187 protein-coding genes, 4 tRNA genes and 1 pseudogene (2 of these 192 only partly in view) are annotated in these 230,686 nt (G+C 48.8%); 78 read left to right on the top strand and 114 right to left on the bottom strand.

Features of this window, described 5'->3' with window-relative positions; genetic code table 11:
* The 4 genes from ACJJIE_RS05725 to ACJJIE_RS05710 all read right to left on the bottom strand — a co-directional run.
* Nucleotides 1-423, bottom strand: the beginning of a protein-coding gene (locus ACJJIE_RS05725; protein ID WP_444893875.1) for an FAD-dependent oxidoreductase. It extends 642 nt beyond the left edge of the window; the window shows 423 of its 1,065 coding nt (coding positions 1-423); it begins with the start codon at nt 421-423; its stop codon lies off the left edge, out of view.
* Nucleotides 424-583: 160 nt separating this feature from the next.
* Nucleotides 584-727, bottom strand: coding sequence for a hypothetical protein (locus ACJJIE_RS05720; protein ID WP_444893874.1), 144 nt, complete (start codon nt 725-727; stop codon nt 584-586).
* Between the two features lie 123 nt (nt 728-850).
* A complete protein-coding gene (locus ACJJIE_RS05715) occupies nt 851-1,267 on the bottom strand; it encodes a hypothetical protein (protein WP_444893873.1) in 417 nt (138 codons plus the stop codon).
* 529 nt (nt 1,268-1,796) lie between these two features.
* Nucleotides 1,797-1,994, bottom strand: coding sequence for a hypothetical protein (locus ACJJIE_RS05710; protein WP_444893872.1), 198 nt, complete (start codon nt 1,992-1,994; stop codon nt 1,797-1,799).
* Nucleotides 1,995-1,997: 3 nt separating this feature from the next.
* Here ACJJIE_RS05710 and ACJJIE_RS05705 point away from each other — a divergent pair, with 3 nt between their 5' ends.
* Nucleotides 1,998-2,126, top strand: a complete 129-nt coding sequence (locus ACJJIE_RS05705; protein ID WP_444893871.1) for a hypothetical protein — start codon at nt 1,998-2,000, stop codon at nt 2,124-2,126.
* Nucleotides 2,127-2,611: 485 nt separating this feature from the next.
* Here the strand turns inward: ACJJIE_RS05705 and ACJJIE_RS05700 are convergent, their stop codons facing one another.
* On the bottom strand, nt 2,612-3,163 hold the full coding sequence (locus tag ACJJIE_RS05700) for a MarR family winged helix-turn-helix transcriptional regulator (RefSeq protein ID WP_444893870.1): 552 nt from the start codon (nt 3,161-3,163) through the stop codon (nt 2,612-2,614).
* 449 nt (nt 3,164-3,612) lie between these two features.
* Between ACJJIE_RS05700 and ectA the strand changes: the two genes are divergently transcribed.
* The 11 genes from ectA (at nt 3,613) to ACJJIE_RS05645 (ending at nt 16,561) form a co-directional block, all read left to right on the top strand.
* Nucleotides 3,613-4,122, top strand: a complete 510-nt coding sequence (ectA, locus tag ACJJIE_RS05695) for a diaminobutyrate acetyltransferase (RefSeq protein WP_444893869.1) — start codon at nt 3,613-3,615, stop codon at nt 4,120-4,122.
* Nucleotides 4,123-4,133: 11 nt separating this feature from the next.
* Nucleotides 4,134-5,429, top strand: a complete 1,296-nt coding sequence (gene ectB / locus ACJJIE_RS05690; protein ID WP_444893868.1) for a diaminobutyrate--2-oxoglutarate transaminase — start codon at nt 4,134-4,136, stop codon at nt 5,427-5,429.
* Between the two features lie 110 nt (nt 5,430-5,539).
* Nucleotides 5,540-5,944, top strand: a complete 405-nt coding sequence (locus ACJJIE_RS05685; RefSeq protein WP_282932786.1) for an ectoine synthase — start codon at nt 5,540-5,542, stop codon at nt 5,942-5,944.
* A 24-nt stretch (nt 5,945-5,968) separates the two neighbouring features.
* Nucleotides 5,969-6,886: an ectoine hydroxylase gene (gene thpD / locus ACJJIE_RS05680; RefSeq protein ID WP_444893867.1), complete on the top strand. Its 918-nt coding sequence runs from the start codon at nt 5,969-5,971 to the stop codon at nt 6,884-6,886.
* 62 nt (nt 6,887-6,948) lie between these two features.
* Complete coding sequence (locus ACJJIE_RS05675; protein ID WP_282932784.1) at nt 6,949-8,379, top strand: aspartate kinase; 1,431 nt, start codon at nt 6,949-6,951, stop codon at nt 8,377-8,379.
* Nucleotides 8,364-9,281, top strand: coding sequence for a TPR end-of-group domain-containing protein (locus ACJJIE_RS05670; RefSeq protein ID WP_444893866.1), 918 nt, complete (start codon nt 8,364-8,366; stop codon nt 9,279-9,281). Before ACJJIE_RS05675 ends, ACJJIE_RS05670 begins: the two co-directional genes overlap by 16 nt.
* A 67-nt stretch (nt 9,282-9,348) precedes the next feature.
* Nucleotides 9,349-10,767, top strand: a complete 1,419-nt coding sequence (locus ACJJIE_RS05665) for a sodium/proline symporter (RefSeq protein ID WP_444893865.1) — start codon at nt 9,349-9,351, stop codon at nt 10,765-10,767.
* A 529-nt stretch (nt 10,768-11,296) separates the two neighbouring features.
* On the top strand, nt 11,297-12,760 hold the full coding sequence (gene betB / locus ACJJIE_RS05660; protein WP_282932781.1) for a betaine-aldehyde dehydrogenase: 1,464 nt from the start codon (nt 11,297-11,299) through the stop codon (nt 12,758-12,760).
* A 12-nt stretch (nt 12,761-12,772) separates the two neighbouring features.
* A complete protein-coding gene (gene betA / locus ACJJIE_RS05655; protein ID WP_444893864.1) occupies nt 12,773-14,446 on the top strand; it encodes a choline dehydrogenase in 1,674 nt (557 codons plus the stop codon).
* 123 nt (nt 14,447-14,569) lie between these two features.
* Nucleotides 14,570-15,787 carry a BCCT family transporter gene (locus ACJJIE_RS05650; protein ID WP_444893863.1) on the top strand — a complete coding sequence of 406 codons (1,218 nt, stop codon included), beginning with the start codon at nt 14,570-14,572 and terminating at the stop codon, nt 15,785-15,787.
* Between the two features lie 63 nt (nt 15,788-15,850).
* Nucleotides 15,851-16,561, top strand: a complete 711-nt coding sequence (locus tag ACJJIE_RS05645) for a TorF family putative porin (protein ID WP_444893862.1) — start codon at nt 15,851-15,853, stop codon at nt 16,559-16,561.
* A gap of 54 nt (nt 16,562-16,615) precedes the next feature.
* Here the strand turns inward: ACJJIE_RS05645 and ACJJIE_RS05640 are convergent, their stop codons facing one another.
* Nucleotides 16,616-18,283 (bottom strand): BCCT family transporter, encoded by a 1,668-nt coding sequence (locus ACJJIE_RS05640; protein WP_444893861.1) that lies wholly within the window; start codon nt 18,281-18,283, stop codon nt 16,616-16,618.
* 290 nt (nt 18,284-18,573) lie between these two features.
* Between ACJJIE_RS05640 and ACJJIE_RS05635 the strand changes: the two genes are divergently transcribed.
* On the top strand, nt 18,574-19,485 hold the full coding sequence (locus ACJJIE_RS05635; RefSeq protein ID WP_444893860.1) for a M15 family metallopeptidase: 912 nt from the start codon (nt 18,574-18,576) through the stop codon (nt 19,483-19,485).
* A gap of 30 nt (nt 19,486-19,515) precedes the next feature.
* Here ACJJIE_RS05635 and ACJJIE_RS05630 read toward each other — a convergent pair whose 3' ends face one another.
* Together ACJJIE_RS05630 and ACJJIE_RS05625 are read right to left on the bottom strand one after the other, a co-directional pair.
* The gene (locus ACJJIE_RS05630) at nt 19,516-21,213 is read right to left on the bottom strand and encodes a BCCT family transporter (protein ID WP_444893859.1); all 1,698 of its coding nucleotides are present in this window, start codon (nt 21,211-21,213) and stop codon (nt 19,516-19,518) included.
* A gap of 260 nt (nt 21,214-21,473) precedes the next feature.
* Entirely contained in the window at nt 21,474-22,532 is a 1,059-nt protein-coding gene (locus tag ACJJIE_RS05625; RefSeq protein WP_444893858.1) for a DNA-binding protein, read from the bottom strand.
* Between the two features lie 192 nt (nt 22,533-22,724).
* On the opposite strand from ACJJIE_RS05625, the gene ACJJIE_RS05620 reads away from it, so the two are divergent.
* Entirely contained in the window at nt 22,725-23,735 is a 1,011-nt protein-coding gene (locus ACJJIE_RS05620; protein WP_444893857.1) for a tyrosine-type recombinase/integrase, read from the top strand.
* A gap of 29 nt (nt 23,736-23,764) precedes the next feature.
* On the opposite strand, the gene ACJJIE_RS05615 is transcribed toward ACJJIE_RS05620, so the two are convergent.
* The 5 genes from ACJJIE_RS05615 to ACJJIE_RS05595 form a co-directional block, all read right to left on the bottom strand.
* The gene (locus tag ACJJIE_RS05615; RefSeq protein WP_444893856.1) at nt 23,765-24,220 is read right to left on the bottom strand and encodes a macro domain-containing protein; all 456 of its coding nucleotides are present in this window, start codon (nt 24,218-24,220) and stop codon (nt 23,765-23,767) included.
* 358 nt (nt 24,221-24,578) lie between these two features.
* Nucleotides 24,579-24,860 (bottom strand): hypothetical protein, encoded by a 282-nt coding sequence (locus ACJJIE_RS05610; RefSeq protein WP_413665761.1) that lies wholly within the window; start codon nt 24,858-24,860, stop codon nt 24,579-24,581.
* Nucleotides 24,861-24,938: 78 nt separating this feature from the next.
* Nucleotides 24,939-25,298, bottom strand: coding sequence for a hypothetical protein (locus ACJJIE_RS05605; protein WP_444893855.1), 360 nt, complete (start codon nt 25,296-25,298; stop codon nt 24,939-24,941).
* Between the two features lie 385 nt (nt 25,299-25,683).
* Entirely contained in the window at nt 25,684-26,355 is a 672-nt protein-coding gene (locus ACJJIE_RS05600) for a hypothetical protein (RefSeq protein ID WP_444893854.1), read from the bottom strand.
* A 168-nt stretch (nt 26,356-26,523) separates the two neighbouring features.
* Nucleotides 26,524-27,114, bottom strand: coding sequence for a hypothetical protein (locus ACJJIE_RS05595; RefSeq protein ID WP_444893853.1), 591 nt, complete (start codon nt 27,112-27,114; stop codon nt 26,524-26,526).
* Between the two features lie 253 nt (nt 27,115-27,367).
* Here ACJJIE_RS05595 and ACJJIE_RS05590 point away from each other — a divergent pair, with 253 nt between their 5' ends.
* Together ACJJIE_RS05590 and ACJJIE_RS05585 are read left to right on the top strand one after the other, a co-directional pair.
* The gene (locus tag ACJJIE_RS05590) at nt 27,368-28,117 is read left to right on the top strand and encodes a flavodoxin family protein (RefSeq protein WP_444893852.1); all 750 of its coding nucleotides are present in this window, start codon (nt 27,368-27,370) and stop codon (nt 28,115-28,117) included.
* 238 nt (nt 28,118-28,355) lie between these two features.
* On the top strand, nt 28,356-29,201 hold the full coding sequence (locus ACJJIE_RS05585) for a mechanosensitive ion channel family protein (RefSeq protein ID WP_444893851.1): 846 nt from the start codon (nt 28,356-28,358) through the stop codon (nt 29,199-29,201).
* Between the two features lie 81 nt (nt 29,202-29,282).
* Here the strand turns inward: ACJJIE_RS05585 and ACJJIE_RS05580 are convergent, their stop codons facing one another.
* Together ACJJIE_RS05580 and ACJJIE_RS05575 are read right to left on the bottom strand one after the other, a co-directional pair.
* A complete protein-coding gene (locus ACJJIE_RS05580) occupies nt 29,283-30,479 on the bottom strand; it encodes a M12 family metallo-peptidase (RefSeq protein ID WP_444893850.1) in 1,197 nt (398 codons plus the stop codon).
* 271 nt (nt 30,480-30,750) lie between these two features.
* Nucleotides 30,751-31,641, bottom strand: coding sequence for a LysR family transcriptional regulator (locus tag ACJJIE_RS05575; RefSeq protein WP_444893849.1), 891 nt, complete (start codon nt 31,639-31,641; stop codon nt 30,751-30,753).
* Nucleotides 31,642-31,699: 58 nt separating this feature from the next.
* On the opposite strand from ACJJIE_RS05575, the gene ACJJIE_RS05570 reads away from it, so the two are divergent.
* Both ACJJIE_RS05570 and ACJJIE_RS05565 read left to right on the top strand, forming a co-directional pair.
* Nucleotides 31,700-32,509, top strand: coding sequence for an SDR family oxidoreductase (locus tag ACJJIE_RS05570; RefSeq protein ID WP_282932764.1), 810 nt, complete (start codon nt 31,700-31,702; stop codon nt 32,507-32,509).
* A gap of 77 nt (nt 32,510-32,586) precedes the next feature.
* Nucleotides 32,587-33,084, top strand: coding sequence for a DUF1097 domain-containing protein (locus tag ACJJIE_RS05565; RefSeq protein WP_444893848.1), 498 nt, complete (start codon nt 32,587-32,589; stop codon nt 33,082-33,084).
* Nucleotides 33,085-33,213: 129 nt separating this feature from the next.
* On the opposite strand, the gene ACJJIE_RS05560 is transcribed toward ACJJIE_RS05565, so the two are convergent.
* Nucleotides 33,214-33,954, bottom strand: coding sequence for an alpha/beta hydrolase (locus ACJJIE_RS05560; RefSeq protein WP_444893847.1), 741 nt, complete (start codon nt 33,952-33,954; stop codon nt 33,214-33,216).
* An 892-nt stretch (nt 33,955-34,846) separates the two neighbouring features.
* Between ACJJIE_RS05560 and ACJJIE_RS05555 the strand changes: the two genes are divergently transcribed.
* Nucleotides 34,847-35,728: a putative selenate ABC transporter substrate-binding protein gene (locus ACJJIE_RS05555; protein WP_444893846.1), complete on the top strand. Its 882-nt coding sequence runs from the start codon at nt 34,847-34,849 to the stop codon at nt 35,726-35,728.
* 45 nt (nt 35,729-35,773) lie between these two features.
* Here the strand turns inward: ACJJIE_RS05555 and ACJJIE_RS05550 are convergent, their stop codons facing one another.
* Nucleotides 35,774-36,706, bottom strand: a complete 933-nt coding sequence (locus ACJJIE_RS05550) for a LysR family transcriptional regulator (RefSeq protein WP_282932759.1) — start codon at nt 36,704-36,706, stop codon at nt 35,774-35,776.
* Between the two features lie 101 nt (nt 36,707-36,807).
* On the opposite strand from ACJJIE_RS05550, the gene ACJJIE_RS05545 reads away from it, so the two are divergent.
* On the top strand, nt 36,808-37,401 hold the full coding sequence (locus ACJJIE_RS05545; RefSeq protein WP_282932758.1) for an FMN-dependent NADH-azoreductase: 594 nt from the start codon (nt 36,808-36,810) through the stop codon (nt 37,399-37,401).
* A gap of 118 nt (nt 37,402-37,519) precedes the next feature.
* On the opposite strand, the gene ACJJIE_RS05540 is transcribed toward ACJJIE_RS05545, so the two are convergent.
* On the bottom strand, nt 37,520-38,272 hold the full coding sequence (locus tag ACJJIE_RS05540; protein ID WP_282932757.1) for a class I SAM-dependent methyltransferase: 753 nt from the start codon (nt 38,270-38,272) through the stop codon (nt 37,520-37,522).
* Between the two features lie 480 nt (nt 38,273-38,752).
* Nucleotides 38,753-39,037, bottom strand: a complete 285-nt coding sequence (locus ACJJIE_RS05535; protein ID WP_444893845.1) for a hypothetical protein — start codon at nt 39,035-39,037, stop codon at nt 38,753-38,755.
* A 37-nt stretch (nt 39,038-39,074) separates the two neighbouring features.
* On the opposite strand from ACJJIE_RS05535, the gene ACJJIE_RS05530 reads away from it, so the two are divergent.
* The gene (locus tag ACJJIE_RS05530; protein WP_444893844.1) at nt 39,075-39,293 is read left to right on the top strand and encodes a hypothetical protein; all 219 of its coding nucleotides are present in this window, start codon (nt 39,075-39,077) and stop codon (nt 39,291-39,293) included.
* Nucleotides 39,294-39,584: 291 nt separating this feature from the next.
* Here ACJJIE_RS05530 and ACJJIE_RS05525 read toward each other — a convergent pair whose 3' ends face one another.
* Together ACJJIE_RS05525 and ACJJIE_RS05520 are read right to left on the bottom strand one after the other, a co-directional pair.
* Nucleotides 39,585-39,782: a transposase family protein gene (locus ACJJIE_RS05525; RefSeq protein ID WP_353057036.1), complete on the bottom strand. Its 198-nt coding sequence runs from the start codon at nt 39,780-39,782 to the stop codon at nt 39,585-39,587.
* A gap of 38 nt (nt 39,783-39,820) precedes the next feature.
* The gene (locus ACJJIE_RS05520; protein WP_444893843.1) at nt 39,821-40,381 is read right to left on the bottom strand and encodes a putative adhesin; all 561 of its coding nucleotides are present in this window, start codon (nt 40,379-40,381) and stop codon (nt 39,821-39,823) included.
* 1,048 nt (nt 40,382-41,429) lie between these two features.
* On the opposite strand from ACJJIE_RS05520, the pseudogene ACJJIE_RS05515 reads away from it, so the two are divergent.
* A pseudogene (locus ACJJIE_RS05515) lies at nt 41,430-42,555 on the top strand (IS256 family transposase).
* 68 nt (nt 42,556-42,623) lie between these two features.
* Here ACJJIE_RS05515 and ACJJIE_RS05510 read toward each other — a convergent pair.
* The 3 genes from ACJJIE_RS05510 to ACJJIE_RS05500 form a co-directional block, all read right to left on the bottom strand.
* The gene (locus ACJJIE_RS05510; protein ID WP_282932754.1) at nt 42,624-42,992 is read right to left on the bottom strand and encodes a hypothetical protein; all 369 of its coding nucleotides are present in this window, start codon (nt 42,990-42,992) and stop codon (nt 42,624-42,626) included.
* Nucleotides 42,993-43,403: 411 nt separating this feature from the next.
* Nucleotides 43,404-46,586, bottom strand: coding sequence for an efflux RND transporter permease subunit (locus ACJJIE_RS05505; RefSeq protein ID WP_444893842.1), 3,183 nt, complete (start codon nt 46,584-46,586; stop codon nt 43,404-43,406).
* Nucleotides 46,587-46,597: 11 nt separating this feature from the next.
* Nucleotides 46,598-47,782 carry an efflux RND transporter periplasmic adaptor subunit gene (locus ACJJIE_RS05500; RefSeq protein ID WP_444893841.1) on the bottom strand — a complete coding sequence of 395 codons (1,185 nt, stop codon included), beginning with the start codon at nt 47,780-47,782 and terminating at the stop codon, nt 46,598-46,600.
* Between the two features lie 272 nt (nt 47,783-48,054).
* Here ACJJIE_RS05500 and ACJJIE_RS05495 point away from each other — a divergent pair, with 272 nt between their 5' ends.
* Nucleotides 48,055-48,717, top strand: a complete 663-nt coding sequence (locus ACJJIE_RS05495; RefSeq protein WP_282932751.1) for a TetR family transcriptional regulator — start codon at nt 48,055-48,057, stop codon at nt 48,715-48,717.
* Between the two features lie 179 nt (nt 48,718-48,896).
* On the opposite strand, the gene ACJJIE_RS05490 is transcribed toward ACJJIE_RS05495, so the two are convergent.
* From ACJJIE_RS05490 to ACJJIE_RS05435, 12 genes are all read right to left on the bottom strand, one after another.
* Nucleotides 48,897-49,997, bottom strand: a complete 1,101-nt coding sequence (locus ACJJIE_RS05490) for a SagB/ThcOx family dehydrogenase (RefSeq protein WP_444893840.1) — start codon at nt 49,995-49,997, stop codon at nt 48,897-48,899.
* Nucleotides 49,998-50,418: 421 nt separating this feature from the next.
* On the bottom strand, nt 50,419-53,175 hold the full coding sequence (locus ACJJIE_RS05485; protein WP_444893839.1) for a TonB-dependent receptor: 2,757 nt from the start codon (nt 53,173-53,175) through the stop codon (nt 50,419-50,421).
* Between the two features lie 159 nt (nt 53,176-53,334).
* Nucleotides 53,335-54,030, bottom strand: coding sequence for a gluconate 2-dehydrogenase subunit 3 family protein (locus tag ACJJIE_RS05480; RefSeq protein WP_444893838.1), 696 nt, complete (start codon nt 54,028-54,030; stop codon nt 53,335-53,337).
* A gap of 1 nt (nt 54,031) precedes the next feature.
* Nucleotides 54,032-55,828, bottom strand: a complete 1,797-nt coding sequence (locus tag ACJJIE_RS05475) for a GMC family oxidoreductase (protein ID WP_444893837.1) — start codon at nt 55,826-55,828, stop codon at nt 54,032-54,034.
* A 253-nt stretch (nt 55,829-56,081) separates the two neighbouring features.
* Nucleotides 56,082-56,993, bottom strand: a complete 912-nt coding sequence (locus tag ACJJIE_RS05470; RefSeq protein WP_444893836.1) for a sugar phosphate isomerase/epimerase family protein — start codon at nt 56,991-56,993, stop codon at nt 56,082-56,084.
* Nucleotides 56,990-57,208: a twin-arginine translocase TatA/TatE family subunit gene (locus ACJJIE_RS05465; protein WP_444893835.1), complete on the bottom strand. Its 219-nt coding sequence runs from the start codon at nt 57,206-57,208 to the stop codon at nt 56,990-56,992. The genes ACJJIE_RS05470 and ACJJIE_RS05465 overlap by 4 nt, the downstream gene beginning before the upstream one ends.
* A 3-nt stretch (nt 57,209-57,211) precedes the next feature.
* Nucleotides 57,212-57,922, bottom strand: a complete 711-nt coding sequence (locus ACJJIE_RS05460) for a 3-keto-disaccharide hydrolase (protein WP_444893834.1) — start codon at nt 57,920-57,922, stop codon at nt 57,212-57,214.
* A 70-nt stretch (nt 57,923-57,992) separates the two neighbouring features.
* A complete protein-coding gene (locus tag ACJJIE_RS05455; protein ID WP_444893833.1) occupies nt 57,993-59,000 on the bottom strand; it encodes a LacI family DNA-binding transcriptional regulator in 1,008 nt (335 codons plus the stop codon).
* Nucleotides 59,001-59,056: 56 nt separating this feature from the next.
* Nucleotides 59,057-60,379 (bottom strand): MFS transporter, encoded by a 1,323-nt coding sequence (locus tag ACJJIE_RS05450; protein ID WP_444893832.1) that lies wholly within the window; start codon nt 60,377-60,379, stop codon nt 59,057-59,059.
* A 56-nt stretch (nt 60,380-60,435) separates the two neighbouring features.
* Nucleotides 60,436-61,497, bottom strand: coding sequence for a sugar phosphate isomerase/epimerase family protein (locus ACJJIE_RS05445; protein WP_444893831.1), 1,062 nt, complete (start codon nt 61,495-61,497; stop codon nt 60,436-60,438).
* Between the two features lie 198 nt (nt 61,498-61,695).
* Entirely contained in the window at nt 61,696-62,865 is a 1,170-nt protein-coding gene (locus ACJJIE_RS05440) for a Gfo/Idh/MocA family protein (RefSeq protein WP_444893830.1), read from the bottom strand.
* A 253-nt stretch (nt 62,866-63,118) separates the two neighbouring features.
* Nucleotides 63,119-64,378 (bottom strand): FAD-dependent oxidoreductase, encoded by a 1,260-nt coding sequence (locus ACJJIE_RS05435; RefSeq protein ID WP_444893829.1) that lies wholly within the window; start codon nt 64,376-64,378, stop codon nt 63,119-63,121.
* 217 nt (nt 64,379-64,595) lie between these two features.
* Here ACJJIE_RS05435 and ACJJIE_RS05430 point away from each other — a divergent pair, with 217 nt between their 5' ends.
* On the top strand, nt 64,596-65,132 hold the full coding sequence (locus ACJJIE_RS05430) for a lipocalin family protein (RefSeq protein ID WP_444893828.1): 537 nt from the start codon (nt 64,596-64,598) through the stop codon (nt 65,130-65,132).
* 166 nt (nt 65,133-65,298) lie between these two features.
* On the opposite strand, the gene ACJJIE_RS05425 is transcribed toward ACJJIE_RS05430, so the two are convergent.
* Together ACJJIE_RS05425 and ACJJIE_RS05420 are read right to left on the bottom strand one after the other, a co-directional pair.
* Nucleotides 65,299-65,856: a thioredoxin family protein gene (locus ACJJIE_RS05425; RefSeq protein WP_444893827.1), complete on the bottom strand. Its 558-nt coding sequence runs from the start codon at nt 65,854-65,856 to the stop codon at nt 65,299-65,301.
* Nucleotides 65,857-65,882: 26 nt separating this feature from the next.
* Nucleotides 65,883-66,464, bottom strand: a complete 582-nt coding sequence (locus ACJJIE_RS05420) for an SDR family NAD(P)-dependent oxidoreductase (RefSeq protein ID WP_444893826.1) — start codon at nt 66,462-66,464, stop codon at nt 65,883-65,885.
* Nucleotides 66,465-66,968: 504 nt separating this feature from the next.
* Here ACJJIE_RS05420 and ACJJIE_RS05415 point away from each other — a divergent pair.
* The 6 genes from ACJJIE_RS05415 (at nt 66,969) to arsJ (ending at nt 73,300) form a co-directional block, all read left to right on the top strand.
* Nucleotides 66,969-69,068 (top strand): carboxy terminal-processing peptidase, encoded by a 2,100-nt coding sequence (locus tag ACJJIE_RS05415; protein WP_444893825.1) that lies wholly within the window; start codon nt 66,969-66,971, stop codon nt 69,066-69,068.
* A gap of 91 nt (nt 69,069-69,159) precedes the next feature.
* Nucleotides 69,160-69,975 (top strand): exodeoxyribonuclease III, encoded by an 816-nt coding sequence (xthA, locus tag ACJJIE_RS05410; protein ID WP_413665722.1) that lies wholly within the window; start codon nt 69,160-69,162, stop codon nt 69,973-69,975.
* A 98-nt stretch (nt 69,976-70,073) separates the two neighbouring features.
* The gene (locus ACJJIE_RS05405) at nt 70,074-70,502 is read left to right on the top strand and encodes an arsenate reductase ArsC (RefSeq protein ID WP_282932733.1); all 429 of its coding nucleotides are present in this window, start codon (nt 70,074-70,076) and stop codon (nt 70,500-70,502) included.
* Nucleotides 70,499-70,843 (top strand): metalloregulator ArsR/SmtB family transcription factor, encoded by a 345-nt coding sequence (locus tag ACJJIE_RS05400; protein WP_282932732.1) that lies wholly within the window; start codon nt 70,499-70,501, stop codon nt 70,841-70,843. The genes ACJJIE_RS05405 and ACJJIE_RS05400 overlap by 4 nt, the downstream gene beginning before the upstream one ends.
* An 84-nt stretch (nt 70,844-70,927) precedes the next feature.
* On the top strand, nt 70,928-71,932 hold the full coding sequence (locus ACJJIE_RS05395) for an ArsJ-associated glyceraldehyde-3-phosphate dehydrogenase (protein WP_444893824.1): 1,005 nt from the start codon (nt 70,928-70,930) through the stop codon (nt 71,930-71,932).
* 120 nt (nt 71,933-72,052) lie between these two features.
* Nucleotides 72,053-73,300, top strand: a complete 1,248-nt coding sequence (gene arsJ / locus ACJJIE_RS05390; RefSeq protein ID WP_444893823.1) for an organoarsenical effux MFS transporter ArsJ — start codon at nt 72,053-72,055, stop codon at nt 73,298-73,300.
* A 268-nt stretch (nt 73,301-73,568) separates the two neighbouring features.
* Here the strand turns inward: arsJ and ACJJIE_RS05385 are convergent, their stop codons facing one another.
* On the bottom strand, nt 73,569-74,162 hold the full coding sequence (locus tag ACJJIE_RS05385) for a cytochrome b (RefSeq protein WP_444893822.1): 594 nt from the start codon (nt 74,160-74,162) through the stop codon (nt 73,569-73,571).
* Nucleotides 74,163-74,561: 399 nt separating this feature from the next.
* Nucleotides 74,562-75,575: an NADP-dependent oxidoreductase gene (locus tag ACJJIE_RS05380; protein WP_444893821.1), complete on the bottom strand. Its 1,014-nt coding sequence runs from the start codon at nt 75,573-75,575 to the stop codon at nt 74,562-74,564.
* A gap of 151 nt (nt 75,576-75,726) precedes the next feature.
* On the opposite strand from ACJJIE_RS05380, the gene ACJJIE_RS05375 reads away from it, so the two are divergent.
* Nucleotides 75,727-76,635, top strand: a complete 909-nt coding sequence (locus tag ACJJIE_RS05375) for a LysR family transcriptional regulator (protein WP_444893820.1) — start codon at nt 75,727-75,729, stop codon at nt 76,633-76,635.
* A gap of 410 nt (nt 76,636-77,045) precedes the next feature.
* On the opposite strand, the gene ACJJIE_RS05370 is transcribed toward ACJJIE_RS05375, so the two are convergent.
* Nucleotides 77,046-77,738: a hypothetical protein gene (locus ACJJIE_RS05370; RefSeq protein WP_444893819.1), complete on the bottom strand. Its 693-nt coding sequence runs from the start codon at nt 77,736-77,738 to the stop codon at nt 77,046-77,048.
* Between the two features lie 1,928 nt (nt 77,739-79,666).
* Between ACJJIE_RS05370 and ACJJIE_RS05365 the strand changes: the two genes are divergently transcribed.
* Entirely contained in the window at nt 79,667-79,888 is a 222-nt protein-coding gene (locus tag ACJJIE_RS05365; RefSeq protein WP_444893818.1) for a hypothetical protein, read from the top strand.
* 778 nt (nt 79,889-80,666) lie between these two features.
* Here ACJJIE_RS05365 and ACJJIE_RS05360 read toward each other — a convergent pair.
* The 4 genes from ACJJIE_RS05360 to ACJJIE_RS05345 form a co-directional block, all read right to left on the bottom strand.
* On the bottom strand, nt 80,667-81,095 hold the full coding sequence (locus ACJJIE_RS05360) for a hypothetical protein (protein WP_444893817.1): 429 nt from the start codon (nt 81,093-81,095) through the stop codon (nt 80,667-80,669).
* Between the two features lie 90 nt (nt 81,096-81,185).
* Nucleotides 81,186-82,475 (bottom strand): DSD1 family PLP-dependent enzyme, encoded by a 1,290-nt coding sequence (locus tag ACJJIE_RS05355; protein WP_444893816.1) that lies wholly within the window; start codon nt 82,473-82,475, stop codon nt 81,186-81,188.
* A gap of 41 nt (nt 82,476-82,516) precedes the next feature.
* The gene (locus tag ACJJIE_RS05350) at nt 82,517-83,911 is read right to left on the bottom strand and encodes an FAD-linked oxidoreductase, L-gulonolactone oxidase family (protein ID WP_444893815.1); all 1,395 of its coding nucleotides are present in this window, start codon (nt 83,909-83,911) and stop codon (nt 82,517-82,519) included.
* Between the two features lie 5 nt (nt 83,912-83,916).
* On the bottom strand, nt 83,917-84,303 hold the full coding sequence (locus tag ACJJIE_RS05345) for a c-type cytochrome (protein WP_282932724.1): 387 nt from the start codon (nt 84,301-84,303) through the stop codon (nt 83,917-83,919).
* 849 nt (nt 84,304-85,152) lie between these two features.
* Here ACJJIE_RS05345 and ACJJIE_RS05340 point away from each other — a divergent pair.
* A complete protein-coding gene (locus tag ACJJIE_RS05340) occupies nt 85,153-86,049 on the top strand; it encodes an aldo/keto reductase (protein ID WP_444893814.1) in 897 nt (298 codons plus the stop codon).
* A gap of 131 nt (nt 86,050-86,180) precedes the next feature.
* Here ACJJIE_RS05340 and ACJJIE_RS05335 read toward each other — a convergent pair whose 3' ends face one another.
* Together ACJJIE_RS05335 and ACJJIE_RS05330 are read right to left on the bottom strand one after the other, a co-directional pair.
* On the bottom strand, nt 86,181-86,891 hold the full coding sequence (locus ACJJIE_RS05335) for a hypothetical protein (RefSeq protein ID WP_444893813.1): 711 nt from the start codon (nt 86,889-86,891) through the stop codon (nt 86,181-86,183).
* An 841-nt stretch (nt 86,892-87,732) separates the two neighbouring features.
* Complete coding sequence (locus tag ACJJIE_RS05330) at nt 87,733-88,500, bottom strand: S1/P1 nuclease (protein ID WP_444893812.1); 768 nt, start codon at nt 88,498-88,500, stop codon at nt 87,733-87,735.
* Between the two features lie 291 nt (nt 88,501-88,791).
* Between ACJJIE_RS05330 and ACJJIE_RS05325 the strand changes: the two genes are divergently transcribed.
* Nucleotides 88,792-91,929, top strand: a complete 3,138-nt coding sequence (locus ACJJIE_RS05325; protein ID WP_444893811.1) for a TonB-dependent receptor — start codon at nt 88,792-88,794, stop codon at nt 91,927-91,929.
* Between the two features lie 228 nt (nt 91,930-92,157).
* Here the strand turns inward: ACJJIE_RS05325 and ACJJIE_RS05320 are convergent, their stop codons facing one another.
* From ACJJIE_RS05320 to ACJJIE_RS05245, 16 genes are all read right to left on the bottom strand, one after another.
* Nucleotides 92,158-94,371 (bottom strand): hybrid sensor histidine kinase/response regulator, encoded by a 2,214-nt coding sequence (locus ACJJIE_RS05320; protein ID WP_444893810.1) that lies wholly within the window; start codon nt 94,369-94,371, stop codon nt 92,158-92,160.
* A 46-nt stretch (nt 94,372-94,417) separates the two neighbouring features.
* Nucleotides 94,418-94,621: a DUF2788 domain-containing protein gene (locus ACJJIE_RS05315; protein WP_282932717.1), complete on the bottom strand. Its 204-nt coding sequence runs from the start codon at nt 94,619-94,621 to the stop codon at nt 94,418-94,420.
* A gap of 109 nt (nt 94,622-94,730) precedes the next feature.
* Nucleotides 94,731-95,003, bottom strand: coding sequence for an acetyltransferase (locus tag ACJJIE_RS05310; RefSeq protein WP_282932716.1), 273 nt, complete (start codon nt 95,001-95,003; stop codon nt 94,731-94,733).
* 181 nt (nt 95,004-95,184) lie between these two features.
* Entirely contained in the window at nt 95,185-95,673 is a 489-nt protein-coding gene (locus tag ACJJIE_RS05305) for a type II secretion system protein M (RefSeq protein ID WP_282932715.1), read from the bottom strand.
* A gap of 57 nt (nt 95,674-95,730) precedes the next feature.
* Nucleotides 95,731-97,074 (bottom strand): type II secretion system protein GspL, encoded by a 1,344-nt coding sequence (gspL, locus tag ACJJIE_RS05300; protein ID WP_444893809.1) that lies wholly within the window; start codon nt 97,072-97,074, stop codon nt 95,731-95,733.
* An 11-nt stretch (nt 97,075-97,085) separates the two neighbouring features.
* Nucleotides 97,086-98,072 carry a type II secretion system minor pseudopilin GspK gene (gene gspK, locus ACJJIE_RS05295; protein ID WP_282932713.1) on the bottom strand — a complete coding sequence of 329 codons (987 nt, stop codon included), beginning with the start codon at nt 98,070-98,072 and terminating at the stop codon, nt 97,086-97,088.
* A gap of 18 nt (nt 98,073-98,090) precedes the next feature.
* The gene (locus ACJJIE_RS05290; protein ID WP_444893808.1) at nt 98,091-98,813 is read right to left on the bottom strand and encodes a type II secretion system protein GspJ; all 723 of its coding nucleotides are present in this window, start codon (nt 98,811-98,813) and stop codon (nt 98,091-98,093) included.
* Between the two features lie 5 nt (nt 98,814-98,818).
* Nucleotides 98,819-99,190 carry a type II secretion system minor pseudopilin GspI gene (gene gspI, locus ACJJIE_RS05285; protein WP_282932710.1) on the bottom strand — a complete coding sequence of 124 codons (372 nt, stop codon included), beginning with the start codon at nt 99,188-99,190 and terminating at the stop codon, nt 98,819-98,821.
* Nucleotides 99,180-99,746 (bottom strand): type II secretion system minor pseudopilin GspH, encoded by a 567-nt coding sequence (gspH, locus tag ACJJIE_RS05280; RefSeq protein ID WP_444893807.1) that lies wholly within the window; start codon nt 99,744-99,746, stop codon nt 99,180-99,182. Before gspH ends, gspI begins: the two co-directional genes overlap by 11 nt.
* Nucleotides 99,747-99,765: 19 nt before the next feature.
* Nucleotides 99,766-100,194, bottom strand: a complete 429-nt coding sequence (gene gspG / locus ACJJIE_RS05275; protein ID WP_282932708.1) for a type II secretion system major pseudopilin GspG — start codon at nt 100,192-100,194, stop codon at nt 99,766-99,768.
* 267 nt (nt 100,195-100,461) lie between these two features.
* Nucleotides 100,462-101,679: a type II secretion system inner membrane protein GspF gene (gene gspF / locus ACJJIE_RS05270; protein ID WP_444893806.1), complete on the bottom strand. Its 1,218-nt coding sequence runs from the start codon at nt 101,677-101,679 to the stop codon at nt 100,462-100,464.
* A gap of 2 nt (nt 101,680-101,681) precedes the next feature.
* Complete coding sequence (gene gspE, locus ACJJIE_RS05265; protein WP_282932706.1) at nt 101,682-103,178, bottom strand: type II secretion system ATPase GspE; 1,497 nt, start codon at nt 103,176-103,178, stop codon at nt 101,682-101,684.
* Entirely contained in the window at nt 103,175-105,184 is a 2,010-nt protein-coding gene (gene gspD / locus ACJJIE_RS05260) for a type II secretion system secretin GspD (protein ID WP_444893805.1), read from the bottom strand. Before gspD ends, gspE begins: the two co-directional genes overlap by 4 nt.
* Before the next feature lie 57 nt (nt 105,185-105,241).
* The gene (locus ACJJIE_RS05255) at nt 105,242-105,940 is read right to left on the bottom strand and encodes a type II secretion system protein N (RefSeq protein ID WP_444893804.1); all 699 of its coding nucleotides are present in this window, start codon (nt 105,938-105,940) and stop codon (nt 105,242-105,244) included.
* 220 nt (nt 105,941-106,160) lie between these two features.
* On the bottom strand, nt 106,161-107,090 hold the full coding sequence (locus tag ACJJIE_RS05250) for an electron transfer flavoprotein subunit alpha/FixB family protein (RefSeq protein ID WP_444893803.1): 930 nt from the start codon (nt 107,088-107,090) through the stop codon (nt 106,161-106,163).
* A complete protein-coding gene (locus tag ACJJIE_RS05245) occupies nt 107,090-107,839 on the bottom strand; it encodes an electron transfer flavoprotein subunit beta/FixA family protein (RefSeq protein WP_282932702.1) in 750 nt (249 codons plus the stop codon). The genes ACJJIE_RS05250 and ACJJIE_RS05245 overlap by 1 nt, the downstream gene beginning before the upstream one ends.
* A gap of 354 nt (nt 107,840-108,193) precedes the next feature.
* Between ACJJIE_RS05245 and ACJJIE_RS05240 the strand changes: the two genes are divergently transcribed.
* A complete protein-coding gene (locus tag ACJJIE_RS05240) occupies nt 108,194-109,831 on the top strand; it encodes an electron transfer flavoprotein-ubiquinone oxidoreductase (RefSeq protein WP_444893802.1) in 1,638 nt (545 codons plus the stop codon).
* Between the two features lie 100 nt (nt 109,832-109,931).
* On the opposite strand, the gene ACJJIE_RS05235 is transcribed toward ACJJIE_RS05240, so the two are convergent.
* From ACJJIE_RS05235 to ACJJIE_RS05215, 5 genes are all read right to left on the bottom strand, one after another.
* Nucleotides 109,932-112,652, bottom strand: coding sequence for a TonB-dependent receptor domain-containing protein (locus ACJJIE_RS05235; RefSeq protein WP_444893801.1), 2,721 nt, complete (start codon nt 112,650-112,652; stop codon nt 109,932-109,934).
* 122 nt (nt 112,653-112,774) lie between these two features.
* Nucleotides 112,775-114,430, bottom strand: a complete 1,656-nt coding sequence (locus ACJJIE_RS05230; protein WP_444893800.1) for a beta-helix domain-containing protein — start codon at nt 114,428-114,430, stop codon at nt 112,775-112,777.
* Nucleotides 114,431-115,019: 589 nt separating this feature from the next.
* Nucleotides 115,020-115,574: a DUF1285 domain-containing protein gene (locus ACJJIE_RS05225; protein WP_444893799.1), complete on the bottom strand. Its 555-nt coding sequence runs from the start codon at nt 115,572-115,574 to the stop codon at nt 115,020-115,022.
* A complete protein-coding gene (locus tag ACJJIE_RS05220; RefSeq protein WP_282932697.1) occupies nt 115,567-116,253 on the bottom strand; it encodes a TetR/AcrR family transcriptional regulator in 687 nt (228 codons plus the stop codon). Before ACJJIE_RS05220 ends, ACJJIE_RS05225 begins: the two co-directional genes overlap by 8 nt.
* Nucleotides 116,254-116,583: 330 nt before the next feature.
* The gene (locus ACJJIE_RS05215) at nt 116,584-117,264 is read right to left on the bottom strand and encodes a hypothetical protein (protein ID WP_282932696.1); all 681 of its coding nucleotides are present in this window, start codon (nt 117,262-117,264) and stop codon (nt 116,584-116,586) included.
* Nucleotides 117,265-117,614: 350 nt separating this feature from the next.
* Between ACJJIE_RS05215 and ACJJIE_RS05210 the strand changes: the two genes are divergently transcribed.
* Together ACJJIE_RS05210 and ACJJIE_RS05205 are read left to right on the top strand one after the other, a co-directional pair.
* On the top strand, nt 117,615-118,463 hold the full coding sequence (locus ACJJIE_RS05210; RefSeq protein ID WP_444893798.1) for an acyl-CoA thioesterase: 849 nt from the start codon (nt 117,615-117,617) through the stop codon (nt 118,461-118,463).
* A 69-nt stretch (nt 118,464-118,532) separates the two neighbouring features.
* Nucleotides 118,533-118,609 (top strand) — tRNA-Pro (locus ACJJIE_RS05205).
* Nucleotides 118,610-119,005: 396 nt separating this feature from the next.
* Here ACJJIE_RS05205 and ACJJIE_RS05200 read toward each other — a convergent pair.
* Nucleotides 119,006-119,082 (bottom strand) — tRNA-Pro (locus tag ACJJIE_RS05200).
* A 1,121-nt stretch (nt 119,083-120,203) separates the two neighbouring features.
* On the opposite strand from ACJJIE_RS05200, the gene ACJJIE_RS05195 reads away from it, so the two are divergent.
* The 8 genes from ACJJIE_RS05195 to ACJJIE_RS05160 all read left to right on the top strand — a co-directional run bounded on the left by ACJJIE_RS05195 (nt 120,204) and on the right by ACJJIE_RS05160 (nt 127,658).
* Nucleotides 120,204-121,073 (top strand): hypothetical protein, encoded by an 870-nt coding sequence (locus tag ACJJIE_RS05195; protein ID WP_444893797.1) that lies wholly within the window; start codon nt 120,204-120,206, stop codon nt 121,071-121,073.
* Nucleotides 121,074-121,163: 90 nt separating this feature from the next.
* Nucleotides 121,164-121,397, top strand: a complete 234-nt coding sequence (locus ACJJIE_RS05190; RefSeq protein WP_282932693.1) for a hypothetical protein — start codon at nt 121,164-121,166, stop codon at nt 121,395-121,397.
* Between the two features lie 85 nt (nt 121,398-121,482).
* Complete coding sequence (locus ACJJIE_RS05185) at nt 121,483-123,390, top strand: S8 family serine peptidase (protein WP_444893796.1); 1,908 nt, start codon at nt 121,483-121,485, stop codon at nt 123,388-123,390.
* Nucleotides 123,391-123,789: 399 nt separating this feature from the next.
* The gene (locus tag ACJJIE_RS05180) at nt 123,790-125,016 is read left to right on the top strand and encodes a hypothetical protein (RefSeq protein WP_444893795.1); all 1,227 of its coding nucleotides are present in this window, start codon (nt 123,790-123,792) and stop codon (nt 125,014-125,016) included.
* Nucleotides 125,017-125,489: 473 nt separating this feature from the next.
* Nucleotides 125,490-125,563: transfer RNA gene (locus tag ACJJIE_RS05175), tRNA-Cys, on the top strand.
* A 90-nt stretch (nt 125,564-125,653) separates the two neighbouring features.
* Nucleotides 125,654-125,740: transfer RNA gene (locus ACJJIE_RS05170), tRNA-Leu, on the top strand.
* 1,103 nt (nt 125,741-126,843) lie between these two features.
* Nucleotides 126,844-126,975 (top strand): hypothetical protein, encoded by a 132-nt coding sequence (locus tag ACJJIE_RS05165; protein ID WP_444893794.1) that lies wholly within the window; start codon nt 126,844-126,846, stop codon nt 126,973-126,975.
* Nucleotides 126,976-127,193: 218 nt separating this feature from the next.
* On the top strand, nt 127,194-127,658 hold the full coding sequence (locus ACJJIE_RS05160; protein WP_444893793.1) for a RidA family protein: 465 nt from the start codon (nt 127,194-127,196) through the stop codon (nt 127,656-127,658).
* Nucleotides 127,659-127,811: 153 nt separating this feature from the next.
* Here ACJJIE_RS05160 and ACJJIE_RS05155 read toward each other — a convergent pair whose 3' ends face one another.
* Together ACJJIE_RS05155 and ACJJIE_RS05150 are read right to left on the bottom strand one after the other, a co-directional pair.
* Nucleotides 127,812-128,507, bottom strand: a complete 696-nt coding sequence (locus tag ACJJIE_RS05155) for a YopT-type cysteine protease domain-containing protein (protein ID WP_444893792.1) — start codon at nt 128,505-128,507, stop codon at nt 127,812-127,814.
* 384 nt (nt 128,508-128,891) lie between these two features.
* On the bottom strand, nt 128,892-130,058 hold the full coding sequence (locus ACJJIE_RS05150) for a dipeptidase (protein ID WP_444893791.1): 1,167 nt from the start codon (nt 130,056-130,058) through the stop codon (nt 128,892-128,894).
* 79 nt (nt 130,059-130,137) lie between these two features.
* On the opposite strand from ACJJIE_RS05150, the gene ACJJIE_RS05145 reads away from it, so the two are divergent.
* A complete protein-coding gene (locus tag ACJJIE_RS05145; protein ID WP_444893790.1) occupies nt 130,138-130,746 on the top strand; it encodes an LEA/WHy family protein in 609 nt (202 codons plus the stop codon).
* Nucleotides 130,747-130,776: 30 nt separating this feature from the next.
* Here the strand turns inward: ACJJIE_RS05145 and ACJJIE_RS05140 are convergent, their stop codons facing one another.
* The 11 genes from ACJJIE_RS05140 to ACJJIE_RS05090 all read right to left on the bottom strand — a co-directional run bounded on the left by ACJJIE_RS05140 (nt 130,777) and on the right by ACJJIE_RS05090 (nt 144,884).
* Nucleotides 130,777-132,486, bottom strand: a complete 1,710-nt coding sequence (locus ACJJIE_RS05140) for a sulfatase-like hydrolase/transferase (RefSeq protein WP_444893789.1) — start codon at nt 132,484-132,486, stop codon at nt 130,777-130,779.
* A 158-nt stretch (nt 132,487-132,644) separates the two neighbouring features.
* Complete coding sequence (gene pgsA / locus ACJJIE_RS05135) at nt 132,645-133,208, bottom strand: CDP-diacylglycerol--glycerol-3-phosphate 3-phosphatidyltransferase (RefSeq protein WP_282932685.1); 564 nt, start codon at nt 133,206-133,208, stop codon at nt 132,645-132,647.
* Nucleotides 133,209-133,309: 101 nt separating this feature from the next.
* The gene (gene uvrC / locus ACJJIE_RS05130; RefSeq protein WP_444893788.1) at nt 133,310-135,124 is read right to left on the bottom strand and encodes an excinuclease ABC subunit UvrC; all 1,815 of its coding nucleotides are present in this window, start codon (nt 135,122-135,124) and stop codon (nt 133,310-133,312) included.
* A 45-nt stretch (nt 135,125-135,169) separates the two neighbouring features.
* Nucleotides 135,170-135,823 (bottom strand): UvrY/SirA/GacA family response regulator transcription factor, encoded by a 654-nt coding sequence (gene uvrY / locus ACJJIE_RS05125; protein WP_282932683.1) that lies wholly within the window; start codon nt 135,821-135,823, stop codon nt 135,170-135,172.
* 545 nt (nt 135,824-136,368) lie between these two features.
* On the bottom strand, nt 136,369-137,385 hold the full coding sequence (gene murB / locus ACJJIE_RS05120; RefSeq protein WP_444893787.1) for a UDP-N-acetylmuramate dehydrogenase: 1,017 nt from the start codon (nt 137,383-137,385) through the stop codon (nt 136,369-136,371).
* An 11-nt stretch (nt 137,386-137,396) separates the two neighbouring features.
* On the bottom strand, nt 137,397-138,164 hold the full coding sequence (kdsB, locus tag ACJJIE_RS05115) for a 3-deoxy-manno-octulosonate cytidylyltransferase (protein WP_444893786.1): 768 nt from the start codon (nt 138,162-138,164) through the stop codon (nt 137,397-137,399).
* Nucleotides 138,154-139,188, bottom strand: coding sequence for a tetraacyldisaccharide 4'-kinase (lpxK, locus tag ACJJIE_RS05110; RefSeq protein ID WP_444893785.1), 1,035 nt, complete (start codon nt 139,186-139,188; stop codon nt 138,154-138,156). Before lpxK ends, kdsB begins: the two co-directional genes overlap by 11 nt.
* A gap of 9 nt (nt 139,189-139,197) precedes the next feature.
* Nucleotides 139,198-141,027 carry a lipid A export permease/ATP-binding protein MsbA gene (gene msbA / locus ACJJIE_RS05105; RefSeq protein WP_444893784.1) on the bottom strand — a complete coding sequence of 610 codons (1,830 nt, stop codon included), beginning with the start codon at nt 141,025-141,027 and terminating at the stop codon, nt 139,198-139,200.
* 84 nt (nt 141,028-141,111) lie between these two features.
* Entirely contained in the window at nt 141,112-141,531 is a 420-nt protein-coding gene (locus ACJJIE_RS05100; RefSeq protein ID WP_282932677.1) for an ExbD/TolR family protein, read from the bottom strand.
* Between the two features lie 15 nt (nt 141,532-141,546).
* Entirely contained in the window at nt 141,547-142,155 is a 609-nt protein-coding gene (locus tag ACJJIE_RS05095) for a MotA/TolQ/ExbB proton channel family protein (protein ID WP_282934683.1), read from the bottom strand.
* A gap of 149 nt (nt 142,156-142,304) precedes the next feature.
* A complete protein-coding gene (locus ACJJIE_RS05090) occupies nt 142,305-144,884 on the bottom strand; it encodes a DNA internalization-related competence protein ComEC/Rec2 (RefSeq protein WP_444893783.1) in 2,580 nt (859 codons plus the stop codon).
* A gap of 271 nt (nt 144,885-145,155) precedes the next feature.
* Between ACJJIE_RS05090 and ACJJIE_RS05085 the strand changes: the two genes are divergently transcribed.
* Nucleotides 145,156-146,094, top strand: coding sequence for a porin (locus tag ACJJIE_RS05085; protein WP_444893782.1), 939 nt, complete (start codon nt 145,156-145,158; stop codon nt 146,092-146,094).
* A 121-nt stretch (nt 146,095-146,215) separates the two neighbouring features.
* Here ACJJIE_RS05085 and ACJJIE_RS05080 read toward each other — a convergent pair whose 3' ends face one another.
* On the bottom strand, nt 146,216-147,700 hold the full coding sequence (locus ACJJIE_RS05080) for a bifunctional 2-methylcitrate dehydratase/aconitate hydratase (RefSeq protein ID WP_444893781.1): 1,485 nt from the start codon (nt 147,698-147,700) through the stop codon (nt 146,216-146,218).
* Between the two features lie 137 nt (nt 147,701-147,837).
* On the opposite strand from ACJJIE_RS05080, the gene ACJJIE_RS05075 reads away from it, so the two are divergent.
* The 10 genes from ACJJIE_RS05075 to ACJJIE_RS05030 all read left to right on the top strand — a co-directional run bounded on the left by ACJJIE_RS05075 (nt 147,838) and on the right by ACJJIE_RS05030 (nt 161,728).
* Nucleotides 147,838-148,482 (top strand): Crp/Fnr family transcriptional regulator, encoded by a 645-nt coding sequence (locus ACJJIE_RS05075; protein WP_444893780.1) that lies wholly within the window; start codon nt 147,838-147,840, stop codon nt 148,480-148,482.
* Between the two features lie 87 nt (nt 148,483-148,569).
* On the top strand, nt 148,570-149,139 hold the full coding sequence (locus tag ACJJIE_RS05070) for a cytochrome P460 family protein (protein ID WP_282932671.1): 570 nt from the start codon (nt 148,570-148,572) through the stop codon (nt 149,137-149,139).
* A 179-nt stretch (nt 149,140-149,318) separates the two neighbouring features.
* Nucleotides 149,319-150,650 (top strand): prephenate-dependent tRNA uridine(34) hydroxylase TrhP, encoded by a 1,332-nt coding sequence (gene trhP, locus ACJJIE_RS05065; RefSeq protein ID WP_444893779.1) that lies wholly within the window; start codon nt 149,319-149,321, stop codon nt 150,648-150,650.
* A gap of 368 nt (nt 150,651-151,018) precedes the next feature.
* Nucleotides 151,019-154,741 carry a nitrate reductase subunit alpha gene (locus tag ACJJIE_RS05060; protein ID WP_444893778.1) on the top strand — a complete coding sequence of 1,241 codons (3,723 nt, stop codon included), beginning with the start codon at nt 151,019-151,021 and terminating at the stop codon, nt 154,739-154,741.
* Nucleotides 154,742-154,843: 102 nt separating this feature from the next.
* Nucleotides 154,844-156,367: a nitrate reductase subunit beta gene (gene narH, locus ACJJIE_RS05055; RefSeq protein WP_444893777.1), complete on the top strand. Its 1,524-nt coding sequence runs from the start codon at nt 154,844-154,846 to the stop codon at nt 156,365-156,367.
* Complete coding sequence (gene narJ, locus ACJJIE_RS05050; RefSeq protein WP_444893776.1) at nt 156,367-157,059, top strand: nitrate reductase molybdenum cofactor assembly chaperone; 693 nt, start codon at nt 156,367-156,369, stop codon at nt 157,057-157,059. Before narH ends, narJ begins: the two co-directional genes overlap by 1 nt.
* A 35-nt stretch (nt 157,060-157,094) precedes the next feature.
* Nucleotides 157,095-157,850, top strand: coding sequence for a respiratory nitrate reductase subunit gamma (narI, locus tag ACJJIE_RS05045; RefSeq protein WP_444893775.1), 756 nt, complete (start codon nt 157,095-157,097; stop codon nt 157,848-157,850).
* A 9-nt stretch (nt 157,851-157,859) separates the two neighbouring features.
* The gene (locus ACJJIE_RS05040) at nt 157,860-158,807 is read left to right on the top strand and encodes a peptidylprolyl isomerase (protein ID WP_444893774.1); all 948 of its coding nucleotides are present in this window, start codon (nt 157,860-157,862) and stop codon (nt 158,805-158,807) included.
* Entirely contained in the window at nt 158,804-159,010 is a 207-nt protein-coding gene (locus ACJJIE_RS05035) for a hypothetical protein (protein ID WP_444893773.1), read from the top strand. The genes ACJJIE_RS05040 and ACJJIE_RS05035 overlap by 4 nt, the downstream gene beginning before the upstream one ends.
* A 24-nt stretch (nt 159,011-159,034) precedes the next feature.
* Nucleotides 159,035-161,728, top strand: coding sequence for a nitrate/nitrite transporter (locus tag ACJJIE_RS05030; protein ID WP_444893772.1), 2,694 nt, complete (start codon nt 159,035-159,037; stop codon nt 161,726-161,728).
* Nucleotides 161,729-161,802: 74 nt separating this feature from the next.
* Here the strand turns inward: ACJJIE_RS05030 and ACJJIE_RS05025 are convergent, their stop codons facing one another.
* The 4 genes from ACJJIE_RS05025 to ACJJIE_RS05010 form a co-directional block, all read right to left on the bottom strand.
* Nucleotides 161,803-162,693, bottom strand: coding sequence for a U32 family peptidase (locus tag ACJJIE_RS05025; RefSeq protein WP_444893771.1), 891 nt, complete (start codon nt 162,691-162,693; stop codon nt 161,803-161,805).
* A 10-nt stretch (nt 162,694-162,703) separates the two neighbouring features.
* Nucleotides 162,704-163,699 (bottom strand): ubiquinone anaerobic biosynthesis protein UbiU, encoded by a 996-nt coding sequence (ubiU, locus tag ACJJIE_RS05020; protein WP_282932661.1) that lies wholly within the window; start codon nt 163,697-163,699, stop codon nt 162,704-162,706.
* A 9-nt stretch (nt 163,700-163,708) separates the two neighbouring features.
* A complete protein-coding gene (gene ubiT, locus ACJJIE_RS05015) occupies nt 163,709-164,197 on the bottom strand; it encodes a ubiquinone anaerobic biosynthesis accessory factor UbiT (protein WP_444893770.1) in 489 nt (162 codons plus the stop codon).
* A gap of 323 nt (nt 164,198-164,520) precedes the next feature.
* Nucleotides 164,521-164,907 carry a putative zinc-binding protein gene (locus tag ACJJIE_RS05010; RefSeq protein ID WP_444893769.1) on the bottom strand — a complete coding sequence of 129 codons (387 nt, stop codon included), beginning with the start codon at nt 164,905-164,907 and terminating at the stop codon, nt 164,521-164,523.
* A gap of 1,003 nt (nt 164,908-165,910) precedes the next feature.
* On the opposite strand from ACJJIE_RS05010, the gene ACJJIE_RS05005 reads away from it, so the two are divergent.
* The 10 genes from ACJJIE_RS05005 (at nt 165,911) to ACJJIE_RS04960 (ending at nt 178,866) form a co-directional block, all read left to right on the top strand.
* A complete protein-coding gene (locus ACJJIE_RS05005) occupies nt 165,911-167,230 on the top strand; it encodes an OprO/OprP family phosphate-selective porin (RefSeq protein WP_444893768.1) in 1,320 nt (439 codons plus the stop codon).
* Nucleotides 167,231-167,708: 478 nt separating this feature from the next.
* A complete protein-coding gene (locus ACJJIE_RS05000) occupies nt 167,709-168,959 on the top strand; it encodes an efflux RND transporter periplasmic adaptor subunit (protein ID WP_444893767.1) in 1,251 nt (416 codons plus the stop codon).
* A gap of 20 nt (nt 168,960-168,979) precedes the next feature.
* Complete coding sequence (locus tag ACJJIE_RS04995) at nt 168,980-169,696, top strand: ABC transporter ATP-binding protein (RefSeq protein WP_444893766.1); 717 nt, start codon at nt 168,980-168,982, stop codon at nt 169,694-169,696.
* A complete protein-coding gene (locus ACJJIE_RS04990; RefSeq protein WP_444893765.1) occupies nt 169,693-172,128 on the top strand; it encodes an ABC transporter permease in 2,436 nt (811 codons plus the stop codon). The genes ACJJIE_RS04995 and ACJJIE_RS04990 overlap by 4 nt, the downstream gene beginning before the upstream one ends.
* An 88-nt stretch (nt 172,129-172,216) precedes the next feature.
* The gene (locus ACJJIE_RS04985; protein WP_444893764.1) at nt 172,217-173,116 is read left to right on the top strand and encodes an alpha/beta fold hydrolase; all 900 of its coding nucleotides are present in this window, start codon (nt 172,217-172,219) and stop codon (nt 173,114-173,116) included.
* A gap of 51 nt (nt 173,117-173,167) precedes the next feature.
* Complete coding sequence (locus ACJJIE_RS04980) at nt 173,168-173,443, top strand: TehB family protein (protein ID WP_444893763.1); 276 nt, start codon at nt 173,168-173,170, stop codon at nt 173,441-173,443.
* A gap of 204 nt (nt 173,444-173,647) precedes the next feature.
* Nucleotides 173,648-174,103, top strand: a complete 456-nt coding sequence (locus tag ACJJIE_RS04975; protein ID WP_444893762.1) for a nuclear transport factor 2 family protein — start codon at nt 173,648-173,650, stop codon at nt 174,101-174,103.
* A gap of 383 nt (nt 174,104-174,486) precedes the next feature.
* On the top strand, nt 174,487-176,514 hold the full coding sequence (locus ACJJIE_RS04970; protein WP_444893761.1) for an LVIVD repeat-containing protein: 2,028 nt from the start codon (nt 174,487-174,489) through the stop codon (nt 176,512-176,514).
* A 679-nt stretch (nt 176,515-177,193) separates the two neighbouring features.
* On the top strand, nt 177,194-177,700 hold the full coding sequence (locus ACJJIE_RS04965) for an arsinothricin resistance N-acetyltransferase ArsN1 family B (RefSeq protein ID WP_444893760.1): 507 nt from the start codon (nt 177,194-177,196) through the stop codon (nt 177,698-177,700).
* Between the two features lie 848 nt (nt 177,701-178,548).
* The gene (locus ACJJIE_RS04960; protein ID WP_282932649.1) at nt 178,549-178,866 is read left to right on the top strand and encodes a heavy metal-binding domain-containing protein; all 318 of its coding nucleotides are present in this window, start codon (nt 178,549-178,551) and stop codon (nt 178,864-178,866) included.
* An 81-nt stretch (nt 178,867-178,947) separates the two neighbouring features.
* Here ACJJIE_RS04960 and ACJJIE_RS04955 read toward each other — a convergent pair whose 3' ends face one another.
* Nucleotides 178,948-180,009, bottom strand: coding sequence for an FAD-dependent oxidoreductase (locus ACJJIE_RS04955; RefSeq protein ID WP_444893759.1), 1,062 nt, complete (start codon nt 180,007-180,009; stop codon nt 178,948-178,950).
* A gap of 311 nt (nt 180,010-180,320) precedes the next feature.
* On the opposite strand from ACJJIE_RS04955, the gene ACJJIE_RS04950 reads away from it, so the two are divergent.
* From ACJJIE_RS04950 to pbpC, 3 genes are all read left to right on the top strand, one after another.
* A complete protein-coding gene (locus ACJJIE_RS04950; RefSeq protein WP_282932647.1) occupies nt 180,321-180,479 on the top strand; it encodes a hypothetical protein in 159 nt (52 codons plus the stop codon).
* Nucleotides 180,480-180,776: 297 nt separating this feature from the next.
* On the top strand, nt 180,777-185,894 hold the full coding sequence (locus ACJJIE_RS04945; protein WP_444893758.1) for an alpha-2-macroglobulin family protein: 5,118 nt from the start codon (nt 180,777-180,779) through the stop codon (nt 185,892-185,894).
* On the top strand, nt 185,891-188,257 hold the full coding sequence (pbpC, locus tag ACJJIE_RS04940; RefSeq protein WP_444893757.1) for a penicillin-binding protein 1C: 2,367 nt from the start codon (nt 185,891-185,893) through the stop codon (nt 188,255-188,257). Before ACJJIE_RS04945 ends, pbpC begins: the two co-directional genes overlap by 4 nt.
* A gap of 253 nt (nt 188,258-188,510) precedes the next feature.
* On the opposite strand, the gene ACJJIE_RS04935 is transcribed toward pbpC, so the two are convergent.
* The 3 genes from ACJJIE_RS04935 to ACJJIE_RS04925 form a co-directional block, all read right to left on the bottom strand.
* Entirely contained in the window at nt 188,511-189,422 is a 912-nt protein-coding gene (locus ACJJIE_RS04935; protein WP_444893756.1) for a right-handed parallel beta-helix repeat-containing protein, read from the bottom strand.
* Nucleotides 189,423-189,689: 267 nt separating this feature from the next.
* Complete coding sequence (locus ACJJIE_RS04930) at nt 189,690-190,292, bottom strand: nitroreductase family protein (RefSeq protein ID WP_444893755.1); 603 nt, start codon at nt 190,290-190,292, stop codon at nt 189,690-189,692.
* Nucleotides 190,293-190,410: 118 nt separating this feature from the next.
* Nucleotides 190,411-191,316: a LysR family transcriptional regulator gene (locus ACJJIE_RS04925; RefSeq protein ID WP_444893754.1), complete on the bottom strand. Its 906-nt coding sequence runs from the start codon at nt 191,314-191,316 to the stop codon at nt 190,411-190,413.
* A 103-nt stretch (nt 191,317-191,419) separates the two neighbouring features.
* Between ACJJIE_RS04925 and ACJJIE_RS04920 the strand changes: the two genes are divergently transcribed.
* A complete protein-coding gene (locus ACJJIE_RS04920; RefSeq protein WP_444893753.1) occupies nt 191,420-192,352 on the top strand; it encodes a DMT family transporter in 933 nt (310 codons plus the stop codon).
* A 58-nt stretch (nt 192,353-192,410) separates the two neighbouring features.
* Here the strand turns inward: ACJJIE_RS04920 and ACJJIE_RS04915 are convergent, their stop codons facing one another.
* Nucleotides 192,411-192,656 carry a DUF2164 domain-containing protein gene (locus tag ACJJIE_RS04915; RefSeq protein WP_444893752.1) on the bottom strand — a complete coding sequence of 82 codons (246 nt, stop codon included), beginning with the start codon at nt 192,654-192,656 and terminating at the stop codon, nt 192,411-192,413.
* Nucleotides 192,657-192,755: 99 nt separating this feature from the next.
* Here ACJJIE_RS04915 and ACJJIE_RS04910 point away from each other — a divergent pair, with 99 nt between their 5' ends.
* Nucleotides 192,756-193,406: a DUF4349 domain-containing protein gene (locus tag ACJJIE_RS04910; RefSeq protein ID WP_444894750.1), complete on the top strand. Its 651-nt coding sequence runs from the start codon at nt 192,756-192,758 to the stop codon at nt 193,404-193,406.
* Between the two features lie 142 nt (nt 193,407-193,548).
* Here the strand turns inward: ACJJIE_RS04910 and ACJJIE_RS04905 are convergent, their stop codons facing one another.
* The 6 genes from ACJJIE_RS04905 to ACJJIE_RS04880 form a co-directional block, all read right to left on the bottom strand.
* Nucleotides 193,549-196,185: a TonB-dependent receptor gene (locus ACJJIE_RS04905; protein WP_444893751.1), complete on the bottom strand. Its 2,637-nt coding sequence runs from the start codon at nt 196,183-196,185 to the stop codon at nt 193,549-193,551.
* 625 nt (nt 196,186-196,810) lie between these two features.
* Entirely contained in the window at nt 196,811-197,989 is a 1,179-nt protein-coding gene (gene prpF, locus ACJJIE_RS04900) for a 2-methylaconitate cis-trans isomerase PrpF (protein ID WP_444893750.1), read from the bottom strand.
* A 3-nt stretch (nt 197,990-197,992) separates the two neighbouring features.
* Entirely contained in the window at nt 197,993-200,590 is a 2,598-nt protein-coding gene (gene acnD, locus ACJJIE_RS04895) for a Fe/S-dependent 2-methylisocitrate dehydratase AcnD (protein ID WP_444893749.1), read from the bottom strand.
* Nucleotides 200,591-200,716: 126 nt separating this feature from the next.
* Nucleotides 200,717-201,844, bottom strand: a complete 1,128-nt coding sequence (prpC, locus tag ACJJIE_RS04890; protein WP_444893748.1) for a bifunctional 2-methylcitrate synthase/citrate synthase — start codon at nt 201,842-201,844, stop codon at nt 200,717-200,719.
* An 87-nt stretch (nt 201,845-201,931) separates the two neighbouring features.
* Nucleotides 201,932-202,810: a methylisocitrate lyase gene (gene prpB / locus ACJJIE_RS04885; RefSeq protein WP_282932634.1), complete on the bottom strand. Its 879-nt coding sequence runs from the start codon at nt 202,808-202,810 to the stop codon at nt 201,932-201,934.
* A gap of 3 nt (nt 202,811-202,813) precedes the next feature.
* Entirely contained in the window at nt 202,814-203,494 is a 681-nt protein-coding gene (locus ACJJIE_RS04880; RefSeq protein ID WP_282932633.1) for a GntR family transcriptional regulator, read from the bottom strand.
* Between the two features lie 312 nt (nt 203,495-203,806).
* On the opposite strand from ACJJIE_RS04880, the gene ACJJIE_RS04875 reads away from it, so the two are divergent.
* Nucleotides 203,807-204,331 (top strand): DUF2062 domain-containing protein, encoded by a 525-nt coding sequence (locus ACJJIE_RS04875; protein WP_444893747.1) that lies wholly within the window; start codon nt 203,807-203,809, stop codon nt 204,329-204,331.
* On the opposite strand, the gene ACJJIE_RS04870 is transcribed toward ACJJIE_RS04875, so the two are convergent.
* From ACJJIE_RS04870 to ACJJIE_RS04850, 5 genes are all read right to left on the bottom strand, one after another.
* A complete protein-coding gene (locus ACJJIE_RS04870; RefSeq protein ID WP_444893746.1) occupies nt 204,328-204,699 on the bottom strand; it encodes a hypothetical protein in 372 nt (123 codons plus the stop codon). The two genes, ACJJIE_RS04875 and ACJJIE_RS04870, sit on opposite strands and share 4 nt — an antisense overlap.
* Nucleotides 204,700-204,749: 50 nt before the next feature.
* Nucleotides 204,750-206,009 (bottom strand): lipoprotein-releasing ABC transporter permease subunit, encoded by a 1,260-nt coding sequence (locus tag ACJJIE_RS04865; protein WP_444893745.1) that lies wholly within the window; start codon nt 206,007-206,009, stop codon nt 204,750-204,752.
* Nucleotides 206,002-206,754 (bottom strand): lipoprotein-releasing ABC transporter ATP-binding protein LolD, encoded by a 753-nt coding sequence (lolD, locus tag ACJJIE_RS04860; protein ID WP_282932629.1) that lies wholly within the window; start codon nt 206,752-206,754, stop codon nt 206,002-206,004. Before lolD ends, ACJJIE_RS04865 begins: the two co-directional genes overlap by 8 nt.
* A gap of 61 nt (nt 206,755-206,815) precedes the next feature.
* Nucleotides 206,816-208,057, bottom strand: a complete 1,242-nt coding sequence (locus ACJJIE_RS04855) for a lipoprotein-releasing ABC transporter permease subunit (RefSeq protein WP_444893744.1) — start codon at nt 208,055-208,057, stop codon at nt 206,816-206,818.
* A gap of 51 nt (nt 208,058-208,108) precedes the next feature.
* Complete coding sequence (locus ACJJIE_RS04850) at nt 208,109-209,743, bottom strand: alpha/beta hydrolase (protein ID WP_444893743.1); 1,635 nt, start codon at nt 209,741-209,743, stop codon at nt 208,109-208,111.
* Between the two features lie 263 nt (nt 209,744-210,006).
* Between ACJJIE_RS04850 and ACJJIE_RS04845 the strand changes: the two genes are divergently transcribed.
* The 3 genes from ACJJIE_RS04845 (at nt 210,007) to asnS (ending at nt 212,544) form a co-directional block, all read left to right on the top strand.
* Nucleotides 210,007-210,303: a hypothetical protein gene (locus ACJJIE_RS04845; RefSeq protein WP_282932628.1), complete on the top strand. Its 297-nt coding sequence runs from the start codon at nt 210,007-210,009 to the stop codon at nt 210,301-210,303.
* A gap of 338 nt (nt 210,304-210,641) precedes the next feature.
* Nucleotides 210,642-210,938, top strand: a complete 297-nt coding sequence (locus tag ACJJIE_RS04840) for a L,D-transpeptidase family protein (RefSeq protein ID WP_444893742.1) — start codon at nt 210,642-210,644, stop codon at nt 210,936-210,938.
* A gap of 199 nt (nt 210,939-211,137) precedes the next feature.
* Nucleotides 211,138-212,544, top strand: a complete 1,407-nt coding sequence (gene asnS, locus ACJJIE_RS04835) for an asparagine--tRNA ligase (protein WP_444893741.1) — start codon at nt 211,138-211,140, stop codon at nt 212,542-212,544.
* Between the two features lie 46 nt (nt 212,545-212,590).
* Here the strand turns inward: asnS and ACJJIE_RS04830 are convergent, their stop codons facing one another.
* Nucleotides 212,591-214,552, bottom strand: coding sequence for a GMC family oxidoreductase (locus ACJJIE_RS04830; RefSeq protein ID WP_444893740.1), 1,962 nt, complete (start codon nt 214,550-214,552; stop codon nt 212,591-212,593).
* A 685-nt stretch (nt 214,553-215,237) separates the two neighbouring features.
* On the opposite strand from ACJJIE_RS04830, the gene ACJJIE_RS04825 reads away from it, so the two are divergent.
* Nucleotides 215,238-215,615 (top strand): hypothetical protein, encoded by a 378-nt coding sequence (locus ACJJIE_RS04825; protein ID WP_444893739.1) that lies wholly within the window; start codon nt 215,238-215,240, stop codon nt 215,613-215,615.
* A 78-nt stretch (nt 215,616-215,693) separates the two neighbouring features.
* Here ACJJIE_RS04825 and ACJJIE_RS04820 read toward each other — a convergent pair whose 3' ends face one another.
* Entirely contained in the window at nt 215,694-216,377 is a 684-nt protein-coding gene (locus tag ACJJIE_RS04820) for a hypothetical protein (protein WP_444893738.1), read from the bottom strand.
* 379 nt (nt 216,378-216,756) lie between these two features.
* Between ACJJIE_RS04820 and ACJJIE_RS04815 the strand changes: the two genes are divergently transcribed.
* Nucleotides 216,757-217,026: a DUF1330 domain-containing protein gene (locus tag ACJJIE_RS04815; RefSeq protein WP_282932622.1), complete on the top strand. Its 270-nt coding sequence runs from the start codon at nt 216,757-216,759 to the stop codon at nt 217,024-217,026.
* A gap of 118 nt (nt 217,027-217,144) precedes the next feature.
* Here ACJJIE_RS04815 and ACJJIE_RS04810 read toward each other — a convergent pair whose 3' ends face one another.
* The 9 genes from ACJJIE_RS04810 to ACJJIE_RS04770 form a co-directional block, all read right to left on the bottom strand.
* Complete coding sequence (locus ACJJIE_RS04810) at nt 217,145-217,639, bottom strand: GNAT family N-acetyltransferase (protein ID WP_444893737.1); 495 nt, start codon at nt 217,637-217,639, stop codon at nt 217,145-217,147.
* 190 nt (nt 217,640-217,829) lie between these two features.
* Entirely contained in the window at nt 217,830-218,225 is a 396-nt protein-coding gene (locus tag ACJJIE_RS04805; RefSeq protein ID WP_282932620.1) for a DUF3224 domain-containing protein, read from the bottom strand.
* A gap of 378 nt (nt 218,226-218,603) precedes the next feature.
* Nucleotides 218,604-221,729: an efflux RND transporter permease subunit gene (locus ACJJIE_RS04800; protein WP_444893736.1), complete on the bottom strand. Its 3,126-nt coding sequence runs from the start codon at nt 221,727-221,729 to the stop codon at nt 218,604-218,606.
* Nucleotides 221,726-223,087, bottom strand: coding sequence for an efflux RND transporter periplasmic adaptor subunit (locus ACJJIE_RS04795; RefSeq protein WP_444893735.1), 1,362 nt, complete (start codon nt 223,085-223,087; stop codon nt 221,726-221,728). Before ACJJIE_RS04795 ends, ACJJIE_RS04800 begins: the two co-directional genes overlap by 4 nt.
* Entirely contained in the window at nt 223,077-223,769 is a 693-nt protein-coding gene (locus tag ACJJIE_RS04790) for a TetR/AcrR family transcriptional regulator (RefSeq protein WP_444893734.1), read from the bottom strand. The genes ACJJIE_RS04795 and ACJJIE_RS04790 overlap by 11 nt, the downstream gene beginning before the upstream one ends.
* Before the next feature lie 383 nt (nt 223,770-224,152).
* Nucleotides 224,153-224,536 carry a hypothetical protein gene (locus ACJJIE_RS04785; protein WP_282932616.1) on the bottom strand — a complete coding sequence of 128 codons (384 nt, stop codon included), beginning with the start codon at nt 224,534-224,536 and terminating at the stop codon, nt 224,153-224,155.
* Nucleotides 224,537-225,195: 659 nt separating this feature from the next.
* On the bottom strand, nt 225,196-226,083 hold the full coding sequence (locus ACJJIE_RS04780; protein WP_444893733.1) for a helix-turn-helix domain-containing protein: 888 nt from the start codon (nt 226,081-226,083) through the stop codon (nt 225,196-225,198).
* 1,519 nt (nt 226,084-227,602) lie between these two features.
* Nucleotides 227,603-228,085 (bottom strand): hypothetical protein, encoded by a 483-nt coding sequence (locus ACJJIE_RS04775; RefSeq protein WP_444893732.1) that lies wholly within the window; start codon nt 228,083-228,085, stop codon nt 227,603-227,605.
* 31 nt (nt 228,086-228,116) lie between these two features.
* Nucleotides 228,117-230,686, bottom strand: partial view of an FG-GAP-like repeat-containing protein gene (locus ACJJIE_RS04770; protein WP_444893731.1) — the final stretch only. It continues 4,795 nt past the right edge of the window; only the last 2,570 of its 7,365 coding nucleotides appear in the window; its start codon lies beyond the right edge, outside the window; the stop codon is at nt 228,117-228,119.

Below are 230,686 nucleotides of genomic sequence, written 5' to 3'. Positions count from 1 at the left end.
ACTATCTGAGAAATTGACGGCCGCCTTGTCTGGGGTGGTTGTGATGTTAGTGACTGACACCCCGTACTCAACTTCGACGCCCCTCTCGGCAAGAGTGTCCCTGAGGATTCCCTCGGTCCGATTTTGCGGCAGCCCCAGAGGCACCCTATTGCGAAACTCATTTCCGCTGTTGTCGATATAAACCAGGGTTCTCTCATCGCGCAATATGTGCATTTTCCTTAGAGGCATCGCCTCTGCAAGAAAGGGGGCTGCGGCGCCCAGTTCAAGAAGAGCATCAATGGTGGCCGGCATAATGCCGACAGCACGGGAGAGTTCAGAGGGGCTGTCTTTGTGCTCAACAATACGGCACTTCAACCCCAGGGATGTGAGGGCGACCGCAGCAGTCAATCCGGTCGGGCCTGCGCCAATTACCAAGATGTCCATCGATACAACTTGTAGCCAGAAAGCTCAACCGGTCGACACAGAATGCCTCGATCACCACTGGGAGCTTGCTGCTGCAAGCTTAGACAAATTTCTACTACTGTAGAGGGGTATTAAGCACTCTAAATGTCTACACAGCCCCCCCCTTCTCCGATGCCACTACTTAAGTACTTTTATTTCTCTCGGAGGAGTCGGGAATGTCACTGTAGCCCAGTGCCGCTACGGGCTTATCAATTGAGGCACCCTGACGATCGAGGACACCGATATCCAGTACTGGGGAGGAATCGATATGTTGAACGCCCATCATTTGGGCTAGGCTGTAAAATAACCTACAGGATGGCAGGCTCTGCTTCGTTATATTTCTAGGCGTCGCAATAGTATTGATCGTGCCGGCCAATGCTATACCCGCAAAATCGATATTATATGTGCATTAACGCAGACTCATAAGCTTGTCTCGGATCCCTGATTTAAATTTATAATAGTCACTACCTTGATAGGTAGGCTTAAGATATTGCCCACAGAAAGCTCTACATGGTTTACGCGGTGATTTACTGCAACGAATATTATAGACTCTGATTGAATCAAATGTAGCTCCAAGAAGGAGGGCATCGATAATCGCCTGGGGCTCAGCACAAGTGAATGCAGTTTTACCACCGCCAACCCGCCCCACATCTCCTGTAAGCTTATCAAGATAATTGATGAAAAACATGGCGCTAGCCCTTTCTCTACGGGAGTATTTTCTACATATATCGTCTAGCGCGCTTCGCCTGTTACCAGAAAAGCCCGTTGTATGAACATTTCCCCCAGAGTACGTTAAGCCCATAACTTTTACTTTATGCACATCCATGAGAACCTCCCCATAATCAATATTATTTTTAGTTAAGGCACATGATTATCAGGCTTCATATTATGCTTTTGTGAAACCAAATAAATGACACATCATGAATGTAGACCAATAATAGAGAAGCACAACAAATACTTTCCAATCGGGAAGGTAGGATCAGTTTTAAGGGCAAATATAGAATAGCACTAACATTTTAGACTGAAGCAAGAATCTAGTACCTAAGGCCATTCTGTATATATGGGATTCAACGTACTACTGCGTCGGATGAAAATAATACACTGCGCTTGGAGGCATATAGGGCATGGATGCCGATTATGAGCTTGCAGGGATGTATGCACAGCGTGTCTCAAGTGTAGTGTGTTCTTTCCTCCTTCCCTGTAGTAAGGCTTTGCAGGTTAGGCGTACTGACAATTTAATTTCAGGCTTGCAGGCTTCTCTCTATATTGGCTCTGGCAGATTTGTCGAATCTGGCAAGGAGGTAATCTATATGGAATAACCTATCCCGAAATAGGAATTCCTCCAGCAGTTTTCTTCATTTCTTTTTGTAAACAATTGATGGCACTAACCGATATTCTTTACGTACTTGAGTTTCATATCCATCATAGGCTTCCTTGCTGGCTCCCAGAATTGCTAAATCCACATCAACAAGTAGCTTTTCAGCGATCTGGGTAGGCGTGTAATTGTGGCAGGTGACCATGGTTAGCTGATACACCCTTTCACTGCCAGGCATGCCTTGCACTCTGCCGGGATCTGTTCGAAAAACTCCACTGAGATTCTTATTGGAAAGAACCATGCTCCGATCTGGCCTTCTGATTTTACGGGTTCCATTACGGGACCGGTGTGCCGATCTCTGTGGTATTGATAGAGAGCGGATTTAAAGTCTATGGAATGGATGCCTCTTCTACGACGGTTGCCGAGTTCGCTCGGCACTTCCCGCAAATAAGAGCAGTCTGCGAGCCTGTGGAGAGCTCGTATTTTTTTTAGCAGACGCTTTGACGATATTGTCTCAATTGGGCTTATGTTTCTATCGTCTGCGCCTTTGTGGCGGCAACTGATCTTCAAAGCGGCTTCCGCACTAAACTCTGATGGTCACTTCCTGTTTACATCACCTTCACAAGTTTGCGAAAGGATCGACGTGATGAGGAGGCGCAGGTCGCGTTCAGGGGAAGATACGCATATTTAGCTTCTTTCGGAGCTAGGACTGGTTCTCGCTGGCACCTATACAGACGAGAGGACGAATCACTACTTTCATTTCAGAAAGTCACGCTAACGGAGGTAAATATCATTATACAGGCCGGCCTTTGAGCCATGCAGCGTCATTACAAACAACCAGCCTGCCAAGTCGTTCTAGGGAGTATCTTTTCTCGTGGCTTCCTCTGCCTCGACACTGTAACCCAAGGCCGCCCCCTGTTTTTCGGCACTGGTGCCCTGTCGATCCAGCACCCCAATATCCAATACTGGTGAGGCATCGATATGTTGGGCGTCCATCATTTGGGCCACGCGCTGTAGTGAAGCAATAATCATGCTCTGCTCCCAGTCTTTTAGATCGCCAAACTGACGAGCAAACTGGTCCTGGAGCGGTATGGGGGCATCGCGCAAAGTCTCAGCGGCCTCCTCAGTAAGGTAAGCATGCACTTTGCGCTTATCCGCCTGGGAGCGCTGGCGATAAACCAAGCCTCTCTTCTCCAGGCGGTCAAGAATATTGGTCACGGTTGCCTGGCTCAGGTTGACCTCGTTGGCCAGTTCGCCGATCGTCACTTCACCCTTATTGCGAATAGCTTGTAGCAACAACACCTGCGGGGCGGTTAAGCCGGTGGTTTTAGCCAGGTGTTTGGAGTGCAGGTCCGTGGCTCTTATTACCCGCCGCAGGGCCACTAGCACTTGTTCGATACTGTTCAAAGTTACCTCTCAATCATGGAGTCAGGGTGATTGCCGGAATTATATCGCCCTGCCCCTCAATCACTAAGCGCTTATAACCCGACTGCGAAACATCACCCCCACAAGAGCGCCAGACTTCACCACAAAGCTGCCTATTTTATGCCCAGGCGATCGCTCAGCTGGTATGCCCAATAGAAAAATTTATCGACCTCAAAATATTATTTTAACATGCCTATAGGCTGTATATCCCACATATCCAGGCATTTCTAGGTCAAATATTGTGACTTGATTCGCCTCAAGCATCCTGGACTTTGAATTTAATTTGTGTACGATATTTAGCGTTCAAAGCATTTTTACTATTAATCCGGCACAAAAATGCCTCTAAGAAGCTATATTTACGCCATTTGCTCAACATTTGTGCAGGTAAATATTTAGAGGTGAAAAAATATTTAGTCGGTTGGGAAGGTTTTTTGTCTAGCTCAGAAAATATTTTGTTGCGCAGCCCATTGATTGAAGATGGGATGGCCACTTACCGATTGATCAAACGTTGCCCTCCACTGGATACAAACTCCAGCTACTGCAACCTTCTCCACTGCAGTCATTTCGCCAACACCTCAGTCGCCGCAGAGGTTGATGGAGAGCTGCTGGGCTTTATTTCCGGGTATATCATCCCCGACCGTACAGATACCCTCTTTGTCTGGCAGGTGGCCGTCGACGAGAAAGCCCGGGGGCTTGGATTGGCATCCCGGATGATAAGTCACATTCTCGAGCGCCCTCACTGTGGTTCGGTCAGATTTATCGAGACCACCATTACAGAACACAACCTGCCCTCTTGGGCGCTCTTCCACAGTGTCGCCGATAAATTATCGGTCGATCTTCACTCCTCACCCTGGATGGACTCTCAAGCCCACTTTGACGGGCTTCACGACTCCGAAACCCTTGTCCGCATCGGGCCTTTCGCCCTCGAAGAAACACCATAAAAGAGAAAATCATGAAGATCTTTGATGAGATTGAATCAGAAGTGCAAAGCTATGCCCGCTCCTTTCCGCGAGTTTTCAATCGCGCAAAAGGCGAGCTGATGTGGGATGAGGAGGGAAATCAGTATCTGGATTTCCTGGCTGGTGCCGGCACACTCAACTACGGGCACAACAACCCACTGTTCAAGCAGGCACTGCAAGATTACATCGAGGCCGATGGAATTACTCACGGCCTCGATATGCACACCAGGGCCAAGGGTGAATTCCTACAGGCACTGAATGAGAAAATTCTCAAGCCGCGGAATATGGAGTACGTGGTGCAGTTTACCGGTCCGACAGGGACGAATGCGGTAGAGGCGGCGATGAAGATTGCCCGCAATGTAACCGGGCAGCAGAACATCGTCACCTTTACCAACGGTTTCCATGGCGTAAGCCTTGGCTCGCTGGCCGCCACCGGCAACTCGCATCACAGGGATGCTGCCGGTGTCAGCCTCAATGGTACGCACCGCATGCCCTTTGACGACTACCTGGGCAAAAATATCGATACCACAGAATACCTCGATAAAGTCCTCTCAGATTCCAGCAGCGGTATTAATTCTCCCGCAGCAGTGATTGTTGAGACAGTTCAAGGGGAAGGCGGTATCAATGCGGCCAGTATCGAGTGGCTAAGAAACCTTCAATTCGTCTGCAAAAAACACGGCTTACTTTTTATTGTCGATGATATCCAGGCTGGCTGCGGCCGCACGGGCAACTTTTTCAGCTTTGAAGAGGCCGGTATCGAACCCGATATCATTACGCTATCCAAATCCCTTAGTGGCTATGGGCTGCCATTTGCGCTGGTGCTAATGAAACCAGAGCTGGATCAGTGGAAGCCCGGTGAGCACAACGGCACTTTCCGTGGCAACAATCTGGCTTTTGTAACTGCGAAAGCCGCTATCGATCATTACTGGTCTGACGAAAACTTCTCACGGGAGATTAAACGCAAGGGCAAATACATTTCCGAGCGTTTGAATGAAATTGTCAGCCGATATGGTGAGGGCAATTTCACCACTAAAGGCCGGGGTATGTTTCAGGGTATCGACTGCATCAGCGGCGAACTTGCAGGAAAAATCACCAAACTCGCATTCAAGCAGGGGCTGATTATTGAAACCAGCGGAGCCGATGACCAGATCGTTAAGCTCCTTTGCCCACTGATTATCACCGATCAAAACCTTAAAAAAGGGATCGACATTATTGAATCCGCTATCCGGGAAGTCTGTGCCGGAGAGCGGGATATGCCTGAGGAAAGAGTCTTTTTTGAAGCCTGCTAGACTTTAAGGGCCTCTGAAAGGCTCACGCAAAAGATCCAACTGCGCAGGCTGCAAATTAAGAATATTGCTGACCAGCCAGACTCGAACACACACGAAACAGCGAAATACCAATGATTGTCAGAAGTTTACAGGAAGCTAAAAAATCCGGCCGCCGGGTTGTTTCACCGGATAGCAACTGGGAGAGCACCCGACTCCTGCTTAAAGATGATGAAATGGGCTTTTCTTTCCATATCACCACTATTTATGCAGATGCTGATTTCCAAATGCACTATCAAAACCATTTGGAAGCGGTTTACTGCATTTCCGGCAGAGGTGAGGTAGAAACTCTTGAGGATGGCAAGAAGCACCCTATCGAACCTGGAACTATCTATATTCTCGATAAGCATGACCGACACATTTTAAGAGCCTTTGAAGAAATGACTATGGCCTGTGTATTTAACCCCCCTTTGAATGGCAAGGAAGTACACAATGCTGAGGGAGCCTACGAACTTGAGGCTGACAAGATTGATGAATAATTAGTCAGTCATAGGGCAGTATCCATGAAGTACCTTCCAGATAGCTCAAGTGTTACCAGGGAAGATTGTTACCCCTCCCGAAAACAGGGCCTTCTGGGTGGTGCCAGGGTGCGCAAAGATCCAATTGTGTATGGGGACTGCCAGTCCCCCTCCCCACTGACACCATCGCAACTCAAGCGCTATGCAGAACAGGGCTTTGTTGTACTGGAGAATTTGTTTTCCCAGGCGGAGATTAACCTTTTTACGCAAGAGCTGGCGGAGATTAAACAGCGCAGACACACTGACAAATCGGAAGAAATTATCACCGAGCCTGAAAGTAACGAAGTGCGCTCAGTCTTTCGTATCCACAAAAGCAGCCAAATTTTTAACCGGCTTTCCAGGGATCAGCGGCTATCAAGTATCGCGAAATGTATTTTGGGTGATGAGGTTTATATTCATCAGTCTCGCGCGAACTACAAACCTGGTTTTCGCGGGAAAGATTTTTATTGGCACTCCGATTTTGAAACCTGGCATGTCGAGGACGGCATGCCCCGTATGCGGGCACTCAGCATCTCCATTACCTTAACAGAGAATCATCATTTTAATGGCCCATTGATGCTGATTCCCAAGTCCCACCACCATTACATTGCTTGCGATGGGGAAACACCAAAACGGAACTACCTCAGCTCACTGAAAAAGCAAGAACTGGGTATTCCCTCAGATAGCCATTTGAGGTCCCTGGTATCCAATGGCGGAATATCAGCTGTTACAGGCAAGCCCGGCAGCATTGTTGTGTTTGACTGTAACTTAATGCATGGCTCCAGCAGCAATATCAGCCCCGACCCGAGGTCTAATTTGTTTTTTGTTTTTAATGCCCTGAGCAACAAGGTGGAGGCTCCGTTTTGCGGCTTGCCTCCCAGGCCGGAATACATCTGTGCGAGGAAATCAATTTCTACTATCTGAAGCAAATCTCAATTCAAAGCACTCACCCAGTTTTTAAGAGAAAGAAGGACCAGTAAGAGACGATGCATACGATAGAAAAGATTGGCGGCACCTCTATGACGGACTACGAAGCGGTCCGGGATAATATTATCAAAGGTGACTCCAAGGGGATCTACAATCGTGTTTTTGTAGTCTCTGCCTACGGCGGTATTACTGACTTGCTTCTAGAGCACAAGAAAAGTGGTCAACCAGGTATCTATGCCCTCTTCTCCAGCAGCATTGAGGACGATAGCTGGCTGGTTAAGTTTGATGAGCTTCGGGCAGCACTGCGGCAAATCAACGAGCGTCTTTTCGGGCATGGCGATCTTCTCGCGGAAGCGAACCTGTTTTTGGATGAAAGGCTGGAGAGCGCCAAAAAATGCCTGAGAGACCTGCAAAGCCTTTGTCAGCACGGCCACTTCTCCCTCGACGCTCACTTGGGCACGGTAAGGGAGATGTTAGCCAGCCTCGGCGAGGCCCACAGCGCATGGAACACTTCTAAACTGTTGCAGCGGGATGGTGTAAATGCCTGCTTTGTCGATCTGACTGGCTGGCGCACCAACAAGCACATACCCCTGGATGAGCGTATCCGGGATGCCTTTGCCACTATCGACTTAAGCAGGCAGCTGCCCATTGTTACCGGCTATGCCCATAGCGATAAAGGCCTGCTGATCTCGTTTGATCGGGGCTACAGCGAGATGACTTTCAGTCGTCTCGCCGTCCTTACCGGGGCAAAGGAGGCGGTGATTCACAAAGAGTTCCACCTGAGCAGTGCAGACCCTCGCCTGGTGGGAGAGGGAAATGCAGTACCCATTGGCCGCACCAACTATGATGTGGCCGACCAGTTGGCCAACCTGGGTATGGAAGCGATTCACCCCAAAGCCGCTAAGGGGCTGCGCCAACAAAATATCCCTCTCAGGGTGAAAAACACCTTCGAGCCCGAGCACGCCGGCACCCTGATTACTGGTGATTACATCAGCGACTCTCCACGAGTGGAAATTATTGCCGGCTGTAAAGGGGTTTACGCCCTGGAGTTGTTTGACCAGGATATGGCGGGCAGCATCCACGATTATGATCGCGAAGTGCTACTGGTGATCAAGCGCTTCAAAGCCCACATTATTTCCAAAGACACTAATGCCAATACCCTTACCCATTTCCTCTCCACCAACCTGAAAACAATTAAGCGGATTCAGGCTGCATTGGAAGAGCATTTTCCCGAAGCCGAACTGAACCAGCGCAAAGTCGCCATAGTTTCAGCCATCGGTAGCGATATGCAAATCCCCGGCGTGCTGGCCAAAGCGGTGCAGTCGATGTCCAAAAGCAATATCCGCGTGCTCGCCATGCACCAGTCCCTGCGTCATGTAGATATGCAGTTCATCGTTAACGAGCCAGACTATGATGCAGCCGTTCGGACTCTACACGAGGCACTGGTAGAGATTTACAATCACGGGACGGCGATATGCCTCGCATCCTGAGCCTTTGTGCCCTGCTCTTTTTATTAACTTCCGTCACCTCTATTTCCCAGGAAGCGGAAGAAAAGAAAAAAGACAGTGCGCAAAGCGAAGTCGACACCCTTGAGAAGCCCTTGTACACACCCTTCATCGAGCGCTATATGCTCGACGAAATTAAGCAGCTGCGAATCGATCAGGCTAATGCCAAGCAGGAATTGATTCAGCAAATTGTCGATCGTGAACACAACTCTGTCGATCGAGCCGTAGCCTACGCAACCGATACGGTTACCTACTTTTTCTACTTGATAGCCGCCGCCACTTCAATTTTGGTTTTAGTTGGTTGGCGGTCATTTCAGGATATTAAAGAGCGGGTGCACTCCCTGGCCGATGAAGAGATCTCAAAGCTGGTCCAGGAATACGAAAAGCGCTTGGAAGTTATAGAGAAGCAGCTTCAACAGAAAACACAGCATATTGAAGAAAACCGCGAGGAAATCGAGCTAACTCAGGAAGTACAGTCCCTGTGGCTGCGCGCCCAACAAGAATCCTCAGTGGCAAATAAAATTGCCATTTACGACGAGATTCTGCGCCTCCGTCACGAGGATGTAGAAGCCCTTACCTATAAAGCTGATGCAGTGCTGGAGCTTAATGAACCCCAGTGGGCCGCCAACCTTTGTCACCAGGCCCTGGGTATTGACTCGGATAACAGCCATGCCTTCTACCAACTGGCATGCGCCCATACTGCCATGGGTCAATTTGATGAAGCGCTGCGTTATCTGGCTGAAGCCATCAAAAGGCGGGAAAGCTACCGCGATGAGATCCTGGTTGATAGCGCCTTACAGCCTTTAGCGGAAAGTGAAGTTTTTGAGGAACTCGACCAGGTTATTGCCAATACCCCCTCGCCGCAAAGTGGTGGCAAGGGAGGTTAGAAATATTCGGATAACCTCTGAAGACCAACCGATAAAATAATACGGGATAAAAATAATAGGATTGCCGATGATCTATTCATTTCTTGGTTTTTTACTTTTGTTCACTCTGGTCGGCCTCTCTTCTGCGATGTTCAGCCGTCAAACCAAAGCCGACTATTACCTTGCCAGCAGAGGTGTCTCCCCCTGGCTGGTGGGGTTGTCTGCCGTGGCAACGAACAATAGCGGTTATATGTTTATCGGGGTTATCGGCTATACCTACACCACTGGGTTGGCCTCCATCTGGTTGATGGTGGGGTGGATTGCCGGTGATTTTCTGGCTTCCCTCTATGTACACAAGCGATTAAGGACCGCTACCAGTTCAAGTGGTGAAGTCAGCTACGCAGGTGTTCTCAGTAATTGGCACGGACAGAAGTACTCAGCCCTGCAGCGCCTGATCGGCATCATTTCCCTGCTGTTTTTATTAACGTATGCCTCTGCCCAAATGGTTGCCGGCAGCAAAGCCCTGCACGTACTGCTGGATTGGCCCCTTTGGTCCGGTGCTGTAGTTGGAGCTGTGCTTGTTTGCCTCTACTGTTTAGCTGGCGGCCTCCGCGCGTCCATTTGGACTGATGCGGCCCAATCCATCGTTATGATGGGGGCTATGGCAGCACTTCTAGCCGTCGCCCTTGCCAACTTGGGTGGTATCACCAGTGCGGCGATACAAATGAAGGCTATCGAAGGTTTTACCCATTGGCTTCCCGAGGGACTTGCCTTTGCGGGCTGGGGCGGGGTGATACTCTTTGTGATCAGTTGGGGGGTTGCTGGATTGTCTGTGATTGGACAACCCCACGTTATGGTTCGATTTATGACCCTGAAGGATTCCAGCAAGATGAACCGGGCAAGGGCCTGGTACTATCTGTGGTTCATACTTTTCTATTGTATGGCCACCGGGGTCGGCCTGCTATCCAGAGTGTTTATTGCCGACACAGGGAGCTTTGATGCGGAGCTTGCTCTTCCCACCATGGCTATGGATTTGTTGCCCCCTGTTTTTGTTGGGCTGATCCTGGCTGGTATCTTTGCCGCAACCATGTCCACCGCAGACTCCCTGCTTCTCAGCTGCTCCGCAGCCATTACCCACGATATTCTTCCGCACAAGATTGAAAAAACCTGGTTTCTCAAGCTTGTCACAGTTGCCATAACCGGCGGCGCATTGCTGTTGGCGCTCGCCAACAGCCAAAGTGTGTTCAGCCTGGTTATTTTCGCTTGGTCGGGACTTGCCAGCGCATTTGGCCCCCTACTCCTGGTATTGTGTTTTGGGGATAAGCCATTCCAGGCAACCGCTATCGCAGCAGTGATTATCGGCTTTACAGCAGCGATTACCTGGCGGCTACTGGGGTATCACGGCGTGATCTATGAGGGATTGCCGGGTATTGCAGCTGGGTTAGCAGTGCTATATCTGGCCAGCCTGAACCGCCAAACCTCCACTTTACGCGAGGCAAACAGTTAAATTCACTCAAAGTAATTCTGGGGAGGTAGAGCCTCCCCACCTGCCAGACCTTCACCAGCTAAAGCCTCCTCCCCCAAAAGCGACAAACTCTATCTCCTGCCGGCCGAAGCCCCCGCCTTTCGAGCACCTGACTTGACCTCGAGATAGCCAGGTTGAGCAAAATTTATACAGTGTTTTTTATAGAGTTCAAATGAGATTTTTGGCCCAACCCAGCCCACTTTTAACCCTTGAAAATACGGATTAACTCTGTAGTCGCTGAAAAATAAATCCTCCTACGAATCCGCCAGCTTTGTTGCATTGAGTGCTAACAATTAGAGTTCAAATTAAAAATATGTTACATTTTGTGTCATATCGCTCGATAAACGACTATCGAGCCCGGGCTGGAATCTGACGATTAGGGACAAATGTCTTCGTCAGACCGGCCCTTTTTTATGATGACTGGACCTTCACGATCGGCCCATTGCGCCCTTCGAGTCCATCGCCAACGAACAACCGACTGACCCTCTGTTAAAGCAGTATGGAGAGACAGATGTCACTGGACAAACAACGGAATTTTGTAGACGGCCGCTACCTGTCGAATGAGAGCGGCGAGTGCTTTGATGTATATAATCCGGCGACCAACGAGGTCAGCTATCAGGTTGAGGTTGCCGACGAGAAGGTACTCACAGAAACCATCGAGAGCGCTAAGCGCGGTTTTGCCCAGTGGTCAGCGATGATGCCGGTCGAGCGCAGTCGCATCCTGCTGAAAGCAGTAGCACTGTTGCGCGAGCGCAACGACGAACTGGCAGCTATCGAAGTGGCTGATACCGGCAAGCCCTGGCAGGAAGCCAGTGTTGTGGACGTAGTGACTGGGGCCGACTCTATCGAATTCTTTGCCGGCCTGGCTGCAGGCATTGAAGGCAATCAGCAGCAAGTCGGTGAGGACTTCTACTACACCCGCCGCGAGCCCCTGGGCATCTGCGCCGGAATCGGTGCCTGGAACTACCCCTTACAAATCGCTTGCTGGAAAGCCGCCCCGGCCCTAGCCTGCGGTAACGCCATGATCTTCAAGCCTTCCGAAGAAACCCCCAAAGGTGCTTTGAAGTTGGCTGAAATCTTTATTGAAGCGGGCATGCCCCCGGGTGTTTTCAACGTAATCCAAGGTGATGGCGCCGTGGGTGCCTGGCTGACTAACCACCCGGATATCGCCAAGGTTTCCTTTACCGGCGAAGTGGGTACCGGCAAGAAAGTGATGGCCGCAGCGGCTTCCAACCTGAAAGAAGTTACCATGGAGCTGGGTGGCAAGTCCCCGCTGGTGATCTTTGATGATGCCGACCTGGAGCAAGCCGTTTCTGCTGCCATGCTGGGCAACTTCTACACCCAGGGCGAAATCTGCACCAACGGTACCCGGGTATTTGTACACCGCAGCATCCACGATCAGTTCCTCGCTCGTCTGAAAGAGCGTGTTGAGCAAAATATTATTGCCGGTGATCCGATGAATCCGGACACCAACTTCGGCGCCCTGATTTCTGCCAAGCACCAGCAACTGGTGATGGACTACATCAGCAAGGGTAAAGAGGAAGGCGCGACCCTGTTCTGCGGCGGTCACACCCTTTCACCAGAAAATTCACCTAACGGTTACTTCGTTGCTCCCACCGTATTCACCGACTGTCATGACGATATGACCATCTGCCGCGAAGAGATCTTCGGCCCGGTAATGTCGGTACTGGTCTTTGATGATGAAGACGAAGTGATCCGCCGCGCTAACGATACCCGATTGGGCTTGGCCGCCGGCGTATTTACCCGTGATATCACTCGCGCCCACCGTGTGATCCACCAGATGCAAGCGGGTATCTGCTGGATCAATGCCTACGGCGCTTCCCCGGCAGAAATGCCGGTGGGCGGATACAAGTTATCCGGAATCGGACGCGAAAATGGACTTGCGACCCTGAACCACTACACCCAGCTAAAAGCGGTGTATGTGGGCCTGGCACCACTGGAAAGCCCATTTTAAGCGGTACCCTGTATGAGTGAGTTTGACTACATCATTGTCGGCGCCGGCTCTGCCGGTTGCGTTTTGGCCAACCGCCTGTCTGACCAGGAAGATAAAAAAGTCCTCCTGGTAGAGACAGGAGGTAGCGATCGCAGCATCTTTATCCAGATGCCCACCGCGCTGTCCATCCCCATGAATACTGAGAAGTACGCCTGGCAGTTTACGACTGAACCGGAGCCCCACTTGGATAACCGCAGTATGCACTGCCCCAGGGGCAAGGTACTCGGTGGTTCCTCCTCGATTAACGGGATGGTTTACGTGCGCGGGCACGCTAAAGACTTTGATGAGTGGGCACAGCACGGCGCCGAAGGCTGGGATTACGCCCACTGCCTGCCCTACTTTAAACGCTCTGAGACCTGGGCTTTCGGCGGTGACGATTACCGTGGTGACGAAGGCCCACTGGGGGTCAATAACGGCAATGAAATGGCCAACCCCCTTTATGGAGCCTTTATCGAAGCTGGCAAAGAAGCTGGCTACGACTACACCGCAGATTACAATGGTGAGCAGCAAGAGGGCTTTGGCCCCATGCATATGACGGTAAAAGATGGCAAGCGTTGGTCTACCGCCAACGCTTACCTAAAACCGGCAATGCAGCGCCCCAATTTGACGGTATTGACCCACGCCACTGTGCATAAGGTGATTCTGGAAGGTAAACGGGCAGTCGGAATCAAACTTGAACGCAAGGGAAAGATCCTGGAATTCAAGGCGCGGCAGGAAGTCATCCTCAGCGCAGGTCCCATCGGCTCCCCTCACCTTCTTCAGCTCTCCGGAATCGGAGATCCCGACACACTGGCAGAAGCCGGTATCGAACTCCATCACGAACTCCCCGGCGTCGGCCAAAACTTGCAGGACCACCTGGAGTTCTATTTCCAGTTCCGCTGCAACCAACCGATTTCCCTGAATGGCAAGCTCGATCCGTGGAATAAATTCCTGATCGGCGCTCGTTGGATACTGAAGAAGGATGGTCTCGGAGCCACCAACCATTTCGAGTCCTGCGGTTTTATTCGCTCCAAAGAAAATGTGGAGTGGCCGGACCTGCAATATCACTTCCTGCCAGCAGCCATGCGCTATGACGGCCGCGAAGCTTTCGACGGCCACGGCTTCCAGGTGCATATCGGGCACAACAAGCCCAAGAGTCGCGGCAGGGTCAAAGTGGTGAGCAGTGATCCCAAGCAATCCCCTTCAATCCTGTTCAACTATTTGCAGGAGAAAGAGGACATCGAGGGTTTCCGTGCTTGTGTGCGACTGACTCGCGAGATTATCAATCAGCCAGCTTTCGACGAATACCGAGGCGATGAAATCCAGCCCGGCACCGATATCCAGACTGATGAACAAATTGACGCTTTCGTACGGGAATCCGTCGAGAGTGCTTACCACCCATCCTGCTCCTGCAAGATGGGCACTGATGCAATGGCAGTGGTAGACCCGGAAACCCGTGTACACGGATTGCAGGGCTTGAGAGTTGTAGATTCCTCCATCTTTCCGACCATTCCCAACGGCAACCTGAATGCGCCCACCATTATGGTGGCGGAGCGGGCTGCTGACCTGATTTTAGGGCGCCCAGTATTGGCGCCCTCCGAGGCACCGGTAGCGACCAAAGCTACCAGCACTCAGCGACCTGGCCGCCCTGCGCGCTCAGTTAGCTGATTTTTCGTCGGCGCTCTGGCAGAGATTTGACTGCCCCCTTCAACCGCGACGGGGATACTCAAATCTCGCACAGCAACGCCCTTGAGGGGCGCCGGCATACCAATAACTAGCTGGAGACTCAGCATGACAGCTTGGCTTTCTGCGGGATTATTATTTACCTTCACGGCAATAATTTTCTCGCTGATTAAATGGGGAAATGTGAAGATGGTCGGGGTGACCCCGGTCAAAACCTTCACTTTTATAGCGATCCTTTTCACCTCCGGCCTCGATGTAGGCCTGATCATGTTCCCCCTCACCGAGTTCGGTGGCTATGCAGACCTAGCCGCAAACCCAGAATATGGCTTCACCAACGCACTCGCGATTGAGTTTGGTTTTTGGGCCTTCCTGATCTGGGGTTTCTACTTCCTCACCTGTTTTTACTTCTGCATTATCGAGCCCAAAGTTAAATTCTTTGAGATCGGCCTGGTAAAGCTGATCAACAACGTGGTGATTATCGGTACCTGCGCGTTTACCGCCTACCTGCTGCTCAGCAACTTGCCCTGGTATCTGCCACAGGTTGGCGATGGTGAAACCATTGTTGGTACCTTCTACCTGATCGTATTTGCCGTGATCGCCGCTGCGGTCTACTCATCCACCAGCCTGCGCTATGTGCGCTTCCTCAGTCTGGCGACTACCTGGATGTTTATTGGCCTGATCGCGGTAATGTGGGTAGGCGCCTTTACCGGTGAGAACGGCAGCGTTGGCGACTTTGCTTCCACCTTTGCACTGCTCGGCGGTTACTTCGGCAATATCCACAAGTTCGTACTGCCACTGAATGACTACCACGAGTTCTACCTGTTCTGGTGGTTTGCCTGGAGCATTATGATTGGCCAGTTTACCTCCCGCTTTGTGGGCGGTCTGCGTACTTACCAAGTGCTGGCGGCGATGCTGATCTTCCCATCCATCCCCATCGCACTGTGGTTCACCGTGCTTTACTACTACTCCAGCCAGGGCCTGGATACTACTGGCTTCTATAACTTGGCCATGATCATTGTGGGCATTACCTTCGTGATCAACTCGCTGGACTCCCTGATTCGCCTGTACACCGACAACCTGGGTATGACCGTTGCGCGTCTGGGTAAGTGGAAATACTTCGTACTGAACCTGGCAGCAATGAGCCTGCTCACCCTGCTGTTCAAGCTCGACTTCCTGCAAATCCAGTGGATCGGTGCCCTGGTAATTGGCATTTTCTTCTGCTGCCTGGGTTACATCCTGGTGAAACGCTTCGGGGCGGTAGCAGCTATCGACTCCTCGCCTAAAGAAAACAAGATCGACTTTAGCAAGATCGAACTGGCGAGCTAACTGTTGAAATCCCCCGCCTGGTTTGGCGGGGGCTACAAAATATAAATAAGTGGTATTTGAACAATGAAATCAACTTTGAAACTTTCTGCACTGACCTGTGCTTCCCTGCTGGTGCTTGCCCAACAATCTCAAGCGGAGCTGTCTTCTACTGTTAATCTGACTACTGACTACACCTTTAACGGCGTCAGTCAGACTCAAAACGACCCAGCACTGCAAGCCAGTCTGGACTACGGGTTCGATAACGGCTGGTATATCGGCACCTGGGCTTCCAACGTAGACTTCGGTGGCGATGACGATACCAACTTGGAGTGGGATTACTACGCTGGTAAGTTTATGCAGCTCACTGACAAAGTGAGCCTGGATACAGGTATTGCCTACTACACCTATCATGGTGATAGCGCTTCTGATGAAGGCAATTATCCAGAAGCCTATGCCAAATTAGGCTACAGCTCTAACCTGGGCGAATCAGAAGTTAATGGCTGGTACAGCTGGGACTACTTTGGTGGTGGCGGTAGCCACTACATTATGATGCTGGCGCACACCTTTGAGTTTGCAGAGGGGCACAATGTTCGCTTCAGTGTCGACCGCTCTACCTCCACCAATTTGGACAATTGGGACTGGGACACTAAAAAATCGTACAACCACTACCGAGTGGAGTATATGACCTCCCTGGAAGGCTTTGATTTCAATATTGCCGCCGAGAATACTAATCTTGACTGGGGCATTGCTGACGAGCGAGTTGTCTTCTCTGTTGCACGCACTTTTAGTCTTTAAACTATAAGTGCAGCTGGGGCCTAAAAAGCCCCAGCATATCTTACTAGCCTGCTCTCAGGGTGCTTCTTCTTTCCCTCTCCGGCTAATCTTCTTTACAGATTTCATCACAACTTGCCCTGATGCAGTATTTCCACTCCAAGCACCTTCCCTAGCCGCCCCTTCCAAAACAATTTCCCTTTCAAGGGTAACAGGGTGCAAATTCAAGTCATGCCGAGCAACTTTAACCATTGAGATACACAGCAAGAGGGCAATCAGCAGCAAAGGGACACCGGCGATAATGCTTGCCGCCTGCAATGCTTCCAGCCCTCCAATAAGCAACAAAGCAATAGGCATTATTGCCAGCGCGAAGGCCCAGAAAATTCGATTCCAGCGAAGCGGCTCTCCATGGACCTCTTTCTGCACAACTGCGGCAAGAATATAAGATATGGAGTCAAAAGTAATGACCGTAAAAACCAGTGCGATCAGCGTATACAGCAGCACGACTAACTGGCTCGCCGGCAACTTATCTAAAACGGCAAAGATCACGGTATTGGCCCCCTGCTGATTCAGTATTTGTACCAAGTCCAGCTCACCCGAAAAATGTAAATAAACGCCGTAGTTACCTAGCACCATAAAAAATAAGAAGCAGCCAAAAGTTCCAAAAAATAGCGACCCAAGAATCATTTCCTTGATAGTCCGCCCTCCGGAGATACGCGCAATAAATAAGCCAATACTCGGAGCAAAAACCAACCACCAAGCCCAATAGAAGACGGTCCAGTCCTGGGGGAAGCGAGTATTGGGAAACTGTTTAAAATGAGAGAAGGACTCAGTCCAAGTGGCCATTTGCAAGAAGTTATGCAGCGCTCTCCCCAGGGAATCCAACCCACTATTGAGCATAAATAGTGTTGGTCCCGCGATAAACACGAAGAGCAGCAAGACGAGCGAGAGAAAAATTGTAAAGTTTGATAGGACACTAAGGCCCCGCTTTACGCCGGCAAGAGCACAGTAACCAAACAATAGCGCACAAAATATCAGTGCCCCAACCTGAAATCCCACCCCAGTAGGAACCCCAAATAGCTTATGCAATCCCAATATAATCAACGGCGCCGCAATACCAAGCCGTGTAGCCGCGCCCCCTAACATGCCAAATACCAGTGAAGTATCGATAAGCTTACCAATGGGCCCTCCCACGCTACGATCACCCAATACTGGCGCGAGCGCTTGGCTTAATTTTAGAACCTTGCGTTTACGCACATAGTAGTAATAGGCAATTGGCAGTGCGGGGATCAGATAGATAGACCAGGCCAGCGGCCCCCAGTGAAAGATACCGTAGGAAACTGCCCAGCGCGCAGCTTCAACTGAGCTTGCTTGAACCTGGAATGGAGGCTGTTGGTAGTAGTAGATCCATTCAACCATCGACCAATACAAAATAGAGGCGCCAATACCGGAAGAAAACAACATGGCAGCCCAGGATAGAGTTGAGAATTCGGGGCCCTCTTTCCCCCCTCCCAACTTTATCCTGCCGATGTCACTAAAGGCGATATACAGCACAAATAACATCGCACCTAGGCCAAGCAGGAGATAAAAGACCCCCAACTTCTCTGTCACCAGATCTTTAGCTGCCAATAAGCATAAAGAACCCGCCTCGGGAAAGAGGATCAAGGGCACTGTCGCCACTAGTAGCAATGTAAAAGAGCCCCAAAAGGTGGGCTTGTCTATGAGGTCTTTTGATCCCCTATTCAATAAGGGTCCCCTCTTGAAAAGATTTTCTCGAAGAAAGTGGAATTAAGCTGGCTATTTAATTGATCACAGCTTGGTGATTTTATAACCCCCAAAAACAAAACCGTTGAAAGTAAAAGCGCCAATCTTTAACGCAAGCACTAAACTGCCATTGGTCAACGGCAGGCACGACGTGATTAGTACCCCTCTGATTGCTGATTTAGAAGGCCGAGTGCAATTCAAGTGTGAACAGGATGCGCATACTCAAATACTATTTGAAACGGGGCTTTCGAAAAGGAATACCGAGAATCGATATGTATAAGAAGGCTGTCGCCGCCATCGCGGGCTTGGTGCTATTTGCATGCACCAAGGACCAGGCCAGGAATATCGATGTTAATGATTTTGAACCTGAAGCAAAGACAGGTATCTATGACATATCCCAAGAAGACTGTGAGCTAATGAGGCTCCGGCAGGTACTTCGGAGCAACTCCCCTATTGGCTGTGAAAGGCTGAAAAGAGTCGTCTTCGACTATGCACCTCTCTTTGATACCCCTGCTCAGGATAATGCTGGCATCGGAGCTGATCTAGACCGCAGAGGCGCTGTTGTTGTACTTGATATCGTTGCCGAGAACGTCCTGTCTTTATTTGGCGAGATATACCGATCTCGCTTTCCAATACAGTCAGCCATTCCTGTCGAATATTTTACTCTGCAAGAGCGAATGGCGGATGATCGAAACAACACGCTGGCCTTTGACTCGCGTCCCATTACAGGTGGGAGCAGATGGTCTGAGCATGCTTTTGGTGTCGCTATTGATATTAATCCCCTACAAAACCCCTACCTGTACATTGATAAACACACCCGGGCCAAAGTCATCCCTAAGGATGCAACAGAGGGATATTTAAACCGGGCAAAGTTCCGCCCGGGAAAGCCAGCCCGTATGGGGATGTCTGAAGATGTAACCACAATCTTTGCCAGGCATGGCTTCGCTGTCTGGGGTGGAGACTGGAATGTCCCGATTGATTATATGCACTTCCAGGTTGGTTCCCGTCAGTTTATTAATCGCCTTGTAACTTTGCCAAAGGAGAGTGCAAAACAACTATTTAACCGATATACCCAGCAATTGAATCGCTGTTTTGAGGAGAACAGCTCGATAAAAAGCGCTACTCACCTCAGAAAGCATTGTGTAGATAAAGTGGTATCAGAATTTGATGGAGAGCAGGAGTGAAAACGGCGCCCTCCTCCTGCTGCCCAACTATTAAAGTCGAGACGGATGACTTCCCGGATCGCCCTCTATATGGGGTTTGTCATCATGGGATACGCCGTGCTCTGCCTGGGCAGGAACCTCCCAATTCCCCTCTTCTGTCCACGGATCATCCTCTGGAAACTCTTCAATATAGATTTCCTTCTCTTCATAGCTCGGCTGGTAGCGCAGGTCATAGTGAGCGGCTTTCACAATCGATATGCACAGCAGCAAAGCAACAACTAAAAGCGGCACGCCACCGATCACGCTGGCAGTTTGCAGCGTATCCAGGCCGCCCAAAAACAGCAGCGTTATCGGCATCAGTGAAAGCGCAAATGCCCAAAACAGGCGGTTCCATCTAGCCGGCTCTTCATCAACCTCTTTCTGCACAACAGCGGCAAGAATGTATGAGATGGAATCGAATGTAGTTGCAGTAAAGATGAGGGCGAGCACCGTATACACCAGAATCACCAGCTTACTGCCAGGAAGTGTCTTGAGTGTGGCAAAAATTGCAGCGGTTGCGCCCTGCTCATTTAGCATCCCCACCACATCCAGCTCACCGGAAAACTGTAAGTAGACGCCGTAATTCCCCAGCACCATAAAGAACAGGAAGCAGCCTAAGGTGCCATAAAAAATGGAGCCAACCACCATGGTCTTGATGGTCCTCCCTCGCGAGATGCGCGCAATAAACAAGCCGACACTGGGAGCGAAAACCAACCACCACGCCCAATAGAAGATGGTCCAGTCTTGGGGAAAATGGGTATCCGGGAACTGCTCAAACTCTGCAAATGGTTCAGTCCAAGCGGCCATATGGAAGATGTTATCCAAGACACGACCCAGGGCATCCAAGCCGGTGTTCAACATAAATAAGGTGGGGCCAACCAGGAAAACAAACAGAAGCAGTACAATAGACAACCACATATTCAGGTTGGAAAGTGCGCGGATACCCTTCTTAAGCCCAACAAAAGCGCTATAGCCGAAGATTGCCGTGCATATCATCAGCACTACAACCTGGGTTCCCAGCCCGGTGGGCACGCCCAAGAGTTCATGAGCCCCCTGAGTGATCAGCGGCGCGGCTATTCCCAGGGTCGTAGCGCCACCGCCCAACATGCCAAAGATAAACAGCACGTCGATCAACTTACCAATCCCACCTTGGGCACGCTGCTCCCCCAAAACGGGCATCAGTGCCTCGCTAATTTTCAGCACGCTGTGATTTCTAACGTAGTAGAAGTAGGCAATTGGCAGAGCGGGAATCAGGTAGATGGACCACGCCAGCGGGCCCCAGTGAAAAATACCGTAGGCAACAGCCCAGCGCGCAGCTTCGGGTGTACCTCCTTCAACCTGGAAAGGTGGGGTTTGGTAATAGTAGATCCACTCGACCATGGACCAATAGAGAATCGATGCGCCGATGCCGGCACAAAACAGCATTGACGCCCAGGATATGGTGGAGAACTCAGGGTTTTCTTCAGGTGTTCCCAGCTTGATCTGGCCGATATCACTAAACACGATATAGACCATAAAGAGAATTGCCCCGACACCCAGTGCCAGATAGAAAACCCCCAGCTTGTCGGTAACGAAACCTTTAGCGGCTAAAACCCAGGCGGCACCAACTTCGGGGAACAGCACCAGTGGGATTGTCACTGCCAACAGCAGCGCCAGTGAACCAAAAAAAGTGGGTTTATCGATGATTTCTCTGAAATGATTGGACAACACTTGCCTCCCAAATGCCTTGTGAACCGCGGCAAATAAAAGCAAGGGGGACTTTATATAAGGAACTTTATTATGCGGTGTTAGTGAGTAGGACTTATATAAGGATAGGTAGATCAACTACAGCTAAATTTGCTCTTACTTATCTTTAATAGTACCAGCTAGTAAAAGTATTTCAATTTGACAGATGTCACATCTGTTTAGGTGCGACAACCAATTGAACTGGGGCTATCAACTGACGACCGCCCCAGCCTGCAGGTTCTGAGCTACTGCTTACCCAAAGATTTTTCCAGTTGAGCAAACTGTCCTTGTAGCATTGCCTTCTCCTGTAGAAGGATACGATTCTCGTCTGACAAGGTCTCTATCCGGTCTTTCGCAGCACCCAGTTCCGCATCCAGCCTTTCCAGAGATACTTGCTGAAGCTGAATCTCTTTCGCTTGTCCTACACCGCTGCTCTGGAGGCGGGCAACCTCATCCTGTAGTCGTGTAATTTCAGAAGATTGGAGTTCAGCGCTTGCCGCCTGCTCTTCAGCCTGCCGCTTATAGTTTGCTGCTTTGGTTTGAGCGGCGCCTATATTTTCACGCAACTCCTGCTTTTCCCGGTTGAGCTCAGTAATTAATGCTTGCCCCTGTTTATACAGGAGATCCTGCTCAGAAATCCTCTGTTCCGCCAACCCAAGTTGCTCCGTCAGTGAGGCCGCCTGCCCCTTAAGTTGCTCACTGGAAGATCGAAACTGATCTCGCTCGTGCTGCCGGTCTGTAGCTGTTCGTTGCTGGAAGTGCTCAAAGTGCTCGCGCACATCGCGATTCTCCTGCTTCATCTCTTCAATTGAGGCCTTCTGCTCCTCAACTCGAACCGAGGCCTGCTCCAATTGAAACTCACTTTTTTCCAGTTCTGACTGAGTTTCACCCAGGGTAACTTTGAGGCGGCGCCTCTCACCTTCAGAAGCTGAAAGCTTCTGCTCCAGTTCGCGAATCAATGCGGTTTGCTTGCTACTGGTCTCTTGAGCTTCATTTAGTCTCTCTGTTATCTCCAGCTCTTTAGCTTCAAATTCCTGCTGAACCTGCTCCACTCTTTGGTCTGCATCGCCCTGGATACGCTGATGAAGCCCTTTCAGTGCCTCCACCAAATCTTTAGGCAAGCCGCTGACATCAGTGCTGCTGGAACTCTCGCTTTTCCACCGTTTTAGAAGCGGCGCAATTGTACTTTTACTCCCAGTCCCCAGATGAGCGCGCACCCTATCAACTGTCGGTTCCTCCCCCCGGGCCTTAATCGCCTTTGCTGCTTCAAAAATGTCCAGATAGGTGACCCCTGTGCGCGCCATTAGCCTTTCCTCAGATTATTTTGTACTAAATTACGTATTACGTAATAATACATAATATATAAAAATAAACCAATTCTTGAATTAACCCATTTAACCTTCGATAATGATTCTTATCGAAGGTTATAAAAGTAAGAAAGCCCCCATTTAACGTACTCTCAGTACAAATGGTGCTTTTCAGGTGACACAAAATTCATGAGAAAACAGCCCCTGGCCTCAACCAAAATCCAACCTCAGTCCCAGCTCAGCAGTACATCTACCGGAGCTGGAGCACTTCTGACTGAGGATGACATTCAGAAGTACCTGCGAGCAGCGACTTCAGACAGCACTCGCAAAGCCTATCGGTCTGCCATTCGCCAGTTCGAGAAATGGGGAGGCCGACTCCCCACCGATAGCCATTCACTGGTTAGCTATCTATTGAGCCGGGCCGAGCAATTGAACCCACGCACCCTGGATTTGCACCTAACCGCCATAGGCCAGTGGCACCTTTATCAAGGCATTGCCAACCCAGTCGCTGAACCGCTGGTACAGAAGACCATGCGCGGTATTCGCCGCACCCACGGAAAGCCCAAGCGAAAAGCCAAGGCGCTGAGCCTCGAAAACATTGCCACCCTTACCCGACAGTTGCGCTCTCAGCCTGATTCCAAGAAGAAGGCCCGTGACTTGGCGTTGGTGCTGGTAGGTTTCTTTGGCGCCTTCCGGCGCAGTGAGTTAGTAGCGATCCAGGTTGAAGACCTGATATGGGAGGAGGAAGGCCTGATTATTCGCCTACCAAGATCAAAGACGGATCAAAGCGGCCAGGGAATGATGCGCGCCCTCCCCTACGGCACCCCTGAAATCTGCCCCGCACGAGCACTAAAGTCCTGGCTAGAGGTTAGTGGCATTAGAGCTGGGCCAGTATTTCGGTCAGTCAATCGCTGGGATACGGTGCAAAGTCGGCAGTTAAACCCCACAGCTATCAACGATCTACTGAAAAATCTCGGGGAAGCCTGCGGTTTTGACTTTGTTGCCGAACTCAGCAGCCACAGCTTTCGCCGAGGCCTGTCCACTACCGCAGCGCGAGAAAAAGTTGGCTTTGAGCTGATCAAGAAGCAAGGTGGCTGGAAGAGTGACGCCACTGTCTGGGAGTATATCGAGGAGGGGCAACAGTTTACCGACAACGCCTCAGCTATCTTGATGAAGAAGATGTCGGAACTACTATCTTAAGAAGCTGTTATTGACCTGCTGGGTGCTTGTTACGGCACAAACTTAACAAGTGTGTGATTTTCGCCTTCAAGTTCATTTTCTATGATGCTGGAAATTACCTCCCAATCTCCACCGGCAAGCCCCGCACCTATTAGAGGATACCCAATCCTCTTCCCCGGAAAATCTTTCTTAACTTTGGTGAATACACTGCGTATAGCCTCATAATCCGCCATTACCCCCTTACCTCTCCAGTGAAACTGAGTGTAAGCATTGACGACCGTAAAGCTGGCCTCTAACTGTGATATGTAAGCACTTGAATACGTACCCAGTTTAAGTCGTGAGCCTTTTTCTGTACCCAAGTCTGCCTCATAGGCTTCAGGGAAAAGCTTCTTAATAGTTAAGGCTATCCCCTTTCCCATTTGGCACTGGCAGTTGCACCCATGAACAATTACATCAAAATGACCCTCAAGTGCCATTTTGGTCAAGTCACCTTCTACTACGTTCATTCGCGACCTCTGGAAATCTAAAACGCCTCAATAACCCTTGGCTCGTATTCAGTGAGCTAAGGTGCAAGCTGTCTAGCGCAATTGCAAACCCTCTTGATTGATTATTGCCCTCAACTAAAGGCGGTCTCAAATCTTGGCTTATAGATAGAAGCATGCTTGTTGATAGACTTAAAGCATCGGATGTGACAGAAAAATCGTTGTATATCTAGCTTTTCCGTAGACTGATCAACATTGGCTACAAGATCTACTGCACAAGGATCAAGTCCCCCTTGATTTTCAATATGCTTCCCGCACAAAAAGCACTGATAACTTTTGTTATCTCTCATAAATGAATAACTTTTACACTTGTAATACTAACTTACCCTACGCTCTTCGTACGATTAGATAAATCATACTTTATTAGCGCCGCTTTCAGGTGTTTTGCAGACTTAGATGTTTCATTCAAAAACCACAAGACTTCACAAACAAGAAAGAAGAATGCGATTCCAATTAAAAGATAGTCTTTCTTTACTATCCCATAGATTGCTGCCGCACAAAGCGGAAATATATAAGGCCAGTATGCAATCAAAGTTCGCTTCAGACTCGGATCTTCAGCAATGCATTGAGCTACAACAGCTCTCTCTTCTGGGGTCAATTTCACAACTAATCTCTTGATATTCTTGTAAGACGGCGATTATTTCTATCCGTGTAGCAAGCTCGCCCCCACGAAACCTTAATGTTATTTTTCAAGCGAATCTGGCCAGACTGCGACGCATTGTCGATAATCCATTACCTTATATTCTTTAGTCAAATACACACAATTTTCACCATCAACTGATACAAACCTCTCCCCTTCAGGTAATACATATATCGGGAGCAGCTCTACAATATACCTTTGATCCGTTGAGCGGGCATTGTACACTATTTGCTCCGCAGCTTTCTTGTGACTAACTTGTTTGTAGTAAAATTGGCGAGCCTTATCAACTGCCATAGCCAACTTGGGCGTTACAATGTAATCCTTGCTAGGTATCCACTCTTGAAGTGCTTCCAGCTCTTGGGGCAAACACATCAAAGCAAAGTAAAATGCTGTACGCTTCATTTAAATACCAGGAAGCCCGAAAATACATGTAATGGATTGTTTTTCACACATTTATCATAAACCTCTTAGTGGTTTTACTTTTCTATAGAGATTAAAAGCCATCCCAAACGAGCAAGGCAGGCCAGAGGGCTGAGCCAAAGCTCTGCTGGCAGGTGATTGATATTTGCACCACCACCGCTGACCCCGCTACTTACTCTGAATTGAGTAATTTCTATAGTCACGCCAGTATCGAGTAAAATTGCTACATCAGAAACTGTAACTATAAAAGTGATAAAATAAGCCCTATTATTTGGAAGACTAATTGTTCTTTAGAGTGACTCACTCTTGATACTTATAATGCTCCCATAACAGCCGATCTAAGCAAACTTAAAGTGCTCTACTGCAGTTAATTGGCTGGATATGCCTCCCTAAACCGCAGGCCAATTGCAGAGTACACATATTCAGGCTTACCGCGCTCTCGCAGGTATTTCTCAACCTTTTTATAGGGGACCAGTAAAGCTATGTCATCGCGATCTATTAGAGCAGCATACCACCCGATTTTCGCCACTTTATTGCTGACACATGATAAGCCCGGGTTAACAAACTTCATGTAACGGCCACTTTGATATCCCCAGCCATGTAATAACTGAACAATTACTACATCAGGATTAGCTTGATCACCTGACACCTCTAAAATCTTAACCACCGCCAAGTTTTTATCATTAGCAATATCTTTGTAGTTTAAGCCAGTTTCCGGATAAATATATTGAAATTCACCGTAAGGCGTTGTAGGTGGAATAATTGTTGGCGGTGGGTAATCACAAGCCAGTGCCTTCGGCACCGCCAAAATCAGTAAAGATAGAGTTAGACCATATTTCATATTTGTACCCCACAAAGCTCCTACAAGCGGCAGTCTTGCTGGGAGTGGGCTTTCGTCTATAAAGTAGCGATAGTTGATAAACTTGCTAAGTGTTCTATACACCAAGCTTAACATGCCATCACCTGCACCTAGATTATAAACACCACCCAGCATGGGCTTGAGCCTCTCTGGGTGCAGCACTCCCCCTGCTTGCTTCATACGAACAAAATCAACGATACCTCAAGAGAAAGGCAAACTAAAAAGGTTCGCCTGGGGCTGGAAACGTAAGTGTTGGCTAATTAGTAAGCGATACGAGCATCATTATTGCCTGATGATTATGGCAAATGAATATACTGGGCTACAAAACCGACGATAACACCAGCACCTTTACTGCTTGCTATGGGTCTCATTGAAGATTGATTCCCAATCCTGATCAAAGGTCTCGGGTATCGATGAGGATGACCTCCGAAAGAACAGAACCCCAACGTGAGCTTCATGACCCTGCCCGGCAGAATGATCAGCTGTAACCTCTTCAATAAAGCCGCGCATAGTGCCACTGCCATCTAAGGTCAAATTTGTAACGCTCTCATCGGACACATCAACAGCTACCAATTGAATTCTATTGCCACTCTTCATATAGGCAAAGATACCGATATCCTTGGCTATAGTGGTCTCATTCACCTTCTCTTCAACTGCAGTTAGTTGGTGTTTAACATCCGGCTTCTTCGTTACCTCAAGATAGCGACCACCACCACCCACCCCTGTTTGCTTGAGAACTTTAAAAGTTCGGCAAATCTGCCCCTTTTCTAAGGTAAAGGCGTCTGAGCTGTGCTCGTAAAAAATAAACGACTCACCTTCAATCGCACACCAGACCCCTTCCAGGGAATCTTTGGCTTCCGATTGGGCATTGGCGTGAGTAGCAATAAGAGTCAGAAGCACTGAGAGCAACAGAAGTAATAGCTGATTGATTATTTTCATGGTGACTTCCAAGGTGGTAGTCAGTCAAATATAGGCGCAGTTTTACGGTTAGATAATCCCGGGGCAAGCCGAATCACGCCAATAGTAATGATCCCAAGCGAACCCTGGATGGATAAGTCGAAGCCTGATACCCGCAAGTTATGTGGGCTAACACCGTGTCGCAGATCTATTTGGGTAAAGTTCAACGGATCCTCTTTGAAATCACGGGATTAGAACTCAGGCTATTATCTAAGTGGTGGCAAGGAGGCCCAAAATGACGACGTTAAATCAGAAGCAAATTGAAGACTGCAAGTCTAGTGCGTCGGACTTCTCCGACCTCAAGGCACTATTCCTCAACTGCACTCTAAAGCCTACGCCTGAACTCTCCCATACAGACGGTCTAATTCGCCTATCCAGGGAAATCATGGAGCGCAACAAAGTCTCAGTTGAGGTTTTACGCCCTGTTGATCACGATATCGCTTTTGGTGTTTACCCGGATATGACGGAGCATGGCTGGGACACTGATGAGTGGCCACTGCTCTATCGCCGGGTTGAAGACGCAGATATCCTGGTTATAACCACGCCGATCTGGTTGGGAGAGAAATCCTCTATCTGCACCCAAACTATAGAAAGGCTCTATGCGAACTCAGCTGACCTGAACTCTAAAGGCCAGTACGCATACTACGGTCGGGTGGGCGGCTGCCTTATCACCGGCAATGAAGATGGCGCAAAGCACTGCGCCATGAATATTCTCTACTCTCTACAACACCTTGGCTATGTTATCCCTCCCCAGGCAGATGCGGCATGGGTGGGAGAAGCTGGCCCCGGCCCCTCGTATCTTGACCCCGGTTCCGGTGGCCCACAAAACGACTTTACCAATCGCAATACCACTTTTATGACTTGGAATCTGATGCATATGGCGCGAATGATAAAAGATGCTGGGGGCATTCCCGCCCACGGTAATCAGCGCTCTGCCTGGGATGCCGGCTGTAAGCCCGACTTTCCTAACCCTGATTATCGATAGAAACATCCTGCATTTTTAACTTTACAGAGCTAAGCAGCCTAAAGTTGTTGCTGTTTGGCCATGTCCATCCGTATTTACAAAATCCTATTTACAAGATGTAGCACCAGGGATAAATTCCCGCCTTCTTTGCTCCCATTAACACCCACCTGCCCGGCATAGCACTCCTTTCTCCATAAAGGGGCTAGGCGTTGCCATATGAATTGGTGGTCCAGTAATTCCTGTGAGGTCCCTGTCCCGAATGAAACCAGAGTTCTTAGCGCATATCCTGGATAGCAAATTATTTATCACCATATGCCTGATCTCAGTAGTGATGTTATTACGTGGCCTGCTCACGCTAGTAATAGCACGAAGTAGTTGGCAAAAAGCGGATAAGCGCCGCCGTATCAATACCGTACATAACCTTGGCAACTTGTTGTTGGTAGTTGGCCTGATGGCAATTTGGGTAAGTGAACTCCGGGACTTTGCCCTATCCATTGCCGCTTTCTCTGTGGCAATTGTATTGGCACTGAGAGAGGGGGTGCAGTGCCTCGTTGGTGGCTTGTACCAGGCAAACATGCGCTCGTTTACCGTGGGAGACTGGATTAAAGTCGGCAATCAGTTTGGTGAAGTCACCGATAGTGACTGGCTCAGCACCACCCTTTTGGAGATCGATCCGCACGGTTTGGGCAATGGCTATACAGGAACAACTCTGTACATCCCTAACAATGCCTTCTTTACCCAACCGGTAAAGAACCTGAACTTTATGCGCCGGTATATCGAGCATACCTTTTCGATTACCCGGGAAAGCAAAGGTATGAATCCATTTGAAGCCAAGAAGTTTATCTCTGAGCGACTTAAAGAACACTGCGAGTCCTTCCGTGAAGTTGCCGAACGCTACTGCAACCTGATCGAGAATCGCATGGGCGTTGAGCTGTCAGGGCCTGATGCAAAAGTCTGTATCACAACGAATGAACTCGGCCATGATGTAACCACGGTAACCGTATTTTGCCCCCGAGAGGAAGCCACCAATATCGAACAGTTGGTGACTGAAGACTTCTATAACTTTTGGTTCGAGAAGACCAAGGACGTGGAGTCTAAAGCTTAACGCAGTCGTATTAAAGGGTATCGGCGATTGAAGCCGCTAGCAGTTCTGCATTGCTAGCGGCTCTTGTATGAATTTGTGCCGTTAACTTTCCCCATCAACCCGGAAGTTGGCAACCTCCCAGGCGCGCTCACGGATAACCCGCGCATTATCCTCTAGGTTGGAGGTGCCTGTAGGGTCTCCATCTATTGTGATATCCGGGTTGGACCACTGCTGAATTCTGGGGCCGCCTCGATCCGATGGGCAATTGTAGGCCATCACACTCCTCCAAGTTGAAGGGGTGGTATTGCAGTAGCCGTGGCCATATTCAAACGGCTCCATATTCGAATCACTGTAGATAATATGTCGGGCTCCCAGCAGGTGGCCAATTTCATGGGCAAAGCTGAAGTACCCCGTTGCACACCCTTCCCTTGCGAAAGCAAAAGCTGTTGATTCCGACGCGTAGATCATCTTAGCCAATCCACATGATCCGCTGTACAAATCATTGCCGGTTAAAACAATCATTACATCTGCACTATACAAGTCTCTTAGTTCGTATAGCTCTTTGGTTTCTGGGTATGCGTCATTCGAAAAGTACTCGCGGTCCACATAGAAGCTACCGCTTTCTGCATAGCTGGTTCTATAAGCGTGAACAATTTCTACCGAGGTATCGACTTCACTATTGGCAAATGAAACATTGGTTTCCTCTTCCAACAAATCCATGTAAGCGGGTACATCACCGGCATCTGCCTCAAAAGCATCGGTATAAGCGACTATAACGGTTATTTTTCCACCAGAGTCAGTAGTCGCAATTCCTGAGGTTGTGTTTAGCGCACCAACCTTGGAAGTAAAATCCATCTCTTCGAAGTAGTTACTATCATGGTCGACAAGTGAATTGTCTGGAACCTCAGCGATTGTAACCGCACCTTTTCCGGCAGGCCTCACTTTGTAGAGCCTACCTTCAGATTGAATTGAGCCAACAATTCTACCGTTGTTCTCGGCTATGGTAATAAACCCTTTTCCATCCTCGGAAAATGCAGATAATGAAGCCCTATTTTTTGTTGATCGAATATTTTGCAAGGTAAACCGTTGCTTGCCGAGCTCACTGGAAACCTCAAGGGTACTACCGGGCTTCAAGCTAAAAATCTTATTATTTAAACTTTTTTTAGCTTTATGTGAGATTAGATTTGATCTACTTTCACTCATGGAAGATTCAAAAACAACATGCACATTTTCTTCTGAATGAGCGCCAAATGTAGAAAATAGCAACACGAAAGGCGCAAGAACTTTAAAGCTTTTCACAGACATACTCCCTGTATCTGCTTCTCGGAAAATCAATTTAGAAAGATCCGCACTAAAGATGAAAATAAATCTGTTAATGCAGCCTTTCAAAGGCTGAATAGAAATATTTATTGAAATCCGCAGTGCGCGGCTACTCTATATGATTTTTAACTAAAAAAATATTCTTACGCCTACCAATAATTTAACTTCGCAAATTTTTGACAAGTTACTATCTGAAGAGCAGATAACTTTTTGGAAAATTAAATTCAAATGGGAGCTTAATCACAATCCTTTAAATGGAAACTGAAAATATTTTACTTAACCACTCAATAAATGCTCTAACCCTGGGAGATAAAAAGCGATTCTGGGTGAACACAACCGATACCGGCTCGCTGGGCGGGCGAAAATTGGGCAATATTTCAACTAAATTTCCAGCATCCAACTCTTTTTCTACATGAAACTTTGGAAACTGAGCTAATCCGAGCCCCCGCTTAACGCCATCCAAGTAACTCTCTGTCCCGGTTACCGTCAATTGCGCCGAAACTTGCAACGTCTCTACCCTATCGCCAAGACAAAAAGAGAGCGGCGTAGACTTCCCAGTCGTTATAGAGCGAAGCGCTACAACACGGTGACCATTCAGTTGCTCCAAAGAGCTTGGGTGGCCGTAGTGTTCCAGGTATTGCGGCGATGCGCATGTAAGCCGTTCCAGCATGGTTAAACGCCTGGCAATCAGCTCACTATCCGCCAAGTGTCCATAGCGAATAGCACAGTCGACCCCTTCTTGGACTAAGTCCACCCATCGATCCCCCTCACTCATTACCAAAGAAATGTCAGGATACTGGGCAAAAAATTGGGGGAGTTGCGGCATAACAAAATGACGGGCAATAGTTCCTTGTACATCTACCCGCACCTCACCGCTTGGCAATAAACTTGTAAATGCCCCTTCTGCCTCCTCTACGTCCGCAAGTATTGAAATACAGCGCTGATAATACAGTTCCCCATCCAGTGTTGCCCTGACCTTGCGAGTCGATCGCTGCAACAATCTGACTCCCAGCCGTTTCTCTAGCCGGTTGATCACCTGAGTCGATGTCGACCTCGGAATCCCAAGGTCAGTAGAAGCGGCTGTAAAACTGCCCCGCTCCACAATCCGCACGTACAAGCGCATCGCATCCAGCTTATCCATATCGCCCTATTGTTTGTTTATTTGGAACAATAGATTCCATTTTAGCCGGATTATCTACATGAATAACACGAATAGTATGGAAATACAGCCAAATCAGGGAGCTGCAAGGGCGGCTCCAGTAATCACTACGGAGATCATTATGGGGAAAGTGGCACTGGTAACAGGAGCTTCCCGTGGCATAGGCGCGGCGATCGCCTCTCGCCTGGCAAAGGATGGCTTTACCATTCTGGTGAACTTTGAAAGTAATATTTCAGCTGCCGAAAAGTTGGTAAACCGCATTGAAACCGAGGGTGGCAAGGCGGTTACTGCCCAAGCCGATATCAGTGATCAACAGGCGGTTTCACGCCTATTCAACTCGGCAGAAGTCACCTTTGGCGGAATCAATACTGTCATTAATAATGCGGGCATTATGAAACTAGCCCCTCTGGCAGAATATGAAGAAGCTGATTTCGATCGTCAGGTAGCTGTAAATCTTAAGGGCACCTTCAATGTCATGCGTGAAGCCACCGCAAGGCTTCAAGAAGGTGGCCGGATTGTCAACTTATCCTCGAGTGTCGTCGATTTGTGTATGCCGACTTACAGCGTATATGCGGCGACCAAGGCAGCTGTTGAAGCTCTGACCCAGGTAGTCGCCAAGGAATTGCGAGGGAGAGATATCACCGTGAATGCCGTCGCCCCAGGGCCTACGGCTACCGAGCTCTTCCTATCCGGAAAGACTGATGAAATGGTGGGAACTCTTGCCAAAATGTCGCCACTTGAGCGATTGGGAAGGCCTGAAGATATTGCGAATACCGTTGCCTTTTTAGTCAGTGAGCAAGGTGGCTGGATCAACGGCCAAGTTATACGAGCCAACGGTGGAATTATCTAGCTTCACAGCCAATGCCCGCTTCAACTTAACAATCTCCAACTGATCGTTATACCAGTTGGAAAGAGGACTAAAAACCAATGGTCGATCAAGCCCAAGTACCGTCGGCTAAATACATCAGGGATACCCTTATCGCTGCAACTATTGCCAGTGCAGCAGCATTCACTTGCTCTATGTTAGAACTACCACCCTGGGCTATGTTTGTTGGCTGGGTTGCTTTCTTTTCACAGCCAGGCTCTGCCTTCAGCGCAATCTCCAGTGGGATTTGTGTTGCTCTGGGAATATTGATGGGGATGACAGCAGCTATAGTTAATGCCCTATTGCTACCAATGATGGGCAATATTGCCTTCGCGATTATAGTGTTTTCCGTTGCATTTGTGGTGGTATCACTTAGAGGACTGCCACTTGTAGGTAATATCATTGCCTGGTTTTTAGGGTTAATCACTTTCTTTGCAGCCCATCCAGCCAACGTTCTATCTGGAGTGATTGGGCTGACAATAGTGACCGCTCTAGGCATCCTCGCCGGCTATTGCTGCTCCTACCTACAATCTCTTACTGGAGAAAGTAAAGCTAATTGATAGTCAGGGAGTCTCGGCATAATTCAGTAATATCCTACAGGACTTAAGAGGCTCCCCGATTTTAAGCTGGTAATCCCAACTTATGTTCAAAACTATATAAATTGAGCGCTAAGTCGTATCCCCCCTCTCTCAATTCACACCGCAAATATCCAGTATCTTATCCATTAGGTCATTATTTCTACTACTTAACATACGCGATACGGTATAGTGGTTTCTATTTTTCAAAAGTATATATTCGTATGGGCTGTTCGTTTGCTGTAGCTTCCCACAGTATCTTTTTGACTGATCAATAAATTCCGCAGTCTCATCATCACCTACTGCAACAATCGCTTTAGTGAAACATCTTATATCACCAAAAATGGGACTCAAATTTGTAACATCATCTTCTGTTAAACGTAGAGATTCATTGAGATAAGACTGCCTCATCTTTGTTAAGTCATACAGCCCGCTTAACATAATAGCGCCACTAATTGAGCTCCGGACTTCAGGTGTCCACTCAGATTCTAAAATTTTAGCCACAAGGAATGCCCCAACAGAGTGACCGCAGATCACAATATTATTGGGATTGCCATTCCAGCGATCGATATTTTTATATATCCATAAGAATGCCTTTATATTTTGCTCAATAATTTCTTTAACACTGACGGCGGGCGCCAAATCATAGTTGACCAAAGCAACTGTACACCCGGCCTCTACAAAGGGCTTGGCAATATACCGGTATTGCTTTTTATCTAGCGCCCGGAAGTACCCTCCGTGGATGAATACAAATACCGGTGCACTGGGGGATTTAGCAGGAAATATATCTACTTTCTCACCGGAGCTATCTCCGTAGCTGATATCCAGCGAGTTTCTCAGGGTTTGCGTGGCCAAATAGCTTTGTAGCCCATTGATTAGCAGATGGGCTCTACCAAATGGGTGCCGCTTACGCAGATTAAACTGATCATCATACTCACTCATTTACTCTGTCAACTCCGCAATTACCGGCTTAAACTGCCTATTTTACACCAAAGGAACTCTCTAGAGTCTGAAGAACCTCTAAGCAAGTTCGTGACTCCTCTGGCTTACGGGGCAATTCATGCTGAGGCGAGGCTTATCTTTCAGGAGGCAGGTTTATGGGGTACTCCTCGAAACACTGAGGATGGACATTCAAACCTCTTTCGGACCGATGCCCCTATATGAGCTAGGCCAGCTTAATGAACGCGTAAGTCTACTATTAGCAGTTCGAAGAATAAGTATATTTCGTACAAAAGCTATTCAACAAAGAAGGAACCCCTGTAATAATTAAGACCTACAGAGTATTTAAGGAGCCTCTGAATAACTCCATAATGCCTCTGCGGGTCTTGAAGGCTGCAGATGTTAGGCGCAGCTCGCCGCGAATGGCCTAGTCCTTTGCAAGAGCTGCCACGCAGCAGCTGTGGCCTTCAAGGCCCGCCCTTCGGGGCTTGCAGAGCGATTCACACTCCGCGTTGCGACTTCTTGAAAGGTCTAGACATTCCTGCGAAGCCGCGCCTTGATTGTGAACCGCTCTGCATGCCAGAGGTATCACGGAGTTATTCAGAGGCTCCTTAACAAACAAATATCTGCCAAATATATTAACAAGCCAGATATTGCGCACAAAATTATAAGGCCATCTCGCTTTTATTAACCCAAATAAAGAAGATGTAATTTAGTCAGGTTTTCTGATCTATATATAACGCCTATAGTTAAACTTTTAGTTTTATCCTACAAATTTTGAACTACTGATCCGCAGAGGACCAAAAGAATGTTAAAGCGTTTAACCGTGTCTATTCTAAGCCTCGTTATACTGTGCGGCGTACCCTTCGTATCATCTCAAGAAAACCCAAAACCTTTTGTTTTCACTGCCATTCCAGACCAGGACCCGGAGCGCTTACAAAAACGCTTTGGCAAAGTTGCACAGTATTTGTCCGACACGCTTGGGGTTGAAGTTAAATACTTACCGGTGAAGTCCTACAGGGATACGGTTGAAGCCTTTAAAAATAACAAGGTCCAATTGGCCTGGTTTGGCGGATTTACTGGAGTACAGGCCCGTATTGCAGAGCCTGGCGCTAAGGCCATTGCCCAGGGAGAAGGAGATCAAAATTTCACCTCCTATTTTATTGCGAATAAAAGTACAGAACTCACTCCCTCAAAAGACTTCCCCCCTGGTATTGAAGGTATGACATTTACTTTTGGCTCAGAGCACTCCACTTCTGGACGTCTAATGCCGGAATACTTTATTCGAAAAGCGTTTGGTAAGCCCCCTGCCGAGGTGTTCAGCCGTGTGGGCTTTGGAGGTGACCACTCCAATACCCTGGATCTTGTGCAATCTGGGAAGTATCAGGTTGGCGCCCTAAATCACAAGGTGTGGGAAAATGAAAAGAAAGCCGGCAAAGTGGATGAAAGCAAAGTGCAAGTGATCTGGAAAACCCCAGGATATCCAGATTACAACTGGACAATTCGGGGGGATGTCGATGAAACCTGGGGCAACGGCTTCTTAGACAAGGTCCAGCAGGCGATTTTGAATATGCGGGACCCTAAACTACTTGCCGCATTTCCCCGCAAAGGGTTTATCAAAGCCGATAACTCAATGTACCAGCCAATCGTCGAGACCGCTCACGAAATTGGCTTGTTGAATAATGAGTAAGCGAATTAGGTTCAAACTGTCCCTACTAACCAGTTCACGACTTAGCTAAGAAGCCTCCAGGGGAGTTAAACCCTTCAAACGGTCCTTGATAATAGCCGCCAATCTCCGTGCGCCGGGACCGATATCGTCCCGGTTAGGGAGGATCAGGTACATAGGGACCTCCCTTTTACTTCCTCCCTGGAGGGGCAAGGGCTTCAAGCTTCCTTCAGCGAGTTCATTCAGAATTTTGTCTTCTGGTAGCCATGAAAAACCGTAGCCTTTGCAAGCGGCGCCAATCAAAGAAGACATACTACTTAGAGTCCACCGCTTAGCCACTTCAACCGTGAGCGTTTTACTACCACTCTGGGGGTTCGTATCCCGAACCACCAGGTGACGATGATTGCGTAGGTCATTCATAGTTAGCGGGCGGTCCAGCTCATGCAGGGGGTGCTTGGGATGGGCTACCGGGATTAGACGTGCAGGAGCTGGCAGTAATTCACCGTTGTAGCCCAGGGGAATTCTGGGGCTTATTGCAAAATCAACCCTTCCCTCATTCAAGGCTTCTAAAGTTCCACTAATCACCATCTCATGCACTTCAATACGAGTCTGGGGGCTCTCTTCGCCAAAAAGTGCAAGGCAATCCAGCAACAACCAAATTGGGAACAGCACCTCCACGGAAATCGCAATCTGGGACTCCCATCCAGCCGAGGCCCGGCTGGCGGCCTGCTCCAATGCAGAAGCATCCTCCAGTAATTGCTTTGCGTGACGGTAGAGCATCTCACCAGCGGGAGTCAGAATCGCCTTGCGCCCGCTAATAGTGAAAACTGCTACAGCCAGTAGTGATTCCAACTTCTGCACCGAATAGCTTACCGACGACTGACTCTTATGCAGAAGCTCGGCGGCCTTTGCATACCCTCCCCCTTCAACTACCGCTATCAAGCAACGCCACTGCTCAAGAGTGATCTTTGGGTTTGATAATTGCGCCAACTGTTGTTTCATGATCGAATTTTTCGATGTAAATAAGCAAATAATTCTAATTTTTAATCAACTTAATGAATGTTTCAATAGCTTCATACAAAGTTAGTTACGAGGAAGCAGTCATGGCAAAGGTACTCAACATCAAGTCCAGCCTCTTTCGAGAGAACGGCCAGTCATCTCAACTTACGGACAATTTCATAGCGAGCTGGAAGGCTAAGAACCCGGAAGATGAAATCATCCATCGTGACTTGGTATCCGAGCCTGTACCTCATCTGAGCCTGGAGCACTTTCAAGCCCACAATACGCCAGCTGATAGCCGTTCAAACAAGCAAAGTGAAATTGCAGAACTTTCGGACAAACTGATCGAGGAAATATCATCGGCAGATATGCTGGTGCTAGGTATCCCGATGTATAACTTCAACATCCCATCTAACTTGCACACCTACTTCGATTTTATTGCGCGTGCCGGGGTAACATTCCGATATACCGAAAACGGCCCTGAGGGCTTATTAAGGAACAAAAAGGCCGTCGTCTTTATTTCACGGGGTGGTATTTATGGAGACGATCATCCCCAAAGTAATTATCTTCGACAGTTCCTTGGGTTTATTGGTATTACTGATGTGGAGTTTGTTTATGCCGAAGGTCTGGCAAAGGGTGATGAAGCAAAAGAGAAGGCGCTGGCAGCTGCGAAGAAGCGTATTGCTGAACTTGTGTGAGATTCGGAGATAACCAAGTTCTTATGTGAGTACCTGAAGGGGGAAACTAACTCTCCCCCTCTATTTAAAAAAATGGACAGATTATTGTTTAACCCATCCTACATATATCAAATCTCATTTAGAGCTTCTTAAAATAGAGTGTTACCCCAAGTGCACCGCCATGATCTGTAAAATCCAAATAGCAATGTGACATAGCTTCCCTTTGAACTTGGGAAAGCAACTTGTTTAAATCATAGTTATTCATTTGCATTCTAGGAGCCATAAAAGGCTCGCCTTTAAGAAGGTTAAGAATATTTCCTACAAAAGGCACAGCACTGCTCAGAAATGAAGTCAATCTTTTTAATTTTGAAGTTTTAGTGTATGAAAAATGGGCAACACAAATTCCACCCGATTCTAATTTATCAAGCAGAAGACTAAATAGTCTTTGCCCTTTTTTAACAGGGATATGTTGAAACACGATAAAGGAGTGGATGAAGTTAAACTTCCCTTGAACTAGAGAGAGGCTCTCATCAGCTTTCACGAATTCAATATTACTTAAGCCCTGCTCGCGACTATTTCTTTTAGCCTCCATAAGCATCGAGTCAGAAATATCAACTCCTGTAACATCTTCAGCAATATACGCTAAAGGGATCGCTACTCTTCCAACTCCACAGCCAAAATCAAGCGCTCTCTTGACGACCAAAGCATCATCTACATGCTGTTTCACTTTTGTGAGTGTATTATGGACATGGCTTTGTCCCGTTTTAAAGAAATCTTCCTTTACACTATCTGTTAAGTTTTCCTTCCTAAATTTTTCCTCGGTTAGAACACCATAATAAGCATCATCTTTGCCAAATTTTTCCCACTCTTTGTCAGAGTCAGCAATAAACATCGATATTCTCCCGCTACTACCCCGCTCACTCCAAATCTAAGATTATTTGAAATAAGCAATTCCATTTGACCTTGAATACGAAACGATTGTATCAAGAAACGGTTTCCCAGAACGAATATTTTCAGAGTACCAATGTACCAATTACATTCTCAAGGAACTCAAAACATATTGACTGCCTTAGCGAGCCACGCCCTACTCAGATTGAGTAGTTTCAATAGCGGCTCTAATCTATTTAGCTGTACCTTGATTCCATAATATATTATATGGCTATATAGCTAAGCATAAGCAATCCACCCAGGCACTACTTTTTGCCAACTGAATCATTAGAGTTTGCGGGCTTGTAATAAAAACACAGAAAACCCCCTTCTTAATACAACTCAATGCGTCGAATCCCTGCAACTCTAATTAGGGACTCTAAGTTTGAGGCGGTGATCACGCAAAAGAGTATTTGTTTTTCAGATGTGGTAAAAACACTATTGTTTAGCTGTTCACCGCATCATCCATATACTTCACTGACTCACCAATAGAAATAGTGAACACGCCGGCATTGCCATTAATATATTCACGCTTCCATGAATTATAGCATTCCTCATAATCAGGTATCTCAGACTCCCCCATCAGTTCAGATATGCTTACCCCTGGCGCCTCAATTAGAAACGGCATATGAGTAATTTCCTCAAAGACCTCTCCACTAATAGGGTTATTAATCTTTATACCTGAAATCTGAACATGCACTACCATTGAATCGTTCTTAAACTCTTCCATTTTTACTCGCAGAATATCAAATAAGAGTAAGAAGACAGTGGGCCGTGCAATCACGCAGGCGCTAAAGTACTATCAGGCCGTGTGTAAAACCATAACTTACAACAACGGAGGTGAATTCGCGGGGCGTCAGTCGACCGTGCGGAAACTAGGCTGCAATATATATTTTGCCAAACCGTATCACTCATGGGAGCGTGATTTAAGCGAAATTACCAATGGACTGATGAGGCGTTTTTTTTCCGAAAGGGATAGAGATTAGCAATTTACCGAACAGGCAAATTGACGATGCAGTGTATCGTATTAATGCCCGACCTAGAATGATGTTAAATTATTGGAGCCCGCTGGAATTTCTAGTGGGTAAGCGTCTGTCACTTATGTTGGCAATCTAGCTAGCGCTCTGGGTGCTCATTGAGAATTCCTGATCGTTAAAAAACAGGAGAGTAGAGAAAAGTTGATGGGTGTTTTAGGTGGGCTTGCTTAATCGCTTACGAAACATCCCGGTTAAAAGTGTTTTTTGAGGACGTTCCGTTATTTAGCGGTGTGAATCTTTTTAGATAACCCTTCTTCGACTCTGCGAAGTCAACAAATCTCTACAGATTTTCGCACCACAAATGACACCGCAAAACATGATAAGTAAAATATCGGGTCGGGCGTGCTGCCTACGTCGACCAAGCCTAGGATCTTCCATGTCACCAAAGTAGTGTAAAAGGCTTGGGACTGCCCTCGGTAAAGCGCCATTAATACTCATACCCCATAGAATTAGGGTATGAGCGGAAATTCTATAAGTTAGTACGGGTAAGGCTTCTGCTGGTCAAAATCATTCCCTCGGCTAGGTGACCGACAAGCAGTGAAATGTATCCTAGTGTATTTTAACTTGTTTTCAGTGATAACCTTGAAAACATCAGCCAATTTAATGTTGGCACCCTCTTTCACTAAAATCAGATCGTGGGCATGAAGTCCACCTTCCCAAGCGGTTTTGATATTATCCAGATGTGGACCGCCTTTTTCGTTATACGAAAGATTGTAGTTGCGAACCTCTGCACCGCAGCCAGCAATAGAAATCGCTTTTCCAGACCCCATTCTCAGAAATTTTTTAGCTTCGCTAAATGTGACTAACTCATTCTCGTTATCCTCGTCGGCAGGCTTACCCGTTTTAGTCAAACTTTTAACTGCATGATCAGTAGAAGCAGAGCCATGAAAGGAGTAAAAGTACATTGCTGCTTTTCCTGGCAGCGCCACAACTTTGGAGCCTTTATCAAATGAACCATGCGCATAAAGAATGGCCTCTCCCCCAGTCGAGTTATCTTTTTTATGTATTATTACGTTTCCGAATTCACGAGTTTTCATAAAAATCTCTATCAATTAAAAGGTTAGTTAAAATTCCCTATCCGGGTCTAGCTGTATTCAATACTTACAGATTAATAAATTCAGATCAACGGTAAAATCCGTAAGGGCATCACCCCGCCCGCTATTAATAGCCGCAAACCTGCTTTCCGAACAACAACATAATCATCCACACCTGACATAACAAACACATTAGGATAAACATCTCACAATATGGGTTAGAGCATTAAATTTATCAATTAAGGAATTTTCCATGCACATTTCAAAACCGAAAAAAAAGGAGCGATACTAAAGTCATACTGTAGATTCCTCTCTACAAAATATACCTATTAAAACTCAAAAAATAAGTATGGATATTATGGTTGTTCATTGAAATAGTGGCCATACCGCCATCAAGAATTGCTAAAGTCTCCACCAACATACGAAACTTCACCACTTGGAATTGATTTCTTTCCTGTATTCACAGAATGTAAAAAATTAAATGTGAACAGGCTTACGCTCAAACTAACTAAGAACTATAAGTTGCCTCATAAATTGATTGAGCCTTGCCTTCCCCAGCTACAATGTAGAAAAGTAGGTCTGAAACCTATTGATAACTGAGTATGTTTTGAAGCTATCTTATGGATTTTGCTATCAGGTTACGAAAGAAAGACCATCCTTCACCTTACCCTCCACTGAGCACTTGCTGGAAAGACCTCAGTTTTAGCGCATGCTTGGTTTCGAGGTATGGAGGATGTTTCTCAGGTAGTTTGATCAGCGGTCTCTACTTAACTAGTAGTGGTGTAACGAACAAACTATTTAAATATAATTTGTGACCCAACTGCTGCTTTTGGTATACAGACAATGTCCACCCCCGTAACAATAGCCCTCACTGAAGAGGAACGTAAAGAGTTTCAACGTCTCTGTCGCAGTGGTAAGACTCCAGCGGGAATCAAAGAGCGCCTGTCAATTGTATTGATTGGCGATGAAGATTTATCGAACAGAGAAATTACTGAACGCTTGCCCTTTAGTGCCCATAAAATTGCTAGATGGCGAAACAGGTTCGCAGAATCTGGCTTTAAAGGTAATGAGAAAGATCTACCACGGGGATCAAACCATGGCGGCCATGCAGGCGGAATTGGAGGAGCACCTCGCCAGCGGGGACAAGCCCAACCGCAAGAATGGTACCACCTCAAAAACCATGAAAAGTCCCGCCGGTAGCTTCGAACTGCAGACGCCACTGGACCGTGCTAGTTCTTTTGAGTCTCAAATCGTGAAGCATCAAGCCCAGCTTACCGACGAACTGGAGCGCAAAATCACTGCCCTGTTTGCCTTGGGTAACAGCTACCAGAACATTCGTACACATATTGCCGATATCTGTGGAATGGAGCTTTCCAACGGTGCCAACAACACAGTTACAAACAAGCTGTGCCTGGGCTTAAAGCCTGGTGTGAGCGTGATCTGGAGGCTATTTACCCTATCGTCTAGCTCGACGCTTTTCATTATATGATCAAGGAAAATGGTCGTTATGCTAGCAAGGCCATTTACACGATTCTTGGTCTCAATATCGAATGCAAGAATGAATTGTTGGAACTCTATTTATCCGACCAAGAAGGCGCCCGCCATTGGCTGAACGTCCTAACTGACCTCCATAACCGTGGGGTCAAAGATATCCTGATGGCATCCAGGGCTTTCCCGAGGCCATAGAGATCATCTGCCCAAATACCGAGATCCAGCACTGCATCATTCACCAGACCCGAAACTCGCTGAAGTATATAGCTTCAAAAAATCAGAAGACCTTTATAGCTGATATTAAGTGCATCTACAAAGCGGCAACGCTCTATACCGCCGAGAGCGCTTTAGATAAGCTGGAAGCTCGGTGGGAAGAAAAATATCCAATGGTGATAAAGTCGTGGGGCAGTAAATGGACAATTCTCTCTACCCACTTTAAGTACCCGGAATCTATCCGCACACCGATCTATACGACAAATGCAGTGGAAGCCGTCCACAGGCAATTCCACAAGCTGACCAAAAACAAGGGAGACTTCGCCAATGAGAATAGCTTACTGAAGCTTCTGTACGCCGGCATACTAAAAGCCTCCGAGCGCCGGACGCACCCAATTCAAAACTGGAATCTGACGCTGTCACAGCTAACGATCCACTTCCCCGATCGTTTGGAGAAATACATCAGCCTCTGAGGCTATGGCTGACACAGAGTTTTGAATACTCACCATTTGTCGCTGAAATGTGGTAGCAAATCTATTATTTAGCTGTTCACCGCATCATCCATATACTTCACAGCCTCTCCTATAGAAATAGTGAACACACCCGCTTTACCGTTATCATATTCTCTCTTCCACGAATCATAGCCCTCCTCAAAATCAGGTATCTCAGACTCCCCCATCAGCTCATTTAAACTCGCCCCTAGTGCCTCAATTGAAAACGGCATATGAGTAATTTCCTCAATGACCTCTCCACTATTAGGGTTATAAATTTTAATGCCTGAAATCTGAGCATGTACCACCATTGAATCGTCCTTAGACTCTTCAATTTTTAATATGATAACCCGCGAATTCTCCTCGCCCTCTCGATTATCATATTTCCACACTTGACCTTCTTTAACTTTTAAATCCATCCCGACTCTTCACTTTAAATTATCTGCTAAAAACATTTATGCAATATCGGTGGCCCCATAGAAGTAATAATCTATGAACGCCCATATCAGGCTTCTATACTGCACTCTATCTAGCTTGGAAGTGAGGCTCAATCATGTATGGATAGCTACTCACCTTGCCTGGGATTAGCATTTTGACTCCAAACACTATTCGGCTTCTTGATTTAAATCATTGCTAATGCTTCATTACTTCAGCGAATAATTTAAAACGATGACATGTTGGCGGAGCTGGAACTAAAGAGGTTCACTTTGTATCTTGAGACTCGCAGTAGCATCCTATTCAGGGATCTTGTGGCTTATGGGGGGCCAGAAAGTAAAAAGCCAGGCCCATTAACCTGGCCTGGCTTTATTTACTTTATAGTTAAAGCTCTGTTAAAGCGCTTCAGCCGCTTCTGCTCTCTCTTTTTTTTCTGAAGAGCCGTCTTGTTTAGCCTGCTCCACTTCCTGCTTATGCACTCTCTTGCCAAACAACCGCTGCACCACAACAAAGAACAGTGGGATAAAGAAGATTCCCAGTAGAGTTCCAACAATCATGCCGCCGAACACACCGGTACCGATTGCCCTTTGGGCACCTGAGCCAGCTCCGGTTGCTATGGCTAAGGGCAACACCCCCAAACCAAAAGCGAGAGATGTCATTAAAATCGGGCGTAACCTGTCCCGTACAGCTCGCATCGTGGCATCCACCAACTCCATACCGTCTTCCAGGTTCTGTTTGGCAAACTCCACAATCAGGATGGCATTTTTACTGGTTAGCCCCACTGTAGTCAGCATCGCGACTTGGAAGTAAATGTCGCGCTCCATGCCCCTTAGGCTATTGGCCAGTACCGCACCCAGGATTCCCAAAGGAGCCATCAATAGTACTGCTGTCGGCACTGTCCAGCTTTCATAGAGAGCAGCCAAACACAAGAACACAATCAAAAGGGACAAGGTATACAGCAATGGGGTTTGTGCTCCAGCAGAGCGCTCTTGATATGAGAGACCACTCCACTCCAAACCAATACCTGCGGGTAGCTGCGCCACTAGGCGCTCAACCTCTTCCATTGCTTCACCAGAGCTGACTCCGGGTGCAGCCTGCCCATTAACCTGCATTGAGGGAACGCCGTTATAGCGCTCCAAGCGGGGGGAACCGTACTCCCAGCCAAAACTGGCAAAGGATGATAGCGGTACCATATCGCCCTTATCGTTACGCACTGACCACAATTGGAAGTCTTCCGGGACCATCCTAAAGGGAGCATCAGCCTGCATATACACCCGTTTCACCCGCCCGCGATCGATAAAATCATCAATGTATGAGCCGCCCCATGCTGTACTCAAGGCGCTGTTTATATCGTCGATAGACAAGCCAAGCGCAGCTGCTTTTGCATTATCAATTTTTACACGGAATTGCGGGGTATCCTCTTGGCCATTGGGGCGAACATTAGCCAAAAATTCACTCTGCCCGGCCATTCCCAGAAACTGGTTCCTGGCTGCAGTTAATGCCTCATGGCCCAAACTGCCATTATCCTGAAGATAGAAGTTGAAACCACCAGAAGAACCCAGCTCGGGGAGTGGCGGAGGTGCAAAAGCGAAAGCCATCGCATCTTTAATTTGCATCAAGGCACCCATCGCGCGCATGGCGACAGACCCAGCGCTCTGAGACTCTTCTTCACGCTGGGACCAATCTTCCAAATTTACAAAAGCAATACCGGTATTTTGCCCGCTACCGGCAAAGCTGAACCCCTGTACCGAGAATACTGATTTCACGATACCCTGCTCATTGTTCAGGAACTGGTCCTCTACTTTTCGGATAGAGTTCATAGTGCGCTCCTGGGTTGCCCCCACCGGCGCCTGCACCATGGAGAACAGCACACCCTGATCCTCATCCGGCAGGAACGAACTGGGCAACCGTAGGAATAGGAAGGCCATGACTGCGGAAAGCGCAACAAACAACAGCATGAAACGACCGCTGCGCTTCAAAATACCTCGCACTCCACCTTGATAGCGCTGGCTACCTCGATCAAAGTTGCGATTGAACCAGCCAAAAAAGCCCTTCTCCCCATGCCCCTTCCCTTTGGATATTGGCTTCAGCAAGGTCGCACAAAGCGCTGGTGTCAGGATAATCGCCACCAACACTGACAACGCCATAGCGGCAACAATCGTGGCGGAGAACTGACGGTAGATCACGCCGGTGGCGCCATCCATAAATGCCATAGGCACAAACACTGCCGACAAAACTACGCCAATGCCAATTAGTGCCGCAGTAATCTGGTGCATCGACTTCTTAGTCGCTTCTTTAGGGGAGAGTCCTTCCTCCCGCATCACCCGCTCGACATTCTCCACCACCACAATGGCGTCATCCACAAGCAGACCAATGGCCAGCACCATGGCAAACATTGTGAGCATATTGACCGAGAATCCCAGCGAAGCGAGCACGGCAAAAGTGCCCATCAGTACCACGGGTACTGCAATCGTCGGAATCAACGTGGCGCGGAAGTTCTGGAGAAACAGATACATCACCAGGAATACCAGGACGATCGCTTCAATCAGGGTGGTGATGACACCCTTAATAGAGGCCTCAACGAACGGTGTCGTGTCAAACGGTACTACTGAGGTCAGGCCACGGGGAAAGTAAGCCTCCAGCTCCTTCAACTTGGCTTTCACCCCCTCAGCAGTTTCCAGGGCATTGGCCCCAGTCGCCAAGTTAATTGCAATGCCGGTTGCGGGCTGGCGATTGTAACGGGAAATAAACTCATAATTCTCCGCACCTAGTTCGACCCGAGCTATATCGCCGAGGTGCAAGAGCGAGCCGTCGTCATTGGCTCTGACGATAATATCCCGGAACTCCTCAGGGGTTTGCAAACGTTCCTGGGAAGTAATTGCCGCATTTAGTTGTTGTCCTGGAATAGAGGGAGCAGCACCGAGGCTTCCGACCGTAACTTGTGCATTTTGGGCCCGCACTGCGTCGGTAACATCATCAGGAGTAAGTTCATAGGTGGTGAGCTTATTGGGATCGAGCCAAATCCGCATCGCGTACTTGGAACCAAATACCTGCACATTGCCCACACCTGGCACCCGGCTGATCGGGTCAACAATGGCCGAATTGATATAGTCAGCAATATCATTGCGGTTCATGCTGCCGTCTTCAGACACAAAGCCGGCAACCATTAGGAAGCCACCTCGAGACTTACTAACATTTACTCCTTGTACCTGGACCTCCTGTGGCAGCAGCGGCATCGCCAGTTGCACTTTGTTTTGCACCTGGACCTGGGCCGTATCCGGGTCAGTTCCATTCTCGAAAGTTAAAGAGATTGAAACGCCACCGTTGGATTGACTGGTGGCGGACATATAAAGGAGACCATCGAGGCCCTTCATGTTGCGTTCAAGGATTTGAGTAACCGAATCCTCAACCACCTTGGCGGAAGCGCCCGGATAATTTGCCTCAATATTGATCGACGGTGGCGCAATATTTGGATAGCGCTCAACTGCCAGCTCGCCGATAGACAACACACCTGCCAGTATCGTGATAATTGCCAGCACCCAGGCAAAGATGGGCCGATTGATAAAAAAACTTGCCATAACCCCTACCCTTAAGACCCCTGCTGTGCAGGCGCTTCGCCAGCCTGTTGATCGCCTTCAGCCGCCGGCAGCTGCTCATTTTCGCGCTCGCTGGCCTGTACCGGGGCTCCTGGGCGAATTTTCTGCAGTCCGGCAACTACGACCCTGTCCCCGGCCTCGAGCCCATCTTCCACTAGCCAGCGATTGCCAATCGTACGACTAACCCGCACAGATCGCTGGGCAACCACATTTTCCTCATTAACAACCATGGCTGAGGTGTTGCCCTTTGGGTCCCGCGCGATTCCCTGCTGAGGTACCAGAATTGCGTCTTCACGTACACCACTACCGACAATTGCGCGCACATACATACCCGGCAACAGCACGGTATCCGGGTTTGGGACAACTACTCGCAACAACACGCTGCCAGTTGAGGGATCGACACTGGCCTCGGCAAACTCCAGCTTGCCCTGGTGCTCAAATTCGCTGCCATCTTCTAATAGGATTGTCACAGGTAGATGAGTGGCGTCGGCCAGTGTGCCCGCTTGAAGTGCTCGGCGGAGGCTAACAAGCTCAGCTGCCGACTGGGTAACCTCAACATAGATAGGATCTAGCTGCTGCACTGTAGCCAAAGTTCCGGCCTGATTGGCCGTTACCAGAGCGCCTTGAGTAACTGTTGACTTGCCAATTCGGCCAGTAATCGGAGAGGTAACCCGCGCATATTCCAACTGGATTTCCGCCCTGTGCAGCTCCGCCTGAGCTGCGGCTACATCGGCTCGGGCCTCCTGAAGATCGGCTTCTGCAGCATCATTTTCCTGCGTGCTAACGGCACCATTACCTACCAGGTTCGCGGTACGCTCGGCTTTGAGGCGAGCGATGTTCATAGCCGCCTTTGCACCTTGAAAATTTGCTTTGGCACTATCAACGTCAGCACGGTAGAGAGCGTCATCTAGCTGGTAAAGCGGCTGATTTGCACTGACTTGGCCACCTTCACGGAACAATTGGCGTTTTATGATGCCATTAACCTGCGGGCGAACCTCGGCCACTTTAAACGGTGAAGTCCTCCCCGGAAGCTCCCTGGTAAGGGTGACTGATTCAGGCTGAAGTGTGACTACGGTCACTTGGGGGACCATTCCCGGTGGAGCCGAAGCTTCCTCGTTACATCCCGCCAACAATGCGGAAGCGACCAAAAGACTGGTGAGGGCTCGGGCTTTTAACATGACTACCTCTAAACCTGACTGCACAGACAAAAAGTTGGCAGCTAGCGGAATTTTTAAGTGACAGGGAAATCCAATTAAAGTAGCGTGGCATTTTATGGGTTCGTACGAAACATGTTCAACTGTTCATAATCGTGCAATTTTCATCTAACATGCACTTTCACCCAGTATATTCAAGGATTTGCACAGAAAGTCCCTTTGTCCGTTTGCGGTTAATTGCTGTAAAAATGAGTCAGAGTGAAACTAATAATTGATTAAAGAAGCTGCAGTTCCCCATGACCAAACGCAGAGATGAGCAAATTTTAACCACCCGTGAGCGTATATTAAACGCCGCGCTCAATGTGTTTCATGAGTATGGAGTGTGTCGCCCTTCCCTTTCTGAAGTTGCAAAGCTGGCTGGAGTTAGTTGCGGTGCTGTTGCCGACCACTTTCACAGCAAAACCGGTTTGCTACTCGCTCTGACAGAACGCATGGTACTACCCGGCGAACAACTTTGTAATAACGCCGGCGAGCAACTCAACGCCAATCCCCTCGGTACACTGCGAACCCGCTGGGTGTGGCTGTTTCAGGAAATTGCTTGTAACCCAGAGTGGCAGCAGGTACTTGAGATTATCTTCCATCCCTGTGAAGAAAAGGTTACCGAGAACAATGAAGCCCACTTGCGTATGAAGCAAGGGCGCACCCGCGGGCTTGAGCGAATGGCACAACTGATTGCCCTCGCAGTATCCGAGCGCCAACTGCCCGAAGATCTTGATACAGACCTCGCGATGCAGATGTTACACGGTGGCCTGTTCGGTGTGATTGAAACTTGGCTCTTATCCTCAAGAATTGAAGATATCGGCGAACTCGGTGAACGCTATATCGACTCTCTAATCGATATGATCCGCTTCTCCCCCACCATGCGCTTAAGTTCACGGTTGGTCAACACCCTGCACTAACGCACCTTATCCTTATCTATTTCGGTGGGGCATACTGCTTTGCAGTTTTCACCTCACCATAAGTACCTTTTCTCTTTTATGCTCATTGGAAATCCCAAACTGGTTATTTTGGCCCTGAAATCATCGATTACCGCAATGTCAAAGTTCTTTTTTCAGGCAAAACATTTAACTATTACTCATTAATCCAATTTTGTTGAATCAGAAGGCAAGTACTCTACCGGGAAACAGGCATGCTCTCCTTCCCCAATAGCCATAAAAAAGACCAAGGCGCTATCCTTATCCAGCTTCAATAGGCTCTCAAACTCTTCATCATAAAAAGCGCCGGCTATAAACACGTCTTGTTTTAGGGAATGAGCGTAGAGAAATATATTCTCAGATAAATGACCCGCTTCAAGGTAAGCCATCCGATAGATACGAGAATGACGATACTTAGACCAGAAACGATTAAATTTGCATACAAAGCAAATATTAACTGCGGCACCCTCGGCATAGGGTTGACCTACCAACAAACGGCGTATCTTATCATGGCTAACAGCATCGCCGACTTTGGTTAATCCATGATCAATCGGATTATAGAGGTAAATACCGGGATCAATCCCCTGTACCGAGTGCACTATCAGGTAAATATCTGTAGCTTGTAAGGCGCCGCCAGCAGGACTGCTGCGAAAATATCCAAAATAATTTATTTTGTCTGAGTGGGCCTTATAAAACTTTTCAACAAACGGAGAAGTACGAAATTTTACACAATGAAAGAGTATTTTTTCCAAAAGCTCACGTTTTAAAGTGGTACCCGGTACAAATTTTCGTGAAGAAAACCGGGTCCCAAACACAGACTCCAACTGATTGGTGGTAGGAAAGCTATTCAGTGGAATATCCACTTCTGGATAATTGTACTTGCCTTTAGCCTTTTCCGGCACTTGTTTACAGTAGGCAACATACTGCCCTACCCAAGATACCCTGGGATCTTCACTGTCCCCTTCTTTGTCCTCAGTTGAGGGCGGTAACGAAAGCTTGGTGCCATAATGGTAAAACCAAGATAGTACATCCCAACCCCATTGTTTCCGGGCTAGATCACCACTGATGAGGGCCCCATTACTTTGAAGAAAATCTGCTGCCTTTGTTTCTCCTGTCTGCACATCGGAGTAAAATTTATCCAGAATATTTATGAGGGTTTCTTTATCCAAAGCCCACTGATCGTGATGAACAACATCCCACAAGATGACTTCATTTTCACTGAAATAGAGAAAGAAACTATCTAATAAAGCGGAACCTTTCTTCATCGCTTAACCATCATATTTAGTAATATTGGTAAGAAAACTAGAAAGGCAGAATCTCTGAAATCTAAATTAATTTTTACTACCCTCCAGTGAGACGTCCCTATATTTAAGAGCCATCTCACTTTTCAAAATAACTACCTTCTATTAACAGGTAGTGTAGACTGCGACAGCAACTCCCAGAGCATAGGGTGCTGTGTCTTCTATATATACCCTTTTCATGATAAATCCCTCCATTCAAACTACTTTAAATTACTCCTCCACTTGAGTACTAGTATAAGATGCACACATTTCCTAGATCGAATTGATATATGAGAGCTAATAAAATACTCAATTGCGCCTAAACGGAGTACACTGATATGAAATTAAAAATTTTCAGAAAGGTGCGGACACGTCCCTGTGTCCGCGTGACTGGGTAGCAATGAGGTTAGAAGCTGTAAGTCAGCCCCATATAAGCTCGTCGGCCTGAATATGAGGAGCCCCAAACCCTGTTTTCCTCACCCCAATATCTATCCACTTTCTCTTCGGTAAGGTTGATTATTGAGGCGGTCAACGTCAGGTTATCCATCAAGCGATAAGATGCATTAACATCCAACTGATCGTATTCATCAGTGAAAGTGTTCATGCCATTGTGGAATCCGTCTGCATAGTCACTGCGATAATTGTAAGAAGCGCGAATGCTAAAGTCGGTATTTTCATAGTAGAGGGACAGGTTGTACTGGTCCTTCGAAGTGCCGGCAATTTCTGTTTTGGTTTTGATACCTTCAGAGTCAATCTCAGCTAGCTCCGTATCTGTGAAGGTATAGTTTGCATAGACTCCAAAGCCATTATCAAAGGCATACTGAACAAACAGCTCTACACCTTGCGCGGTAGCATCAGTGCCATTTACCGGCATAGACATAGACACTGTCCGGGTAACACCATCGATATCCCTTGTCACCATGGAACTACCGTTGATTACAAACGAAGCAATATCCTTTCTGAACAAGGTCAGTCCTGCAGCAGAGGCATCATCAAAATACCACTCCAGACCCAAATCAAACTGATCAGCTTTATAAGGCTCCAATTCAGAATTGCCCGCATACCCCTGACTGACTGTTGAGCCGGGCAAAGGAGCGTGGATCACTTCTGAACCACCGAGGTTATCGTATTCCACTCTCGCTACGACTCTGGCGAGAGCTGTGCGCATAACCAGTTCATCGGAGATATCCCAAGCGATATTAGCACTTGGTAAAATATCAGTATTGCTGCTGTCACGAATATTGGGTTCGTCCTGTAAGACCCCATCAATATTGTCGTAGGTGCTCGCATACTGCTTGGTCTGGACTGCTCGAATACCAAAGTTTCCGCGCAGGACTGCCGAGGCAAAATTCTGCTGTACATAAGCAGCCGTAATTTCCTCACCAACACGGTAAACCTGATTTTTCTCGACGATTACCTTAGGGTCACCATAGGTTGCGTATAGAAACTCTTTTAACTTATCAAACTCCAGATAAGCGAAATTTGGCACATTCACACCGCCGATAATATTATCGAGAGGGCCGTTTGAAAGGATATCGATTGTGTCGGGCACACCATCGGGGTCAGTGTGGAATGAATCGCTTGGCCACCAGGGGTAACAAGCTCCATCAACATCACCCCAGTTAATCGTTGGACAGGGAGGATTATCATCATCCCAGGATTGTTTGGTGATGCGGCGGTTTATCTCGTGGTCCCGGTACTTAACCCCAACATCCAGGGAGGTAAGCCAGGCATAATCCATATCGATGGAAACGTCCAGCTGGTAGTAACTCTCATCGTCCTCGCTGCTGGTCCAATGGGATGAGAACCAGTCATATAAAGGATAAGTGTTGGGATCTCCCAGATCTGCACTGGTATCAATTTCAGCAGTACCACTGCTGAGATCCCAGCTCCAATCGGTTGCAGTGCCATAACGGGAATTGACTGATGCAAACAATTTCTCAGAGGGGCCGCCCTCTGCACTGGTATTACCGACTACCAGACGAGCACTATACCCATCTCCCTCGTAACTGATATTGAAATCCAGCGTATCCGAAACATATTCCGCTCGAGTGTAGTCACCAGCTACCTGTGGAGACTGTAACTCTGCCTGGCCGCGATCGAGCATACCAATGCCGAGAAGAGTATCACCATCTTCATCAAACTTGAGACTGCCCGGCGCTATTGCATCCCCGTAGTTCCACTCAGGAAATACGATACGATAATTCTCTGAGTTGCCGCCCAGCTCAAAGCGGAAATAATTGACACCAAATTCCAGCTGTTCTACCGGACGCCATTGGGCACTTAGCTGCATGCCATCCCGGGTCCGCTCCTCTTCCAATACACTACCGACAACGGCTCGCGGCGCATAGAAATCCCGGTATTCATTACCGTCGATATCCACCATCGGCCCCCTGGCCTCTACGCCAGCCTGGGGGGACTCATCTCCCTGCCAACCCCAGTTTTCTACCGAGGTGCTAATTACCCGGTTCTGACGATCCTGCTTTGAGTATCCAAACAATACACCAAAGGTTTCCTGATCATTTTTCCATGAGTAAAAACCGGTGTACTGAGGTTCGTACTCCTCTGTAACATCAGCATAAGTACTCTCAATGGATAACATGCCCTCCCCGGAATCCAGGTCCAGTGGCTTGCGGGTGTGTAAAATTACAGTACCACCTACCCCACCTTCATCCAGTTTTGCTTCTGGACTTTTATACACATCCGCTCGGGAGATCATCGCTGAAGGTAGCAATGCGTAGGAAAATGATCGGGATGGATCATCGCCGGGAGTGGCTATATAGTTTCCATTTAGCTGGGTAAAAGTGAGCTCAGGTGCAGTTCCTCGGATACTTACCTCGGCACCCTCGCCGCCGCTTCGAACGATGGATACTCCCGGAACCCTCTGCAAAGAGTCTGCAACATTCTTATCGGGAAATTTACCCATATCTTCAGCGGTGATTGAGTCTACCACCGCATTGGAAAAACGCTTTACATCGAGATTTTTCTCCATGCTCCGGCGAATACCCAATACCTCTACTTCCTCTAGCACCAGACTCTCTGTACCAGATTCACTGGTGCTCTGGGCATTTGCCATACCAACAACACTGCACAACACTAGAACACTTACAGACGTCCTCAATAGATCTAGCTGGCGATTTGTATTTAAGGGTATCTCTCTCATTGCTCAAATTTCTCTTTTATTATTTTTTTCTAGCTTTCCGTTCACCCTAAAAGCCCGACATATCATTCGCCGGGCCACCGGAATATGCCCTACTCTTATCGATCCAATTCTGTCTCGATATTTTTATATGTGCGTATAGCGCTAAAGCAAAAAGCGTTTTTAGCTATCCAAGCCAAGTCGCTTGAGAACTTTAGGGGGCGCTCCAGGGAAACTCGCCATTGGTCGGTTACCCACATAACCAATATCCGCCATACCTTCCTCGGTGGTATAGAAAGCGGTGGACACGAGAACTCGAACTTTGGCAAAGAAACGAGCACCAGCCTGAAACTCTGGCTTTGCCGTGCGAGTCCACTTGATATCCTCACAGATGGCTACTTTTTGAGGCTCATTCAGATCGACAAAGGAACCTCCAAATCTGCGCTTGGACTCACCCTCCAGCCAAACAACCCCTCCCCGAATCGTGACAAGATCCGCTTTATTATTGGAATATGGGGCGCTGACATATTCGTTGATGTAGTGATGAGCCCCGACTGAAGAGGCACTCGGAGAAGTTTCATCTGCGGGAATAATGACGTCGCAAAGTGCTGCCAATACCGCTAATTCACCCATTTCAAGCTGCATCTCCCAAGGCACAACGGGATTAAGAAGATCCGGATCTGTCGGCGTGCCCCTGGCCAGAGTCTGCTTCGGGGCATCCAGGTTCTTTACTACCGGTTCAGCCGCTGGCACCTCCTCTTTCACTACAACTTTTTGCGCTACTTTCTCAGAACAGCCAATGACGGGAACTGCAGCAGCGGTGGTAGCAATCAAACGCAGGGCGTTGCGCCGACCCAGGTTGGTCTTTTCCTCGCTCATATCAGATATTCCTCTTCTTGAACTGGTCCACGATGTAGTCGCAGGTGCGCCAGGCCAGCGCCATTATGGTCAGGGTTGGGTTCTTATCAGCATTGGAGACAAAGGGTGCGCCGTCAGTAAGGAAGAGATTCGGTACTTCCCAAGACTGGCAGTAAGGATTAAGCACGGAATCTTTCGGATTTGAGCCCATGCGCGCGGTGCCGACTTCGTGAATAATCGCACCGCCGTTGATAATTGCCTTGGCACCGTCGGTTTGCACGGTAGAGGTGACCTTACCGCCCATACCCTCAATGATTTCAGCAAAGGTTTTGTGCATGTGAGCGGCCTGGTTCAATTCCTGGTCACTCCATTTCCAATGGAACTTCAACACCGGGATGCCCCACTGGTCTACCTGATCCTTATCAATTTCACAGTAGCTGTCCTCGTTGGGAATCATTTCCCCGCGACCGTCAAACCACACAAAGGAGCCGTAGTAACGCCGGCAGGCTTCTTTCAAATCTTTGCCATAAGCACCACTGGTAAAATCACCCATACCGCCGAAAGCACCTGCGCCCGGCATACTGCGACCACCGCCGAATTCAATGTGGTAACCACGGGCAAAATCCAGGTCACCACGCAATTGTTCCTTGTACAACCACCAGGGCATATACATGTGCATCGCCGATGCGCCGTCCTCGTTGTGGGCAGGCATACTTTCCAAAGCGGGAATCTGCCCGCCGATACCAGCTCCCACTGTATCCATCAGGTATTTCCCTACGGCACCGCTGCCATTGGCGATACCATCGGGGAATAAAGTGCTTTTGGAATTAAGGAGAATGCGCGAAGTTTCAGCCGCACTGGCTGCAACAATCACAGCGCGGGCACTGGCAAATCTTTCCTGACGGGTATCTTTATCAATATAAATAACCCCGTTTGCCTTACCTTTTTTATCAACGGTAACTTCACGCACCATGGCATCAGTAATGATATCCAGATTGCCCGTCGCTAATGCCGGTGGCAGTAGTACAGTCGTGGACTGGAAATTCGCCTTAATTGAGCAACCGCGCCCACAGGGCGTGGCCCAAAAACAGGCTGCGCGAGATTTCATTGATTCCCGGGTGACGTCCTGAGCCAATTTATTGTCCGGGAATAATTTCTGCGGAATATTTTCGTGATCTAGACGCTCACTGAGAATAGCCAGGTGAGAGGGAATTACAGGGATCCCCAGCCTATCGCACGCTTTTTTGGCCAGAAGTTCATAGGCACGGGGCTTCGGGGGTGGCAGCAGCACTCCTTCGGAGGAGTCAGGAGTGTTTTCTAACCCCTCGTTAGTGCCGTAGACACCAATGAGCATCTCGGTTTTATCGTAGTAGGGAGCGAGATCGTTGTAACTGATCGGCCAATCAAAACCGAGTCCATCCCTTGAGTAGGGTTTAAAATCATACTCACCCATTCGCAGGGAAATCCTTCCCCAATGGTTCGTACGGCCACCCAGCATACGGGCACGCCACCAGTCAAAACGGCGGCCTCTTTCTCTGGAGCCCTGAGTGTAGGGTTCGCCGGGTACCTGCCAACCTCCGTCAACCGTTGCATCATAGAAACCGAACGGCTTTTCCGGTGTGCTCCCCCCACGCAAAGGCGCATCTTTTGGGAGGTTAAACATTGGGGTTTCCTTAACCGGGTCATAGGATCTCCCCGCCTCCAGCAGTAGAACCTTTAGCCCTGAAGTGGCTAGTACATAGGCAGCCATACCGCCGCCAGCACCAGACCCAACAATCAGCGCGTCATACTCTTTCTTCTCGAAGTCATCATTCGGCATCGCCTCTCTCCTACTTCATCAATTATTTTTGTTTTACTCGTTTAATTTTAAATAACTTATAAGATAAATCTGTAACCGGTTACATTTTTTGCCAAAATTTTTTACTTATCCGTTACATCTAATGTCTAACTTATGTTTTTTTAACCAAAAAAGATTAATTTTTATAAACATTTTTAACGAACCCAGAAATCCCTAAATATTTTGATCAAAAAACACAAGTAACCGGTTACATTTTTAACCAAATAATTATTACTTACTCACTATGTAGTTCACCCTGTCGCGACAAGCGCAGCAAAAGCTCTTTCGTTGCTTTGATCCCCCAGTCTTCATCGCCGGCGCCTTCATACTCAATCCCGATATACCCCTTGTAACCCGCCTTTTGAATTATCCGCAGCATCCGGGCAAAATCCGTATTGGTCTCATTTCCCTGCTTATCAAATGAAAAGCTCTTTGCACTGATTCCGCGGGCAAAGGGCATCAACTGCTCTACTCCCAAGTAGCGGTCGTAGTCACCAAAGTTTCCAAAGTCTGGCAAGCTTCCACAGTTCGGCATATCCACTGACTGTAATAACTGGGATAACCAAAGTCCGCTTGCGGAATAGCCACCGTGGTTCTCCACCACAATATTGATGTCAAAATCCAAGGCAAACTCTGAGAGAGCCCGCAGCCCATCTCTACAAGCAGAACTAACCTCCCTGTTACTACCCTGTCCGCCAGCATTCACCCTTATAGAGTGGCAACCCAAATATTTGGCCGCTTCAACCCACTGGAAATGATTTTCTACCGCTTGTTGTCTTTCGCTAGTATTTGGGTTGCCAAGATCACCTTCTGCATCAACCATAATCAAAAGGCTTTTAACCCCGTGATCTATTGCACGCACTTTCAACGCTGAAAGAAAATTCTGATCCCTGGCCTTATCGGAAAAAAACTGATTGACATACTCTACCGCGTCAATTGCAAATGCCTTTCTTGCCTTAATAGGGAAATCCAATACCTTGAGAGTGCCACTTCGCAATTGCCGATGCAGGGACCATTGGGCCAGGGAAATTTTCACAGGGCCACCCGGGGTATTGGTAATGATTCGCCCACTATTGCCAAACAAGGGTGCGGTAAAAGCAGCTGCAGCCAAGCCGGCACCAACCTGTAGCAAATTTCTACGCCTCATTCCCGCTCCCCAGCTTGGAGTAGATTGCCAGACAAGTTACCTGGGGAATCTTCTCTAGTGCCATCCTTATCGCTTTGACGCAATGAGCGGCGGAAACCACTAATCGCTCCTCCAAGGTCTTCTCCCAGACGGCGGATCTTGCCACTACCAAATAGTAGAACCGCTAACACAAGAACAATAAGTACCTGCCAAATACCCACGCCTGAAATACCCATGATTTACAGCTCCCGAATTCTGATATTGCGGTACCACACTTTGTCGCCGTGGTCTTGTAAAGCAATAAAGCCGCTCTCACTACGGGCAAAATCGGGGTAAGAGGAAAACTTACTGTTGGCAAGACGTGTATCCCAATCTTCAGACCAGAGTTCATAGCTGACAATCATGCTTCCATTCAGCCAATGTTCAACCCGACCATTCTCCACTCGAATACGCGTTTTATTGAATTCTCCTGCCGGCTTTACCTCATCTTCGCTGGGTGCATACAAGTCGAAGACTGATCCCGCGCTGTGGCTCAGTTTTTCCAGTTCGGGAAAAGCACTGTTATCAAGTACCTGGTATTCCATACCTGACATCCAGACTGGTGCATTGCCACCAGCTACCCGATAAATGATGCCGCTGTTGCCGCCTTCAGATATCTTCCATTCCAGTTCCAGCTCAAAATCAGAAAACTTCTCTGCAGTGACGATATCCCCTGCTCCACCCGCAGTGAGCACCAGGTTGCCATCAACGACCTGCCAGGCCTCTCCTACATGGGAGCCATTGGCACCGGTCCAACCCTGCAACGTTTTACCGTCGAATAAATGCCTCCAGTCCTTATCCGCTTGCATATCGGACTTTTCCGGCATCCGCTCACAACCCCCTAGTGTGACTAGTAGTGCTGCAGAGGCCAGTAAAGACGTGCAAAATTTTGTCCCAGTGAATTTTTTCATCGTTGTTATCTCCACATGAATTGGTGTTTATCTAATCAGTTTGCCGCGATGGTTTTACATACGCACTTTATTAATCCTGATAGCGGGCCGTACTTCCCCTTGCCACTAAATCAAAGGGCAAAATAGTTCGGCTCGCTTTTAACTGTTTTCCATCAATAATGCGGCGCAAGGTTTCCATCGCATATCTGCCCAGCTTCTCTGCGGGCTGGTCAATTGTTGTCAGGGGCGGGTCCGTAAATTGCGAAAACTCAATATTATCGAAGCCCGCCACCGACACATCCGCAGGCACCTGCAAACCCATTTCCTTCGCTTGATGAACAGCACCAATAGCCATTTCATCATTCATACAAAAAATGGCGGTAGGCGCACTGGCTAAAGAGAGCAGTTTTTTTGCACCCTCCGCACCAGACGGCATAGTGAATTCTCCGTTTACAACCAGGTCAGAATTTAACTCGAGACCGTGCCGTTGCATCTCCTCCTCAAAACCGGCCAGGCGATCACGCACAATCGGACTATTAAGTGGGCCTGTCACTATGCCGATCCGGCGGTGACCCAACTCGATCAAATGGCGAGCCATGGCTTGCGCCGCGCCGGAATTATCCAGTTCAACAACCGGATAGCGGTCGTCTTCAGCAATGCGCTCACACGCATTTACCATTGGAATCGACGCTGCCAAAGCTGCATCTTTCTCTGCAAATGGATAGCGGCTATCCAGTTGAATAAGCCCATCTGCCTGATTCGTCAGCGCCATTCCCGCATAGAACTGCTCATGAGCTGGTTCGCCCTTGGTATCTCCCAGCAATACGGAGTAGCCCTGGTCTTGAGCTGCCTTTTCTATCCCTCGGATAACTTTGGAAAAAAATGGATTGGCGATATTTGGGACCAGAACCATCACCGCAAATGACTTACCGGAACTAAAGTTTCTCGCCAACATGTTGGGCCGATAGCCGGCCTCTTCCACCGCTTTCAGCACCCGCTCCCTGGTCCGCGGAGAAACCATTTGCGGGTCTTTCAGGGCTCTGGACACGGTCGCGACGGAAACACCGGAGCGACGTGCAACTTCGCGAATGTTTGACATACTTTTCCGTTACTTTGTTGTTAGTAGTCGACTATTTTCGCACAAATGGAAAACGCCTACTGGTTGCCTACTACAGTGACACCTTGCACTTTGCTCGCTGCTTGCCTGCGATCCCAAAACCAGATAAACGCAAAAATCGGCAGCAAGATAAGGGGAACCACGGCTAGTGACTGGAATGATTCGATAGAGGCAGTTGCCAACACAGCATCCAGTTCATCGCCCGTTAACTTTTCAAAGGCTTCCAAACCACCGGCAGCCTCAATCTTGGCGTTGTCGAAAATTTCTCCAAGTTTCGGCAGTACGAACTGAATAGACATTCCCCCAGCAAACCCCAGCAGCCCCAAAAACAGTGCGCCGCCGCGTACAAAACGCTCGGATACCGTAGCGAGCATGGTAGGCCACATATAGCAGACACCGATGCCCCAAACTGTTGCCGCTAAGAATGCAGTTACCGGGGTTCTCGCCATTCCTAAGCAATAGAGGCCAACAGCTGCAAGTAAACTACTGAGCCACAAGAGTCCAATGGGAGAGAGTTTTTTGGCCAGCCGTCCGGCAAAGTGGCGCATTACAAACATCAACATGCTGACATAAACCAGAATGAGAATGCCCTTCATACCGACTACTCGAGAGAGCGTCAGGTCAACCCACTGCCCTGGAGCCAGCTCTGTTGCAGCGGTTAGCCACATACAGACCCATAGCACGATAAACATCGGCTGCCTGAAAACTTCTTTAAACATCTCGCCATAACTGATGCCATAAGAAACCCGTTCAGTTACCGGGAATTCTGTTCTGGACACAAGCCACGCCATGACCACAGCCGGTAGGGCCAAAACAATCAGGTTCAACTGCCAGGGAAGTTCAAGCGCAGAAATGGCTAACCCAAGTAATCCGCCCACCACAATCCCGGCAGGCCACCAGGCATGTAGTACATTTAGGCGCTGAGTTTTATTTTCAGGATCAACCGCTGCAACCATTGGGTTACTGGCGGCCTCCACTGCCCCCCAGCCCAAACCGGTAAGTAACAGCCCCGCAAGAACCAGATTCTCGACACCCTCCCCCGGGGTTACCAAGGATGCTGTAATAATAAGCAGGCTGCCCAATACATAGCCTATCGATGAGAGCATTAGCATCCGCTTGATACCGACCAAATCTACCAATGCGCTGCCAAATAGCAGGGTTAGCGCAAACCCGGTAAAGGTAAATCCAAGCGCTTCTCCAAGCATTGCGGTGGAGTTGGCAAGATCAATATGATCATAAATATCCGACTGTAAGTTGCCGGCGATCGAAGCCCTCACAGCAAACCCAAGGCCAATCATAAAGATTGACAGATTTCCTATCAGGAAGACGTTCCTGTGCAAAGCCTTTGTCTGTGTACTCATCTATCCAGTCTCCGCATGATTTATTGTTATTCGTTGTTCACTGGGATTGGCAAAAACTAGTCCAGCCCTAAAATCCTACGATTTCGAGCGCGATCTGTTTCAGCACCGGCAAAATCATCAAAAGCTTTGTCAGCCACGGTTATCAGGTGCTCTCGAATAAATGGCGCACCCTCGCTGGCCCCCTGCTGTTGATCCTTAATGCAACACTCCCATTCCAATACCGCCCAGCGATCGTAACCGTACTGGGTCAGTCGGCTAAAAATCCCACGAAAATCTACCTGACCATCCCCCAGGGAGCGAAAGCGACCGGGCCGGTCAATCCAGGGGGCGTAACCGCCGTATACTCCAGCCCTTCCACTCGGGTGAAACTCCGCATCTTTCACATGGAAAGCCTTGATTCGCTCGTGATAGATATCGATAAAGGCCAGGTAATCCATTTGCTGTAAAAGCAAATGGCTCGGGTCATACAAGATATTGGCTCTAGGGTGATCTTCCACATCGTAAAGAAACCGCTCGAAGGTCAAGCCATCATGCAGATCTTCACCGGGGTGCAGCTCATAGCAGACATCGACCCCCGCGCTGTCAAACACATCCAATATCGGACGCCACAAACGGGCCAGTTCGCGAAAACCTTCTTCAACCAACATCGCTGGGCGCTGGGGCCATGGATAAAAAGTGTGCCAGAGTAAAGCGCCGGAGAAAGTTGCATGGGATTTGAGCTTCAGGTTGGCACTGGCCCGAGCGGCAAGAACTAACTGATTGCTCGCCCACTCTGCACGGGCTTGCAAGTTTCCGCGTACTGCCTCTGGAGAAAAAATATCCAGCATTTCCTTATAGGCTGGGTGAGCTGCGACCAACTGCCCCTGCAAATGCGTAGATAATTCAGAAATCTGTACCCCAGCCTCCTCACAGATTCCCAGTACATCATCACAGTAAGCTTGGCTTTTACTGGCCAGCTCAAGATCGAAAATCCGCTTGTCCCAAGTGGGAACCTGGATGCCTTTGTACCCTAGGTCTGATGCCCAACGAGCCATAGATTCAAGCGAAGCTGGCTGTTCGCTCGATGGGAGAAACTGGGCGAGAAAAATTCCGGGCCCCTGAATTCTGGGTGCCTTCATTTATTGTTATCCTTTTTACTGCTGTACTTATTAATTCTGCAACCAACCCTTTCCAAGCGATTGGTTTGCACCTTTTGAGAAAACTCTTCAAAAGGTAACTGGCCGCAGGCCGACACCGGCACCTCCCTGTGCCGTACTAGCTGCCGGACGCCCACCCTGCCAGAGATACCTAAATTCTGTGAGGTTGGACCTAGCCACTCACTTCCAATAAGGCGCCAGGGAAACCCATGAGGATTTTGCGCGACTGCTCTCCAGCACACCGCGCACAAATGCCATTGCGCGAACACCTGCATCAATGTTGCCAACGGCAGGACTGTTCTTTGAAACTACCCCCTCGCGGCGGCCTCGGACTTGACCAGCAAAATCGCGATAGATATTGGCGAAGGCCTCTATATAGCCCTCCGGGTGCCCTTGAGGTGTCCGGCAGAAAGACCTGACGTCTCCATCCAGATACTCACAATCCGCACCGGCTTTCCAAATCGCCACAGGCTGCCCCCTGCGCTTTACTTGCAATTGGTTTGGGGCTTCCTGCTCCCAAAACAGCGAACCGTCTTCACAGTAAACGCTGATATTCAGGTTGTTCCCCTCTCCTCCACAGACTTGACTGGCTGTAAGTGTTCCTCGAGCGCCCTGATCTAATTTAAATAGCGCTGCACCGTCATCATCCAACGCTCTTTCATCAACTACCGCTTGCACGTCTGCGCAGACTTCAGAAATATGCTGGCCAGTAAAAAACTCCACCAGATGATGAGCATGGGTGCCTATATCCGCAAAGCAGCCACTTTCTCCCGAACGTGCAGGATCTGTTCGCCAACTCGCCTGTTTACTTCCCGTGGAATCACCGGCTAGTGCCAGCCACCCCTGCGGATAGGCAACGGTAACTCGTCGAATAGACCCCAACTCTCTCCTGCCCAGGATTGCTCTCGCTTGCATAACCAGAGGGTAAGCAGCATAAGTGTGGGTCAAACCATAAAGATGCCCGCTTTGCTCCACTTCCTTTTTAAGTTCAAGTGTTTCTTCCAAAGTGGAAGCGGCTGGCTTGTCGGAGAGGACATGGAATCCCGCTCGCAACGCAGCAATAGAAACGGGTAAATGGAGATGGTTGGGAGTTACTACAGATACAAATTCAACTCGATCATCAGCACTGCGACGGGATTCCTCTTGGAACATCTGTTGATAGCTTTGGTAAATCCGCTCCGGGTGTAGCCCCAGCTTTTCACCAGTTTTACGACTGCGTTCGGAATCGCCACTAAAGCAGCCGGCGACTAGCTCTATCTCACCGTCGAGAGCTGCTGCCATCCGATGGATTGCACCAATAAAAGCACCCTCTCCACCACCAACCATGCCCATTCTTATTTTTTTAACCAAACCCCATCCCCTCGGGCCACTCAATGAACCAGCTGAATAAACAGCCTATTTATTTTTATTTCCGTGTTTTGTAAGCGGACACGCTGTTTCCAGATCGCGGTTTTCGTAGCACTCCACCGTTTGAAACAGAATGTAACCGGTTACATTTCAATTTAAGATACAGAAAAAAAATGTCTTTGCAAGCGAAATACGTTGTTAATATCGCCTTGTTGGACTCATAGACTGATGGCTCGACGCTGAAATACTAAGCAAATCACCTGATTGGCAGGCCCATTTTCTGGACAAACTCAGCCCAAGAGTGCCACTTCAATTCATCGCTTTGCCATTTATTACAAATAGTTTGATGATCAACTGACTGCGGCAGCAAGCTACCTATCGCTTCAGGTTGAAAATGACGAGGCTTAGCTTTTGAGCGTACCCATTTCCCGGCCTCCTTTGCAGCCTCCACGGCGAGACCCCAGTGATTCGGCCAAACCGCCAAGAAATTGGCTATATCAAAGCTGTGGATGTGGTATGGACGCGGATAGTTTAACTGCACAAGAGCATCCCCATCCGGCCCTGGAGCGTCAGTTTTCCAACCTGCGTAAACACCCCAATGGCAGCCGGCTGCCCAATCCTCAAACCCGGTCATACAATTTGCCAATCTATCCAGGGTATCCCGGATTAACGCCCTCTCTATGGGCGGGGCCACCCTCATGTCAACCACACCAGAGCGAAATCTGGGGTGCTCTGGATTGAGGGTGAGTATCCAAAGTCCCTCTCCACTTTCCAGCGGGTGATATGCCACTACCATGTCCATCAGGAAGGCTGAGATTGGAGGGGTATTAGCACCCTTAGCCAGCAACATATGTAGGGGCCGAACAACTTGGCTATCCCGCACACCTTGAGCTGGCACTCCAAGACTTTCGAGTATTGCTGCATTGCCCGCCCCGCATGCTGAGAGAACCAACTGGGGTTTTATTTGGTGGGAACTACCACCGATATCGGCAGAGACCTCAGTCACGCCACCACTATCTTTGTCGAATTTTCGGATACTCCCTTTCACCAACTTCTCGCTAACAGGAGCACTAAAACGTCGATAGGCTTCAGCGCCGTCAAACATAAGGTCATCAGCAAATCGAAAGCACTGATGCGACGGCAAGCTAGTTGTTACCAGTGGAGCTGGAATCGGCACCTCTTCCACTGGAATACCCGCCGCAATCCAGTTGGGCTCGACAGTATCTAAAAATTCTCGGGGAAGCGCGGCATAGAAATCTGTTATGTGGCTATCAACACCATCGCTCTCCAGTTGTGTGCGCCAAAACTGTGCGGCCTTTAAGTAAGCCTTTGCCGCACTTGGGTGTGCCGCATTCCAGCCTGAGGAGAAATAGCCATGAAAGTGTAACGACTCAGCATCGTCTAACCCCTGATCTATTGCCAGCACAGAAAAATCTGTTGATAGCTCTCGCAACAATGAAATCGCTTGAATTCCGCCCCCTAATACCAGGACGTCTACGTCTACCGTTTTAGCCATGGTCAGCCTCAAACAAATCCTATCTATCACCACTTAGCAAAGGCTGGCCTTCTGTCAACTTCTAGGACCTCAGCTCATTCACCTAGGTGACACTTTTTTGAAATTCAGATTAAACACAGAACTTGGTTAATCCGTTCCAGTTATATCCCCGTAAAGAGATTGTCGCTCAGCTATGAAGCTGGCGGCCTAAAAAACTGCGAACACAAGGAGCAAGGAAATGAAGAGCTTATTGAGAGGTATAGGAATTGTACTGTTTGTACTCAGTACCCAGGCCGTTCTGGCAGATGATGAACTGGAAACGGTTCCCTATGTCGATGTGAATCAGTATCTCGGCAAGTGGTATGAGATTGCCCGGCTACCGCAAATTTTCCAGCCGGCTTGTACTGCGGTAACAGCGGACTACGGCCTCAATGATGATGGATCTATCAGCGTTTTCAATTTTTGTCGAATCTTACACCCAAAATATGGGTTCCCTATCAGTGTTCAGGGCACTGGAGTCCCCATTGATGAGACGAACAGTAAACTTGCTATCACCTTCTTTGAGGGTAAAGCTGCCGGCGACTACTGGATACTAGAGCTAGATCCTGGCTATCAGTGGTCACTCGTTGGTGATCCGGACCGCTCCAGCCTCTACCTGTTAAGCCGCACTCCCCAGCTGGATGAAGCTATTACAGATTATCTACTAGACCTGGCAGTTACAAAGCATGGTTACAATATTGACCACATCATCATGACCCGCCAGCTTACTGAGTAAACAAGAAAGCGGGTGTCACACTTCTGGCACCCGCCACTTAACAAACTACATTAACTTTTCATTAATTCGTTATAATCAATAGGTTAACTAACTACATTAAAGTGTTTTCTTATAGTTTTGTGTGCTTTATGTTCGCCAAAGCATTCCTGTCAGCTAGCAACCTATGTCAGATATAGTTACCACTCCATTTAATAGAGCACCCCATACTTGGCTGCTGCTTTTCCGGCCCTGCCCCAGTCTCTGCGATCAACTTCATTGCATTGACCAGCTCCCTGGTTCGGCCTGCCGGGTTTCCCATTCCCGCATCATCGATTCGGCCTCGATATTGGAGCTCTCCATCCTTATTCAGCCCGAAGAAGTCTGGTGTACATACCGCCTGGTAAGCTCTCCCTACGGACTGATCTTCATCAACCAAATAGGGGAAAGTAAACCCATGGTCTCGGGCAAACTTCGCCATATAAGGAGGACTGTCAATCTGGTAATCGCGATAATCGTTTGACATAACGGCCAGAACATTAATGCCCAGCCCTTGTAGTTCTCGCACATCCTCAGCTAAACGATTTGCAATCGCCTGAACATAGGGGCAGTGATTGCAGATAAATGCAATCAACAGCCCCTTGCTTCTCAGATGGTCCGACATTCGAAAGCTCTTGCCGCCAGGGTCTTTCAAAGTAAAGTCTGGGGCTTTCCATCCGAAATCACATACTGGTGTATCTAGTAACATTGCCCGATCCTCTCCTGGGTTCTAAGTTAGCTTTCGATCTCAAGTACGCTCTTGGCAAAGGGAGCGTAAATTTTTGCGACCTCTTGAGCCATCTCATCTGGATAAACAAAAAAATCACCCGTTGTTAGTGCCTTCATAATGCCATCGAAGACGATGCTCGCTGGAGGGGCTCCCTCTCCCATGCCTGCGGAGTCGGCCATATCCGTCTTGATTGGACCAGCAATAACACTGATAACTTGAGTCCCCTGCTCGACCCAGGCCTCCCTCAAACCCTGAGTTACTGCATAGGCAGCCGCCTTTGAGCCGGAGTAACCAGTAAATGGGAGAAAATTTTTGATGGATGCCAGTGAGTTCATTTGGACAAAGACACCCCCACCATTAGATTTCAAAACAGGGCCAAACGCTTTGGCCAGGTTTATCAGTGGGTAAACATTGCCCTCCATCTGATACTTGAAGCTCCCCACAACATCATCGTCCAAGGGTGTCGATAGCTTCACTACGCCCGTATTGGAGACAACCAAATTGACATCACCGGCAACCTTTGCAGCGCTTTGAATGGTTTCTTCACGTGAAAGATCAAATTTCATAGGAGAGATCCTTGCTACCACTGTTTCGACCAAGTGGTAAAAACACAACTCGCAGATACAACTACTGGCACTCGCCCGATATTCGCCTGTTGCTCCAAAATCAAAACGCCATTTTTGCGGTCACAGAGATTATTGGAGCGACACTTTTAGACGAGGAGCGCTCACTCGAATTAATAAGTTGGTAACTGGTGCAACTTCATGACCCTAAAAGCCTTCAAAGTCACCAAAGTGGTGCTGACCTATTAGTCAAAGTGATTGTTTTTAACGCTTTTTTACAGTTGCAGTTACACAATAGTTATGATGACCATACATACTCAAGCCTTCAAAACGAGAAAAAATGCCTCAATTTGACATCGAATGGGAAAGCTATTTTGCTAAATCCGGCACTGAAGAAAAAGATCCATCTCTGATTAGAGGTATTTCATGCCCTTTGGAGCTTTCAGCCTTTATACTTGTCCTAAGCTATAGGTCGCCGAGCCATAAGGGCCGGACGCCTATGAAGTAGGACGTATAAAGAGACTCCCTATGCTTACCAATCGGATCGCCGCTTACTTTTCCGGCTTCTTGGTCATTGGCCTTCTTTCCACAAGTGTTCTGGCAGAGCCAGAGCGAATAGCCCCCGAAGAGGGTCAAGGTGGTACTGCACAAGAGATAGTCAGCAAGCTTGAAATGCTGCACTACAACAAAATCAAAATCGGCGACGAAATGTCCGAGAACTTGTGGAACGAGTATATCGATGCACTCGACCCCACTAAAAGTTACTTCCTCGCCTCTGATATCAACGAATTCCGCGCGTGGGAAGCGGAGATGGATGACCAGCTTCGCGCTGGTGATGTCACCGCTGGGTTCAGTATCTACAATCGTTTCCGCCTGCGTATGGGGGATCGGCTAGATAACATCCTGTCCCAACTAGAGAAAGGCCTGCCCGCCTATGACTTTTCTCGGGAAGAGACTCTTGAGCTGGATCGAGAGGAAAGCCAGTGGCCCAACTCGATCAGCGCTGCAGATGAGCTGTGGCGCAAGCGCTTAAAGAGCAGCATCCTGAATCTTCGCCTTACCGGTAAGACCGATGAGGAAATCCAGGACCTTCTTGTGCGCCGTTACAAAGGCCAAAAGAAGCGCCTCGAGCAGCAGAAGAGCGACGACGTTTTTGAGCTCTATATGAATTCGTTGACTCGTCTCTACGATCCGCACAGCAATTACCTGTCACCGCGCTCATTGGAAAACTTCAATATGAGCATGTCCCTCTCCTTGGAGGGTATCGGTGCTGTGCTACAGGCAGACGAGGAATACACCAAAGTTGCTCGCCTGGTACACGGTGGTCCAGCCGACCGCACCGGCAAGATCAAGCCCAACGATAAAATCGTGGGTGTTGGCCAGGATAAAGAAGGCGAAATGGTCGATGTAGTGGGCTGGCGCCTGGATGATGTTGTCGACTTGATTCGCGGCAAGGCCGGTACCTATGTTCGCCTGGAGACCATCCCCACTGGTGGTGACGGCACTCACAAGACTATCTTGATCAAGCGCAGCAAAGTGAAGCTTGAAGATCAGGCGGCCAAGAAGGCAGTGTTTGAATTCTCTGACGGCAGTAAGAGTTACAAGATCGGTGTGATTAACCTGCCGACCTTCTATATCGACTTCGATGCCTATCGCCGCCGCGACCCCAACTATAAGAGCACCACGCGAGACGTTGCCCGTCTTCTGAGTGAACTTAAAGAGGAGAAAGTTGACGGTATTATCCTGGATCTTCGCAACAATGGCGGTGGTTCACTGCAAGAAGCCACCATGCTCACAGACCTGTTTATTGATCAGGGCCCTGTTGTGCAGATCCGCCACGCCAATGAGCAGATTTCCCGCCATAACCGCTCGCGCTCCCGCGCCATGTACCGCGGGCCGCTGATGGTATTGATCAATCGCTTATCCGCCTCTGCATCCGAGATTTTTGCCGGTGCAATCCAGGATTACAACCGCGGCCTGGTGGTAGGTAACCAATCATTTGGTAAGGGTACTGTGCAAACTATGGCTCCCTTGAAGGAAGGCCAGTTGAAAATTACCCAGTCCAAGTTCTACCGGGTTTCCGGAGACAGCACACAGCACGCGGGTGTGAAGCCGGACATCGATATGCCACAGTTGATTGATGCCGAAAATGTCGGTGAAAGTGCTTACGATACTGCCCTGCCCTGGGACCGTATCCACGCTGTGCCTCATGCGAAGTATTTCAACTTGAAGATGCTGATCCCGAACTTGATTACCAAGCACAACAAGCGCACGGAAACAGATCCAGATTTTGTTTTCCTGCGCGATCAGTTCAAGTTCGACGCTGAGCGGGCTGACAAGAAGTATGTCTCTCTCAACGAATCAACTAGAGAGAATGAGCGCAAGTCCGTTAATCAGCGATTGCTGGATATGGAAAACCGTCGCCGCAAAGCTAAAGGCCTTGAACCCTACGAGAACTTTGAGGCATACGAAGAAAGCGAATCTGAAGAGGTGGCTAACATTGGTGGTCCTGTAGAGATCAAGTTGGAAAAAGATCCAATTTTGAATGAAGCGGGCTATATAATGGCGGACTTTATCGGCCTCGCCGATAAGGCCAGCAAGGCCCCGCCCCAAGTTGCCAATTTCTAAATACTGATAGGCACTGGGCGCGGCGTGCGCCCGGTCCGCGAACTAACTCTTAGGTCGGGCTAGCCCGACCTTTTTTATTTTGGGGGAAGAGATGAAGGTTGTTTCCTTTAACGTCAATAGTATTCGCACTCGCCTGCACCAGATGCAGGCCCTGGTAGACAACCATCAGCCCGATATCATCGGCCTACAGGAAACCAAAGTCACCGACGAAGATTTTCCAGTAGATGCGATAAAAGACCTGGGCTATGAGCTGATTTATTTTGGCCAAAAAACACACTACGGCGTTGCCCTGCTCTCACGCCTACCTTTTATTGATCGCGAATACGGTTTCCCAACTGATGCCAGCGACGCCCAGCGCCGTATGGTTGCCGGCAAGTTTGATATCGGCGGTCCTGAGCCCCTCACGGTTATTAATGGCTATTTCCCGCAAGGTGAAAATCGCGAGCACCCGGTTAAATTTCCGGCAAAGCAAAAGTATTACGCCGACCTGGATACCTACCTGCAAACCACGTGTAAGCCGGAAGCGCCTGTATTGGTTATCGGCGATATGAATATTTCACCCAGCGACCAGGATATTGGTATTGGTGAACCCAATCGCAAGCGCTGGCTGCGCGATGGCAAATGCAGCTTCCTTCCAGAAGAACGCGAGTGGCTTCAAAAAATTGAAGGCTGGGGGCTCACCGACACCTTCCGCGCACAAAACCCAGAAACAGACGATGTATTCAGCTGGTTCGACTACCGCAGCCGTGGGTTCGATCGCGAGCCCAGACGCGGCCTGCGTATCGACTTGATTCTAGCCACCAACCCTCTTCTGGAAAAATGTGTCGGGACTGGCGTGGACTACGATATTCGAGCTATGGAACGCCCATCAGACCACGCGCCTGTATGGGCCGAGTTTAAGCTATAAGCACAGGTTACAGCCCGCTGGTTCAGTGGGCTATTTTTAAGACTATGAATATATGGTTTTCCATATATAATTGTTAAAAAGCCAAATGGAGCCCTCCAATGAAAAGGCGTGTTCTGTTTGTTTGCGCCGGGGACTCTGCCCGCTCACTGATGGCTGAGGCACTGTTGCGGCATTTTGGAGGCAATTCATACGAAGCCGTTGGCGCCGGAACCAATGTCCACACAGTGGACCCACGCGCTCTGCAAGCACTGGAGCGACTGGGGGTTTCAACAGAGGGACTCATTCCCAAAGCTGTAGAAGATGTAGCTGACCAACCTTTTGACCTGGTCATCACACTTTGCGACAAAAGCCGGGAAGAATACGTACCCTCCCCAAAAGTTGACAAAATGATTGCCTGGAATTTTAAGGAACCGACAAAGCGACACTGCTTCTGCCCTTTTTACACCACGGCACGTGAATTGAGCACTCGCATCAAACTACTGGTCTTGGCCCAAGCCGAGGCAGATTTACGAAAAAGAGCGGCATGAACCCAGTACAGTTTTACAAATGCCTGGCCGATGATACGCGGCTACGCACATTGCTCCTTATTGCTCACGAGGAAGAGCTTTGCGTATGCGAGCTAACGGCAGCCCTCGAATTGAGCCAGCCGAAAATTTCCAGGCACCTCGCCTTGCTGAGAAGTTCAGACCTGCTCCAAGACCGCCGCCAGGGGCAGTGGGTGTTTTACCGAATCAACCCTGACTTAAATGCCTGGGCAAAGTCTGTACTGTTCGACACCTTGCAGGCGAACCAGCACTTTATTACCGAAGACCTCAACAACCTAATTCAAATGGGAGACCGGCCAGAGCGCACAAGTCTGTGCTGCTGATACGGCCTGCCAGTCTAAGATTTAAACTATCCAGATATATATGATTTTTCATATGTGCCTGGCAGAAACGGAGCGAAATTAACAATGACCATCAAAATTGGGATCAATGGATTTGGCCGAATTGGCCGGCTGGTACTGCGCGCTGCCTGGGATTGGCCTGAAGTTGAGTTTGTCCAGATTAACGATCCTGCCGGTGATGCAACCACACTCGCCCACCTGCTCAACTTTGACTCTGTACACGGACGCTGGCACAGAGAGGCGAAAGCCGTTGATGACACAATTCAGGTTGATGGCAAAACAATAACCTGTAGCCGCAATACCGCTATTGCAGATACCAATTGGAAAAACTGTGACCTGGTTGTAGAGTCCTCAGGTAAAATGAAAACTACCGAACTTCTTCAACCCTACCTGGATCAAGGGGTAAAGAAGGTGTTGGTCTCTGCACCAGTTAAAGAGGCTGGAGTACCAAACATTGTCCTTGGAGTAAATCAACATATTTACCAGCCGGACAAACACCAGATTATTACCGCCGCTTCCTGTACGACTAACTGCCTTGCTCCAGTAGTAAAAGTTATTCACGAAAACCTGGGTATTCGTCACGGTTCAATCACCACTATTCACGATATCACCAATACCCAGACTATCCTCGACGCACCCCATGGAGATCTGCGTAGAGCCCGCGCATGTGGTGCCAGCCTGATTCCCACAACAACAGGTTCAGCTACAGCTATTGCCACCATCTTTCCAGAGTTGTCCGGCCGCCTAAACGGCCACGCAGTTCGTGTTCCCCTCGCCAACGCATCCATTACCGATTGTGTTTTCGAAGTGGAAACCGCCACCACCCCAGAGGCAGTAAACCAGTTATTTAAGGACGCTGCGGAGGGTGAACTAAAAGATATCCTCGGCTATGAGGAAAGGCCCCTCGTCTCAGTGGATTACAAAACCGACCCCAGATCGAGCATTATCGATGCTCTATCGACCATGGTCGTTAACGGCACCCAGGTAAAAGTTTACGCCTGGTATGACAATGAATGGGGTTACGCCAACCGCACGGCGGAATTGGCTCGAATGATTGGCACCATGGGCTAAGAAGCCAAAGTACAACGGGGCCGGAAGGAAAGAACACACTGCACCTGAGGGGTACACCTCTCCATCGGCTCATATTTTTTCCTCCTGCTTTTAGTCAGTAGCAGTACACAGAACAAGATCATGCAGTTTCTTCACAATTTATCGTCGCCAGTGCGCCAATACTTGCTGGTAACAGGCAATTACTGGGCATTTACTTTGACTGACGGCTCTCTGCGCATGCTGGTGCTGCTGCACTTTCACGAACTCGGCTACAGCCCTTTGCAAATAGCCTTGCTTTTCCTTTTCTACGAATTCTTTGGCGTAGTCACTAATCTTGTCGGCGGCTGGCTCGGTGCCCGGATTGGACTCAACCGGACCATGAATTTGGGACTGGCCTTACAGGTTGTTGCTCTTTCCATGCTGCTGGCACCCAGTCAGTATCTCTCGGTCCCCTTGGTTATGGCCGCACAAGCCCTCTCCGGTATCGCCAAAGACCTGAATAAAATGAGTGCGAAGAGCTCAATCAAGTTACTGGTGCCCGATCAGGCCAGTGGCACCTTGTATCGATGGATCGCCCTCTTAACCGGCTCGAAAAACGCGCTAAAGGGCTTGGGCTTCTTTCTCGGCGGTGCCCTACTCGCCGCACTTGGCTTTCAGGGCGCGATTGCATCGATGGCCCTAGCTCTTGGAATAGTTTGGATATTGAGTCTCAAATTTCTTAAGCGGGACTTAGGGAAAGCCAAAGTAAAAAGCCGATTCAGAGATATCTTTTCCAAGAGTCCCGCAGTCAACATATTGTCAGCCGCGCGCTTACTCTTGTTTGCTTCCCGGGATGTTTGGTTTGTTATTGCCCTACCGATTTTCCTGGCCAGCCAGTTCGGTTGGAGCCACTGGCAGGTAGGTGCCTTCCTGTCATCCTGGGTGATCGGTTACGGCATAGTGCAAACCCAGGCCCCAAAGGTCACGACGGCACGTTCAGCCCAAGCTCCGGATGGGCGAACCGCGCTCTTCTGGGCAATAGCGCTCACTGCAGTGCCCGCATTAATCGCAATCGCATTACACAAAGGGGTGGACCCACAGCTCGCCGTAATGGGTGGACTTTTGATGTTTGCTGTACTCTTCGCCGTAAATTCATCTTTACACAGCTACTTGATAGTTGCTTATGCTCGGGAAGATGGCGTCTCTATGGATGTGGGTTTCTACTATATGGCAAATGCCGCTGGGCGATTGCTAGGGACAATGCTGTCAGGGTGGGTATTCCAAACTCAGGGGTTGGTGGCTTGCCTACTTATTTCCAGCGCTTTTCTGCTGTTGACCGCACTGGTTTCACTGGGTTTGCCCAGACACAAAACCGGGGCCCAGGAGGTTGGCAGCTTAAGTAGGAGCTGATCCGATAGCAGCATGAGTGCTACTTGCCAGCGAAGGCTGGCAAGTAGGCTGAAGGACCATTTCGACCTGCGCGATTCGATACAGTTTGGACTCAGGTATGCACCCCATTTGAAATAGAATCAAAGCAAGGACCAAATACCTCATATAACACCCACCTCAAGTCCAAGTGCACGGCTCCACAGGAGCTGCAAAAACTCGAGATTAAAATGTCTGGATTTGGCACTCAATGCCTATTTGCCACTACTTTCTGCCAAAACCAGCGCAAGAGCTATGACTTTTTAGTCACGGTCATTCTTAGCAAAGTCCGATCCTTTTTGATGTAGTGGTGATATAGAGCAGCCATTACGTGCCCCAGGATTAAGATCCACACCACCCACTGCCCCAGAATCTCTTTATGGATAAAGTCCACAGGCTTCTCAAACTCTTTAAAGGTTAGCCCCATTCGATCCTGAACTATCGCCACAAAAGCTTGGGTGCTCTCAAACTTAGGAATCTCGAATAGGAAAAAGTAGTCTGTATTTACTCCGGTACCGATATATCCGGTCAGTGGGGTAATGACCATAATCAGATAGAGAAGAAGGTGGCCGCTATGGGCAGCAAAGTGCTCCAGGGAGGTTCCCGGCTCTACCGGTGGTGGTGGATTTGTCAGGCGCCAGACAATCCTGAGAATAACGAGCACCCCAATAGTCACACCAATTGAAAGGTGCAGCTGTAAGGCGGTCCAATTCGCAGGCGTCTCTTCCTGGGTAAACCAGTGGCGGTAATACACAGAAATATAGGAACCCAAAAATAAAATGGCCGTTAACCAATGTAGCCACTTGGCTACCGAACCATAACTGTCAGGTTGATTTCTCAAGCTCATGTTTAACTCTTTTCAACATTCCAAAACTACATTCTATCGGCAATTCTACTACCACCCTTTGAGTAGAAATTTCACAAACCCAAAATAAAGAGGACGACTCCAAGTCGTCTGGATAAAATGACGAACTACCATTCAATTGGATAGCCATTGCAACAATACTAACCACCGAGCCAAATACCATAACCATAAACCAACTACCGTTCAGCGAGCTCTTCCAGCTTAAGGTCAATATAAAATACCCAACGAAAACCACTATGCTGAATAAAAACTGGCAACCAATAAAAGTAACCTCAATGATGCATTTGATTCAAGGTATGGTAGACACAAAAGCCGCTAAGATTCAGCGCGTCTTTATATTTCAAAGCAACGCCGATACTTATCGATCATTTCAATCATCAGTTAATGAATTTCACCCACAGATATAATCACTTTACCTTTTGCACGCCCTGAAGCGAGATATGCGAATGCTTCCTTGCTCCGTTCTAAAGAATAGACTTGGTCTATCACCGGAAAAAGAATATTCTCCCGGTACAGATTCCCAAGCTTACTCAACTGCCCTCCATTAGCTTCCATAATAACCATCCGATAAAGCCCCGATTTTGCTCTTGCGGCCTTCATCAGTTTTCGCGATTTAAGTGCCAATATTTTACGGAGTAACCAACTCAGCCCAAGCTCTTCAGCAGTCTGCGGATCTAAAGCCCCTTTGACTGAGATGACACGCCCCCCTGTTTTCAGGACCTTAAATGCGTCCAAGGTATATTGGCCGCCCAAAGTGTCGAACACTACATCCATATCAGATAGTAATTGCAGGTAGTCTTCCTTCTTGTAGTCAATCACAAGGTCAGCCCCTAGCCCTTTCACCCAGTCTACATTTGCAGTACTTGTTGTCGTTACTACATAGGCACCTACGGACTTCGCTAATTGGATTGCCATAGAACCAACACCGCCTGATCCCGCATGGATCAGCACTTTTTCACCGGATTTCAAGCCCGCTACTTTTATCAGAGATTGATATGATGTCAGCCCCACAAGCGGAATACCCGCCGCTTCAAAGTGCGACAAGTTTTCAGGTTTTGCTGCCAAGTGCGAAGTATCAATAGTGAGATATTCGGCAATAGTACCCACATGATCCTCCCCCACTCGGGCAAAAACCTGATCGCCTACACTGTACCCCGCTACATTTTTCCCCACAGCCACAACTTCACCGCTGACATCTCTCCCTACACCAGCCGGGAATACCTCTTTGCGCACCGACTTAAGCTCTCCGCGCAGCACCATATTATCGACTGGATTTACACTGGCCGCATGTACGCGAACCAGAACCTCACCAGGTTGGGGAGTGGGTATCTCAGCTGATTGAAGCTCTAGACAAGTATCAATATCCCCATAGCGAGTCATTTTCAAAGCTTTCATTGGCCATCCTAACAATCAGTTCAACACACGTTGTGGACGATAATGCCCATGGCGCAGATACAAAAACAGGCACTATTGGGTATAAGTCTTTTGTCAATTTGGCAATAATCAGGAGTGAATTTTGCTACTTAGAGACTACGAGAAGTCGATTATGGACAAAATCAGAGCGTTGCGTTACTTCAAGCGCGTGGTAGAACTGAATAGTTTCACTGCAGTTGCTGAGGAGTTTGAGGTACCTGCATCATCGATATCCCGCCGAGTTAAGGACCTTGAGCGCTCCTTAGGGGTCGAGCTATTGCAACGTAGCACCCGGCAAGTCAAGGTGACGGAACTCGGCAAACTCTACTACTCCATGGTCACTAAGGCTATTCGCCAGCTCGAACAAGCTGATGAGCTAGTCAGCCAGACATTTGAAGCGCCCAGTGGGCTGATTCGCATCAGTTGCCTTCCAACTTATGGGGAGCAGCACTTAACACCCGTACTGGAAAAGTTCTCACAGCATTACCCCAATATCGTATTTGACTTAAGTTATAACGACGACTTGTCGCAGCTGGGAAAGGACCCGGTTGATATCGCAATTCGCGGGGGGTTTGCACCTGATGAGCATGTTATTGCTAAGCGGCTGTCTAGTAATGAATTCTCTCTCGTAGCCACACCACAATTTATCGAAAACCTGGAACACGACCGCCCCTTGAACAAGTCAGCGATTGAGTCTGTTCCCAGCTTGCAATACCGGGGGCCACGGGGAGTCATTGAGTGGTATATGCTCACTGACGGTCAGTGGCAGCCATTGAAACTGTCCCCAAAGGTGATTAGCAATAATGGTAAGGCCCTAACAGCAGCCGCGCTAAATCATCGCGGCATGTTTTGTGTGCCCTCTTGGAGTATTTGCAACTATCTCGAATCAGGAGAACTGGTACAAGTTCCTTGCAAAGGTAAAGTTTCAGTTAGCCCCGGTGGCGATTTGGGAGTTTTCCTGCTTTACGAACGCGGTAAATATCAAATCCCCAAGATAAAACTCTGTGTGGACTTTATCTACGATAACCTACACGGTCGATAGAAAAATAATTACCCCCCCTTTAGCGCCTTAGAACTTGTCTATTAATAGCGTTTACTTAAGCAATTACCAAATCTTGGCATTTCCCCCTATATTTAAATCGAAATCTTGAGTATCACATAGAGGCTTGATAGGAGCAGTGAAAGCAGCACAACAAGCTTAAAGCCGACTTAATACGCGCTAGGTATACGGCATAAGCGACTGCCAACACTTCCTTTTAGCTCCCCCTCTAACCTAGCCCTACACCAAACAAACAACACACGATCTCCGATTTCTTGATTAAAGCAAAGATTCGATACTATTAGGCAATATTTATAAATCTTATTTCAAACTAAAAAACGGTTAGCCTCAATAAATTATACTTATCACATAGCTGATACTCTTCTCGAGGCTTTAGGTTTCCGATTCACCCATTACTTCACCTCTATTGTAAATAGAGGCTGCTCAGATTTGCACTCGGGCAAAGACAAAGGCAGCGACGGAGAAAAGTGGTCAAACCCTAAGCCAAATAGATCTTGATTCGGTTTTGTGCCCGAAAACACAATCCTCTTTATGTCTTTCTCTTTATGCTCAAACGACCAAGCCGTTGCTACACCATCGCCTGCACCAGAAGCTCTATCGCTGATGAATATTTCATCAATTTTATTATTAAAATTGTGATCATCATAAACGCTTATAGTCCACTCCTCCTCAAAGTCGACATCTAACAAAACTCCACTAGAAGCGGATACCGCATCTTTAAAATCAATAATAAGATCAGCTTTTAAGCCTAAAGAGCTATTATCCGTTAGAAAAAAACCTCCTACATCATGAGCGGCATCTGGAGTATCGTATGAGTTATTTGGACCAATAAATGCCGTCCTTGGATAGCCTACTTCTGCGATCCGGGGGAACGTGCCATCACTCATGGAAAAACTAACTCCATATTTTTCCTCAAATTGAGTGCTAATTTCAAGGCCGTCAACTGGCATCGAACCAGGATCATCAGGGTCTGCCCCTGGGACAGGGATACTTTCGAAGTCTATTACTTCTCCGTAACTAAGCTCAACAAGCAATATGGCAAATAAACCAACAAGACTAGCAGAAAACAAATTTTGGATTTTCATTTTTGAAGCCCTTTTCGCATTGATAATCTGAAAGATGAAATATATAACTCATTACTAACCGATAAGACATTTAATATTATAGCTTGGTAATTTTCTGGGGATTTATATTTTTAACTTAAGCTCTTGGAAATTTTAATTCTTGATTGTGAGCGGGATGTGTTTTGCCCCACACTAGAACAACCAAACATCTACCCCAAACACAAGAAATATCTAAACTGTATTCTTTGGAGACGCTTTAGGGCGCTTAAAGAGGTCAAAGGAAACTTATAGCCATTTCAATAAAATTTAGAGAAACGGCATAAGGCCGTCACTGCTTCGCTATTAACATCCCACTGCTAAGCTGTTCCTACCCCTCACACTCGATACTACCTGTGCCAATATCCCTACAAACATAGTTAAATGTAAGTATCGAGAATTCCACACCCCCCGCTTCTAAATTAGACCTGGTGAGATTTCAGAATTGTATTATCGATGACTGCCCTAGATCCCCTTACCAACTTCCAGCCCCACATTGTTGCAATAAACCTAAAAGCAATTAATTGGCGATCCAACCCATTTATCTACTCACACTCATCGAAAATCCCTCGTCGACAAATCTCAGAAACCGAGTATTGGCAACCCCACTAGTTTGTGGCGTCTACTTTCCAAGTGCTCTGCCAAGTATCATTTTCATCAAGATAACATACAGTGTGGATGTCAATATTATCTACCTGAATCTTAAGCTGAATAATTAAGCAGGTTCTATCTAGGGTAATTATAATTTCATTATTGCTGGACTCTTGAACTCGTGCGTCCCACCAAATGGCATCTTGACTCCAAGGATATTTTCCCGAGAAGTACGCATCGTCAGTCTGGGTATTAGTCGCCGGTAGATACGCACTAAGCGAGGAGCCGCTGGCAGTATCAGGATGGAGCGTTGATGTGACACCAACTGTTCCCATAAGCCACACAGATTACTCGTAAAAGACATCCTTATAGCCCCCCATTAGTACACTCTGCTACCACTCCAGCGAATGAACAGAAGACTAGGGCAGTAGCCAGCGAGGGATCGCAAGTGGTTTTGGAAAGCTTGGTCATAATAAATTTCTCCTTGGGCTATCCCCGAGCAAGAAAATTTAAGAAGCAGTCAAGTTGTAATAATTTGTTACAGAAAAACATTGATTACTGCATCAACCTGTTAGGCAAATAATATTCAATAGAGTGAGCTTGTGGAGCCAAATCAGGGTTTCCATTGATATAGCCTTTGTAAGGTCGCAACCTAAATCGTCATTAATTACCTTTTTGGTCTGACTACTATCATGTTACTTTGAGAGAAAAACAAACATCACTACTACTCTATACAAGTAGGTTCTTTTGGCCAAGCTCACCTGTCACAGCACCAACCTACGTTTTTAGGGTAGAAGACGCCGCATAATTTCGTCAATTCAATATTTTGTAAGTTATAATTTCACCCAGGGGAATTTGTTGTGTGGGCAGCACATTCACGAGCCCACCTGCGGAGTAAGATAGCGTCAATAAAAGTTGAGAACTTAGTTTGATCAGCGTGGGGAAAACCGAAACTTCTCGACATATTGGATAACACGGTAAAGACTAACCCCCCAATATATGCACTGAATTCTGGTTATATCTCTTTGGCAGCAACTTCTTAGTTAAAAATTTACTATTTTTTCTTTTCCTGAATGTACATCTATTCAGTCTGCTAGACCTTTTACTTTAAACCCCACAACTTCATTTTCGCGCCTAAATATGGCATCGTTGCTCTACAATGGCTACGGACACCCTCTTTCCATCCGTTAATCCATTACCGATAGATATTAAGTAGGGTCAGCATTTAATCTTCCACCCTATTATTGGAGGGTAATTGTTGCGCACGGATTTCAGGGAGAAGTTAAAGCCCGCGTGATGTTCTAGCTCAATGGAATTTAAGTATGAAACGGAAACTTAGATCGATAGATCTCAATTTGTTACCAGTATTTGAAGCCATTATGGAGAATGGCCAGCTCGGTAAAGCAGGGGGGGCTCCGGCAATGATTGCTACCTTACAGCGTTTACGATACACCATCAGGGGTGAGCTGTTTATCCGTAAGCGTACAGTTTTCCGCCTACCCCCAGAGCGGAATGACTTCATGCAACTGTCAGCGAAGCGCTAAATCAAATACGGGGAGAAATTTAGGAAAAATTAATTTTTATCCAGAAATAGAGAAGCGAAACTTCAACATCATTGGTGGGGATTATGCGGAAATTATTTTCCTTGGTAATCTACTCTGTCACCTTGAACTATAGCCCCCAATATCACCATGAGAAGTTGGTGGTCTAGAATCAAAGATGAAGTACGTGCGATAGATTTCGCTTTGCATTACCAGCCGGTGGCTTCCAAAGAGTTACAGGCGGAACATGTAGCCTCTAACCGACCTGTAGTTGTCGCCAAGAATGACCATCCCCGGGTTAGACTGAATATCACCAGAGAGCAATTTAACACATGAAAATATATTACGCTTCATCAAAATAAAATGGGGTTAACCCCTATAGAAAATCACATAAGAGAACGTGGGGATAATCAATCTAAAAAGCTGGAGGTTCAAGCAGATCAATTGGGGCGAAAAGTTGCCGTTCGGGTCTCTCACTTTCAGAATATGATTCCGGCAATTTTGAACACCAATTACCTATGTACCATGCCGGAGGGTACGGCCCAACTTTTTGCCCGTCGAAATCCGATACAGACACTTCCTTTCCACTCCCCCATTGCTCCATTGGATATCTATTTGTTCTGGCCAAAAATCTGTAACAATGACATTGTGCACCAATGGTTTCGACAGCAATTAAAAATCTCCACCAACTTTAATAAAGAAACCCTCACAGCTGATTTGGCAAGCTGATCAGAATCAACCACAGCAGGCATTGTGGTCGATTTTCACTAAACCTCTGTAATTATTGAAAAAGGAACCAAAATGCACCCACTAGATTTAGCGACATCATTATAAAGTCCGTGACAAAAATAAAGCGCATCACGCCTTTAACTTGCCATGGCCCTTCACCTTTTCGGTTTTGTAGGGCTACCGGGACATTGTAAATAAATTGTGTTCCGTGAGTGACAGCAAAGGCCAGCAGCAACGTAGCGCGTTGCACATCCGCAGCAAATACTGAGGGGCTAATTAGCAGTAGGATATTGAGGAACGCCAATGAGAGGTTAAAACCACCCAGAAATTTTCCCGATTCTGCCAAGATATTAAACACGGGGGTATCTCTGTTTTCCCTGGGTACCAGCAATTTGGCAAATATATGATTTCGCAAAGAGAAGACATTAAACCCCATTAGAAACCAAATTGTGTTTAACACCAAAACAATTTCAAAGATCATCGGTATCTCCAAGACTTACTAATTGCCCACTGTTTGGGTTGTGTATTATTCAGCCCACTCTGTAGTGGCCCATAATTCAAACTGTGTATTTCAGGCGTTACCTAATACCGGCCAAAGGTCCACAATCTCGCCTTTGCTGTAGACCGCAATATCACCAAACTGCAGGAACACGGACTCACTTTGAGTGGGCCTTAAGAAGACCCACTCGTCTTCATTCAGTAACACTTTTTTGGAGCCATTCAGCATTTCCTGGTTACTGGAGCGGCCATAGATGGGATTGATCGACAAGCCCTTTGGTGATTCAGGCTCCGCCTTCCAATAGCCGCCAGATATAAAGAAGCTTTGCTCCCGATTTGGGTTCAACCAACTAAAGGGTCCGGTGAGCCCTTCTATGCCGGGTATCTGTGTCTGTGACAATTTTTTCAATACCGGACTTGCGATATACGCCGCTGGCAAATGATCAGACAGGGTGGGAATATCAAAGCCCGTCGGTTTAACCAGGCACGAGCCAGCGGCAATCTCGTTACAGGGAGCCCGGCCTGCTCGGGATTTGTACAGTTGGTAGGTGGGGCTACCGGCAGCATTCAAAGTGGCCGCCTTCGGGAATGCACTTCCCAGCTGGATCTTAGCTTGCTCCACCCTGCTTTGGTAAATATCCAACCCCCGAGTGATTGCCTTTTCAGGTCCACCGAGAACACCTGGCATTTTTGCGGCGTGGGCGTCGTAACCCATAAAACCGGAAAATTCCAAATAGGGTTCCCGCTGAATGATACCGAGCATCGCGGAGAGATCTTCCGCACTGGCAATGCCACCCCGGTGTAGGCCTACATCAATCTCGATATTAATTCGAAAGGATTGTTTGAGGGATCGCGCCAGATCGGCGTATTGATTAAGTCTGCGGGGGCTGTCAACCAGCCACTGTAACTGCCGCGTAGGATCAAAATGTTCCGCCCTAGTGCCAGAATAAAAGGCCTTTGCCGCAGTAATCGGGAGAGGTTTACCCAGTAAAATATCACTCGCCGGATAATATTTAACCAGCTGCTGTAAAAATGGCTGCTGGAATACCATGATGCGATTGGTATTTGTTCGCTGAGTAATAGCATCCAGCAGGTTTAGCGAGGGCAAAGATTTAGCCACTACCCGGTAGTCATAGTGACCTTTGAGGTGGCCGGCTAATATATCGGCGTTCTTTTGCAGATTTTCCAGGTCTACGACTAAGGTGGGACCAGAAAAGCCGGCATTATCCAGAGCTTTAGAAACACTGGAGAAGTATTTGCTGTGCCCTCCCTGCCCTTGCGCTTTAGGGCGAAGAACGGCGACACCTGCCACCGCTCCTAACGCGACCCCACCTAGTATTAGCTTTCGTCGCTTGATATCCATTGTGCTTTCCTCTTTGAGGGTTCACTGCTCAGCAGCGTTGCTCAGGTAAAAAGCGTTTTCAGATAGGGGTTTAAGAACTTACCACTGGGGTCTAGCTCTCGGCGAACCTCAAGAAAATCCCGCCACTGAGGATAGAGCTCGGCAAAGTCCGAGCCTTGTAGCTTGTTTAACTTGCCCCAGTGCGGGCGGCCCCCATATTTGCGCATAATGGGCTCAATGGCCTGGAATAGCGGTAGGTGGTCCTCTTCAAAGTAGCGGTGTATGGCGATGGATACGGAATCTTGCTTATAAAACGGGCTCAGCCAGATATCGTCAGCTTTAACGAAACGCACCTCGATAGGGAAGAAAACATCCAGATTATTTTCCTCAATCGTTCGACGTATTTCCGCGAAGGCTTTCAAACCGTCCTCGCGGGGCAAGTGGTACTCCATTTCATTGAAACGTACGTTTCGCTCACTGGCGTAATTCCGCCAGGAGGACTCGACGACAACTTCCCTCTCGATATCTTCCATCGCATTTTGCAGCGCAAACTGACGCAACTTCGGAGACCAACCCAGCCAGTCCCGCACAGATTTCAGGGTCATTACCGCTTCATTAGTATCTTCCCGCTCCGTAGAGAAGATTTCCTCTGTGGTCGGCTGGTGGGAATCAGCCATGCACATCCCAGAAAACGGGATATAGTAAAATTCAAAGTTCCGATTGGCCTCTGCCAGTGCTGGAGCCTGATCTAACACCTCTTCCAGGGGCGCTACCCAAGATTCACGACGCAAACGATAGCTGGGCTGGTTCTGCATACGCACCTTGGTCACCATGCCCAGGCTGCCAAGGGATACTTGCGCTGCCGCGAACACCTCGGGGTTTTGCTCACCATCACACCAAAGCGTATCCCCGCCTGCGGTCACCAGTTCCATACCCGTTGCATAACTGGACATACAACTCAAGCCTGCACCGGTTCCATGGGTCGCGGTTGCCAGGCAACCACCTAAAGTCTGCTCATCGATATCTGGTTGGTTAATCAGAGCTTGACCGATATCCTCTAAAGGTTGGCCAATGTCTGCTACACGGGTGCCAGCATAGATTGTCGCCTGGACCTTGTCAGAATCGTAGCCAGCGACGCCGGTAATGCGACCCAATGAAATAATTGTATCGTCAGTGGGTACCAGTGCAGTGAAGGAGTGACCCGCACCTACCGCCCTGACCGTACCTTGCGCTTCCGCAATTATCGTTTGCAGTGCAGAAATATCTTTGGGTGCCAGACGATGGGCCGGCAGACACTCTTGTGAACCAGACCAGTTCCGCCACCGTACTCCCGCTTTTTTTGTCGGTGGGGCTGCAGCTTGTAATAAGGTGCGTGCAACTGATGAGATAGGCACGGCCGCTAATGATGCGGAGCCGATCGCGATAGAGTTAATAAACTGGCGACGATTGAACCCCATATCCTTTACTCCGCTGTAGCCATAAAGACAATCAACTGTTCAAACTGCTCGGGGGAGCACTCAAAACAAAGGCCTAGTGGCGGCATACCCTGGAACCCATTGATAGCATTTTCCACCAACACATCCATCCCCTTCTCCATACGAGGCTTCCAGTTGGCTAAATCTCCGGTAAGGGGTGCGGCACTGGCGCCAGTGCTGTGACAGCTGCGGCAAGTGCGAGTATATATTTCAGCGATTTCCGGATCAGCGGGCGCAAGAGACAGCGCTCTTTGGGTCAAAAATGCCCGGTTTTTTTCACTATCCTGCGGAGGCTCAGAACATCCTTGAATGACATTTAGTATCAAAACCAGGGACAAGAGCTTAAAGCCCCGGCGCAAAGCTACCAGTTCCATATGCGTACACCCACTACATTATTGTTGTTTATTTCTTTTTAGCTATTGCCAAAGTTATTGTGTACATATCGCTGGCACTATTGTTAATCATGATGGCCGCTAAAACAACTACCTGAACTCACCGGTCTCAATATTTGCTATCACAATTTATTTGCGTACCAATTATAGGATTACAGCAATAGAACCACAGGCCGAGGAAATCTTACGGCTGACATCAACATTTGCGACACCAATAAATGACTTGTCTAAACAACAGATTGGTTTCTGAGTATTAAATGGGGCTACCGATGTTTACCAACATATAACCATAGACAACCAACCGTCGGCCAAGATGGCCACAGAAACAATTAATTCACTCATGGATTGAAAGATTTAAGAAAATCCAGATACATATCAATTGTCCACAATGACAACAGTACTAGTGAAAAACTTAAAATATTCGGAGAAAAAATAGAGCTTTATCTACAGACCGAAAGAACTGAGCACACTATATGTCATGCTTAGAACTTTACTTCCAAATATTGCATATAGAAATGGTTATATTTTTCCGAATCCGGCAGCATTGGATTTGAATAAATAATTATCAGCCAGCCGGTAACTTTTTTATCAGCGCTATCCATGCAGCGCTTCCCTGTTGAAAGATCTTCGCTCAGGAGAAGCGAACAGAAAAAAAGTATTAAGAAAGTGATAAACGATTACTCAGGTTTCGTTAGCTGCTTAATTCAACTGTCAACCTGACATGAGGATGTGGCTATCGGCAATCTGCTCGTCACATTAGTCGTTGAGAATCAGCAGGAACAAGAATACCCTTGCACTTTTCGACCAGGCAGGTATTCAGTGGTTAATAGAGTGCAAGCATCCCCCAACGGGCCGGAACTGTCAGAGCTAATTCAAGGCTACTGGCGTGTGAGTGAATGGAGCCTAAGTCCTCAGGAGCGCCTGACATTCCTGAAACAGCATGTAGACCTTGGAATTACTACCGTCGATCATGCAGATATCTACGGGGACTACTCCTGCGAACAACTGTTCGGCGAGGCGCTAAGGCTTGATCGCTCTATTCGCAATCGCATTGAAATTGTCACCAAATGCAACATTAAGCTGCTCTCTGAAAAGCATCCCGGCAGAAAGGTAAAATACTATGACTCCAGTGCTGATCATATTCGGCACTCGGTCGATAACTCCCTTTCTCGTCTTGGCGTGGAGCATATCGACATTCTGCTTCTTCACCGGCCGGATATGTTGATGGATGCGGATGAAGTCGCTAGCGTATTCACCGAGCTCGAAAAGGCTGGCAAGGTAAAGCACTTCGGCGTTTCCAATTTTACTCCCTATCAATTTGACCTGCTGCAGTCCCGGTTAAGCTCCCCACTGGTAACAAATCAGGTCGAGATCAACCCTGTCAACTTTAGCGTGGCAGAGGATGGAACCCTGGATCAGTTACAGCAATATAGGGTTCACCCCATGGCCTGGTCCTGCCTAGCAGGCGGAGAGATTTTCACTAGGTCAGATACCCAAGCTGAGCGTATACGTGTCACCTTGGACGGTATTAAAGAAGAGGTCGGGGCTGCCAATATTGACCAAGTAATCTATGCCTGGGTACGACGCTTCCCTTCCAAGCCCTTAGCGATTGTGGGCTCAGGAAGTATTGAAAGAGTCAAATCGGCTATTGAAAGCTTAAAACTCAACTTAAGTAGAGAGCAGTGGTACAAAATATGGACTGCCGCTAAAGGTTGCGAAGTTCCATAAAGTAGCGTAACCCTCTAGAGAAGCTTTCGGTTACTCTTCTACACTAGCTGACTTCAGCCCAGATTTTTTGCTACTGGGAATAAGGCGATGCAAATTGTAATTCACTGCATCACCTGTTCCCCTAATTAGCTTTAGCCCTGCTGCCCCATTTGACTTGACCACTGCATTAAGCGGCCTTGAGACATGTTTTTATTTTTTTCATCTCCAGTGTTCATAAATGATGCCAATTCAGTTACGTAATTTCCCTTACGCCAATCGTAAAGGAAACTTGCCAACACGTGAAAAGCCGCATCCGAGCAATTAGAAATAATTTGTAATTGACCGTTATTATTCCCCTCCAAAGAGCTAAGTCTTTCCATCCACTTACCAGGAGCAAATGCATATTGGAATGTCATGCCGGGAATGTCGTTGAGGTGGTTCCCAAATCCTTGGGTGCCTAAAAGTTCCTCTCGTAAAAATTTCCTGAAGTCGTTGTGCTGAGTCTGACTAATTTTAAGACCATAGTATTGCGCTGTTGGATCCGCGTTCATGCCAGTGTCATCACGCCAACGGCCGTCAATAGGCCGCATACTATTATGGCGCCCACCTACTGAACCTGTAAATGCACTCCAAGAACTATTGGGATCCCAACCAACAATCGTATCGATAGCCCCATTGCTACCGGAAATTAGTGCGGTGTGCCCATTCCATGTCCTACCCAGCGAGCTTTCTACTCCTCCATTGCCCTGCCATTGCGCATAAAACCTGGAAAATAGAGAGCCGTACGACCTCAAGCTGGATACAAAACAAATACCAGCAAAGTGCTCCTGGCACGCCCTAGGATTAAAACCTCTTCCACTCATCGATGACATCCTCCATAACGACTGTAAATAACGTCAGCATTAAAGTCTTATTTTGTTTAGCCAAGAATTCTTTCAATTCACACCTAAACCCGATGAATCATTATTTTTATTTCTAAGGGCTAAATACAAACTGATAAATTCACCATGCAACTCAAGATTATTTGATACCAAACAGGTACAAGGGTGTCAACACGAAAGGTGTGTATACAAAGAGAGAAGGTAACACTTCAGGAAGAAATACTACTTAGAGATTACACTGCTTAATAAGCAAAAAAAACTTATCAAAGAGATTAAAAGGTGGATGCGTGACCCCTAAAAACCCACTATTAAAAATTAATCGCTTACCCATCAAAAAATCAAACTATAAGAAGCTATTAAAAAATCACCCTACAATTAATAAAATCGCAGATACATACTAAGAAATTATAATTTTTTAGTTTTCCCTTCAGGCTTAATAGTACTTCCATCTTCGAACCCTAGAAGATTGACTTGCTGAAACTCCTTTAAGATCAGTAGCAACATCAACCTGTGAGTCAGGCAGAAAAAACTTATCAATGTCTTTAAGTACCGGAGTCATCCTAGGCCATACCTACCTTGACCAACCTTATAAAAGAAACAATTCTTGCATTTTTCACCAGACTTTCAGTACAGGTGACTGGAAAACTACCATATCGAGATCGATTGGCCGCTATTTACAAATAAATTCTAAAATAAAACAACAATTCAGGTATATGTGTAACCAGGCTACACAAAATTGGGGGCTAACTTGGCAAATTTTGAAGATCCAAGGCTCTCGGCTCACCACAATCAGACCAAAGGTTGAGGCAAGCCTGGAGTAGAATTATTTACTGACAACATCGATTCCTGGATTACCCAGAGTACCGTTCAGTACAGATGCCAGACGAACCCCACCCTGTTGTAATCGCATTTCAACAGAGTCTTGACAGCGCAGAAAGTACTTTTCACCCAATTGTGCTTCAGTGGTATAGGCCAGCTTGTGGGCCAATTTGTGGGATTCCTGGGCCCAAACTTCAACCGAGGTAGACTGCCAAAGCTGCCTTTCGGACCCGCTAATTTTTTTTACTCGCTCCTGAGCGTAATCTTGCCAATCTAAAACTAAACGGGATACTAAGTGAATATCCCAAAGTGCGTGTAGGTTTGTTTCACTCCCATAAAACTGGACTTGCACATCATTACCACCCTTATCCGAAAGTAATCCGGTATGTAGCGGCTGATGAAGGTCTCCAACAAAGTGGGCAATAAACATTAGTGCTTCTGCTCGCTCTTTCTTGGTGCGCGAGCGATCGGCCAGTACCTTCTGATAATTTTGGATCGCCTTTAATATACACCCTACAGCAGGGCAATCCCGCTCCTCAACATAAGTACTCCAATCTCGCGACAGGTTTATATAGTGGAGTGGCGCAGCCCAGTTGTAAGCCTCGTTAGATCTAATTCGATCAGCCCAAGTTGTGGATTCAGCTAGGTGCGGCTCACCGACTTCATCAAGGAGCAACTCTATTTCGGCAGCTACCTCCGGGTCCAGGTAATGCCATGCAATTTCTCCAACGACCCTGTGGCCATCATCTCCCCAAGCGTATGCCTGTGTCATAGCTGTGAGTCCGAATAGTGCAACTGCTATACAGGCAATTATCAATCGTATGCTCATTGGGCATGTCCGCCAGAGTGAATTTGCTGGGTACTTTAACGCCAGTATGTGACAAGTTCACGGCTGTAATAATTTATTTATATGTGCACTACATAATCGCTTCAGCTCTTAGACAGTACCCAATAAAAATCACATAACAGCCTCCATTGGAACTTGGAACCTAAGTTGCAAGAGCAAAACTCGATAATTACTTGGGCCACTTGAGTTGGCAATTCTTTAGACCAGGAAAACGCTATGAAACCTTCTCTGTTCCCGCGCGTATTACTATCTGCGGCGATTATTTCTGTTGCTAGTACGGCGCAGGTATCTCAGGCACAGGAAACTGCAGCCGGCATTCGCGGCTCTATTTCCGCAAGCAACGGTCAAGCAATTACCAATGCGACTGTAACAGTGGTTCACACCCCCTCCAATAGCCGCCGTGAAGTAGAAGTCAGCGACGCGGGGCAATTTAACCTGAGTGGCCTGCGAGTGGGTGGCCCCTACACCGTCACCATCGATTCCGAGGAAGGCCAGCGAGTTATTGAAGATATCTACCTCTCCGTTGGTGATATCCTCCCTCTGAGCCTAACCCTCGGCACTAGCAACCTGGAAGAAGTAACCGTATTGGGACAAGCGCTCAGCACCTCCCGCTTAGCTGTAGGTCCATCTTCGCACTTTAACAGTGGCGACCTTGCCAGCGCCCCTTCCATTAATCGCGATATCAAGGATGTGCTACGTCTCGATCCGCGAGTTTATGTGGATGAAGCCAATGTTGATGCTATCCAGTGCGCCGGCGCCAACCCTCGCTTCAATAGCCTTACGGTTGATGGCGTACGCATGAATGACAACTTCGGCCTAAATAGCAATGGCTACCCCACTGAACGTATGCCGTTCTCGTATGATGCTATCGATCATGTCGCCGTCGAACTGGCGCCGTTCGATGTTCAGTACGGAGGTTTCAGCGCTTGTAATATCAACGCAGTGACCAAGTCCGGCACCAATGAGTGGCATGGTTCATTTTTCTACGACTACACCGATGATGGTTTTCGTGGTGATTCCCTGGAGGGTGACGATATCGATGTGGCCAGCTTTGATGAGAAGCGCTACAACGCAACTCTCGGTGGAGCCATTATCGAAGATAAACTCTTTTTCTTTGCTGCCTATGAAAAGCTGGAAGGCGTTGCCACTTTTGACCGAGGACCTGCAGGCAGCAGCTCTGCCACCGAAGTACAAGGGGTTTCCCAAGAGCAGCTCAATGAGATTATTCGTATTTCCAATGAAGTCTATGGCTACAATCCGGGCGGCCTACCCACCAGCATGCCAGAAGAAGACGAAAAGCTGTTGGTGAAACTTGATTGGAATATCTCTGACGATCACCGAGCTGCGTTTACTTACAACTACAACGACGGCTTTTCCATAGCCGAGGCCGACAATGACCCCGATGAGCTGGAACTATCCAACCACTATTACGAGCGCGGAGCCGAATTAAACTCCTATGTTGCACAGCTTTTCTCCGATTGGAGTGACATATTCTCTACAGAGGTGAAGATTGGCTACTCCGATTTGGACAATCGCCAAAACTCCCTGGGTGGAACTGACTTCGGTGAAGTACAAATCACCACTTATAATGACCACGATAACGATGGCAGCGATTCCCGTGCAACGGTTTACTTGGGAGCAGATGACTCACGTCATGCGAACAAATTGAGTTATGAAAACCTTACTTTTAAGCTCGCAGGTAAACTGCTGCTGGGTGAACACAATTTAACTGCAGGCTACGAGCACGAAAATTTCGATGTTTACAACCTGTTTATCCAGGAAGCTGCCGGCGAATACCGTTTCGATAGCATCGAAGATTTTGAAGCCGGGATTGCCAACCGGGTAACCTATGAAAATGCAGCCGGCACCAACAATATATTGGATGCCGCCGCTGAATTTAGTTACAGCATCGATACACTCTACGCCCAGGATGAATATACCTTCGCAAATCTGGACCTGACAGTGGTTGCGGGACTGCGTTATGACCGCTACAGCAGTGATGACAAGCCAGTAGCTAACGCAGACATAACCTCTACTTATGGCTTTTCCAACCAGCACAATATGAATGGTCTGGACCTGCTACAGCCTCGCCTGGGCCTAAGCTGGAACCTTGACGATAACCTGGAGTTACACGGTGGTATCGGCCTTTACTCCGGTGGGAATCCCAATGTATGGATTTCCAATAACTACTCAAATAATGGTGTTCTGCAAATCGAAGCCCAAGATAGAAGCGGCACCCCCCTATTTGATATGGATTGGACCAATAACGGCGATCCGATCTATGAAATCCCACAAGACCTCTATGATATGGTCGCAAATAGTGATGGTTCTGTAGGTGGGGTCAACCTGATGGATCCGGATTTTGAACTGCCATCCATCTGGAAGTATGCAATCGGCGGTAGCTACGAATTTGAATCCGGTTATTTAGCATCTATAGACTATTTGTACAGCGATTATCAAGATGCCGCAATTATTCAAGATATCTCTCTTGAGCAAGTTGACTCGACTGCTGATGGGCGCCCGATTTACGGCAGTGCCAATGGTCGCAGCGAAGACTTCATGCTGACCAATGTGGATGGCGATTCCGGTTATTCCAGCGTACTTTCTCTCGGCCTCAGCAAGTCTTTTGATTTTGGCCTGAGTATTGCCCTTGGCTATGCCTTCACCGAAGCTGAAGATGTTAACCCCATGACCAGCTCTGTGGCTTACTCCAATTACACCAAAATCGCTACCGCTGATGCACAGAATCCAGGCACTGCAACATCAAACTATGTAGTTCCCCATCGCTTCACTTTGAAGTTGGATTACACCCAAGAGTTTTTCTCAGGCTACGAAACACGATTCACCTTGTTTGGTTCTGCCAATGAAGGCATTCCATACAGCTACACGTTTGGTGATCAGATCTTTGGTGATGCGGGCTGGGGTCGCGGCCTGCTCTACGTACCCTCAGGCGCCGATGATGCCAATGTTGTATTTGCAGATGACTTCGATACTGAGGCCTTCTTCGCCTGGGTTGACTCTGAAGACCTGGATAGCGGGACTAAGGAACGCAATTCACTTAACAGTGATTGGTGGACCAAGTTCGATTTGCGTATCGACCAACAACTACCGGGATGGCGTGCTGAAGACCGGGTTAACGCGTACTTTGTTATTGAAAACCTGGGCAACCTGCTGAATGACGAATGGGGCGTTATGTATGAGGGCGGATTCCCTCGTTACCAGTCAGCGGTAACGGCCAGCATCGACAACCAAGGGCGCTACGTATTTGAGGAATTCCTGGACCCAGCGGGGCAAACCCGAGTGACCGATGCCTCTCTATGGAGTGCTCGTATGGGGATTCGCTACGAGTTCTAACCCATACTTTGTCGAATGCCGCAGCATTTGCTGCGGCCATTCCTATTTCCCCAAACCAAAAACCGTTTCTCGGTGCCGATCATTTCAATAGCGACTGATAATGAGTCTTTGGAATAGCACTTTTCTCAACTTCCAAAGCCATAAGACGCCCACCTTGAGTAAATGGGAAATAAAAAAACCGCACTGAAGTGCGGTTTTCTTATCGAATATCAAAGCAAGATCAGTAAGCTAAGCACTACCCAGCCAACGCGCCAAGGTTTCCCGAAGAAGATCTTTACTCAGTGGCTTGGTCAGAAAATCATCCATTCCTGCTGCCAGGCAACGGCCCTCAAATTGCTCTTCAGTAGTACTGGTTACAGCAACAATAGGCAGGCGATCATCCGGGCGGTGCTCAGACTCCCAGCGACGCAGTATCTCGATAATCTGCGCACTATGATCCGTATTTTGCTGGCAGTCCACTAACACCAAATCATAATGACCTTCAGACAAGCGAACTAAAGCATCATCCGCATCTACCGCTATATCTACCTGGTAACCCAGGGCCTGAAGCATTTCCTCAGTCACCCATTGATGAGGCCTGGACTCCTCCACCAACAACAAAGAGTAGTGACGCGGCTGATCCGCCCCACCGGTAACCACTCTTCGACAGCTTCTCTTCGCACCGCCAAACAGTAATCCCACTAACGCATCGTGCAGTTCTTTACGGGTCACCGGTCGACTCAGATACTGTGCCGATGGTAAGAGTTGCTGCAGGTGAGCAAACTCACTTTTCTGGCCAAAGCCGCCCAGGCATACCAGGCGACTCTCTTTATCACTTGCCTCTTGGGACTCTTCAAAGAAAGGCGTAATGGAATCGAAAAGAGTCGAATCCCCCATTGCCGGTGCCATCATTACCAATTGGTTGCGCTCTACCGCTTGGCGCAACAACTGCTGGACTTCGCACTCGCAACCTTCGCACCAGCGGATGGACTTTACATCCATCCCAAAAGAGCGCAGTACCTGCGCGAGACCAGAAATAAACAGGCCCTTCTGGTGAATTAACAGGACTTCAATATCCTGTAACTTCCTATCCGGTGTGAGGTAGGTTCGCTGGTTTGGCTCGGTGGAATACTTGATCACCACCTGATAGCGGTTGCCGTCTGGGGTTGAATGCAGTTGAAGGTAACCGCCCATTGCTTCGGCTAAGCCTTTAGCAATCGAGAGTCCGAGACCTGTAGTTACCTGGGTGGTATCCATACGGGAGAAGGCACCGAAAAGTTCGCTCTCGTCCGGCAATATCTCACCGCGCCCATCATCCATCAAAGTGATCGAGAGCTGCCCTTCTACCGTGGTGATCGGGTTATAAGATACCTCACCCCACAGCTCGCCTCTTTGGGCAATGCCAGTAGCGGAGTCCACCAGATTGCGAATCAGCTGGGCCGTTTTACGATTATCCCCTGTCACCATCACCGGGAGATTGTCATCAATCTGGAAGTTAAATTCTAACTCCTGGCTGTGGGCAGCTCTCGCTGCAAACTTGAATGATTTTTCCACCGTTTTCACCAGGTTAAAGGGGCCCTGGCGCAAGCGGATATCCTTTCGGGCCACACGGGTAAACAAGCCTACATTATCAACCAGTTTTAGCTGCTGACTACTGGCGGCCTTGGCCAGCTCCACCCATTCGCGTTGTCGCTCGTTTAATGGTTCAGCTTCCAGCAGCGCCAGAGCGCCGAGGGAATCAGATAGCTGACTACGAAATTCCTGGCCGATATTGGCAATAAACTCATTGGTCAGTTCAACTGCAGCTTCAGAGTGTTTGCGGGCTGCAGCCAGGCTACTCGCTCTCTGTTGCAGCTCCTGCATCGCAGACAGACGTTCCCAATAGTTCTCCGATTCGCGACGGCCCTGGTGGGCAGTCAGCCAAATAAAAGCGAGGGTGAGAGTCCCGTAGATGGTCCCCAGGATCATGCCCGAGAACAGTGCCATTAGAGCTGCTGGCAGTAATGAGGTTGCGGTGAACCAGGTCAGGAAACGATGGTAGGGAGAAAATACGGTGGTGACACTGGAGCAAAAGATTACCGAATAGATCCACAGGAAGTGGGTCTCAGGTGCAAACCCCATTAAATAGACAAAGTAAAATAAGGTAATGCCCCACCAGGCTGAGCCGATAATCGAGAACAAAAAGTAACGATTGCGCCAACGATTTGGTCCCGAGCCATACAGGTGGTCGAAGCGAAAAACGTAGTAGCCCCTGATCAGGGTTAGTACTACCAGGCCGATTCCCATTGTTAATAATAGGCGCGGAGCTTCGAGGCGCATGTCGCCAATAGAGGCTGCGATCAGAAATGCAAAAAGGGAGAGCACCATGCCGCGCCGGGTATATTTGGCGATACGCATATCAGTTGCGCGGCAAATACGTCTGTCTTTTTGAACCTTGAGTTCAGGGCGATCAAATATAGACATTGCGACCTTCCCTGAGAGACTGGGTATCCGGTGCCATTGAAGCTCCCTAGCCTATCCCGAGTACTTCAACCAAAACGGTCTTTATTAGAAATCCCAGCAATCCAAGCCCTAGAGCGAGGAACAGAATAAATGTCCCAAATCTACCAGCCTTGGAATCTTTTGCCAGGTTCCAAACAATAAACACCATAAATAGAATTAGTGCACCGATTCCCAACCACAGGGAATACTCTTCAAACTGCTCAAATGTCATGCGTGCATTCGCTTAAAAAATTGGCGCGCATTGTACAGTGCTTGAGGGCAACTGGTAAGTCATTGGCAAAATCTAGTCGACCACCGTACCATTTGGTAAAACTATAAATTCAAGCACCCTGATAGTAGTCGCCATCCTCTGAAGCGTGAGTACCGCAACGAAGCCTGCGAACCTCTTTATCCCGGTAGCGGCTGTCATGCCAGCATCGAGGAAGTGGCTCACCAGAGAGGAAGCATAAGTCAGTTTTATCGAAGACTTCTGGGTCCTGAATCTCTTCACCCCACAAATAACGGCCTACCACAGTCAGCTCGTAGGGATTCGAAAGTGTGACGATATCAGCCACTTCTACCAAATGCTTGGTGGATATGTCTTTAAAAAGCATAGTGGCACCTTTTTCATCATTACTAATCCAGTATAGGGCTAAAGATGACATTTCCGCCTAAAACCACCCTACTTCTGTGGGGATGTACACGATTGGGAGCGCCGATGACGACGTGCGCTTAAGAGGTGGTGGGGAGAGGCAGACCCGAGTTCTATATTCGAGCCTGCCTGTAGGGAGGTTACTAGCCTTCGATCGTCAATCGAGCAGAGACCATACCTTCATCGGCAAGGGCATCCAGATTAATCGTACGAACAGCCATTTTCTCCTGCATTAGGCGATTCAACCAGGGTTGCAAATCCTGATAACGGACTTCTTCAATCCACAATCGAATACGGTTTTCACCCTCAGGCTCAAAGCGCTTAATCACAATCTGGTTTTGTTTGGCCGCACTAGTAACGCGCTGCAGAAGAGTTCCTGAAGCACCACCAGTTCCACCGCCTGCGGGCTTTATTCGCTCCAACGTCGGGCGCTGGCCCTCCATCCAGTTAACCAGCTCACGATTTTCTTCCGCTCGCAAGCGGGACTCATCAAAGAAGCCCTTTGCCGGGGAGTACAGGCCATAAACAATAAAAATTACGGCTCCGAATATACTTAGCAGACCTAAGGCTCTCTGGTCATTGGGCGGAAGTGCCTGCCATTTTTGGCGCCACTGTTCGATCTGTTCTTTCATTATATTGCTACCACCAATCTCTTCTTACGCTTGGCTGCTTTATGTAAACCGCTGGCTCTAACGTAAGCGAATACGGCCTGAAACACCTTTTTTCAACTCGTTCGCACCTAACAGGTCCGCCTTGATCCCACCGCCAGATAGCTTGCTGACAAATGCATCGAGATCAGACAGGTTTTCTGCCTGAAGCTGCAACACCATTTCTCCACGCTGGCCATCAAAACGAAGGGATTGCAATTTTAATGCGCCCCCTTTGTGAGCAATCCAGACTTTACTCAACTGCTGCATCTGGGTAGAGAAAGCACCACCCTGATTACCCGCGCCTTTCAGGAAACCTTCAAGCTGTCGGCGCATCTGGGCAGACGGTCGAGTATTCGGGAACAATTCCGTAAACATCGCCCGGGCCTGGTCTTCAGACTGGTTGCCCTTCCACTGATAAAAAGCACCGGCACCGACGAAAAATAGTAGCTGGATAACAAAACAAGCGGCAGCAACTTTAGCCGGGCGCATCCACCAAACAGCAGCGCTCTTATTACTCGATAACTGATAATCTCCAGTGAGCAAGTTTGTTAGCAGTCCCAGCTTGAACCGCTCAATAAAGACTTCTTCCGCTGAGCGCTGGTTAAGCTGTAAACCATCACCAAACTGGGATTCCAGCTCAGCAATCAGCAATCCATCCTGCTCGCCAGCCCCCAGCAGTACTACCTGTTTGTTATCGATCGGCTCGCCGCTTTCAGAGTCGTCTTCGCTTTCAGATTCATCACCTTCATCAACTAATAGCGAACCAAGGAGAGGTTGTAAAAAATCGCGATTAACAGTTAGACCCTGCCCGGCACCTTTCCAGATATGCGCTTGGCCGCCATCCAGCCACAGGCGAATGTCACCTTCGATCAGGCTAAGTAATTCATACTCCGGCACTACAGCAGCCAGCGGCCACTGGAGCCGCTCCAACTGGGAGTGAAGCGCTTCTATTTTTTCAACATCAATGGCGTATACGCTGCAGAGATCACCAGTGCGGGGGCTGCAGGCAAAGTGCAAGTCCTCGACATCCTGGGCTAAATGCTCCTCAACCATGTAACCAATGGCACTTGCCTGGCGACGAGCTGCCTTAGGTATAGTTTCGAGGCCGCTCCATACCCAGTTACCAGGCACCATCAGTAGCGCTTTGGCTCCCTCAGGAAGGTTGAGCTGAGGGAATTCCGGCTGCTCTTCGACAGCTTCAAATTCGGGATTAAATGCCTGAGCAAATTCTGAATCCAGGGTTACTTGTTGCCATTCACCCTCTTGCCACTGATGCAAACGCAGAGTCAAATCCGCAGTTTCACTCAGCCGCAACAGAACCAAAGACGACTGTGGAGGCGCTACTGGGGCTTCAATCTCATTAATGCTTTTCTTTTTAAACATACAATTTCTAACTATTCGCTCTCTTCAGTGCTTTCGTAGTCGAGTAGCTCCTGCATCATTTGACCAGAAAATGTTCGGCGCTGGCGCTGGCGCACCCGAACCGAACCATCTGTGCTATTCCGAACAAGGGCGGACTCCCAATATTGCCGGTATTCGCCATCTTCCCCGAGTTGGACAGCAATACGCGCCAGAAAGTGCTGGCTTTGATAGGTAAAAGGCCCTGAATTGGCGATGTCATAATCAGCATATTCACTCGAATCGCTGATATAACCACCCGACTCACGAAGTTGCACCAACTTAGAAACACTCGCAGAGGGCTCAATTGCCTCAATTAGCTCCTCAGAGGCAGTGTTGATATTTACCAGGGTTCCCGTTTCCGGGAGAGCACAGAGAAAAGGCACTAACTTCTGCCAATCCTCTAGCTCCATATCCACTACCGAAGACAATTCAGAGATGTCACTGATCATTATGTCCGGTGTTCGATGGGCAAGTTCTCTGCCCAAATAACCATCATCCTCTGTAGCTGAGGTTCTCGGGGTATCACCGTCATCCACCCAATCCGCGATTGAGTTGGCTAGATCGGACTTGCCAGTGACGTTATTCACTAGGCGCTGGAAAATCGCAAACTGATCACTATCGCTGCTATCAGACAAATTATTCACATTGAAACATGAATGTAAGTCCATGATATTCATGCGAATTTTGCCATTGTCAGGATTGAATTGCAGAACTGGGAATGCCCAGGACTCCAGAGAGTGATCTGCAGTCTCCTCCTCTTCTTGATCCTCCTCAAAGTCTTCTAACAGAGCTACCCGCGTCCAGGCTTCCGCAGCTTCAACAAACTCAGCAAGCTGTGTATTGGCCAAAAGTGCACCACTGCGGGAAATCGCAATTTGATCCCGCAATATGGCATGGGTTACCGCCGCGATAGCAATCACCATCACCAGCAGTACAACAATCAGAGCTACGCCCCTTTGACGACCCAACGACTTCGACATATCGCTACTTTTCATGGCCTAAGTCCCGTTATCGTCATTGTCATCAGAAGAACTATCTTCCTCTGTCAATATCTGGAAAACGCGACGGATCTCTCCGTACTGTTGGGTGACAATAACGAACTCAATAGCTTGAGGAAGGCGTGTATCCGCCTCTGTTGTGGAAGTAGTAGTACTAACAGGCGGCCATTGGGCAACCCAGGCATCACTGTCTGGATCCAAGTATTGAAGGCTCAAGCTTTCGACACCCATTAGGAGGGGCTCAGTAATGGGCTCAGAGTCGGGGGACCGGTCCAAAACCTGCCATCGACTGCGTAACAACAGCCCACCGAACTCTTCATCCTCCCCCCCTGTACCGATAGTCAAGGAGTCGGTTTCAAGGTCCTCGGCATAACCGATACTGTAACTTAAGCGCAGCAGCTCTCCGCGAGGTTCACCTGTGAGGTTTGCCGCACCTAAGCGAGTAAACTCCAGCTCATCTTCGTCCCCGCGCAATGCGGGCTCATAGCCGCTATAAGCATTCTTAACCGCGCGGGCAGTGACTTGGCGAAAATCGTTATCTATACGGTACATCGCCATAGAAAAGCGGCGTAGCTGTTCCGCTCTCTGATCCACCATTTCTTCAGTATCAAAAAAGAGTCCCAGCAGGGAGAAAGAACCGACACTGATAATTGCGACCAGGATTAAAACAACAAGAACTTCAACAAGGGTAAAGCCCGACTGGCTGGGAAGGCGCATAGACATATTAGTTACTCCTCCGCAGCCCAGGCATCCAGAGTCAGGGTCGGGTACTCCGCATCCAGGTGGCCCACCTCAATAATGATATGGCGCAAGCGCTCATTACTAGTGGCCTCTACACGGGCGCTTACCTCCCACTCCTGCAGTCCAAGCACTACCTGATCAGTTTGTTCACCCAGTGGAGGCCAGGGAGTTTGCACGCGAACCTGGGAAAGCACCTGTTGGGCAACCCAGTTTGCGGAAAGTCGGTCTTCCATTACTCGCTGCTGGCGCACACTGCGCTGCATTGCTTGCAAGACACTGGCGGCAATAACCCCAAAAATGACCAGAGCTATTAATACTTCCACTAAGGTAAAGCCGCGCTGGGCACCCTTAAATCTCATCGGCCTGCCACTCTAGCTGAAATCCATTCAGGCTGGTGTAAGAAATTGTCGCGCCTCTAACATCGTCGCCATTCTCAACAAGATACATGGCAACCTCCACTGGAAGCACCTCTCCACTAGAGAGAGCAACAAATTGGGGAACTACCCGATCTTCGCTGGTTTCTTCCGCAAATTCGGTAGATTCTGCCGAGGGCAGTTCGGCCTCTGTTATCACTTCGAGGCGTACAATTTCAGGCAGCTCATGAGCGGCAAAACGTGCAGCGCGCCTTCCGGACACTACTGAATCCAAGGGCAGCCAGGTCATGGTCTCCTGCTCAAAATGCACAACACTATAAGTGCCTTGTTCAAAAACAACGCCGTAATGCATTTTGTCAATCAGGGCTCGATCCGCAACCAACTGTAAAAGGGCCGACAGGCGCTGGGCTTCTTTTTGCCACACACGCCCGCCAGAATTCCCCATCGATAGAGTCGCCATGCCCGCCAGAGAGGCGATGATGACAATCACTACCAACAGTTCGATCAGCGTAAAGCCGCGGCTTCGACCGATGCTATACATCAAGTGCAAATTTCAGGTGTTACAGGTCAGTAACGTAGATATCAGCGGCTTCGCCCTCACCGCCCGCTTTGCCATCGGCACCGAGGGTGAACAGGTCGTAGGCACCGGCACTGCCTGGGCTGATGTACTGATATTCATAGCCCCAAGGATCTTTTGGCGCTTTCTTAAGGTAGGGCTCAGTCCAGTTCTTAGCTTCGGGGAAGCCGGATGGGCGGGATACCAGTGCCATCAAACCCTGGTCAGAGCTGGGGTAGACAAAGTTATCCATACGGTAGAGGTCCAGTGCAGTCTCGATGGCTTTCAGGTCAACCCTGGCCGCTTTCATGCGAGCTTCTCCGGTCTTGCCAAGTACATTAGGTACAACCAGTGCACCAAGCACCCCGAGAATTACGATCACCACCATAATTTCAATCAGGGTAAAGCCACCACTTTTACGTAGGGTTTTCATTTTTCTCTCCTAGTTCACTCTAACTCTGGGAACCCCAAGGGTCACGATACCCTTCGTGACCCCAATTATTTAAAAGTCACCAAATCAGTAAATTACACGATTCCCCAGCCTAAAGCAGCAACATGCCCAGCAAAACTGCCGCTCCCAGCCCAACAAGAATCTTCGACGCCTCTAGCAGTGTAAAGCCGGCGCTGTTGCGCAAGGATTTCATACCAACCTCCTGAAGCAGCTACGCAATTTCTCTTTGACCTACACCTAATTTGAGCGTTAAACGACCAATTCGTTCATGCTCAGAATTGGCATCATAATAGCCATAACGATGAACAACACGATGGCAGCCATTATCAGCAGCATCAAAGGTTCAAAGATGCTCACAAAGGCAGTTACCGCACCCTGCAAATCCTGCTCTTGCGAATCCGCCGCACGCTGCAGCATTTCATCGAGAGTGCCCGAAGACTCACCACTTGCGATCATGTAGATCATCATCGGTGGAAAATAGCCTACATCTTCCAGTGCTTTACGAAGGCTCCCGCCCTCGCGCACGCTCTTTTGAGCCGCATCGAGCCTGTCTTTAAGGAAGGTATTGGTCATTACCCCTCCGGCGATACCCATGGCTTGTACCAACGGGACACTGCTGCCCGTAAGAATCGCTAGGGTACCCACATAACGAGCACTCTGAGCACCGCGTATCAACCAACCAATAATTGGTAGCTCCAGCAAACGATGGTGGAAACGATATCGGATTGCCGGGCGCCGCAGCATCATCACAACCCCAAAAATGAGTGCTCCAAGTGCCGGCGGCACCAACCAGCCCCAGGCAGAAATGAAATCACTCATGGACACCAGGATACGGGTAGCCAGCGGCAAAACCTGCCCGGTGCCGGTAAATACCTCGATAACATCAGGCACCACGTACACCATCAAACCGGTTACGACCAATACACAGATAAATACCAAAACAACTGGGTAGATCAGAGCAAGCTGTACCTTCTGGCGAAATTGCTGCTGCCCTTCCGTGTAGTCACCGAGGCGATCCAGCACCGCATCCAAATGACCAGAGTGCTCCCCTGCTTCAACCGTAGCGCGATAGAGTTTGGGGAATGCCCGTGGAAAACTGCTCAGGGCCAAGGCAAAGCTGTGCCCTTCAAGAATTTTGCCCCGAACAGCCAATACCACGCGCTTGATTTTTTGGTTGCGAGTCTGGTTGGCAATGGCCCCAAGGGTTTCTTCCAGGGGAATACCCGCTCGAAGCAAGGTGGACATCTGCCGAGTTAGCAGGGCCAGGTTTTTAACACTCAGCCCAGGGCTACCAGATAGAAAGCTGGCACCGCCCTTCTCTTCTTTCTCGGTAGCTGCACTGACTTCCAGGGGCACCATACCTTTAGCGCGCAGCTGCTGCCGCGCAGCGCGCGCGCTATCCGCCTCGAGCGTACCGCGACTCTTGCGGCCGGATGCTGCCAGCGCTGTATACTCAAAAGCTGCCACAATCAGGACTCCTGCGTAACTCGTAGCACTTCCTCTAGGGAGGTCCTACCCGCCAGTACTTTCTCTATGCCGTCGTCGCGGATGCTGGGGCCAAGCTTGCGGGCTTCTGCAACCAACTTACTCTCTGAAGCGCGATCGTGAATCAATTGGCGCATCACTTCATTGAGCGGCACCAATTCATAGATACCGATACGACCGACATAGCCACTGTGGCTACACTCTTCACAGCCATTGGGTTGATAAATAATGGCTTCTTCATCGGGTTTGACACCCAGAACCTCACGCTCGCTGCTGTCAGCCACATGAGGTTGCTTGCATTCAGGGCACAAAACTCGCACCAGTCGCTGGGCTAGAACACCAATCAAGCTGGACGATAAAAGAAAAGGCTCAATTCCCATATCCACCAGGCGGGTTACCGAACCCAAAGCCGTGTTGGTGTGCAGGGTTGAGAGCACCAAGTGTCCGGTCAAACTCGCCTGGATTGCAATCTGCATAGTCTCCAGGTCTCGAATTTCACCGACCATCACCACATCTGGGTCCTGACGCAGAATCGCGCGAAGCCCCCGGGCAAAAGTCATATCGGCTTTGGTATTTACCTGAGTCTGTCCAACCCCTTCCAGGTTGTATTCCACCGGGTCCTCGACCGTCAGAATGTTCTTCTCACGGTTATTGATACTGCCGAGGCCAGCATACAAGGTGGTGGTTTTACCGGAGCCCGTTGGTCCGGTCACCAGGATAATGCCGTGGGGGTGTCCCAACAGGTCTGTCATCACACGCAAGTCGCGATCTGCCATCCCCAGCTTACTCAGGTCCATTTTGCCCGCTTGCTTATCCAGCAGACGCATTACAACCCGCTCACCCGCCGATGACGGCATGGTAGAGACACGTACATCTACCTCTCGGCCAGCCATCAAAAGGGAGATCCGGCCATCTTGGGGCACACGTTTCTCTGCGATATCCAGCTTTGCCATTACCTTAATACGGGATACCAGCAATGGAGCCAGAGCACGCCGAGGCTGCAGTACTTCGCGGAGTACACCATCCACCCGAAAGCGCACAACGAGGCGCTTCTCAAAGGTTTCAATATGAATATCCGAGGCGCCCTGCTTGAGCGATTCGGCAAAAATTGCGTTGATCAATTTGACGATGGGTGCATCGTCTTCCTGCTCCAACAAGTCTTCAGTCTCAGGCAGCGAATCGGCAACTGCTGCAAGATCCAGGTCTTCACCCAGGCCTTCGACTTCGGAGAGGTTGCCCCCCTCCCTGTTCTCGTACAGGCGTTGCAAAGCGCCCTGGAAAACGCCTTCCTCTACAGCCTCCAAAGACACAGCCGCACCACTGATGCGCTGCACTTCGGCAACCGCTGATGGACTCAGCGGCGCCACATATTGGCAGAGGGGTTTGCCTTCCTGCTCTGTTAACAGAACCTTGTGACGCTTTGCGAAAGCGTAGGGAAGGCGGCGAATTGTTGGAGTCCCTGTTCCTGTTTCAGCCGTCATTTAGCTTCTTCTACCTCCAACACCTCAACGTCCACATCCTCTTCCAGTGATTCAATGGCAGCACCATCTATAGAACCATCTACCGGAGCAGGGCTCTCGTTATAGGTACCGGTTGGCGGCATCATATCAGGCAGCACATCACCGCGATGCCAATCCCAGATCAGGCTGGTGCGGTCTTTCAGGAATATTTGCTTTTGCTGCATATCCATATAGCGTCTGCGCGTCTCCTCGTAGCCAGCAACCTGGGTACTGAGGATTCTGGGGCGTAGGAATACCATTAGATTAGTCTTGGTAACATCTTTACTAGTGTTGCGGAAAAGACGTCCGATACCGGGGATATCACCCAGCAGGGGCACTTTGGACACTGACTCAGAAACCTGATCTTCCATCAGGCCGCCCAGCACTAGAATGGCGCCATCATCAATCAGTACTTTAGTGCGAATTTCGCGCTTGCTAGTGACGATATCCGAAGCCCCTGTTTCAGCCTCAACTGTCGACGGCAGAACATTTTCAACTTTTTGCTCAATTTCGAGAGTTACTGAGTTGTTATTGTTAACACGGGGAATCACTTTGAGGGTGGTACCTACATCTTCACGCTGAATAGTGGTGAAGGGATCGTCATTACTACCAGACAGCAATTGCTCACCAGTAATGAAGGGTACGTTCTGACCTACCAAAATCTCAGCTTCTTCATTATCCAAAGCCATGATGGTCGGTGTAGACAGAATATTGGTATTGGTTTCAGAGGCCACAGCATTAATTGCTGCGCGAATATCAGTACCACTCAGGTAACCCAGATTTAGTGCACCTGCGCCCAAGAGGTCAGTTACTGGCAGCGAGAACGGATTAATCTCGCCATCATCATCAAAAGAACCAGTATTGTTCCAGCCCGCAACCGCATTGTCACCAGCACCGGCAATCCAGCTAATCCCCAGCTCATTACCAGTACCTTCTGTCACTTCGACAATAATTGCTTCGATCAGAACCTGCGCTCTGCGCACATCCAATCTGGCAATAACACCTTTCATTGTCTCAAGCAGTGCGGGAGGGGCAGTTAATACCAGAGCATTGAGAGATTCATTAACCTGGATACTAACTTCAACATTTGCAGCTTGCTGATCCTTCTCAGTGTTTTGGATACTGCCGCTCATACCTTCAAGAATTGGCTTGAGGTCTGCAGCATTTGCGTATTGGATATAAACAACTGCAGTGTTGCCATCGCCATCTAGCGGCGCATCTAGGCGACCGATAACGGTCTTGATCTGCTGGCGAGTAACTGGGTCTCCGGTCAGCAAAATGCTATTGGAGCGTTCATCAACAGAGATTCGCAGAGGCTGCACTTCTTTGCCAGCCTTGTTTCCGCTGGTTTGAAGAAGGTCATTAAGTACCTGTTGGACTGCTTTCGCGGAAGCAAACATCAGCGGTACCACCTCAATATCAATGGCACCAGCCCGATCAAGCTGTTTCACCAGACGAATAATCTGGTCAATATTGGCAGCGCGATCGGCAATGATCAGGGTGTTGGTATCCGCGTAAGCCGCTAAGTGCCCAGTTTGCGGAATCAATGGGCGAAGCATGGCGATCAACTGTGAAGCGGAGATATTCTCTACCCTTACAGTACGCACAACGAGGGACTCCGCTGGAGCGCGAGTAGTCTCATCAGCGACAGGTATTGCTTGCTGCTTGGCTAATGCATCTGGAACTACCTTCCAGGTGCCACCCTGCTCCACTAGGCTAAACCCGTTAACCTGAAGCACGGACATAAACACATCAAAGGCTTCGTTATGAGTCATGGGGTCGCCGGCAACCACAGTGACCTTACCTTTAACGTTTGGGTGGACAATAATATTTTTGCCAGTGAAGTCAGCGGCCCAATTGATCAGATCACGAATGTCTGCATTGTCGAGAGAAAGGGTAACCCGCTCCGGGCCCTGAGCCAGCGTTGCAGTACAAACAAAAAAACTCAATCCGACCGCAAGCAGCCGTCGATAAAACATCTTCATCATTATTTATCTGGCTCTAGTAAATGTTCAAAAAATCAAAACAATCTAGGTAGATAGTTTTTATTTAGGCTCACGCTGAGCACGTCGCTCGCGGGCCAATTCACGCAGTTGCTCCATTCTCTCCCGAATGTTCTGCTGGTTCTCACCCCGTTGCGCAGTGCTTCTTCTGGAGGAGCTGGAACTCGCCGTTCTCTGCCTGGAACTACTGACGCCTTTCAAAGGTACGTTTGGTCTTCCATCCACTTCTGGGTATGTCAGTTTTTCCATCCTGCCATTACGACGAAGAACCACGTGGTCAACCTCAACAGAATATAGTTCGGCGCCACCTGGAAGCCGATCACCAACATACAAACGCTTGGAGGGTTTACCTTTCTCCGACACCAGAGCACTGGCTTTGGTTTTATTGGAACTATCAAAAACACCGGATAAAACGATATTCAACTGAGTCAAAGGAATATTATCGAGATCGACTTCAGGGACTTCCGTAGCTTTTTTAGGTTCAGCACGACCAAAGAACGGAGTGCTGGGGAGACTGGCAGCGCTGGGGGGGAGAGCCCCTCTCGGGCTTTTGCGCTCTACCAGCAGAGACTCCTGCGGATCGCTTGGTACCAGTAGGGAGCCATAAGCAAATAAGTTGCCGGACAACCACAACAGGCCAATAGCTGACGCCGCCATGGTGCCACGGGAAAGACCTTTGCTCGGCTCACCCTGGGCAAACTTATTGCCAATTGAGCCTACGGCTCGTGCTAGAGGGGACATGAACATACCCACATACAAGTTCAACTTTCTGAGGTTATTGGTTTTTGACGCCTATTTTCTTGCCTCAGCCCGGGAAAGGCAACGCTCTTTCAAGTTAAACGCTGCAAACCCTCATTTCGTCCCTTAAATTGCACACTAGTTCCGCAGTTTGTCACCAAAAAACGAAAAAAGGCGGCATGACGCCGCCTTTTTCAATGCTAGCTAGTATAGCAATCGGGCATTACAGCTTTGTCTCAAGCTCTGGTACAGCTTCAAACAGATCAGCTACCAGGCCATAGTCAGCAACGGAGAAGATCGGTGCTTCTTCATCCTTGTTAATGGCTACGATAACCTTGGAGTCTTTCATGCCTGCCAAGTGCTGGATTGCGCCGGAGATGCCAACGGCAATATACAGGTCAGGAGCAACGATCTTACCGGTTTGGCCAACCTGCATATCGTTAGGTACGAAACCTGCATCCACAGCAGCACGGGAGGCGCCAACTGCAGCACCCAGCTTGTCGGCCAGTTTATACAGCATTTCGAAGTTTTCGCCATTCTGCATGCCGCGGCCACCAGAAATGACTACGCTCGCAGCGGTCAATTCAGGGCGATCGGATACAGCCAGCTCTTCACCAACAAAAGAGGAAACACCAGCGTCATCTGCGATATCTACAGGCTCAACTGCGGCACTTCCACCTTCAGCGGACACTGCGTCGAAGGCAGTAGTACGCACAGAGATCACCTTAATGGCATCGGAGCTCTGTACAGTGGCAATGACGTTACCGGCATAAATCGGGCGCTTGAAAGTATCTGCACTTTCAACAGCAACGATGTCGGAAATCGGCTGTACATCCAGCAGCGCAGCAGCGCGTGGCAGCATGTTCTTGCCGGTAGTAGTGGCTGGAGCCAGGATGTGGCCGTAGTCTTTGCCCAAGTCCGCTACCAGCTTGGCAACGTTCTCAGCCAACTGATGCTCGTAAGCAGCATTATCTGCCAGCAGTACTTTGGAAACGCCTTCAGCTTTAGCAGCAGCTTCCGCGACAGGGCCGCAGCCAGATCCAGCAACCAATACAGCAACATCACCGCCAATAGCCTTGGCAGCAGCGATGGTATTGAGCGTAGCGCCCTTCAGCTCGGCGTTGTCGTGTTCAGCAATAACCAGAATGCTCATCAGATTACCTTCGCCTCGTTTTTCAGTTTCTCTACCAGTTCAGCAACGTCAGCAACCTTAATGCCTGCTTGACGCTCAGCCGGCGGCTCAACTTTCAGGGTTTTGGTGCGGGGAGTAATATCAACGCCCAGCTCATCCGGGGTCGTGGTATCGAGAGGCTTACGCTTTGCCTTCATGATGTTAGGCAGGGAGGCGTAACGCGGCTCATTCAGGCGCAGGTCAGTAGTAACAATGGCAGGCAGTTTCAGCTCAACAGTCTGCAGGCCGCCGTCAATTTCACGAGTTACCTTAACAGCGTCGCCTTCTACGGCAACTTCAGAGGCGAAGGTACCCTGCCCCATGCCAGTCAAAGCGCCCAGCATCTGGCCGGTCTGGTTGTTATCGCCATCGATGGACTGCTTGCCCAGAATTACCATTTGAGGCTCTTCTTTCTCAACAATCGCTTTCAAGCATTTGGCTACTGCCAAAGGCTGCAGCTCAGCATCGGTCTCAACCAGGATACCGCGGTCGGCACCCAGGGCCAGTGCAGTGCGGATTTGCTCTTGGCATTGCTTGGAGCCCATGGAAACGGCGACTATCTCGCTGACAACGCCTTTTTCCTTCAAGCGCACCGCCTCTTCTACTGCGATTTCGCAGAAGGGGTTGATAGACATTTTGACGTTGGCTGTATCAACGTCAGAGCCGTCCGCCTTGGGGCGAACCTTGACGTTGTAGTCAACAACGCGTTTCACAGCTACAAGAACTTTCATGGAAATCCCGTCTCAAATATGCTTTTTAACAGCCGCGACTGATAATTCACGTCGCGAACGGATACGGTGTTCTGGTCAAACAAGTGTTTGAACGGCGTGTATGGTGGCGGTTCTATAACGCAAAATCAATAGTCAAATGGAAGTCCCTCCTGCCATTCACAAAATCTATTTCCGGGAATAAGAACCACCTATCCACCCCCAGTAAGCCGTTGAAATACAGCGCATTTGCCATAGCAAATGAATAGTCATGCAATTGGTAGGGTTGATTAAACGCCTATATAATCCGCCAGCAATATAAATGATAAGGCCGGATTGGCCGCAAAAAAGTTGAATACAACTGCTGAGGAGAGTGCCGTGGAACGCGAATCAATGGAATACGATGTAGTGATCGTGGGTGCCGGCCCCGCTGGATTGGCCGCGGCCTGTCGTATTCGTCAGCTCAATGAAGACGTCTCTGTATGTGTCGTGGAGAAAGGCTCAGAAGTAGGAGCTCACATCCTATCCGGTGCTGTATTTGAGCCCACCGCCCTTAATGAACTCTTCCCCGACTGGAAAGAACGTGGAGCCCCCCTCAATACTGAGGTAAAAGGCGACGACATCTACGTCCTGCGCAGCGAAGAGAACTCTATAAAAGTCCCCAACATGTTTGTGCCCAGCACCATGCACAACGAGGGCAACTACATTATCAGTCTCGGCAACCTGTGCCGTTGGCTGGCAGAACAAGCCGAAAGCCTGGGAGTGGAAATCTTCCCTGGCTTCGCTGCTGCTGAAGTTCTGTACAACGAAGATGGCTCTGTAAAAGGTATCGCTACTGGCGATATGGGCATCGGCATGAACGGAGAGCAGAAAGACTCTTACATGCCGGGCATGGAGCTGCATGCCAAATACACTCTCTTCGCTGAAGGTTGTCGCGGTCACCTGGGCAAGCAGCTGATCGAACGCTTTAAGCTAGACGAAGATGCCGACCCACAACACTACGGCATCGGTATTAAAGAGATTTGGAAAGTCCCTGCGGACAAATACCAGCAAGGCCTGGTTGTTCACACCGCTGGCTGGCCGCTGGAACAAAGCTCCACCCACGGTGGCGGCTTCCTTTACCACCTCGAAGACAACCAGGTTGTTGTCGGCTTGATTACTGACCTCGCCTACAGCAACCCCCATGTGAGTCCATTTGACGAGTTCCAGCGCTATAAACACCATCCGGTAATCAAGCAGTACCTGGAAGGTGGCGAGCGCGTCGCCTACGGTGCCCGCGCCATAGTAAAAGGTGGCCTTCAATCCCAACCGAAAATGACCTTCCCTGGCGGCCTGTTGATCGGTGATAACGCCGGCACCCTGAACTTTGCCAAGATCAAGGGCAATCACACCGCGATGAAATCCGGCATGATCGCGGCTGAGTCTGTAGTTGAAGCCCTCGCCGCTGAGCGCAACAGCGAAGAGCTGACCGACTACACCACCAAGTATCGCGATAGCTGGGCCTGGAAAGAGCTGCACATGCAGCGCAACTTCGGCCCTGCCCAGCACAAATGGGGCAACATTCTGGGATCTGCCTATGCATTTGTGGATATCAATATCTTTAAAGGCAAGCTTCCCTGGACCCTGCGCGACACCAAGGCTGACCACGCCCAGCTCAAACCTGCTGCTGACTGCGCAAAGATTGACTATCCGAAGCCCGACGGCGTACTCAGTTTTGACAAGCTATCTTCCGTGTTTATTTCCAATACTAACCACGAAGAAGACCAGCCTTGCCACCTGACCCTGAAGGACCCAGAAGTTCCGCTGAGTCACAACCTGCCGATTTACGATGAACCCGCGCAGCGCTACTGCCCTGCCGGTGTTTATGAGGTTATTGAGGACACCAACGGTAAGCGCTTCCAGATCAACGCTCAAAACTGCGTACACTGTAAGACCTGTGACATTAAGGACCCAACCCAAAATATTGTTTGGGTAACCCCTGAAGGTGCCGGCGGCCCCAATTATCCAAATATGTAATTGGGTCTACACATAAAAATGGCGCCGATGGCGCCATTTTTTATTGCTTGAGAACGCATATTTTCGTGCACTTAATCTAAGGCACAGCCAGCTAACCTCCCTAGAACTTGTACTGCGCGCTCAATGCGAAAGTCTGCCCAATCTCCTCTTCAAAAACGGTGCCCCCCTGCCTCTCAATTTCAATGGCTTCACCCAAAAGGTTCTGCACTTTCGCCTTCACCGTCACCTCATCAGTTGGATACCAGAAGTAAGTCAAATCCAGAGAGTGGAATGGCTGCTCAAATGAATCGGGATGAGGATCTCGCCCCGCTTTGTAAAGGCGCTCACCAAATACGTTATAAACCAAGCTGGCAGAATGGTTCCCGTCCGGGCTATCAAAGCCGAGCAGCATATTAACCACATAATCAGATGCCCCTGTCATTTCGCGGACTGCATTAGTCGGTGCATCAGCCTCATCACCGGCAACAATTTCCGAGTCTTGAAGCGTAATATTGCCCTGCAGGAAGAAGCTATCCATTGGGTCAGAGATAAAGCCAAGGCTTTTCATACCCTCTATTTCTATACCGGTAATCTCACCAGACTCAGCATTTATAATCTCTCGCGCAACATTGTCATCACTTGAGGCAGCTTCAAAAAACTCAATAGGATTAACAATATCCTTATAGAAAGCCGAAATAGTCAGGCTATCGCCGCTATCAAAAAACCACTCTGCGCGAATATCGTAGTTGTCGATCTCCGACGGCCGAACACTCGAATTCCCCCTGATCTGATCATCAGTGCGCGGATCTATATAAATAGCGTCGGTAATTTCACGCAAGTCGGGCCGAACAGCGGTCTTGGATGCACCGAACCTCAACTGGAATGTCTCCGCCCAAAATGACCCCATATAGGTCAAGGATAATGATGGATAAATATCATCATCCGTATATACCGCTTCAGCCAACTCCTCTGGGTCATTCGTAATCTGTGGTTCACTTTGCGAGAAACTATAGGGGTTCCACTCTAAAGCAGCTTGACTATAGTCCTCCCATCGGGCCCCAGCTGAAATACGCCAGGTTTCCTCAAGGGTCCAATCGAATTTACCGTAGATCGCATCTGTCGAAGTAGCGGCCAAATAACTTTGCTTGTTGCTACCTGACTTGGCAAAAACAAAATTATTGTCATCATCGGTAATATTGGTATCACTGAACACATCACCCAGAGGATCATCAAGAATTGCGCTATCAGCGACACTAAAGATATCCAATCCGAACTCAGTTTGCTTATAGGAGCGACCTTTTTCAATCCGAGCAAATCCTCCACTCAACTCCAGCGTGGACGAGGAAAACTCAATGGGTAATGTTGCTGACCAACCGTAGTTTCGAACTTCATCCTCCAGCTCAGTAAATCGGAAGCTAGCGCTCCGCGAAGCAATATCCACAGTTGAACTGAGAACTTCACCTGTTTCCGGATCGGTTTCGGTACTCGCAATAACCTCAACCTGATTGGGAATGTCAGTTATCGCTGTCGCATCGGAATAAAACCAATCAACCACCAATTCCTCAGGAATCCAACTTAAGAAACCAATAGGCAGCAGCCCCTTAGTTTCCGGGCCAAGGGAATGGCTCCCTTTTAGCTGGTGAAGCTCCAACTCCCGCTCTTCATATTTCAGTTCGTAGTTTCTGAATCCAGTGCCGTCAGATAACAAGCGGTTTGAATTAAAATAGTCGCGGATAGAGGTTTCATCATCCGTATTCCTTAAGAACAAGCTAGTGCTTTCAACTGCATGTTCATCCGAAAAACGCAAGCCCAGGTTTAAGTTTCCACTGATATCCACGGAATAAGTAGACTCATCTCGATGGTCAATCTGCTCTTGCGGATTACCGTAATCACGAATAACTCGCTCACTTTCCCTCCACTTACTCTTGTAAGAGCCTCCAGCCAGAAAACCAAGCTCCCAATCATTCCCAAAGTAGAAGCGGTTCCCCACGCTAGCCTTATAATCTTGATCGGGATCAGTAGACGCCTTTGTGATTGAAATATTACGGTTCAAGCCCAGGGCCAATTCCCTGTTTATTGCTTGCGCTGCTTCATATGCCTCTTGATTGCTGGAATACTCATTGCCTTCAGCAATCAGGGTGTCACGAATACCTGCAACCGTCAGGTCTCCTTTAAAGCGTTGCAGGGCTGCAGAAATTTCCCCAGACATAGCCCGGGTTCCATCATCGGTGCCCCAAATGTCATCATCTCCACCGCTATAGCTGAGCGCATCCCCACTGACTTCACTGTTGCTACCTGTACCAATTTCGACCGAGTAAGTCAGATCATCAGGTATTCCCTTAGTGCGGATGTCAACATTGCCACCACCAAACGAGGCAGACTTATCTACCGAGTAGCTCTTCTGTACCGCCAGCGATTCCACGATAGAGGTTGGGAATAGATCCAGTGGGATGACATTTCTGGTCAGATCCGGGGATGGCACCGTCGAACCATTGAGAGTTGTACTTGAATATCGCTCACCCAAGCCCCTTACGTAAACGAACTTGTCACTTATCAGGGATAATCCAGATACTCGTCGCAGCGCTGCGGCTACGGTAGAGTCCCCCACCCTGCTGATCATCTCAGCCCCGAGGATATCCGTAACTACCTCCTCCTCCAGGCGCTCGCTAATTAGGACTTCAGCTGAGTCTCTAAGGCGCCCATGGACAATAACCTCTTCAACTTCAGGTTTAGAGTTTTCAACCAGCTCTGCATCTTGTGCAGACGCAACGGAAGCAAATGTCGAGCCCGCAGCTATCGCTAAAACAAGCGGCGCCCTTTGAAATTTTTCATACTTAGCCATCGAACCGGCCTCTTTTCGTTCCAAAGAATCGCGATCTGAAATCAAAGAAGGCGCCGACTCCATCAGCGAAGGCGGCGCCTTAAATGATCGGGAGCTGTATCCCAGACCGCTACCTCAAGCTACTACTCAAACCACAGAGGTTGAGCGCGGTCACCTTGATGCAGGCCATAGGTCCAACCTTTAGTCCAGTCGGTACCATCCTGCTCAAGCGCTCCCAAATAGGCGCGACCCAGCTCGGCAGAAACTGTCGGTGCAATGCCATCGATCATTTGAGCAGATTCGTCAACGGTAAACATCGCAGGAGAGCCGCCGAGCAAAACAAAGTCTGTATCGGCGTCAGAGGTTGGGTTAACTTCACCGGAGATGGTGGCAAATTGATTGCCCCCATCTACAGCCCAAGTCTCCACATCAAAACTATCTTCATCAGTTTTAGTTCGATCTTCACAAGCAAAAATATTAGAAGTCAGGGCCACCTCAGTGCCTGCAGATGCTTCATCCCGAGTCTGAGAGCTCTCAACACGTAGGCAGTAGTTATCCCCAGCCACTCCGGTCTCATCAGCAAAGAAGGAAGCAACAATTATGGAGTTGGTGATCATCGGGTAAATTCCCTCACGCAGACGCCAACCAGCGCCCGGATCATGGGTACCCTCTTCTTGAGCGGAAATAATGCAGGTCAGACCGTCAATTACCGGGCGACTATTTAGCCCCTGGCCAATCAACGAGGAATAGTCAGTAGCATCGCTGTAGGACCCAATTCCATCGGCCTCAATACAGTGATTGCCGTCGGTCTCACTTTGAATCACCAACGCATTAGTAATGCTTCCGCGATAACCCTCATCGACATCAATGGAGTCATCACGAACATACAGCGCAACATAGTTTTCTACATCTACGGCACCGCCGAAGAATTCGATACCGTCATCATAAGTGGAGTAAGTTTGAAGGTTGCGAATGGTTGTTCCATTACCCACAGCGTCAAATGCAATTCCGTTCAACTCATCACCACTGGCAACTTCAGCACCCGTGTGCTTTACAACAACATAAGAAAGCTCGCCAGAGCTGTCGGCATTATTGTCTCCACCGTAATAGGAGGTATTGTCATCGGTGGAACCTTCAGCAGCTACGTGACACTCACCAGCAAGGGCAAGATTACCGCCATCAATAGAGCCTGTGTACTGGCACTTATTGGTTACGCCAAAGCCATTTATAACCATCCCCCCCCACTGTGAAACATCTTCGGGACCTACAGTGCCGAGGACATCAGTCTCTGAGGTGAAGGTGATTGGTGAAGTTTCAGTACCGCGAGCAAATACTTGTGATCCACGGTTTACAACCATAAATGCTGAATTATCTTTAAAGGCGATAGTAGCACCCGCTTGAATTTCCAGCTTAACGCCATCACCACCCTCAGAAATCCCTGCTGCAGCCAGATCAGAGTCGCTGGAATAACTTTCACCAACAAACAGACTGCCACTAAAGATATGAGCCCCATCGTTATCCAGCGCAGCCAGATACAAATCTTCAGTCAGGGGGTTTGCTGCAGAAACAAAGTCAGCAGTGTAATAGCAGTTACTATCGCTATATTCACCTTGCACACTAGAACTTTCTATAGTTGCACATGGATTCTCATCCGAAGAATCACCACCTGGATTGGTGATAGAATTGTCCACCGAGTTATCTACTGTTTCCGGCTCGATACTCACACCGCCACCGTCACAACCCGCTAATAGCGCAGTAATCGCAGCTGCCATTAATAGCTTATTCTGTACCCGCTTCATATTTCCCCCTATAGGAATTTCAATCCAAAACTTTAATTGCTTCAACTCCGCCATTTTTAAAAATATAAATGGCAGCTACCAAGCAAATAAAAACTATATTTTTGTTTCGCCGTAGCGATTTGGACGGAGGGAAGTTTAGAAATGCACTGTTGCGGATTTGTTACTTATTTAGATATTTCCGTAAATTATCGAATTATTATTTTATTTCTTTCAGAACAAATACACTTATATTTCCATAAGATTTCAAACACTGTTTTTTTAATAGAAATGAAATACACCAACACCATAGATAAATAGTATGGATATGTATATTTCCGGGCTATTTTCCGGATTCAAGCAAGCACCGACACAATCAAGTATAAATTCCATAGTGGCAATCAAAATACAGAAGCGATAGTGGCATCCACTAAATAGTTTGAAGCTAAGGATTTTAATAAGGAAAGTTCGTCGAGAGAGTAAAGTTAGATGCTATAGAGTCAAACAAATACTTTCCAAACTCGAACAGTGAAGAGCAAGGCTATGAATTAAAGCCCCAGCCACAAATCAGCGCTGAGGCGCGAGGAATCCGCCAGCAGGAACCTGAAGCTATCTAATTGCAAGAACCCAGCAGGAAATCTTTTCCGTCACTTTGCACAAAAAGCTTATCGGAATCGCGATCCCCTTCAAGCGCCCAGTCTACCAACTGGTAAAAAACATCCCGGGAAGCGCGAGCCTGTAACCCCCCTCGAATCTCCAGGTAGGGGATTGGCTGCGACGGGGCACCAAAGTCTCTCAGTTGCCACTGCCCCTCTTCCGACAGCTCAACAACGTCGCCCACATTTGTGGTGAAAAGTAGTTGTTGATGAGTACTCCCGGGGTTGCGGGCCACCTGAGTGATCACAAATGGAACATCCTCCACTGTGATTCGCAGCTTTTCGACAGGGGTGACAAGGAAGTATTCATCCCCCTCACGCTTCAAAATGCTGGCAAACAGTTTCACAAGAGGGTGACGACGAATCTCTGTTCCCTCGTGGATCCAACGGCCATCAGATTTGATGACCATATCCATGTCCCCACAAAGCTCTGGGTTCCACCTTTCTACAGGTGGATGCCCATGAAATTCAGCCTGTAATTTTTGCAGCTGCTGGAACAGGGGCTCAGCCAAGGGCGGACCCCGCAGAATCGCTGTGATGGCTTGTCTGGCTTCCCTCTGGCGTTTTGCGAGAGGACATATCACCGATATGCACACCCACATCCATAATAAACTCCATCAAACCTTCCCTGTCCTCTATTACATTGGCAAAAGACTTGGAGTGATAAAGCTCTACCGCCCCTTGCACAAGCGCCCAGTATGTTGAGTAATAGAAGTATGCAGGAACGTTCTTCAGCATGCCCTGCTCCATACGGCGCTCAAAGACCCGATTGAGAGAAGTGGCATTGGAATTACGGATGTTGTGGAGCTCCGCAATCATTTCTGGAGCCAGGTTCAACGCGATAATCTTCTCCTCCAGGCGCTGGAAGAGTCTATCTTTGCCAGGATCGGCCATACGAGATTCAAAATAGGCGCGGGCTGGCGCGGTGATATCACCTTGCTCAGCTAAAGCTACGGCGGTTTTAAGGCGTTCGGCTAGGGATTTCTCATAATCCATCAGCAAGCGCATGTAGATTTCTGTCTTGGAAATAAAGTGCTTGTAAATTGTGCCCTTACCAATATCCACGCGCTCGGCAATCTGTTCGACCGTGACCTTCTCTTCACCGTGCTCCAACAGAAGCTCCAGAGCCGCATCCAGGATACGCTGCTCCCGCGCGCGGAACCGCTGAACCTTCTCTTTTGCCTTATCCATACTTCCGACCTTCTTTGCCCTTAAAAATGGGGACTGAAATTGACTATTCATTCATGAATAATAGGCAATTCAAGTCGGTTGGAAAAGTGAATCGGGGAATTAGACTGCCTAATATTGAAATTTTTAGTCTGTTTTGCTTACTTTTCAATCAAAATGAGCCTGATTTAGGCGTTGCGTAACTTTTAATTTTAGCACATTGTGACACCTGTCAAGCCAATACCGTAGGGATAGTGCCTTAGGGCTGGGTGCCGAGAGACATCGGGGTAGTCCATCACCCCGAGTTGCTTTTGAACTACAGCAGCAAACACCGCAGAGAAAAGCGAACACCTATTAAACAGATTTCAACTTCAGCTCTAATAAAGGTGCCACTACATCACTATCTTGCGTACGAATCCAAAGCATCTCCTCCTCAGAATAGAGTTCAGCAACAATCGCGTTTGCCAATTCACAATCATGGGAGATCAAGTGCTGCGCCAACCACTCAGCAGCAAAACTACGCTCCTTGCCGAGAGTACCCTGTGAGCGCTTATACAAATTTTTAACGGCCTTCCGCGTGTACTCAATCGTGGCGACACCCGGGGTAGCCTCAACCATCTTGCGATGCAGTTTCTTGCTTTTTTGATTAATTATGTACGGAAGCACCTGCCCTGAAACGTAGTCGTGAGTAACAGCACCTTTACAGGGGCAGTTGTAAGACTTTCTGTTCGCAAATATTTTCTTCAACGCATTCAGATGGTTATTGGTTTTGTAAGCAGATCGGGCCGCTAGACCAGCGTAACCAATAGACAATGCAGTCCCCGCGACAACCAAGCCAATTCCTGTCGCTGAGGTTGCTGCCGCCGCACCGGTAGCCAACCCAGTCAAAGTAGCTCCTGTGGCAGTTTGCGCACCCCATACCCCGTAATACGCAGCGGAGCCAACGCCCCCAACCACAGCCTTTGCAGTACGGTGCCTGCTGACAACCTTGCCAAATTTAAGCGGTGGACGAATATCAATATTTCCGTGTGGCACCTAAGGTATCTCCTACTTCTCTTATTCAATTTTTGTGAGATAGCTGCAAACAATTTAGTTTGACTATCCCCAACAACTATTGGCGCTTTATATCACGAAAATAAGCAAGAAATCGACATGTTGAAATAGTCAATAGCACAGAATATCAAGTTGGCTGAGAAAACCGGCATTTGCGTACTGTAAGTAGACAGATGACAAAAGAGGAGGAGCACCTGTGACCAAAATGGGCCTAACGTTCAAAATATGAATGGGGTTAAAGGGGTTTGCTGTTATTATCCTTTTGATTAAGAGCGCAAAGCTCCCCATCTGCAAACTCTGTTAAGTGGAATAGGTAACGGGCAAAATCCCTTATGTTGGAAAAATTAGGTAAGTTATTGGATGTTGAAGAGCTGGATCGAAATCTCTTCCGCAGTCGTCATCACGTTGAAAATTATCGGAAAGTGCTTTTTGGCGGGCAAGTTCTGGGCCAGGCACTGATGGCAGCAACTCGTACCGTTGAGCATCGCCTACCCCACTCACTGCACGCCTACTTCCTCCGCCCCGGCTCTAGCGAGCTGCCGGTGATCTACGAAGTAGACCCAATCCGCGATGGCGGTAGCTTTACCACTCGTCGCGTAGTCGCCAAGCAGCGCGGGCGCGCGATCTTCAATATGTCTGCCTCTTTCCAAATTCGGGAACCCGGATTTGACCACCAGGCCGACCTGCCTTATGTCGAGATTCCCTCCCCTGAGAGCCTGAAAAACACCCAGGAGCTGGCCCTGGAAGCTGGATTGGTTAGCCCGCAGTACGATCAGCGGCGCTATATGATCGATTTTCGTCCGGTAGACCCACAAAGCTACTTTGGCGCTGAAACTCGCGAAGCCAAATGCATGTTCTGGCTGCGGGCAGAGGGCGAGATGTCGGACGACCCGATGGAGCACCGAGCAGCACTTTGTTATGCATCCGATATGGGACTCCTGGGCACCTCCCTACAGCCGCACGACATATCCTTGTTCGACCCCCAATTGATGCCCGCGAGCGTTGACCACGCGATGTGGTTCCACCGCGATTTCCGCCTGGATCAATGGCTTCTCTATGTAACGGATAGCCCTTCGGCAACCGGTGCCAGAGGCTTTACCCGCGGCCAGATTTTCACCCGCGACGGAACGCTGGTAGCATCTACCTGCCAAGAGGGACTGATTCGACAAATAAAAAATTAAATCAGTGGTTTACAGCAGAAAAATTGCTGTTATAGTGCCGCCCCTTCGCAAATGATGCGAAACAAAAAACGGTGAGTAGCGCAGCCTGGTAGCGCACTTCGTTCGGGACGAAGGGGTCGGAGGTTCGAATCCTCTCTCACCGACCAGATTTTAAAAGCCCGCTTTTAGCGGGCTTTTTTTGTGCCTGAACTTTTTAGCTTGAGCTGACGATCAGCCGTTCAGATTGCCCCTCATTTTCCCTCAGCTCATCGCACCAGGAAAGTACAAGCAATTCCTACATCTACCTTGCCGGCTCAATGCGGGAGTGCACTACAAAAGTCAGAAGCGATGAGGGCAGATAAAGAATTGGCTTCAGAAATACCGAAGAGGCATGGGGCTTTGTGTATGGTTGGCTTAGCTATTTGCACCGATGAACAACTAAGAGATCTACACCCTCGAGGCAGCTCTGTTATTGCCTATGTAAACCTTTAAAGTAAAAGCGCTACTAGGAGTGAAATCATAAATACAAAAAAGCCCGCAGAAGCGGGCTTTTTCTTTTTGTATGGTCGGTGAGAGAGGATTCGAACCTCCGACCCCTTCGTCCCGAACGAAGTGCGCTACCAGGCTGCGCTACTCACCGAGGCCGCGAATACTACTCATCCACTTTTTAAAGATCAAGTAATTTTTGGCGCGAATGTCATCATAGGTCATTTTGCCGACGCAACCGGTCTTTGAATTGTCCTCAGAGACAGTCTAATCCGCATTATAGCTGGACCTCCCCGGCTCCGAGCGCCTCTTTCTACACTGGAGATTCAAGCTTTACGGTTTCTGGTTGTTGGCCCCACTGCCGACACATCCATTTAGTCTGCCGACTAACAACCAATCCCTTGCTCTCCCTGGAGTCGAACACTTTCCACCAATCTATCCACTCTCTGAAGCCCTCTTCACGTATACGACAAACTATGGTCGCCAAAAAAATACCGATAATACTTCTATCCACTTCTTGTATTTACGCATCTTCAACGACTATCAAGTACTTTTAGTTTTGAGAGCACACGTATAAACAAATGCAAAGATCTCCACAGAGGACACAAGAACCTGGAGCAAAAAAGACCAATAGAGGCATACAGCGCGAGGCCATAACAAATTACATTGAAGCGCTACTAGATATCGTTTTTCGATGTTTTGAGTAAGTAGACCTTTACATAAAAGCGAACTGATAAGTTCTATAAGTTTCTTTTCCAAGACATCGATATAAACAATTACCTTTAAATTCCAGTTCGCTATTTACGGATATTTCTACAAGTGCCGCTATTTTTCACCGGGCACCCGAGGGGATTTTCCCCGAGCCCTAACACCAATACAAGGGAGCAGCACCCTGCACGCCACAAGAATATTAACCACTCATTTAAGTAGCAAATCCCGAGTAAGACTTTATTTTTTAAAAAATATTCCTTTTCGAAAAATTACAAAATTTTAAGAAAAATGGTGACTACAATTGCGCCCCCATTACCTTTTTGTTTCCCGCTCCATTTTTTTTCAAACTTTCCCTGTGCTTCCGAAAAGCTTCTCTATACTCAGATCAGCCGGCTGAGTGTCCGTCGCAAGATGCAACAACTCGAAAGCTCATTACCGATTTATTATCAGCAGGCTGATCCTAAAAACGGGGCTCTATCGAGCTCCAAAATTCTCACCCGTAAACCATGAAATAACCTGGGCGATAGCCCCCTATCGTCATTGGTCTACTCGAGGAGTACGTTCATGTACCAACCATATGCATATGCTCAAGGGATCTTTGGACAACCACAAAACTATGCCGTACCTCCGATTAATCCGGTCGTCGGACTCACTCCCCCCCAGCCATACCTACCGCTTCAACAGTTAGCACCACAAGGGTTGCTGGGAGAGTTTATTAGCCGTGCAGCTCCGGTAGTTGGTGGCATTGTCGGTGGACCACAAGGTCAATTGATCAATGCACTCGGCGGATTGGGCCAAGTACTGCCCTTCCAGGCTGCACCGCAGCTTCCACAACAGTTAGCGCCCCACATTCCTCAGCAGCTCGCTCCACAGATTCCACCTCAGTTCGCTCATCAGTTTGTCCCCCAGAACTATCTCAGCGAATTGATAAACCGCGCGGCCCCTGTTTTGGCCAATTACATCAATAACCCTCAGGCACAGCTAATCAATACAGCCGCCCAGCTAGGACAGTTCCTGCCCTACCAAACCGCTCCGCAACTGGCACCGCAAGGTCTCCTCGGTGAGCTGGTTAGCCGTGCCGCACCTGTTCTTGGTAACTACATTGGTGCGCCCCAACAAGGTCAACTCCTTAACAACTTGGCGCGCCTTAGCCACCTACTACCCTACCAGGCCGCACCGCAATTCGCGCCACACCTCATTCCTCAGACCTATGTCGGCCAACCGGTAAATCAACTGGCACCTGTGGCTCCAGAGCAGTATGGGTCGGTTCCCCCGCAGGCTTTTGCACCACTGAGTCAACCGGTGCCATTCCAGGCTTTCCCGCAGCCGCCACAGCAACCTTTTCAGAATTTGAGTGGTATCGGGCAACCACTGCCCTATCAGGCAATGCCGCAACCCAACTCAGCCCTTCAGCAACAGGCTTATCTGCACTGAAAATGCAAAAAAAGGGGCTTCACGCCCCTTTTCCTGGGGGTGGGTTCGACCCTGACCTATTTTGGATGGCGCAGTCACAATGAGAAGAAAATGAAGAAGTTTGAGCAATATGTAGCCGTACCCAATCGTAAGGTATCAGCTAGCACTCTGGAGCTAGAGGAGCTGGTGAAGGAAGCTTCAAATTGCCCCGATGTTAAGGACGTTACTTTGCGCAAAAGCAACGTCACCCTTGTGGCTACACCCGATGCCGTCGACGACCTAAGAAAGAAATTGAGAGGCAAAGTAATTATTGATCCGGATCAACCTGTCCACCCTCTCAATTGAGGCTGAAACCCACTCGATTCACCACTTTCAGACGTTTCACACGCGTACTAAATCAGTACCGCACTGAAAGCGAAGGAACATGAACATGACTGAATCCCGACAAGAAAAGGCCGCAGGAGAACCTTCGGTCGAGGTTGCAGAGAAAGTCGAGTTACTTATTTCACCCCGCCGCAGCCTGATGGCTAAATCCATGGGCGTACAGCCATTGAGCTCGGGCTCAATGCACCATGTGATTTCCACTATTGCCAGGCAGGCAGGTTGTGAGGTACTTCGTGAAATACGCCCCGGCAGAAAACTAAAAACGCTGTCATCCGCAGATGAGGCCACCAATATTTACAAAGTCCGTATGGATGTGGATGCTGCTGCGGCACTTTACCAGACCACACCACCAAACGTCGCCGTTGAACTGGACTCACTTCTCTCTTACGGGCAAGCGAGCTATTCACCGACCTTTTCCGCAGTTTTTGCACAGCAACCCGGACTATTGCGCGAATACCACATCCAGGCACAGCAGGTGCACTTCCGCGTTATCGGTGCAAAAGGTGAGCCCATACGCGACGCACAAATAATTGTTGAAAGTGCGGGCTTTCCTCAAGAAGGTGTCACCAACAATAAAGGGGAAGTCGCGCTCAGTATTTTTGCGCAAAGCGGCGGTGCTCAAGTGAAATCACTTCTGATCCGCCCTGCCAAAGATTTCTGGAACAAATATATTCGCAGCCCCTCCCTATCCCTCACCGGTGTAAACCTGGTGAAACTCCAACCCCTAAGCGAAGCCATACCCAACTTCCCCAATGATGCTTCCTATGGCTGGGGGCAAAAGTACATGGGCCTGGACCAGCTACCCGATGAATACACCGGCAAAGGTATCAAAATCGCAATCATCGATTCCGGTGCGGACAATAAGCACCCAATACTGAGCCACTTAAAGAATGGTATCGATGTCACCAATAATTACGATGCCAATAGCTGGGCAGAAGATATCGTCGGCCATGGAACCCACTGTGCGGGAATTATTACAGGCCAACCCTCTGGCACCGAGGCAATACGCGGTTTTGCTCCTGAAGCCGAAATCTATGTATTCAAAGTTTTCCCCGGCGGGCAATTTAGTAGCTTGATTGATGCGCTCTCACATTGCATAGAGCTCGGCGTTGATGTGGTGAATATGAGCCTGGGCAGCTCTGATTCATCAGAGGCTGTTGAGCAGCAAATCGAGGAAGCAGTCCAACATGGTATCGCCTGTATAGTTGCCGCTGGCAACAATGGCGGGGCAGTCCAGTACCCAGCCAGATCCCCAAATGCTATGGCTGTAGGCGCTCTTGGAATGCTCAATGAATTCCCCAAAGATTCCTGGGAAGCGCAAACAGTAATACCCTCAACAGCATCAGCCGACGGTCTATTTGTTCCTAGGTTTAGCGCTTTCGGCCAGGAAATTTCTGTTGCCGCACCTGGTGTGGGTATCGTTTCGTCTGTGCCTGACAAAGGCTTCGATGTTCAGTCAGGTACATCAATGGCCGCGCCGCATATTACCGGTTTGGCAGCACTACTACTTGCCCACCATCCATTATTTAAAGGTGCGCTCCGGCAGAAAGATGTATCCAGAGTGACCGCCTTATTCCAACTGATCCAATCCTTGGCCGCACCAATGCCCCTCGGGGCAGAGAGAGTTGGCGCAGGTGTTCCCAAGCTTTTCGGTATCAACTCCGCTTTTGAGTCCGCCAAAGAGCAAGCAAGGGCCGCGGCTACTCATGCCGCTACCGCGCAAGGCCCCTCCCCAGCCACTCCATACTCTGGGTTTACTATGAGTCCGTTACAGGGCTACCCCCCTCAAGCTACACCCAGTTGGCAGGGGCAGTTTGTGCCGGGAGGCTATTACCCTTCCGAAATAGCCGCGGTTAACCCCCAGCAACCAATGGTAAGCAGTTTTCCAGATGGATTTGCCCTGAGCGCCTACGGTATGCAGTTCGTTGATCCCCGCGCAATCAGATATTGGTAGCTCTGTCTCCATCGTTAGTTAGACTGCAAAAGACCTTTCAAGACCGCAGCTATGCTGCGGTCTTGTCCTTCGTAGCGCTCAATTCCCACTTTGTCAGCATGCCTGCCCACTAATTCAGCCCTCTCAAAAGATGTTTGTGCCGGCCCACCCATATCTATCTTCTTGTTTACTTATACGGGAGATGCTTAATAGAATTAAGCCACCATATGATAACGACTTTGTAAGTGTATTCTTTTTAAGTGGTACATATCTGAAAACCAATCCAATGAAACCTGACGGCACAAAACTGTCACCTCATAACTGGCTAGCTTGGGACCAGTTTGCTTGAAGGTGACACAAGGGCACCTGTAGACTTAGATACTGTCGAAACGACTAATTGTTGGATTTCCCGCTGAAGAAATGATGCTTAAACGATTACTAACACTGCCGCTATTACTCGCCACTCTATCCCCTGCTCTTCAGGCTTATGAGATTCTTTACAGTGCAGAGATCTCGCCCAACTCCAAGCTGGCTGAGGTGGAAATGGCGCTCAGCGGTGATGATATGCCAAGTAAGCTCGTTCTTAACTTGCGCTCTGGCCGCTATCAGGACCTGGAAAGTGACACCCCTCTAAAGATCGAGGGCGACAAAGCAACCTGGCAACCCGAAGGGAAGAACCCCGTCCTTAAGTACCGCTTTGTCATAGATAACCAGCGTAGCAACGGTGGCTACGACTCACGGATCACCAAAGACTGGGCAATTCTCCGCAGCGATAAATTGATTGCACCGGTATCGGCAACCAGCCGTGGCCGCTCTACCGCCCGCCTTAAGCTGGAACTTCCTGACCAATGGTATGCGGCCCTGCCCTACCCTGAGATCGAAGATAACCTATACGAGTTATCTGACCCCAAGCGTAAGTTTGTAAGACCCAAGGGCTGGATGATTGTAGGGAAAATTGGCAGTCGGCAGGATATGATTGCCGGCACTGAAACCCGTGTTGCAGGCCCTAAAAATGAGAACATTCGGCGGCAAGACATCCTGGCCTTCCTAAATTGGAACCTGCCAGAGCTCAAGAAAATCTTCCCCCTCTTCCCTGATCATCTATTGATCGTAACCGCTGACGACCCCATGTGGCGCGGCGGGCTGTCGGGGACACGCTCTCTATATATGCATGCTGATCGACCATTGATCAGCGGCAACCGCACCAGCAGCATGATCCACGAATTAGTTCATGTGGGCACGGGAATTCACGGTGACGATGAGAGTGATTGGATTGTAGAGGGACTGGCTGAGTTTTATTCCCTGGAGATTTTAAGGCGAACTGGTGGCATCAGTGAGACCCGCTATCAGGAGGCGATGGATAAACTGATCAAGTGGGGTAAGAAGGCTCCTTCACTATTAGTCGAACGCTCGTCCGGCCCCATTACCGCCCGTGCGGCCGGGGTAATGCAGCAACTGGATAAAGAGATTCGCGAGGCCAGCAATGGCAAGGCAAGTATTGATGACGTCGCACGAGAACTGGCTCAAGCACGCGGTGAAGTGACTCTGGAAAGGTTTAGGTCCCTGTCTGAGAAAGCAGCCGGTAAACCCGTGGATGCATTAGCCACAGAAAACCTGACAGACCGGGCGAAAGACTCCAATAAATAGCAGACAAAAAAAAGCCCTGACGACGGGGGGGGGAGAGCGTCAGGGCCAAGACCATTAGGAGTGAAACTTGGAGGATTTCATCCTTGCTTCCGGGTGGCAGCCATGTGAGCCACCCTACCAGCATTACTAAACACGTTGGGGGAGATGTGTTAGCCAGATAAAGACAGTATCGAACACAGGTCACAGATTGCCAGCACACCTGAAGATTAATTTAGAACAAATGGAAATAGGTTCTTGAGCACCAGTGCTAAAAGTTATTACAGCCCTCCCCCACCATCAGAAGGTAACTTTTCCTACTTTTTTTCACTTGATTGCAACATTGATGAAAACAATGCTTGACTAATCCTCTAGAGTCCCTAAAATGGCGCCCACTTACACAGCGAAACGCACGTAAGTATAAGAAAACGCTAGGATTTTTCAGATTTATCAGATAGAATTCGCAGCGTTCTTTTCCGCCAAAGGCGGATAAAAAAGGCTAGGTGGCAGAGTGGTCATGCAGCGGACTGCAACTCCGTGTACGCCGGTTCGATTCCGACCCTAGCCTCCATTTTCCTCTTCATTGCAGTATCCTGTTGAATGCAATGAAAGTGAGAATGAAGGGCAACTATTAAACATCGCCCTCTCTCGCAAAGGATCTGCCCGGGTGGTGGAATTGGTAGACACAGGAGACTTAAAATCTCCCGGCTTCACGGCCGTGCCGGTTCAAGTCCGGCCCCGGGCACCAATCAGATCTTTGAAACCAATAATTTACATATCTTTTAGTGCAAATTTTATGCGCTAACCTCTACCCTCCTCAAACGATACAAATCTAGTTAGCGTTTTTGCTGAGCGAAGAAAATAGAGCTCGCACTTCCCATCACTGATAGCTTCTAAACCTGGCGATAAATGCAGCTAAAGCATTAGTTATGAGGTTCTCATCAAGGCGGGCTGACTACTCTTAATGGTCATCAGCAGGCGGGGGATGCACCCGATTCTGAAGGACGTTGCAGGTTTATCAAATGCCCACAAGCACTGCGTTACGAACAAGCCTAAAAAATAAATGCTGACGATCTCTAGGCTGACAGCTTCAGATTGATGAAGGCAGAATTGGATTGGAGTAGCACTTCACATCAATAGAGTACGAAGGAAGCTTCATTGATAAAGCAACTGAGTTTTGGGTTAAGCATTACAGCAACCCAAATCCTACAGCGCCTGGAGTCAGCATCCCCCCTAGTGGACACTTATCAGCCTCCCACCAGCTGGCATGCAGCGGTCTACTAAACCCAGACACCAATATAGATGGTGAAGTTGCCAATAAAAACATAGATACTCGATGAGCCGGCAACCTCGACCCTCTATCAATTTCAAAGCGTTCTGAAGAGGGAATGGCGCTAAATCCAAAGTACAGAGGCAATCCAATTTATGTTCAGGCCCTTGGCTCTACTAGTGTTCGCATCAGTCCCGATACTATTATGGATATCTTTTCCAGCTATCCGACTCCTCCTCCCTCAACTTAACGGCGTTAATTGTAATGGCCCTGTTTGCGTTGAAGATAAGAAAAGGCTCGCAGAAGCAACCGTTCTATATCGATCAGCGAATGATTCACTGAACAGAAACAGTCTTCTAGTAAATAGCCAACCTACTTTTGTTTATTGCTCAACTGTCGAGTGTTACCGTTCATTTGGCGGTGGGCAAGAAAGGGCCATATCTTTCCCTTACTCAGGCACTGTAATTGCGCCGAGTTCCTGGCAGGTCTACATTACTCAACATGAAATGGTGCACTGGTTTCAATTTAAAGAGATCGGCCCACTGAATACAATGCTTAAGCCTGAATGGTTTAGAGAGGGAATGGCGTACCTATATAGCGGCGCTCCCGATTCAGATATCCCTGACCACTATTACCCAATGATTCAGCAGTATAAAGAATGGCACTCAGATATGGAGTGGAATGAAGTTATCAGCGCAGCGAGAGAGCTTTAAGGAGCCTCTAAATAAATCCGTAATATCTCTGCGAGCCTTCAAGGCTCATCCATGGGGCTTTCAGAGCGATTCACACCCTGCGTTGTGACTTTTTGAAAGCTCTGGACGCTTTTGCCAAGCCGCACCTTGATTGTGAACCAGAGGCATCACGGAATTATTTAGAGCCCCCTAGACCTAGCCCAGGTTGTTTGGCACCAAATTTATAAGAATATATTCCCATGAAGATAAAGACATCACCTATAAATGCATTAATTTCTGCACTTTTCGCTATTACGCTTTCCAGTTTCAGCTATGCAAAGGACTCTGAGCAGGTTGAATTTCTGAACCCAACAGGATCAGCCTCAAAGCTACCGTTTTCAGAGGCTGTAAAAGTTGGCAACCAGCTATTTCTTTCTGGCCAAATAGGGCTTTCACCGGAGACCAAACGGTTAGCCCAAGGGGGATTTTCTGCGGAGACCAAACAGACTCTAGACAACATAAAGCAAACTCTGGAGCGCTACGACTACGAACTGAAAGATGTTGTTAAATGCACGGTCATTTTAACAGATATCAAGAATTTCCCTGAATTCAACAACATCTACCGAAAGGCTTTTGCCTACCCCTACCCTGCAAGGACTACTTTTGCAGTGAAGTCCCTAGCGCTGGGCGCCCAAATTGAAATTGAGTGCATCGCTGCCAAGTAGTCATTGTTAAAATTGGAAGTGCCTGCCCCCTATTTGACTCATCAGAACTTTTACTGCGATCTAGGTTTTTAGTATACGTTGGCACTTAAACTCAACACGCAGGGTCACTTAAGTGACCCTGTGATACCTAGACAATAAAACAAACCAACTTACTTATCTAAAAGTTGAAATCATCCAGCTTCCACCGGCAGTGCCCATCGCCAGGTAAATCAAAGCCAGCTGATGTAACTCAGTCTTAAAGCGGTTGTATCCGTTAAATACAAAGGAGCCAAAATTGGGGTCAAAAAGTCTCCAGGTATTACCATTCTGTACTTGAATTGCAATGGCATGACCACTGTTAGGGCCCAGGAATCCTATCAATGCAAAGCCTTGATTAAGGCGCGCCACCCCCTGCCGTATCCATCGCAAAAATGTGGAGAAAGGCTCAAATGGATTCAGCTGATGCCCACGGGCAATGCAGTGCTCGATATACCCATCTGTCCGACAAACCGTCCTTAACCCTGACGATATACCCATCACATTTCCCTGGATCTGCTGTTGCGCAGAAATTGCCCTTTGCATCGTATAGATAGGCTGGCCAAAGCTTGTGGTCGACCCGCCAACAGCCCTTAAAAACATACCTGGAGCTGCTCTGTTAAGGGCATTTCCAATTCCCGTATTGTGGTAACGCTGTTGCAGTCCTGCCTGGAGGTGCATATTTATATGACCGCCGGGTTGCAAGCCGAGTCTCACCCACATGTAGGATAATGCGTAACAAACTCCGCGCCTTACATCATTGTGGACACTGGGTTGAATGTAATTTGCTTGATCCAATAGAAATTCTGTTTCTATTAGTTTCGGATTGAACATGGAGGTCTCCCTATTCTTTAGAGATAGTGGACTTTTGCCTATCCGCGGTATCGCGGCCCATGTTCTATTTTTCTCACCTACAGTTTTATCTCTATCAATTTTCTTGTGGCTTTTTTAGCTTTAAGTCATTTTAAAAAGTAAACCGGGATTTGATTACACTTAATTTCAACCGGTTTTCAGGGCTTTAAGAACAAAATACGATAAAATTTCCAGTTTGAATTGCGTTTGGACAGGGGCAGAACGTATATTTATTTTTAATCATATACAAGTACGAGTATCGCGCTGGTAATAACAAACCCACCGGAACAGTGAGATATCAAATACCAGCGCTAATATATCTGTTGAGAAGGCTGCGGAATCTAAATCAAACCTTTCCATATGATATTAACTGGGTAGTTGGGCAAGGAAGAAATCTCTAAGGTTCTCACCCATTACTTTACGGATCTCTTCTTCAGTAAACCCTTGCCGAAGCATTTCTGCGGTAAGCACGCCCAATTCACTCACGTCAAATGCAACCTTTACACTGCCGTCATAATCCGAGCCCAATGCGACATGATTCACACCCAGTGTATCAATGGCATAACGGATGGATTTAACAATGCTCTTGGGGCTGGTATCGCAGACAGCACCAGGCCAGAAACCAATTCCAACCAAGCCGCCTTTGCCCGCTATCTCCTTCATTAGCTCGTCACTGATATTCCGGCGTGAGTTACACGCCCCTTGAAGCCCGGTATGAGAAACAATCACTGGGCGCTCGGCAATATCCAAAACTTCGCGGACGACCTGCTCTGAAGAGTGGGCGACGTCAATCACAATGGAGCGCCTCTCCATCTCCTTCACCGCTTCCCGGCCAAATGCACTCAAACCCTGGCCGCTTTCTCCATGCAGGGAGCCACCCAGCTCATTGTCAAAAAAGTGTTGCAACCCCATCACCCGGAATCCAGCATCGTATAGGTGACCGATATTTTCGATCTCCCCTTCCAAAGGGTGGGCACCTTCAGTGCCAAGGAGTGCAGCCAAGACCTCTCCGCCCTGCCTCCTTGCTACAAGCACCTCTTGTAAATCTGCCGCACTTTTGACGATACGTATATGGTCAGGCGCAGATTGCTGTAGCGCATTAACACGCTCTGCATGATAGAGCGCCCGCTGATACAGGCTGCCCCACGCCTTTACTGGCCACGCCTGAGCAATGGCCAATAAGGTTATATTATCGCCAGCTTTGCTGGAATTCTTTTGATAGTTCTGCCCCCGGGGAGACTTGGTAACTGATGTGAAGACCTGGATACCCAGGTTACCTTCTCGTGCCCGGGGGAGATCCAGGTGACCATAGTCGGCTCGCTTCCTCAAATCCCTGGCCCACAGGAAACTATCTGCGTGGAGATCCCCTATCAATAGACTTTGGTGTAGCGCTTTAGCCTCAGGTGACAGCGCTGCAATTTTGCCCGGCTCTACTTTGTTCATCGACTTTTCAATAGCCGGAAGCAAAAGCCATTTCCAGCTGGCGAACAATATCACCACCATTGTTGTCAGAAGAATGAACCACTTGCTCATCTATTGTCTCCATTAGTAGAAATCCATGGGGAAGTTTGCACAGAGGCAACAACCTTCTTCGATCCATCAGGATCGCAGAATGAAGCAATTCGAGCGGTTGCTCAATAAGCAAGCAAGAGAAATAGAACTGTGGTGGTCGTGGAATAAGCGCTGGGACACCAACCTCGTACTTATTAGAAGAGAGAAAAATGAAGGACAAGCAGTGATCAAACTTTTGCAACTGAACTTACTCGTATTATTCGCTCTATTCATGGGTGGTTGCGCCGCTTTATCGCCCAATTTTCAGCAGCCAGAGGTTGAGATTATTGGGCTGGAGCCGCTTCCTCCTGCCGTCGGCAGCGATCTGCGCTTCAGAATCCATTTGCGCATTTTCAACCCCAACAACCAAGAGCTACCCCTCTCCGGGATCTACTATAAGCTCAGTCTTGCCGGCCACAAAGTGATGACAGGAACCTCAAACAACTTATTGCCCATTGCCCCCTATGGCCAGGATGACATCGCGGTAGACGCAACTGCGAGCTGGATGGGGTCTCTATTCGCCGCCGCTGAATTAGCGAATAGTGGGCAGCAATCGGTACCCTATGAACTTCAGGCAAAGATTGGCCTGAGCAGGTCCATTGTGCCTTCCATTACAGTGCAGCGAAGTGGCGAAGTTCGACTAAATCAGAGTCTGGGCCTCTACCACTAGTCCAAGCCTACTCACTTTGGATATAGCGTTTTAATCTCCCCAGTCGCCGACCTTGTCGGCACCGGGGATTTGATACTCGAGATAGTCTTCAACAGTGAATGGCATCTCACTGATGACTGCGCGCACGCGCTCACCAATAGCCTGTGTCTCAGGGCGCGCATTGGCCAGCCCGGTATAGGGTATGCCTTTGCCGCTGGCTACGTCTGGATATTTACGTTTAAACAAGCGGTGGCGGGCCACCATATGATTGAACTGGCCCTGGGTGTAAATTAACGGCACCAACTGCGGGGACTCCTCCCGGGGGTCCATATATAAATCGTAGTAGGCTTCCGGCATCCCCGATCCTGCCACCTCCCCCGCTCCCAACCAATGCCTCTTGTACCGCCCCTTTACTGTTGCCCCCAATTCCTCACCCGTATAGATAAATACATAATCCCGGCGACCATGGGTATCGCCGTTTAGAAAAAGAGCGGTCTGATCGAGGCCGTCAACGACACGATCCGTAGGAATAGCATCAGTTGCTCCACCCAAGCGAGCAAAAGTCGTATACAGGTCAGTGATATGAATAATATCTCCTGCCGTTTGTCCCGCTTCGATAGTTCCTGGCCACCAGGCAAAAGCAGGTACGCGAACGCCTCCCTCAGTAAAATCCCCTTTGCCACCCCGATACAACATGGGCAGCATCCCCCACCCCGCCGGCGGACTGTGGACCATGGGGCCGTTATCCGCCATTGCAACGAACAAGGTATTTTCAGCGAGCCCCAAGCTTTTTAACTCTTGCATCAGCACCCCGACAAAGTTATCCATCGCCGGGAAGGCATCAGCAACCATCAGCCCGGCTACCGAGCGCTTGGGGTTATACATCGCCATGAAATTAAGGAGATTGGGCCAGTAGGCAACGAAAAACGGTTTCTTCTGCTCCGCACTGCGTCGAATAAACGCCAGCGTTCTCTGTTCTGCTTCTGGATCAAACTTAGCGAAGCACTCGTTGGATGTTCCGCACCATTCCCGCCCCGGTTGTCCCTTTTTCCCTTCAATATTCATTACCCAGCCAGCGGGAATCAGACCGGGACTGTCCAATTGGTAGGGATCAGGTGGGTAGATTTCGGGGAACATACCCAGCACCGCATTTGCCACATTTGCCTGGGGGTTAAACAGGGAGGTAATCTGGTTCATTGGGGTGAACAACGCCTCATCAAACCCCTGATTGTATAAATAACTCTCCTCGATATCTCCAAGATGCCCCTTGCCAAAAAAGCCCGTTGCATAACCCGCTTGCGAAAGTACCTCGGCAATAGTGACTTCTTCGGCGCGCAAACCAGAAAACTCGTGGGGCATACCCACTTCACCCATGCCATAACGCACCGGTAGCCGTCCGGTGAGGGCAGCGGCGCGGGTCGGAGTGCATGAGGGCTCAGAGTACATGCGGGTAAAGTTGATACCCTCTGCGGCCATCTGGTTTAGGTTTGGCGTAGAGTAGCCAAAGTTCTTTTGCAGCGCAGGAAAACCGACAGCTCCAAATGCAGTGTCATCCCACAACAGGAATACGATATTCGGTGGCTGTCCAAATTTCTGCCGCAATTGCTGCAAGCGTTGCTCAACTTCCAAATCCTCTTGATCCCAACGATCGCCGTTTTGCATCTTGAGAATATAAAACTCGGCATCGTGTACAATTTGCCCCTCGACAGTGAGAGTGATGCAAAGCAGCCAAATCATAATCAGGTGGCTTTTGACGGACATGAGCTTCCTATAGATCGCAGAAAAGTATCTAACAATTTAGAGGAGCGCAGGGATTTGGAAGAGGAAGAGCGAGTTGGAACGTGGTAAAGAGCGCCTCGTTTTCCAGCACATGCCGGAGTCGAGGCGCCAATTTTGTGAGAGAGGTAATCCCCTTCTATCTACTTATCCTGGCTGTCGGCCATAAGGGCCGGCCATGCGGCGCGCAAGTACATCACCATAGTCCACAAGGTAAGGCCGGCAGCAATATAAAGAAGCAGGTATCCAATAGTTTCCATCACCGGAAACTCTCTAACATCGAAGGCAAGCAAAACAAGAATTGCTGCCATCTGTGCAGTAGTTTTGATTTTGCCTACATAGGAAACCGCAACGCTACTGCGCTGCCCCAACTCAGCCATCCACTCCCGCAACCCCGAGACCGCGATCTCCCGACAGATAATCACCGCCGCAGCAATCGCAAACAGCGGGTGGTCATGTAATCCCACCAGCAAGACCAATGCAGTAGCCACCATTAACTTATCGGCAACTGGGTCCAGAAAGGCTCCCAGGGCAGTACTCTGGTTTAATTTTCTGGCGAGATAGCCATCAAGCCAATCGGTAATTGCGGCAACTGCAAAAATTGCAGCAGAAGCAATGTAACTCCATTTGTACGGCAAATAGAAAACCAAAACAAAAAATGGGATCAAAGCAACACGTAACAGTGTCAGTTGATTGGCGATTGTCATACTTTTCTCTATTCTTGCGGAGGGCGTACGTTATCAAGCCATCGCGCAAAATGAAACGCTTTGGAAAAAACTGGCCATTTAATCGCCAGCTCACTCCTGTTCTACTCGTGGTGTAGTGCCGAGTATATATCCTGAGCCAATTTACGGCTGATACCATCCACGCTGGCAATCTCCATTACTGTTGCACGCTTTAGCTCCTGTAAACCTCCAAAATGTCGCAGCAGTGCCCTGCGGCGAGTGGGCCCTACTCCAGCAATACCTTCCAGTGGGGACTCCCTGCGTTTTTTATCCCGTTTTGCCCGGTGGCCAGCGATAGCAAAGCGGTGCGCTTCGTCTCGCACTTGTTGAATTAAGTGCAACGCTGATGAATCGGCGGAGAGTACAAGCTCTTTGTTACTGGAAACCACATGTAGTGTTTCAAAGCCGGCTTTTCGTGTAGTTCCTTTGGCAACACCAATAATTTGAACTCCGACGATGCCGAGTTCATTCAGAGCTTCTACCGCCTGTGTCACCTGGCCTTTTCCCCCGTCGATCAACAGGATATTGGGGAATTTGCCCTCGCCACCGGAAAGGCGGGTATAGCGCCGCTTTAGCGCCTGCCCCATTGCCGCATAATCATCGCCCGCCTGGATACCCTCAATATTGAATCGGCGATAATCCGATTTCACCGGGCCACCGGTATCAAATACAACACAGGACGCAACCGTGGCCTCACCGGAAGAATGGCTGATGTCAAAGCACTCGAGCCTCTCCGGGAGCTGCTCCAGTTCTAATACTTCCTGGAGCTTCTCGAAACGGTTGTAGAGTTTTTGCTGGGCTGCAGTTCGACTAGTCAAATTCTGTTGCGCTGCCTGTTGCGCCATTTCAACCCAAGTGGCCCGCTTCCCACGCAACTTATGGGTGATACCGACATCGCGATCACACTGCTCGCTAAGAGCCTGTTGAAGTGGCTCGAGATCCTGTAAGGCCTCTGAAACCAAAATCTCACGGGGGATCTCTCGGGGACTGCCCAGGTAAAATTGCGGGACAAATGCGGAAAGTAGCTCTGGCGGTGTGAGTCCCAGGCGCTCACTGGGAAAATAACTGCGACTCCCCAGAATTCGCCCCTGCCTGACAAACAGAACGTGTACGCAACAGCTGCCGCCCTCACTGGCTATCCCCAGCACATCCACATCGCCACTTGCCCCCTCAGCTACCTGGTCCGCTTGCAGACGACGCAGTGCGGAAATTTGGTCTCGCAGTCTCGCGGCTTTTTCAAACTCCAGCGCTCGGGATGCCTCATCCATTTGGTCAGCCAACTCTCGAATAATGTTGTCACTTTTACCCGTGAGAAACATCTCTGCGTGGCGTACATCCTGGCGATAGTCCTCGGGGGAAATAAAATCGACACAGGGAGCGGTGCAGCGCTCTATCTGATATTGAAGGCAGGGCCTTGAACGGTTGCGAAAAACACTATCTTCACAAGAGCGGATTCGAAAAGTTTTTTGCAAAAAGTTCAGGCTGTCGCGAACCGACGATGCGTTTGGAAAAGGCCCGAAGTATCGGCCTTTCTTGCGCTTGGCACCGCGGTGGAATGCAATACGGGGAAAAGTGTCATTGCTGGAAAGAAAGATATAAGGGTACCCTTTATCATCCTTCAGCATCACATTGTATGGGGGCCGCTGGGACTTGATCAGGCTTTGTTCAAGCACCAGGGCTTCGGTTTCACTGCGCGTAACGGTGACTTCGATGTTTCCAATACGCTGCACCAGCGCCATGGTTTTTGTCGTTAGTCCGGAGCTGCGAAAGTAGCTCGACAACCGATTGCGAAGGTTCTTGGCTTTCCCTACGTAGAGAATTTTATTTTCGGCGTCGAACATCTGGTAGACGCCGGGTTTGCGAGTTACTGTCGCGAGGAAACGCTTGCTATCGAACATCTGGCAACCGGCCTCAATATTTTACAAAGTTCAGCCACTTTTCAATTAAAGTGCAGCTTCTGGATCAAGAATCTGGTGCTTAACAGCGAGGATCGTCAACTCTACATCACTATTAATATCTAACTTCTCAAAAATCCTGTAGCGGTAGCTATTCACCGTTTTGGGGCTTACCGAGAGAGACTTTGCAATATCCGCAACCTTAGCGCCATTGACGATCATGTCTGCAGTCTGCAATTCCCTTTTAGATAATTTTTCAAACGGAGATTGTTGTTCATCCTGGCCACTGACACTTCGCATCGCCATTTTGGTTGCCATGGAATTACTGATAAACACACCACCAGAAATTACAGTGCGTATCGCTCGAACCATTTCTTCAAGGTCCGCACCTTTAGTGACATACCCCATAGCCCCTGCCTGCATCAAGCGACCAGGGAACAAGTCATCATCGAGTGCGCTGACAGCTATAACTTTCGCCTCCGGGCATCGCTGTAGTAGCTTCCTGGTCGCTTCAAGGCCACCCATACCCGGCATTTTTACATCCATTAGAATGACATCAACATTGGACCGGCGAACGAATTCCAAGGCCTCCTCACCACAATTTGCCTCTCCGGCAACTTCTATACCCTCAACATCACCCAGCATGCGCGAAATACCCATTCGCACAAGATCGTGATCATCCACCACTAAGACTTTGATCAAGCTATCCCCAACTACGGATAAGTGCAGTGGCCACGCCGCGTATACATCCTCAACGCACGAGCTCTATCAACTGCGTTTTCTTTTAAGCTCACGGTGAAACTACCCCGTGTAGGTCCCCCTGGAACCCAATCGCAACATACCAGACAAAAACGCTACTGCAAAGCAGAAGCACCGTTTCAAATGCTGCCGATCAGACATTTAACCACAGGATCTTGCTGCCTTTATAACATTTAATTATACCGTAAAAACGTACCGATTGATTTTTCTGCGAACAGGGTGAGCGCTTCCGCAAAATTTGCGATTAAAGATTCACTTTCTCGCAGAAAATATTTATAAAAGAAATTGAAATATAAAAAAATCTTAGAAACAAATTTTGTTATAACAAAATAATCGTCAACAACTAGAATAATTCTCTGTTGAGCTTATGCCTGAGCAGGACTCCCCAAAAGAAATTCGCACTTAGCTATTGGGTACTTACTGATTGTCGTTCAGTGAAGAAAAAGAAAAGGTTTGTCGGCGCCACCCTGCAAGCAGCACCGAATTGCTTACGGATAGTAGCGAGGTTCAGGCTCTAACGTAACACCAAACTTAGCCTGCACATCGGAAGCTATGGCGCTAGCCAATCTAGTCACCTCATCGCCCCCGCCCCGACCGGGATTAACCAAAACCAATGCCTGCTGGTGGTGAACACCAACCGCCTCTTGCCGCTTACCCCTCCAACCAGCGCGATCAATTAGCCAGCCCGCCGCCAACTTCCAACCTTCACCGCTGGCATAAGCTACCAAATCGGGATGTTCCGATTTTAGGCTTTGATAAATGTCCGCATTCACCACAGGGTTTTTAAAGAAACTCCCCGCGTTGGGAATTTGATCGGGGAGCGGCAATTTACTGTTGCGAATATCGATAACCGCAGCGGCAATTTGCGCAGGTGTCAAGGCGTCACAATTCCAACCTTGCTGGGAAATAAACTGCTGCAATGCTGGGTAGGAAACTTTCGGCTGCCAATCTTTTGCAAGACGAAGATTTACCTGGGTAATAATGTACTGATCCAGCAGCTCTCCTTTAAACACACTATTCCGGTAGTCAAAGTCACACTCTGCCACAGAAAAGTTATGCAGTTCACCGGTAGATATTTCCATGGCCTGTAAGCTACAAAAACAATCGCACAGCTCTACACCGTAAGCACCAATATTTTGGATGGGTGCTGCACCCACTTTTCCTGGAATTAATGCGAGGTTTTCCAGCCCTCCCATACCCTGCTCAACAGTAGACATAACTAACTGGTGCCAGCCCTCCCCAGCCGCCGCCTCAATAGTGCCACCGCGACCATCGGGAGTAATTTCCAACCCGCGTAACCCAACCTGAATGGCGAGCCCTGGAAAGTCCCCCGTTAATACGACATTACTGCCTCCACCCAACGGTAAGATCGGCAAACGCTTCTGCTGTGCAAAACTCAAAGCCTCACGCAACTCATCCAGCGTTTCCACCCGCGTAAAAAAAGCGGAGTTGGCCGAGATTGCAAGGGTATTGTGGGGCTGTAAATCGATATTAGCTTCAATCATTGGGTACTACATCAGGCCAGGGTTTCACGCATACGCTGAAGATCCTGCTCAGTATCCACACCTCCGGGCACTTCTGCACAGGCATCTGCTACGTGAATTTCTTGATCGTGGTAAAGAAAACGCAACTGCTCCAAAGCCTCAAACTGCTCCAGTGGAGCCATAGGCCAGGAGATAAACTGGCGCAATAGCGCAACACGGTAAGCATAGATACCGATATGGCGACGGGGTTCCAGGCCCCTTGGCAATTCGCTGCTATCCAAAGCAAAGGCGTCCCGCGGCCAAGGGATTGGTGCACGGGAAAAGTACCTGGCCAGTCCCGACTCTGTTGTCACTACCTTAACGATATTGGGGTTGCGGAAATCCTCCACTGAAGTGATGGGCTCCGCCAGAGTTGCAACGCCGGCCCGCTTGCTCACGGCCAGGTTTTCAGCAACCTGATTTATCACCTTGGCGGGTATCAAAGGTTCATCGCCCTGCACATTGACCAAAATACGGTCCTCGGCAAGGCTCAGATTTTGAGCCACTTCCTGTAGTCGATCAGTTCCTGAGGCATGCTCTGCAGAAGTCATACACACCTCAGCGCCGAACCCATGAGCCACCTCCGCTACACGCATATCATCGGTGGCGATAACGACCCTTTGAGCATCACTCTCACGGGCACGCAAATAAACATGCTCCACCATCGGCTTGCCGCCGATATCAGCCAAGGGCTTGCCTGGCAGGCGGCTCGAGCCATAGCGTGCGGGAATAATGACGTCGAAAGAAGAGTTACTTTTCATTTTCACTAAATTGTTGCAAGTGCTTGTGTACTTTTTGATAAAAAAGGTCTGGCAACTTGGCCCGCACCTCGAGTGCCCACCAATGACTTTCCCAGAAATCACGGCATTTCACTGCATCTTTCATGGTCATGATCACCGGGGTTTCCCCATCGAAATGTAGTTCTTGGGGGCTGAATTGATGGTGATCGTCAAAAGGTTGCTCTGTCACCTCAAATCCCAGCGTTTTCAGTGAACGGAAAAACCGCTTGGGATTACCGATCGCTGCAACCCCGTGGCAAGGCCCCACCTCTGGCCCTGACGACAAGCGCAAAGTAGAGGTTTGATCGAGGTTAAACTGATGCCAACATGAAGGCTCAAGCGTCATCTCAAACTCTAAAAGCCCTCCGCACTGATCCCGGACCTTAGCTTCTGGCTCGCCATTACTTACCAGCATGTCGACGCTTTGCAGACGCGTCGCCGGCTCCCTCAGAGGCCCCCTGGGCAACATATGGCCGTTACCCAAACCTCGATGACCATCAACCACACAAATTTCGTAACTGCGCCACAAACTATAGTGCTGTAGCCCATCGTCAGACAAAATAACATCGCACTGGTGATAGTCGATCAGGGCCTGCGCCGCCTCGGTGCGATTGGGAGAAACCATCACCGGCACACCGGTGATCAAGTGCAGCATCAGCGGCTCATCCCCGGACTCCAAGGGGTGGGATTGGGCAGTCACTTGGTAAGGATATTTTTCTGCACGACCACCATAGCCACGGCTGATAATCCCCGGATTGCGACCCCGCTCCTTTAGCCAGCGAGCCAGCTCCGCCACCAATGGCGTTTTACCCGCACCACCAACGGTGATATTACCGATGACGACGACAGGAACTGATAAGGGCTCCGGTGGAGTGCGCGAACTCATTACCCGGCGCCGTTTGCTCACCCCCCCATAGAGTAATTCCAGCGGAGTAAGCAGGGAGAGCGAGCGACCTTCACCCTTTTCCGGATACCAGCGTTTGTTAAACCAGTCTTCCAGTGACATCCAGATGCCCTACCCCATTGTTTGCTGCTGTAACAGAGATGCGTATCGCCCACCCTGGACAAGCAGCTCTGCGTGATTCCCACACTCTACAATTCGACCTTTCTCCATCACCAGAATACGATCAGCATTCTCGATCGTACTCAGGCGATGGGCGATAACAAACGTGGTGCGGTTTTTCATGACTTCAGCCAGAGCCGCCTGAATGTGGCGCTCCGATTCATTATCCAGCGCTGAGGTAGCCTCATCCAAGATCAGTATGGGCGCATCCTTAAGCAGGGCGCGAGCAATAGACAAACGCTGCCGCTGGCCGCCGGATAGCATCTGCGCATTATCTCCCAGAACCGTATCCTGCCCCTGGGGAAGCTCTTCAATAAATTGAGCCGCATGTGCCTGCTCTATAGCACGCAATACATTTTCCTTCGGTGCATGCTCTAACTCACCGTAAGCAATATTGCGATATACAGTATCGTTAAACAGTACGATATTTTGGGAAACCATACTGATATGGCGGCGCAACTCTTTAAGTGGCACCTTGGAAATATCAGCCCCATCGACCAGGATACGTCCACCTGTCGGCTCGTAAAACCTAGCCAGCAGACTTACCAGCGTGCTCTTGCCGGAGCCAGACGCACCCACCAGGGCTACCGTTTCTCCCGGATTTACCGCGAAACTGATGTCGGAGAGTACTTTGGGTGCTGCCGGGTCATAGCTAAACTCAAGCCCTTCAAAAGCTACTGTTCCATTCACAGGCTTAGGTAGCTGAGCTTCACCATCCTGGGGCTCTCTGGGAGCATCCATTACTTCAAAGATACTCTCCGCTGCCGCAATACCCTTCTGGATATCGGCAAAAATTTCGGAAAGGCTGCGCACTGGCTTAGCCAATGATGCAGCTGCACCAATATAGGCGGCAAAAACCCCAGCAGTCATGGACTCAACCATACCCGGTGCCAGAGCCAGCCAGACAATAGTTGCAGTAGACAAACCAACCAGGATCTGAATCACAGAAACACTGGCATTGTTTGCTACTACGAGCTTCATAAACTGCCGACGGTTATTGTCGCTGGCAGAGAGGAAACGGGATTTCTCGTAATCCTGTCCCCCATACATCCGCACCACTTGATAGCCATTGATCGCTTCCTGGGTGACATGGGTAACGTCGCCCATGGAATTCTGGATGCGATGGCTCAGTTTGCGGAAACGCTTACCCACGATACGCACAATAAAGGCGATCAAGGGGGCAAAAAGGAAGAAGGTTAAAGTCAGCTTCCAGTTCACCAGTAACAGGTAGGTCAAGAGACCAATTACCGTAAACGACTCGCGGAAGAGTACCTTCACCGCCTTGGTGATGGAGTTGGTTACCTGCTCAACATTGTATGAAACCTTTGAGATCAGGTAAGCGCCGGTATAGCGGTCAAAATAGGAGCTGGGAAGCTGGCCAATTCTCTCGAATAGCTGTGTTCGCAACTCGTGGATCACTGCGCGGCCCACATAGGCCAAACCATAGCTGCCGACAAAATTGCCAATAGCCCTAAGGACAATAATCAGCAACATTGCGAGCGGTACAAGCCAACGAGCAGTCTCCTGGGGCATTACTCCATCGGGGTAATAGGATGCTACAAACTTTGAGAGAAACCCGCGACTCTCTTGGATACCAGCCCCCACTGCATCGAGCAACAGCTCGGTCACAGCAATCAGGCTGACGCCCATGATCGAAAACAGGAAAAAGCCCAGTACCGCAACCCCAAAAATTGCCATGTGCGGGCGGGCGTAAGTAAGCAATCGACGATAAGTTTCCGCCCCATTTTGCGGCTTGCTGGGAGGCGCTTTTACTTTCTTCATACAGACCAATGAATGGACTCGCCCCAACTGGGGCGAGTGGGCACAGAAACCGAAGGTAAGTCAGTTCCCAGTCAGGGTTCCGCGCTAGTTTTCTTCCGGTTGCCGTGTAGTAATGCTTAGGTTGACAAAGCCTAGCTGTCCAGCGGCATCCATTGCCCGAACCACGGCTTGGTGATGAGCGGTGGCGTCGGCGGTTATCACAAGCGGGCGATTGTACTCGCCTGCGGAAACTTCCGACAGCGCAGATTTGAGAGTGTTGATCTTCTTATTGATTAAAGCCTGCCCATCTACTGAGTATGAGCCATCGGAGCTGATCAAAATCTCCACAAATTTAGGCTGTTCAACAGCTTGGGGGCCTGCTGCTTCAGGCAGATTCAGCTTAAGGTGGCTTTCCTTAGTAAAGGTTGTAGACACCATAAAGAAAATCAATAGCAGAAATACCACATCAATAAGCGGCGTCAGGTTAACCCCTTCCTGCTCTTTGGCTTGGCGGCGGAATTGCATCGCTTGCTACCCCACTCAGGCTGCGACTTCGATTTTACGATCGCTATGCAAGGCATCAACAAGCTTGACCGCTTCCTGCTCCATTGCCACAACAATGGTGTCAACGCGACGCTGGAAGTATCTATGCGCCATCAATGCCGGAATCGCTACGGTCAAGCCAGCAGCAGTGGTGATCAGGGCCTTACTGATCCCACCGGCTAAGGCAGCAGGATTACCTGTACCCTGAATTACAATTTGTCCGAATACATCAATCATGCCAATCACAGTCCCCAGCAGGCCAATTAGCGGTGCCACTGCAGCAATAGTACCGAGAGCACCTAAAAACCGCTCAAGCTCATGAACTACTTGACTGGCAGTCTCCTCGATACTGTCCTTCATTACTTCGCGACCGTGGCGAGAATTGGAAAGACCCGCAGCAAAGATTTTCCCCAATAGACTGGAGTCGCGCAGCTCCTTTAATTTTTCAGCATTGATCTGGTTGTTTTTGAGCCAACCCCAAACTTCCCCTAGAAGGGTATTCGGTGCAATGCGCTGTGAGTGCAAAGTCCATAAACGCTCTCCGCAGATAGCTAAAACTGCTACAGAACAAAGCATGATTGGTACCATCAACCAGCCGCCGAGCATTAATAAATCGTATAGTTTTGTTTCTTCTACCACTTTTATAGTCCCAAACAGCGAAAGGCTTCATCGGAAAAATTATTAGCGCATCTAAATATGCGTGGAGCTGCACTTTACCACAGCTGATCCCGGCGGCTAAGTCCTCCCATACTTCGTTAGTCCCTGTTGTGACTCGCATACCAAAACCGAGGTGCCAAACGAGCCTGTTTAACTTCAGGTGCTTCCTCTCCGTGCCTCCACAAAAACTCGATCGCACCACTCTCAGCGGTATTTAAAATTCTTGCACCGAAGTTTTGGTAGCGCTTCACAACATCGGTGTGAGGGTGGCCAAAGTGATGGCGGAAACCGGCACTAAATACAACCCGTTTAGGCCTGGCCCATTCGAGTAAAGCGACCGATGAGGAAGAGCGGGAACCATGATGAGGCGCGATCAGTACGTCAACAGCGGAAAATTGTGGATACATTTTAGACAGTTGATATTCAACCTTACGACTGATATCCCCAGTAAGCAGTAAACGCACCCCCTGCCACTCAGCCAAAATTACACAGCTGTGATCGTTCTCCTCACCATCCAGTAATTCCTCTCCCTGTGCCGTTAAGGAGGGCCATAACCATCGAAATGATATATCTCCCAGCTGTTCTTCCATTCCTGCCCAGCACTGCTCAGTAATCGTGGCTGGCGATAATGGTAAATTGCTAGTTAAAGTCCCCGGAGCATAGAGCTTTTTTGCTTCAATGTTTCTAAGTAAACCCGCCACGCCGCCGGCATGATCCCTATCACCATGACTGACGATTAGCATATCTAGTTCACTACCTCCGCTACTCATCAAGTAGGGAGCCACTATCGAACCTCCCGCGCTCCAGCCCGAGGGGATTGAAGGCCCTGCATCATAAACAATACGACTTTTTCCAGTGCTGATAACTACTGACAACCCCTGACCAACATCCAGGACTGACAACTTCAAACGCTCATCTGCCGGCGCCAATGTAGAAAGCCAGGGCTGAGCAACTGGAAGAAAAAATAACCAGCCCAACTTGCGCCCTGGCAACCCTTTAGGCAGCAAAAGTAGCACCGCGCCAAGCCCGGCGATGACTATCACCAATGCAGTGGAAGCAATCGCAAAACCACGGAACCCCGGTATCGAATGATCGACAATATCGAGCGCAGTCATCAGCAGATCCAATTGCCAACCTGCAAACTGCAGCAGCCAAACACCCAGCTGAGTATCAATAAATACAGCACCTAACATAAGTGATGGCAAAATAGATAGGCCCATCCAGGGAATCGCTACAAGATTGACCAATACACCTGAAAGGCTAAAGCCAGAAAAATATATTATCGATGGGATAAACAAGCCAATTGCAATCAGCCACTGGCTGCGCAACAGCTGCCATAACGATAACTGGGAAAATCGATGCTGCCATGAGGTTACAGCATCAGAGGCCTCAGCCTTCGGCCTCCATTGCGGCACTCGACTTAAAGCAATTCGCCCACTAAACCCCAAAAGCAGACTGCCGACGGCCACAAATGACAACCAAAAGCCAGCACTGTAAAAAGCCAGTGGCTGCAAGCTAAGCACTATTGCCAGTGCCAATGAGAAAGCAAAACCCGCTCCCAGTCTGCGCCGCCAGTGCCACCCCAGCAATAGCACCCAGGTCATTACAAGCGCCCGTTGTGCGGATAGAGGAACGCCGGCGATCAAGGTATAAACAAGGCTAGCCACCAAGGCGAGTCCTATCGCAATACCAAAACGGCTGGTGCCCGTGAAAAGCCCAATCCCTTTTGCCAGAAAGGTGCCCATCAACAAAATACAACCGGCCACCATGCCCACATGTAAGCCAGATATGGCTATCAGGTGGCCTGTACCTGTCCTTTTAAGCAGGTCGGTATCACCTTCGCTCAACTGACTGCGATCCCCTAGTAATAGCGCCGCTATCAGGTCCGGTCGATGGATCGGTAACTGGCTAATTTGGGAGCGCAATTCATCCCTTAACTCGATAATGCCTCCCCCCTGCCCCAGCCACTGAGGGGGATAATCGCGGGGGCGAACATAACCTGTTGCCGTAATTCCCTCTCGCAACAGCCAGCCTTCATAGTCGAATGTATGTGGATTAACACTTCCCCTTGGGCTTCTCAATCGGACAGGCAATACCCATTGGGAGCCACCCCGCAGACGAGCTAGAGCCTCACCGTCAACTCGGTACCAGGTTAGGTTGAGAAGGCTACCGATAGATAGCTCTGGCGGTGATAACTGGGGCTCCTCTTCAGTTAAAGAACTAGAAACGATATCCACAACTCGAGCCCGGAAACGCACCGTTCGTGATTCGGGACCAGCGCCAAATCCTCCCCCCTCCGTTAGCTCAGGCAGGGAGACTAGATCCAACTGAAGTACAAAGTCTGCACCGTGTGCGTTGAGGGGAAGCCGTCGATCCAGGGATACTTCATGAGAGTGGAGTGCCCAGGCCGCACCAATAAATGAGAGAAGGATCAGAGCAAGGAAGCGCCAGCGGCGTGTGATCCCCCCAACCAGCAAGGATAGGGAGATATACAATATCCACAGCGTACTTTCAGCAGGCAATTGGGCAAGGCAGCCAACCGCAATTATGGATAGTGAGTAAACCCAAAGGTATATGCTGGGCCCTGCGAGATCGATAATGCCTCTCGCCCCGGCCAGTAAATGCGAGAACCTGTGATTCAGGCCTCCCAAACTCAATAATTCCACCCGCAGCGCCATCCCTTGCACCACCCTTTCTGTTCAACTATTGACCACTCACACCCAAATCAACGATGATTGCGCCCCGCCCCTCAAGGCGCCCAAAGCCGCACAGTAGCTAGCTAACCTGCCATTCATAGCACTGGTCAGTCACATATTTTTAAGAAAAATGCCATTTTTAACATGTTTGTAATATTCGAAACGCAGAATCCGCACCAAATCGAAAGGCAGCCAACTAGGACAACACGGAAGGCACCTTTCAACCCAAAACCATAAACTGTGCGAGACGATTATGAATAAGACCGCTCTCTCTCTGGCCATCGTTGCCATGGTACCTGCTCTGGCCAACGCCCAAGATGAAGGCGATGTACTCGACTTTTACGGCAAAGCCAATGTCACTTTCCAGGCGGCTGACGAAGGTGATGATTCTGTCACCGACGTTCAGAGCAACGCTTCCCGCCTGGGCGTTAAGGGCGAAATCGCCCTGACTGAAGGCGTTAAAGGTATCTACCGTATGGAATACGAAGTAGATATGGACGGTGACGCTGACGATACTTTCTCCCAGCGCAACATCTACGCAGGCCTGGAAGGCGGTTTCGGCCAATTGATCGCGGGTAAATTCGATACTCCCCTGAAAGTTGCCCAGAAGAAAGTTGACCTGTTCAACGATCTGGAAGGCGATATCAAGAGTCTGATCACCAACAGCGATAACCGCGAAGAAGACGCGCTTCAGTACACTACCCCTTCTTTCGGCGGCTTCAAAGCTTCCGCTGCTTTCATCAGCAACAAAGAAGAAGTTATTGACGACGTAACTGGCGAAGAACGCAACAACGGCGTATCCATGTCTGTCGCCTACGACAACAATGGTGTTTACCTGGCCTACGCTATGGACCAGGACGTTGAAGATCAGGACGTTGATGTTCATCGTTTCGTAGCCCAGTACAACATCGGCCCCGTACAGGTAGGCGCCCTGTTCGAAGAGCAAGACGCGGATGATGGGGAAACTGTTGATGGCTGGATGAGTTCTGTTGCTTACAAACTGGACCAGTGGACACTGAAAGCCCAATACGGCCAATCTGATATCAAAGAAGAAGGCGGTGAAACTTTCAGCCTGGGCGCAGACTACAAATTCAACAGTGCAGCCAAAATTTTCGGCTTCTACACCGACGAAACCGCTGACGACGACTACGATCGCAGCTACGCCGGTATTGGTGTTGAATACAAGTTCTAATCATTCCTGAGGTGCGGCGATCCAATTTGGGAAGTGCGATTCTGTCGCATAGGGAAGATTGAGCAGTAAAAAAGGCGGCCTATGGCCGCCTTTTTTACTCTGGAATTTACTAAGGAGCCTTCTAAATAACCAATAGATCCATAAAGCGATTAACTGACAACTGCTTTAACCCTTGAAGGTCATTAATAGCTGCAAATATTTTGTTAGCCCGCCCTTGAGGGAATCGTGTAGCTAAATTTTTACGGAACTTATCTTCCAATAACGGAATCCCCTCCCGTCGCCGACGGCGGTGTCCTATCGGATATTCAACTTCAATCTTTTCTGATGTATCACCGCTTTTAAAAAATACTTGTACCGCACTGGCTATAGAACGCTTATCTGGGTCTAAATAATCTTTTGAGTAACCTTTATCCTCTATCACTTCAATCTTGTCCCGCAAGGTATCGATTTCTTTGTGCTCGCGATGAAAATCATCTTCATAAAAACCTGGCTGTAAGTCACCAAAAATAAGCGCCACTGCAACAATATATTGCAAACAGTGATCCCGATCTGCCGGATTATTTAATGGGCCTGATTTAGTGATGATGCGAAGGGCTGATTCATGTGTGGTCACTACTACCTTCGCAATGTTACCGATACGGTCTGCAACCTGTGGGTGCAAAATAATTGCCCCCTCACAAGCTGTTTGACCGTGAAACTCAGCCGGATAAGAGATTTTAAATAGAATATTCTCCATAACATAGGAGCCAAAACTTCTGGGGAACTGAAAACTGCGTTCTGATGGTGATTTTAGTTGCTGCTCAGCATTAGTCTTGCTAAACAGGACATCATAAAATCCCCATTGCTTTGCCGTAAGTACTCCGGGCACCCCCATTTCTCCACTTATCGCCAAATCAGCCAGGCGAACCCCACGGGAACTGGCATCACCTGCAGCCCAGGACTTACGTGACCCAGTATTCGGGGAATGCCTATAGGTCCGCAATGCTCCACCATCCGCCCACGCCTGAGACACCGCCGCCATTACTTCCTCCCGCCCAGCACCTTTAAGCCAGGCAGCCACAGCGGCAGAAGCAACCCGCACCAGTAGTACATGATCAAGCCCAACCCGATTAAAGCTGTTAGACAATGCCAAGACACCTTGAATCTCGTAGGCTTTGACCATTGCTTCGAGTACCGAGCCCATTTTTATTGGGCTTCCCCCTTTAACTAATCGGCCTTGCGACAGGTGGTCACAAACGGCCAATATTGCCCCAAGATTGTCAGAGGGATGCCCCCATTCAGCCGCCAACCAAGTGTCGTTGTAATCGAGCCATCGGATTGTACAGCCGATGTCCCATGACGCTTTTATCGGGTCCAAGCGAAACCGGGTGCCAGGTACCCGGGCCCCATTCGGCACCCAGGTCCCCTCCACCCAGGGTCCTAACAACTTTGTACATTCAGGGAAACTCAACGCCAGAAAGGCACACCCCAAGGAGTCCATCAGGCTTAACCGTGCTGTTTCCCAAGCATCACTGGAACCCACTTTGAAATGAAGCACATAATCTGCGATATCCTGTATCACCTGATCGTAATCGGGGCGGATATTCGGAGCGGGGTCAGCAATCATGATTGAATAGCCCGTGAAATTGTCGGAGGGCAAAACAGATGGAGTAAGATTAGCTGCTTCCTAAACTTCAGATAGCTAAACAAACGACCGAAGAATTCTATATTGTTAGGAATCTCTAAAAACAGGAATCAACCCACTTGCAACGAACTAGCGACCCAATAAAAACACTTCGATTCCTCAAAGAAACGGTATTATTCCGACAAGGGGATTCTGGTCCCCAGATTTATTTTATTCATGCCGGCTACGTCCTTATCCAAAAAGTGGACTACTGCGGCAACCTAGCCATTATCGATCTCTATGGGCCCGGATCATGGTTTGGACCAGGTCTAACTGGGAAAAACCTGGACATTCAAGCAACCGCCAAATCCGGCAGTGAACTGGAAGTTACATCCATTCAACATCTAAACGTCGTGATGGAGCGCCAATCACAGACCCACGATGGGCTATTGCAACAACTAGCCACAAGGGAATCTCAGCTTCAGCAACGTCTTTTCCTCCACATCACCGCCCCTTTACCGGTCCGGTTGGCCAATTTGTTAGCACAACTATTTAATTACCGGGGACAACCCTGTGGTCATGGACATCAACTCGACATCAAGTTGACCCAGTCCGAATTGGCCGCCATGGCCGGTGGCAGCAGGCAAACAGTCAGCCAACAGCTTAAACAGTGGAAGTCTGATGGAGTTATCGACTATACGCGCCAATATATCTGCCTTCTCGATCAAACCGCGTTAAAAGGCCTGGCAGAGAACCAAATATATGCGCCAGTGTCAGCCAGCTGACAGTTTTACCCTTCCCGCCTTCATATACTTTCCAGCAGCTGAAACCCGGGTATAGCTCTCCCACATCAACAGCAATGGAAAAGGATTATGCGCAGCGCCTACTTATTTACCTCTTTAGTTCTGACACTCGTATTGGGTATTTCTGCAAAGGCCGATGAAAACCTCAATTCAACCTATAAAAGCATGGTTGATAGCCAGGGGAATATTACTTTGCCGGATAATTACCGCCGGGAATGGGTCTTCCTGGGCTCCTATCAGGTAAAGTCCTCGAGTGGCGATGGATGGGATACTCATAATGTTTATACCCAGCCCCAGGCAGTAGAAGGGTATCGCAAAAAGGGGAAATTTCCCGATGGGACAGTTTTGGTAAAGGATGTTAATAGCACCCAATCGGAGCCCTTAACCACAGGGTTGGCTTATTACTCCTCAGACCTTCAATTCACTTTTATGATGGTAAAAGACGATAACAACCGCTTCCCAGAAAACCCGGCTTGGGCAGAAGGCTGGGGATGGGCTTTATTTAAGCCAGGAATAGCCAAAAGTGAAACTGAAACCTGGAAAGGCACCGGGCTTAACAACTGTTTTGGATGTCATTTGCCTGCCAAGAATAATGACTGGGTATACACACAGGGTTATCAGCAGGTCCTGCAGAACTAAAAAGTAAACAGCAAAAATCAGAGGTTAGAGGTCTATTATTCGGCTAGAGTAACAGCATAGATTCCCTCCATAACAGCTTATCACCCCCACCCCAGCGCTAATTGATTTATATCAATTAGCGCGATCTTGAATACCGTTAACATGCGGCCGCGTCCGACTATTCCACTATGAGTTTTTCCGTGTTTAAACCTGAGTTACTGTCCCCCGCAGGGACTTTAAAAAATATGCGATATGCGTTTGCCTATGGTGCCGATGCCGTTTATGCCGGCCAACCCCGCTACAGCTTGCGTGTGCGCAATAATGAATTTAAAAATATTGAAACCCTGCGCCTAGGCATAGAAGAAGCACACCAGCAGGGAAAACAGTTCTATATCGCCTCTAATATCGCCGCTCACAACGACAAAGTTCGCAGTTACCTGCGGGACCTGGAAGAAATTGTCGAAATGGGGCCTGACGCCCTGATTATGTCCGACCCGGGCCTGATAATGATGGTAAGGGAGCGCTGGCCTGATCTGCCAGTCCACCTATCCGTACAGGCCAATGCGGTAAACTACGCGACCGTAAAGTTCTGGCATCGCCAGGGGTTATCTCGGGTGATACTTTCCCGGGAATTATCCCTGGATGAGATTGAAGAAATTCGCCAGAGAGTGCCTGAAATGGAGTTGGAAGTCTTTGTCCACGGTGCGCTCTGTATCGCCTATTCCGGGCGCTGCTTGCTATCCGGTTATATGACCCATAGAGATGCCAACCAGGGCGCCTGCACCAACTCCTGCCGCTGGCAATACCAAGCTCATGAAGCCAAAGAGAATGAAGTTGGCGAGTTGATTCATGTGCAAACCCAGGAACCCACCAAGCAACCCACCTCCGCCAGTGAAAGTACTTCCCAGGCCTTTTTACTACAGGAAGAGGGTCGCCCTGGAGAATATATGCCGGCCTACGAAGATGAGCACGGTACCTACATCATGAACTCCAAAGATCTGCGGGCGGTACAACACGTCAAGCGTCTCTCGGAAATGGGCGTTCACTCTTTAAAAATCGAAGGTCGCACCAAATCCCACTACTATGTGGCTCGTACTGCTCAGATCTATCGTCGCGCGATAGACGATGCTGCAGCAGGAAAAGACTTTGACATGAAGATGATGGACGAATTAGAAACCCTCTCGAACCGGGGCTACACGGAAGGTTTCTACCGTCGCCATCCACCAGCTGAATACCAGCAATATGAAAAGGGATTGATATCAACTCCGGGCCAACAGTTCGTAGGCGAGCTTATTGACGGCAGTCCTGAGTATTTGACGATTGATGTAAAAAATCGCTTTGAACGCGGTGATCAATTGGAGTTAATGACTCCCAGCGGTAGCTTGTTCTTCCCCTTGGAGCAAATGGAGAATACGGAAGGTAAGGCTGTCGATGTGGCGCCAGGCTCAGGGCATATTGTGAAAATTCCTCGGCCGGAAGGTATTGAAGATACGCAATTGCAGCGGGCATTATTGGTCAAAGCACTGGGCTAAATAACTACCCACAGTGATAAATATGGCGTAATCGCCTTTTTTGCAGCTCGTTTTAGCAATCCAGGGAACCTCTGAATAACCCAGAGGCTCCCTAGAAGACTCATTCAGTTTTCTAAAGCACTTCACTCCCCCATCTATTGGCCTACTTACAACCCCTCAGGAAATTTCAAACTCCAGCACTAGACAAGTGCCACTAGCTTGAAAGTCAGCTGAATCCTCAACCACTTCATTCCACATATTTTTCTGCTCGGCTGCAGCTATCTTCAGGGAATGAAAAAGAAACAACCTTGAAATAGCAAAAGTCTCAGCTAGCCTCTAGGCACTAGGCGCACCGCTTACTCTCTCATGCACTCATGGATGAATAGCATATGAGTCACTTCCTGGACCGCCTCACCTTTTTTCGCCAACGCACCGAAACTTTTTCTGACGCTCATGGAATTACAACAGGTGAGTCCCAGGGTTGGGAGGATGCCTATCGTAAACGCTGGGCGGCTGACAAAATTGTACGGTCTACCCACGGTGTCAACTGCACCGGCTCTTGCTCATGGAAAATCTACGTAAAGGGCGGCATTGTTACCTGGGAGACTCAACAGACTGACTACCCCCGCACCCGGCCCGATCTACCCAACCATGAACCGCGAGGCTGTCCCCGGGGTGCCAGTTACAGCTGGTACCTCTATTCCGGCACCCGAGTGAAATACCCACTGGTTCGGGCACGATTGGTGGAGGCCTGGCGCAACGCGCGCACCTCTAAATCCCCTGTAGATGCCTGGCGCTCTATTACAGAAGACCAGAACAGTCGTGAGAGCTGGGTTTCCCGCCGTGGTAGGGGTGGTTTCGTCCGTATCGGCTGGGATGAAGTCAATGAGATAATCGCCGCAGCTAACGCCTATACGATCGACAAGTACGGACCCGACCGAGTCGCTGGCTTCTCCCCTATTCCCGCAATGTCGATGGTTTCCTATGCCGCCGGCAGTCGCTATTTATCACTTCTCGGTGGCGTGCTGCTGAGCTTTTACGACTGGTACTGTGACCTACCCCCCTCTTCCCCCCAAACCTGGGGAGAGCAAACCGACGTTCCTGAGAGCGCTGACTGGTACAACTCCGGCTATCTCCTGGTATGGGGGTCAAATGTCCCACAGACACGCTCACCAGATGCGCACTTTTATACCGAAGTGCGCTACAAAGGCACTAAAAGCGTTGTAGTTTCACCGGACTATAGCGAGGCCTGTAAGTTTGCCGATCTGTGGCTGCACCCCAAGCAGGGAACAGATGCCGCCTTGGCCCTGGCACTTGGACATGTTGTTCTCACCGAGTACTATGTAAAGCGGCAGGTTCCGTATTTTATGAACTACGCACGGCAATTCACTGACATGCCATTCCTGGTCAAACTGGTTGAGCGGGATGGACAGTTAGTACCAGACCGGTTGTTGCGGGCGGCCGACTTCAGCGGCGCTCTGGGTGAGGACAACAACCCCGACTGGAAACCCGTCGCTTTCGATGAACCCAGCGGTGATATTGTCTGCCCCAACGGCAGTGCCGGATTCCGCTGGGGACAACAGGGCAAGTGGAACCTGGAAGAGAAAGATGGCCAGGGGCGCGCTATCAAGCTCGCACTGAGCCTGGAGAAAATATCGGACAGCCGGGAAGCCGTTGCATTCCCCTATTTTGGCGCCGATGCCCCTGAAACCTTTGTTGCAACCGGGCACGATACCATCCTGGCGCGTACGATACCGGTAACGACCGTCGAACTAAAAGGAGGCCCTTGCCAAGTAGCCTCCACCTTCGACCTGTTTCTTGCCAACTATGGCGTCGATCGCGACTTCGGCGGCGGCAATATAGCAAAAAGCTACGATGATGATCTGCCTTTTACCCCCGCCTGGGCCGAATCAGTTTGCGGTGTAAAACGCGATGCCATCATCCATGTTGCACAGGAATTTGCCACCAATGCTGAGGCTACTGAAGGCCGATCCATGGTGATCCTGGGCGCCGGCCTCAATCACTGGTACCACATGGACATGAGCTATCGCGGCATTATTGCACTGCTGATCATGTGCGGCTGTGTGGGTAAATCAGGAGGAGGATGGGCACACTACGTCGGCCAGGAGAAACTTCGCCCACAAACCGGCTGGCTGCCAGTCGCCTTCGCCCTGGACTGGAACCGCCCTCCCCGCCATATGAATGGCACCTCATTTTTCTATGCCCATACCAACCAGTGGCGCTATGAATCCCTGAAGGTTTCCGACATCCTTTCCCCACTCGCCCCCAGGGGAGACTGGGGCCAGGAGATCATCGACTACAACGTGCGCGCCGAACGTATGGGCTGGCTGCCTTCCGCACCACAACTGAATACTAATCCACTAGAAGTTGCTAAACAGCTTACCGAAACAGGGGAATCCCCCGCAGAAGCAATTCCCAGAAAATTAAAATCCGGCGAATTGGCATTTGCCAGCGAGGACCCGGACAGTCCCCAGAATTGGCCGCGCAACATGTTCTTCTGGCGCTCCAATGTGCTGGGTGCCAGCGGCAAAGGTCACGAGTATTTTCTCAAACACTTTATCGGTTCATTGCACGGCGTGGTGGGAGAAGAAAATGATGCTGATGAGGGGCGACCCAGTGAAGTGCGCTGGCATGAAGAGGCCCCTGCCGGCAAACTGGACCTGATGGTGAATATTGATTTCCGCATGTCGACCACCAGTTTGTACAGCGACATAGTCCTGCCCACCGCCACCTGGTATGAGAAACACGATCTCAACACCTCAGATATGCATCCATTCATCCACCCTTTAACCGCTGCGGTGGACCCGGTTTGGGAGTGTCGCAGTGACTGGGATATTTTCAAAGGGATTGCCCGGAAATTCTCAGAAATATGTCCGGAGGTACTCGGCGTGGAGCGGGATTTAGTATTGACCCCGATCCAGCACGACACACCCGGGGAAATTGCCCAGCCCTACGAACCCAAGGATTGGAAGCGCGGTGAATGCGAGCCCGAGCCTGGCGTTACCATGCCCAGTATCGCCATTGTAGAGCGTAACTATCCAGCCACCTATGAACGCTTTACCTCCATAGGCCCAGAACTGGAACACAAAGGCAATGGTGGCAAAGGGCTCAACTGGAATACCAATACCGAGATCGATAACCTGGCTAATCTCAATGGCAGGATCAAGTCAGGTGAGTGCGCCGGGCGCCCCAAAATCGAAACCGACATCGAGGCCTGTGAAACCATTCTGATGCTGGCACCGGAAACCAACGGTGAAGTAGCGGTAAAGGCGTGGCAAGCACTGGGCAAAAATACCGGCCGTAACCACGAGCACTTGGCCGAGGGTAAGGAAGAGGAAAAAATCCGTTTTCGCGATGTGGTATCACAGCCCCGAAAAATCATTTCCTCTCCCACCTGGTCCGGTATCGAAAGCGAGCATGTTTCCTACACTTCTAACTGGACCAATGTACACGAGCTGATTCCCTGGCGCACAATCACAGGCCGCCAACAACTGTACCAGGACCACAACTGGATGCTGGCGTTTGGAGAGGGGTTCGTTACCTGGCGGCCTCCTATCGATACCCGTTCGATCAAACAGGTGCTGGGGAAAATCCCCAACGGAAACCCAGAGATCCAACTCAATATTCTCACTCCCCACCAGAAATGGGGAATCCACTCTACCTATACTGAAAACCTGATTATGTTGAGCCTCAACCGGGGCGGCCCGGTGGTGTGGATCAGTGAGGAAGATGCACAAAGAGCCGGTATCAGGGACAACGATTGGATCGAGGCCTTCAACATCAATGGTGCCCTGACGGCCCGCGCGGTGGTCTCCCAGCGCATCATGCCGGGCTCAGCCATCATGTACCACGCCCAGGAAAAAATCGTAAATACCGTGGGCTCGGAAATTACCAACCAGCGCGGCGGCATCCACAATTCAGTTACCCGGGTCAATATGAAACCAACCCACATGATCGGTGGCTACTGCCAACTGGCCTATGGTTTCAATTACTACGGCACCGTCGGCGCCAACCGCGACCAGTTTGTGGTGGTGCGCAAAATGAATGAAATCAACTGGTTTGACAAGGAAGTACTACCGGCTACGACTTAAACAGCCTCACCCTCACCAGTGCCCCAGCACAATAATTTTGTGAGTTGTTATGGATTTGAAAATGGACGCGCAAGGTCGCCGGCATAAAGACAGGAAGCTGAGATGAAAATCCGTGCCCAGATTGGGATGGTCCTGAATCTCGACAAGTGTATTGGCTGTCATACCTGTTCAATTACCTGCAAAAATGTATGGACCAACCGTGAAGGTGTCGAATACGCCTGGTTTAACAACGTGGAATCCAAACCCGGTGTCGGTTACCCGAAGGACTGGGAAAACCAAAAGCGCTGGAACGGCGGGTGGATTCGCAAGAAAAATGGCAAACTCCAGCCCCGGGCTGGCTCAAAGTGGCGCTTACTGGCCAATATTTTTGCCAACCCGGACCTGCCGGAAATTGATGATTTCTATGAGCCCTACACCTTCGAATACGACTGGCTGCAAAAGGCTCCTGAGCTCCAGGCACAGCCCTCAGCCAAGCCCCGCTCTCTGGTCACCGGTGATGTGCTGACAAAAATCGAATGGAGCGGCAACTGGGAGGATGATCTGGGCGGCGAATTCAGTGCGCGCTCAAAGGACTATAACTTCGCCGGTGTCGAAAAGGAGATCTACAGCCAGTTCGAACAAACCTTTCTGATGTACTTACCCAGGCTGTGCGAGCACTGCCTGAATCCCTCCTGTGTAGCCTCCTGTCCTTCTGGCGCCATATATAAACGCGAGGAGGATGGCATCGTCCTGATTGATCAGGGCAAATGCCGCGGCTGGCGTATGTGTGTTTCCGGCTGCCCCTACAAGAAGATCTATTACAACTGGTCCACCGGCAAATCTGAGAAGTGTATTTTTTGTTATCCCAGAATCGAAGCCGGGATGCCTACGGTATGCTCGGAAACCTGTGTAGGCCGTATTCGTTACCTGGGCGTTATGCTCTACGATGCCGACCGCATCGAGCAAGCCGCTTCCGTAGAACATGAAAAAGACCTGTATCCCGCACAAAGGGACATCTTTCTCGATCCCCACGACCCCAAGGTCCAGGCGCAAGCCATCCGCGATGGCATCCCCCAGGCATGGCTGGATGCGGCAACCCGCTCACCCGTGTACAAAATGGTGATGGACTGGGAGGTTGCTTTCCCCTTGCACCCCGAATATCGCACGCTGCCGATGGTTTGGTATGTGCCCCCTCTATCGCCAATCCAATCCGCCGCTGAGGCCGGCAAGATCGCAGTGAATCACGGTATGCCGGATGTCAGTTCACTGCGTATCCCTCTGCGTTATTTGGCCAACCTGCTCACGGCCGGCGACGAAGTACCGGTAACCCGCGCATTGGAGCGAATGCTGGCAATGCGTGCCTACATGCGCGCTAAAACTGTTGGGGGGGTAACCAATGAGAAAATTCCAAAGAGCGTCGGTCTCACCCGGAAAACCATTGAGGATATGTACCGCTATATGGCGCTCGCCGCCTACGAAGACCGCTACGTAATCCCGACCAACCACCGTGAATCCGAAGAAAATGCATACCACCTGCGCGGTGCTATGGGCTTTAGCTTTACGGAACCACATAACGGAAGTACCAAGCTTGATCTATTTGGCGGCCCCAAGCGCATGCCGGGCAAACGCTATACGGATACCCCCTAATGAAAAGGTTATTACGTGCTCTGGCGTTACTACTGGACTACCCCAGTGAATCCGTGAAAACGCATATCAATGATATTCGCGAAACACTGGACAGTGAGCAAGCACTTTCCAGCATAGATCGCGCCATGATTGCCCCCTTGCTACGTAGTTATTTACAGCAAGAGCTGCTGAACTTACAAGTGGACTACAGCGATTTATTCGACAGCTCCCGCGCCCTATCACTACATTTTTTTGAACATATTCACGGTGAAAGCCGCGAGCGCGGCCAGGCAATGCTCAATCTGGGCGAAGAGTACATTGCACACGGCTGCTTCCTTCAACGCGATGAGCTGCCTGATTACATCCCGATCTTTCTGGAATTTATTTCCTGCTTGCCAGAAACCGAAATCCGTGACTGGCTATCGCAACCGGCCCATGTATTTGCCGCCTTAGCCCAGCGCCTCGACGAGCGCCAGTCAGCGTACGCAGGGATCTTTCACCTGCTCATAAAACTCGCAGGAAAACAGCCCGATGCCCAAGCGGTAAAGGAATTACTTGCGCGAAACCAACAAGCAACGGAAACGTCTGTCGAGGAAGAATGGGAGGAAAAACCCATCACCTTTACAACGCCCCAGCACCAAGTTCCACCAAGCGGGATTATCGCGCGGCTGAAAGCCGCCGGTAAATTGATTATGTCTTCCAGCGAAACGTGAAATAAACCACCCAAAAGTTTATTGAGACAAACACCATGCACAGCGTCATCAACTATTTATTATTTGGTTGGTACCCATATGTGGCCCTTACCGTACTGGTGCTCGGTAGCATCATTCGCTTTGACAAAGGCCAATACAGCTGGCGATCACAATCTTCACAGTTCTTACGCCGCAAACAGATGATGCTGGGGTCTAATCTGCTCCACCTGGGAATCCTGATCCTGTTTGTTGGGCACTTTGTTGGCCTACTGACTCCTATTGGGGTTTTTGATTATTTTGGGGTGAGTCACAGCTTCAAGCAGTTAATGGCACTGATCGTTGGCGGCCTTGCCGGAATTGCCGGATTTATTGGCTGCAGCATACTGTTACATCGTCGGCTCTATTACGCTCGCATCCGCCACAGCTCTTCGGTCGGTGACATCCTGGTCCTTGTACTGATTTGGCTGCAGCTATTTATCGGACTGGCCACGACCATCTGGACCATGGACCACCTGAGCGGCAAGGAAATGGTATTATTTATGGGCTGGGCTCAGGGCATACTCACTTTTACTCCCTCTGCCTCTGAGCTGATTATCAATACCGAGCTCGTCTACAAGATACACATTGTGCTCGGGCTGACACTATTCCTGATTACCCCCTTTACACGATTGGTACACATCTGGAGTGCGCCGTTTGCCTATGTATTGCGCCCCGGATACCAAATAGTGAGATCGCGAAGACTCGCTCGCAAAAGTACGACACCCATACCTGATCCGACCGCACCTCAACCGACAAGCCCAGCACCCAAGTGAAGGCTCAATATGAGCAAAGACAACGCCATACAGTACATCGAGCTGCCCCCCTCTCCTACTGGGGCAAAGCTCCAAGATCCCGTATTACCATCTGCCTGCGAGGTCGGCGGCTGTGGTTATGGTCCAGACATTGAACATACACCGATGCCCGCCTTTGCCGAGGTGCGAGTCAATGGAGTAGAGATTACAGCCGAGGAGATTGCGCGGGAGATGCAATATCACCCAGCCCCAGACGGCAAAATCGCTTGGCACCATGCGGCAAGGGCTCTGGCTATTAGGGAACTACTGCAGCAGGTTATCCGCAGCAGACATCACAAAGAACAGAGACATAACGATACCGACAATCCCAATGACACGGAAGAAAATACAGAAATAAGTGCTTTACTGGAGCGGGAACTACCCGCAGCCCACGTCACTGAAGAGGAATGCCGCCGCTATTACGATGGGCATATCCATCGTTTCCGCACGCCTGACTTATTTGAGGCCGCTCATATCCTGATTGAACCCATCGAAGATACCGACAGTGGTCGGCTGCAGGCAGAGCAGCAGGCTCGACAGCTCACCAGCGAATTAGGCGACGATGCAGAGAGCTTTGCCGCAGCCGCTCGGGAATTATCCGGCTGTCCAACAGCCCAGCAGGATGGCTCACTGGGCCAGGTTCGCCGTGGCGAGCTGGATCGGGCTGTACAACAGGCCCTGGAAGCGCTGGCAGAGGGATGCACTGGGCGGGAACCGGTACAGAGCCGTTTCGGCTGGCATGTGGTGCGCCTACATCGCCGGATTCCCGGGCAGACACTGCCATTTGAGTTGGCCAGGGAAAAAATCCTCGACATGCTGGAAGCGCGCGCTTGGGTAACATCGGCCTCAAGGTTTATTGGTGAACTGGCGCGCACTGCCAATATAGAGGGCGTACAACTCGATTTAAATGCATCGACGACTGAGAGCCCAGCATCATGAGTATCAAAAAACCTCCCAAGGATGCCCACTTGAACCCGGACCTGCACGCCGTGCGGGATGACACTTATGGCCCGGACCAAGAAGGACACGACCCGATGGAGTCAGTCTCCGTCAAGCCTGAAAAAAAACGCCTATGGCCAATGGTGTGGGCCATTGTGACTATTGCCTGTGTACTGATTGCGGTGTTTCTACTGATTCCTTAAGCCTCGGGATAGGGAAAATCCATCATGGCTTCACTACCTGCCGCCTCCCGGCCCGATCAGGTTCGGGCATTGAGCCTGAGCACCATCGCCTTTACCGCCTGCTTTGCGGTGTGGACGATTTTCTCGATCATTGGCATTGCGATTAAAGAAGAGCTGGGTATCAGCGAATCCGAGTTCGGCCTCCTTATTGCAACTCCGGTCCTCACAGGCTCTGTCACCCGCCTAATTCTTGGCATATGGACAGAACGCTATGGTGGCCGCCTTGTCTTCACCCTGCAAATGCTGCTCACCGCTCTTTCCACCTGGCTGCTGACATTCGCCTCTACCTATCCAATGTATCTGCTGACCGCCTTGGGGATTGGCTTGGCCGGAGGCTCATTTATTATCGGGGTTACTTATGTCGCGAGTTGGTTTGAGCCCGAGCGACAGGGCACCGCTCTGGGCATTTTTGGCGCAGGTAATGTGGGCGCTGCCGTTACCAAGTTTGTAGCCCCCTTTATCCTGGTGGCTTTCGGTTGGCATATGGTGGCCTATATCTGGGCCGCTGCGTTGGCGCTGATGGCGGTCACTTTTTTTGTATTCGCTAAGGATGAACCCCAGTGGGTGGCGCAGAAGGAATCTGGCAAGCCAGTGCCCTCATTTGCAGAGCAATTCAAGCCTTTGGAGGATATTCGTGTTTGGCGATTTTCTCTGTACTACTTCTTTGTATTCGGCGGTTTTGTCGCCCTGGCACTGTGGACCCCCAATTACCTGATTGAAGTCTACGAAGTGGATGTGCGCACTGCCGGCATCTGCGCAGCAGCCTTCTCTCTATCGGCATCACTATTTCGCGCTTATGGGGGACATCTCTCTGACCGTCACGGCGCGCGGACCATAATGTACTGGACCTTTGGTTTCTCCCTGTTACTACTGCTGATGCTGTCTTACCCACCCACCCAGTACATTATCACTACTAAAAATGGGCCACTGAGTTTCAGTACCCAGATGGACCTATTGCCATTTGTAGTGGTGCTCTTCCTGCTCGGCTTCTTTATGAGCCTGGGCAAAGCAGCAACTTATAAACACATCCCGGTTTATTACCCCAAGCATATCGGTTCTGTCGGTGGACTAGTGGGAATGATCGGGGGGTTGGGCGGCTTCATACTGCCGATTATTTTTGGCATCGCATTAGATTTAACAGGTATTTACACCAGTTGCTTCGCAATCCTCTTTGCCCTGGTCGTATTCGCCTTAATCTGGATGCATTTGTCGATTCAAGCTGAGGCCAAGCGCCCAGAACAGGTTGAAGATACTGAAGAAGATCTGCGCCCAACGGAGGAAGAAGCCAGAAAAGATCGGGTCCTGGATGACTGGAACCCAGAGGACAAAGAATTTTGGGAAACCCGAGGCCGCACCATTGCACGGCAGAACTTATGGATCTCTATCCCGGCCTTACTTCTCGCATTTGCGGTGTGGATGGTCTGGTCAGTAGTGGTAGCGAGATTGCCTGCGATCGGTTTTAACTTTAACTCCGCCCAATTATTCTGGCTTGCCGCCCTACCCGGCCTGTCTGGCGCCACACTGAGAATATTTTATAGCTTTATGGTGCCGATCTTCGGCGGAAGGCTGTGGACCGCAGTATCCACAGCATCCCTATTGGTGCCGTCAATTGGCATGGGTTATGCCGTGCAGGACCCAACCACACCATTCCTGATTTTCCTGGTATTGGCCCTGCTTTGCGGTTTGGGCGGGGGCAACTTCGCCTCCTCAATGGCAAATATTGCTTTCTTCTTCCCGAAGAAGGAAAAGGGCCATGCTCTGGCACTGAATGCAGGGCTCGGTAACCTGGGCGTATCGGTGATGCAGTTTCTGGTACCCCTGGCGATCACTGCGGGCATTTTCGGCGTGCTGGGTGGCAGTCCACAACAGGCGGATGATGGCACCTTGCTATGGATGCAGAATGCAGGCTTTATTTGGGTCCCGCTGATTATTGCTTCCACGGCGGCCGCCTGGCTGGGTATGAATGACATCGCAGATGCAAAGTCCAGCTTTGCAGAACAGGCTGTTATTTTCCAGCGCAAGCACAACTGGTTGATGTGCATCCTCTATACCGGCACATTTGGTAGCTTTATTGGATACTCCGCTGGATTCCCGTTGCTGACACGGCTGCAGTTTCCGGATGTTAATGCGTTACAGCTGGTATTTTTAGGGCCATTGGTGGGGGCCCTGAGCCGTGCTGGTAGTGGCTGGCTAGCGGATAAATACGGGGGCGCCAGGGTTACCTTCTGGACCTTTGTCGGAATGATGCTTGCAGTACTCGGGGTAATTTACTTTATTGCCAACAATGAAGCAGCCGGGGCTTTCTGGGGATTCTTCACCTGCTTTATGGCCCTGTTCTTCCTCACCGGGGTCGGCAATGCCTCAACATTCCAAATGATTCCAGTGATTATGGGCAAAGAGATCCCACACCTTATACCCAGCTTGAACAGTGAGGAACAGAAACGCCAGATCGACCGCGAGAGTGCTGCCATAATTGCTTTCACCAGTGCCATTGCAGCTTATGGAGCTTTTTTTATTCCCAAGGCGTACGGAACATCCATAGAGGTTACCGGTGGCCCCTTGGCGGCACTGTGGGGATTCCTTATCTTTTATCTGATTTGCCTGGTCATCACCTGGCGCTTCTATTCTTCAAGGCATGGCTTACTTTACGACGTAGAGCGCGGTTCCAGCAATAATTGACCATAAGAATAGAATAAAGAGTCAGGAGATTGGCTCTATTGTGGAATCCCCCAGTTATTAGAGCCTGTGCTCAATTACATAACCGCATCATTATCACTGCGGGCAATCAGCTCAAGTCCGGGGCGATCACACCAGTAGCCATCCACCCCCGGTGGCAAGAGTAGTGGGAGCAATTCACCGTGCCGGGCACGATCGAAAGCTTCAATAACCTGGAGCGTTCGTTGCCATTGTGGAGACAGGCGCAGGATATCAATCTCCATTTCACACAGTTGTGGGTAGTGTGGCAGTAAATTGACTACTTCCCCGGATAGCGTCTGAATCCCATTTATCACGAATAAATCTTCTCCCTCCTGAGATGCCAACGGCAACCCATTGGGATACTCCATGCAACGGTAATCGCAATTATCTTTTGCCAGCCCGTGGTGGCGGGCAGTAAAGCAGCGCGCCGAATAAGCCAGTGGCATATGGCCATGGGCAAACAGCTCAATTTCTGGTTTATTGGTGCAAACTTCAAGCACCGCTCTCAATTGCTGCGCCCCCATTTCTACCGGCACCGTCCAGCGTATCATGCCTATTGACATTAGGCGTTCTACGACTTTGTGATTATAAATATTGACGGCAGGACCACAGGTAAACGGCAGCCGGGCTTCCGATAAAAGCTGTACTGCCGACATATCATTAGCTTCAACCAACCACTGACCATTGTCACAGATTTTCCGTACCCAGTTGAGATCCGCATTGGATTCCAGCAATGTCAGTGTAGACAGGACTATTTGCTTGTCCGAAGCCTCCGCCAACATCCGGGCCAGATCCAACCAGTCCGCCGCTCGCAACTCATGTCTCTTACCACACACCACTTCTCCCAAATAAATAATATCCAGCGGTGCCGAAAGAATTTCTTCATAGAAAAAATTAATATCGGTACGCCGCCAATAATATTGCGCAGGTCCCAGAGCTAGCCGCATCTTTTGTCCTCTACTGCCAGGGGCGATCATAAGCGCCCAGAGTCGTTTGCTTGCCTTCAGAATTTTTTGCCAATGTATCCCGCCAGCGATCCCTCACAGAGAAATCATCACCAAGCTGTAACACCGCATCAATCGCCTCACGCCAAGTGCGCACTATTTGCGATACATAGGCAGGACTCCGCTGTCTGCCTTCTAGCTTAATAGCCTTTATACCCGCCAACCTCAGCTCCGGCAGCAGAGCCATACTATTCAAGCTTGTCGGCTCCTCAAGCGCGTGCTGACGCTTTTCGTCAACGATAAACCGGCCCTTACACAAGGTTGGGTAGCCAGCATTTTCACCCTCGGTAAACCGGTCGATCAGCACTCCATTCAGCCTGGTTTCCAGTCCGTTCGCTACATTCCTCCATTCCACCGCCTTGGCCGGCGAACAAACGCCGTTCTTATTAGGCGACTCTCCAGTTACGTAGGAACTTAGATGACAGCGCCCCTCAGCCATAATACAAAGGCTACCGAAACCAAAAACTTCCAACTCCACTGGGCTGGCAACTGCCAACTGCTCTACTTGTTTAAGTGACAGTACCCGGGGTAGAACCGCACGGCGGACACCAAATTGCTGCCGGTAGAATTCCAATGCGGGTCCACTGGTAGCAGATGCCTGCACCGATAGATGGAGAGCCAAATGCGGATACTTTTTCTGCGCATATTCCATAAGACCGATATCTGCCAAAATCACGGCATCAGCACTGAGCCCTGCCGCCCTATCTACCGCTGCCTGCCAGCGCGAAAAAGTATCTGGCTTTGCGTAGGTATTAATAGCCACATATAACTTTCTACCTCGGCTGCGAATTCGCTCCAAGGCACGCAACGCACTCTTGTCGTTAAAATTTAGTCCGCCAAAGTTCCGTGCATTGGTTTCATCGCTAAAACCGATATAAACCGCATCTGCACCATTATCGACTGCGGCCTCCAGTGCTGGCAGGCTCCCGGCCGGGCATACAAGTTCCATAGTTGCTCCCTAATTAATTCGGGTAACCATTGCTAATTCAGCAGCAATAATATCCAGCCAGCGCAGGGTCCACTGCGGTATGCGGCTTCGATCGAGTGCATCAAGCCGGTTCTTTACTGTCAGACCAATTTCGGTCTGTCCACCGAGGCATAGCCTACGTTGGAAAAAAAGCGTATCCGGGTCCTCACGACCGCTGGCAATTGCCAGGAAATCGGCAATATCAGCTGAGATAGTAGAGTCAGCCACGGCGTGAGCTGGCGCGCGTACAAAGAGTGTGTCGCGCTTACTTACCCTAAGACAAACTCCCATATCCCTAACGGTAACTTCCAGCACCTGACCATCTAGAAAGTCGAAGAGTCCATCGTTTAACTCCTCTGAAAGCCTCGTATTTAGCAATTTGATAAATGCGATCTCACCCGGCCAGCTGGGTAACAACGGCATTACTCTGCAGCTGAGTCGATAGCCCATATGTGAAATTGATTTTCTAATCGCCAGCATTTTCCCTCCATATCCGATAAAACAGCTACAACTTAGCTCCAGCTTTATCATTTGCCCTGAAGCCTGCTATGCATCATTGTGGAAAACGTTACTCCCTTTGACCTTCTTCAACAGGAGTATTCAATGTTTAGTGATTTTCGCAGGAAGCCCCCCTCAGGGTAAGAACCAAATACTTCCAAAGATGAGTAGTCGACATCCATTGTTTGTAAAACATCAAGCTAAAGGAATGGACCCCTATATTTTAAGAATTACCTTGATCATGGCGGCCATACGGCAAAGGATCACTATTGGCAGATGGCCGTTAAATTCAGCGGATAAGTGGGTCACGGTTCTGTCATCATAGACAGCTGGGGAATCACCACGGAATTCCAGATACGCTCTATTTCCTCTTCACACGGGTCCGCATGCATTTTTTTTCGGACCCCCTCCTTGGAGAGGTCTATGTGTGCTTCAGGTTCAACCCCCTGGCGCCTTAAGCAGTTGATGGCACAGTGCAAAGGACAGCCATCCAGAACAATTTTCTTACGCCCTGATTTTGCAGTTTTAACCAATGCATTTACATCTCCTCCAACCCCAGCCACACAGGACATCTCTGCCTGCGCATTCCGGTCTAGCTTCACAGCTAAAGTATTTGCTAACTGTGCGGCACTGGAACACCCGGAGCATGCATAGACCAAAGGCAACTCCCGGTAACCTGATTTACTAGTCACTATCGATTTACCCCATGTAAATTTGTTCCGGGTATCTATCACTGGATTCGCGACATTTTTGATCAGCGGACATATTCTTCAGCAGAATGCGCTTCGAGCAATTCATTAACCGAACCACTATGAAACAGAAGACAAGAATTTATGCACCCCAGACGCGCTGAGAATACGTCTCTATAAACGCATAATCGGTATCCATGCCTCACACGGCCGCAGGCGCAGTAAACTCTCCCCTCAATTTCTAGCAAAAACCTCCTGAATAAATCAGAGGTATCTCTGCATACCCTAAACTCTATAGGAGTGGCTCCACGAGAATAACCACACACTACAAAATAAATAATTTGCCACCCGGAGCATTTAAATACAGTTAAATTGTGATACACCCGGATAATATATAAAATCAATAAAAAAGTGACACCTGCCCATTATAGGTAGGCATAGTGCATTTACCCCCAAATAGGTAGAGAGATTTGCGGGCAACAATAGCTCTATTTAACTAGAATCAAATTCTGACAGGGACTTCCAAGATAAATAGAAGATAAGGGGTCAGCCTCTTTTTTTAGAAAATTCTTTATTGGCATTGCCAAATCAGCCTCTACCACGGAGATACAACTAGCTTAACCAGTTTATCTAAAGCTCTCTAGATTGAGTGTCAATCCAATCAATTTGTACGCGCCCCTCCCAACTCCCTACCTGCTCAGGACAAGATATAACTCGCACCATTATTTCGGACACTGCCGGAAATAACATGACTATAAGATAAAGAACCAATCAAACCACACCTATGAAAACCAAATAAATGCTCGATCAAGTGTGACCTATAAGCAACCTCGCGAAAATTTAAGGTATCTAGAAATCGAAATACGCTTACCACTTTTCAATATCTAGATCTACTTGTCGGGGTATAGATCAACAACTTACTTTAAGGTTTACGTACCCGTTACTGACTACTACACTGCTGCGACACATATCTATTAATAATGGCAACCATTACAGAGAGCGTGACATGAAACGCTATGGCCTGCACCTTGCTTTGGCCTGCTTGTACTTCTCCAGCCCCTCTATCGCGGATATAGCCGAAACAAAAGGGGGATTAAAAATCACCTCTGATGATGGCAATTTCTATGGTGAACTCGGCGGAATTATCTTCTTTGATGGATATATTTTTGACAAAGATGACTCTTTTTACTCCGAGTTAGACGAAGATTATTTTGTTTTTCGAGATATAGACGAGCCTGTAAACACCACTGACTTTCGCGCTGTACGCTTGATAATGAGAGGAAAACTATGGAAGTGGGAATACAAACTAGAACGTGATTTCTCCATTGCCGGCACTGGCGGACTTTTAGATGTTTATATGAATACTGAAGTCTTTAATGGAAAATTCATCACAGGGAATTATAAGCCAAGTAGATCTCTTGGTGAGCTAATCGGACAAAATGACATCCTGATGATGGAGCGTCCCTTTGCTTCAGACGGCATTTACTTTGGTCGCGTCAGGCAACAGGGGCTTGGTTGGCATACTTATTGGTGTTGCCATACATTCGGCATTGATGTGTTTAATCTGCGCAATCCAGGTAACCCACGGAACTCAGGTATCGGTACTGCAGCAAGGTTCACATGGGCCCCGATCAACGATCAGATAAGCACCCTTCACCTGGGTGCATCAGTGAGCTACGAAAACCCCAATAGATTCACCCTTCCACGCACAGCTTTTGTTGAATATTCTGGACGCCGTGGCCTTGGTCAGCTAATTGCACTAAGCCCTGGCGGAGATGACCTTTTCTTTGGGGAGTTTGGTGATGACGAATTTTACCTTGGCAGCCCTGAAGGTAACGTCCACTTCACAGGGCTAGAATTAGCTGGCACCTATGGGCCATTTTATTTTCAGTCAGAATATGCTTTTGGAAAATTTACTGGGGATTATTTTCTCTCTGAGCTAACCTTCGAAGAATTTTTTGGAGCTCCACCAGACTTTTTCTGCGATCCTTTCTTCGGATGCTTCATAGGCGATCAGGACGTTCGCACTTGGTATATTACTGGCAGCTGGGCTGTTACCGGAGAACGAAAGCCCTACAATGAAAAAAGAGGCACCTTTAAGTCTATAAAGCCTATCCCCCCGGCAGGTGCTCTTGAGTTAACCGCTCGATATCAGTCTATAGAAAATAGGGATATTCCAGACATGAAGGCTAGCAATTTCGTATTTGGATTTAATTACTATTTCAACCCCAGAGTGCGTGTAATGTTAAATATAACTTTAGGGAACAATAGATTTTTAAGTGACGACACAAATCAATTTGCTGTGCGTATTCATGGATTTTGGTAACTAAAGTACTCACTGCAATATAGTCATCCAATATGGCACTCCACTACAAATTCTAGACACCAAATACAAATCATTCAATGTAGAGAGACTGAGATTTCCAGATTATTCAACAGTCTTGCTCTTTAATGCTCACTGAACAATATATTACCAGTAGAGTCAACTATTAGGCTTACGTCATTCACACCATCTATATTTCCACGCCATTCATCGCAAGTAACTAGCTCTATCATCTATTTTACTGCACTTTCATTCCTTATAAGGTTCAGCAGAAAGTTGATCGTTGATATTTGAGTATGGATAAATAAAACATGTTCAGCTTAGCAAGTTACAAGCACCGAGATCCGGAAATCCTCAAAACTCCAGTAGATATCCCCTAAATCTCAATATGTTTGATTTTCCATATTTTACAGAATCAGGCAGAAAATCTTCACAATAAGAAAATTGCATAACGTTTACTTAACTCAGGAAATGCCTCAAAATGGATATAATTAAAACCAAGAAACGCCCCCTGATTAAGCACCCTTTAATGCTGGGTGGTGCTGCTCTTGCTTTTGTGGCATTTACCAGCACCCTCTTGTTACTTCCTGACAGCGCCTACAAGGTTGAGCGGGAACAGCTAATGTTGGGCACCGTCCAACGGGGAGACCTACAAGTTGTGGTAGATGGTTATGGTAGGCTGCGTTCAGACAAGCAGACGTTAATTACCGCTCTAACCGCAGCGAATGTTGAAAAAATCATGTTGCGTCCCGGTGCAGAAGTACAAAGTGATAGCATCATTATGCAGCTGAGCAACCCAGAATTAATGCGCGACCTGGATGCAGCCGAAACCTCCCTGGAGCAAGAGGAAGCTAATCTGCGCCGGCTTGTTCTGAACAACCAGCGCGATGTTCTCGCGGAGGAAGCCATACTCGCGGAACTGAACTCCAATTACCAAGTGATCAAGTTGCGTCGCGAAGCTGAGGACGAGCTGGTAAAAAGTGGAGTGGTTTCCCAGCTCACCTACCAAACCACCGTCTTACGCCAGGAACAGATGAAAAAACGTGTGGACCTGCAAAAACAGCGTATCAACCACCTTCGCAAAGTCGCCGTCGAATCAGAGCTAATCCAGCGCGAGCAAATCAACCAAGCCCAAACCCAACTGCAAAGTATCCAGCAACGAACAGACCGACTGACAGTACGCGCCGGACTAGACGGCATACTACAACGGCTGCCAGTAGAGCTGGGGCAAGGTGTCGCCCCCGGCCAGGAGCTAGCGCTGATCGGCAGCGAGACAGATCTACTCGCCCTGGTTCAAGTACCACAATCCAAAGCAGAGCAACTGGAGGTTGGCCAGCCCGCTGAAATTGATACCCGCAGGGAAAAAGTCAAGGGCGTGGTAACCCGTATTACCCCCGAAGTTAGGGACGGCAATATTGAAGTGGAAATTGCTTTTAGCGCAGGCGCGCCAGAGTCTGCCAGGCCACAACTCAACGTCGATGCCCGGATCTTCACTGCCACTATGAAAGATACGCTGTTCGTTGAGAGACCTATCAATGTGCAGAGGCACAGTGAAACCAACCTCTTCCTGATTAACGAAAACGGGGAGGAAGCGGCACTCCAGCCCATCAGCTTCGGCGAAGAGTCAGGTCGATATATCCAGATCACCCAAGGCCTCAATGAAGCGGACCGCATCATCCTCTCGGATATGGTCAATTTTAATGAAGCTGAGCATATCCAGATTGTTGACTAAAGCGAGAAAGGGAGTTCGCTATGTCCAAGCCAATCCTCCATATGGCCGGGATCACTAAGGTGTTCAGCACCGAAGAAATGGAAACTCACGCCCTGCGGGGCGTTGACCTGAGTATTTACTCGGGGGAATTCGTTTCTATCTGCGGCCCCTCGGGTTGCGGTAAATCCACACTTCTCTCGATTCTCGGCCTGCTGGACCTCCCCACCAGCGGCAGCTATCAGATTGAAGGCATTGAAGTCGCTCAATTGTCGCTGAGTGAGGCGGCGACTATTCGCAACGAGAAAGTAGGCTTTATCTTCCAGTCCTTTAACCTGATTGACGAACTCTCTGTCTACGACAATATCGCCTTGCCCCTGCGATACCGCCGCAATCCCATTCCCAAGTCTGAAGCCGACAAAAAAGTGAAACATTGCCTGGAGAAGGTAGGGATGAGTCACAGGGCCTCTCACAAACCTAACCAGTTGTCCGGTGGCCAACAGCAGCGAATCGCCATAGCCCGGGCGCTAGTTGGCAATCCATCCCTGCTGCTGGTGGACGAACCCACCGGCAATTTGGATTCCCACAATGGCGATGCGGTAATGGAAATGCTGCGGCAGCTCAACAATGATGGGACCAGCCTGTGCATGGTGACCCATGACCCTCGTTATGCAGACATGGCCAGCCGCCAATTGCATCTGCTGGATGGAAAAATCTCAACGCCGCAGCCCATACTAGAGCCCCATGAGATGGCCCTATGATCACCACAAAGGACCTGTCCATTGCCCTCCAGTCCCTCAATCGGGCGCGGAGCTACGCCACCACTATTATTCTGACCCTGGGTATCACCCTCGGCACCCTGGTAACGCTATTTAATCTCAACTACCAACTGCTAGCCGCGCCCCTCCCCTACCCGGACGAAGATCGGCTGTATGTCGTGAATGGTAATCTCTACCAGAACAAGCAGCTGCGGCTGGAAAACAACAGCCAATACCCCGCCCTGGTTGAAATCTATAAGAACGATAGCTTCTTCGAGTCCAGCGCCCTGGTGTACTTCTGGGAAGATGTGATTCGCAATTTATCCGGATCACCACGGATTAACGTTTCCTATGTCTCTCCAGAATATCTCCAGCTGGCTGGAGCACCCCTGGCCCTGGGCAGACAATTCAATACCGATGAAGGGCTCGACAGCCGGGTTCCCGTGGCGGTTATCAGCTATCAAACCTGGGAGCAGATGTTCCGGCGCAACCCAAATGTCTTGGAGCAAAGCCTGCAATTTGGGGAGGTTGACTTTCGTATTGTCGGCGTCACTGCCAAAGACTTCATTGAACCCCAGATCTATAAACAGGGCCGACAAACGGCGGTCTGGCTGCCCTGGGACTTTAACGATACGCAAGTAGAGCGCAGAAATAATTGGAGAGGCTTCCTGCCTTTCCGCATGCTCACAGGAAAGTTGAAGCCGGGCATTGACCCCACCAACGCAGGGCATGAATTGAGCACATTAATGGATGCCGAGTATCAAGCTGCCCTAGCGGGAAGATCCTCTTCGGTAGAAAGGTCCGTTGAATACCGACTCACCCCCTTCGCCAATAAAATACTTGGCGACAGTGCCACGCGAACTCTAATGGTAATGGGCGGTACACTGGTGCTTCTGTTAATTGCCTGCGCCAATGTTACCAACCTGATTCTTTCTCGCGCAGCCAAACAACAACGCAATATGGCGATACAGGTTGCGTTGGGCGCACACAAAAAACATATCTTTTTAGCCCTGCTGTATGAAATCGGCCTACTTATGTTAGGGGCTGCATTACTTTCTCTACTTTTAGCCCTGGGATCGACGGAAGTATTAAAGGTGCTGGCTACGGAACAAATTCCTCGCATTCAAGAGCTCACCTTAAACTGGCAGACACTGGTTTTTGCACTGTTGTGTGCCTTACTGCTCGCCCTGTTCTTCTCAGCCATAGTCAGTCGCCAGGTTAATTACCGCGCACTGAATCAAATGCTGCAGAGCAGCGGCAAAGGTTCCGGCGTACAAATTTCACCACTGATCCGCAAAGTCCTCATCAGCAGCCAAGTAGCGATGACCAGTTTGCTTATCGTCGCCAGCTTGCAGATTTTCCTGCAAGCTAACCGACTGATTAACCAGCCCTTTGGCTTCCCCCTGGACAACGTTCAAGTGATGACTCTAAATATCGGCAATCTTAGGAGTGCCCCCACTGCCGAACGGGAGAGTTATCTGAAGGCCATCAGGCAAAGATTGCTGGAGCACCCTAAAGTACAAAATGCCAGCCTGAGCCTAAACACTCCTATCTCCATCAGCCGGCCACTCTGGACCACATCCCTGAGTCATGATGCCAGCCGACAAAACCCGGTGATGGCCAAGACCACAGTGGTCGACGAAAACTACCTTTCCATTTTGCGTATGCCTTTGATAGCTGGCCGCCATATCAATGCGGCTGAGTTTTCCGATAACAATCGCATGATGCTCGTCAACGAAACCCTGGCCCAGCAACTGGAGCCGGATGGAGAAGTATTAGGCAATCGCTACTACTGGCGAGGTGACTTGCCCTACCAAGTGGTCGGTGTAGTACGCAACGCAAACCTGCCCGGCAAAAAGGAACCCGCCCGCTTATTTGTGCGCGGTATCAACGTGAGCTATCCCCTACTCGTACTCAGGTATAAGCCTCACCAACCGCTCAGCACCACAGAGATTAATCGGGAGTTTGCCGAAGTAAACAGGCAGTACAAAGTTTCTGAGCTATTCACCCTGGAGCAGGCGCGAGACCTACTCCTAAGCAATGACCGGGTCTCAGTTTGGGTAACCACCGCCCTGACATTACTGGCACTTAGCCTCGCTGCCATCGGTATCTTTGGAGTGCTCAGTTACAGCGTACAACTACGGCGTACTGAGCTTGGCGTGCGCATGGCAATCGGCGCCCGCCCAGCGACGATTTTCTATCACACCCTGATCGATAGCCTGATTCCCGTCGTTATCGGTATCGCTGTAGCGACTTTGGTCCTAGTCCCTCTGGCGCTTTGGCTTGAGCAAAGCGAGTTCAGTATTGAAACCAGCCTATGGGGCTGGCTGCTACCACCATTGCTTATTATCGGCCTAACCGCCTCGGTGACCCTGCTTTCAGTATGGAAGATAATCAACAAGCCCGCGATTTACGCATTGCAAGGAACAGGATAATTACTTTCCACCTGTAGCCGCTGCTTGAGGTTGCGCGCTCATCGTGCAATCTTTACAGCAAATACAACAATAAGAAATGGAACAGCCAATGCAGCCTCAGCAGTGGTTATCAAACGGAAAGATTTTTGATTATCAAAACCACCAACTCTTCTATGTCGATAGCAACCCAAGCTGCCGACATAAACCAGTGCTGCTTTTGATTCACGGTTTTCCAACCAGTAGTTATGACTGGCAAAAGGTATGGGCCCAACTGAAAGCGCACTATCGCTGTATTGCTATGGATATGCTGGGATTCGGTTACTCAGACAAACCCAAGCAGCATAACTACAGTATCCACGGGCAAGCTGATTTACATGAAGCTCTTCTGCAACATTTAAACATCAACAAGGTCCACCTGCTGGCCCATGACTATGGGGATACCGTTGCCCAGGAGTTACTCGCCAGAGCCAATAGCGGTGGTGCCACGAGGTATGCCTCAGCATGCCTGCTAAACGGAGGTCTATTTCCAGAAACTCATCAAGCGCGTTTCGTACAAAAACTGCTGCTCTCTCCCGCAGGCTTCCTGATCAATAAACTGATGAATTACCGGCAGTTTTGCCGCAGCTTCAGTGCCATTTTCGGACCAGAGACACAACCCTCTGACAGAGAGTTGCGAGACTTGTGGCAAATTCTCCAATATAAGAATGGCAACCGGCTCCTCTATAAACTAATCAGCTATATGCGCGACAGGCGCCAACATCGTCAGCGCTGGGTCGACGCCCTAAAGCAATACCCCGGCCCCCTGCTACTAATCAATGGCTCACTGGACCCAGTTTCAGGGAAGCATATGGTGGATCGATTTCGGCAACTGATAGATCGGCCAGCGGATATTGTTGAGCTGGGAACGATTGGGCATTATCCGCAGTGGGAGGCACCTACTCTTCTAGTCTCGACCTATCTAAAGTTTATTGAGGCCTATTCAAACAAAGAGACCCAGGTCAGCCTGTAAACGAAGCCTGGACTGCCAAAACCCACTTAAATTGATAAAAGGCCAGTATCAATGAAAGAATTACCAGGATGTATAGCTCCATATAAGAAAACCCCTGAATTCACTGAGGAGAATATCCCCCCAGGACTACTGAAAGATCACACTACCAAGGAGGGCGTATGGGGGAAGATAATAATCCTCGCTGGGTCACTGGAATATACGATTCAAGAGCCCGAGGTGGAGATTGTTGAGCTAAGTCCAGAAAGATCTGGCGTAGTAGAGCCAACTGTAAAGCACCATATTAAGCCGCTGGGGGCAGTAAAATTTTATGTTGAATTCTATCGATAAAGAAAGATTAAAGTGACTGACATAAATCGCCACACCAAGCTGTAGTGATTCTTTTTCAAATTTCCGAACACAGATAGAGGCGGCAAATAACTCAAACCTAAAATTTAATAGGAAACCAACTTTACTCATAAATAGTCTGAATATTTCAAACCAACACCTCCCGAATAAAGAAGACATAAACCAAAAGAACTCAAGGATATACCTATGCTTCGAATAATACTTTTTACCCTATCCACCCTACTCGCTAGCGCTGTAAATGCCGACTCATCTAATGATAAAAAAAACATAGAAAGGGCTGTACTCGACTATATTGAATCACAACATCAAGTTAAGCCCGACTTAATGAGTAGAGGTTTAGACAAAAAACTAGCGAAAAGGACCTACTGGAAAGCCAAGGATGGCTCAGAGTTTATAATGGAGACAGATTATGAAACTATGCTTTGGGTAGCTGAGAACTACAACAAGGATGGTAATAAATTTCCTCCGACCCCAAGACTTGATATAGATATTCTCGATATCGACAGTCGAGCTGCATCGGTAAAATTATCTGTAGATGAATGGATTGACTATATGCATTTATATAAAAATGACAAGGATGAATGGAAAATTATCAATGTGCTCTGGCAGTACCATGACAAAAAAAGACATATCAGCAAATAATATACTTAAGAGACATAATCTAGAAAGACCCAGGTAATGCTCAGATTTTTAAATATCTTAACAATAGCTTTCACCATTTAGACAACAAACAATTGGTACAAAGTTTACACTTAAAGCTTAATTGGTACGAAGATTTAAACTGCAATTTAAACACCAACTGGGACATAAACAGATGATATCCTTCGTGATTGCCTGACACCCAGGTTACAGTTGAAACCCAGGAAGGCTTACGGGTGTTTTTATCCGCCTACTCTCCAGCCAATAACTGGCTAAACCCGGTATGACTCTGATATAAAGCCGTCAGATTAGACGCTTCAATTTGGTAGTTGTAGGCCGAGAAACAATCATTTTCTTTTAATTGGAATTAAAGGTCGGGGATAGATATGGACATCAGATATATCAATCATCTCTTTCTAATTGTTGTACTAGTACTGCTCGCCAGTTGTGGTGGTGGTGGCTCTGGATCGGGCACGGATAACGACTCAACGACAGAATCATCTACACCTACACCGGATCCAGAACCCGACCCAGATCCCGAGCCCGAGCCCGAGCCAGCTCCCGAGCAGGCATTGGAATTAGTGAACCACTGGGGACACGGTGCCTGCCTAGATTTCACTATGAGAAATGATATTGTGTATTGCGCAGCAAAAGGGGCAGGAACAGAAATATATCGTATAGAGCTTGGTAAATTTGTCCCTATCGGCAATCTCGACACCGCCCAAACCAGCAAGAATTCTCCTGAAACAAGTGATATAAAGTTAGTTGATAACAAATTGTATGTGGGCAGTCGTGGAAACTGGATAACAATTTATGATGTAACTATACCTGATACTCCAACTTTATTAGGTGAGTTTTCGGGTTCAGACTACGCGGGCGTTAACGATATTGAAGTGATAGGGAACTACGCCTACGTTTTCTTGACTTACGGAAAAATTGCAGTTTTTGATATCCATAACCCTGAACAAATTAGTGAAGTAGGCCAGGTCGGCCTTTACAACGAAGACAGCACTTACAGTGAGATGGGATATATGGCAATAAACGGAGATGTCATGTATGTCACAGACTACAATAATTTCTATATTATCGATATCACTGATTTGGCTAACCCCCAGATTATAACCAAGCGAATAATTAATAGTGCCGGTGCGTTAGGTGCCGCAGCATTTTATCTGGATGTCGACAGGCTCTATTCAGTGGGCACTTCTGGATTGGATGTTTACGACATCTCAGATGCATTTAACCCTATTAAGCTCAAGACTATTGGAGGTACCTATGGAGATGCGGTAACAACACACGATGGACTCCTATTTTATTCCTCATACTATCACCCCCTTTCCATATACAGCATTTCCGACGACAGTTATCTCGGTGGACAGTCTGTCAACGTGGAACTTGGACAGGTCTATACCATAGGCGTGATTGATGGAAGCCTTTATATTTCAAGTACTACGGGGCTATGGGAATTGGTCGACTACGACGAGACCACCATAAAGCTGGAATCTGTCCTTGATAGCCAAGGAAATGCAAATAAACTCCTAGTGTACGATGAATATATATTCTTATTAAATTATGCTGGCCCAATTAGGGTTCTCGATCAGAACTTGCAGTTGATAAACGCTATCGATGGTCAATTTAGGAATATGGCCATCTCAGAAAAGGGATTGTTGTACGCAGCAAACGGGCCAACATTTACGAATTTCGTACAAGCTTTTGATATTACTGATATTGATAAAATTGCTCAACTGAGTGAAGTTGATCTTAACGACTACCTCGATCCAATTGGATATGGCTGGGCAGAAAGTATCGTTGTTGAAAATGATATGGTTTTTATCTTCGCCAGTGTCTGGGGGGCAGACGATCAAGTACTCTCATTTACTGACGATAAAACTCTTCCGTTTTCAGATGGAAAATCTGTGTCACTTGAATTTGACGCTTATGCAATGGTTGCCGATGATAATAATTTATATTTTACAGGGTCTGGTAGCTGGATAAAGAGATTAGATCTGACCACCTGGCCATACGATATAGAATTCTCTGAATTTTCTGCATACACAACACAGGTAACTGATATCAATTTTGCCAATGGGAAGATGTATGTTAGCTCTTATCAGGACATTGAGATTTACGGTAAATCTGAGATTAACGAACCTGTTTTCGAGTTCACATATCATTCGCCTAATATTAACGACTATTCGAATGAGATTAATGGTGCAACAGATTTTCTGGGCAACTTGATCTACATTTCTCAGAACAGCCAACTCTGTTTACTGGCTGCACCATTGACGGAGGATTCCGAAGCTACTTGCGCAGATCCTGTCGCAGGTTTCACAGCTGACTTACTGGTTGTCGACGACCATATATATGTGACAGGAGGCACAGATGGCCGAATTTATAAGTATAACTACCACTGACTACATTGATCATTGCCAGGATCGTAACGGAACCTCTGCACAATTCCGTAATATCCCTGCGGGTCTTGGACGCTACCGATGCTAGCTACAGCTCATCGCAGCCTTAGTCCTTCCCAAGGACTAAGGCCTTCAAGGCCCGCTCTACGGAGCTCTCAGAGACTCCCTGATTACTATGTAAATTTTCTGGCATGAACTGGTTATAAAGGTTAGTTTTCAGGCACATTTACCCTTATCTGCCAAATCTGAAAATGTGGGTATTCTGATACGTATAAATCTGCTGCTACCTACAGACAAGCTGCGTTGATATTGATTGGGGTCGTAATATTTGGCTCTATACCCTAAGGAAACCTGTGACCTCAAGTGATTACTCCTTAATCAGCATTAACTGTCTAGCTATAAAATATTGTGGATGGTCTTGCTTTTGCCGGCAGCAGTACCTAGCCAATTCGGAAGTAGTGCATAAGTACTCTCACCTTCAATAACACAGGGCGGGCTCTTCAGCTAAATAAACCGGAAGCTAAAAATAAATTTTCCAGTTCTCACTAATGAAAAATCACTAGCTAGTAAGAATCACTAAATAGCAATCTAGATTTTTATTGCAGCCAATAGCCGACTAGAAGATACCTATTGGCTTTTAGATGGCCATCCACTACCCTCCATTATAGAAAGGAGGATAGATATGATTCGAGCAGTTAAACACTCTAACTCTTCAGAAATCGCTAAAATCTACAATTACTATGTAAAAAACACCTATATTACTTTTGAAGCTGAACCGGTTTCCACTGAAAATATCGTCAACCGAATCGAGGAATGCGCAAAAAACAAGCTTCCCTGGCTTGTTGCCGAAGGCGAAGACCGCGTACTCGGCTATTGCTATGCCAGTAAATGGAAAGGGCGCTGTGCATACCAGTACTCCGTAGAGGCTACCGTATATTTGGATATGAACTATGCCTCAAAAGGCTGGGGTTCAAAGCTCTATGCAGAACTGTTTAAACAGTTAAGCGAACTCAATGTCCACGCAGTAATCTGCGGTATAGCTCTACCAAATACTGGCAGTGTAGCACTTCATGAGAAGTTTGGAATGGAAAAGGTTGCTCATTTTAAAGAGGTGGGTCGAAAATTTAACCAATGGATAGATGTCGGTTATTGGCAATGCTTACTCCCATTAAAAATGGTTAAAGCATGAAACAAGAATTTCATACCCGGAGTGCATTTGTAATACATATTACTGCGCACCCACGTTAACTCTAACAGGACTTTTTACCTTAAAATGGTACCAAAATTTCTCAAAGATCATAATTGCACACTTTTACGCCGCAAGGACTATTGCATCGAGTAATCGAGACTTCATTTCATTACCGGAAAACCAACAATGCCGGCTACGAGTTCAATTCTCATAATTGCTTCAGCTGGCTGAGTAAGGGTCTACTAAAGGGCTCAATAAAATAACGGGCTCAGTTTTCGACCATTAGCTAACCCAAGATGAGGCTATTTCAGAGCTGGATGAAACAAACCCAGCATCACATCAAGGATACAAAGATAGCTAGTTTCACATAAGCAATGACCTCTCCGCATCAATGTTACTTGGTGAAATCCAAAGGTCGAAAACGAAAAATTGCAACTTAGCCTTTACCTCTGCAAAGGCGCGCAATAACTACCTGACGCCCTAACCTTACAATATTGGTGATAAATGGCGATTCCGCCTGACCTTTCCTAACTTACAGCTTATCTATATTCAGGGAAGCGGTTTTACCCATCATATTTACACTCAAAACAAGGGTGGAAAAATTACTACCGAGAAAGCCGCAGCAATAACTGGGCTGCATTTAATTTAGCTTATACTCCATCAAAAATAACCGGGCTATATGACCACTACACTTTTCATCACGAAATTCCAACCCATTAAATGCGACATCAAAACTAAAAACGAACATTCGATTATCACCAAACAATCGAATATACTCGCGTAACAGATCGAGATAAGATTACTAATAGTGCAAAATAGAAGAGTATTTCTAATTCAGGGGGAGCAAAATGATTTTTTCAACTACGGAAACAGTGCCAGGAAGAGAGATATCGGAGATATTGGATATCGTTACGGGTAACGTTGTTCAGTCAAAACATATTGGCCGTGATTTAATGGCTGGCATCAAAAGCATTGTCGGAGGAGAAATCCGAGGCTACACAGAGATGTTAACCGAAGCGAGAAACAAAGCTTTTCAAAGATTGAGTGACAGTGCCCGGCAAAAAGGCGCTGATGCCGTAGTAGGCATTCGTTTTACTACAAGCGCAATTATGGATGGCTCCTCAGAAATTCTTGTTTTTGGTACGGCTGTAAAACTAAAAAGATAGATTGAAATATCCCTAAAGTTTGACACGCATGCTCGCAGACAACTGGCTCAACCTACAAATGATTACAAATTTATTTGACCCCTAAAGCTCCACCGCAAACTGCCCCAGTTTTCTCCGCACTGCAGGAATAGAACTGGCGGCAGCGATTAACGCTCGAAATTCAAATCTTGCTTTCAGGGATTGTCCAGTGATCATTTTCCGGCCACGCTCAGTAACCTCAATAACCTTTTTATCTTCTTGATGGCGCAAATCAGAGTAGCCTAGGAGCTGCTCCTCAGTGATCCGTTTTGCCAATTCGGCTGCATCAGCTATCCCAAGGTTCATACCACGACCTCCAACCGGAGAGTGGCAATGGGCAGCATCTCCAGCTAGATGTATCCTACCCTTTGAGTAAGTTTCCGCTTGCCGAATTGAGATTTTAAAGGTTCCCTCCCGCCGAACCCTCTTAACATCCACCGCCATCGGAAATGCTTTAATTGCATTATCACAGCTAGCTACCAGACGGTGTCGGCCTTCTCCCAATGGCACTGCAACAGCGACCACGCCAGATTCCATTTTGACCAAGGTAAACTTTCTTTTAGGAGGCCAATCCCCCGTATCAACATCCGCGATTGACCACACTTCTTCCAAGTCAAATCCAGGATAACTGATACCTGCAGCTTCACGAACAGTACTGCGAATACCATCCGCTCCTACGACCAGGTCAAATCGCTCCTCTTCACCATTATCAAAAAAAGCCACTACCCCGCTCTTTTCCTCGGTAAGGGTTTTGAGTTCTTTCCTATATTCAACTTCGACTCCCATACCAAATAAAACCTGAGCCATGAGAGCTTCAGTTCTGTCTTGAGGAAGTCCAAGAATGGCGGGGAAATAAGTCCGATCGGAATGAAGGGGAAACTCTAGCGCTAAATGCGTATTTAGGTAAATGCATGCGCTCTGAACCGCGATCCCCTCAGCAATCAACTTTTCAGAAACGCCAGAGTGTGAAAGCAACTCAAGGCTGCGAGAAGTAACTCCCACCGCTCGACTAAGAGTTGAAGCGCTATCCCGGCGGTCCACAATTCTTGGCAATAGCCCTCGCCGAGCAAGCTCGACCGCTGCTGTAAGGCCCGTGGGCCCAGCCCCAACAATCAGTACTTTCACAAGCTACCTCATATAACCCCACCTAACATTAAGATAGTACACATGAAAGAGTAAAAGTGACTATAAGGTCTGAGACTCTTAATAAAAACCCAGGCCGCTACCTATGACTTCTTTATAGCAATACTAGTCCCGCTTTGTGAGGACGTAATTAAAAAGGCATGGCCATTACAAACTCTATCTGCCTTTAGCTTTTTGTTCCACAGTTCTATGCTTGGGTATTATTTATGTTGGGTTTAAGTCTGGTATTCAGTATAGTCTTTGAAGTAGAACAAGCTTAGGCTAGAACTGAGGCATAACAAAGGAATATCAAAGTGAAAAGAATTGCCACCGCACTGCTATTTTTATTTGCGGCGATTGCCTGCTACGCTTTCGGAGTCCCTGTGGGAGGAGTAATCTTCCTTGCTCTTGGCATTATCTTTGAAGGAATCTTCTGGATTAAGCTATTTAAACGTAAAAAGAAGCCAACATAGGTGTAGTGATACAACGTTATTTCGGCTAGATTCAATTGAACTAGTGATTATCGAATAAACTACACGCCTCAACCTGGTACCATAGAACAGAAAAGACACTTACTCTCTAAGCCACCTAATTGCCACCCCTTTATTCCATAAATTTATTTTCCAGCCATCAATAATCCCCGCCTCACTATTGATACACACTTGCATCAGAAGTAGATACCGAGCACGGAAACCTTGGAGGAAACTTGAGACATATTTAAAGACGGACTAAATTGTGCGTCGCTAAATGGATTCTATAAGGAAATACCCATGTCCCTTCACCGCTCACCACGCTGGATTGCGGTCATTCTTCTTTGTCTTATAGCTATGGCTTGCTCACAAGAAAAGTCAGAGAAGAAACTCGCTGACACCCCCAAGCTTGCGGAAGGCGGGAGCGTTGAAGAGGGTAACAACCAGGCACAAGCTCTCAGCCCCACTGAGAAAGTGCATAAAAAAGAAGCGGCCTCTTCTAGTGAAATAAGCTCGAAAGCTGATGAAGCTCAGCGCACTTCTGAAAGTAATTCAACTGAGCTGACAGAGAATGATGCTACCCCTGCACAAGTCACAGCCAGTACTCAAATCTCCGGGGATCACTTTCTAAAGGTCCTTCATGTTGGGGAGCGGACGTTTAAAGATGCACGGGCCATCGCTGTTATCTTTTCTGAACCTTTACTGGGCAATGCCCATTTTGGCTCCTACTTGAATCTATCCCGTGACGATGGCGAGCGTGTAGATGGTGGTTGGGTTCTCTCCGATAACCAGAAAATTCTCTATTTTCCTCATATTGAACCAGATACTCGCTATAAACTCACCGTGCTCCCGGGTCTGCCCGGCGAAAACGGCTTGGAGTTACAGGAAGAGAAACAGGAGAAGATTCGCACCCGACGGATTGAGCCCAGTATCAGCTTTGCCAGCAATGGAAGTATTTTTCCCGCGACGGTAACTCCCGGCCTACCTGTTACTGTAGTCAGTGTTGAGGCTGCACAGATTCACTTCCATAGAGTGAAACCTGAGCATTATTCCGAGTTCTTCAGGCTGATCAAAAGCCAGTCACTTAAATACTACTATCGCTTAAAGTCCCTCAATCAAGTGGCCGATTTTGTCTATAGTGCCCAGTTCGATCTCACCAAGGAGAAATACGTCCAGCGAGATTTCGACCTCTCTATTGGACATATAAAGCCCCTGCAGCAACCAGGAATCTATGTCGCGGTTATGCAGCCGGCAGGCGTGTATGACACTAATCTCTATGACGTCACCCACTTCTCCATCTCCAACTTAGGCCTTCATGCGCGGTATTATCCAAACAGTGTTGACCTCTATGTTTCATCTCTGGATGAAGGGCAGGCTCTTAAGGGTATTGAGGTTGAGCTGCTCAACAACAAAGGGGAGTTAATCCAGCAATACACAACCGAACAAGACGGCCAGGTGCGCTTTGCTCTGACGCAGGAACAGGAAGACTCACAGCGCTTCTTCATCGCAAGAGATCCTGATACCGGTCACTTCTCCATACTCGACCTGCGTGAACCTGCATTGGACCTTTCGGATTTTCAGTTGGGCCAGCGCCCTTCAAGGCCGATGGAGTTTTTCATGTATGGCCCGCGAGATCTGTATCGCCCCAATGAATCGATCCAGGTGAGCGGGCTGCTGCGCAATTATGATGGTCGCTATATCAAAGACCTGCCGATCAAGGCAGAACTCATAAAGCCGGATAATACCAGCGCGCGCGCATTCACATGGCACGCCAGCGCGCCCGGATACTACGAAAATCTTATCCCACTTCCACAAAATGCACCTACCGGTGATTGGCGCTTGGAGGTTGAGCTAGCCGATGGGCGCAAAGTGAATTATCCATTTAAGGTAGAAGAATTCCTGCCAGAGCGAATGAATCTGGTTTTGCAAGATGGTGAAGAGCGCAGTCTGGTAGAGGGCCACAAAGAATCTTTCGAACTTCAGGTACAAGGTAGCTATCTCTATGGTGCGCCAGCGGCAAAGAACCGCCTGGAAACTCTGGTGCAAATTAGCCACTATCGCGAACCCTTCCCCCAGTGGAAAGGGTTCTTATTTGGGAACACTAATGAGTCTTTGCCCACGCGACAGTTTCATGCCCCAACGATTGAGCTCAATGAGGAAGGGTTGAGCAATCTGACCTTGCGCTCCCGTTGGAAACAAGCAAAGAGCCCTCTGAAAGTCAACTTGGTTTCCAGCCTGTTCGAATCCGGCGGCCGCCCGGTAACTCGCCAACATCCAGTCCTGGTATGGCCCACACACCCGGTGGTAGGTATTCGCCCAAATTTTGGAGAGGAAAACCCATCGGCCAACAGCAGGCCTGAATTTGAAATAATGGTTGCCGACGCACAGGGCGAGCCTGTTATCGGGCGGGATCTCAAAGCGGTGTTAATTTCCGAAGACCGCCAGTACTTTTGGGAGTACTCTGCAAATCGGGGCTGGCACTATGAATACTCAAGTGCTGAATTTGAAACTTTCAGTCGCCAGCTCCAATTCACCGAAGAGCAGCCACTGAAGCTCACAGTCCCAGTGGAACATGGCCACTACCGCTTAGAAGTCACTGATACCAATACGGGGGCAACCAGCAGCTTACGCTTCCACGCCGGCCGGGACTGGTATTACTGGTGGCGTAAGGATCAAGTAGCCAAAGGCCAGGCTGCGCGTCCGGATACCGTGGCCCTGTCACTGGATAAACCTAGGTACTCTTCTGGAGATCTGGCGCAACTCACCATAGTACCGCCCGCTGACGGAGAGGCGTTGGTGTTGGTGGAAAGCGACCAACTATTGTGGTCCAAACGACTACCTGTAGAAAAGTCGGGCACCAATATCAAAATCCCAATCTCTCCTGAGTGGGATCGCCACGACACCTATATTTCTGTTACTGCTCTGCGCCCTGCGGACAAGAATGAGCGTATCGCCCCCAATCGCGCTTTTGGTCTCGCCCACTTGCCCCTGGATCGTGATCCTCGGCGTCTGCCCATTTCACTAGAAGCGCCCACGAATGCCCTGCCCGGCTCGGAAATTGAAGTTACCATTTCTGCCGACGAAAATTCTATTGAACAAAACGGAAGCAAAGCCTGGGCCACCCTGGCCGCCGTCGATGTCGGCGTACTCAATATCACCCGCTTCAAAACCCCGGATCCCTTCGAGGCCTTTTTTGGCCAGCGCCGTTACGGTGTGGATGTAAGGGATATCTATCATCGCATTATTGAATCCAACAGTGGCAAACTGGTGGAGCAACGTTTTGGCGGCGATGCGGAACTGGCCCGAGGCGGCGACGAGCCCAACTCCGATGTTCAAATAGTATCTTTATTCTCAGGACCCGTTGAATTTGATACTCAGGGCCAAGCAAAGGTCGCGCTACAACTACCGGAGTTTAACGGACGGCTGCGCCTGATGGCGGTTTCTTTCAGCAAAGACCGATTCGGTAGCACCGACGGAGAAGTAACAGTCGCCTCACCGGTTGTCACCCAAGCCGCCTTGCCTCGCTTTATGGCCCCCGGTGATAGCAGTACACTGGCCCTTGACCTCAATAACTTAAGTGGCCGCTCCCAGAAACTCACTGTAAATATGCAATCAGTGGGCGCGGTAGATTTGGAAATGGGTGAGCGGATGCTGGAACTGGCGGATGGTGAACGCAAAACTTTGCGCTTCCCAATCACCGCCAAGGATGCCACCGGAGATGCGGAGTTCAAACTGGTCGTGCAGGGTGCCGTCGATAAAGATGGAAATGATATCGATATCGAACAGCAGTGGCGCCTGGGCGTGCGCCCCGCTTGGCCGGCAACCACACGCAACCAACGCAGACTCCTGTCCCAGGGAGAGAGCTTCAGTGCCGATAGCAGCTTCCTGGATTCTCTAATGCCTGGAACTGTTCAAACCCTGGTATCCCTGGACAGCCGACCGCAACTGCAGTTACAGGATCACCTATCCAACCTGCTGCAATACCCCTACGGCTGCCTGGAACAAACCTCCAGCCGGACCTTCCCACTAGTCATGGCAACGCCGCAGCGACAGCAAAAACTGGGCCTTGAACCTCTGGATGAGAATGAGCGGGCCGAACGTATCGACGCAGGTATTGAACGCATTTTCAGTATGCAAAAAGGGAACGGCAGCTTTGGCCTATGGAGTTCCGAGTCTTCCGAAAGCCAGTGGCTAACCGCCTATGTAGTCGATCTTCTATTGCGGGCCCGGGACCAGGGAATCGTATTTGACGATAACCGCCTGGAATCCGCACTCAAGCGCCTGCAGGACTATGCCCGTGAGCGCGGTGCTTTCTATCAGCAACGCTATAGCTATAGTCCCGATTTCTATGCTTATGCCTCAAGAGCTTACGCTGCCTATGTGCTCTCACGAGTACAGAAAGTGTCTCTCGGGCAACTGCGTACCCTTTATGAAAGCGGCTCTAGCCTGACCCAATCTCCCTTGCCAAATCTGCATATGGCAATCGCTTTGCACACCATGGGCGATGCCACCCTGGCCCAGGAGGCCCTGCAAAAAGCGCTTAAAATCGAGCGCAAACGCCGCAGCTACTATGGCGATTATGGATCAGGCCTACGGGATACGGCCCAAATGATCTCCCTACTCCTAGAGCACAATTTCGCAGGTGATAAAACGGAATCCCTGGTGTTCGAACTGGCAGATCTTCTCCACGGCCGCCAATATCTCAGCACCCAGGAGCGCAATAGTGTGTTTATGGCTGGAGCACAGTTGCAACTCAATAGCAGTGCAAACTGGTCTGCGACTATAGCCAGTATTGATGGCTTGCGCGAGCTCAATAGCGATAACCCGCACAGCGCATTATTCCGTGGGCGCGAAGCCGCCAGCGCACTTGAGGTAACTGCACAGATAGAAAAGCTCTATGCAGCAATCACTATCAATGGTTACAGCAAGAAGTCACCTGAGGCGGAGATGGATAAAGGTGTCAGAATTAAACGCAGCTACCACAATTTGGATGGCACGGAAGTCATTCCCAATCAGGTTCGTGAGGGCGAGCTTTACCTGGTGCGCTTGCAAATTGACGCGGACCAGCGCCTACCCGACCTACTTGCCGTGGACCTATTGCCCGCAGGTTTTGAGCTGGAGAATCAAAACCTGGCCGATAGTGTCAAAGTGGATGAACTCGAGTTCGATGGCAAAAGTATTGCCCAGTGGCAGGACACCCAGGACAATATCCAACACACTGAATATCGCGATGACCGCTTTGTGGCGGCACTGGATCAGCTGAGATACAAAACCACCAATCTCTTCTATATCGCCCGCGCAGTAACCCCCGGCAACTATCAGGTGCCCCCACCCTACGTAGAGGATATGTACAAACCGGAACGCTTCGCTATCGGTGAAAATCCCCTAACGCAATTGCGGGTAATCGGTAAACAGTGAAGCTGTTGGCCACTATCCGGAGAGCCTGGCAAAGCAGCAGTCGCAGAGTTCGCGCACTGCTGCTTGCGCCCGCCTCCCTCACAGCGGTACTGCTACTGCTCGACTTTGTTTTCCCTCCACCTCTTCCCGAAACTCAAGATTTTGCACGGGTCGTTGCAGATCGTTACGGCAAACCACTACGCTTCTTTGCCGACAGTCGCGGAGTTTGGAGATACCCAATATCTCGGGAAAATGTATCACCGCGCTTTATCGAAGCTCTTCTCACCTACGAAGACCGACACTTTTATCGGCACCCTGGAATAAATCCGCTAGCCCTATTGCGAGCTTCAGTCCAATACCTTCGCAATGGACGAGTCGTTTCCGGCGGTTCCACTCTCACCATGCAGGTAGCGCGACTACTGGACCCACACCGCAAAACTCTGCCGGGCAAAACCAAGCAGATATTGCGTGCATTGCAATTGGAGTGGCACTTCAGCAAGAATGAAATTCTCGATCTGTACCTGAGCCTCGCACCTTACGGCGGCAATATTGAAGGCGTGGAAGCAGCCAGCCGTCTATACCTGCGTAAATCAGCCTCCGACCTTACCCATGCGGAAGCTGCACTGCTAGCTGTACTGCCTCAGGCTCCGAGCCGCCTGCGACCAGATCGGCATCCTCTAAAGGCACAAAAAGCCCGGGACAAAGTTCTGGATAGACTGCAGTCATTTACCGTCTGGAGCGCAGAGGATGTTGAGCGCGCTCAACTTGAGCAGGTCTATGCGGAACGCTTGGAATTCCCACAAAACGCCCCACACCTAGCTCGCAGACTGGTAAATACCATCAGCGATCAAGAAGTTATTCGCACCACAATCGACGGCAACATCCAGCGCGGATTGGAAGATTTTCTGCGCGATCATATGGATAGCTATCCAGCCAAAACATCTGCAGCTGTTGTAGTTTTGGAGAATTCCGATTTATCCGTGCGCGCCTACGTGGGAGCTTCTCATTTTGGTAACGGGCGCCGCTATGGCTATGTGGATATGGCCAGGGCTGTACGCTCACCGGGCTCTACGCTCAAGCCCTTTTTGTACGGACTTGCCATTGATGAGGACCTGATCCACAGCGCCTCCCTGCTCAGCGATGCGCCCCGCATCTACGGCGATTACCGCCCTGAAAATTTCCATCGAGGCTTCGCCGGCCCTGTCACCGCCACTGCCGCCCTTCAGAAATCTCTCAATGTCCCTGCTGTTCAGCTACTGGAACATTACGGCCCCGGTCGATTGGCCGCAGCCCTGGAGAATGCCGGACTAGCACTAGAGTTTCCCAGTGGTGGTAGACCCAACTTGGCCATGATTTTGGGGGGCGTAGGTGCTCGTCTTGACCAGCTGACAGGTATTTATGCCGCACTGGCACGGGGAGGCCAGACTGCAGCTCCCCGCTATTTACCCGAGGAGCCCGTACGTGAAAGGCATCTGATGTCTTCTGAAGCGGCTTGGATTACATTTGAAATCCTCGCTTCCAATCGCGGAGGTTCCCGCCGTTGGCGCAATCTGGTGCGACAAAACAAGGCAGATATCGCCTGGAAGACAGGCACCAGCTACGGCTACCGGGATGCCTGGGCGATTGGCGTAACTCCCGGCTACACCGTCGGCATTTGGGTAGGCCGACCGGATGGCACTCCCCTACCCGGTTACTATGGCTCCATTAGTGCCACACCTCTGTTGAATGCAGTTATCGCCGCATTACCAGACAACAAACAACAGCACCTGAAAAAGCCAGACTCAGTAACTCAAGAGACTATTTGTTGGCCGCTTGGGGGCCAGAAGACGCTCACACAAACCAGCCACTGCCATCTGCAACACAACGCCTGGTTAATCCAAGGGCGCACACCCAGAACACTATCGCCGCAAGGTGAGCCTCTGCGGGCAGCACAAACCTTTAGTTTCTTTGCAAACCGGCAAGGTATGCGGGTAAAGCCCAGTTGTATGGATTCTACTACTGAAAGGCATAGCCTAGCCCTTTGGCCAAAAGAACTGGAATCCTGGCTACCCGCAAACCAAACCCGGGCCCAGCAAATTCCTCCGACGGCTCCCGAGTGTTACACCCCGACTGCAACAACAGGAACTCCACTAAAAATTATCGGAGCTGGAGACGGTAACCAGTATCGACCTACCGGCAAAAATGCCCCACTTCCGCGTTTGACTCTGAGCGCGATTGGCGGACAGGGAAAGCGCTATTGGTTCCTAAACGGTGAACCCAAGGGCGAAACCCTCGGAAACGAAAATCTGGCACTACTTCCGGGCAGTGGTAAGCACCAAATTGCTGTACTGGATGTTAGCGGGAATGTCGATCGGATTGTGATTTTTGTAGGAAGCGACAACTGATTTTCATAAAGCAGAAGACTGCCATGTCGTTTCTCTCACTGAACATATCCCTTAGTGTCACCCTATCGGCAATCGAGTGTCAGCATTGGCGTGAAACATCGTAGTTCGGGTTTAATTTTAGTAACTCCGCAACTTACCCAAAATAGGGAAGACGCGAATGCACAGCACACCTTAAACGCAGTATATCTTTCCGTCTTCTCCAGCAGTATCACTTACACGCTTCTACTTTCCCCAGATTAAAACCTCCCCGAACTTAATCCAAACAGGCAGGTTCTGCTGTTACATGAGTATTGCCAATCCAGGTATTACTTCCACTACAGGTTGGATCGCTAGGATCACGTAAATCAAATGCAGAATTATCAAGCGATGTATTCCCTACCACCACATTATTCTCATTATTGAATCCAGCGATATTGATACCGGCTGTATCAGGCGAGCCACTTGTCCCATTTTCCATTACTATATTTTGTATTATAGAAGTACTTGATACATCCACATTGAGTTCAATCCCATTACTCGCACTGCCGGTAACAAAGTTTTGAATAACTGTTGTGTTACTTTCATTAATATCAATTCCGTTATCACCATCAGTACTGCCGACAACAGTATTTAGCTGAACCAGTGTAAACACACCATTTACCGTAATTCCCTGATCACCGGCTGATTCAATATAATTATTGATAATTTGGTTTCGATCGCCTCTAACATCTATACCATCATCATTGCCAGTATCAATAATTTGATTCCCAACAATATTATTGGAGTCACTATCAATAACAATTCCCTCTCGTGGAGAGTTTAATATCATAATTCCATCTATGGTATGAAATCCATCTCCCTCCAGGTTTAAACCATCTGGGCAGTCGGTTATCGTCCCACCATAAACGGCACCAGATAATCCATTAACCAAAATTCCAGCAATACCTTCTAGATTTGGGTTGTCACAAATAATTTCCCCGCCCTCTGCCATCGTAAGGCTTCCACCGGGTCCAGTTACTGTTACCGCATAGGGATTCGCCAGGCTCAGTTCACAATTTAGCGTTTCCGACAGGGTTTCAGCTGTTGTTATAACATCGCCACAATCAACAGCCATAACTAGTGGTGATGAGAACAAAGTAGCACTTGTGACGAAAGCTGTGACTAACTTGTGGTAACAGGTGTTCATGGCAGGTCCCTCTCATTGATATAAGAAAATTGTAGGCATAAGCCACACTTCACGTTTCCAATATCAATGAAAAGAATTTATTCTGAGCCTAACAGGGCTTTCATTATATTGCTCTATCTCCCATCTATTGTTTGAGCTAGGCAAGCATAACGAAACTTTGATAACGCCAGTAAATAGACACTGTAATTGCCTTTACAATTTACCCAATTAATCCTTGAGGCCTACTAAAAGAACCTCAATAGCGATTCACCCCTATTTATCGTCTCCTTAAAAGCTATTCTCGAACAGGACGTCATTTATCGACAGCTGTCCACCACGCCCATTCGCAACTTTTGCCGCTTTTCCAATCACTATCATCATCCCGATCAAATAACCTTCGGGCAAATTGATCAGCTCAGCGACTCTCTCTGGGTCAAACCCAACCATTGCACCTGTGTCATATCCCATCGACTTTGCCGCTAACATCATGGTTTGTGCTGCCAATCCGCAGCTTCTAATAGCCTCGTCCCGCTGTAGTTGCTGCTTACCCTTGTAGAACTCAGTTAGCATTGGCACTAACACATCCCTAGCCTCTTTCGGCGCTTCGGCCCAGTACCGCTCCGGCCGATCGCTCCAGGCATTAATATCTGCACAAAGTATGACCAACTCAGAAGCATCTTCTACTTGCTGCTGTCCCCAGGCTGCATCTTTAAGCCGGCTACGGAGGGAAATGTCAGTGATGCGCAGGAAGCGCCAGTGCTGGATATTGTAAGAAGTCGGCGACAACATAGTCGCCTGGACCAGACGGGTGAAGTCCTCGGCAGGCATCTCTGCAGTGATATCGAAATGCTTAACCGAGCGGCGGGATTCAACAGCTTTAAACAATTCCATAAGTTTCTCTCTGACTATCGTTCGTTGATTGAATGTCGATGAGAAGAAGCTTATTGGGTTTCCTTATCGTTGATAATGGGGTTCGACGGAGACTTACTGTTGACGAAAGGTTAACAGTTTACTGATCCCAGTAAGGTGTATCGCCGCCAAAGTACTCTATTGCAAAGTCTATAAAGGCGCGGACTTTGGCTGGCATAAACTGCCGCTCAGGGAAAACCGCGTAGATAGACTTGGCAGGCATCTGGTACTCCTCAAATAGAGGAATTAGCTTTCCAGCCTCAATATCTGGTCCTGCCACGAAGGTGGGTAAGCGGCCTATCCCTACACCCTGAAGAAGAGCTTCCCTCAGTGCCTCGCTATTATTTACTTGATAGTTACCCTTCACTTCGATGGTATGTAAGTGATTGTCTTTGATAAAACCCCACTCTTTCACATCCCTGGAATAAGTAAAAATCAGGCAATTATGGGCACTCAACTGTTCCAGTTCTGTGGGCTCTCCAAATTCCTTCAAGTAGGCTGGTGACGCACAAAGTACACTTTTCAGGGGTGCAAGTTTGCGGGCAATCAGGCTGGTATCGGGAAGGTCACCTCCGCGAATAGCGATATCAAAGCCCTCCCCCACTAAATCGACAACTTTATCGTCCAGTACCATGTCGATACTAATCTCGGGGTAACGCTTCATAAATACGGGAATTAAGGGAGCCAGATGCAATCTACCAAAGGACATAGGAGCATTGATCCGCAAGCGCCCCCGAGGCTCCCCCTGTAGCTGCAGAACTGCGTCTTGTGCATCTTTGGCCGATTTATAAGCAATGCGTGCGTGCTCATAAAAATGCTCCCCGGCCTCCGTTAGGCTCAACTTTCGCGTAGTTCTGTGCAAAAGCTTCACCCCAAGTTGCAGCTCCAACTGGGTAACCCGCTTGCTTACCGCTGATTTTGAGATGCCAAGTAACTTTGCCGCCGGGGAAAAGCCACCGGTTTCTGCCACAGTCACAAATATTGGAATCGCTGCAATTGTCTCCATAAGCGACTGTTTCCTTCTCCTCAACAGTGAGTGTCTATAATTCTGGATTATCAGTTTACCAGAAACGACTTACACTTATCTCTCGCTAATAGAGGGAAGAAGCATGAGTGAGCTTACCAGGGGCATAACCCCATCAACTACAAGCCCCAACACTTCGCTCTGGTGGGTTCACTGCCTGATGATACTTTGTACACTACTGGTCGCTGGATCATTTCCAGTTGGGGAATTAATCGCCGATTCACTCCCGGCGGATTCCATGATGTTGATTCGATTCTTAATTGCGGCGGGACTATTTGCACCCTTCATATTTTTAAAGCACGGGATTCAGCTTCCAGAACCCAAAAAACTGCTGGGGTATGCTCTACTCAGCATCCCATTGGTTATCTTTTTCTGGTGTATGTTTGAAGCACTCAAATACACCACCGCAGTGAATACCGGCGCTCTTTTTACAACCGTTCCGGCGATGACTGCCATCTTTACTTTGATCATCAATGGCGAGCGAAGCAGCACCCGAAAAGTTATCGGCCTAACCCTTGGGACTCTGGGTGCAGCCTGGATTGTATTCAAGGGGAGTATCTCAACAGCGATAACGCTAGACCTAAACAAAGGGGATTGGATATTCACCCTAGGTGCTATATCACTCAGTTTATATAACCCGCTTATCAAGAAGGTTCACTCAGGGGAGCCTACAGAGGTTATGACGTTCTGGGTTATTCTATTTGGCGCGCTCTGGTTACTATTGCTCTCTTTTCCAAATTTGAACCAGATAGAATGGCGAAATATACCCACAGAGACTTACGGCGGACTATTCTATTTAGCCTTATTCTCAACTTTGATTAGTTTTTTCTTGCTGCAATTCAGCACATTAAGGATCGGGGCAACTAAGGTTGCAGCATATAGTTTCTTGAATCCGATATTTGTACTAATAGTGGCCATAGTATTGGAAATGGCAAACTTTAATATCAGCTTCATACCTGGAATAGTGCTGGTTTTTGCAGCCATGCTATTTATCCAGGCAGAAAAACCTAAGGAGTAATATCTCTGAACAGCTTATAAGAGATAGAATCGCACTGCCATCAACAGGTGCAGTAATTCTAGTCGACAGGCTTTTCTATCTCATAAATTGCATCAGAAATATCCTCCAACTTAGAGGACACTATTACCTGAGCATCATGTAAACCCTGATTATAAAATCCGGCCCCCATCTCCTTTGCAAGGAAATCAATAAAGAACTCCGCTTCAAAACCGCCAACTTCCAGCTCAAATTCTTTAGACAAATAACCCCTAACCTTTTCGATTAGCTCTGATTTCCGTCTTTCTTCCAGCTCTATTGTAGACATTATCTATTTTCCACTAATACACAGATTCAGAACAAACACTCAGACTCGTAGGAGAATAACACAAATCTTGAGTCTCCTTAATGAAGCCCAAATGAGCAGATTGCTTACGAACATTACTTAACAGCTCAACTACCTACTAAAGAGATTAAATCTGTATGCCACAAACTCCAATTACTCTGCCAGCAAGAGATGGAGAAAGAAAGCACAATATTGCATTCTAGTCTCAGTAATGATGAAAAGCCCTACGGAAGGATCCACTTTAGAATCCACCCCAACGGGGTCGACAAAATCATTGATCTGGCATCAGAGCAAGGAGGAGTGATACAGCGAGAAACCAAAGCAGAAGATTTACAAGATGTCATTATCGACAACCAAAAGCGCCTTGAAATGTTACTCCAGTATCAGTCGAGGCTTGTAGAGCTGGAACAAAAATCTGCCAGTGACATCGATACTCTAATCAAGGTTGCTGAAAAGTTAGCATCGGTACAATCTGATATTGAGTATTTACAGGGGAAAAAAGCTAAACTGCTCAAGCGAACTCAGATGGATGCGGTTCAAATTGAGTTACACTCAAAATCCTACACTTCTTTCTGGGCCCCCATATCAGACTCCCTATCTCATTTTGGTGAAAACTTGTCTGACGGGCTATCTGAGGCAATCACTGCAATCGCATACCTTTTACCTTGGACTCTTATCACCCTATTTTTATTTTATATGATTCGCATAATTTGGCGTAAAACCAGAGCCTAGCTACTCACATAATTCCAAGATACTTGTATGTCTTAACAGGGCTAAAGAACTCGTAAGAAGCTTTGACACCACAGGCGAGATATAAAAAAAGCCGGACCATTTAAAATGATCCGGCTTTTTATTATGGAGTAGCAGTAACTACTTAGAAGTTGTAGTTAAAGCGCACACCGTAGCTCATTGGAGTAGAGAATGGTCCGGATACCAGGCCATCACTTCCATCTGCGTAGTACGGAACAACTTCGTCAGTCAGGTTGTTACCATAGGCTTCAACATTCCACTGATCGTCTGGGCTTACGTACTTCACGGAAGCATTGACCATCCAGAATGCATCACGGCTATCGTCATAGGCCGAAGTATCACCAACCGGGAACTCATGCTTATCAACGTTCCAGTAGGTCAAGTAAGACTCGTCTTCCCAGTGAATACCAACAAACGGAATAATTGCACCACCGTGAGCCAGCTCAAAGGTGTGATCGTAATTGATGGTGAAGCTGAATTCCGGTGATACCGGCAGCTCATTACCCTTCAAGTTACGGTATAGCTCCTCGTTACTATTGTCGTGAGCTGCACCCCAGTCATCAATTTCAAACAAAGATTGGTTATTGAAGTTCCAGCGGTTCCAGAAATCAGAGGTAATTTCTGTTTTCATCCAAGTGGCAAAACCACTAATTCTGCCATTCGGATAGGGAGCCCAGTCAAACTCAAACTCCATACCCATTATTTCTGCTCTAGCAGCATTTTTTGTCAGATAGATAACATAGGGCTCAGTAGTGATATCACCCGTCAAGTTACCTTCGTCATCCCGCTCCTCAACATAGTAAGTATACGCAGTATCCGGTGCGGCAAGCTGCATATCTTTATATTGAGAGAAGAAGAAAGTATTAGCCAGATTTAAGCGGCCATCAAGGAAGGTACCTTTAGCACCAAATTCCCAGGTAACAACCGATTCTTCATCGTAGTTGGTATCGTAGGTTCCAGCTACTACTCGATTGCCATCCTCATCATAAATATACTCAGCGGTATCTGGGTCTTGCTCGTATTGATAAATAACGTCACCCAAACCACCAGACTTAAATCCAGTTGCAACATAGGCATAAAGCATAACGTCATCAGTCAGATCGTAATCCAAGCCGATACGATAATCTGTATTGCTCCATGTACCACTAGTATCATTGTAGGTGTCTACAGTGTAGATCGAGTCGTCTGCAAAGTAACCTGTTGAGAGAGTATTAAAGGTAGCTTGATCATAGGCCGGGAAGCAGCCATATTCATCAGCGCCCCATTCTATGGACCAATCGCGGGTACAGCTTAAATTGTTACCGCCCTCATCGCTCTTCTTATCCTGAGTGTAGCGTCCACCCAGTGTTAGGTGGATTGTATCGGTAAGACTGTAAGTTGCCTGAGCAAATGCGCCACTAGCCTCAACCGTTCTATCTGGCTGGCGCCAGAAAACGGCATTATCCAGTGAAGCCAAGAAGTAACCATTGAGGTCATTGGTCTCATGGAAATAGAACAGGCCAGTGATCCACTGGAGCGGAGCATCATCGGTAGATTGGAGCTGCAGCTCGTGGGAGTATGAAACATTTTCTGCATCAGTGATGCTCATGCTCATGTCCCAGGTATTTCGACCTGCATCAACATCGATCAGGTTACTGCGGTTTTGTACTGCATAGCCAGTGTTGTACACAAATGCCATGCTATCGCTAAAGTCCCAACGGAAGTTAGAACGGAATGCACTCATGGTGAGATCAAGTTCACCAGGAACATTCACTGCTACCGTATATTCATCTGCACCGGAACCGTAATAAGTTTCGCAATTTACACCATCATCGCGCTCATCAGCTTTATCACAGTCAATGGTATTAATACCACCGGCACTTTTGTCCTCATAATGCTCAACTACGGCATACCAGGAAATATCTTCACTTGGTTCCCACAGGGCACCAATACGTACGGCTTGCTGGTCAACATTCCCGTAGAAGTCATCTGCATCAGCCCTTACCAGGGAAACATCCTCAGATGCCCACCAGTTTCCATTTTGGGTAAAAGTGCGTTCTGCATCGTCGGAAAGAGTAGATGCACCAAGGCTATCAGCATCAATATAACGATTGTCGTACTGGTTAGCATCGTAATAACCAGTCAGGTAGGAATCACGAGTTTCATCCATAAAGGATGCGCGAAGTGCGAAGGTGTCAGAAACCGGGATATTGATAACACCCTTAACCAGCTCTTGATTCCAGCGGCCAAGTTCAACACCGACAGAACCTTCAAATTCGTCAATTACCGGTCTTTTGGAGATAACGTTGATGGCACCTACTGTGGAGTTGCGTCCATATAGAGTACCCTGCGGCCCTCGCATGGCTTCAACCCTTTCGGAGTCAAACATCATTGCCATTGCGGACTGCGGACGTGCAGAGTAAATACCGTCAAAGTGCAGGCCTACCGCCGGATCGCCAAGTTCACTGGTATTAGTAGAGCGCACGCCGCGCATAGAAATTACTGGGGAGGACTGGGAGGCATCGTAGCCAATATCCACGTTGGGGATAGTGTTGCCCAGATCTTTTACATTCTTAATACCCTGGCGATCAAGCTCTTCTTGCGTAAATGCACTGATCGCTACGGGGGTATCCATCAAATTGGTTTCGCGCTTGGTTGCGGTAACCGTTACTTCTTCCAGCGCCCAATCGTCATCCTGTTGGCTATCTTCCTGAGCCCAAGCCGACACTACCGCGACATTTGCCATTGCAATTGCAAAGGTAAGTGGTTTTTTAATTCTCATTGATGTCTCTCCAATCTGCTGCAAAAGGAAAGCCACATTTATTTTTTAATGAATGGCCATCCCATAGGGCCGTCGGCAGTACGGCGGCTAGGCTAAAATCTCAAAAAGAAGGGACGTTAGAAACTCAGATACGATAGAGCGGATCGCGACTAGGACAAAGAGGACTAGTTCACAATTTGTTGTCACTAGTTGCGACCAGCAAGTCAAATAAGTACCGAAACCGTAGGATTCATACACCAGCTTTCTACGAATATTGGGAGTTTTTTAGAGAATATCTGCTTGCTTACCCAACGCCTCGCATCCCAACAGCAGGCCTTAAATATACGTACGCTGAGCAATAAAGGCTATATCTAAACAGACCTAGATGTGACTATTAAGGCAAGCCCTGTCTCACAATGATAAAAATACAGTTTTTTCCGAGATAAAAAACTACCTAAAAACATAGGAGAACCGAAAGAAAAGTTGCTGTCAGAATACCTGAAATTTATATTTTCCTATAAAGCTAAATATATGCGGAATATAAAATTTGATTGGAGTAAAAATTTAAAACCGATTCCCAATCAATTTTTAGAGAAGGAAAATAAAAAGGGGCCCAAAGGCCCCCTATAAAGAAATCACTAAAGCCCTATAAGCTATCGCCAGGTATTCGCACCCAACCTTCCATTAGGATTCGGGCGCTGCGACTCATAATGGCCTTGGTAGCTGTCCACTGACCATCGACCTCTTTGGCTTGAGCACCCACACGTAAGGTACCCGATGGGTGACCGAAGCAAACAGAGTTGCGTTCTCCCCCGCCAGCTGCAAGGTTAACCAAAGTGCCCGGGATCGCTGCAGCGGTGCCAATGGCTACTGCTGCCGTGCCCATCATGGCGTGGTGCAACTTGCCCATAGATAAGGCACGCACGAGGAGGTCGACCTCAGAAGATGCCACTGCCTTGCCACTGGATGCAGTGTAATCCTGCGGTTTAGCGACAAAAGCAACCTTAGGGGTATGGTGGCGATTGGCAGCTTCTTCAATGGTAGAAACCAATCCCATCTTTACCGCACCGTGAACGCGAATGCTCTCAAACATCGCCAGCGCTTTGCTGTCACCGTTGATCGCCTCCTGCAATTCCGTGCCGGTGTAGCCAATATCTTCTGCATTGACGAAAATCGTCGGAATGCCAGCATTGATCATGGTGGCCTTGAGCACACCTACATCGGGCACTTCTAATTCATCGACCAGGTTAGCGGTAGGAAACATGGCACCCTCACCGTCGGCAGGGTCCATAAATTCCACTTCCACTTCAGCCGCCGGAAAAGTCACTCCGTCCAGTTCAAAGTCCCCGGTTTCCTGAACTTCACCATTGGTCATAGGTACATGGGCAACAATGGTCTTGCCAATATTGGCCTGCCAGATACGCACGGTGCAGATGCCATTTTCTGGCACTCTGGCGGGCTCTACAAAACCGCTATTGATCGCAAAGGCACCCACAGCGGCGGTTAGATTTCCGCAGTTACCACTCCAATCAACAAACGGCTTATCGATAGAAACCTGGCCAAACAGGTAGTTCACATCGTGATCGGCTTTATCGCTGGGCGACAAGATTACCGTTTTGCTGGTGCTTGAAGTAGCGCCACCCATACCGTCAGTTTGCTTACCGTATGGATCCGGGCTGCCAATCACGCGTAGCAGCATATTGTCACGGGCCTGCCCCGGCACTTGTGCAGCTTCGGGCAGATCTTGTAAGCGGAAGAAAACACCCTTGCTGGTTCCCCCGCGCATATAAGTCGCGGGGATTTTTATTTGAGGAGCAAACTTCATAACTCAGGCCGTCACTTCTGCTTCGAGGAAGTCTTTGGCAAAGCGCTGCAAAACACCCCCAGCCTCATAAATGGAAACTTCTTCTGCGGTATCCAGACGACAGGTAACAGGAGCCTCAATCGTCTCACCATTAGCACGGTGGATAAGCAAGGTCAGCGTGGCATGGGGAGTGCGCTCACCGATTACGTCGAAACTCTCGGTACCGTCGATACCCAGGGTTTCACGGGTAGTGCCCGGCTTAAACTCCAGCGGCAATACACCCATACCGATCAGGTTGGTGCGGTGAATTCGCTCGAAGCCTTCGGCCACAATCGCTTCCACACCCGCAAGGCGCACACCTTTCGCAGCCCAGTCACGGGAGGAGCCCTGCCCATAATCGGCACCCGCAATGATAATCAGAGGCTGCTTCCGATCCATATAGGTCTCGATGGCTTCCCACATGCGGGTAATCTGCCCTTCCGGTTCGACACGAGCCAGGGAGCCCTGACGGACCTCGCCGTTATCATCGCGCACCATTTCGTTGAGTAGCTTCGGGTTGGCGAAAGTTGCACGCTGGGCAGTGAGGTGGTCGCCACGGTGGGTCGCGTAGGAGTTAAAGTCCTCCTCCGGCAAGCCCATCTTCGCTAGGTATTCACCGGCAGCACTGCTGGCCAGAATGGCATTGGACGGAGACAAGTGGTCGGTAGTGATATTGTCACCCAGCACCGCCAGCGGGCGCATGCCCTTCAAGCTGCGCTCGCCTGCAAGGGCACCTTCCCAATAAGGTGGGCGGCGGATATAGGTACTCATCGGGCGCCAGTCGTAGAGTGCGTGGCCCTGCTCTTCTGCGGCATCCCGCTCTTCAAACATGGGAATATACACATCGCGGAACTGCTGTGGCTTCACGCTCTGACGTACGATCGCATCGATCTCTTCATCGCTGGGCCAGATATCTTTCAGGGTAATCGGGTTGCCATCGGCATCGTATCCCAGCGCATCTTTTTCAATATCGAACCGGATGGTGCCGGCAATAGCGTAGGCAACGACCAGCGGCGGTGAAGCCAGGAAAGCCTGCTTGGCATAGGGGTGGATACGACCGTCGAAGTTGCGGTTTCCGGACAGGACCGCAGTAGCATACAGGTCGCGATCAATCACTTCCTGCTGGATTTTCGGGTCCAGGGCACCGCTCATACCGTTACAGGTGGTGCAGGCGAAAGCCACTACGCCGAAGCCCATCTGCTCCAGATCCGGTAGCAGGTCGGCCTCTTCCAGATACATTTTTACCGTTTTGGAACCCGGTGCCAGGGAGGACTTGACCCAGGGCTTGCGGGTCAGGCCGAGCTTGTTCGCATTGCGGGCAATCAGGCCTGCGGCAATCATATTGCGCGGGTTGCTGGTATTGGTGCAGCTGGTAATCGCGGCAATAATCACAGCACCATCGGGCATCTCACCGGCTTTCTCTTCCCAGGCTTTAGCGATACCGCGACTAGCCAGTTCCGAGGCCGGCAACAGCGCGTGGGGGTTGGAGGGGCCAGCAAGGTTACGACCCACTGTATCCAGGTCAAACTTCAGTACGCGCTCGTATTCGGCATCCTTCAAGGTGTCGGACCAGAGGCCCGTCTCTTTGGCAAACTTCTCTACCAAAGCTACCTGCTCATCATCGCGGCCGGTAAGTTTGAGGTAGTCGATGGTTTGCTCATCGATAGAGAACATGGCCGCAGTAGCGCCATACTCCGGAGTCATATTGGAAATAGTGGCGCGATCGCCCAGGGTCAGGTTGGAAGCCCCCTCACCGTAAAACTCCAGGTAGGCGCCGACCACGCGCTCGCGGCGCAGGAATTCAGTGAGAGCCAATACCAAGTCGGTACCAGTAATACCCGGCTGCAACTTTCCAGTGAGCTCCACTCCAACAATATGCGGCAGACGCATATAAGAGGCGCGGCCAAGCATCACGCTCTCAGCTTCCAGGCCGCCAACACCCACAGAAATCACACCAAGAGCGTCTACCATCGGCGTGTGGCTGTCGGTACCGACACAGGTATCCGGGAAGGCCACGCCCTCGCGCACCTGCACCACCGGAGACATTTTCTCCAGATTGATCTGGTGCATGATGCCGTTACCGGGGGGAATCACATCGACGTTTTCAAATGCGGTTTTGGTCCAGTTGATAAAGTGGAAGCGATCTTCGTTACGACGCTCCTCTACCGCACGATTTTTTTCAAAAGCATCCTTCTCAAATCCGGGGTGCTCTACCGCGAGGGAGTGATCCACAATCAACTGGGTGGGAACAACTGGATTTACCTTGGCGGGATCACCGCCTTTATCGGCAATGGCATCGCGCAGACCGGCCAGGTCTACCAGCGCGGTTTGGCCGAGGATGTCGTGGCACACCACTCGGGCTGGAAACCAAGGGAAGTCCAACTCGCGCTTGCGCTCAATAATCTGTTTCAGGGAGTCGGTCAGTTTTGCCGGCTCGCAGCGACGCACCAGGTTTTCCGCCAGAATACGTGAGGTATACGGCAGTTTGGCATAGGCTCCGGGCTGGATCGCGTCAACAGCGGCTCGGGTATCGAAATAATCGAGGTCTGTACCGGGCAGTGATTTGCGGTAATCAGTATTCATAGCAGGTAAATCAGTCGAATCTTTTTTTTAAATCGTGTCTCTTCTGAGGGTGGCTCCAGGCCACTCACCAAAGGCAATCTGGAGCCGGCACACCGGGTGTGCCTCATTTCAAAAGTGAAATGAAAATTAACCGCGCTCAGCGATTGGAGTTACTGTACGGGGCTCAACACCTACGTACTCTGCACTCGGGCGAATAATGCGGTTATCAGCGCGCTGCTCGAAAACATGTGCAGCCCAGCCGGTAACGCGGGACATTACAAAAATCGGGGTAAACAATTTTGTGGGAATACCCATAAAGTGATACGCGGAAGCGTGGAAAAAGTCTGCATTACAGAACAATTTTTTCTCGCGCCACATCACTTCTTCACAGCGAACAGATACCGGGTACAGCACGGTATCACCAACATCTTCAGCCAACTTTTCAGACCAGTCTTTGATAATCTCATTGCGCGGGTCGGACTCGCGGTAAATGGCGTGGCCGAAGCCCATAATCTTCTCTTTGCGCTCCAGCATGCCCAACAGTTCTTTCTCTGCTTCGTCTGGATTGGCGAAACGCTCGATCAGTTCCATTGCCGCTTCGTTGGCACCACCATGCAGAGGACCACGCAGGGTGCCGATAGCACCGGTGATGCAGCTGAACAGATCGGACAAAGTGGAAGCACAAACGCGAGCGGTAAAAGTAGACGCGTTAAATTCGTGCTCTGCATACAGAATCAGGGAAACGTTCATGACCTGCTCGTGCAGTTCATTGGGCTTCTCATCGCGCAGCATATGCAGGAAGTGGCCGCCAATGCTGTCGTCATCGGTTTCAGTTTCGATGCGCACATTGTCGTGGGTGAAACGGTACCAATAGCAGATTATGGAGGGGAATGCGGCCAGCAGGCGATTGGCTTTTTCCAACTGCTGGGCGAAGGATTCTTCACCTTCCAGGTTACCCAACATGGAACAACCGGTGCGCATTACATCCATTGGATGGGCATCAGCCGGAATGCGCTCAAGCACTTCTTTTAATGCCTGCGGCAGGCCACGCTTGGCTTTCAGCAGCGCCTTGTATTCCGCCAGCTCTCCCTCAGTGGGTAATTCCCCATAGAAAATCAGGTAGGCAACTTCTTCAAACTCACAGTGCTGGGCCAGATCTTTAATATCGTAACCGCGGTAAGTCAGGCCGGAACCGGATTTACCCACTGTGGAAAGTGCAGTTTTACCTGCTACCTGGCCGCGCAGACCAGCACCGCCCAATGCTTTCTCTACCATCTTCTTATTTCCCCTGTTGTATACACATTTGCTGTGTTCATCCAATTGAAAGCGCAGCGCCCGGCTTTCGCACCGGGCAGCTTGTCCCTACTTTGTGAAAAGGTCGTCCAGCTTCTGCTCAAACTCGTGGTAATTCAGGTAATCGTACAGCTCCTCACGGGTCTGCATGGTGTCGACAACCGCTTGCTGATCGCCATTTTGCAGGATGCTGGTATAAACATTTTCCGCCGCGCGGTTCATCGCACGGAACGCCGACAGTGGATACAGTACGATATCTGCGCCCGCTTCGCCCAAATCTTTGGCGTTATACAGCTTGGTTTTACCAAATTCGGTAATATTCGCCAAAATCGGCACATTTAGTGCGTCTTTAAAGGCACGGTAGTGCTCAAGTTCAGTAACCGCTTCCGCGAAAATGCCGTCAGCGCCAGCCTCAATACAAGCCTGGGCGCGTTCAATAGCTGCATCGAGCCCTTCCTGTGCAAAGGCATCGGTGCGAGCCATTACAAAGAAATCGTCATCAGTACGGGCATCTACCGCCGCTTTGATACGGTCGACCATCTCCTGCTTGGAAACAATCTCTTTATTCGGGCGATGGCCACAGCGCTTCTGCGCTACCTGATCTTCGATGTGTACCGCAGCGGCACCTGCGCGGATCATCTCTTTAACGGTGCGGGAAATGTTGAAAGCGCCGCCCCAACCAGTATCGATATCCACTAAAAGCGGCAACTCACTGGCAGCAGTTATGCGGCGCACATCCTCCAGTACATTATCGAGACTGGTCATACCCAAGTCCGGCAGACCGTAGGAGGCGTTGGCAACACCGGCGCCAGACAGGTAAATCGCCTTGTGACCAATACGTTCGGCCATAATGGCGGAATAGGCGTTGATGGTACCAACCACTTGCAGCGGTTGATTCTCGGCGAGTGCAGCGCGGAAACGCGCGCCAGCAGAAGGCTTTTGGCTCATGCTCTACCTCAGTTTCTTTTCAATGTTTATTCTCGAGGCGCGGATATGCCGGCGCATTAACAGCTCCGCCAGCTCACCATCCCCAGCCTCAATGGCCTCAATAATATGGTTGTGCTCGCGGAAAGCCCGTTGGGCCCGGGGACTGGCCATCCCCAACTGGTAGCGATACATACGAACACGGTAATAAAGTCGATTGCACAGGGTATCGATCAGAAGATCATTCTTTGATGCCTGCACGATACGGAAATGAAAATCAAAATCCCCTTCCGGCTGGAAGTACGCCTTACCGGCCTGCAGCTCTTCCTGCTGCTCATGGTGATAGAGCATTTGGCGCAGCTCGACCAGGTCTTCCTCGGTGCGCTGTTCCGCTGCTAGACGGCAAGCCATGCCCTCAAGGGCTTCGCGAACTTCATAGAGTTCCAGTAAGCCGCGCTCACTTAACTCTACAACCCGGGCTCCGACATTGACCTTGCGTTCCAGCAGCCCCAAAGACTCCAGGCGCATCACGGCTTCGCGCAAACTCCCGCGACTGGCATTAAAGCGGCGCGCCAGTTCCGGCTCGCTAATTTTGCTGCCAGAGGCAATTTGCCCCTCCACAATTTCAGCGCGCAAAGTCAGAAATAAGCGTTCAGCAAGGCTTTGGCGTTCCTCTGAAGCTGAACCGGCAGTACCAACTACAGTCATGCAAGACCTGGATTGTCGACAATCTTAATGGGGCATGACATTAAATCACCAGCATTCTCTCGTCAACTGCAGGCATCTACGATTAAACATTAAGGATTGTTGACAATAGGGCAAAATAGGTGACTTTCAACAGAGCAGTAGTCTTGCCATGTTTAAGTGGGCATAATAGCGCCCGCGCCAGATGAGCCTGTTCGACTAACGCGAGCGCTCTATGCTTTATTTGGGGCTTAGGGAAAATCCCACAGATAGAATATCCAGGCCTCGGAACAGCGCTTGTTTTAGGCTGCCACCACCCAGGTTACAGACAGAGTTATGCCGAAGAGTATTATCAGGCGATGGCTGCCAAGCCCCGAAGAAGTTAGAGCCAACAATGGCCTCAAATTTCTGGGGACTCTTCTCCACGACCCCAACCTTTTTCATTTGAACCGACACTCAGTCTCGGTCGCATTTGCGGTTGGCGTATTTACCAGCTTCCTCCCTTTGCCAGGGCAAATGGTTATTGCCGCCCTGCTCGCACTTTGGCTGCGCTGCAATCTACCTTTGTCGATGATTCTTGTATGGATCAGTAACCCGATCACCATGCCGGCTATTTTCTTTAGCACATACAAGCTCGGCGCCTGGGTTCTAGGGGCGCCACCGGTGGATTTCAGCATCGAACTGTCGTGGGAATGGTTGACCAGTGAAGTCGGGAAGATCTGGCTGCCACTATTTACCGGCTCTCTGATTGCCGGGGCATTCTTTGCGACAGTGGCCTATTTTGCCATGCGTGCCCTCTGGCGCTGGCACGTTGTGAAAAGATGGAAATTGCGAATCCAAAGGCGGTCAGTGGTCAGTTAATTTTTCCCACTGCAAACCCTCTGCAGGCACCAACAGGCAAAAGCCCTTGAGGCAATTGCCTGCAATGCCTGCAGGTAATACTCGGTAAGAGCACCTAGCACCAGAGCTGCAATAGCTCCAACAAATAAAGCCTTGCGGGCCACCTTAATTTTGGCAGTAGCCGCAGCCAACGCGGCCGCCCACACCACCATAAACGCTGAAAGTACCGCCCCCAGTGAAACAATCCAAATGGGCCAGATCTCCCACCCCTCTGCGTAGCAAACAGAACCACTACGCATATCAGGCGGACAAAAAACCCTTAGGTACCACCCATCCAGCATCAAGGTAAAACAAGCAGCCAGCACCCAAGCCAAAATTGCGGCGGGCACCGGCAGATATCTTCTAAAAATTGATACCCTACCTAAAAGCCCGGCCCGACTTACTCATTGCGTAAGGCCGCTGCCGGCTGAACCCGACTGGCCTTAAAGGCCGGATACAAAGTTGCCAGCAAGCTAAGCAGAAAGCCCGCCGCCACAACCAGTGCCACGTCTGCCCATACCAACTGGGACGGCAAATAATCCACGGGATAGACATCAGACTTCAGGAACTGGATGCCGAGCATTGACTCCAGCCCCGCTACCAATTTGGTCACCGTCAGCGAGCCTAACACCCCCAACGCACCACCAACTACAGCCCCCACAAGCCCGACCAACGCCCCCTGACTCACAAAAGTCAGCAAAATCTGTCGGGTACTGGCACCCATAGTACGGAGGATGGCGATATCAGTATGCTTATCGATAACCACCATCACCAAAGTGGAAACCACATTAAAAGCGGCAATCGCAATAATCAGGAAAACCAGTAACCCCACCAGGTTGCGGGACATCTGAATAGCCTGGTAGAGATTGCCGTGGGTTCGGCTCCAATCAGTACCGTAGAAATTGCCCCGAGGCAGGTCTTGCAGAAGACGCCGCATAATCCAGTTGGCCTCGAGCATTTCATTGACCCGTAACTGGACCCCTGCCCCACCGCTACCTCCAGCCAGAGCCCTGGCCTGCTGCCAGGCAACCAGGGCGAGAGATTGGTCCAATACGGTGCCAGAATGAAAAACCTGCGCCACTTTAAATCCAGCAACCCTGGCTGCCTTGCGTGCACCGGTGGCACTATCGTTATTTGGCACAATCAGGGAAAGGTAATCACCCGCCTGAACCCCCAACTTTTCAGCGAGCCCTTTACCCAGAACCACACCCGGTTCAGACGGGTCAAGCAAGGCATTGAAGGATGAGGATTCAAGGAAGTCCCCGATATTGGAGACTTCAGTAATTGTCTCCGGGTTGACCCCCTGCACCAACAGCGGCGTCACTTCAGCCCCACGCCTGGCGAGCGCATTGACCTGCCACACTTCTGCCGCGGAGAGAACCGCAGGGTCGGAAACCAATTGTTGGCGCAACTGGGCCCAATCCACATCAGGGCTCCCGTTGTAAATAGTGACATGGGGCATGATTCCCAGGATTCGCTCGCGCAACTCCCGGTCAAAACCATTCATCACCGACATCACCACAATCATCAAGGCAACACCGAGGATCAAACCAATCATCGATAAACCGGAAATGAATGAGACCAAACCGGCCGAATCGTCATTTCTGCGCTGGGCACCGGCATAGCGAAGCCCAATATAGGCGGGAAGAGGCTTAAACATGATCACCCTGGTGCCAGTCAGCAGTCAGCCGCCCATCGATCAGATGCAGACAGCGATCCAGGGCTGCCGCCAGATCCGGGTCATGGGTAACAATCACAAAGCTAATTCCCATCTCCTGATTCAAGCGATCCATCAATTTATGGATCTCTGCCGCCGTAGCCCGATCCAGATTGCCGGTGGGTTCATCCATCAAAACACAGGCAGGCCTTGTCACCAGTGCCCGGGCAATGGCCACCCGCTGCCGTTCACCGCCAGAAAGCTGTGATGGCTTGTGCCCCATGCGCTCACCCAGGCCTACCGCTGTGAGCATCGCCTCGGCCTCTTTGCGGGCTTCGGCAACTGAACGCTTGCCGATCAGTAATGGCATGGCGACATTTTCCAGGGCGGAAAACTCGTTAAGCAAATGATGAAACTGGTATACAAAACCGAGACTGCTATTTCTCAACCAGCCCCGCTCATTGGCGTTGAGTTCAGCGAGATTCTTACCCGCAACCCAGACCTCACCGGAGCTTGGGGTATCGAGGCCACCAAGCAAGTTGAGCAGTGTCGATTTACCAGAGCCAGAAGCGCCGACGATGGCCAATTTCTCGCCCCGCTTTACCTCAAGCTCAACACCACTCAGAACCTCCAGGTCCCGACCTCCCTGGCGATAATGTTTGCGCAATTGCCGACAAGCCAAAACAGCACCATCCGGGGCCGGAGCTGGCTGCGCTTTTTCCGTATCTATTTCCACTCGACTGTTCATCAAACTATTCGCTGTCTCTCAACATCTATAAATCACACCAAAACAGGCCGACTTATATAAATTATTCGTAACGCAAAGCTTCCGCCGGCTCAATCTGTGCCGCTCGCCAGGCAGGAAATATCGTTGCCAGCAGGCTCATACAAATTGCCGCCGCTAACACCACCACCGCATCGCCGACACGGAATTCAGAAGGCAGGTAACTAACAAAGAAAACACGGGGATCAAATATCTTGGCGCCTACCACCGACTCAATCCAGGTCACCATTTCAGTCAGGTTCATCGCTATCACGATACCTAAAACAGCACCGGCGAAAGCGCCGATAATGCCAATGGCACTCCCCTGAATCACAAACACCGCCATAATCTGACGTGAGGTGAGCCCCAATGTTCGCAGCACCGCTATATCGGAGCGCTTATCCGCAACCATCAACACTAATGCGGAGACAATATTAAATGCGGCCACGGCGACAATGATCATCAGCATCAACGTGACAACGGTCTTTTCCATTTTAACTGCCTGGAAAAGACTTCCCTGGGAATCCCCCCAATCTTCACCCTGAAAACCCTCGCCCAGCTCATCTGCATAAACAGAAACAAGCCCCAGCGCATTGTCCATATCGTCAAAGCGCAACTGCAGCCCCTGGACCTTACCCGTCATCCGGGTCAGGCGCGCAGCATCTTCAATATTGATCAGCGCGACATTCTGATCCACCTGCGCACCCACAGAGAAAACACCGGCAACCGTGAAACGCTTTGTTCTGGGGAATATACCAGCGGGGGTCACGCTGACTTCTGGCAGGGTCAGTATTACCGAATCTCCGGGAATCACATTGAGCTGATGGGCAAGGATTCGCCCCAGAACCACCCCGTAACTGCGGGGCTCGAGCAAATCCAGGTTGCCCATCACCATATGCTCACCGACGGTAGAAACCTTGCGCAGCGCTTGCGGTTCCACACCCTGGAACTGGGCACCGTGACTGCTGCCATGAGCACTCAAGAGGGCGTAGCCATTCACAAAAGGGCTGGTCGCTTCGACATGTGGCAGAGCTTCCAACTGCCGTGCAGGTGTTTCCCAGTCCACAAGACCGCCTTCCCGCTCGACAAAGCCGTGAGGTACAACACTTAGTATTCGGGTTTTAAGCTCACGATCGAAGCCGTTCATAACAGAAGCGACAACGATCAACGCAAAAACACCAAGGGCCATCCCCAGTAGAGAAAAGCCATTGATAAAAGAAATAAACTGCTGCCTGCGGCGAGCAGCCACGTAGCGCAGACCAATAAATAGGGGAACAGGTTTTAACATAGGGTTGATTTAAACGGAAAAACGTCAGGAAATCCAAAGATTTAGGCAAGCTTACCGAACGTTGTAAGTCTTGAGCTGAGCCTCCAGACGCTTCAGCGCCTCTTCATCCCACTCCTCTGGCTCCGTTAGAGCGAGCCATGCCAAGGTATATCCCCGCGGGGTATACCGGTGACCAAAAGATAATGGAGCGAGCCCTACATTTAAGTCTGCAAGCAGCTGCAATCCTGTGACCAGCGGGTACCACTCTAGGTCTGGAGACACATCCGGCCCTCTGGGCTGATCCAGCCAGTCGGGCCTTTCCAGCACCCAGCGCACACTGAAAAATACAATGGGATCACTGGCATGCTGAAGAAACGCAATCCTGAACTCCCCCCAAGGCTCACGGCCAATATACCCCCCATATTGATTACCAAAACGCACCACCTCCCCTCCCTTAAACTCTGGTAGCCAAGCTGGAGTGCCCGGATCTCGATTCCTGACAATCCGGCTCCATATGCCGACACCAAGGGGCGGCCCAGCCCAGAGAGCCCCGTCAATTGGGTCATCGATAATGTCATAAAAATCGAAGGAATCTTCAGAGAGCTGGGCGCCAAGACTGAGGCCAAACAAGTAAACTCGGGGGCGCTCATTCTCCGGTAACTCGGCCCAATAGTCATAGACAACTTTAAACAGCACCCTTGCCGACTCGATTCCCTCTAAATCGTCCGCCACCAATGCTATTGGGCTAGGCAGGTAAGAGTACTGTGCCGCAACAATAGCTGTATCACCTCGGTATAGAAACTCTAGGGAATTTACGGCACCCGGATCAACCCAGCCGGCACCCGTTGGAGTTGCCACCAACAGAATCTCACGCCTGAATGCACCTACCCTTTTTAGCTCTTCCAACGCCAACTGAGCGCGCTTTATGGGCGTCGAAGCGCTATCGAGCCCTACGAAAACCCTTATAGGCTGTATTGCGGAACCAGCCACCTCTTGTATCTGCTCCTCTGTCGGCCCAAGCGTTAAGAACCGTCGCCCCTGATTACCAATATCATCCCACTTGATCAGCGAATTGGCGCCGCCAGGAAGGTTGGGGTCCGCCGGTGGGGGAATACTTTGTGCATAAGAATTATCTAGCCGCTGATAGGTCGATGAAATCACATACAATCCTGCTTTCAACAGCACCCCATTAAAAACAGCCCAGTAAAGAAGCACAGCCGCCAACACGCCCACAAGCATCGCCACTCGCTCCGGCACATGCTGCTCCACATAGCGAGTCACCAGGAGGACTATTCGCTGAAACCCTTTTCCTAAGCACCACAACACGAGGAACATGAAGAGCGCAGTCATAGCTACAGTAATCGGTCCTACGGACCCCACCCGCTCCATGCTCATAAGAGCACGGATCGAGTTCTGCCACCTCACTCCCTGCCAAAGAGATAAAAGGATAACCAAGAGACATACAGCCAATACGCTCCGATCAAATAAGCGCCTCTGCCATGGAGAAACCGCCAGATTTGGAATACCCAGATATTTCCAGAGCCAACTAAGAATGACCCCGAAGACATAGCCAACAAAGAACGCTACGCCGGCCAATATTCCTTGCATAAAGTCACTGCGAGGAACAAGGGATGGCGTAAGGGAGAGCGCAAAGCAGATGGAACCAATAAGAAGGCCGAGAATTGAAAAGGTATTAACCAGCCTCATTCTTGTCCGCTCGACAAGCCAAGCATAATAAACAGCCTAGCATAGGCGCCTAGACAACCAGCCAAGTGGTCTTCTGTTCAGCCGCATCAAAATTCGATGTAATAACGCTGCAATAATATAGGTGTCAATTCGTAGCACCTAACATCCCAAAAGGCGCATTTATTTCTATTCTTGACGCCAAAACGTGAAGAAAAACAGGAGCATTGGCGGAAATTCTGTTTTAATGGGACGGCTAATGGAACATCTACATCGGAGAACAAAAAATGTTCAGCAGACTCCGCAGCGGATTGAATTGTCTCGCTGGCTCAATGGCACTACTTCTTACTTTTGGCGCCCAGGCGACAACCATTGAAGTACCCGTAGGCACCCAGGGTGGGGAGCTCACCATTGAAGAAGTCCGTGGGCTTAAAAAACATGATGTGACCTCACGCCTGGGAGAACCCCTTGGTATTGAGGGGCCAATTGGCGAACCGGCTATCACGCGCTGGGAATACGGCGAGTTCTACGTTTTCTTTGAGCAGGACACCGTCCTACACACAGTGAAAAAGCCCAGCGGCTGATCTAGCGCATCCTGGCAGGCACTCAACTGAAGCTGCCTGCCTTATCCAAAGTAAAACGCCCCACCCTAGCGGCAAGGTAATTCAGCCCCGCTTTTTGCTGATTCGGAAAATTTATATCACAGTAACCTGAAGCAACCACCTCCAACTGGAGTTACAAGCTGTGCGCTACATCACCATTCTGCTTTTTGTATTAACCACCATTGCCCAGGCTGAAGTCACCCTGGTGGAAGTGATTAAGTCCGAAAACAAAATGCACTTGCTCGATGGTGACAAGGTTATAAAGAGCTACCATGTAGCCTTCGGCGGGCAACCCCAAGGACACAAGCAGCAGGAAGGCGATGAAAAAACCCCCCGAGGGACACTACACGCTGGACTACAAAAAAGAAGACTCCTCTTATTATCGGGCAATGCATATCTCCTACCCCAATGCCGAAGACCGCGCTCAAGCTGAGGCTCGGGGAGTTTCGCCAGGTGGCTTCATTATGGTCCATGGCCAGCGCAATCGACTCGGCTGGCTCGCTCCAATCACCCAACGTTTTAACTGGACTGATGGTTGCATTGCCCTTACCAATGACGAGATGGATGAGTTTATGACTCTCGTAAAAATCGGCACCCCCATTGCAATCCGCTGGTGAGACATCACCAATATAGAGGCCATAACAGCTCTTCAAAGTCCTTAGGGAGATTTTGAAGAGCTGCCCGATAGCCAAGGGACTGGATTTCCCCTCTACAACCAGTCAATATGCCCGCCGTAACTTCACCTTGGTGGGGTGGTCAACTTTTAGGCAAGCTGACAGAACACCACCTTCCGGACTAATGAGAAACCGATAGAAAATGACAGTAAAAGTCGAATCCGTAGATAGCCTATTGAAATCCAGCGGTCGCGAGGGCGAAGAAGTCCGCGTTCAAGGCTGGATCAGAACCCGCCGCGACTCCAAAGCCGGCCTCTCTTTCCTGGCCGTACACGACGGCAGCTGCTTTGATCCGATCCAGGTCGTTGCTGAGAATCACCTGCACAATTACCAGTCAGAAGTGCAGCGCCTGACTACCGGCTGCGCGGTAGATATCCTCGGTACCATCAAACCATCCGAAGGCAAGGGACAGTCTATCGAACTGCTCGCCACCGAAGTCCAGGTTGTCGGCTGGGTGGAAGACCCGGATACTTATCCCATGTCCCCCAAGCGCCATACTATGGAGCACTTGCGCGAACACGCTCACCTGCGCCCGCGCACCAATGTCAGTGGTGCCGTAGCCCGCGTACGTAACTGTATCGCCCAAGCGATCCACCGTTTTTATCACGAGAACGGCTTCCTCTACGTGCACACCCCAATTCTCACTGCTTCTGACTGTGAAGGTGCCGGGGAGATGTTCCGGGTCAGCACCCTGGATATGGAGAACTTGCCGCGTACAGATAAAGGTGCGGTGGACTACAGCAAGGACTTCTTCGGTGAAGAGAGCTTCCTCACTGTATCCGGCCAGCTGAATGTTGAGAGCTACTGCCTGGCCATGTCCAAGGTGTACACCTTCGGCCCCACCTTCCGTGCAGAAAACTCCAACACCACTCGCCACCTGGCAGAGTTCTGGATGGTTGAGCCGGAAGTTGCCTTTGCAGACCTGGCAGATATAGCCGACCTCTCCGAGCAAATGCTGAAGTATGTATCCAAGGCGGTACTGGAAGAGCGCGCCGATGATATGGCCTTCTTTGCCCAGCGCATCGACAAGGAGGCTATCAGCCGCCTGGAGAATATCGTCGACAACGATTTCGCCCGCATCAACTACTCCGAAGCGATTGAAATCCTGGAAAGCTGCAAAGAGAAGTTCGAGTTCCCCGTATCCTGGGGTATTGATCTGGCCTCTGAGCACGAGCGCTACCTGGCAGAGAAGCACTTCAAAAAGCCAGTTATCGTGATGAACTATCCGAAGGACATCAAAGCCTTCTACATGCGCATGAACGACGATGGTAAAACTGTTGCCGCAATGGACGTTCTGGCACCGGGAATCGGCGAAATTATCGGCGGCGCCCAACGTGAAGAGCGACTGGAGAAGCTCGATGAGCGTATGGATGAAATGAATGTACCCAAGGAACACCTGGACTGGTACCGCGACCTGCGCCGCTACGGCACCGTGCCTCATGCGGGCTTTGGCCTGGGCTTTGATCGCATCGTGTCCTACGTGACCGGCATGGGCAACATCCGCGATGTAATCCCCTTCCCGCGCACACCGAAGAACATCTCGTTCTAAATAAAAAGCCCCGCGTTGCGGGGCTTTTTATTTCACATACAAATCTTCAAGCGCTCAGCCCAGTTGCTGTGGCAATGATGTCATCGCTCGCCTTTTCACTGATCATATAGACCGGCACCACAATGAAAAAACCGGGGATTCGGGGGAACACCGAAGCATCCACCACCCTTAAATTATTGGTGCCGTGAACCCGGAATTTACTGTCGACAACTGCCATAGGATCACTGGCAGGCCCCATTTTATTGGAACAGGAAGCGTGATGCCCCCAAGCTTGGTTCTTAACAAAATCGCCAATTTGCTGATCTGATTGAACCTCATTACCGGGCAATAATTCCCTGGAGACCTGCTTGCTCACAATAGGGCCCGACATAATATCCCTGGAAATTTTTACCCCCTCAACAACTGCCTGAAGGTCTTCTCCCAGAGCATCATTACCCTCACCAAAATAGTGGAAGTTGATTTCCGGCGTATCCCTGGGATCAGCAGATTGCAGGATCACACGCCCGGCGGTATTGTTCGTATGGCCTTTCAGTACAACCCAGGAGAAGCGGTCTTTGTAGTCCCGCAACGCCTGGGAGTACCCGGGAAAGTATCCGTGGAAATCGGAGGGCACTCCGAAAATAAACAAGTCGGGATCTTCCAGCTCCGGTTTGGAACGTTTGACCAGAGACAATACCGGACCATTTCCACTGTAGGGCCCCTGATTGAACCAGCCATAGCGATAGCGATTTAAGCAGGGATCATTCCCCTCCCCCCAAGTGCAATCTTTAAGAAGGGCAAGATCCTCACTCATCTCACTAACGATTCCGACCTCATAGCGATCCTGGAGATTCTCTCCTACCCCAGGCAGATCTACCAAGGGCTCTATGCCGTGATCTCGGAGCTCATGGGCGGGACCAATTCCCGACAACTTGAGAAGTTGCGGGCTATTGAAGGCCCCTCCAGACAAGATAACCTCGCGATTTGCCCGCACTTGCCTCAAGACTCCGGCAGTACCGCTTTCGTCATGGTAAGGATCTGCCTTATACAGGCTCGCCCCTTCTAAAAACTCCACTCCAACAGCAGTATTCCCCTCAAACAACACACGAGTTGCCAGTGAATTTGTACGAATATGAAGCAAGTTTGGGTAAACTGACTGGGTATCCAAGAGGTATTCGCGCACACTGGTACGGCGGTTTCGACTATCTGCTGCCATAGGGGCGATAAAAGGCCCTTCCTGGCCACCGGCCACGTCCCAATGATTGATATCCAGGCGAAGATTGCCGCTGATAATTTTTTCCAGGGCCCCTTCGAGCCCATACTTGGCCAGCGCAGCCTGCGCAACTTTCAAGATCGCCGGGTCTTCCAGCAACAACGCGGGATTGCCGCGATTCGTAGGCAGCCAACCATCAAAACCGTGACGGGATGGATTGGAGAAAATTGGGCGGGGCACATATTCACAACGCTCTAATCGCTCAAAATATCGCCGCATATTTGCACTATCCCAGGAAATATCTCCTGTATCCCGAGCTATGCGGTCAAAGTCATTGTTATGTGGATAGACTGTAATCAGTGCGTGGTGCGTGGTACAACCACCGATAGTACTCGCCCGTGGGTAGAGGATTCCCTTCCCGGAAACATATTTTTCGTCCAGTTGCTGCTGATTGATATCTGCATAATGCTTAACAAAAAAGTCCCAGCTCAATTTGGGGTCTTCAGACGCGAAGGGGTGCCATGCTGGAATATTATGGGTGTCATCACTGGGGTCGTCAGCACCAGCTTCCAACACCAAAACAGAAAATCCCGCCTTTGCTAAATTTACCGCTAATGGCCCTCCACCCGCACCCGACCCAACAATCACGTAATCATATTGATCATAGAAATTCCGATTCAACATTGAGAGAGCGGAAACCAACCCTGTCGAAGCTGCGCTGGCAGCGATACCTAATTGAACCGCCCCTTTAGTGAAATTTCTACGGCTAATCTTTTTATTAGAAACTCTCTTATCAATCGAATCCTTCTCTTCCATAGTGCCTTATCCATTCTTATAAAGTTCTACCCGAGAGAAGCATTATGCATGCCGGCTTTTTGTAATTGTGTCTTGCGAAGGTTACTTCAGGCTAAAGCTGAACCTAATTACCAACACAAGGATGCATCACATGCCTATAAGCGTATCGATATATAACTTCTTAAATACAAATCAAATAAAGCCCTCTCATTCCACCTTGAGAACCCAAAGAACAACCACCCGAAAGGCATCCAAAAATGACAAACCATTGCGAAGGGAAACAAACAAACTCAAGGACGCATCTCATAGAGAAAAAAATCAAACAAAACACCCCACACCACCGTAGAACAAAAAAAATGGAAAAAATTTGAACAATGGCTGGAAAGTTTAAGATTTTATGCATTGATGTAAGTCTACCCACCGATAAATTACTCCGCACAGCAAGTAACAAACTCAACTTACATCCGCAGCTTTCGTGAATTTTCTACACAACAAGTCGCAAAAATATTCTTATCATCCTTATTGAGAACTTAAAACATTGCCCAAAGTATCAATCTATCTATATGATTCAACTACTAAAATTAATTGCGATTTCTGGAATAACAACTAGATTAATAGACACCAAAAAAAAGCGACCCGATTCAGTCAAGAACGCTTAGAAGTATCGGTCATAGTTTTAGCTGATGACTGTGAGAAGGAGATCAGAATGTCTGGAAAAGAGCTCTATATCACCTACGAAGAACTTTTAAAACTCGAAAACTTTAGAAAACCCAATTCACCCCAACAAAAACCACAGAACATTGACATCACCCACTTAGATGATATCGAAGTAATCATTGCAAATGGCAAGGGAATTCAGGCCCTCGACAGAGAAGCCATTAATGAGCTACCGCTAACAGGTTGGGTATGCAGATTCCCTGCGCACATTCACCCACCCAAAGGATTAAAATTCATTCAAATCAGCGAGCACATATTTAATATCGCTCCTGCCAGAAATATGCCCCTGCAGAAATTTGAAGCTTTAGTCAAGGAACTCACGATCAGTGCCATCACGATTTTCAAAAAACAAGGTCGAGCAGTCTAATCGTGATACGGATTACGGTCTCTGGCAAAGCGGCATTCTACACAATTGCCGCTTTGCTACGATACGCGAACACTTCTTTCAGGTTATTAATTTTTGAAAATCAATCAATTTCCTGATGTAGGCTCTCATCTGTGGAGTGTCAAATTGCCCCTGATACCGATCAGGGTCATTAATTGATCGCCCCCGAATACCAGGACATCCACCAAATCGTATTAGTGTAGAAAACGCAGGCATTAACTGCAGCTCCTCTACAGCTGCTTTAATTTTCAAGTCCAAATGATCTGAATATTCATCCACATATTTGGTAACCACCCCCATCCCAGACAGTGTTTGCGAGCAAACCATATTCCCAACTGTCCCAAACTTGGGAAAACGATGAACCTCTTTAAAATCCACTCTATCGAAGCTAGTTAACAAATTTTTCTTCAACACCAATTCTGCAAACTCCAAATGCTCACCCCTCTTCGGCTTCATACCCGTCACCTGATAATGAAGAGCCTCAAATGGAACAAATAGATTACTCCAACCTTTCTCTATCTTAGACAGGGCATGATTTTTATAAGCCGCCTTTTCCTGATACTTATCAACTGTTTGAAAAACAGAAAGTGCCAGACCAACAACGGCCACCCCTGCCGCCACTCCCCCTACCCGAGTTATTCTTTTTATCCCAACTCGACTTTCATCCCATGTCTTTCCATAGATAGCTATAAGTGCTGCAATTGCAGTTAATGTATGACCTAGAATTGAAATTATTAAATCCATTATATTCTCCCAATCATTCAAACCCCTATTTCGCGTAGGCAAGGGGTATAGAAGTTGCAATACCCCATTATTTTTACTGGACCTCACATAAATTTAAATACAAAAATGGACCAACAAAATAAAAGCACTTAAAAATCACCAATAACATCGAACAAGCCAAGCAATGATTCAATTAGCGCCTTTAGAAGCTTCTTTATCAGATATAACATCAAAAAACCGGCTTTTATTTCTAATCTTTATTTATCTAGTCTAAATTAGGCTTTTTAGGCATAACCACTTATCACAAACAGCTCCTGGAACTTGACCTGAAACGGCTAAGGACTATACCTACTCACGAGAATACAAAATCCGCGCCATACACTGACCAGCTGGTATCCATATGATACATCTATTTATGCACGCAAATGTCAAGGATTACAATGAATGGCACAGAGTACTGGAAGAGTTTATGCCTACCTTAGAGAAGATGGGAGCTACTGCAACATCCGTATATCGTGAAATTGATAATCACCACAATGTAACCGTAATCCATGAATTCCCCTCAAAAGAAGAGGCTATTAATTTTGTTAATAGCGACGAGCTACAGGAGGCAAGGAAAAAGGCTGGCGTTCTCGTAACCCCAAAGATTTGGTATACAGAAAAGCTCTAACTGATTTATGAATGCCCGGATTGAACAAAGAAAAATGGATGTCAATAGTTATATGTCTTACTTAATCAATCCGGGTTACTCTTATCTCTACTAATATCACAATCATAAAATCAATCACTTAAAGGTTCACCTTGGCAAAAATATGCTCATCAAAGTACTTACTCCCCTTCTGAATGGAGCAATTCAAAACGCCTTCCAAGTCAAAACCAGCTTTCTGTAGAACTCGCACCGAACCATCATTTCCAGAAAAAACCGAGGCAAAAAGCCTGACAACTTTTCCAGAAGAAAAAATATCACTTGAGAACCTTATCAGAGCTTCTGTTGCAATTCCCTTACCCCAATACTCTTTTGCAATCCAATAACCTATTTCCCCAGAGTGTGAATGCTCAAATTCCTGTTTATGCATGCTAATTACTCCACACAAAACACCATCACACTCTATAGCTTTTACAATTCCCACCTCTTTACTACCAACTTCTACCCACCAGGCAGCATCTTCTGCTGTATAGGGGTAGGGTATTCTGGAGGACAGATATTCCAAAACTAATGTGTCATTTAAGTACTCAACCAGTAATGGTTCATCGCGCTTAGTCAAATCTCGAAGTTTAACCATATTATTTTCCCTTTTAGAGGAATCCACAGGAGGCAACCTGGAAGCAGGTAAATATTGGGTAAAAGCAACTCAATCAGAAGCTCTTTGACGCTTCTCAATGGGCTGAACATAATGATTTGAAGGGCCTGCAGGCTCGAAAACTCGAGCCCTCACCTTTCTATACAACCAATAAGGTGCGACGCAGAGAAAGCTACCTGTTGAAGGCGTAGTCAAAGTCAAATAAATGCTGCCCATCTTCAACTTTAATGCTCATTTCTCCAGATAATCCGGTAAGTTCACCTGTGCCAGAATCAGGGACAACCTCTAAAACAAGTCGATCCTTACCCTCTTTCATAGTGCCAAAGTGCTGCAGCACAAAAGTTCCCCTTTTACCTCCCAAGGCGCCGACCACTTGCTCTATTGCTACATAGCCCGCAGAGCCTTTGACTGGTGTAACAACACTGAGCATCTCACCTTTACTTTCAGCTGAAAGGTCGCCATGGAAAATTTTATTGATAGACATGCGCCCCAAATTTGAACCCTCAATCCCCTTAGCATAAGGGTCCATAGGCTTTACAGTGACATCAAACTTTCCTGAGATTTTCATACTGGCTCCGTGTGAGTATGGTTAAGACATCGACAATTTTACGACCCAATCTTAGCACCGATAATAGAGATACCATGGGTCGCGCGTCTGTATTCAATAATCTAATCGATTTCACTGTATATAAAAACAGTGTCCGGGCAAAAATAGAGAGAATGGTAAAGATTCGTTGGGGAAGAAAGCATCACCAGTTCAATCACCACCCAAAAAGTCTACTTTTTAGCCTACTTTGTATTTGGGTAGCCTCTGGAGTATAAAGAACTTACGATTGCAACTTCCCGCAAACTCGCCAGCAAAAATCACAATCAAGAAAGCCGTACGATTTCTCGTACGGCTTTCTTTCAATTGACAACGGTCAAGAAGCTTAAACTCCCTTTCGAACTATCCCGCTGCAACCGCACCATCCTGCGGAATCCCGGGCTCTTCATCCTCCCGGGGCTCGGTAAACCCAAAGTCCTCCAATATTCCGTAGAGCGCCGGTAGCACCAGAAGGATCAGAATAGTAGAGCTGCTAATACCAAACACAATACTGGTGACCAGAGGTACCAACACTTGTGCCTGCAAGCTGGTTTCAAATAGCAGTGGCAACAGACCGACAATTGTAGTCAGTGAGGTAAGGAAGATTGCCCGGAAACGATCGCGACTGGCCTGACTTGCCGCGCTATGTACATCCATTCCCTCACGCACTCGCCGCTTCACAAACTCCACCAGCAAAATTGAGTCATTGACCACAATTCCGGCGAGAGAGACAAAACCCATCATACTGGGCATAGACATATTCTGCCCCATGATCAGATGCCCCCAAATAACACCAATCAGTGCCAGGGGAATAGCCACCAATACAATCAGAGGCTCCACGTAGCTACGGAACTGCATGGATAGGAGAAGGTAGATACCAATGGCGCCTATTAACAGGGCTCGACCAATGGACTTGCCGGTAACCTCACTGTTTTTCATTTCCCCTTGCATATCAACGCGCAACCCTGGGAACTCACGGGTTAACTCAGACAGGAACTTCTCCTGGGTGTCGCCAAGTACCTGTCCAGCATTTGCTTTCTCTGTAAAAACATCAGCAAATACACTCACTACCCGCTCGCCGTCAATACGTTGAATTCGCGCATACTCCCGATTCATTTCTATATCGGCAACGGCAATCAACGGTACTCGTTGCTTGGTAGCTGGATGGATAATAACCAATTCATCGAAACGGCTTAGCGCTCCGCGGGAATCTGCATCCATACGAACTTGTATCTCGTAGGTTTCCCCCCGATATTGAATTTCATCTATCTCCATCCCCTGGTAAGCAGCTCGCAACTGATTGGCGACATTGCTGGCATCCAGGCCGGAGGCATAGGCGCCTTCACGCATTTTGACGGTGAGTTGCGGCTTGCCGGGACGCAAGTCATCCACCACATTCACTACGCCGTCGTATCCACGCAACCAATTCTGCAAGCGCATGGACGCTGCCTTTAGCTGATCCAACTCCAAACCGGCAAGTCGCAAGTGGATAGCACGGCCGGCAGGGCCTAAGGCCGGTTCTTTGTAAAGAATAGCGATTGCCCCTGGTGTGTCGCCGGCAGCCTCACGCCAAGCATGGCGCAATTCATCCATGCTGGTATTGCGGCCTTCAGCGGCAAGCAGATCGACATTAATTGTGGCCACATGGGGCCCCGATTCAAAGGCATCTCCGTTAACACCAAAAGTGACACTCGTATGGTTTACCAAAGGTGCTCTTTCATTTTCAGAAAACTCTGAGGCAACTTGATCCAACGTCTTCAACTGCTTATCGACTAATTTCTCCATATCGACCAAAGAAGTGCCTTGAGGCATTAAGATCCGAGCTTGCAATAAATCGCCCTCCAAGGTGGGAAACCCCTGAAACTTGACGATCCCCGATGTCATCAAACTAATAGTGACCAGGAATAAGCCAAATACACCCCCGACAAAGGCATAGCGATATTTAACAGCCCAATCTGCTGCGCGCCCCATATTTTCTCGCCAACCATCAAAACGTTTGGCAAAAGCCTGCTTCCAGGCGGGGGTGCGACTTTTATGCTCAAGGGCATGACGCAAGTGTGCCGGCAAAATCAGGAAAGCCTCGATCAGACTAATGAGCAATACAGAAATCAATACAATGGGGAGCACCTTGAGGACCTGCCCCATATCCCCCTTAATAAAGACCAGTCCTCCAAACACCATTACCGTAGTTGCGAATGAAGACAGTACTCCACGAGCCACTCGCTTGGTGCCATTGATAACCGCTTCCAACGGCGACCTTCCCTCACGGTGTTCACTGGCAATACTCTCCGATAACACAATGGCGTCATCCATCAGGATACCAATGGCAATCAGCAGTCCTACCAGACTGATCATATTAATGGACACGCCCATGGCCGTGATCAGTGCAAACGAACCCAGGAATGAAACCGGCAAGCCCATGACCACCCAAAAGACGTAGCGGCCACTGAAAAACAGATAGAGAGCCAGCGCTACCAAAATCAGGCCCTGCCAGGCGTTAGCCATAATCATCTGCAAGCGATCCGCAACGATAGAGGCGCTGTCCTGGGTTAGCGTGAGTTTCATACCCTCAGGCAGATTTTCATTTTCACGGTCGACAAAGTCCCGTACGGCTTCAAGCACACGCAAGCTATCATCCACACTATTCTTCTCGACATTGAGAAGCGCTGCACGATGGCCGTCAAAAGTAATTTTGTCTTCAGCCAGCTCAAAGTCATCGTAAATTTTTGCAATACCCCCAAGTCGAACTTCCGCTCCATCACCACCTTTAATCACCACCAGGTTTTCCAATTCTGCAACCGTGCGGCGCTCTTCGGTAAAACGCACCTGGTATTCTCGATCCGGCGTGGATACCTTGCCGGCGGGCATGTCAATCGCTTGCTGGTCAATAATATTGGCCAGGTCCATCACGCTGAGTCCGTACTGGCGCAAGTTATAATCTGAAACTTCAATCTGAAGCTGGTGGTCAGAAAAACCGGAAATGCGCACAATAGGAATAGCGGGATCGCGGAGTAATTCGCGGCGGTAGTGCTCCGCCAGCTGGTTTAATTGGGGCAAAGGAAGGTCAGCACTGATAGCAATACTAACCACCCCCTGAGTGCGGCCCAGTTCTTCAATCACCGGGCGCTCGCTTTCAGCAGGAAGCGAATCGATACTGTCTACTGCGGATTCCACATCAGCAACAAACTGGTCCATATCACCGGTTTCTTGCATCTTGAGGGTCATCAGGCCCAGATTATCTTTTGCCTCACACAATCGCTCATCAATAAAGCTGATTCCATCGGTGGCCTCCTCCAAGGGAAGGCAAATACTATCTTCCACTTCGGCTGCTGCAGCGCCGGCATAGGGAACCGAAACCTGAACTTCAAACTTATCGATTTCCGGCATCGTTTCACGCTTCATGCTGGGCAGAACAAAAAGCCCGCTTAGCATCAGCGCAACCATTAATAAATTGGCCGCCGTTGGGTGGCCGGCAAAATAACGAATCACTGCTGGGCACCTCTAGCGCTCGCCGCAACGGATTGTTCTGCGCTGACAACGGAAACTGCCATTCCATTAATCGCAGGGATTACATCAGTCACAATAACCTGCTCACCGGGATTCAATCCCTCGCGGATCACAGTGGTGTCGCCCTGGTGGTAGTCAATCTGTACGGGGCGCACTCTTAGTTGACCATTTTCTACCAGATAAACCTTGCCTTCATGGAGGGCGCGGCGGGGTATAGCGAGTGCCGGTGCGGCGGGAGCCAATAACTCTACACGGGCATACATACCGCGAAATAGCGGTGGTTTTTCACCGGTCACAGCTTTGCCATAGGGGTCATCCACAGCTACAACAACGGAGAGTGTTCGACTGGTGCTATCCAGGGTTCCACCCAAGCGCACTACCCTCCCCTGCCACTCACTATTCCCCGGGCCACCCACCAGGGTGATCCGAGCTTCCAGCCCTAACAACATTTTGGGTAGATCATCAGGAGTCGGATTGGAATCGATGCCAGGCCTTAAATTGCGCAAAAGTGGAGCCACATGAACCATAGGAAGCTCTGCTGCAATTTCTACTTGGGCAAGGCCGCTTGCATCAAATAAACGGGCATTGCCAGCAACATATTGGTTTTCTTCAACATGAACTTCGCCAATACGAGCATTAAATGGCAGGATCACCTGGGTGCGCTCCAGATTGTATTTACTGTCCCGTACCTGAGCTTCTGAGCGAGCTATCTGGGCTTCAATCACTTTGCGGCGGGTCGGGAAAAGGGAAAGCTGGCTGCTCTGGTTCTGCACTTCCTGGCGCAAGCGCAGCATATTTTGTTCTTCAGTATCTACGGTCGAGCGGGAGACGGTTCCCTTAGCAACTAACTTTTGTTTGCGAGCGAGTTCTTTCTCACCCAATTTGAGAGTGCGCTCGGCGATGTCCAAAGAGCGTTTACTATTGGCTTCTTCCACATCCAGCTCTTGCAAATTAGCGCGATTTGCAGCCAAGTCACTTTCAGCCTGCGCCAGGGCAAGCTGGTAGCTGGTATCATCGATCTTCAACACCAGTGTACCGGCAGAGATAATATTTCCCCGCTCCAATTCCGGAGCTGTATACACCACCCTACCACTGACTTCTGCATTGGCTTCCAGGAAAGTACTGGGTTTCACCTCACCATATGCAATAGCTTGAGCTCGCAGCGGTAACTCCTGCACTTTAATTGCGTCTACCACCGTTATAGGAGCCTCAATAGCATCGTGTTTAGGCTCACCTTTAGTAACGACCAATGCCATAGATATAAACACCCCCGCCGCTATCAAAGCTGGTAATGCCAGCCGGCGATTCATCAGTGCTTTCATATGAGTCTTAATTTCCATTGCCGACTTCCTCGCCTTTGGTCACAGATTTATTGGAAACGCCACGGAGTAAGAGTTGAACGGTATGGTTAATCCATCTCTCCCGGTTTTCCTCCCCCAGAGCAAAGCCAAGCCCCTCCTTCAAGGGGTCGCCAGCGATGAAGGGAAAGGCAATCAGACTGATAAAAGAGACTGGCATCAGGTCAATATCCAGGTCCTCTCGCAACTGGCCGCTGGATTGGAGAATTCCCAGCAACCCGCGCAGCTTTGGCACCAGTTGTGAGGCTAACCTGTCAACAAAGAGTTCGCGCATTCGACCAGATTTGGAAGCCACTTCATCAGCAATCAGGCGCGGAATCCAGGGCTCCTTGATGTATAGGCGTATCATTCGACTAATTGCTTCTTTCAGCAACTCTAAAGAGGGCTCCCCTCCATCCAGCCCTGCACTGACGAACGCGGGGCCATACTGCATGATTTGGCTCCGAACCACCTCGATAATTAGCCCCTCCTTGCCGCCAAAGTGGTAACTGATCATCGCAGAATTCACCCCAGCTCCCTGAGCAATCTCCCGAATGGAAATATCGCGGAAGGCCTTATTCCGAAGTAGAGAGTAGGCTGAGTGCATAAGTGCCTCACGCACCTGGGATTCACGCTCAGGATCTTTTGGGCGCCCGCGGCCTCGAGTGGATGGCTTATCAGTCAAAGGATACAACCTTAATTAATCAGATGATTAATTAAATGTTAGAAGCCACATAAGTACAAGCGCGCTTTGTGACTAAAAGGTCAGAAAATAGAGTGGCTACCGTTAGGTAGCGAGGAGTAGTCGATTCGATCTGGCAACCTACCCCTCTAAAACAGGAATCGGGCTTTCTCTATTTTTCTAATGGGACTTGGTGGTCCAATGATCTGCGACATCTATCTGTAGCAAATAGGTAAGTCCGCCTATCGTTGCATACAGCCCGGCTTAGACTGAAAGCGCCAAAAAGTTGGTCCGTCATAACGTGACAACATTTTCTGTGAGGAGCTTTAAAGATGGGCGGTGTAAAATTTACGGTAAACACCGCCAGCGCTCTATATCTACCGAATCTACGAAAAGGCTCCACGACGGAAGTTGTATACAGCCACCTGAGAAAGAATAAATAGTGTAAATGTCACTATCAATCCTGTCAGCATTACGGGTTCATAGCCCTCAACCAATACAGAAATTACTCGTGAAGAACCGTTAAATAGGAAGTACATCGAGGCAGGAAGTATTAATAGCCACTCTTTGCGAAACGCTCCTATTGCCGTAATGATAGCAAGGCTAAGTGTCGGAGCACCAAGGGTACGCAGATTGGTGAAACCATAATTAGTTGTAGCATCAAATCCAGCGGGGCCATTAATGATCTCAGGGAAAAGCATAGTCACTAATCCTGCTGAACCCAGCACAAGTACAAATATACCGGAAAGAAATTGTGAGAAACGAATCATATTAAATATTCCATTTGGTTGGTAAAGCGAAAAGATTGAGTATTTGAATACCTTCTGAAAATTTCCTTATTATCTCTACTAGGCTTTCAGGGGCTCCTTAACTTGGATAGCTGCCGGAAATAGGCCAAAGCGATGTTCCTAATCGACCGAATCAAGCTTCACTATTCATTGATTACATAGGGGTAAGACTGATTTTCGCTAGAGCTTCCAGCAAAGAACCGTTGCCCTGCTGCCCATTACTTAAATGATATAAGTAGTAACTTGCAGCCCAATTGGACTTTTGGCCCCACTTTCAGTGTTGCTATTCAGGATCATTAGAATCCACGAATAATCGTGTTTATTGTCCTTTTCAACAGGCACCAACAAGTAGAGAAAAGTGAACGATTTATATGCAACGCAGGTATCAGTTGTAGCTCGCGCTAGGAAGGCACCAATCAGGCCTCTAGGGTGATAACTAATGCGCTTCGGGCAAAAAATAGAACCAATATCACAATTTGCTTCAGCAGTGAGAATATATTCATTCTTTAGCCCCTCAGTAACAAGAGGGTTTAAATATAAGGACATATCGGTGAAGACGTACGCTGTTAAAACAAGGACTAGGTTAAGCGGTAAGTCAACAATTCACTTGAAACATCCAGTCAAGGATTTGTACAAATCCGTCAAATCGCCTTTTTACGCATTTGGGAAGGGGCTACTTGGTAGTGCTGTTTAAACACCCGGGAGAAGTAGCTAAGCTCGTCAAAACCGCACTCCAAAGCAATCTCTGTCAGGCTAAGATCGCTATTTAGAATCAACCGCTGTGCTTTCTCCATTCGTTTCGAAGCAATATATTTCGTGGCACTGCAGCCATAGACTTGCTTGAATTTACGAGTAAATGTTGACTCACTCATATGACAAAGAAAAGCTAGATCCGCCAGTTTCAGCGAAGTGTACAAGTGAGCTTGCACCACTTCCTGTAGCTTAGGTTGCTGCCTGACGAACAGCTGCCCCAACATCTTGGCAACTCTTCCACTACTATCAAGCCTGGGGATAAGCTCTACTAATTCTCGAATCTTTAATACCACTAGTGGCTCACTGAATACTTCTGGCTGCTGGATATAGTCAATTATGCTACGCATATAATTGGAGAGCAGTACAGATTCCTGCAGGCGCTCAGCCGAGGAATGCTGTTTAAGGGGATTATTACCATCCTTAACAGCACTTCTGCTTTCACCATTATTATTAAAGACATCAGGCATATCATTTGGGTAGAGTCGCAGTAATAGCTCTGACGTTAGCCGAAAACCGATGAAATTAACTTCATTATTTACTCCATCTTCGTGCCATTGATTAATAAAATTATCCGTCTTCATTAGCACAGTAGCGCCTGGACTCAAGGTGAGAGTTTCATCACCACAAACCAGGGTTGAACGGCCACTGATAACGTAAACCAGCCTTGCCTCATCAATCAAACGGTCTTGATAGCTTAATGGCGCTCTGAATTTTCTCTGACCAAGCACCATTTTTCCTTGTATTTTAAATACGACTGATTCTTCGCTATCTGGCATAAATTATTATCTTTATCAAGGGGGGAGTTACTTCCAATCACCTGGAGGCAATATCTAACGTTTTTCCTCCAAGAGATCAAGTTAAAACAAGTGACTAAAAACAACCTTCCCTTCCAAGAACTTTTTGAGAATAAGAGATTAAGAGACTCTGAATAATTTCGCAATAGCTCTACAGGCCTTGAAAACTGTATGTGTGTAAGCTGATTCCATTATCGACTCACCATCTATGGTTCACACCCCAAGTCTCTTGGTTACACTAGCCCGCACTTAAACAATTAACCGCTTAACCAAATAAAAACTTCAGAGACAGTCACAAAGTCAGACCTTACAGTCTAAGAGTGAAGAAAGAAAACACACGATTAAATGGGAAACCTACAATTGAATGAACAGAAACGTTGTAAAACCTGACGCACCCGGAGTCTTATATAGGCCTGTGAGAATGACTAAGAACAAGTTATCGCTGAGCTGAAATTCTGATATGCTTGTACTCCAAAGGCAAAGCAAAATTTAAAACTTCTCGATAAATCTTCGATTCGAACATTAATCGAGATCCCTAGCCTGGCAAATAGTTGAAAGTAACAGGAGATAACTGACTAGGCGCCTAGACTACTCTTCGTCAGCAAAAGCCATTCAAAAATAACCAATATTTCATCTAAGACATCCCGCCTATTCATAGCAAAAGGAAAACTAAGAAAGCTGAATAGCCTATTACACGAAAACATAATGAGTAACCACCATTTCAGACACAACCAAAAAAGTATCGTTCAATACATCAGCGTCAAATGCAATTTTTTAGTGGGAGGGTAGTTTCAACTCCCAGGTCTAGCATAATAAAAACTCTGGTTGGTTTTGGACGCACTTTCATTCAGCATGCGTATTTTCACTGCAAGCTCATACAGGAAAATCTAAAACTCACCACCGCTTGTGAGTGGCTAGGACCTGGATATACCGAAGGGAGTACCCTCCTATTATTTGGCACTATTAGAAAGGAAAACATTACAAGTTGCCTTCCAACAATACCTTTTCTTTCCATCCAAAGAACAATTTATTCCCTAATTAGATATTAGCAATGAACTCCAAAGCGGCCACTAAAGACACTAGAAACTCTGCTGTATTTATTGCTCATATAGATTTCAAGTATATGCTCACCGAAATTTCAGGTTCATGATCTCCCATAGATCCAACTGTATATTCATAATATATGGTCACAAGCAACTAGATATATCGATCGGAATATCTTTTATATGATCGATTACCTAGATCTAACAGGTTGGACTAATTAGCAGTTAGACATTAAAAAATCAAGTTCCCTCCTCCTTTAAAGGCTAATTATCTCTGCATAGGATCGGTTCCTTCGTGAAGCACTCGCACTTCAGACCTTCTATTCAGGTGTACAAGATAAATGGATATGACATTCAACTAGGCAGCACAAATTTTCATATAACCGCAATTTCTATATCTTAGCGATATTGTATTCACCCTTGATCAAGCATCTCTTCATCACAACCAGAATCCACAACTATTTTTGAGAGAAATAAGCGACATGACTAGGCACACATGCCTGAAACTCATTTAACCATGAAATTCTCATCTGAGAATCTAATCCTTTTTTAAATTTTAGTTGCGCCTTCCTCACCCCCTTTGAACCATAAGCATTAACAAACGAAATCTCATCCCAAGGAATAACACAAGAGCAAACCCCAAGACAATATATAAAAACGCCCTCCCCCGTAACATTTAATACCACAGTAAATATATTGCCTTGAAAAATTAAATTACCCTTCAACAAATCCCCATCCTCAGAAACTTCAACATCCCTAGCTATTGTTTTAAGAAACATCTTAAGGGACTTTCCTCTAACAATCTCCATAAAGTTAGCAATTAATATCCACACACAAAAAAGGAATGCACCTGAGGCGACAGTTACCCCCCAGGAACCACTAACCTTAAAAATCAAGAACAAAACGAAAGAAAAAACAATTGCTAAAATAAGCCTCCACATCCAAAAACACCGATTATTCATAGAGTTTAATTTAGAATGGCTGAGTATATTCAGATGAGGGGCGCTTCGGTACCGAAGGTATTCTTCCCCTAGAAATAAGTCCACTCGTGCTCGGAAGCTCAACATTTAACGCCTCCTCAACTCCAGCACCCAGCGAACGACGAAGAGCCTCAGCAATAAATAGCTTTCTAGCTCTCGGCCAGCCGTTAACCCAGTGAGCGGCTCTAACCCCCCCGTTAACTAAACCAGTACCTCCCAGAACAACAAAACCAAAATTATGGACATCTTGGCTTGCAGATAGATAGGCCTGACGCATAAGGCCATTGGTTATATCACGACTGGTTATTGTTAATGTAGAAAGCCTCAGCTGCGTCCAGCGTGCTCCTAGACTATATTGAGCAACCTTCAGGGCCCCCTGATCAACACTTAAATCGTTTTCCATCACCGCTAAACCTTCAGCTGCAGCCTGATATGCCTTAAAATCATCAAGCTGATCCCATTGGACCTCTGGCACCATTTTTCCGACAAGTTCATCATCTGAAAAGTCACCACCAGAATCCACTTCTGTAGTAATTATTGATTTAAACGCAGCCGTCACCGCTCCATTTGCAAATTTACCGCCAGTCATGTTCGAAACAGTACCACCAACAACTGCACTCGCCGCTACCTTACCAAAATCACCATCGATACTGCCAATAACAGGAGACGCTGCAGTGCTCACGGCAGCAGACACAAATCCATGACCAAATTTCCCTCCTTGCAGCACGCTCATGGTCCCACCAACCATACCAGAATAAAAAACTGCTTCTCCAAACGTTATCGCGCCACCCTCGTAACCTGAACCGATTTCGCCGAAAGCATAAGATGCTATATAAGAAAGCCCGGCAGACTTTAACGCGTCGCCTGTGGAAACTCCCATAGCCCGACCAAATTCATAGGCCCAAATTGCTGATCCTATTGGCCCCCCGTAATAAGTGGCAATTATATTACCAACCATATTAACTATCTCTGGGCCTAGAACCTTCACAGCTGCCCTGATAATACTCCGGCCAATTTTCTTTGCTAGTGAGTGCAGGAAGTACCCACTAGGGTCAGTCGCATTCAGTGCGTTATTACGTACATAACTATAGCGGTTATACATCTGTGTATCTGCAGCTGCCTGGACAAATGGATCTGCCTGTAAAAAACGCCCCAAGCGAGGATCGTAGATCCGCCCATTCATATGGATCAAGCCGACTTCATCCAGCATCTCGTGGCCAGTATATCCCCGAGTAGTACGACTATGATCAAAGGTAGTCAGAGCGGTTAGAGACAGCGCACTCCAATTGGCCGTATTTCTACGTTGTCCCCATGCATCGAAGGACATTTCTTGCACCACGCTCCCGGTATCATCGGTTAGCAAGTCCATTGACCCCAGGTGATCCTTATAGAGGAAGACTTTATCGGTTGTCTGTACCACAAAGGCTGAGTCCGTCTTTGTTGTGTATACCGCTACTCCCCCCAAGTGCCGCTTCCATTCAATCTCATTAGGCGCAGAAGATTTATGAATACGTTCAACACCACCGATATACCAAGTTTCAGTTACCTCCCCGCTATCCTGGTTAGTATCTTTTCGGTAATAGCGGCTGTGGTTAGGGGCGTATAGAAATTCAGTTGAGTGATTGCCCTTAACAATGAGTGAAGCCTTATCGAAGGTGGTATAAGTGATAGATCGCCCACCATCAAAACTGTCTGAGGTCATATTACCGTTAGCATCGTAGCTATAGCTTACTCCACCGGCTGTAGTTACCGCATGTGGTCCGAATCCATTCTCTCCGTAGGTATACGAACCAACATCGCTTTTATAAGTAATATTCCCAATGGTGTTGTAGCGAATATCCTGGTCAGAGCTACTAAGGCCACTACAGTTATAGTTATTACTTCCTATATGGGTCTTAATCAGGCGATTGAGATTATCGTAGCAGAAGCTCTCGCGCAGGTTTTTGCTGCCACTCTGGTTGTGGCGACTGGTGAGGTTACCAAGGGTATCCCATTGATATGTAATATCTTGGATACCAAAAGTGCCTAAGACTGTAGAGCTCTGATTCAACAGGCGACCGGTAGAACCCTCATAGGTATAACTAGTAGTTGCGCCATTGCCTAATAATTGCTCCTTTAATTGTCCTCGAGCAGTTTGATCTACAACTTCCTGAATCAAGTCCCCACTACTGAGATCAGTCACTTTATACAAATAACCATTGCTATTGTAGTAATTCCGAACCCCCGATTGCCCGGAGCTAAGTAAACTGTCCAGCGCATCGTAGCTATATTCAACCCGACCATAATCATCAAATAGTGTTGTTGTTACGTAGACTGGCTCAGAGCCATTTCCATCAAAGTCGACCGCTTGTGTATTATTGCGACCAAGATGGTCATACTGATATACCGCCTGGTAGCCAGTTACACTATCCGTAATCGATTCAACCAGACCAAGACCATTTTGGGCAGTGTCATAGAGCCAACTGACGTCACTGGTTAGATTAGTATCATTTTCTTTTTCTACTCGAGTCAGTTTTCGGCCAAGCGCATCATATGTAAATTCCACCGTATGGCCATTGGCGT

The organism is Microbulbifer maximicatervae (SeqCode) (genome assembly GCF_052467325.1).
The sequence above is the reverse complement of the archived record's forward strand: the minus strand, read 5'-3'. Positions and strand labels throughout refer to the sequence as shown.

Coding starts and splice junctions, on each gene's coding strand:
- ACJJIE_RS05720 (WP_444893874.1), bottom strand. CDS start 727: ATGATGGGCGTTCAACATATCGATTCCTCCCCAGTACTGGATATCGGT.
- ACJJIE_RS05715 (WP_444893873.1), bottom strand. CDS start 1,267: ATGGATGTGCATAAAGTAAAAGTTATGGGCTTAACGTACTCTGGGGGA.
- ACJJIE_RS05710 (WP_444893872.1), bottom strand. CDS start 1,994: ATGCCTGGCAGTGAAAGGGTGTATCAGCTAACCATGGTCACCTGCCAC.
- ectB (WP_444893868.1), top strand. CDS start 4,134: ATGAAGATCTTTGATGAGATTGAATCAGAAGTGCAAAGCTATGCCCGC.
- ACJJIE_RS05685 (WP_282932786.1), top strand. CDS start 5,540: ATGATTGTCAGAAGTTTACAGGAAGCTAAAAAATCCGGCCGCCGGGTT.
- thpD (WP_444893867.1), top strand. CDS start 5,969: ATGAAGTACCTTCCAGATAGCTCAAGTGTTACCAGGGAAGATTGTTAC.
- ACJJIE_RS05675 (WP_282932784.1), top strand. CDS start 6,949: ATGCATACGATAGAAAAGATTGGCGGCACCTCTATGACGGACTACGAA.
- ACJJIE_RS05670 (WP_444893866.1), top strand. CDS start 8,364: ATGCCTCGCATCCTGAGCCTTTGTGCCCTGCTCTTTTTATTAACTTCC.
- ACJJIE_RS05665 (WP_444893865.1), top strand. CDS start 9,349: ATGATCTATTCATTTCTTGGTTTTTTACTTTTGTTCACTCTGGTCGGC.
- betB (WP_282932781.1), top strand. CDS start 11,297: ATGTCACTGGACAAACAACGGAATTTTGTAGACGGCCGCTACCTGTCG.
- betA (WP_444893864.1), top strand. CDS start 12,773: ATGAGTGAGTTTGACTACATCATTGTCGGCGCCGGCTCTGCCGGTTGC.
- ACJJIE_RS05650 (WP_444893863.1), top strand. CDS start 14,570: ATGACAGCTTGGCTTTCTGCGGGATTATTATTTACCTTCACGGCAATA.
- ACJJIE_RS05645 (WP_444893862.1), top strand. CDS start 15,851: ATGAAATCAACTTTGAAACTTTCTGCACTGACCTGTGCTTCCCTGCTG.
- ACJJIE_RS05635 (WP_444893860.1), top strand. CDS start 18,574: ATGTATAAGAAGGCTGTCGCCGCCATCGCGGGCTTGGTGCTATTTGCA.
- ACJJIE_RS05625 (WP_444893858.1), bottom strand. CDS start 22,532: ATGGCGCGCACAGGGGTCACCTATCTGGACATTTTTGAAGCAGCAAAG.
- ACJJIE_RS05620 (WP_444893857.1), top strand. CDS start 22,725: ATGAGAAAACAGCCCCTGGCCTCAACCAAAATCCAACCTCAGTCCCAG.
- ACJJIE_RS05615 (WP_444893856.1), bottom strand. CDS start 24,220: ATGAACGTAGTAGAAGGTGACTTGACCAAAATGGCACTTGAGGGTCAT.
- ACJJIE_RS05605 (WP_444893855.1), bottom strand. CDS start 25,298: ATGAAGCGTACAGCATTTTACTTTGCTTTGATGTGTTTGCCCCAAGAG.
- ACJJIE_RS05600 (WP_444893854.1), bottom strand. CDS start 26,355: ATGAAGCAAGCAGGGGGAGTGCTGCACCCAGAGAGGCTCAAGCCCATG.
- ACJJIE_RS05595 (WP_444893853.1), bottom strand. CDS start 27,114: ATGAAAATAATCAATCAGCTATTACTTCTGTTGCTCTCAGTGCTTCTG.
- ACJJIE_RS05590 (WP_444893852.1), top strand. CDS start 27,368: ATGACGACGTTAAATCAGAAGCAAATTGAAGACTGCAAGTCTAGTGCG.
- ACJJIE_RS05585 (WP_444893851.1), top strand. CDS start 28,356: ATGAAACCAGAGTTCTTAGCGCATATCCTGGATAGCAAATTATTTATC.
- ACJJIE_RS05575 (WP_444893849.1), bottom strand. CDS start 31,641: ATGGATAAGCTGGATGCGATGCGCTTGTACGTGCGGATTGTGGAGCGG.
- ACJJIE_RS05570 (WP_282932764.1), top strand. CDS start 31,700: ATGAATAACACGAATAGTATGGAAATACAGCCAAATCAGGGAGCTGCA.
- ACJJIE_RS05565 (WP_444893848.1), top strand. CDS start 32,587: ATGGTCGATCAAGCCCAAGTACCGTCGGCTAAATACATCAGGGATACC.
- ACJJIE_RS05555 (WP_444893846.1), top strand. CDS start 34,847: ATGTTAAAGCGTTTAACCGTGTCTATTCTAAGCCTCGTTATACTGTGC.
- ACJJIE_RS05550 (WP_282932759.1), bottom strand. CDS start 36,706: ATGAAACAACAGTTGGCGCAATTATCAAACCCAAAGATCACTCTTGAG.
- ACJJIE_RS05545 (WP_282932758.1), top strand. CDS start 36,808: ATGGCAAAGGTACTCAACATCAAGTCCAGCCTCTTTCGAGAGAACGGC.
- ACJJIE_RS05540 (WP_282932757.1), bottom strand. CDS start 38,272: ATGTTTATTGCTGACTCTGACAAAGAGTGGGAAAAATTTGGCAAAGAT.
- ACJJIE_RS05535 (WP_444893845.1), bottom strand. CDS start 39,037: ATGGAAGAGTTTAAGAACGATTCAATGGTAGTGCATGTTCAGATTTCA.
- ACJJIE_RS05525 (WP_353057036.1), bottom strand. CDS start 39,782: ATGAGTATTAATGGCGCTTTACCGAGGGCAGTCCCAAGCCTTTTACAC.
- ACJJIE_RS05520 (WP_444893843.1), bottom strand. CDS start 40,381: ATGAAAACTCGTGAATTCGGAAACGTAATAATACATAAAAAAGATAAC.
- ACJJIE_RS05510 (WP_282932754.1), bottom strand. CDS start 42,992: ATGGATTTAAAAGTTAAAGAAGGTCAAGTGTGGAAATATGATAATCGA.
- ACJJIE_RS05505 (WP_444893842.1), bottom strand. CDS start 46,586: ATGGCAAGTTTTTTTATCAATCGGCCCATCTTTGCCTGGGTGCTGGCA.
- ACJJIE_RS05500 (WP_444893841.1), bottom strand. CDS start 47,782: ATGTTAAAAGCCCGAGCCCTCACCAGTCTTTTGGTCGCTTCCGCATTG.
- ACJJIE_RS05495 (WP_282932751.1), top strand. CDS start 48,055: ATGACCAAACGCAGAGATGAGCAAATTTTAACCACCCGTGAGCGTATA.
- ACJJIE_RS05490 (WP_444893840.1), bottom strand. CDS start 49,997: ATGAAGAAAGGTTCCGCTTTATTAGATAGTTTCTTTCTCTATTTCAGT.
- ACJJIE_RS05485 (WP_444893839.1), bottom strand. CDS start 53,175: ATGAGAGAGATACCCTTAAATACAAATCGCCAGCTAGATCTATTGAGG.
- ACJJIE_RS05480 (WP_444893838.1), bottom strand. CDS start 54,030: ATGAGCGAGGAAAAGACCAACCTGGGTCGGCGCAACGCCCTGCGTTTG.
- ACJJIE_RS05475 (WP_444893837.1), bottom strand. CDS start 55,828: ATGCCGAATGATGACTTCGAGAAGAAAGAGTATGACGCGCTGATTGTT.
- ACJJIE_RS05470 (WP_444893836.1), bottom strand. CDS start 56,993: ATGAGGCGTAGAAATTTGCTACAGGTTGGTGCCGGCTTGGCTGCAGCT.
- ACJJIE_RS05465 (WP_444893835.1), bottom strand. CDS start 57,208: ATGGGTATTTCAGGCGTGGGTATTTGGCAGGTACTTATTGTTCTTGTG.
- ACJJIE_RS05460 (WP_444893834.1), bottom strand. CDS start 57,922: ATGAAAAAATTCACTGGGACAAAATTTTGCACGTCTTTACTGGCCTCT.
- ACJJIE_RS05455 (WP_444893833.1), bottom strand. CDS start 59,000: ATGTCAAACATTCGCGAAGTTGCACGTCGCTCCGGTGTTTCCGTCGCG.
- ACJJIE_RS05450 (WP_444893832.1), bottom strand. CDS start 60,379: ATGAGTACACAGACAAAGGCTTTGCACAGGAACGTCTTCCTGATAGGA.
- ACJJIE_RS05445 (WP_444893831.1), bottom strand. CDS start 61,497: ATGAAGGCACCCAGAATTCAGGGGCCCGGAATTTTTCTCGCCCAGTTT.
- ACJJIE_RS05435 (WP_444893829.1), bottom strand. CDS start 64,378: ATGGCTAAAACGGTAGACGTAGACGTCCTGGTATTAGGGGGCGGAATT.
- ACJJIE_RS05430 (WP_444893828.1), top strand. CDS start 64,596: ATGAAGAGCTTATTGAGAGGTATAGGAATTGTACTGTTTGTACTCAGT.
- ACJJIE_RS05425 (WP_444893827.1), bottom strand. CDS start 65,856: ATGTTACTAGATACACCAGTATGTGATTTCGGATGGAAAGCCCCAGAC.
- ACJJIE_RS05415 (WP_444893825.1), top strand. CDS start 66,969: ATGCTTACCAATCGGATCGCCGCTTACTTTTCCGGCTTCTTGGTCATT.
- xthA (WP_413665722.1), top strand. CDS start 69,160: ATGAAGGTTGTTTCCTTTAACGTCAATAGTATTCGCACTCGCCTGCAC.
- ACJJIE_RS05405 (WP_282932733.1), top strand. CDS start 70,074: ATGAAAAGGCGTGTTCTGTTTGTTTGCGCCGGGGACTCTGCCCGCTCA.
- ACJJIE_RS05400 (WP_282932732.1), top strand. CDS start 70,499: ATGAACCCAGTACAGTTTTACAAATGCCTGGCCGATGATACGCGGCTA.
- ACJJIE_RS05395 (WP_444893824.1), top strand. CDS start 70,928: ATGACCATCAAAATTGGGATCAATGGATTTGGCCGAATTGGCCGGCTG.
- arsJ (WP_444893823.1), top strand. CDS start 72,053: ATGCAGTTTCTTCACAATTTATCGTCGCCAGTGCGCCAATACTTGCTG.
- ACJJIE_RS05385 (WP_444893822.1), bottom strand. CDS start 74,162: ATGAGCTTGAGAAATCAACCTGACAGTTATGGTTCGGTAGCCAAGTGG.
- ACJJIE_RS05380 (WP_444893821.1), bottom strand. CDS start 75,575: ATGAAAGCTTTGAAAATGACTCGCTATGGGGATATTGATACTTGTCTA.
- ACJJIE_RS05375 (WP_444893820.1), top strand. CDS start 75,727: ATGGACAAAATCAGAGCGTTGCGTTACTTCAAGCGCGTGGTAGAACTG.
- ACJJIE_RS05370 (WP_444893819.1), bottom strand. CDS start 77,738: ATGAAAATCCAAAATTTGTTTTCTGCTAGTCTTGTTGGTTTATTTGCC.
- ACJJIE_RS05365 (WP_444893818.1), top strand. CDS start 79,667: ATGAAACGGAAACTTAGATCGATAGATCTCAATTTGTTACCAGTATTT.
- ACJJIE_RS05360 (WP_444893817.1), bottom strand. CDS start 81,095: ATGATCTTTGAAATTGTTTTGGTGTTAAACACAATTTGGTTTCTAATG.
- ACJJIE_RS05355 (WP_444893816.1), bottom strand. CDS start 82,475: ATGGATATCAAGCGACGAAAGCTAATACTAGGTGGGGTCGCGTTAGGA.
- ACJJIE_RS05350 (WP_444893815.1), bottom strand. CDS start 83,911: ATGGGGTTCAATCGTCGCCAGTTTATTAACTCTATCGCGATCGGCTCC.
- ACJJIE_RS05345 (WP_282932724.1), bottom strand. CDS start 84,303: ATGGAACTGGTAGCTTTGCGCCGGGGCTTTAAGCTCTTGTCCCTGGTT.
- ACJJIE_RS05335 (WP_444893813.1), bottom strand. CDS start 86,891: ATGAGTGGAAGAGGTTTTAATCCTAGGGCGTGCCAGGAGCACTTTGCT.
- ACJJIE_RS05330 (WP_444893812.1), bottom strand. CDS start 88,500: ATGACACAGGCATACGCTTGGGGAGATGATGGCCACAGGGTCGTTGGA.
- ACJJIE_RS05325 (WP_444893811.1), top strand. CDS start 88,792: ATGAAACCTTCTCTGTTCCCGCGCGTATTACTATCTGCGGCGATTATT.
- ACJJIE_RS05320 (WP_444893810.1), bottom strand. CDS start 94,371: ATGTCTATATTTGATCGCCCTGAACTCAAGGTTCAAAAAGACAGACGT.
- ACJJIE_RS05315 (WP_282932717.1), bottom strand. CDS start 94,621: ATGACATTTGAGCAGTTTGAAGAGTATTCCCTGTGGTTGGGAATCGGT.
- ACJJIE_RS05310 (WP_282932716.1), bottom strand. CDS start 95,003: ATGCTTTTTAAAGACATATCCACCAAGCATTTGGTAGAAGTGGCTGAT.
- ACJJIE_RS05305 (WP_282932715.1), bottom strand. CDS start 95,673: ATGAAAGAACAGATCGAACAGTGGCGCCAAAAATGGCAGGCACTTCCG.
- gspL (WP_444893809.1), bottom strand. CDS start 97,074: ATGTTTAAAAAGAAAAGCATTAATGAGATTGAAGCCCCAGTAGCGCCT.
- gspK (WP_282932713.1), bottom strand. CDS start 98,072: ATGTCGAAGTCGTTGGGTCGTCAAAGGGGCGTAGCTCTGATTGTTGTA.
- ACJJIE_RS05290 (WP_444893808.1), bottom strand. CDS start 98,813: ATGTCTATGCGCCTTCCCAGCCAGTCGGGCTTTACCCTTGTTGAAGTT.
- gspI (WP_282932710.1), bottom strand. CDS start 99,190: ATGAGATTTAAGGGTGCCCAGCGCGGCTTTACCTTAGTGGAAGTATTA.
- gspH (WP_444893807.1), bottom strand. CDS start 99,746: ATGTATAGCATCGGTCGAAGCCGCGGCTTTACGCTGATCGAACTGTTG.
- gspG (WP_282932708.1), bottom strand. CDS start 100,194: ATGAAAACCCTACGTAAAAGTGGTGGCTTTACCCTGATTGAAATTATG.
- gspE (WP_282932706.1), bottom strand. CDS start 103,178: ATGACGGCTGAAACAGGAACAGGGACTCCAACAATTCGCCGCCTTCCC.
- gspD (WP_444893805.1), bottom strand. CDS start 105,184: ATGATGAAGATGTTTTATCGACGGCTGCTTGCGGTCGGATTGAGTTTT.
- ACJJIE_RS05255 (WP_444893804.1), bottom strand. CDS start 105,940: ATGTCCCCTCTAGCACGAGCCGTAGGCTCAATTGGCAATAAGTTTGCC.
- ACJJIE_RS05250 (WP_444893803.1), bottom strand. CDS start 107,090: ATGAGCATTCTGGTTATTGCTGAACACGACAACGCCGAGCTGAAGGGC.
- ACJJIE_RS05245 (WP_282932702.1), bottom strand. CDS start 107,839: ATGAAAGTTCTTGTAGCTGTGAAACGCGTTGTTGACTACAACGTCAAG.
- ACJJIE_RS05235 (WP_444893801.1), bottom strand. CDS start 112,652: ATGGCTAAGTATGAAAAATTTCAAAGGGCGCCGCTTGTTTTAGCGATA.
- ACJJIE_RS05230 (WP_444893800.1), bottom strand. CDS start 114,430: ATGAAGCGGGTACAGAATAAGCTATTAATGGCAGCTGCGATTACTGCG.
- ACJJIE_RS05220 (WP_282932697.1), bottom strand. CDS start 116,253: ATGGATAAGGCAAAAGAGAAGGTTCAGCGGTTCCGCGCGCGGGAGCAG.
- ACJJIE_RS05210 (WP_444893798.1), top strand. CDS start 117,615: ATGTTGGAAAAATTAGGTAAGTTATTGGATGTTGAAGAGCTGGATCGA.
- ACJJIE_RS05195 (WP_444893797.1), top strand. CDS start 120,204: ATGTACCAACCATATGCATATGCTCAAGGGATCTTTGGACAACCACAA.
- ACJJIE_RS05190 (WP_282932693.1), top strand. CDS start 121,164: ATGAAGAAGTTTGAGCAATATGTAGCCGTACCCAATCGTAAGGTATCA.
- ACJJIE_RS05185 (WP_444893796.1), top strand. CDS start 121,483: ATGACTGAATCCCGACAAGAAAAGGCCGCAGGAGAACCTTCGGTCGAG.
- ACJJIE_RS05180 (WP_444893795.1), top strand. CDS start 123,790: ATGATGCTTAAACGATTACTAACACTGCCGCTATTACTCGCCACTCTA.
- ACJJIE_RS05165 (WP_444893794.1), top strand. CDS start 126,844: ATGGCGTACCTATATAGCGGCGCTCCCGATTCAGATATCCCTGACCAC.
- ACJJIE_RS05160 (WP_444893793.1), top strand. CDS start 127,194: ATGAAGATAAAGACATCACCTATAAATGCATTAATTTCTGCACTTTTC.
- ACJJIE_RS05155 (WP_444893792.1), bottom strand. CDS start 128,507: ATGTTCAATCCGAAACTAATAGAAACAGAATTTCTATTGGATCAAGCA.
- ACJJIE_RS05150 (WP_444893791.1), bottom strand. CDS start 130,058: ATGAGCAAGTGGTTCATTCTTCTGACAACAATGGTGGTGATATTGTTC.
- ACJJIE_RS05145 (WP_444893790.1), top strand. CDS start 130,138: ATGAAGCAATTCGAGCGGTTGCTCAATAAGCAAGCAAGAGAAATAGAA.
- ACJJIE_RS05140 (WP_444893789.1), bottom strand. CDS start 132,486: ATGTCCGTCAAAAGCCACCTGATTATGATTTGGCTGCTTTGCATCACT.
- pgsA (WP_282932685.1), bottom strand. CDS start 133,208: ATGACAATCGCCAATCAACTGACACTGTTACGTGTTGCTTTGATCCCA.
- uvrC (WP_444893788.1), bottom strand. CDS start 135,124: ATGTTCGATAGCAAGCGTTTCCTCGCGACAGTAACTCGCAAACCCGGC.
- murB (WP_444893787.1), bottom strand. CDS start 137,385: ATGATTGAAGCTAATATCGATTTACAGCCCCACAATACCCTTGCAATC.
- kdsB (WP_444893786.1), bottom strand. CDS start 138,164: ATGAAAAGTAACTCTTCTTTCGACGTCATTATTCCCGCACGCTATGGC.
- lpxK (WP_444893785.1), bottom strand. CDS start 139,188: ATGTCACTGGAAGACTGGTTTAACAAACGCTGGTATCCGGAAAAGGGT.
- msbA (WP_444893784.1), bottom strand. CDS start 141,027: ATGAAGAAAGTAAAAGCGCCTCCCAGCAAGCCGCAAAATGGGGCGGAA.
- ACJJIE_RS05100 (WP_282932677.1), bottom strand. CDS start 141,531: ATGCAATTCCGCCGCCAAGCCAAAGAGCAGGAAGGGGTTAACCTGACG.
- ACJJIE_RS05095 (WP_282934683.1), bottom strand. CDS start 142,155: ATGCTCGGCGGCTGGTTGATGGTACCAATCATGCTTTGTTCTGTAGCA.
- ACJJIE_RS05090 (WP_444893783.1), bottom strand. CDS start 144,884: ATGGCGCTGCGGGTGGAATTATTGAGTTTGGGAGGCCTGAATCACAGG.
- ACJJIE_RS05085 (WP_444893782.1), top strand. CDS start 145,156: ATGAATAAGACCGCTCTCTCTCTGGCCATCGTTGCCATGGTACCTGCT.
- ACJJIE_RS05080 (WP_444893781.1), bottom strand. CDS start 147,700: ATGATTGCTGACCCCGCTCCGAATATCCGCCCCGATTACGATCAGGTG.
- ACJJIE_RS05070 (WP_282932671.1), top strand. CDS start 148,570: ATGCGCAGCGCCTACTTATTTACCTCTTTAGTTCTGACACTCGTATTG.
- ACJJIE_RS05060 (WP_444893778.1), top strand. CDS start 151,019: ATGAGTCACTTCCTGGACCGCCTCACCTTTTTTCGCCAACGCACCGAA.
- narH (WP_444893777.1), top strand. CDS start 154,844: ATGAAAATCCGTGCCCAGATTGGGATGGTCCTGAATCTCGACAAGTGT.
- narJ (WP_444893776.1), top strand. CDS start 156,367: ATGAAAAGGTTATTACGTGCTCTGGCGTTACTACTGGACTACCCCAGT.
- narI (WP_444893775.1), top strand. CDS start 157,095: ATGCACAGCGTCATCAACTATTTATTATTTGGTTGGTACCCATATGTG.
- ACJJIE_RS05040 (WP_444893774.1), top strand. CDS start 157,860: ATGAGCAAAGACAACGCCATACAGTACATCGAGCTGCCCCCCTCTCCT.
- ACJJIE_RS05035 (WP_444893773.1), top strand. CDS start 158,804: ATGAGTATCAAAAAACCTCCCAAGGATGCCCACTTGAACCCGGACCTG.
- ACJJIE_RS05030 (WP_444893772.1), top strand. CDS start 159,035: ATGGCTTCACTACCTGCCGCCTCCCGGCCCGATCAGGTTCGGGCATTG.
- ACJJIE_RS05025 (WP_444893771.1), bottom strand. CDS start 162,693: ATGCGGCTAGCTCTGGGACCTGCGCAATATTATTGGCGGCGTACCGAT.
- ubiU (WP_282932661.1), bottom strand. CDS start 163,699: ATGGAACTTGTATGCCCGGCCGGGAGCCTGCCAGCACTGGAGGCCGCA.
- ubiT (WP_444893770.1), bottom strand. CDS start 164,197: ATGCTGGCGATTAGAAAATCAATTTCACATATGGGCTATCGACTCAGC.
- ACJJIE_RS05005 (WP_444893768.1), top strand. CDS start 165,911: ATGAAACGCTATGGCCTGCACCTTGCTTTGGCCTGCTTGTACTTCTCC.
- ACJJIE_RS05000 (WP_444893767.1), top strand. CDS start 167,709: ATGGATATAATTAAAACCAAGAAACGCCCCCTGATTAAGCACCCTTTA.
- ACJJIE_RS04995 (WP_444893766.1), top strand. CDS start 168,980: ATGTCCAAGCCAATCCTCCATATGGCCGGGATCACTAAGGTGTTCAGC.
- ACJJIE_RS04990 (WP_444893765.1), top strand. CDS start 169,693: ATGATCACCACAAAGGACCTGTCCATTGCCCTCCAGTCCCTCAATCGG.
- ACJJIE_RS04985 (WP_444893764.1), top strand. CDS start 172,217: ATGCAGCCTCAGCAGTGGTTATCAAACGGAAAGATTTTTGATTATCAA.
- ACJJIE_RS04980 (WP_444893763.1), top strand. CDS start 173,168: ATGAAAGAATTACCAGGATGTATAGCTCCATATAAGAAAACCCCTGAA.
- ACJJIE_RS04975 (WP_444893762.1), top strand. CDS start 173,648: ATGCTTCGAATAATACTTTTTACCCTATCCACCCTACTCGCTAGCGCT.
- ACJJIE_RS04970 (WP_444893761.1), top strand. CDS start 174,487: ATGGACATCAGATATATCAATCATCTCTTTCTAATTGTTGTACTAGTA.
- ACJJIE_RS04965 (WP_444893760.1), top strand. CDS start 177,194: ATGATTCGAGCAGTTAAACACTCTAACTCTTCAGAAATCGCTAAAATC.
- ACJJIE_RS04960 (WP_282932649.1), top strand. CDS start 178,549: ATGATTTTTTCAACTACGGAAACAGTGCCAGGAAGAGAGATATCGGAG.
- ACJJIE_RS04945 (WP_444893758.1), top strand. CDS start 180,777: ATGTCCCTTCACCGCTCACCACGCTGGATTGCGGTCATTCTTCTTTGT.
- ACJJIE_RS04935 (WP_444893756.1), bottom strand. CDS start 189,422: ATGAACACCTGTTACCACAAGTTAGTCACAGCTTTCGTCACAAGTGCT.
- ACJJIE_RS04930 (WP_444893755.1), bottom strand. CDS start 190,292: ATGGAATTGTTTAAAGCTGTTGAATCCCGCCGCTCGGTTAAGCATTTC.
- ACJJIE_RS04925 (WP_444893754.1), bottom strand. CDS start 191,316: ATGGAGACAATTGCAGCGATTCCAATATTTGTGACTGTGGCAGAAACC.
- ACJJIE_RS04920 (WP_444893753.1), top strand. CDS start 191,420: ATGAGTGAGCTTACCAGGGGCATAACCCCATCAACTACAAGCCCCAAC.
- ACJJIE_RS04915 (WP_444893752.1), bottom strand. CDS start 192,656: ATGTCTACAATAGAGCTGGAAGAAAGACGGAAATCAGAGCTAATCGAA.
- ACJJIE_RS04905 (WP_444893751.1), bottom strand. CDS start 196,185: ATGAGAATTAAAAAACCACTTACCTTTGCAATTGCAATGGCAAATGTC.
- prpF (WP_444893750.1), bottom strand. CDS start 197,989: ATGAAGTTTGCTCCTCAAATAAAAATCCCCGCGACTTATATGCGCGGG.
- acnD (WP_444893749.1), bottom strand. CDS start 200,590: ATGAATACTGATTACCGCAAATCACTGCCCGGTACAGACCTCGATTAT.
- prpC (WP_444893748.1), bottom strand. CDS start 201,844: ATGGTAGAGAAAGCATTGGGCGGTGCTGGTCTGCGCGGCCAGGTAGCA.
- prpB (WP_282932634.1), bottom strand. CDS start 202,810: ATGAGCCAAAAGCCTTCTGCTGGCGCGCGTTTCCGCGCTGCACTCGCC.
- ACJJIE_RS04880 (WP_282932633.1), bottom strand. CDS start 203,494: ATGACTGTAGTTGGTACTGCCGGTTCAGCTTCAGAGGAACGCCAAAGC.
- ACJJIE_RS04875 (WP_444893747.1), top strand. CDS start 203,807: ATGCCGAAGAGTATTATCAGGCGATGGCTGCCAAGCCCCGAAGAAGTT.
- ACJJIE_RS04865 (WP_444893745.1), bottom strand. CDS start 206,009: ATGTTTAAGCCTCTTCCCGCCTATATTGGGCTTCGCTATGCCGGTGCC.
- lolD (WP_282932629.1), bottom strand. CDS start 206,754: ATGAACAGTCGAGTGGAAATAGATACGGAAAAAGCGCAGCCAGCTCCG.
- ACJJIE_RS04855 (WP_444893744.1), bottom strand. CDS start 208,057: ATGTTAAAACCTGTTCCCCTATTTATTGGTCTGCGCTACGTGGCTGCT.
- ACJJIE_RS04850 (WP_444893743.1), bottom strand. CDS start 209,743: ATGAGGCTGGTTAATACCTTTTCAATTCTCGGCCTTCTTATTGGTTCC.
- ACJJIE_RS04845 (WP_282932628.1), top strand. CDS start 210,007: ATGTTCAGCAGACTCCGCAGCGGATTGAATTGTCTCGCTGGCTCAATG.
- ACJJIE_RS04840 (WP_444893742.1), top strand. CDS start 210,642: ATGAAAAAACCCCCCGAGGGACACTACACGCTGGACTACAAAAAAGAA.
- asnS (WP_444893741.1), top strand. CDS start 211,138: ATGACAGTAAAAGTCGAATCCGTAGATAGCCTATTGAAATCCAGCGGT.
- ACJJIE_RS04830 (WP_444893740.1), bottom strand. CDS start 214,552: ATGGAAGAGAAGGATTCGATTGATAAGAGAGTTTCTAATAAAAAGATT.
- ACJJIE_RS04825 (WP_444893739.1), top strand. CDS start 215,238: ATGTCTGGAAAAGAGCTCTATATCACCTACGAAGAACTTTTAAAACTC.
- ACJJIE_RS04820 (WP_444893738.1), bottom strand. CDS start 216,377: ATGGATTTAATAATTTCAATTCTAGGTCATACATTAACTGCAATTGCA.
- ACJJIE_RS04815 (WP_282932622.1), top strand. CDS start 216,757: ATGATACATCTATTTATGCACGCAAATGTCAAGGATTACAATGAATGG.
- ACJJIE_RS04810 (WP_444893737.1), bottom strand. CDS start 217,639: ATGGTTAAACTTCGAGATTTGACTAAGCGCGATGAACCATTACTGGTT.
- ACJJIE_RS04805 (WP_282932620.1), bottom strand. CDS start 218,225: ATGAAAATCTCAGGAAAGTTTGATGTCACTGTAAAGCCTATGGACCCT.
- ACJJIE_RS04795 (WP_444893735.1), bottom strand. CDS start 223,087: ATGGAAATTAAGACTCATATGAAAGCACTGATGAATCGCCGGCTGGCA.
- ACJJIE_RS04785 (WP_282932616.1), bottom strand. CDS start 224,536: ATGATTCGTTTCTCACAATTTCTTTCCGGTATATTTGTACTTGTGCTG.
- ACJJIE_RS04780 (WP_444893733.1), bottom strand. CDS start 226,083: ATGCCAGATAGCGAAGAATCAGTCGTATTTAAAATACAAGGAAAAATG.
- ACJJIE_RS04775 (WP_444893732.1), bottom strand. CDS start 228,085: ATGTGGAGGCTTATTTTAGCAATTGTTTTTTCTTTCGTTTTGTTCTTG.